Origin of the sequence: Celeribacter neptunius, from assembly GCF_900113955.1 — a bacterium.
GTDB classification, from domain to species: domain Bacteria; phylum Pseudomonadota; class Alphaproteobacteria; order Rhodobacterales; family Rhodobacteraceae; genus Celeribacter; species Celeribacter neptunius.
In genome coordinates this window covers 55625-281279 of record NZ_FORH01000008.1, presented here as the reverse complement: position 1 = coordinate 281279, position 225655 = coordinate 55625, and the positions used below count along the sequence as shown (strand labels likewise).

The 225655-nt window shown below is 62.6% G+C and carries 228 protein-coding genes, 2 tRNA genes, 1 other RNA gene, 1 pseudogene and 1 riboswitch (2 of these 233 cut by a window edge); of the genes and pseudogenes, 105 read left to right on the top strand and 127 right to left on the bottom strand.

Features of this window, described 5'->3' with window-relative positions; translation table 11 throughout:
* The 6 genes and pseudogenes from BM151_RS18705 to BM151_RS18680 all read right to left on the bottom strand — a co-directional run.
* Window positions 1-512: pseudogene (locus BM151_RS18705) on the bottom strand (IS5 family transposase); it reaches 210 nt to the left of the window's first position.
* A 262-nt stretch (window positions 513-774) separates the two neighbouring features.
* Window positions 775-850: transfer RNA gene (locus BM151_RS18700), tRNA-Val, on the bottom strand.
* 82 nt (window positions 851-932) lie between these two features.
* Complete coding sequence (locus tag BM151_RS18695; RefSeq protein WP_245781260.1) at window positions 933-1574, bottom strand: thermonuclease family protein; 642 nt, start codon at window positions 1572-1574, stop codon at window positions 933-935.
* 258 nt (window positions 1575-1832) lie between these two features.
* On the bottom strand, window positions 1833-2075 hold the full coding sequence (locus tag BM151_RS18690) for an HP1242/YdcH family protein (RefSeq protein WP_090062380.1): 243 nt from the start codon (window positions 2073-2075) through the stop codon (window positions 1833-1835).
* Window positions 2076-2202: 127 nt separating this feature from the next.
* Window positions 2203-3108, bottom strand: a complete 906-nt coding sequence (locus BM151_RS18685) for a DMT family transporter (protein WP_090062378.1) — start codon at window positions 3106-3108, stop codon at window positions 2203-2205.
* A 37-nt stretch (window positions 3109-3145) separates the two neighbouring features.
* Complete coding sequence (locus tag BM151_RS18680; protein WP_177213220.1) at window positions 3146-3763, bottom strand: LysE/ArgO family amino acid transporter; 618 nt, start codon at window positions 3761-3763, stop codon at window positions 3146-3148.
* Between the two features lie 84 nt (window positions 3764-3847).
* On the opposite strand from BM151_RS18680, the gene BM151_RS18675 reads away from it, so the two are divergent.
* Window positions 3848-4744, top strand: a complete 897-nt coding sequence (locus tag BM151_RS18675; RefSeq protein WP_090062374.1) for a LysR family transcriptional regulator ArgP — start codon at window positions 3848-3850, stop codon at window positions 4742-4744.
* 307 nt (window positions 4745-5051) lie between these two features.
* Here the strand turns inward: BM151_RS18675 and BM151_RS18670 are convergent, their stop codons facing one another.
* The 6 genes from BM151_RS18670 to mgtE all read right to left on the bottom strand — a co-directional run bounded on the left by BM151_RS18670 (window position 5052) and on the right by mgtE (window position 11509).
* On the bottom strand, window positions 5052-5792 hold the full coding sequence (locus tag BM151_RS18670; RefSeq protein ID WP_090062371.1) for a YebC/PmpR family DNA-binding transcriptional regulator: 741 nt from the start codon (window positions 5790-5792) through the stop codon (window positions 5052-5054).
* Between the two features lie 136 nt (window positions 5793-5928).
* Window positions 5929-7710: an SLC13 family permease gene (locus BM151_RS18665; RefSeq protein WP_090062368.1), complete on the bottom strand. Its 1782-nt coding sequence runs from the start codon at window positions 7708-7710 to the stop codon at window positions 5929-5931.
* A 157-nt stretch (window positions 7711-7867) separates the two neighbouring features.
* Window positions 7868-8680, bottom strand: coding sequence for a TIGR00282 family metallophosphoesterase (locus BM151_RS18660; protein WP_090062366.1), 813 nt, complete (start codon window positions 8678-8680; stop codon window positions 7868-7870).
* A 92-nt stretch (window positions 8681-8772) separates the two neighbouring features.
* Entirely contained in the window at window positions 8773-9543 is a 771-nt protein-coding gene (locus BM151_RS18655; RefSeq protein ID WP_090062364.1) for an HpcH/HpaI aldolase family protein, read from the bottom strand.
* Window positions 9544-9554: 11 nt separating this feature from the next.
* The gene (locus tag BM151_RS18650) at window positions 9555-10121 is read right to left on the bottom strand and encodes a 5-formyltetrahydrofolate cyclo-ligase (RefSeq protein ID WP_090062361.1); all 567 of its coding nucleotides are present in this window, start codon (window positions 10119-10121) and stop codon (window positions 9555-9557) included.
* Complete coding sequence (gene mgtE, locus BM151_RS18645) at window positions 10118-11509, bottom strand: magnesium transporter (protein WP_090062359.1); 1392 nt, start codon at window positions 11507-11509, stop codon at window positions 10118-10120. The genes BM151_RS18650 and mgtE overlap by 4 nt, the downstream gene beginning before the upstream one ends.
* A 149-nt stretch (window positions 11510-11658) precedes the next feature.
* Here mgtE and guaD point away from each other — a divergent pair, with 149 nt between their 5' ends.
* Window positions 11659-12951, top strand: a complete 1293-nt coding sequence (gene guaD / locus BM151_RS18640) for a guanine deaminase (protein WP_090062356.1) — start codon at window positions 11659-11661, stop codon at window positions 12949-12951.
* A 246-nt stretch (window positions 12952-13197) separates the two neighbouring features.
* On the opposite strand, the gene BM151_RS18635 is transcribed toward guaD, so the two are convergent.
* The 5 genes from BM151_RS18635 to BM151_RS18615 all read right to left on the bottom strand — a co-directional run bounded on the left by BM151_RS18635 (window position 13198) and on the right by BM151_RS18615 (window position 17294).
* Window positions 13198-13710 carry a CAP domain-containing protein gene (locus BM151_RS18635; RefSeq protein WP_090062354.1) on the bottom strand — a complete coding sequence of 171 codons (513 nt, stop codon included), beginning with the start codon at window positions 13708-13710 and terminating at the stop codon, window positions 13198-13200.
* Window positions 13711-13874: 164 nt separating this feature from the next.
* Entirely contained in the window at window positions 13875-14378 is a 504-nt protein-coding gene (locus BM151_RS18630; protein WP_090062351.1) for a CAP domain-containing protein, read from the bottom strand.
* A gap of 108 nt (window positions 14379-14486) precedes the next feature.
* A complete protein-coding gene (locus tag BM151_RS18625; RefSeq protein ID WP_090062349.1) occupies window positions 14487-15830 on the bottom strand; it encodes an 8-oxoguanine deaminase in 1344 nt (447 codons plus the stop codon).
* A gap of 43 nt (window positions 15831-15873) precedes the next feature.
* Window positions 15874-16707 (bottom strand): inositol monophosphatase family protein, encoded by an 834-nt coding sequence (locus tag BM151_RS18620; RefSeq protein WP_090062345.1) that lies wholly within the window; start codon window positions 16705-16707, stop codon window positions 15874-15876.
* Window positions 16708-16910: 203 nt separating this feature from the next.
* The gene (locus tag BM151_RS18615) at window positions 16911-17294 is read right to left on the bottom strand and encodes a helix-turn-helix domain-containing protein (protein WP_090062343.1); all 384 of its coding nucleotides are present in this window, start codon (window positions 17292-17294) and stop codon (window positions 16911-16913) included.
* Between the two features lie 421 nt (window positions 17295-17715).
* On the opposite strand from BM151_RS18615, the gene BM151_RS18610 reads away from it, so the two are divergent.
* Complete coding sequence (locus BM151_RS18610) at window positions 17716-18675, top strand: NADPH:quinone oxidoreductase family protein (protein WP_090062440.1); 960 nt, start codon at window positions 17716-17718, stop codon at window positions 18673-18675.
* A 328-nt stretch (window positions 18676-19003) separates the two neighbouring features.
* On the opposite strand, the gene BM151_RS18605 is transcribed toward BM151_RS18610, so the two are convergent.
* The gene (locus BM151_RS18605; protein WP_090062340.1) at window positions 19004-19882 is read right to left on the bottom strand and encodes a LysR family transcriptional regulator; all 879 of its coding nucleotides are present in this window, start codon (window positions 19880-19882) and stop codon (window positions 19004-19006) included.
* Window positions 19883-20005: 123 nt separating this feature from the next.
* Here BM151_RS18605 and BM151_RS18600 point away from each other — a divergent pair, with 123 nt between their 5' ends.
* Complete coding sequence (locus tag BM151_RS18600) at window positions 20006-20218, top strand: DUF1127 domain-containing protein (RefSeq protein WP_090062337.1); 213 nt, start codon at window positions 20006-20008, stop codon at window positions 20216-20218.
* Between the two features lie 377 nt (window positions 20219-20595).
* Complete coding sequence (locus tag BM151_RS18595) at window positions 20596-21366, top strand: Bax inhibitor-1/YccA family protein (RefSeq protein ID WP_090062334.1); 771 nt, start codon at window positions 20596-20598, stop codon at window positions 21364-21366.
* A 72-nt stretch (window positions 21367-21438) separates the two neighbouring features.
* On the opposite strand, the gene BM151_RS18590 is transcribed toward BM151_RS18595, so the two are convergent.
* Window positions 21439-22062, bottom strand: coding sequence for a GNAT family N-acetyltransferase (locus BM151_RS18590; protein ID WP_090062331.1), 624 nt, complete (start codon window positions 22060-22062; stop codon window positions 21439-21441).
* A 121-nt stretch (window positions 22063-22183) separates the two neighbouring features.
* Window positions 22184-22351 carry a 50S ribosomal protein L33 gene (gene rpmG / locus BM151_RS18585; RefSeq protein WP_009572866.1) on the bottom strand — a complete coding sequence of 56 codons (168 nt, stop codon included), beginning with the start codon at window positions 22349-22351 and terminating at the stop codon, window positions 22184-22186.
* Between the two features lie 227 nt (window positions 22352-22578).
* Window positions 22579-22738: riboswitch (FMN riboswitch) on the top strand.
* A 71-nt stretch (window positions 22739-22809) separates the two neighbouring features.
* Between rpmG and BM151_RS18580 the strand changes: the two genes are divergently transcribed.
* Window positions 22810-23700 carry a DMT family transporter gene (locus BM151_RS18580; protein WP_090062328.1) on the top strand — a complete coding sequence of 297 codons (891 nt, stop codon included), beginning with the start codon at window positions 22810-22812 and terminating at the stop codon, window positions 23698-23700.
* Between the two features lie 73 nt (window positions 23701-23773).
* On the opposite strand, the gene BM151_RS18575 is transcribed toward BM151_RS18580, so the two are convergent.
* The 8 genes from BM151_RS18575 to BM151_RS18540 all read right to left on the bottom strand — a co-directional run bounded on the left by BM151_RS18575 (window position 23774) and on the right by BM151_RS18540 (window position 29702).
* Window positions 23774-24484 (bottom strand): DUF533 domain-containing protein, encoded by a 711-nt coding sequence (locus BM151_RS18575; protein WP_090062325.1) that lies wholly within the window; start codon window positions 24482-24484, stop codon window positions 23774-23776.
* Window positions 24485-24601: 117 nt separating this feature from the next.
* Window positions 24602-25297 (bottom strand): hypothetical protein, encoded by a 696-nt coding sequence (locus tag BM151_RS18570; protein ID WP_090062322.1) that lies wholly within the window; start codon window positions 25295-25297, stop codon window positions 24602-24604.
* 69 nt (window positions 25298-25366) lie between these two features.
* Window positions 25367-25765, bottom strand: an RNA gene (rnpB, locus tag BM151_RS18565) — RNase P RNA component class A.
* A gap of 14 nt (window positions 25766-25779) precedes the next feature.
* Window positions 25780-26478, bottom strand: a complete 699-nt coding sequence (locus BM151_RS18560; protein WP_245781258.1) for an N-acetylmuramoyl-L-alanine amidase — start codon at window positions 26476-26478, stop codon at window positions 25780-25782.
* Between the two features lies 1 nt (window position 26479).
* Window positions 26480-27193: a hypothetical protein gene (locus BM151_RS18555; RefSeq protein WP_090062317.1), complete on the bottom strand. Its 714-nt coding sequence runs from the start codon at window positions 27191-27193 to the stop codon at window positions 26480-26482.
* Window positions 27194-27241: 48 nt separating this feature from the next.
* Window positions 27242-28729: an Asp-tRNA(Asn)/Glu-tRNA(Gln) amidotransferase subunit GatA gene (gatA, locus tag BM151_RS18550; protein WP_090062314.1), complete on the bottom strand. Its 1488-nt coding sequence runs from the start codon at window positions 28727-28729 to the stop codon at window positions 27242-27244.
* Window positions 28729-29016 (bottom strand): Asp-tRNA(Asn)/Glu-tRNA(Gln) amidotransferase subunit GatC, encoded by a 288-nt coding sequence (gatC, locus tag BM151_RS18545; protein ID WP_090062311.1) that lies wholly within the window; start codon window positions 29014-29016, stop codon window positions 28729-28731. Before gatC ends, gatA begins: the two co-directional genes overlap by 1 nt.
* 35 nt (window positions 29017-29051) lie before the next feature.
* Window positions 29052-29702, bottom strand: a complete 651-nt coding sequence (locus BM151_RS18540; protein WP_090062309.1) for a ceramidase domain-containing protein — start codon at window positions 29700-29702, stop codon at window positions 29052-29054.
* Window positions 29703-29814: 112 nt separating this feature from the next.
* On the opposite strand from BM151_RS18540, the gene BM151_RS18535 reads away from it, so the two are divergent.
* Window positions 29815-30519, top strand: coding sequence for a metal-dependent hydrolase (locus BM151_RS18535; RefSeq protein ID WP_090062307.1), 705 nt, complete (start codon window positions 29815-29817; stop codon window positions 30517-30519).
* A gap of 33 nt (window positions 30520-30552) precedes the next feature.
* Here BM151_RS18535 and BM151_RS18530 read toward each other — a convergent pair whose 3' ends face one another.
* From BM151_RS18530 to BM151_RS18510, 5 genes are all read right to left on the bottom strand, one after another.
* Window positions 30553-30960 carry a hypothetical protein gene (locus BM151_RS18530; RefSeq protein ID WP_090062305.1) on the bottom strand — a complete coding sequence of 136 codons (408 nt, stop codon included), beginning with the start codon at window positions 30958-30960 and terminating at the stop codon, window positions 30553-30555.
* A complete protein-coding gene (locus tag BM151_RS18525; protein ID WP_090062303.1) occupies window positions 30960-31337 on the bottom strand; it encodes a hypothetical protein in 378 nt (125 codons plus the stop codon). Before BM151_RS18525 ends, BM151_RS18530 begins: the two co-directional genes overlap by 1 nt.
* Window positions 31338-31340: 3 nt before the next feature.
* Window positions 31341-31934, bottom strand: coding sequence for an RNA polymerase sigma factor (locus BM151_RS18520; protein ID WP_143093130.1), 594 nt, complete (start codon window positions 31932-31934; stop codon window positions 31341-31343).
* Window positions 31935-32066: 132 nt separating this feature from the next.
* Window positions 32067-32393 (bottom strand): hypothetical protein, encoded by a 327-nt coding sequence (locus BM151_RS18515; RefSeq protein WP_090062297.1) that lies wholly within the window; start codon window positions 32391-32393, stop codon window positions 32067-32069.
* A 63-nt stretch (window positions 32394-32456) separates the two neighbouring features.
* Window positions 32457-32864, bottom strand: coding sequence for an EF-hand domain-containing protein (locus BM151_RS18510; protein ID WP_177213219.1), 408 nt, complete (start codon window positions 32862-32864; stop codon window positions 32457-32459).
* Window positions 32865-33118: 254 nt separating this feature from the next.
* On the opposite strand from BM151_RS18510, the gene BM151_RS18505 reads away from it, so the two are divergent.
* Window positions 33119-33367 (top strand): peptidase, encoded by a 249-nt coding sequence (locus tag BM151_RS18505; protein WP_177213218.1) that lies wholly within the window; start codon window positions 33119-33121, stop codon window positions 33365-33367.
* 9 nt (window positions 33368-33376) lie between these two features.
* Here the strand turns inward: BM151_RS18505 and BM151_RS18500 are convergent, their stop codons facing one another.
* Window positions 33377-33826 carry a nucleoside deaminase gene (locus BM151_RS18500; RefSeq protein WP_090062292.1) on the bottom strand — a complete coding sequence of 150 codons (450 nt, stop codon included), beginning with the start codon at window positions 33824-33826 and terminating at the stop codon, window positions 33377-33379.
* 210 nt (window positions 33827-34036) lie between these two features.
* On the opposite strand from BM151_RS18500, the gene BM151_RS18495 reads away from it, so the two are divergent.
* The 6 genes from BM151_RS18495 (at window position 34037) to BM151_RS18470 (ending at window position 40618) form a co-directional block, all read left to right on the top strand.
* The gene (locus BM151_RS18495) at window positions 34037-34663 is read left to right on the top strand and encodes an OmpW/AlkL family protein (RefSeq protein WP_090062289.1); all 627 of its coding nucleotides are present in this window, start codon (window positions 34037-34039) and stop codon (window positions 34661-34663) included.
* Between the two features lie 118 nt (window positions 34664-34781).
* A complete protein-coding gene (locus BM151_RS18490) occupies window positions 34782-36191 on the top strand; it encodes a pseudouridine synthase (RefSeq protein WP_090062287.1) in 1410 nt (469 codons plus the stop codon).
* 193 nt (window positions 36192-36384) lie between these two features.
* Window positions 36385-37296: a 5-bromo-4-chloroindolyl phosphate hydrolysis family protein gene (locus tag BM151_RS18485; protein WP_090062284.1), complete on the top strand. Its 912-nt coding sequence runs from the start codon at window positions 36385-36387 to the stop codon at window positions 37294-37296.
* A gap of 26 nt (window positions 37297-37322) precedes the next feature.
* Window positions 37323-38504 (top strand): toxic anion resistance protein, encoded by a 1182-nt coding sequence (locus tag BM151_RS18480; protein ID WP_090062282.1) that lies wholly within the window; start codon window positions 37323-37325, stop codon window positions 38502-38504.
* Window positions 38505-38584: 80 nt separating this feature from the next.
* Window positions 38585-39484: a DUF2927 domain-containing protein gene (locus BM151_RS18475; RefSeq protein ID WP_245781257.1), complete on the top strand. Its 900-nt coding sequence runs from the start codon at window positions 38585-38587 to the stop codon at window positions 39482-39484.
* Between the two features lie 15 nt (window positions 39485-39499).
* Window positions 39500-40618 carry an SPFH domain-containing protein gene (locus tag BM151_RS18470; RefSeq protein ID WP_090062276.1) on the top strand — a complete coding sequence of 373 codons (1119 nt, stop codon included), beginning with the start codon at window positions 39500-39502 and terminating at the stop codon, window positions 40616-40618.
* Window positions 40619-40636: 18 nt separating this feature from the next.
* Here BM151_RS18470 and BM151_RS18465 read toward each other — a convergent pair whose 3' ends face one another.
* The 3 genes from BM151_RS18465 to BM151_RS18455 form a co-directional block, all read right to left on the bottom strand.
* Complete coding sequence (locus BM151_RS18465; RefSeq protein ID WP_177213217.1) at window positions 40637-41038, bottom strand: CZB domain-containing protein; 402 nt, start codon at window positions 41036-41038, stop codon at window positions 40637-40639.
* Window positions 41039-41249: 211 nt separating this feature from the next.
* The gene (locus BM151_RS18460; protein WP_177213216.1) at window positions 41250-41585 is read right to left on the bottom strand and encodes a CZB domain-containing protein; all 336 of its coding nucleotides are present in this window, start codon (window positions 41583-41585) and stop codon (window positions 41250-41252) included.
* 312 nt (window positions 41586-41897) lie between these two features.
* Window positions 41898-42308, bottom strand: a complete 411-nt coding sequence (locus BM151_RS18455) for a CZB domain-containing protein (RefSeq protein WP_090062269.1) — start codon at window positions 42306-42308, stop codon at window positions 41898-41900.
* 43 nt (window positions 42309-42351) lie between these two features.
* Between BM151_RS18455 and BM151_RS18450 the strand changes: the two genes are divergently transcribed.
* Window positions 42352-42819 carry a hypothetical protein gene (locus BM151_RS18450; RefSeq protein WP_090062266.1) on the top strand — a complete coding sequence of 156 codons (468 nt, stop codon included), beginning with the start codon at window positions 42352-42354 and terminating at the stop codon, window positions 42817-42819.
* Window positions 42820-42845: 26 nt separating this feature from the next.
* On the opposite strand, the gene BM151_RS18445 is transcribed toward BM151_RS18450, so the two are convergent.
* On the bottom strand, window positions 42846-43256 hold the full coding sequence (locus BM151_RS18445) for a CZB domain-containing protein (protein ID WP_177213215.1): 411 nt from the start codon (window positions 43254-43256) through the stop codon (window positions 42846-42848).
* Window positions 43257-43328: 72 nt separating this feature from the next.
* Between BM151_RS18445 and BM151_RS18440 the strand changes: the two genes are divergently transcribed.
* The 7 genes from BM151_RS18440 (at window position 43329) to tsaD (ending at window position 48720) form a co-directional block, all read left to right on the top strand.
* Window positions 43329-44480, top strand: a complete 1152-nt coding sequence (locus BM151_RS18440; protein ID WP_090062263.1) for a TFIIB-type zinc ribbon-containing protein — start codon at window positions 43329-43331, stop codon at window positions 44478-44480.
* Window positions 44481-44549: 69 nt separating this feature from the next.
* Entirely contained in the window at window positions 44550-45473 is a 924-nt protein-coding gene (locus BM151_RS18435) for a carbohydrate kinase family protein (protein ID WP_090062261.1), read from the top strand.
* 14 nt (window positions 45474-45487) lie between these two features.
* The gene (gene dtd / locus BM151_RS18430; protein WP_090062257.1) at window positions 45488-45928 is read left to right on the top strand and encodes a D-aminoacyl-tRNA deacylase; all 441 of its coding nucleotides are present in this window, start codon (window positions 45488-45490) and stop codon (window positions 45926-45928) included.
* A 104-nt stretch (window positions 45929-46032) separates the two neighbouring features.
* On the top strand, window positions 46033-46503 hold the full coding sequence (gene tsaE, locus BM151_RS18425) for a tRNA (adenosine(37)-N6)-threonylcarbamoyltransferase complex ATPase subunit type 1 TsaE (RefSeq protein WP_177213214.1): 471 nt from the start codon (window positions 46033-46035) through the stop codon (window positions 46501-46503).
* A complete protein-coding gene (locus BM151_RS18420) occupies window positions 46500-47141 on the top strand; it encodes a hypothetical protein (RefSeq protein WP_090062251.1) in 642 nt (213 codons plus the stop codon). The genes tsaE and BM151_RS18420 overlap by 4 nt, the downstream gene beginning before the upstream one ends.
* Window positions 47138-47731 carry an L-threonylcarbamoyladenylate synthase gene (locus BM151_RS18415; protein ID WP_090062248.1) on the top strand — a complete coding sequence of 198 codons (594 nt, stop codon included), beginning with the start codon at window positions 47138-47140 and terminating at the stop codon, window positions 47729-47731. Before BM151_RS18420 ends, BM151_RS18415 begins: the two co-directional genes overlap by 4 nt.
* Entirely contained in the window at window positions 47728-48720 is a 993-nt protein-coding gene (gene tsaD / locus BM151_RS18410) for a tRNA (adenosine(37)-N6)-threonylcarbamoyltransferase complex transferase subunit TsaD (protein WP_090062246.1), read from the top strand. Before BM151_RS18415 ends, tsaD begins: the two co-directional genes overlap by 4 nt.
* Before the next feature lie 17 nt (window positions 48721-48737).
* Here the strand turns inward: tsaD and BM151_RS18405 are convergent, their stop codons facing one another.
* The 4 genes from BM151_RS18405 to BM151_RS18390 are packed head-to-tail and all read right to left on the bottom strand — an operon-like array spanning window position 48738 to window position 52661.
* Window positions 48738-49469: a proteasome-type protease gene (locus BM151_RS18405; RefSeq protein WP_090062244.1), complete on the bottom strand. Its 732-nt coding sequence runs from the start codon at window positions 49467-49469 to the stop codon at window positions 48738-48740.
* Between the two features lie 12 nt (window positions 49470-49481).
* The gene (locus tag BM151_RS18400; RefSeq protein WP_090062241.1) at window positions 49482-50285 is read right to left on the bottom strand and encodes a transglutaminase family protein; all 804 of its coding nucleotides are present in this window, start codon (window positions 50283-50285) and stop codon (window positions 49482-49484) included.
* Window positions 50286-50290: 5 nt separating this feature from the next.
* Window positions 50291-51232, bottom strand: coding sequence for an alpha-E domain-containing protein (locus BM151_RS18395; RefSeq protein WP_090062238.1), 942 nt, complete (start codon window positions 51230-51232; stop codon window positions 50291-50293).
* A gap of 4 nt (window positions 51233-51236) precedes the next feature.
* Complete coding sequence (locus tag BM151_RS18390) at window positions 51237-52661, bottom strand: circularly permuted type 2 ATP-grasp protein (protein ID WP_090062235.1); 1425 nt, start codon at window positions 52659-52661, stop codon at window positions 51237-51239.
* Between the two features lie 421 nt (window positions 52662-53082).
* Here BM151_RS18390 and BM151_RS18385 point away from each other — a divergent pair, with 421 nt between their 5' ends.
* Together BM151_RS18385 and BM151_RS18380 are read left to right on the top strand one after the other, a co-directional pair.
* Window positions 53083-55269, top strand: coding sequence for an NADP-dependent isocitrate dehydrogenase (locus BM151_RS18385; RefSeq protein ID WP_090062232.1), 2187 nt, complete (start codon window positions 53083-53085; stop codon window positions 55267-55269).
* 129 nt (window positions 55270-55398) lie between these two features.
* A complete protein-coding gene (locus tag BM151_RS18380; protein WP_090062230.1) occupies window positions 55399-57489 on the top strand; it encodes a methyl-accepting chemotaxis protein in 2091 nt (696 codons plus the stop codon).
* Between the two features lie 80 nt (window positions 57490-57569).
* Here the strand turns inward: BM151_RS18380 and BM151_RS18375 are convergent, their stop codons facing one another.
* The 4 genes from BM151_RS18375 to modB form a co-directional block, all read right to left on the bottom strand.
* Window positions 57570-60827 (bottom strand): efflux RND transporter permease subunit, encoded by a 3258-nt coding sequence (locus BM151_RS18375; RefSeq protein WP_090062228.1) that lies wholly within the window; start codon window positions 60825-60827, stop codon window positions 57570-57572.
* Window positions 60820-61806 (bottom strand): efflux RND transporter periplasmic adaptor subunit, encoded by a 987-nt coding sequence (locus BM151_RS18370; RefSeq protein ID WP_090062225.1) that lies wholly within the window; start codon window positions 61804-61806, stop codon window positions 60820-60822. The genes BM151_RS18375 and BM151_RS18370 overlap by 8 nt, the downstream gene beginning before the upstream one ends.
* 215 nt (window positions 61807-62021) lie before the next feature.
* Window positions 62022-63122, bottom strand: a complete 1101-nt coding sequence (gene modC / locus BM151_RS18365; RefSeq protein WP_090062222.1) for a molybdenum ABC transporter ATP-binding protein — start codon at window positions 63120-63122, stop codon at window positions 62022-62024.
* Window positions 63119-63823, bottom strand: a complete 705-nt coding sequence (gene modB / locus BM151_RS18360) for a molybdate ABC transporter permease subunit (RefSeq protein ID WP_090062219.1) — start codon at window positions 63821-63823, stop codon at window positions 63119-63121. Before modB ends, modC begins: the two co-directional genes overlap by 4 nt.
* Window positions 63824-64466: 643 nt before the next feature.
* On the opposite strand from modB, the gene BM151_RS18355 reads away from it, so the two are divergent.
* A complete protein-coding gene (locus BM151_RS18355; protein WP_090062216.1) occupies window positions 64467-65147 on the top strand; it encodes a sugar transferase in 681 nt (226 codons plus the stop codon).
* Between the two features lie 209 nt (window positions 65148-65356).
* Here BM151_RS18355 and BM151_RS18350 read toward each other — a convergent pair whose 3' ends face one another.
* From BM151_RS18350 to BM151_RS18335, 4 genes are all read right to left on the bottom strand, one after another.
* A complete protein-coding gene (locus BM151_RS18350) occupies window positions 65357-66811 on the bottom strand; it encodes an ArnT family glycosyltransferase (RefSeq protein ID WP_090062214.1) in 1455 nt (484 codons plus the stop codon).
* Window positions 66759-67091, bottom strand: coding sequence for a lipid-A-disaccharide synthase N-terminal domain-containing protein (locus tag BM151_RS18345; protein ID WP_090062212.1), 333 nt, complete (start codon window positions 67089-67091; stop codon window positions 66759-66761). The genes BM151_RS18350 and BM151_RS18345 overlap by 53 nt, the downstream gene beginning before the upstream one ends.
* Before the next feature lie 4 nt (window positions 67092-67095).
* On the bottom strand, window positions 67096-67848 hold the full coding sequence (locus tag BM151_RS18340; protein WP_090062209.1) for a glycosyltransferase family 2 protein: 753 nt from the start codon (window positions 67846-67848) through the stop codon (window positions 67096-67098).
* 94 nt (window positions 67849-67942) lie between these two features.
* The gene (locus BM151_RS18335; protein WP_090062207.1) at window positions 67943-68608 is read right to left on the bottom strand and encodes a DUF1028 domain-containing protein; all 666 of its coding nucleotides are present in this window, start codon (window positions 68606-68608) and stop codon (window positions 67943-67945) included.
* Between the two features lie 170 nt (window positions 68609-68778).
* Between BM151_RS18335 and BM151_RS18330 the strand changes: the two genes are divergently transcribed.
* The 6 genes from BM151_RS18330 (at window position 68779) to BM151_RS18305 (ending at window position 75844) form a co-directional block, all read left to right on the top strand.
* Window positions 68779-70374, top strand: coding sequence for an ABC transporter substrate-binding protein (locus tag BM151_RS18330; protein ID WP_090062203.1), 1596 nt, complete (start codon window positions 68779-68781; stop codon window positions 70372-70374).
* A 173-nt stretch (window positions 70375-70547) separates the two neighbouring features.
* Window positions 70548-71495, top strand: coding sequence for an ABC transporter permease (locus BM151_RS18325; protein WP_090062200.1), 948 nt, complete (start codon window positions 70548-70550; stop codon window positions 71493-71495).
* Window positions 71496-71515: 20 nt separating this feature from the next.
* Window positions 71516-73414, top strand: coding sequence for a dipeptide/oligopeptide/nickel ABC transporter permease/ATP-binding protein (locus BM151_RS18320; RefSeq protein ID WP_090062198.1), 1899 nt, complete (start codon window positions 71516-71518; stop codon window positions 73412-73414).
* On the top strand, window positions 73411-74370 hold the full coding sequence (locus BM151_RS18315) for an ABC transporter ATP-binding protein (protein ID WP_090062433.1): 960 nt from the start codon (window positions 73411-73413) through the stop codon (window positions 74368-74370). The genes BM151_RS18320 and BM151_RS18315 overlap by 4 nt, the downstream gene beginning before the upstream one ends.
* A complete protein-coding gene (locus BM151_RS18310; protein WP_090062197.1) occupies window positions 74339-75115 on the top strand; it encodes a FadR/GntR family transcriptional regulator in 777 nt (258 codons plus the stop codon). The genes BM151_RS18315 and BM151_RS18310 overlap by 32 nt, the downstream gene beginning before the upstream one ends.
* A gap of 219 nt (window positions 75116-75334) precedes the next feature.
* Complete coding sequence (locus tag BM151_RS18305) at window positions 75335-75844, top strand: GNAT family N-acetyltransferase (RefSeq protein WP_090062196.1); 510 nt, start codon at window positions 75335-75337, stop codon at window positions 75842-75844.
* Between the two features lie 101 nt (window positions 75845-75945).
* On the opposite strand, the gene BM151_RS18300 is transcribed toward BM151_RS18305, so the two are convergent.
* The 7 genes from BM151_RS18300 to cydD all read right to left on the bottom strand — a co-directional run bounded on the left by BM151_RS18300 (window position 75946) and on the right by cydD (window position 84366).
* Window positions 75946-76308: a DUF5368 domain-containing protein gene (locus BM151_RS18300; RefSeq protein ID WP_090062195.1), complete on the bottom strand. Its 363-nt coding sequence runs from the start codon at window positions 76306-76308 to the stop codon at window positions 75946-75948.
* A 12-nt stretch (window positions 76309-76320) separates the two neighbouring features.
* On the bottom strand, window positions 76321-77637 hold the full coding sequence (locus tag BM151_RS18295; protein ID WP_090062194.1) for an NAD(P)/FAD-dependent oxidoreductase: 1317 nt from the start codon (window positions 77635-77637) through the stop codon (window positions 76321-76323).
* 191 nt (window positions 77638-77828) lie between these two features.
* Window positions 77829-77963, bottom strand: a complete 135-nt coding sequence (gene cydX / locus BM151_RS18290; RefSeq protein WP_090062193.1) for a cytochrome bd-I oxidase subunit CydX — start codon at window positions 77961-77963, stop codon at window positions 77829-77831.
* 16 nt (window positions 77964-77979) lie between these two features.
* Window positions 77980-79143 carry a cytochrome d ubiquinol oxidase subunit II gene (gene cydB / locus BM151_RS18285; RefSeq protein ID WP_090062192.1) on the bottom strand — a complete coding sequence of 388 codons (1164 nt, stop codon included), beginning with the start codon at window positions 79141-79143 and terminating at the stop codon, window positions 77980-77982.
* 5 nt (window positions 79144-79148) lie between these two features.
* The gene (locus BM151_RS18280; RefSeq protein WP_090062191.1) at window positions 79149-80762 is read right to left on the bottom strand and encodes a cytochrome ubiquinol oxidase subunit I; all 1614 of its coding nucleotides are present in this window, start codon (window positions 80760-80762) and stop codon (window positions 79149-79151) included.
* A gap of 267 nt (window positions 80763-81029) precedes the next feature.
* Entirely contained in the window at window positions 81030-82670 is a 1641-nt protein-coding gene (cydC, locus tag BM151_RS18275; RefSeq protein ID WP_090062190.1) for a thiol reductant ABC exporter subunit CydC, read from the bottom strand.
* On the bottom strand, window positions 82663-84366 hold the full coding sequence (gene cydD, locus BM151_RS18270; RefSeq protein WP_245781255.1) for a thiol reductant ABC exporter subunit CydD: 1704 nt from the start codon (window positions 84364-84366) through the stop codon (window positions 82663-82665). Before cydD ends, cydC begins: the two co-directional genes overlap by 8 nt.
* A 258-nt stretch (window positions 84367-84624) precedes the next feature.
* Between cydD and BM151_RS18265 the strand changes: the two genes are divergently transcribed.
* The 6 genes from BM151_RS18265 (at window position 84625) to BM151_RS18240 (ending at window position 89841) form a co-directional block, all read left to right on the top strand.
* Complete coding sequence (locus BM151_RS18265; RefSeq protein ID WP_090062189.1) at window positions 84625-85446, top strand: arsenate reductase/protein-tyrosine-phosphatase family protein; 822 nt, start codon at window positions 84625-84627, stop codon at window positions 85444-85446.
* A gap of 24 nt (window positions 85447-85470) precedes the next feature.
* Window positions 85471-86481 (top strand): ArsJ-associated glyceraldehyde-3-phosphate dehydrogenase, encoded by a 1011-nt coding sequence (locus tag BM151_RS18260; RefSeq protein WP_090062188.1) that lies wholly within the window; start codon window positions 85471-85473, stop codon window positions 86479-86481.
* Entirely contained in the window at window positions 86481-87743 is a 1263-nt protein-coding gene (gene arsJ / locus BM151_RS18255; protein ID WP_177213213.1) for an organoarsenical effux MFS transporter ArsJ, read from the top strand. Before BM151_RS18260 ends, arsJ begins: the two co-directional genes overlap by 1 nt.
* A gap of 254 nt (window positions 87744-87997) precedes the next feature.
* A complete protein-coding gene (locus BM151_RS18250) occupies window positions 87998-88546 on the top strand; it encodes a biotin transporter BioY (RefSeq protein ID WP_090062186.1) in 549 nt (182 codons plus the stop codon).
* A 25-nt stretch (window positions 88547-88571) separates the two neighbouring features.
* Window positions 88572-89243, top strand: coding sequence for an energy-coupling factor ABC transporter ATP-binding protein (locus BM151_RS18245; protein ID WP_090062185.1), 672 nt, complete (start codon window positions 88572-88574; stop codon window positions 89241-89243).
* A gap of 4 nt (window positions 89244-89247) precedes the next feature.
* The gene (locus BM151_RS18240; RefSeq protein ID WP_090062184.1) at window positions 89248-89841 is read left to right on the top strand and encodes an energy-coupling factor transporter transmembrane component T family protein; all 594 of its coding nucleotides are present in this window, start codon (window positions 89248-89250) and stop codon (window positions 89839-89841) included.
* 12 nt (window positions 89842-89853) lie between these two features.
* Here BM151_RS18240 and BM151_RS18235 read toward each other — a convergent pair whose 3' ends face one another.
* On the bottom strand, window positions 89854-90612 hold the full coding sequence (locus BM151_RS18235; protein WP_090062427.1) for an IclR family transcriptional regulator domain-containing protein: 759 nt from the start codon (window positions 90610-90612) through the stop codon (window positions 89854-89856).
* Window positions 90613-90718: 106 nt separating this feature from the next.
* Between BM151_RS18235 and BM151_RS18230 the strand changes: the two genes are divergently transcribed.
* From BM151_RS18230 to pcaF, 3 genes are read left to right on the top strand one after another with little or no spacing between them, the layout of a single operon-like run.
* A complete protein-coding gene (locus BM151_RS18230; protein ID WP_090062183.1) occupies window positions 90719-91438 on the top strand; it encodes a 3-oxoacid CoA-transferase subunit A in 720 nt (239 codons plus the stop codon).
* Window positions 91438-92130 (top strand): 3-oxoacid CoA-transferase subunit B, encoded by a 693-nt coding sequence (locus BM151_RS18225; protein WP_177213212.1) that lies wholly within the window; start codon window positions 91438-91440, stop codon window positions 92128-92130. The genes BM151_RS18230 and BM151_RS18225 overlap by 1 nt, the downstream gene beginning before the upstream one ends.
* A 12-nt stretch (window positions 92131-92142) precedes the next feature.
* Window positions 92143-93342: a 3-oxoadipyl-CoA thiolase gene (gene pcaF / locus BM151_RS18220; protein WP_090062181.1), complete on the top strand. Its 1200-nt coding sequence runs from the start codon at window positions 92143-92145 to the stop codon at window positions 93340-93342.
* Between the two features lie 86 nt (window positions 93343-93428).
* On the opposite strand, the gene BM151_RS18215 is transcribed toward pcaF, so the two are convergent.
* The gene (locus BM151_RS18215) at window positions 93429-94346 is read right to left on the bottom strand and encodes a LysR substrate-binding domain-containing protein (RefSeq protein WP_090062180.1); all 918 of its coding nucleotides are present in this window, start codon (window positions 94344-94346) and stop codon (window positions 93429-93431) included.
* A gap of 94 nt (window positions 94347-94440) precedes the next feature.
* Between BM151_RS18215 and pcaD the strand changes: the two genes are divergently transcribed.
* The 5 genes from pcaD (at window position 94441) to BM151_RS18190 (ending at window position 98086) form a co-directional block, all read left to right on the top strand.
* Entirely contained in the window at window positions 94441-95223 is a 783-nt protein-coding gene (pcaD, locus tag BM151_RS18210) for a 3-oxoadipate enol-lactonase (RefSeq protein WP_090062179.1), read from the top strand.
* Window positions 95220-95621: a 4-carboxymuconolactone decarboxylase gene (gene pcaC, locus BM151_RS18205; RefSeq protein WP_090062178.1), complete on the top strand. Its 402-nt coding sequence runs from the start codon at window positions 95220-95222 to the stop codon at window positions 95619-95621. The genes pcaD and pcaC overlap by 4 nt, the downstream gene beginning before the upstream one ends.
* Window positions 95614-96354, top strand: coding sequence for a protocatechuate 3,4-dioxygenase subunit beta (pcaH, locus tag BM151_RS18200; protein WP_177213211.1), 741 nt, complete (start codon window positions 95614-95616; stop codon window positions 96352-96354). The genes pcaC and pcaH overlap by 8 nt, the downstream gene beginning before the upstream one ends.
* Window position 96355: 1 nt before the next feature.
* Complete coding sequence (pcaG, locus tag BM151_RS18195; protein WP_090062177.1) at window positions 96356-96961, top strand: protocatechuate 3,4-dioxygenase subunit alpha; 606 nt, start codon at window positions 96356-96358, stop codon at window positions 96959-96961.
* A 69-nt stretch (window positions 96962-97030) separates the two neighbouring features.
* Window positions 97031-98086 carry a 3-carboxy-cis,cis-muconate cycloisomerase gene (locus BM151_RS18190; protein WP_090062176.1) on the top strand — a complete coding sequence of 352 codons (1056 nt, stop codon included), beginning with the start codon at window positions 97031-97033 and terminating at the stop codon, window positions 98084-98086.
* Window positions 98087-98284: 198 nt separating this feature from the next.
* Here the strand turns inward: BM151_RS18190 and pobA are convergent, their stop codons facing one another.
* On the bottom strand, window positions 98285-99463 hold the full coding sequence (pobA, locus tag BM151_RS18185) for a 4-hydroxybenzoate 3-monooxygenase (RefSeq protein WP_090062421.1): 1179 nt from the start codon (window positions 99461-99463) through the stop codon (window positions 98285-98287).
* An 88-nt stretch (window positions 99464-99551) separates the two neighbouring features.
* Between pobA and BM151_RS18180 the strand changes: the two genes are divergently transcribed.
* Window positions 99552-100415 (top strand): helix-turn-helix domain-containing protein, encoded by an 864-nt coding sequence (locus BM151_RS18180; RefSeq protein ID WP_090062175.1) that lies wholly within the window; start codon window positions 99552-99554, stop codon window positions 100413-100415.
* 16 nt (window positions 100416-100431) lie between these two features.
* On the opposite strand, the gene BM151_RS18175 is transcribed toward BM151_RS18180, so the two are convergent.
* From BM151_RS18175 to BM151_RS18130, 10 genes are all read right to left on the bottom strand, one after another.
* Window positions 100432-101988, bottom strand: coding sequence for an acyl-CoA dehydrogenase family protein (locus BM151_RS18175; protein ID WP_090062174.1), 1557 nt, complete (start codon window positions 101986-101988; stop codon window positions 100432-100434).
* 222 nt (window positions 101989-102210) lie between these two features.
* Window positions 102211-103086, bottom strand: coding sequence for an amidohydrolase family protein (locus BM151_RS18170; protein WP_090062173.1), 876 nt, complete (start codon window positions 103084-103086; stop codon window positions 102211-102213).
* 11 nt (window positions 103087-103097) lie between these two features.
* The gene (locus tag BM151_RS18165; protein WP_090062172.1) at window positions 103098-104915 is read right to left on the bottom strand and encodes a feruloyl-CoA synthase; all 1818 of its coding nucleotides are present in this window, start codon (window positions 104913-104915) and stop codon (window positions 103098-103100) included.
* A 51-nt stretch (window positions 104916-104966) separates the two neighbouring features.
* Window positions 104967-105419, bottom strand: coding sequence for a MarR family winged helix-turn-helix transcriptional regulator (locus BM151_RS18160; protein WP_090062171.1), 453 nt, complete (start codon window positions 105417-105419; stop codon window positions 104967-104969).
* 15 nt (window positions 105420-105434) lie between these two features.
* The gene (locus BM151_RS18155) at window positions 105435-106757 is read right to left on the bottom strand and encodes a TRAP transporter large permease (protein ID WP_090062170.1); all 1323 of its coding nucleotides are present in this window, start codon (window positions 106755-106757) and stop codon (window positions 105435-105437) included.
* Complete coding sequence (locus BM151_RS18150) at window positions 106757-107296, bottom strand: TRAP transporter small permease (RefSeq protein ID WP_090062169.1); 540 nt, start codon at window positions 107294-107296, stop codon at window positions 106757-106759. The genes BM151_RS18155 and BM151_RS18150 overlap by 1 nt, the downstream gene beginning before the upstream one ends.
* Window positions 107297-107299: 3 nt before the next feature.
* Window positions 107300-108340 carry a TRAP transporter substrate-binding protein gene (locus BM151_RS18145; RefSeq protein ID WP_245781254.1) on the bottom strand — a complete coding sequence of 347 codons (1041 nt, stop codon included), beginning with the start codon at window positions 108338-108340 and terminating at the stop codon, window positions 107300-107302.
* Between the two features lie 98 nt (window positions 108341-108438).
* Window positions 108439-109206 carry a crotonase/enoyl-CoA hydratase family protein gene (locus BM151_RS18140; protein WP_090062168.1) on the bottom strand — a complete coding sequence of 256 codons (768 nt, stop codon included), beginning with the start codon at window positions 109204-109206 and terminating at the stop codon, window positions 108439-108441.
* Between the two features lie 23 nt (window positions 109207-109229).
* A complete protein-coding gene (locus BM151_RS18135; protein WP_090062167.1) occupies window positions 109230-109994 on the bottom strand; it encodes an SDR family NAD(P)-dependent oxidoreductase in 765 nt (254 codons plus the stop codon).
* 242 nt (window positions 109995-110236) lie between these two features.
* On the bottom strand, window positions 110237-110707 hold the full coding sequence (locus BM151_RS18130; protein WP_090062166.1) for a MarR family winged helix-turn-helix transcriptional regulator: 471 nt from the start codon (window positions 110705-110707) through the stop codon (window positions 110237-110239).
* A gap of 165 nt (window positions 110708-110872) precedes the next feature.
* On the opposite strand from BM151_RS18130, the gene BM151_RS18125 reads away from it, so the two are divergent.
* The 8 genes from BM151_RS18125 (at window position 110873) to BM151_RS18090 (ending at window position 118277) form a co-directional block, all read left to right on the top strand.
* Complete coding sequence (locus BM151_RS18125; protein ID WP_090062165.1) at window positions 110873-111919, top strand: TRAP transporter substrate-binding protein; 1047 nt, start codon at window positions 110873-110875, stop codon at window positions 111917-111919.
* A 114-nt stretch (window positions 111920-112033) separates the two neighbouring features.
* A complete protein-coding gene (locus tag BM151_RS18120; RefSeq protein ID WP_090062164.1) occupies window positions 112034-112531 on the top strand; it encodes a TRAP transporter small permease in 498 nt (165 codons plus the stop codon).
* Window positions 112524-113915, top strand: coding sequence for a TRAP transporter large permease (locus tag BM151_RS18115; RefSeq protein ID WP_090062163.1), 1392 nt, complete (start codon window positions 112524-112526; stop codon window positions 113913-113915). The genes BM151_RS18120 and BM151_RS18115 overlap by 8 nt, the downstream gene beginning before the upstream one ends.
* Before the next feature lie 19 nt (window positions 113916-113934).
* Window positions 113935-115155 (top strand): 3-hydroxybenzoate 6-monooxygenase, encoded by a 1221-nt coding sequence (locus BM151_RS18110; RefSeq protein ID WP_090062162.1) that lies wholly within the window; start codon window positions 113935-113937, stop codon window positions 115153-115155.
* Window positions 115156-115186: 31 nt separating this feature from the next.
* Complete coding sequence (locus BM151_RS18105; RefSeq protein WP_090062161.1) at window positions 115187-115885, top strand: fumarylacetoacetate hydrolase family protein; 699 nt, start codon at window positions 115187-115189, stop codon at window positions 115883-115885.
* 13 nt (window positions 115886-115898) lie between these two features.
* Complete coding sequence (gene maiA, locus BM151_RS18100) at window positions 115899-116546, top strand: maleylacetoacetate isomerase (RefSeq protein ID WP_090062160.1); 648 nt, start codon at window positions 115899-115901, stop codon at window positions 116544-116546.
* 58 nt (window positions 116547-116604) lie between these two features.
* Window positions 116605-117708: a cupin domain-containing protein gene (locus tag BM151_RS18095; protein ID WP_090062159.1), complete on the top strand. Its 1104-nt coding sequence runs from the start codon at window positions 116605-116607 to the stop codon at window positions 117706-117708.
* Window positions 117708-118277 (top strand): maleylpyruvate isomerase N-terminal domain-containing protein, encoded by a 570-nt coding sequence (locus BM151_RS18090; protein WP_090062158.1) that lies wholly within the window; start codon window positions 117708-117710, stop codon window positions 118275-118277. The genes BM151_RS18095 and BM151_RS18090 overlap by 1 nt, the downstream gene beginning before the upstream one ends.
* A 44-nt stretch (window positions 118278-118321) precedes the next feature.
* Here BM151_RS18090 and BM151_RS18085 read toward each other — a convergent pair whose 3' ends face one another.
* Window positions 118322-119479: a cytochrome-c peroxidase gene (locus BM151_RS18085; RefSeq protein ID WP_245781253.1), complete on the bottom strand. Its 1158-nt coding sequence runs from the start codon at window positions 119477-119479 to the stop codon at window positions 118322-118324.
* Window positions 119480-119658: 179 nt separating this feature from the next.
* Between BM151_RS18085 and BM151_RS18080 the strand changes: the two genes are divergently transcribed.
* Window positions 119659-119732, top strand: a tRNA-Gly gene (locus BM151_RS18080).
* A gap of 110 nt (window positions 119733-119842) precedes the next feature.
* Here BM151_RS18080 and BM151_RS18075 read toward each other — a convergent pair.
* The 7 genes from BM151_RS18075 to BM151_RS18045 all read right to left on the bottom strand — a co-directional run bounded on the left by BM151_RS18075 (window position 119843) and on the right by BM151_RS18045 (window position 124713).
* Window positions 119843-120049, bottom strand: a complete 207-nt coding sequence (locus tag BM151_RS18075; protein ID WP_090062156.1) for a YgaP family membrane protein — start codon at window positions 120047-120049, stop codon at window positions 119843-119845.
* A 108-nt stretch (window positions 120050-120157) separates the two neighbouring features.
* Window positions 120158-120562: a PaaI family thioesterase gene (locus BM151_RS18070; RefSeq protein WP_090062155.1), complete on the bottom strand. Its 405-nt coding sequence runs from the start codon at window positions 120560-120562 to the stop codon at window positions 120158-120160.
* A complete protein-coding gene (locus BM151_RS18065) occupies window positions 120559-121233 on the bottom strand; it encodes an SOS response-associated peptidase (protein ID WP_090062154.1) in 675 nt (224 codons plus the stop codon). The genes BM151_RS18070 and BM151_RS18065 overlap by 4 nt, the downstream gene beginning before the upstream one ends.
* A gap of 308 nt (window positions 121234-121541) precedes the next feature.
* Window positions 121542-121847, bottom strand: coding sequence for a DnaJ family domain-containing protein (locus BM151_RS18060; protein ID WP_090062153.1), 306 nt, complete (start codon window positions 121845-121847; stop codon window positions 121542-121544).
* 17 nt (window positions 121848-121864) lie between these two features.
* Window positions 121865-122338: a GFA family protein gene (locus tag BM151_RS18055; RefSeq protein WP_090062152.1), complete on the bottom strand. Its 474-nt coding sequence runs from the start codon at window positions 122336-122338 to the stop codon at window positions 121865-121867.
* Between the two features lie 82 nt (window positions 122339-122420).
* The gene (locus BM151_RS18050) at window positions 122421-123983 is read right to left on the bottom strand and encodes a bifunctional metallophosphatase/5'-nucleotidase (RefSeq protein ID WP_090062151.1); all 1563 of its coding nucleotides are present in this window, start codon (window positions 123981-123983) and stop codon (window positions 122421-122423) included.
* Between the two features lie 127 nt (window positions 123984-124110).
* A complete protein-coding gene (locus tag BM151_RS18045) occupies window positions 124111-124713 on the bottom strand; it encodes a TetR/AcrR family transcriptional regulator (protein WP_090062150.1) in 603 nt (200 codons plus the stop codon).
* Window positions 124714-124791: 78 nt separating this feature from the next.
* Between BM151_RS18045 and BM151_RS18040 the strand changes: the two genes are divergently transcribed.
* The 3 genes from BM151_RS18040 to BM151_RS18030 all read left to right on the top strand — a co-directional run bounded on the left by BM151_RS18040 (window position 124792) and on the right by BM151_RS18030 (window position 126512).
* Window positions 124792-125022: a putative antibiotic biosynthesis monooxygenase gene (locus BM151_RS18040; protein ID WP_090062149.1), complete on the top strand. Its 231-nt coding sequence runs from the start codon at window positions 124792-124794 to the stop codon at window positions 125020-125022.
* Between the two features lie 69 nt (window positions 125023-125091).
* The gene (locus tag BM151_RS18035; protein WP_090062148.1) at window positions 125092-125427 is read left to right on the top strand and encodes a DUF952 domain-containing protein; all 336 of its coding nucleotides are present in this window, start codon (window positions 125092-125094) and stop codon (window positions 125425-125427) included.
* On the top strand, window positions 125427-126512 hold the full coding sequence (locus BM151_RS18030; RefSeq protein WP_090062147.1) for a quinone-dependent dihydroorotate dehydrogenase: 1086 nt from the start codon (window positions 125427-125429) through the stop codon (window positions 126510-126512). The genes BM151_RS18035 and BM151_RS18030 overlap by 1 nt, the downstream gene beginning before the upstream one ends.
* Here the strand turns inward: BM151_RS18030 and BM151_RS18025 are convergent, their stop codons facing one another.
* Genes BM151_RS18025 through BM151_RS18015 form a run of 3 tightly spaced genes read right to left on the bottom strand, consistent with a single transcriptional unit; the run spans window position 126513 to window position 128781 of the window.
* Window positions 126513-127862: an MATE family efflux transporter gene (locus tag BM151_RS18025; protein WP_090062146.1), complete on the bottom strand. Its 1350-nt coding sequence runs from the start codon at window positions 127860-127862 to the stop codon at window positions 126513-126515.
* Window positions 127862-128359 carry a PaaI family thioesterase gene (locus tag BM151_RS18020; RefSeq protein WP_090062145.1) on the bottom strand — a complete coding sequence of 166 codons (498 nt, stop codon included), beginning with the start codon at window positions 128357-128359 and terminating at the stop codon, window positions 127862-127864. The genes BM151_RS18025 and BM151_RS18020 overlap by 1 nt, the downstream gene beginning before the upstream one ends.
* A complete protein-coding gene (locus tag BM151_RS18015; RefSeq protein ID WP_090062144.1) occupies window positions 128356-128781 on the bottom strand; it encodes a PaaI family thioesterase in 426 nt (141 codons plus the stop codon). The genes BM151_RS18020 and BM151_RS18015 overlap by 4 nt, the downstream gene beginning before the upstream one ends.
* Before the next feature lie 312 nt (window positions 128782-129093).
* On the opposite strand from BM151_RS18015, the gene BM151_RS18010 reads away from it, so the two are divergent.
* From BM151_RS18010 to BM151_RS17975, 8 genes are all read left to right on the top strand, one after another.
* Window positions 129094-129459, top strand: a complete 366-nt coding sequence (locus BM151_RS18010) for a MerR family transcriptional regulator (protein ID WP_090062143.1) — start codon at window positions 129094-129096, stop codon at window positions 129457-129459.
* Between the two features lie 456 nt (window positions 129460-129915).
* Window positions 129916-130302: a MerR family transcriptional regulator gene (locus BM151_RS18005; protein WP_245781252.1), complete on the top strand. Its 387-nt coding sequence runs from the start codon at window positions 129916-129918 to the stop codon at window positions 130300-130302.
* 41 nt (window positions 130303-130343) lie between these two features.
* The gene (locus tag BM151_RS18000) at window positions 130344-132116 is read left to right on the top strand and encodes an acyl-CoA dehydrogenase C-terminal domain-containing protein (protein ID WP_090062142.1); all 1773 of its coding nucleotides are present in this window, start codon (window positions 130344-130346) and stop codon (window positions 132114-132116) included.
* Between the two features lie 69 nt (window positions 132117-132185).
* Entirely contained in the window at window positions 132186-132644 is a 459-nt protein-coding gene (locus BM151_RS17995; protein WP_090062141.1) for a GFA family protein, read from the top strand.
* A gap of 2 nt (window positions 132645-132646) precedes the next feature.
* Complete coding sequence (locus tag BM151_RS17990) at window positions 132647-132859, top strand: hypothetical protein (protein WP_090062140.1); 213 nt, start codon at window positions 132647-132649, stop codon at window positions 132857-132859.
* Window positions 132860-132947: 88 nt separating this feature from the next.
* Window positions 132948-134159, top strand: a complete 1212-nt coding sequence (locus BM151_RS17985) for an acetyl-CoA C-acetyltransferase (RefSeq protein ID WP_090062139.1) — start codon at window positions 132948-132950, stop codon at window positions 134157-134159.
* Window positions 134160-134161: 2 nt separating this feature from the next.
* The gene (locus BM151_RS17980; RefSeq protein WP_090062138.1) at window positions 134162-134587 is read left to right on the top strand and encodes a hypothetical protein; all 426 of its coding nucleotides are present in this window, start codon (window positions 134162-134164) and stop codon (window positions 134585-134587) included.
* Entirely contained in the window at window positions 134584-136791 is a 2208-nt protein-coding gene (locus BM151_RS17975) for a 3-hydroxyacyl-CoA dehydrogenase NAD-binding domain-containing protein (protein WP_090062137.1), read from the top strand. Before BM151_RS17980 ends, BM151_RS17975 begins: the two co-directional genes overlap by 4 nt.
* A gap of 58 nt (window positions 136792-136849) precedes the next feature.
* Here BM151_RS17975 and BM151_RS17970 read toward each other — a convergent pair whose 3' ends face one another.
* From BM151_RS17970 to BM151_RS17960, 3 genes are all read right to left on the bottom strand, one after another.
* Window positions 136850-137047, bottom strand: coding sequence for a hypothetical protein (locus BM151_RS17970; RefSeq protein ID WP_090062136.1), 198 nt, complete (start codon window positions 137045-137047; stop codon window positions 136850-136852).
* A 267-nt stretch (window positions 137048-137314) separates the two neighbouring features.
* A complete protein-coding gene (locus tag BM151_RS17965; protein ID WP_177213210.1) occupies window positions 137315-138025 on the bottom strand; it encodes a Hint domain-containing protein in 711 nt (236 codons plus the stop codon).
* 355 nt (window positions 138026-138380) lie between these two features.
* Window positions 138381-139040, bottom strand: a complete 660-nt coding sequence (locus tag BM151_RS17960; RefSeq protein ID WP_090062134.1) for a sulfotransferase family 2 domain-containing protein — start codon at window positions 139038-139040, stop codon at window positions 138381-138383.
* A gap of 214 nt (window positions 139041-139254) precedes the next feature.
* On the opposite strand from BM151_RS17960, the gene BM151_RS17955 reads away from it, so the two are divergent.
* Window positions 139255-140280, top strand: a complete 1026-nt coding sequence (locus tag BM151_RS17955; RefSeq protein ID WP_090062415.1) for a hypothetical protein — start codon at window positions 139255-139257, stop codon at window positions 140278-140280.
* A gap of 229 nt (window positions 140281-140509) precedes the next feature.
* Here BM151_RS17955 and BM151_RS17950 read toward each other — a convergent pair whose 3' ends face one another.
* The 6 genes from BM151_RS17950 to BM151_RS17925 all read right to left on the bottom strand — a co-directional run bounded on the left by BM151_RS17950 (window position 140510) and on the right by BM151_RS17925 (window position 146716).
* Window positions 140510-142102, bottom strand: coding sequence for an SPOR domain-containing protein (locus BM151_RS17950; RefSeq protein ID WP_090062133.1), 1593 nt, complete (start codon window positions 142100-142102; stop codon window positions 140510-140512).
* Window positions 142103-142173: 71 nt separating this feature from the next.
* Window positions 142174-142806, bottom strand: a complete 633-nt coding sequence (upp, locus tag BM151_RS17945; protein ID WP_090062132.1) for a uracil phosphoribosyltransferase — start codon at window positions 142804-142806, stop codon at window positions 142174-142176.
* On the bottom strand, window positions 142799-143791 hold the full coding sequence (locus BM151_RS17940; protein WP_090062131.1) for an adenosine deaminase: 993 nt from the start codon (window positions 143789-143791) through the stop codon (window positions 142799-142801). The genes upp and BM151_RS17940 overlap by 8 nt, the downstream gene beginning before the upstream one ends.
* An 11-nt stretch (window positions 143792-143802) precedes the next feature.
* The gene (locus BM151_RS17935) at window positions 143803-145014 is read right to left on the bottom strand and encodes a phosphopentomutase (RefSeq protein WP_090062130.1); all 1212 of its coding nucleotides are present in this window, start codon (window positions 145012-145014) and stop codon (window positions 143803-143805) included.
* Entirely contained in the window at window positions 145011-146321 is a 1311-nt protein-coding gene (locus BM151_RS17930) for a thymidine phosphorylase (protein WP_090062129.1), read from the bottom strand. Before BM151_RS17930 ends, BM151_RS17935 begins: the two co-directional genes overlap by 4 nt.
* Window positions 146322-146329: 8 nt before the next feature.
* Window positions 146330-146716, bottom strand: coding sequence for a cytidine deaminase (locus BM151_RS17925; protein WP_090062128.1), 387 nt, complete (start codon window positions 146714-146716; stop codon window positions 146330-146332).
* Between the two features lie 375 nt (window positions 146717-147091).
* Between BM151_RS17925 and BM151_RS17920 the strand changes: the two genes are divergently transcribed.
* The 4 genes from BM151_RS17920 to BM151_RS17905 all read left to right on the top strand — a co-directional run bounded on the left by BM151_RS17920 (window position 147092) and on the right by BM151_RS17905 (window position 154706).
* On the top strand, window positions 147092-149374 hold the full coding sequence (locus tag BM151_RS17920) for an NADP-dependent malic enzyme (RefSeq protein ID WP_090062127.1): 2283 nt from the start codon (window positions 147092-147094) through the stop codon (window positions 149372-149374).
* Between the two features lie 292 nt (window positions 149375-149666).
* Window positions 149667-151559 carry a propionyl-CoA synthetase gene (locus tag BM151_RS17915; protein ID WP_090062126.1) on the top strand — a complete coding sequence of 631 codons (1893 nt, stop codon included), beginning with the start codon at window positions 149667-149669 and terminating at the stop codon, window positions 151557-151559.
* Between the two features lie 158 nt (window positions 151560-151717).
* Complete coding sequence (locus BM151_RS17910) at window positions 151718-153328, top strand: hybrid sensor histidine kinase/response regulator (RefSeq protein WP_143093128.1); 1611 nt, start codon at window positions 151718-151720, stop codon at window positions 153326-153328.
* Window positions 153300-154706, top strand: a complete 1407-nt coding sequence (locus BM151_RS17905; protein WP_090062124.1) for a sigma-54-dependent transcriptional regulator — start codon at window positions 153300-153302, stop codon at window positions 154704-154706. Before BM151_RS17910 ends, BM151_RS17905 begins: the two co-directional genes overlap by 29 nt.
* A gap of 76 nt (window positions 154707-154782) precedes the next feature.
* Here BM151_RS17905 and BM151_RS17900 read toward each other — a convergent pair whose 3' ends face one another.
* Window positions 154783-155544 carry an NAD kinase gene (locus BM151_RS17900; RefSeq protein WP_177213223.1) on the bottom strand — a complete coding sequence of 254 codons (762 nt, stop codon included), beginning with the start codon at window positions 155542-155544 and terminating at the stop codon, window positions 154783-154785.
* A gap of 305 nt (window positions 155545-155849) precedes the next feature.
* Here BM151_RS17900 and glyA point away from each other — a divergent pair, with 305 nt between their 5' ends.
* Together glyA and BM151_RS17890 are read left to right on the top strand one after the other, a co-directional pair.
* Window positions 155850-157145 (top strand): serine hydroxymethyltransferase, encoded by a 1296-nt coding sequence (gene glyA, locus BM151_RS17895; protein ID WP_090062123.1) that lies wholly within the window; start codon window positions 155850-155852, stop codon window positions 157143-157145.
* A 68-nt stretch (window positions 157146-157213) separates the two neighbouring features.
* Window positions 157214-158086, top strand: a complete 873-nt coding sequence (locus BM151_RS17890) for a DUF817 domain-containing protein (RefSeq protein WP_090062122.1) — start codon at window positions 157214-157216, stop codon at window positions 158084-158086.
* Here the strand turns inward: BM151_RS17890 and BM151_RS17885 are convergent.
* Window positions 158061-158432, bottom strand: coding sequence for a hypothetical protein (locus BM151_RS17885; protein WP_090062121.1), 372 nt, complete (start codon window positions 158430-158432; stop codon window positions 158061-158063). The genes BM151_RS17890 and BM151_RS17885 overlap by 26 nt on opposite strands.
* A 53-nt stretch (window positions 158433-158485) precedes the next feature.
* On the opposite strand from BM151_RS17885, the gene BM151_RS17880 reads away from it, so the two are divergent.
* A complete protein-coding gene (locus BM151_RS17880; protein WP_090062120.1) occupies window positions 158486-159268 on the top strand; it encodes an alpha/beta fold hydrolase in 783 nt (260 codons plus the stop codon).
* A gap of 24 nt (window positions 159269-159292) precedes the next feature.
* On the opposite strand, the gene BM151_RS17875 is transcribed toward BM151_RS17880, so the two are convergent.
* The gene (locus tag BM151_RS17875; RefSeq protein ID WP_090062119.1) at window positions 159293-159481 is read right to left on the bottom strand and encodes a CTP synthetase; all 189 of its coding nucleotides are present in this window, start codon (window positions 159479-159481) and stop codon (window positions 159293-159295) included.
* A 287-nt stretch (window positions 159482-159768) separates the two neighbouring features.
* Here BM151_RS17875 and BM151_RS17870 point away from each other — a divergent pair, with 287 nt between their 5' ends.
* Both BM151_RS17870 and BM151_RS21710 read left to right on the top strand, forming a co-directional pair.
* Complete coding sequence (locus BM151_RS17870; protein WP_090062118.1) at window positions 159769-159888, top strand: entericidin A/B family lipoprotein; 120 nt, start codon at window positions 159769-159771, stop codon at window positions 159886-159888.
* 638 nt (window positions 159889-160526) lie between these two features.
* On the top strand, window positions 160527-160700 hold the full coding sequence (locus BM151_RS21710) for a hypothetical protein (protein ID WP_177213209.1): 174 nt from the start codon (window positions 160527-160529) through the stop codon (window positions 160698-160700).
* A gap of 142 nt (window positions 160701-160842) precedes the next feature.
* Here the strand turns inward: BM151_RS21710 and lepA are convergent, their stop codons facing one another.
* Complete coding sequence (gene lepA / locus BM151_RS17860; RefSeq protein WP_090062117.1) at window positions 160843-162642, bottom strand: translation elongation factor 4; 1800 nt, start codon at window positions 162640-162642, stop codon at window positions 160843-160845.
* Between the two features lie 139 nt (window positions 162643-162781).
* Here lepA and BM151_RS21490 point away from each other — a divergent pair, with 139 nt between their 5' ends.
* Entirely contained in the window at window positions 162782-164197 is a 1416-nt protein-coding gene (locus BM151_RS21490; protein ID WP_143093127.1) for a hypothetical protein, read from the top strand.
* 4 nt (window positions 164198-164201) lie between these two features.
* Here BM151_RS21490 and dgt read toward each other — a convergent pair whose 3' ends face one another.
* On the bottom strand, window positions 164202-165554 hold the full coding sequence (dgt, locus tag BM151_RS17850; RefSeq protein ID WP_245781251.1) for a dGTP triphosphohydrolase: 1353 nt from the start codon (window positions 165552-165554) through the stop codon (window positions 164202-164204).
* A 311-nt stretch (window positions 165555-165865) separates the two neighbouring features.
* On the opposite strand from dgt, the gene BM151_RS17845 reads away from it, so the two are divergent.
* Together BM151_RS17845 and BM151_RS17840 are read left to right on the top strand one after the other, a co-directional pair.
* On the top strand, window positions 165866-166192 hold the full coding sequence (locus tag BM151_RS17845; protein ID WP_090062115.1) for a hypothetical protein: 327 nt from the start codon (window positions 165866-165868) through the stop codon (window positions 166190-166192).
* Window positions 166193-166215: 23 nt separating this feature from the next.
* A complete protein-coding gene (locus BM151_RS17840) occupies window positions 166216-166965 on the top strand; it encodes a DUF4336 domain-containing protein (protein ID WP_090062403.1) in 750 nt (249 codons plus the stop codon).
* 13 nt (window positions 166966-166978) lie between these two features.
* On the opposite strand, the gene BM151_RS17835 is transcribed toward BM151_RS17840, so the two are convergent.
* Complete coding sequence (locus BM151_RS17835) at window positions 166979-167425, bottom strand: low molecular weight protein-tyrosine-phosphatase (protein ID WP_090062114.1); 447 nt, start codon at window positions 167423-167425, stop codon at window positions 166979-166981.
* Window positions 167426-167676: 251 nt separating this feature from the next.
* Between BM151_RS17835 and BM151_RS17830 the strand changes: the two genes are divergently transcribed.
* The gene (locus tag BM151_RS17830; protein WP_090062113.1) at window positions 167677-168360 is read left to right on the top strand and encodes an NAD-dependent deacylase; all 684 of its coding nucleotides are present in this window, start codon (window positions 167677-167679) and stop codon (window positions 168358-168360) included.
* A 3-nt stretch (window positions 168361-168363) separates the two neighbouring features.
* Here the strand turns inward: BM151_RS17830 and BM151_RS17825 are convergent, their stop codons facing one another.
* The 5 genes from BM151_RS17825 to meaB all read right to left on the bottom strand — a co-directional run bounded on the left by BM151_RS17825 (window position 168364) and on the right by meaB (window position 171997).
* Window positions 168364-168915, bottom strand: coding sequence for a 2OG-Fe(II) oxygenase (locus tag BM151_RS17825; RefSeq protein WP_090062112.1), 552 nt, complete (start codon window positions 168913-168915; stop codon window positions 168364-168366).
* 144 nt (window positions 168916-169059) lie between these two features.
* Window positions 169060-169545 (bottom strand): copper chaperone PCu(A)C, encoded by a 486-nt coding sequence (locus tag BM151_RS17820; protein ID WP_090062111.1) that lies wholly within the window; start codon window positions 169543-169545, stop codon window positions 169060-169062.
* Window positions 169546-169589: 44 nt separating this feature from the next.
* Window positions 169590-169937, bottom strand: a complete 348-nt coding sequence (locus BM151_RS17815; protein ID WP_090062110.1) for a DUF2946 family protein — start codon at window positions 169935-169937, stop codon at window positions 169590-169592.
* A gap of 181 nt (window positions 169938-170118) precedes the next feature.
* Window positions 170119-170406, bottom strand: a complete 288-nt coding sequence (gene rpmB / locus BM151_RS17810) for a 50S ribosomal protein L28 (RefSeq protein ID WP_090062109.1) — start codon at window positions 170404-170406, stop codon at window positions 170119-170121.
* 595 nt (window positions 170407-171001) lie between these two features.
* The gene (gene meaB / locus BM151_RS17805) at window positions 171002-171997 is read right to left on the bottom strand and encodes a methylmalonyl Co-A mutase-associated GTPase MeaB (protein ID WP_090062108.1); all 996 of its coding nucleotides are present in this window, start codon (window positions 171995-171997) and stop codon (window positions 171002-171004) included.
* 129 nt (window positions 171998-172126) lie between these two features.
* Here meaB and hrpB point away from each other — a divergent pair, with 129 nt between their 5' ends.
* Entirely contained in the window at window positions 172127-174541 is a 2415-nt protein-coding gene (gene hrpB / locus BM151_RS17800) for an ATP-dependent helicase HrpB (protein WP_090062107.1), read from the top strand.
* A gap of 3 nt (window positions 174542-174544) precedes the next feature.
* On the opposite strand, the gene BM151_RS17795 is transcribed toward hrpB, so the two are convergent.
* Window positions 174545-175972, bottom strand: coding sequence for a TrkH family potassium uptake protein (locus BM151_RS17795; RefSeq protein ID WP_090062106.1), 1428 nt, complete (start codon window positions 175970-175972; stop codon window positions 174545-174547).
* A gap of 129 nt (window positions 175973-176101) precedes the next feature.
* Window positions 176102-177529, bottom strand: a complete 1428-nt coding sequence (gene gndA / locus BM151_RS17790) for an NADP-dependent phosphogluconate dehydrogenase (RefSeq protein WP_090062105.1) — start codon at window positions 177527-177529, stop codon at window positions 176102-176104.
* A 242-nt stretch (window positions 177530-177771) separates the two neighbouring features.
* Between gndA and BM151_RS17785 the strand changes: the two genes are divergently transcribed.
* Together BM151_RS17785 and BM151_RS17780 are read left to right on the top strand one after the other, a co-directional pair.
* Complete coding sequence (locus tag BM151_RS17785; RefSeq protein ID WP_090062104.1) at window positions 177772-178230, top strand: NUDIX hydrolase; 459 nt, start codon at window positions 177772-177774, stop codon at window positions 178228-178230.
* A 171-nt stretch (window positions 178231-178401) separates the two neighbouring features.
* Window positions 178402-179889 carry an inorganic phosphate transporter gene (locus BM151_RS17780; protein WP_090062103.1) on the top strand — a complete coding sequence of 496 codons (1488 nt, stop codon included), beginning with the start codon at window positions 178402-178404 and terminating at the stop codon, window positions 179887-179889.
* A 143-nt stretch (window positions 179890-180032) separates the two neighbouring features.
* Here the strand turns inward: BM151_RS17780 and argF are convergent, their stop codons facing one another.
* The 5 genes from argF to BM151_RS17755 form a co-directional block, all read right to left on the bottom strand.
* Window positions 180033-180962 (bottom strand): ornithine carbamoyltransferase, encoded by a 930-nt coding sequence (gene argF, locus BM151_RS17775; RefSeq protein ID WP_090062102.1) that lies wholly within the window; start codon window positions 180960-180962, stop codon window positions 180033-180035.
* Between the two features lie 43 nt (window positions 180963-181005).
* On the bottom strand, window positions 181006-182172 hold the full coding sequence (locus BM151_RS17770; RefSeq protein WP_090062401.1) for an aspartate aminotransferase family protein: 1167 nt from the start codon (window positions 182170-182172) through the stop codon (window positions 181006-181008).
* Window positions 182173-182411: 239 nt separating this feature from the next.
* Window positions 182412-183776, bottom strand: coding sequence for a mechanosensitive ion channel family protein (locus BM151_RS17765; RefSeq protein ID WP_090062101.1), 1365 nt, complete (start codon window positions 183774-183776; stop codon window positions 182412-182414).
* Between the two features lie 184 nt (window positions 183777-183960).
* Window positions 183961-184845: a trypsin-like serine peptidase gene (locus tag BM151_RS17760; RefSeq protein ID WP_090062100.1), complete on the bottom strand. Its 885-nt coding sequence runs from the start codon at window positions 184843-184845 to the stop codon at window positions 183961-183963.
* Between the two features lie 94 nt (window positions 184846-184939).
* Window positions 184940-185764 carry an ABC transporter permease gene (locus tag BM151_RS17755; protein WP_090062099.1) on the bottom strand — a complete coding sequence of 275 codons (825 nt, stop codon included), beginning with the start codon at window positions 185762-185764 and terminating at the stop codon, window positions 184940-184942.
* Between the two features lie 246 nt (window positions 185765-186010).
* On the opposite strand from BM151_RS17755, the gene BM151_RS17750 reads away from it, so the two are divergent.
* The 3 genes from BM151_RS17750 to BM151_RS17740 all read left to right on the top strand — a co-directional run bounded on the left by BM151_RS17750 (window position 186011) and on the right by BM151_RS17740 (window position 187904).
* Entirely contained in the window at window positions 186011-186595 is a 585-nt protein-coding gene (locus tag BM151_RS17750) for a GcrA family cell cycle regulator (protein ID WP_090062098.1), read from the top strand.
* Window positions 186596-186688: 93 nt separating this feature from the next.
* Complete coding sequence (locus BM151_RS17745; protein WP_090062097.1) at window positions 186689-187093, top strand: hypothetical protein; 405 nt, start codon at window positions 186689-186691, stop codon at window positions 187091-187093.
* Window positions 187094-187331: 238 nt separating this feature from the next.
* Complete coding sequence (locus BM151_RS17740; protein ID WP_090062398.1) at window positions 187332-187904, top strand: YceI family protein; 573 nt, start codon at window positions 187332-187334, stop codon at window positions 187902-187904.
* 160 nt (window positions 187905-188064) lie between these two features.
* Here BM151_RS17740 and BM151_RS17735 read toward each other — a convergent pair whose 3' ends face one another.
* Window positions 188065-188346: a DUF1467 family protein gene (locus BM151_RS17735; RefSeq protein ID WP_090062096.1), complete on the bottom strand. Its 282-nt coding sequence runs from the start codon at window positions 188344-188346 to the stop codon at window positions 188065-188067.
* Entirely contained in the window at window positions 188346-188750 is a 405-nt protein-coding gene (gene mce, locus BM151_RS17730) for a methylmalonyl-CoA epimerase (protein WP_090062095.1), read from the bottom strand. The genes BM151_RS17735 and mce overlap by 1 nt, the downstream gene beginning before the upstream one ends.
* A 164-nt stretch (window positions 188751-188914) precedes the next feature.
* Between mce and BM151_RS17725 the strand changes: the two genes are divergently transcribed.
* On the top strand, window positions 188915-189634 hold the full coding sequence (locus BM151_RS17725) for a response regulator (RefSeq protein ID WP_090062094.1): 720 nt from the start codon (window positions 188915-188917) through the stop codon (window positions 189632-189634).
* Window positions 189635-189760: 126 nt separating this feature from the next.
* On the opposite strand, the gene aspS is transcribed toward BM151_RS17725, so the two are convergent.
* Entirely contained in the window at window positions 189761-191554 is a 1794-nt protein-coding gene (gene aspS / locus BM151_RS17720) for an aspartate--tRNA ligase (protein WP_090062093.1), read from the bottom strand.
* A 151-nt stretch (window positions 191555-191705) separates the two neighbouring features.
* The gene (locus BM151_RS17715) at window positions 191706-192764 is read right to left on the bottom strand and encodes a phosphatase PAP2 family protein (protein WP_177213208.1); all 1059 of its coding nucleotides are present in this window, start codon (window positions 192762-192764) and stop codon (window positions 191706-191708) included.
* Here BM151_RS17715 and BM151_RS21705 point away from each other — a divergent pair.
* From BM151_RS21705 to BM151_RS17700, 4 genes are all read left to right on the top strand, one after another.
* Window positions 192745-193107 carry a hypothetical protein gene (locus BM151_RS21705; RefSeq protein ID WP_177213207.1) on the top strand — a complete coding sequence of 121 codons (363 nt, stop codon included), beginning with the start codon at window positions 192745-192747 and terminating at the stop codon, window positions 193105-193107. The genes BM151_RS17715 and BM151_RS21705 overlap by 20 nt on opposite strands.
* 510 nt (window positions 193108-193617) lie before the next feature.
* Window positions 193618-194853 carry a glycosyltransferase family 87 protein gene (locus tag BM151_RS17710; RefSeq protein ID WP_177213206.1) on the top strand — a complete coding sequence of 412 codons (1236 nt, stop codon included), beginning with the start codon at window positions 193618-193620 and terminating at the stop codon, window positions 194851-194853.
* A gap of 73 nt (window positions 194854-194926) precedes the next feature.
* On the top strand, window positions 194927-198286 hold the full coding sequence (gene carB, locus BM151_RS17705) for a carbamoyl-phosphate synthase large subunit (protein WP_090062090.1): 3360 nt from the start codon (window positions 194927-194929) through the stop codon (window positions 198284-198286).
* Window positions 198287-198649: 363 nt separating this feature from the next.
* Window positions 198650-199993, top strand: coding sequence for a DEAD/DEAH box helicase (locus BM151_RS17700; RefSeq protein WP_090062089.1), 1344 nt, complete (start codon window positions 198650-198652; stop codon window positions 199991-199993).
* A gap of 63 nt (window positions 199994-200056) precedes the next feature.
* Here the strand turns inward: BM151_RS17700 and BM151_RS17695 are convergent, their stop codons facing one another.
* The gene (locus BM151_RS17695; protein ID WP_090062088.1) at window positions 200057-200515 is read right to left on the bottom strand and encodes a hypothetical protein; all 459 of its coding nucleotides are present in this window, start codon (window positions 200513-200515) and stop codon (window positions 200057-200059) included.
* A 414-nt stretch (window positions 200516-200929) separates the two neighbouring features.
* Here BM151_RS17695 and BM151_RS17690 point away from each other — a divergent pair, with 414 nt between their 5' ends.
* Window positions 200930-201526 carry a thymidine kinase gene (locus tag BM151_RS17690; protein WP_090062087.1) on the top strand — a complete coding sequence of 199 codons (597 nt, stop codon included), beginning with the start codon at window positions 200930-200932 and terminating at the stop codon, window positions 201524-201526.
* Between the two features lie 16 nt (window positions 201527-201542).
* Here BM151_RS17690 and BM151_RS17685 read toward each other — a convergent pair whose 3' ends face one another.
* From BM151_RS17685 to BM151_RS17675, 3 genes are all read right to left on the bottom strand, one after another.
* Window positions 201543-201896 carry a tRNA-binding protein gene (locus BM151_RS17685; protein WP_090062086.1) on the bottom strand — a complete coding sequence of 118 codons (354 nt, stop codon included), beginning with the start codon at window positions 201894-201896 and terminating at the stop codon, window positions 201543-201545.
* A complete protein-coding gene (gene proC, locus BM151_RS17680; protein WP_090062085.1) occupies window positions 201893-202699 on the bottom strand; it encodes a pyrroline-5-carboxylate reductase in 807 nt (268 codons plus the stop codon). The genes BM151_RS17685 and proC overlap by 4 nt, the downstream gene beginning before the upstream one ends.
* A gap of 172 nt (window positions 202700-202871) precedes the next feature.
* A complete protein-coding gene (locus tag BM151_RS17675; protein ID WP_090062084.1) occupies window positions 202872-203528 on the bottom strand; it encodes an FMN-dependent NADH-azoreductase in 657 nt (218 codons plus the stop codon).
* A gap of 123 nt (window positions 203529-203651) precedes the next feature.
* Here BM151_RS17675 and BM151_RS17670 point away from each other — a divergent pair, with 123 nt between their 5' ends.
* Window positions 203652-204536: a LysR substrate-binding domain-containing protein gene (locus BM151_RS17670; protein WP_090062083.1), complete on the top strand. Its 885-nt coding sequence runs from the start codon at window positions 203652-203654 to the stop codon at window positions 204534-204536.
* A gap of 43 nt (window positions 204537-204579) precedes the next feature.
* Here the strand turns inward: BM151_RS17670 and BM151_RS17665 are convergent, their stop codons facing one another.
* A complete protein-coding gene (locus BM151_RS17665) occupies window positions 204580-205080 on the bottom strand; it encodes a type III secretion system chaperone family protein (protein WP_090062082.1) in 501 nt (166 codons plus the stop codon).
* Window positions 205081-205398: 318 nt separating this feature from the next.
* A complete protein-coding gene (locus tag BM151_RS17660) occupies window positions 205399-205647 on the bottom strand; it encodes an accessory factor UbiK family protein (RefSeq protein ID WP_090062081.1) in 249 nt (82 codons plus the stop codon).
* 117 nt (window positions 205648-205764) lie between these two features.
* Between BM151_RS17660 and lgt the strand changes: the two genes are divergently transcribed.
* The 5 genes from lgt (at window position 205765) to BM151_RS17635 (ending at window position 210209) form a co-directional block, all read left to right on the top strand.
* Window positions 205765-206634, top strand: a complete 870-nt coding sequence (gene lgt / locus BM151_RS17655) for a prolipoprotein diacylglyceryl transferase (RefSeq protein WP_177213221.1) — start codon at window positions 205765-205767, stop codon at window positions 206632-206634.
* Window positions 206631-207701, top strand: a complete 1071-nt coding sequence (locus BM151_RS17650; protein WP_090062080.1) for a class I SAM-dependent methyltransferase — start codon at window positions 206631-206633, stop codon at window positions 207699-207701. Before lgt ends, BM151_RS17650 begins: the two co-directional genes overlap by 4 nt.
* Complete coding sequence (gene pgeF / locus BM151_RS17645) at window positions 207698-208459, top strand: peptidoglycan editing factor PgeF (protein WP_090062079.1); 762 nt, start codon at window positions 207698-207700, stop codon at window positions 208457-208459. The genes BM151_RS17650 and pgeF overlap by 4 nt, the downstream gene beginning before the upstream one ends.
* A 325-nt stretch (window positions 208460-208784) precedes the next feature.
* A complete protein-coding gene (locus BM151_RS21700) occupies window positions 208785-208934 on the top strand; it encodes a hypothetical protein (RefSeq protein WP_177213205.1) in 150 nt (49 codons plus the stop codon).
* A 357-nt stretch (window positions 208935-209291) separates the two neighbouring features.
* Window positions 209292-210209, top strand: coding sequence for a Hint domain-containing protein (locus tag BM151_RS17635; protein WP_090062077.1), 918 nt, complete (start codon window positions 209292-209294; stop codon window positions 210207-210209).
* A 119-nt stretch (window positions 210210-210328) separates the two neighbouring features.
* Here the strand turns inward: BM151_RS17635 and BM151_RS17630 are convergent, their stop codons facing one another.
* The gene (locus tag BM151_RS17630) at window positions 210329-210829 is read right to left on the bottom strand and encodes an Lrp/AsnC family transcriptional regulator (RefSeq protein WP_090062392.1); all 501 of its coding nucleotides are present in this window, start codon (window positions 210827-210829) and stop codon (window positions 210329-210331) included.
* A gap of 288 nt (window positions 210830-211117) precedes the next feature.
* Here BM151_RS17630 and trxB point away from each other — a divergent pair, with 288 nt between their 5' ends.
* The 4 genes from trxB to BM151_RS17610 all read left to right on the top strand — a co-directional run bounded on the left by trxB (window position 211118) and on the right by BM151_RS17610 (window position 216828).
* Window positions 211118-212062, top strand: a complete 945-nt coding sequence (gene trxB, locus BM151_RS17625; RefSeq protein WP_090062076.1) for a thioredoxin-disulfide reductase — start codon at window positions 211118-211120, stop codon at window positions 212060-212062.
* A gap of 137 nt (window positions 212063-212199) precedes the next feature.
* Complete coding sequence (locus BM151_RS17620; RefSeq protein WP_143093126.1) at window positions 212200-213879, top strand: hypothetical protein; 1680 nt, start codon at window positions 212200-212202, stop codon at window positions 213877-213879.
* Window positions 213880-214195: 316 nt separating this feature from the next.
* Window positions 214196-215908, top strand: coding sequence for a bifunctional sulfate adenylyltransferase/adenylylsulfate kinase (locus BM151_RS17615; RefSeq protein WP_090062074.1), 1713 nt, complete (start codon window positions 214196-214198; stop codon window positions 215906-215908).
* 365 nt (window positions 215909-216273) lie between these two features.
* A complete protein-coding gene (locus tag BM151_RS17610) occupies window positions 216274-216828 on the top strand; it encodes a DVUA0089 family protein (RefSeq protein ID WP_143093125.1) in 555 nt (184 codons plus the stop codon).
* Between the two features lie 143 nt (window positions 216829-216971).
* Here the strand turns inward: BM151_RS17610 and BM151_RS17605 are convergent, their stop codons facing one another.
* From BM151_RS17605 to BM151_RS17585, 5 genes are all read right to left on the bottom strand, one after another.
* The gene (locus BM151_RS17605; RefSeq protein ID WP_090062072.1) at window positions 216972-217838 is read right to left on the bottom strand and encodes a hypothetical protein; all 867 of its coding nucleotides are present in this window, start codon (window positions 217836-217838) and stop codon (window positions 216972-216974) included.
* A gap of 203 nt (window positions 217839-218041) precedes the next feature.
* Window positions 218042-218524, bottom strand: coding sequence for a cytochrome b (locus tag BM151_RS17600; RefSeq protein WP_177213204.1), 483 nt, complete (start codon window positions 218522-218524; stop codon window positions 218042-218044).
* A 141-nt stretch (window positions 218525-218665) separates the two neighbouring features.
* Complete coding sequence (locus BM151_RS17595; RefSeq protein ID WP_090062070.1) at window positions 218666-219100, bottom strand: rhodanese-like domain-containing protein; 435 nt, start codon at window positions 219098-219100, stop codon at window positions 218666-218668.
* Between the two features lie 152 nt (window positions 219101-219252).
* Window positions 219253-219489 (bottom strand): DUF1150 family protein, encoded by a 237-nt coding sequence (locus BM151_RS17590; RefSeq protein ID WP_090062069.1) that lies wholly within the window; start codon window positions 219487-219489, stop codon window positions 219253-219255.
* A 3-nt stretch (window positions 219490-219492) separates the two neighbouring features.
* Entirely contained in the window at window positions 219493-219906 is a 414-nt protein-coding gene (locus BM151_RS17585; protein WP_090062068.1) for an Hsp20 family protein, read from the bottom strand.
* Window positions 219907-220164: 258 nt separating this feature from the next.
* On the opposite strand from BM151_RS17585, the gene BM151_RS17580 reads away from it, so the two are divergent.
* The 3 genes from BM151_RS17580 (at window position 220165) to BM151_RS17570 (ending at window position 222122) form a co-directional block, all read left to right on the top strand.
* Window positions 220165-220383 (top strand): YdcH family protein, encoded by a 219-nt coding sequence (locus BM151_RS17580; RefSeq protein WP_090062067.1) that lies wholly within the window; start codon window positions 220165-220167, stop codon window positions 220381-220383.
* Window positions 220384-220549: 166 nt separating this feature from the next.
* A complete protein-coding gene (gene purE / locus BM151_RS17575) occupies window positions 220550-221035 on the top strand; it encodes a 5-(carboxyamino)imidazole ribonucleotide mutase (RefSeq protein ID WP_090062066.1) in 486 nt (161 codons plus the stop codon).
* A gap of 7 nt (window positions 221036-221042) precedes the next feature.
* Complete coding sequence (locus BM151_RS17570; RefSeq protein ID WP_090062065.1) at window positions 221043-222122, top strand: 5-(carboxyamino)imidazole ribonucleotide synthase; 1080 nt, start codon at window positions 221043-221045, stop codon at window positions 222120-222122.
* A gap of 48 nt (window positions 222123-222170) precedes the next feature.
* Here the strand turns inward: BM151_RS17570 and BM151_RS17565 are convergent, their stop codons facing one another.
* The 3 genes from BM151_RS17565 to groL form a co-directional block, all read right to left on the bottom strand.
* Complete coding sequence (locus BM151_RS17565; RefSeq protein WP_090062064.1) at window positions 222171-222740, bottom strand: GNAT family N-acetyltransferase; 570 nt, start codon at window positions 222738-222740, stop codon at window positions 222171-222173.
* A 185-nt stretch (window positions 222741-222925) separates the two neighbouring features.
* Window positions 222926-224071, bottom strand: coding sequence for a DUF8173 domain-containing protein (locus BM151_RS17560; RefSeq protein ID WP_090062063.1), 1146 nt, complete (start codon window positions 224069-224071; stop codon window positions 222926-222928).
* 527 nt (window positions 224072-224598) lie between these two features.
* A protein-coding gene (groL, locus tag BM151_RS17555) for a chaperonin GroEL (protein ID WP_090062062.1) crosses the window boundary here: on the bottom strand, window positions 224599-225655 show its 3' portion. The gene runs 590 nt beyond the window's last position; the window shows 1057 of its 1647 coding nt (coding positions 591-1647); the start codon falls outside the window, past its right edge; the stop codon is at window positions 224599-224601.

Sequence of the window (225655 nt, the reverse complement as noted above, 5' to 3'; positions counted from 1 at the left end):
GCGTCACGGAACCAAACCGCGTCATATCCACGATCTCCCAGCAGCAACTCCGCCTTCGGCAAGCCGACCAGCAGCGCCGTCGCGACGGTGTAATCGCTGACCTCTGGCCGGCGGTCATAAAGAACCGCAATGGACGACCGTCAGTGGCGGTGATCGCGTGGGGCTTAGTGTTCATGCCGCCCTTGATTCGCCCGATCAGCCGACCACGCCCCCATTTTTTTACGCGCAGGCTGGAGGCCGAGCGGCGGGCTTTGAGAGAGGTCGCGTCGATCATGATCGTCTTTTGATCCGCCGCCTCGGAGGCCAGACTCTCGAAGATCGTGGCAAACACGCCCATCTCGCTCCAGCGCTACCAGCGATTGTAGAGCGTCTTCGGTGGGCCCTATTCCTTTGGCGCATCGCGCCTGCGCAACCCATTGCGATTGATGAAGGCTATCCCGCTCAGCATGAGTCGGCCATCGACGCGCGATTTACCATGGCTCATGGAAAAAATAAGGTCGCAGCCGCGCCATTTACCCGTCACTCAGCCAGTAAAGTGAGCTACCCCCCAATGTTTGGACAGGTTTCCGCCTAGGTTAAGCTACTCTTTGCTCCTGCTGATCGGGTTGGGTTTCTTCTTTTCTCCGCCAATAGACCACGGCTGGAGGTTTGCTGCCAAGGGCGGAATGGGGGCGCTTGCGGTTGCAGAACCACAAATAAGGTTCACGGAACCATGGACCTCTTCGCAGATCGCGAGGCCGACGAGAGGAAATTCAGCAAAAACAAGGAGGGGAATGGTGGGTCGTGAGAGGCTCGAACTCCCGACATCTTCGGTGTAAACGAAGCGCTCTACCAACTGAGCTAACGACCCGGTCCGGCTCATTTAGGGGAAAACCCCGCCCCGTGCAAGGCCCCTTCCCCGCGGCGTCGCGAAGATTTTCTGCCCGCCCCTCCTAGCCTTTCGCCGGGCGCCAGCCGGCGGCGCGGGCCTCCGCTTCGGAACAGAACCAGCGCTCGCCTTGGGGCGCATTGATGCTTGTGCCCTCATACCAGCGCCCGCCGGGCAGGTGGTAGATCTTGCCGGATTTCGAGATATTGCCTTTGATCGTACAGCTCTGTGACGGAGGCGGTGACGTCTCTGCCCCGGCCCGTTTCGCCGCACGGTAGATGGCCGGGTCCTCGGCCCCGCCACGCCAGAGCCCGATCCCGGCCCGCCGGGCTTCGGCTTCCTGCGCGACATAGGCCTTGGAGTATTGTTCATAGGCATAGGCAGCCCCGGCCTGGACCATTTGAGCATTGATGTCGCCATCGGCGCCTTGGCATTTGGCGACGATGCGCTCATAGCGGTCGATATCAATCGGCGCACAGTCTACGCCATTCGCGGCGAGCCGTTCCAGAACGGCTTTCGACCAGCGGCCACAGCTCCAGTCCCGGCCCTGCATGTCACTACAGCTCTGCGCAAGCTCAGGCGCATCGATGCCATGCAGGCGGAGCGTCACCGTACCGATGACCAGGGTGTCACCGTCGACAACGCGCAACACGCCGTCACGCCCCGAGACGATCCGGGATCCGGCGGCGGCGACCGGTTGCCCCACGTGCTCAGGCCCCGGTTCGGCCCCTGGCGCGGCTCCAGTCTCAGAAAGACGCACAGGATGCGGGGACGGCAACCCCACGGCATCGCCTGACCCAGTGGGAGTGAGGCCAAATACGAGCCCCAGAGCAGCCACAAGGACCGCAACATATGGTAGAACACCCCATCGCACACACCATTTGTGCATGGTTTGTTCTGGAATAGCAAGAGGGCGCGTCACCTCCTGATGAACGCGCCCTCCGAAGATTTATCGCGACCGGGATCAGGCCGGCTGGGTCAGCATCTTGTACAGCTCATCCTTGAGCAACATCCGCTTTTTCCTGAGCTCGGAGAGCGCCAGATCTTCCATCGGATGCATATCGGTCTCGGCCTGATGGACCTCTTCGTTCAGGGCATCATATTGCCCGGCAAGATGGGCGAAATGGCTGTCGCTGGATTTCAACTCCATGATCTTGTCAGCCAGTTCGGGGAAATCGGCGGCCAGTTGGTGTGGCGTGTTGGACATGCGCTTCTCCTCGTATCTTTGTCCTTGGTCGCTCACAGTCTGACCGTTTCGACGTGCATCACGCCTTGACGAGGATCAAAATAAAATACGGTTTCTGGCCGGTTTGAAGCGCATTTCCCCGATCGGCTCAGCCGGTCCGCGCGGCGCGCTGTCTCGCCCGTTTTTCACGCCATGTGATAAAGGAGATCGCCCCGATGATCATCGCGCCGCCGAGCATGACGAACGGGTCGAAAGCCTCGCCGAAAAGCACCATGCCCAGGATCGTCGCCCAGACCAGCTGCACGAATGTCACCGGTTGCACCACCGATTGCGGTGCATGGGCAAAGGCCCGCATCATCGAATAATGCGCCGTCGTGGCGAAGGCGGCGGTCAGGAACAGCATTCCGAGCTGCGTCCAGTTCGGCGCCTGCCAATGGGCGAGCGCCAGAGGCGCGATCACCACCGGCACCATGGTCGACATCAGAAAGACCACCACGGTCGACGGCACACGTTTGTTGAGCGCATTGGCAAGGAGATAGCTGCCGGCAAAGGCCATGGCCGAAAAGATCATCGCAACATGGCCCGGATCGAGTGCCCGGAACCCCGGCCGCAGGATCACCAGCCCGCCGATGACCGCCACAACAAGGGCGAGACTGCGCTGCAACGCGATACGTTCGCGAAAGATCAGCACCGCGCCGATGGTGATGTAGATCGGGTTCATGAAGTTCATCGCCGTCACCTCGCTCATCGGGATACGGGTCATGGCAAAGAACCACAGCGACATGGCCGTCGCATGAAACAGCGCCCGGGTGATGGCGAGTTTCCAGATCTCGGCGGTAAAGCGCACCTGACGCACCGTGCCGAGCATCGGGATCAGGAAGACCGCGCCGAGCGCGAAGCGCAGAAACGCCGTTTCCAGAACCGGAAGATCGGTGCCGATGTACTTCACCAGCACATTCACCATCACGAAATTGAACGTGACGAAGAGCATCCAGAGGACGCCTTTGACGGTGTTCGGGCCGGTATCGGGCGCGGAGCTGGAGGCTGTGGTCATGGGCGCAACTCTCGGGCAAATGCCGGACCTTGGCAATTCATCCTGCGAGCACAAGGCTCAATGCAATCTTCCACATCACCAGGGCGATCAGCGCATCGAGCAGCTGCCAGGCCCGAGGGCGGGCAAACAGCGGCTGCAGCAGCCGCGCCCCGTAGCCCAGCGCAAAGAAGAACAGGAAGGAGGCGGTGACAGCGCCAAGCGCGAACCCGGCCCGGGCCTCTGCGAAGCGCGCCGAAATCGCCCCCAAAAGCACCACCGTATCGAGATAGACATGCGGGTTGAGCCAGGTCAGCGCAAGGCAGGTCAGCAGTGCCGCACGCAGGCTCTGGCTGTCGCGCGCCGCATCGTTTCGCGCCGCGTCGAGATGTTCACCGCCCTTATAGGCCGCCCAGGCCGCCTTCGCCCCGTACACCGTCAGAAAGGCCGCCCCGCCCCACCGCATCAGCGGCAGGAGCGCCGGGATACGCTGGCTGATCTGCGCGGAGGCATAGACACCCACGGAGATCAACAGCGCGTCCGAGAACGCACAGGCCAGCACCACCGCCAGCACATGGCGTCGCCAAAGCCCCTGGCGCAGCACGAAAGCATTCTGCGCGCCGATGGCGACAATCAGGGAAAGCCCGGTGAGAAATCCGGTCAGGGCGGCGTTGATCATGGTGTGTCGGTCCTCATATCTCCGCCCCGCAATAGGCCCCTGCCGCGAGTTAGACAAATTAAGAAATCTATGTGAAGATTAGACATGCTTAATTCAAACGATTATCCGGCGCTCGCCGCGCTTGCCGCCGTGCTGCAGACCGGCAGTTTCGACGCCGCCGCACATCGGCTCGCCGTGACCCCTTCGGCGGTCTCGCAACGGATCAAGGCGCTGGAAGAGCGCATGGGCACGCCACTGGTGCTGCGCGGCACGCCCTGTCGCGGCACCGAGACCGGCACGCGGCTGGCCCGGCACATGCAGGAGATCGGGCTGCTGGAACGCCAGCTCGCCAAGGACCTTGGTCAGGATCTCGGCGATGAGGTCGGAGAGGCCGTGCCGGTGCCGTTGGCGGTCAATGCCGACACGCTGGCCACCTGGTTCACCCCCGCGATGGCGGATCTGCCGGGGCTGTTGTTTCAGCTCCAGATCGACGATCAGGATCATTCCGCCGACTGGCTCAAACGCGGCGAGGTGATGGCGGCGGTCTCGGCGCGCGACACGGCGGTGCCGGGCTGTGACATCCATCCGCTGGGCGCGCTGCGCTACCTCCCCGTGGCGTCACCGGGGTTCCTTGCCCGGCACTTTCCCGAAGGCGTCACGGCAGAGACCCTCAGCCGCGCGCCCTCGCTGGTCTATGACGAAAAGGATCGGCTGCAGGACAATTGGGTGCGGCAGCTGACCGGTCAGCGCATCGCACTCCCGTCCCATCGCATTCCCTCGACCCAGGGCTTTGTCGATGCGGCGCTCTCCGGGCTGGGCTGGGGGCTCAACCCGCTGTCGCTTTTGGCACCGCATCTCGCCGCAGGACGTCTCGTAGCGCTCGCGGAGGCGCCGGTGGATATCGCGCTCTACTGGCATGTCTCGCGACTGTCCGCACCGATGCTGGCGCCTTTGACCGAGGCGGTGAGACGGGTGGCAAAGGCGCAGCTGGTGCAGGGGTGAGACGGTTCTGAGCCCATTGGGGACATTGGGATGTAGGGGCGTGCGCCGGACCGTGGGCAGGCGCATCTGTTCTTTGTGGTCTGCGCTTTATGTCAGCCAAATCCGATAAAGATCAATCTGTCGCGCGAGGATGACAAATGCGCCTGACCGCCAGGACGGTCCGGCGCACGCCCGGCGCCTTCGGCTTGATTCCGAGCGGTTACGCTTTGCTCGAATGGCAGGAAAGTCCCGCATTGCCGCCCTTCAGCCCCAAAAAACAAAACCCCGCCAAAAGGCGGGGCTTCATCATTGCATGTGTCGCATCAGATCAGAGTTGTTCGGCAACATCATCCGGCACGTCGAAATTGGCGGTGACGCTTTGCACGTCATCGTCATCCTCGAGCGCCTCGACCAGACGCATCAGTTTCTGCGCCGTTTCGAGATTCACCTCGGTGCGGTTCTGCGGTTTCCAGATCAGCTTGGCTTCCTTGGATTCACCCAACTCGGCCTCGAGCGCATCGGAGACCGCGGCGAGATCGCCATCGACCGTGTAGATCCAGTGGCCTTCCTCATCGCTCTCGACATCCTCGGCGCCCGCCTCAATGGCGGCCATCATCACCGTGTCGGCATCACCGGCTTCCGGCCCGTAGGTGATCTCACCCACACGGTCGAACATGAAAGCCACGGAACCCGAGGTGCCGAGATTGCCGCCGGCCTTGGTGAAGAGCGAGCGCACATTCGAGGCGGTGCGGTTGACGTTGTCGGTCATGGTCTCGACGATGAAAGCGATGCCCTCGGGCCCATAGCCCTCATAGCGGATCTCGGTGTAATTCTCGGCGTCGCCACCCAGCGCCTTCTTGATCGCGCGGTCGATCACATCTTTCGGGCAGGAGGCGGTTTTCGCGGTTTTCACCGCCAGACGCAGACGCGGGTTTTTCTCCGGATCCGGGTCGCCCATTTTCGCCGCCACGGTGATTTCCTTGGCGAGTTTGGAAAAGAGCTTGGAGCGGGCGGCATCCTGACGCCCCTTCCGGTGCTGGATGTTTGCCCATTTAGAATGGCCTGCCATGTGGCGCCTCCGCAAAGTCGATTAAATCTGCTGTTGCGCCTCTATAGGCGATCCACATCGGGTGCTGCAAGTCGGGCACACCGCTTGATCTGGTGGAAAATGCCGGAAATCACCCGAAAACCCGGGTCAAAGCCGCTCAGAGCGGCCAAATCAGCGGGATCACCGCCGAGGCCAGAAGCCCGATCGAGAGGTTGAGCGGGATACCGACGCGCATGTAATCGGTGAATTTATAGCCGCCGGGACCGTAGACCATGGTGTTGGTCTGATAGCCGATCGGCGTGGCAAAGGAGGCCGAGGCCGCGATCATCACCGCCACCACCAAGCCGCGCGGGTCCAGCCCCATGGAATTGGCCAGACCGATGGCGATCGGTGTGACCACGACGGCCACCGCGTTGTTGGACACAAGCTCGGTGAGCACCGAGGTCAACAGAAAGATCGACCAGACCACAAAGAACACCGGCAAACCTTCGAGGAGCGGCGCCACCAGTCCGACGATCAGCTGCACAGCCCCCGAAGCATCGAGCGCCGCCCCCACCGCCAGCATGGCAAAGATCAGCGCCAGCAATCGCCCTTCGACAAAGGAAAACGCCTCGTCGGCATCGATACAGCGGGTCACGAGGACCACGGCGACGGCGATCACCGCCAGCATCAGGATCGGCGCCACGCCCAGAGCCGCCAGCACGACGATGGAGAACATCGCAATGATGGCAATCGGCGCATGCGAGCGGTGATAGGCGCGCTCGGTGGGTTTCGAGACATCGCCCATATCCATATCGGCAGCAAGGCGCTGGATATCCGCCGGCGCACCTTCGAGCAGAAGCGTATCACCGACGCGCACCACCAGATCCTGGATCTGCTGGCCGAGGTTCTGATTGCGACGATGCACTGCCAGGACATAGACGCCATAGCGGCGGCGCAGCCGCATCGAAGAGAGCGCCCGTCCGACCATCTTACAGCCCGGCGTGATCAGCACTTCCATGGTGGTGGTCTCGACCGCCGAGACCTGATCGACACGCTTGAGGGATTTGTCGCGCTGCAGGCTCAGAAGCTCGGTGATTTTCGAGCGCAGCACGATCCGGTCCCCGACCTCGATGGTGAAGCCTTCGAGCTCGTGACGATAGGATTTGTCGCCGCGAATGACGTCGATGAGGCGCACGCCGTCGCGTTTGAACAGCTGCACCCCGGTGATCTCGCGGCCAATGAGGTTGCTGTCCGGCGGGATCACCGCTTCGGTGAAGAATTTCATCTTCGCGCGGCCCGACGACAGCATGGCCGCTAGGCTGTCGCGCTCCGGCAGGAGATGCCGCCCGAACAGCATCAGGTAAAGCATGCCCCAGGCGGTGACCACGAGGCCGAGAATGGAGACTTCGAAAATGGTAAAGGGCTCGAGCCCCTGCGCACGCGCCACACCATCGACCAGAAGGTTGGTCGACGTGCCCAGAAGCGTGATCGTGCCCCCCATGATCGCCGAGTAGCTCAACGGGATCAGCAATTTCGAGGGCGCGACGCCGAGCTTGCCCGAAAGCTGCACGAACACCGGGATCATCACCACCACGACCGGCGTATTGGCAACGAAGGCCGAGAGCACCACAACGACGAGAAGCAGCATGCCGATGGCCACCGACGGATGGGTCTCGGCATAAGCCCCGGCCTGGCGGGTGAACCATTCGAGCCCGCCGGTGCGCACCAGCGCCCCCATGACGATGAACATCGCCCCGATGGTCCAGGGCGCCGGGTTGGACAGCACTTTGAGACCGGCCTCATAGGGGAGGATGCCGAAGATGATCATCAGCGCGGCGCCGGCGATGGCCACCACCTCGGTCGGGAAAATCTCGCGCACGAAGAGCACGAACATGAAGCCGACGACGACGAGGGCGACAACCGCCTCTGTCATTGGGCTGAAATGAAATAGCTCCATGGATACTCGCGTCTACTTGTCCCGTCCCGCGCAATATGACCCGTAAGCCGGGGTCTTCACAAGCGCCAAACGCCGCAGGCAGACGGACGCCCTTCTGCCAAACGGTCAAAAAATGGACGTTTTTCCCGAAACCGACGCTGCGCCCGCCCTCCGCGCGTTACGGCGTGCTTTGCTCGAGCCGGCCACCGACACGGATCTGTTTGACCCGCTTGGCCAGCCCGGTCTTGTCGTCGGTTTCGACATAGACGCCCGAGAGCGTCGCCTCGCCTTTGGCGGGCTCATAGCGCCCCTTGGCCATGCCGGTGACGAACCGCCTGAGCGGCTCCGCCTTGTCCATGCCGATGACCGAATTGTAATCGCCGCACATGCCGGCATCCGTCAGATAAGCGGTGCCGGCGGGCAGGATCTGCGCATCGCCGGTGCAGACATGGGTGTGGGTGCCGACCACGACCGAGGCCTTGCCGTCACAGAAATGCCCCATGGCCATTTTCTCCGACGTGGCCTCGCAATGCACATCGATGAGCGCCGCCTGAATGGCACCGCCGAGCTTGTGGGTCATGAAAACCTTGTCCAAGGCCGAGAACGGATCGTCAAAGGGGCGTTTCATGAAGACCTGCCCCAAGACCTGCGCCACCAGAATGCGCCGCCCGCGGGCATCCTCGAAAATCCGCACGCCACGCCCCGGGGCGACCTTGGCGAAATTGATCGGGCGAATGACCCGGGTCTCGCTTTCGCAGAACTGCATCATGTCCTTTTGGTCAAAGGCATGATCGCCGAGCGTCAGGCAATCGACCTCGGCGGCCAGAAGCGACTTGGCGTGATCGCCCGAGAGCCCCATGCCATTGGTCGAGTTCTCGCCATTGACCACAACGAAATCCAGCCCCCAGTCGCGACGCAGCTGGGGGACACGTTCGATCACCGCCTTGCGACCGGCGCTGCCGACGATATCTCCGAGAAACAGTATTTTCATGGGGGACAGCCATAGGCGCGCCCACGGGCGCACGCAAGCCGGGGCGCTTGTTTTCTCTCGGGTTTTGGCGAAAAATTGGCCTCAGGCACCGATCAGGCGCCTCGAAACTGCGCCAAACGCGCCTGTGCCGCCTGCATCAGCATCAGCGCATCGAGGCCCAGCGCGTTGAAACTGGCGCCGGCGGCGATGGCACGGCGCTGCATCTCCGGATCGAGGGTGAAGATCCCGGCGGGCATGCCAAGCGCTTTCAGGCGCGCGATCGCGTCTTCCACCGCATCCTGCACCTCGGGGGCGGCGAGATTGCCCGGATAGCCCATGTCGGCAGCGAGATCGGCCGGGCCGATAAACACCGCATCGACGCCCTCGACCGCGGCGATCTCCTCGAGATTTCCGAGCGCAGCTCGGCTCTCGAGCTGAACGATGAGGCAGAGCTCGTCTTTCGCGCGGGTGCCATAATCGGCGATGGCACCATAGCGCCCGGCCCGGGTCGCGCTGTTGAACCCGCGAGTCCCCTCAGGCGCAAAGCGCATGGCGGATACGGCGGCGCGGGCCTCCGCGGCAGTATTGATCATCGGCACCATCAGCGTCTGGGCGCCTTGATCGAGATTGCGCTTGATCAGCGCCGTGTCGAGTTCGCAGAGGCGCACCACCGGGGAACAGTCGGGATAGCCCGCCACCGCCTGCAGGCAAGGCCGGATCTCGCCCACATCGAAGGCGCCATGTTCGCCGTCGATCAGCACCCAGTCATAGCCGGAAGCGGCCAGAAGCTCCGCCATGTCCGGTCCGCCGAAAGTCTGCCAGATCCCCCATTGCATGCGCCCGTCTTTGAGCGCCTGTTTGAAACGGTTCACCGGCAATTGCATGGGATATCCTCTCAGAATGTCAGAACTTCGCGTTCCGTCACGATCGCGTCCAGGGGCGCATCGGTGGGTTCCACCGGCAGGTCCCGCGCCTCCTGCCCGGCATAGGCAAGACCGACGGCAAAGACCGGCGCCTCGGCCCGGAGCTTTTCGAGCGTGCGATCATAGAAGCCGCCGCCATAGCCGAGCCTGTGCCCATCGCGGCTGAACGCCAGCATCGGCACGATCACCACATCCGGCCGGACCGGCTGCGACTGCGCCGGGATCAGCGCACCGAAGGCGCCGGGAACCATATCCGTCTGAGGTGTCCAGAGATCAAAGCGCAGCGGCTGGGCCTTGGCCTCGACCACCGGCACCACCACGGAGCCACGGGCGCAAAGTGCCGCCATGGCCGGACGCGGGTCCAGCTCGCTGCCCAGAGGCATATAGCCCGCCACCGGCTTGCCGGCATGGGGGCTCAGGAATCCCAAAAGCAGTTGCAACGCTTGCTCCGCCGCACCATCGCCGGCGCCATGCGCGATCGCGCGCGCCTCTTTCGCAGCCCTGCGCAGCGCCGCTTTCGCTTCGATCAAATTCGTCACAGAAGCACCATCCCTGCCAGCCCCAGAAAGGCAAAGAACCCGACCACATCGGTGACCGTGGTGACGAAAGCGCCCGAGGCCAGCGCCGGGTCGACGCCGATCCGCTCCAGCAGCACCGGAATGCCGATCCCCGCGAGGCCTGCGATCACCAGATTAATCACCATGGCAGCGCCGATCACCCCGCCCAAGGCCGGAGAGCCGAACCAGATCAGCCCCACCACCCCCATGACCACGGCAAAGACCAGGCCATTGGTCAGGCCAACCAGAACCTCGCGCCGGATCACCCGCCAGACGTTGGCGCCTGTGAGATCGCGCGTGGCGATGGCGCGCACCGCCACGGTGAGCGCCTGGGTGCCGGCATTGCCACCCATCGAGGCGACGATCGGCATCAGCACCGCCAGCGCCACGAATTGCGAGATCGTATCCTCGAATTGCGCGATCACCAGCGAGGCGAGAATGGCGGTGACGAGGTTGACGCCCAGCCAGGGGATGCGTTGTTTCACAGTCTCCAGAACACGGTCGGCGAGCGAGCCTTCGCCGACACCGGCGAGGCGCATGATGTCCTCCTCGTGTTCCTCATCAAGAACATTCATCGCGTCATCGATGGTGATCACCCCGACCACCCGGTCATCGGCATCGACCACCGGGGCGGAAATCATGTGATACTGGTTGAACGCATAGGCGACATCCGCCTCGCTCTCGTCGACGCGAAAGGTCCGGAACCCCGGCTCCAGAAGCTCGGTCAGAGGCTGCGCCCGCGGCGCGCCGAGGATCTTGCCCAGGGTGACATGGCCCACCGCGTGCATTTTCGGATCGATCAGCACCATGTGGTAGAAATCATCCGGCAGTTCCTCGGAATTGCGCATGAAATCTATGGCTTGCCCGACGGTCCAGTGCTCCGGCCCCATCACGACCTCGCGCTGCATCAGGCGCCCGGCGGAAAACTCCGGATAGGACAGGGATTGTTCGACCGCGACCCGGTCGGCATCTTCGAGCGTGGCGAGGATGGCCTCCTGCGCATCGTCTTCGAGATCCTCGACCAGATCGACCACGTCGTCGGATTCGAGCTCGCGCACCGCCTCGGCCAGAACCTCGGGCCGCAGCACATGGATCACCTCTTCGCGGATGCCCTCATCAAGTTCCGAGAGGATCTCGCCGTCGAATTCCTCGCCATAGAGCAGAATCAGCCGCCGCCGGTCGAAAGCATTCACCTGTTCGAGAAGGTCGGCGATATCGGCGGCGTGCAGCGGCTCCATGAGCTCGATGAGCTTGCTCCGGTCTCCCGTATCCACGGCATAGAGAATGGCGCTGAGCGCCCTGCCGCTTAGCGTGTAGCCGTCCTCTACGTCCTCGGCCTCGTGCGAGATATCCTGTTGTTCTTCGACCATGCCCTGCCCGTTTTCTCGTCGCGTCGACCTTATGACAGCTTGGCCCCGAGAAACAGGGGCAAGATTGATTTACCTCGCGCCGAATGCCGCCTAATCTGGCCCCGAGGTTAAGAGCCGCCTCCCAATAGAGCAGAGCCAAAAGGACCAAGATGGACAAGCTGATTGCAGGACAGGTCGTCACCTATCATGGCGACCCTTTCGAGATCCCCGCCGAAGAGGCCGTACAGGTGCTCTCGGACGCCGCGATCCTGATCCGGGACGGGCATGTGGTCTCGATCGGCGGGCGCGATCATATGCGCCAGAAACATGGTGAGGCGGCGTTTCACGATCATGGCCCGGCGCTCATCGTCCCGGGCTTCATCGATGCCCATGCGCATTACCCGCAGACCGCGATGATCGCCAGCTGGGGCAAGCGGCTGATCGACTGGCTCAACACTTACACCTTCCCGGAAGAGGCCAAGTTTGCCGATCGCGCCTATGCCGACGATATTGCCGGGCGCTATCTCGATCTTCTCTTGGCCAATGGCACCACCACGGTAACCTCGTTCTGCACCATCCACCCCGGCTCGGTCGATGCGCTGTTCGAAGCCGCCGAGGCGCGGGGGATGCGGGTGATCGCCGGCAAGACCTGTATGGATCGTGACACCGCGCCCGAGTTCCTGCGCGACACGGCCAAATCCGCCTATGACGAGAGCAAGGCACTGATCAATCGCTGGCACGGCAAGGGCCGGCTGTCCTACGCGATCACGCCACGGTTTTCGCCGACCTCGACACCGGATCAGCTCGCCGCCCTGGGCAAGCTCTGGGACGAATACCCGTCCTGCCTGATGCAGACGCATCTGTCGGAACAGACCGATGAGATCGCCTGGGTCAAAAGCCTCTACCCGGAGGCGCGGGACTATCTCGACACATATGAGCAGTTCGGACTGGTGCGCGAGGGCGCGCTGTTCGGCCATGCGATCCACTTGGAACCGCGCGAGATCGCCCATCTTCAGGCCAATGATTGCTCGCTGATCCATTGCCCGACCTCGAACACCTTCATCGGCTCGGGGCTTTTCGACATGGGCACGCGCAAATCCGAATCCCTGCGGGTGGGCCTGGCGACCGACACCGGCGGCGGCTCCTCGTTTTCGATGCTGCGCACCATGGCGGCGGCCTATGAGATCGGCCAGCTCCGCCACACGGCGATCCACCCGGCGCAATTGTTGTGGCTGGCCACCCAGGGCTCAGCTCAGGCGTTGCGGATGGAGACCAAGATCGGCAGCATCGCCCCGGGCATGGAAGCGGATTTCGCCGTCATCGATCTGGCCTCGACACCGGCGATCGCGCAGCGTGCGATCCGGGCCGAGACCATCTGGGAAGAGATTTTCCCGACCATCATGATGGGGGATGATCGCGCGATCATCGCGAGCTACGTGATGGGAGAGCGCGCGGCCGTGTAAGGAGCGCTTTGCGGGACGGAGCCGCCGTTCACTTCCGGCGCGGGACAAAGCGAAGCCGCCGCGCCTGCGCCTGCGCGTCCCAGCGGGCTGGCGCATTTGGAGGCCGCGCACAAACCTCAAATCTAAAATGTATTTTGCACCATAAAGCGCACCGATCAATCGTCAGAGCGCCACCCCACGGGCAGGCTTGTCACGCCTGTTGTTCTACCAAGTTGAATGTCCCCTCAGGGCGCAAAGCCCCTCACCTCACCGGCAAGGCTTGGCAAACACCGCGACGAAGAGATTGTTCGGGCCGATGCCGATGCCGACATCCTTCATTTCACGATTGAGAAGATTGGCGCGGTGGCCGCTCGATTGCATCCAGCCCGCCATGGCAAGATCGATGGTCTTCCAGCTGTAGGACAGGTTTTCCGCCACCATGCAGCCCTTGTAGCCGGCCGCATTGGCGCGATGGATCGGGCGGCTGCCATTCGGCGCGATATGGGCGAAATAATTCCGCCGGATCATGTCATCGACATGGGCCTGCGCGGCTTTCGACAGGGCGGAATTCAGCCGCAGTTTGCGCAGCCCCTGCGCCCGGCGTTCGGCATTCATCGCCGAGAGAAGATCGCGCGCCGTCGCTTGCGGGTTGCTCACCGGAATGGAGACGGTCGCCTTCGGCAAGGGCCGCAGGTCCCGCGCCTCGCTTGCCCCGGCGCCGATGCCGGCTCCGATCCCGATCCCAAGTGCCAAAGCCATCAATACGCGCAAAGCGGTCATGCCCGATCTCTCCTCAAACTACCTTCGTTCTTTTGTCTTGGCAGGCGAAAATGGCAGCTTTCGGGCAGGAGTGTCCCGCCGATCGCACCGTCACCTGCAAAATATTGAATATTTTATTCAAACCCCGCTGGCCAGCCCATGCCCCGACATGAGCGGCGCGTCGCTCAGCAGGGCCTGCCGAACACGGCAACCCGGAGACCTCCGGCCGCAACGCCAATACCGATATCGACGGGTTTCGCATTCAGGATATTGGCACGGTGGCCTTGCGAGTCCATCCAGCCCTGCACCGCCTGCTGCACCGTGGGATAGCTCGTCGAGAGATTCTCCGAGACAAAGCAATAGCCATAGCCCGCCCCGCGCACCCGATCGCCGACCGAGGCGCCATTCTTGCTGTTGTGCGAGAAATAGCCTTTCGCAGCCATGTCATCGGCATGCGCCTGCGCGGCACGGGTCAGGCTGGCATTGTAGCTCAGCGCCCCGAGCCCGCGTTTGCCGCGTTCCTGATTGATCAGGGACAGGATCTGCGCCCCTTCTTCCATCGTCGAGACACGCGCCGTCGCCGATGTGGTCACCGGGGTGACCGAGCCAAAGCCTGCGCCGGTTTCCGGGCCACAGGCGGTGAGCGCCACAGCCGCCAGAGCGGCGAGCAATCCAGTCTTGTGCGTCATGAGCTGTTCTCCTGTAACGACCCTTTTGCAACGCCCCTTTGAGGGATGCTGTTCTTTTCTCGCCCGACAGGCCCAGACGGGCCCAGACAGCCCCCCGCCCCGGGGGCCTCAGCCTTCCATCAAGGCCTTTGTCAAATCGCGCTGCTTGCCGAGCACATTGGGCAGATCGATCGTCGTCAGCCAACTGTCCGCCACCAGATGCCGGCCCTCGACGAAAAGATCGCGCACCATCATCGGACCCGCAAGCAGAAGCGCCGCCGGGTCCCAGCTTCCTGCCGCTTCGACATCGGACATGTCCCAAAGCGCGATATCGGCGCGTTTGCCGGGCGCCAGCCGGCCGATGTCGTCGCGCCCCAGCACATCGGCGCCACCGCGCGTGGCGATCTCGAGCATCTCGCGCGGGCTCATCTTGTCGGCGCCGTACTGCACGCGCTGCAACAGCATGCCGGTGCGCGCTTCCATGATCAGATTGCCGCTGTCATTCGAGGCAGAGCCATCAACACCAAGCCCCACCGGGACACCGGCGTCGCGCATCGACCGCACCGGGGCAATGCCGGAGCCGAGCCGACAGTTCGAGCAAGGGCAATGCGCCACACCGGTGCCGGTGCGGGCAAAGAGCGAGATCTCCTGATCATCGAGCTTGACACAATGGGCATGCCAGACATCCGAACCGGTCCAGCCCAGCTCCTCGGCATATTGGCCGGGGCGCATGCCGAACTTCTCCAGAGAATAGGCGATATCCTCGTCGTTTTCGGCCAGATGTGTGTGCATCATCACGCCCTTGTCACGCGCCAGAACGGCACTGTCGCGCATCAGCTCGCGCGAGACGGAAAACGGGGAGCACGGCGCCACGCCAACCCGGATCATCGCCCCGGGGTTCGGATCGTGGAACGCGTCGATCACCCGGATGCAATCGTTCAGAATATCCTCTTCGCGCTCGACAAGGCTGTCGGGCGGCAGGCCTCCAAGGCTTTCTCCGATCGACATCGAGCCGCGCGTCGCATGAAGCCGGACGCCGATGGCATGCGCCGCCTCGATCGTGTCGTCGAGCCGCGCGCCATTGGGGTAGAGATAGAGATGGTCCGACGTGGTGGAACAGCCGGAAAGCGCCAGCTCCGCCAGCCCGACCAGCGCCGAGATCCGCATATGATCCGGGCCGAAGCGGGACCAGATCGGGTAGAGCGTCTTGAGCCAGCCGAACAACAGCGCATCCTGCGCGCCCGGCACGGCGCGCGTCAGCGTCTGGAACAGGTGATGATGGGTGTTGACCAATCCCGGCGTGACCAGACAGCCACGGCCATCGACGATTTGCGCATCGTCGTCATAGAGCCCCTGCCCGACCGCCTCGATCACCCCGTCGCGCACCAGAATATCGCCACAGGCGATCTCGCGCCGCTCGTCATCCATGGTCAGGATCAGCTCGGCATTGCGGATCAGGAAACAATGATGCATCGGGGCCTCCCTTTCGGCACTCTGCCGGACAGGCCCGGCAGGATCAGTAGTCTGACAGTACCGCCAAAGCCGCGTCATGCAACTCTTTGCTTGCGGCGGCCAGGACCCGCCCGCCCTCGAGCACCGGCCCGCCCTGCCAATCGGTGACGATCCCGCCCGCCGCCTCGATCACCGCGATCGGGGCCAGGATGTCATAGCTTTGCAACCCCGCCTCGACCACCAGATCGATCTGACCGGCCGCCAGAAGCGCATAGGCATAGCAATCCATACCATAGCGCGTCAGCTTGCAACGCCCGGCGAGATCGTGAAAGGCTTTGCCCTCGCTCTCACCGCCGACCTCAGGAAAGGTGGAAAAGATCACCGCCTGATCAAGCGGGACGCCCTGGCGCACCGCGAGCTTGCGCGTGCCATGCGGCCCGTCGAGCTCCGCCCGACCGAGCCCGCCGGAAAAACGTTCGCCGATATAGGGTTGATCGATCACACCATAGAGCGCGCTCTGCGCATCCCTGAGCGCGATCAGCACGCCCCAGGTCGGCGTGCCGGAAATGAACCCGCGCGTGCCATCGATCGGATCGAGCACCCAGGTGAGCCCGGAGGTGCCGGGTTTCGACGGGAATTCCTCGCCCAGAATGGCATCATGCGGGCGCCGCGCCGCGATCACCGCGCGCATCGCCTGCTCGGAACCACGGTCGGCCACGGTGACCGGGTCGAACCCCTCGGAGAGTTTCGAGGCGGTATCGAGCTCGGAGCCACGGAAATATTTCAGGGTGATCTCCCGGGCCGCGTCCGCCGCGGCTTCGGCCGTGGCGATGATCTCTGCCCGCTCGGCCTCGTCGAAACGGGAGTTGAACACGGGAGATGTCTCTGAAAATACCATGGGGGTCCGCCTGCCTCGTTTGCCTGTTCTTGCGGTAGCGCCTCTCTCCGGAGGGGTCAAGCCAAGCCAGATCGGCGCCGCGCCTCAGCCCGTCAAAGCCTGAAAAAAGGGCGTTCTCACACAACATGCCCCCGGAGACATTCTATCCCCCGGGAGAAATCTGTTCTCAGTCATGAAACCCGCCGTGTCGCCGGAGCTGCCGTTCAGGCGACGTCGGAGAGCACCCGCGCCAGTTCGAACAGGCGACGGCGCTGATTTTCCGGAATGGCGTAATAGGACCGCACCAGTTCCAGCGCTTCCTTGTCCGCGAGAATATCCGCAGGCACGGCGCCCTCGGACACTTTGGTCTCTGCGGGCATATCCATCGGGCTGCCCATGCCTTCGAAGAAGAAAGCAACCGGTACGGAGAGGGCTTCGGCGATATCCCAAAGCCGGGAGGCGGAAACCCGGTTCATCCCGGTTTCATATTTTTGGATTTGTTGGAACTTGATCCCGACTTTCTCGGCAAGCTGTTGCTGCGTCATGCCAACCATCCAGCGACGATGGCGAATACGCTTGCCAACGTGGATATCCACGGGATGTTTCATACTGACCGCTCCTTCGTATCATCCGCACGCGAAACCTATGCGTGTATAGAACATTTGTTGCCCTTGGCCCTTTCACTCAACCTGTCTTTTTGGCCAAGCCCCCAAAGGACACAGATAACTATCTGTAATTCATCGATTATTCAAGCATGGCGCTATGTGCAAATTGCAAAAAAGACGACAATTTTCGGCCACCCAACTAAACCATTGCGTGTTTTTTCCAAAATATTTTGCATTTTAGAAAAGACAGTCCGCCCAAACCTCCCCGATTGCCTCGATTTGCCAGACAATGCGTCAAAGCGGTTTTACCGCAAAGCGACTCGCTTTGCGGTAGATTCTGCGGCCCCGCCCGCTGAATTTCACGTGGACAGATCCGGTTCAAAACGCCAAAACCAGAGCCATGACCGAGCCAGATACAGATATGATCCGCGCCTGCCGCGTCACCGGATTCGACCGCGCACCGCAGTTGGAAGCCCTCGCGCTCACCGCCCCCGGGCCCCAGGAGGTTCGCGTACGCATCCACGCCAGCGCCCTCAATTTCGCCGACACGCTGATGTGCAAGGGCACGTATCAGGACACGCCGGAGCCGCCGTTCACCCTCGGGCTCGAGCTCGCGGGCGAGATCACCGCGCTCGGCGCAGGCGTCCGCGATCTCTCGATCGGCCAGCGCGTCGCGGTCTATGCCGGTCAGGGCGGGCTGGCCACGGCGGGCAATTTCCCGGCGGAGCGCTGCATCCCGATCCCCGATACACTCGGTTATGACACGGCCGCAGCGTTGCAGATCGCCTATGGCACCTCGCATATGGCACTCGACTACAAGGCGCGACTGCACCCCGGCGAACGGCTGGTGGTCACCGGCGCCGCCGGCGGTGTCGGTCTCACGGCGGTGGAGATCGGCAAGCGCATGGGCGCCGAGGTGATCGCCATTGCACGCGGCGCCGAGAAGCTCGCCATTGCCAAGGCGGCGGGGGCCGATTACCTGATCGACGCCGGGGCGGCGGACATCCGCGAACAGATCAAGACGCTTGGCGGCGCCGATGTGGTCTATGACGCGGTGGGCGAGCCGCTCTACGAGGCCTGTTTCCGCGCCACCAACCCGGATGGGAGGATCCTTCTGATCGGATTTGCCGGTGGCGATCTGCCGAAGATGAAACCCAACCATATGCTGGTGAAGAACATCACCGCCATCGGGTTCTACTGGGGCGGCTATCTCGCCTTTAACCCGGCCCCGCTCAAGGCCTCGCTTGCGCAGCTGTTCGACTGGGCTGCCGAAGGGACGATCAAACCGCATATCTCGCATCGCCTGCCGCTGGAACGCTTCGAGGAAGGGCTGGAGCTTCTCCGCAGCCGTCGCGCGACGGGCAAGGTGGTTCTGGAGCCATAGACGCCCCGCCTCTCGGGCTGGCTTGCGGACGGAGGGGACGTTTGAGTATTCGGTGCAAGCCGCACGTCGATGACGCGGGCGGTGGCGAGCCTGCCCCCGCGCGCCTCTCACTTTATCCCAGCCAAATCCGAAGAAGCTCAACACGTTTCGCTTCCCCGACAAAATCGCCGCCGCGCGGGACGCGGTCATGCCAGAGGCATGCTTTCAGCATGACGATGTGCGGCGGCCTGCGGCCTTGATTCCGCACGAGGCGCTAAGCTCTCAACGTCTGATATGGGCTCAAACCGCCATATGTGGCGCGGATCGCCTCGAAATCAGCCCTTTGCCCCTACTGTGCCGCGATCCGGGCACCGCGATGTGAGCGGAAGGCTTGCCGGATCAGATCCCGCAGCCGTTCCGTCGCTTCGCTCTTTTTCAGATCCGACATATAGAGGTTGATCTTTTTCTTCGACAGTTCCGGCAGCGCGCCGCCATGCTGGATCGGCTCCGAATAGGGCGGCGCGGTATCCTCGAGCATCACATGCACCGCAAGATCGGCGGAAACCGAGGCCTCGATGGTCCGCGACTGATCGCTCTCGATCGACACTTCCCAGGGAATACCGGCACGGTCGAGCGCCTCTTGCACGCCTTTGCGGAAAATGCAGCGATGTTCAAAGGCCAGACGCAGCGGTCGCTGGCGCCAGGCCGAACCGTTGGGCGCCCCGATCCACACCAACGGCAGCTCGACCACCGTCTCGCCTTCGGGGCCGACATCATCCTCTGTGGTGAGAACGATATCGCATTCGCCACGGGAGAATTTCTCCTTGAGCTGGGTGGTGAAAGACGACAGCAGGCTGACGCGCATGCGCGGGTAGTCGCGATGGAAATGCTGCAACACCAGCGGGATCGACGGGTAGACAATGTCATGCGGCACACCAAGCACGATCTCGCCCTCGAATTCCTGCGCCGTCAGGCGGCTGTACACCTCGTCGTTCAGCTCCAGCATCCGCCGGGCATAGGACAGGAGTTGTTCCCCCGCCGCCGTCAGGGCGATGGTGCGGGCGCTGCGGTCGAGAAGGCGCAGGTCGAGACTTTCCTCCAGCCGCTTGAGCTGCATGGAAACCGCGGATTGCGTCAGATTGAGCGCGCCCGCCGCCTTGGTCACCCCGCCACAATCGGCCACGGCAACGAAGGAGCGCAGGGCCGTCAGATCAAGATTTCGAGCCATATCAAACTCCGTGATGCATCATTCAAAAATCATTCATTTCACTTATGTGATGATTTCCCGCATATATATCAAAGGAAATGATTCATTTCCAGATTGAGTTCAAAATTTGTTAAGGACGAGACGATGCCTTCACTGACCCTGCCCCGCTCCACCGGCGCGCGTCGCGCGCCGTCCCTGATTTCCCGCATTCTGCGCCAGCGCGAAATTGCCCGCCAGCGCCGCGCCCTGGCCGAGCTCGACGATGCCTTGCTCGACGACATCGGCCTGACCCGTGAGGCCGCGCTCACCGAAGCGCAACGCCCGAGCTGGGATGTACCGCACCACTGGCTCAAGTAAGCCCCGAGGCCTGCCGCCTGAGCCGGCTCATGGAAACCCGATGAAGAATCCCCATGATCGCATGTCCCCGCGATCCCCGACCGCGATGCCGCAAGGTGTCGCGGTCTTTTGTCGCAATCCGCACGATCCCGGATCATTCGAACCTTGCCACTGTTCGCAAATGGCCCGCAAAGCGTTTCGCATGGCGTTTTCACGCCAGATCACCCCGGTTCACTCCCCGCTCACCCCCACTCACAATCGCTCAAACACCTGACAAAAATACTCCATTTCCGATGGATGACGGCTTGAAATCCCCCCCATGGCTGCCAATATCGGAAGCGATACCCCCGCACCATCGCGGGGACACAGGGATTTCGACGCACAGGAGATATACGTCAATGGCTGACTACAGAACGATCCACGCTGGTGTCGGCGCACGCTCGGCTGAGATCGACGCCGGCCTTCGCGCCCATATGAACAAGGTCTACGGCACCATGTCCGTGGGCCTCATCATCACCGGTCTCGCGGCCTGGGCCCTTGCCAATCTGGCCGTGACCGGCACGCCGACCCAATATGAGCTCGGCAATGGTGAGTATCTCACCGGTCTCGGCTATGCGCTTTACGCAAGCCCGCTGAAATGGGTGGTGATGTTCGCCCCGCTGGCCATGGTCTTCGGCTTTGGCGCCGTGGTGTCCCGCCTCTCGGCCGCCGCGACCCAGACCTATTTCTACGCCTACGCGGCGCTGATGGGCCTGTCGCTAAGCTCGATCTTCCTGGTGTTCACCGGCATGTCGATCGCCCAGACCTTCTTTGTCACCGCCGGCGCCTTTGCCGGTCTGTCGCTCTGGGGCTACACCACCAAGAAAGACATCTCGGCCTGGGGGTCGTTCCTGATCATGGGCGTGATCGGTCTGGTCATCGCCTCGATCGTCAACATCTTCCTCGCCTCCTCGGGTCTGGCCTTTGCGATTTCCGCTCTCGGCGTGCTGATCTTTGCCGGCCTCACCGCCTATGACACGCAGAAGATCAAAACCGATTACATCTCGCATGCCCATGCCATGGACAGCGAATGGCTTGGCAAGTCGGCGATCATGGGGGCCCTGAACCTCTACCTCGACTTCATCAACCTGTTCATGTTCCTGCTGCAGTTCCTCGGCAATCGCGATTGATCCACAGCAAACCGCGACATCAAAAGGCCGCTCCTCGGAGCGGCCTTTTTCATGTCCGACTATCGGACCCCATCAGAGATCCAGCGCCATCTGCACCGCCGGCAGGAAGACCCCCGGCTTGATCGCCAGATCGACCTCACCCGACGCCTCGAAGCCATGGAATTTGTAAAACTCCAGCGCCGCAAAGGTCGACAGGCTGCACATCCGCGTCACGCCCGTGCGCCGCGCATTCTCCAGCACATGGTTCAGGATCACAGAGCCGATGCCACGCCGGACATGGTCGGGATGCACCGCGACACGGCGCATATGGCCGATCTCGCGCGGCCCGACCCCGCCAAAGGGCGTCACCTGGGTCCAGCCGCCGGCGCCGACGATCTCGCCACCACCGGTCTCGGCGACAAAGAACGTCCCGGATTGCAACAGCCCCGGCGCCGTATGGAACAGCGCCGGCAGAACCGCGTCGAGCAATTTCGCCGGATAATATTGCTTGAGAAGCTGACCGTAGGAGGCACGAAAGAGCGTGTCGATCTCCGCGGTATCGGCCGGCATGGCCGCTCGTACGGTAAAGGGCACGCTCTTGCGAATCTCCTGCGCGCCCTGATGTGCCAGAGCTTCGCTCAGGCTTTCGGGGATCGAACAGGGGCGTTCGTCTAACCGCTCCCGTTCCCTGAAGTAATCGTCGTCATATTCCAGCATGTCTCTTCTCCTTGTGGACTGTGGTAAACAGTTAGGGCGGAGAGAGGCGCGGGTCTCAAAGAAAAACCGCGCTTCCCTCTCAGGTCGCGCGGCTCTTGCATTCTGTCGTGTCTCGAAGGGCTTACTTGATTTTGCCTTCTTTGTACTCGACGTGCTTTCGCGCAACCGGGTCGTATTTCTTTACGACCATCTTTTCGGTCATGGTGCGGGCATTCTTTTTGGTCACGTAAAAGTGGCCCGTGTCCGCGGTCGAGTTGAGACGGATTTTGATCGTCGTCGGCTTCGCCATTTTTCATTACTCCAATAATCGCGTGCAACGGGGGCAGTTTGTTTACGGTGCCAGCCCGTGGAATCCTTGAAGCCCGCCTTTTAAGCTCTTCACGCCCTGAGTCAATGGGGTTTTCCTAAAAAACCGAACTTGGCGCAACGGGCGCTTGTGCACAGCGACCCTGCATTCCTGACAATTGCCACGGCGCCCGACATTCCCCTATCATTTCGCGCGGTCGATTTGGCCGTAAAACCTCTCAGGGCGGGGTGAAATTCCCCACCGGCGGTAAGCGGGCACCATGCCCGCAAGCCCGCGAGCGCTTGCGTCTCTCTGTCGAGAGACGCCGGGACAGCAGATCCGGTGCAACTCCGGAGCCGACGGTCAAAGTCCGGATGGAAGAGAGATGACAGGACGCCCTCATGTCACCATGGGCGCCCTGCCCTCCTGCCTTGGGTTATGTGCGCAAGAAAGGACGACACATGACTCTGTTTCAAACCTTCGGCCCGGCCCGCACCGGCGCCTTCTGGATGGTTCTCGCCGGAACCCTCTTTGCCGTCATCAACCTCTTGACCCAATATGCCACGATGATGCTGGCCGTGCCCTCGGCGCGCATGGCCTTCTGGCAATATTTCATCGCGCTCTTGTTTTCCCTGCCATGGGTGGCGCGCGAGGGGCTCCGGGCCCTTAAGACCGGCAATCTGCTTCTGCATCTGATCCGCGTCGCCTCCGCCGTGATCGGGGTTCAGCTCTGGATCGCCGGGCTTGCCCATGTGCCGATCTGGCAGGCCATCGCGCTGATCATGCTGTCGCCCTTCTTCGTCACCCTCGGCGCGAACTTGTTTCTCGAAGAAGCCGCCACCCCCGAACGCTGGCTTGCGGTCACGGTCGGGTTTCTCGGCGGCATGATCATCCTCGCCCCCTGGTCGGAAAGCTTCACGCCTTATGTCCTCTACCCGGTCGGCGCAGCGGCCTTCTGGGCACTCACCTCGCTTCTGACCAAGCGCATGACCCGCTCCGAGAGCCCGGAGAGCCTGACCGTCTACCTGCTTCTGCTGTTGAGCCCGGTGAACCTCGCCCTGACCCTTGGCGAAGGCGTCGCCCCGGGCGGCGGTTTGACGACGCTGATCCTCGTCGCCGCCGGGCTTTTGACCGCGCTGGCGCAATACGCCATCGCCCGCGCCTATGCCTCGGCCGATGCCGCCTATCTGCAGCCTTTCGATCATCTGAAACTGCCGCTCAATGTCGGCTTCGGCATTCTCGCCTTTGGCTTCATGCCACCGGGCGCGATGTGGCTCGGCTCGGCCCTGATCCTCGCCGCCTCCTTCTACCTCTTGCGACAGGAAAGCCGGGGCGCCTTAGCGACCGCATAAATCCTGGCGACCGCATAAGTAAAGAGGGCGACCCAAACGGGCCGCCCTTTTCTGTTCCACTATGAGGACTGTTTCAAAGCACAGGCTTGCCCATCGACTGATGGATCTCGGCCTGTTTCGCCGGGTCGAGCATCAAGGACTGGGCCAGCCCGGTGAGGAAGGTCTTTTCGGCTTCGGTATCGACCGAGATCGCCATCAGGGCCGCGGCATAGACCTGAGACGCCGCCGAGGTGCCGGCATCCTTGGCGAGCGCCATCGGATCGACCGGCGCGTCGAGCTCCGCCTGCACGAAGGCGATTTCCTCGTCCGAAGCATCGCCCAGCTGATCGAGAATTTTCGTCCGCTCTTCGGCGTCGATCTCGCCATCGGCCTTGGCGGCCATGATCATCGCCCGGATCATCAGCTTGGCATTCTCTTCGGTCGCGGCGCCCACAGGCGTGCCCTCGGTCACCGAAGCGAACATGTCGGACATGGAGCTGGCCCCCGTGGCCGCCGCCCCAGACATGGCCGAAAACAACGACCCAAGACCGGCTTCGGTGGCTTCCGACATATCGGCGGCCTGATTGCCGAATTTGCCCATCATGTCGCGCACCGCATCGGCGCCACCGGGGAAACCGAATTTCTCGGCCATCTGTCCCATCTGATCGGCCATGCCGCCCGGGTTGCCGGATTGGCGCATGGCTTCGCGCACCCCGTCCATGCCCCCCATTTTTTTCATCTTCTCAACACCTTTGGCCGCAGCAAAACCGATCGCCAGGGTGGTCAATGTTTTCACGAAACTCATCGGGGATCTCCCTTTTCCACATCACTCACCAACATACTGCGCCGAAAATTCGCCCCTGCCAACAGGGCATGAGACCTCAAGCCTTGCCGCGGTCGACGACCGGACGCGGCCCTTGGTTCAGTATTCCGTGCAATCGACCCCATCGACCTTTTGCAGCAGGGCGCGGGTCATCGGATCGATCGCCTCGGCCAGGCCCATGTAGGTTTGGAAGTCGATGGTTTCGTCCCAAACCCGTTCATAGCTTCCATCGGTGTTCATGTAATAGCTGATCTCCACCGTTTGCGCCCCTTGGCGTCCGATGGCATCAAGCAGGGCAGAGATCTCTCCGAAATCCGTGGCGAAATCGACATAGTCTCCGGGCAAGCCGCTGCGATCAATCGACAGGCGCGCATCGCGGTGCCATTCGAAGGCGCCACCATCGCTTTGAATCACGACCCGCATATCGGCGCCGGCGTCCGAGGCCCCGAAGGCATTGCCCGCCGCAACGAGCATATTGGACCGGAAAGCCTCTGATCGCATCAGCCCGGAAGATTCGGCAAAGAGCCAGGCGCTGTTGCCCTCGCCTTCTTCGCTGCGCAACAAGACGACGAAAGCGCCAGTGTCGTCGCGAATCTCGATCTCATAGGTGGGCGTATCCCAACCGCTCTCGTCGACGAAAACGTAATGGTCAGCCGTAAGGGTCAGTGCGCCGAACGCGCGGGAAATCGAACAGGCTTCCGGGGAATAATCGGCCCAGGCCGACCCCGCGAGACATCCGATCAGCGCGCCGAACACCACCTCGCGTTTCCCGGGCAGGGGAAAAGAAGAAAGCATGAAAATACCTTGTGATATTGCATAGGTTCCGTTCAAGATCACACGGGAAGTCTTGAAAAATCAATAAAAAGACGCGGACGGCCTGTAAGCCGGATTCTGTTCCGGGGCTTACGCCCCTTCGATAACCATTCCTCTAGGCCGCCTGTTACCAGACGGCTCAAGCTGCCAACCCGGGTCTCAAAGGCTTGAGCGACCTTGCGGGCGGTTTGTCTTGCGACACCGGTCCCCGCGCGAAACCCCTATTTGGCATTGCTCCCGGTGGGGCTTGCCGTGCCGCTCCTGTTGCCAGTCGCGCGGTGGGCTCTTACCCCACCGTTTCACCGTGACCCCCGTATAGAGGGCCGTCTGTTCTCTGTGGCGCTGTCCCTGGGGTTGCCCCCGCCGGGCGTTACCCGGCACCGTTGCTCAAGGGAGTCCGGACTTTCCTCCCCTTCCCCGAAGAGAAGCGGCGATTATCCGGCCATCCGCGTCAGAGAGGGGACTTAGGCGGTCCCGCTCTCGCGGTCAACGGGAAAGCGTTTGGCGAGATCGCGCGCGAGCGCCATGTCGATACCGTCGAGCGGGCCGGTATGGCGCGGACGAAAGCGGCTTCGAAAGGCGGTGAGCAGCGCCTCGCACGGCGCCTCCGGGTAGCCCAGCCGCGACAGATCTTGCACGAATGCGATCTCGTCGGGTGCCACCACCGTCATTTCATCGGGAAAGATGGACAGGCCTTGCAAGGCCAGGCGTCGCCAGTCGAACCGTGGACCGGGATCGATCTTGCGTTCGGGCGCCATGTCCGAATGCGCGATGACCCGCGCGGCAGGGATCTCATGGCGGGCGAGAATATCCGCCAGAAGCGCCTCCAGCGCGTCGATCTGTGCCGCGGCAAACGGGGTATCGCCGGGATTGGCCAGCTCGATGCCGATCGAGCGGGAGTTGACATCGGTGACATCGCCCCATTGCCCGGCGCCTGCGTGCCAGGCCCGCATCTCTTCCGCGACAAGGCGATAGACCCGGCCCTCTTCACAGATCAGATAATGGGCCGAGACCTCGAATTCAGGATCGCACAGCCGTTCGAGCGCCGCCTCGGCGGTCGGCATCGCCGTGTAATGCAACAGCACCATATCCGGCCGCGCACCGTCGCGCCGCTCACCGAAATTCGGCGAGAGGTGGTCATGAATCACAAGCTCAGAAGGCATCTCAGCCGCGGGCGGCGAGACGGAACGGCGCCGGATCCCAGCTACAGGCGAAACCATCGCCATCCGGATCGAGCCCCTTGGCGTTCTTCTCCGGTCCGCCGCTTTGCAGGAAATCCTCCTGCGCCTTGTCAGGCGACGGGTATTTGGCGCAATTGCGGGCAGCGCGGGCGGCGGCGCCCGGGATCAGGCGCGAATAGATCGGCTGGCCCACGGCGTTTGTGGTCGAGAGCGCGAATTCGACGATGGTGCCCGCATCGGACACCGGGCGCGGCGGCAGGGCGGTCGGCTGGATCGTCACATAGGCTTCCTTATTGGCTGCCACGAAAGCCTTGTCCTGTTCGATCGAGCGCTCGGAAGCGACCGCGTCGAAACTGTTCTCGGACGAGATGCCCATGGCGTTGCTGACAGAATCCGGGGTCGCGGCCGTGCCCATAGCCTCTTCGGTTGCCGTCGCCCCCGCTGTCGCGCCGCTTTCGGCAACGTCGATGGCAGCGCTGGCCTCATCCGAGATGGACTGGGTGTCGAGCCCGGTCACCGCACGGCTCGCCGCAATCGTGCCGCCCGTGCCCTCGCCATTGGCCAGAAGCTCGGCTTCCCGCTGGGCCTGATAGTCGGCATAGGAGGCAAAGCCCACACCCGCGCCGCTGTCCGGCACGGGAGCTTCACAGGCCGCGAGGGCTGCGAGAGAGATCAGGGCAAAAGAGGCACGACGCATCGCGAGGCTCCCGGGCAAAGTGGCGTAAAAAAACAGTCAGACTGTCCCTTACCACCATTTTTCCGGCTTGGAAACAAAGCCGCTCGCGGCTTCGAGCGAATGCGCGATATTCAGCAGATCGCCCTCTTCCCAGGGTTTGCCAATGAGCTGAAGCCCCATCGGCAGTCCGGTGGACGACAGACCCGCCGGAACCGAGATGCCCGGCAGACCGGCGAGGTTCACGGTGACGGTAAAGACGTCGTTCAGGTACATCTGGATCGGATCGGCCTCCGAGACCTCGCCCAGCCCGAAGGCCGGCGACGGGGTGGCGGGCGTCAGGATCGCATCGACCCCGGCGGCAAACACATCCTCGAAGTCCTTCTTGATCAGGGTCCGGACCTTGCGCGCCTTGTTGTAATAGGCGTCGTAGAAGCCGGCGGAGAGCACATAGGTGCCGACCATGACGCGGCGTTGCACCTCGTGACCGAAGCCCTCGGCGCGGGTCTTTTCGTACATCTCGTTGATGCCCTCGCCCTCGGCCAAAGTGGCACGATGGCCATAGCGCACGCCGTCATAGCGCGCGAGGTTCGACGAGGCTTCGGCCGGCGCGATGACGTAATAGGTCGGCAGCGCGTATTTGGTATGCGGCAGAGAGATCTCGACGATCTCGGCGCCGGCGGCCTTGAGCTTCTCGGCGCCCTCGTCCCAGAGTTTCGCGATCTCTTCCGGCATATTGTCGAGACGGTATTCTTTCGGAATGCCGATCTTCTTGCCTTTGATGTCGCCGGTGAGCAGCGCCTCGAAATTCGGCACGGGCAGGTCGGCGGAGGTCGAATCCTTCATGTCGTGACCACACATGGTCTCGAGCATGATCGCCGCATCGCGCACGGATTTGGTCATCGGACCGGCCTGATCGAGCGAGGAGGCAAAGGCCACGACGCCCCAGCGCGAACAGCGCCCGTAGGTCGGCTTGATCCCGACGATACCGGTAAAGGCGGCGGGCTGACGGATCGAGCCACCCGTGTCGGTGCCGGTGGCCGCGAGACAGAGATCGGCGGAGACGGCGGCGGCGGAACCGCCCGAGGAGCCGCCGGGGGTCAGGGCCGTGTCCTCATTGCCGCGGCGCCAGGGGCTCACCGCATTGCCATAGGTCGAGGTCTCGTTCGAGGACCCCATGGCAAATTCGTCCATGTTGAGCTTGCCCAGCATGACGGAGCCGGCATCGAACAGCTTCGTGGTGATCGTGCTCTCGTATTCGGGTTTGAACCCTTCGAGAATGGCGGAGGCCGCCTGGGTCGGCACGCCTTTCGTCGCGAACAGATCCTTGATCCCGATCGGCAGACCGCACATGGCGGGCGCGTCACCGGCGGCAATGCGTGCATCGGCGGCTTTGGCCTGCTCAAAGGCAATCTCCGGCGTGTTGTGGACAAAGGCATTCAGAGCGCCGGCGCCTTCGATGGCGGTGAGGCAGGCCTCGGTCAGCTCGACCGAGGTGTAATCGCCTTTGCGCAGCCCGTCGCGGGCCTCGGAAAGGGTGAGTTTGTTCAGATCAGACATTATTCCACCACCTTCGGAACCGCGAAGAAGCCCTCGCGCGCGTCCGGCGCGTTCGACAGGATTTTCTCCTGCATGTTGCCATCGGTCACACCGTCCTGGCGGCGCTTGAGACGCATCGGCGTCACCGAGGTCATCGGCTCGACGCCCTCGACATCCACTTCGGACAGCTGCTCGATGAAGCCTAAGACGGCGTTGAACTCTTCGGCGAGGGCGGGAAGCGCGTCTTCCTCGACCCGGATGCGGGCGAGCTTGGCAACCCGGCGCGCGGTATCGATGTCGATGGACATGGGGCAATGCTCCGTAATCTTGGTCAAATGAGGCTTTAGCGCCCCAGCGCGCGGCCTTCAAGCATGTGGTTCACATAAACCGCGATCATATGGGCCAGCATCAGCGCGTTCAGCAGGTGCCAGAGGAAATGCGTGCCCAACGGGAAGCTCCCACAGAGGGGCATATCGAGCCAGCGCATGACAATGGAGAGGCAGAGGATCGCAGCGCCCAGCGCAAGACCGCGGGCGGTCTTCGGCGCGGCAGGGCGCAGGAGCAGTCCGTAGATGAAAATCAACAGCGGCACGGGGGCATAGCCGGCGGAACTGCCAAGCCCCAATTGCGCAAACAGCGGCACGGTGGCGGCGGCGTAGGGAAAGAACATGAGCGTGACCAGCACGGATTTCCATGTCTCGAGGCCAAAGAAATCGCGGGTGGCGGCAAAGATATAGATCAGGATGAAGGCCAGAATCGGCAGCGTATCCGCCAGTGCGCCCCAGCGCGTCGCCGTGGTGTGAAAGGCGAATGACCCCAGCCCGATGGCAAACAGCACGCCGGCCAAAAGCCGCGCCAGGGGCAGGCCCCGCGTTCGCGGATAGATCCAGATCGCGGCGATCACAAAGGCCAGATTGGTCAGCGCATTCACCGGTTCTGACCAGAATGTGAAATCCAGACGCTCGCAATAGCTGTCGATTTGTTCATTCCACACGTGACAGGTGCCTCTCGCGCCTTATTCTACCCGGTGAGTCTCATGTCCCGAGGACCGATCCTCAGAGACATTGTAACGACCTCATCGGTCACGACACCATAGGGAGCCTGTCATGAAAATCACCTGGTTGGGCCATTCCGGCTTTCGTATCGAGATCGCGGATCAGATCCTGTTGATCGACCCCTGGCTGGCGGGCAACCCGTCCTTCCCCGAAGGCCGCGAGACGGAGGCCACCAAGGGCACCACCGCGATTTTCCTGACCCATGGCCATGGCGATCATGCCTCGACCACCCTGCCCATCGCGAAATCCGCCAATGCGATGATCTATTGCATCCATGAATTGTCGCTGATCCTCGACGCAGACGGAGCGCAGGTCACCGGGTTCGGCAAGGGCGGCACGATCACGCTCGGCGAGGGCGACGCCGAGGTCAATGTGACCATGGTCAACGCCGTGCACAGTTCCTCGATCGACTACAAGGACGGCGCGCCGAAATATGCCGGCCAGCCGGCGGGGTTCATGATCGAGGGCGAGGGCCACACGATCTATGTCTCCGGCGACACCGACATCATGGCCGATATGGAATGGTTTGCAGATCTGCATCAGCCCGATATCGGCATCCTCTGCGCCGGCGGGCATTACACGATGGATATGCGACGCGCCGCCTATGTCTGTCAGAAATATTTCGACTTCAAGACCGTGATTCCCTGCCACTGGGGCACTTTCCCGCTTCTGGCGCAGAGCTGCGACGAGCTGGTCTATGCGCTCGAAGACGGCGTGGTGAAAGTGCCCGAGGTGCTGGTGCCGATCGAGATCTGAGGCGAGCAGGCGGATCGCGTCAGCCTGACCGGATCACTCGCCCGCGGCCTCTTCCTCGAGCACCCCGAGCACCAGCGCCTGCATCTCGTCAAGCGTGGTGATGAACCGGGTCCGGAACTCGGCCATCGCCGCTTCGGTCGCCCCCCGGTCAAGCGGGCGCTCGCTGCTGATGTCGACGATCTCGCGGCGGGCTTCGACTGTCTCGCGCAATTGCGTTTTCAGGGCTTCATCCGCGCTCAGGCGATGACGCAACGCGCTGCGGATCTCCGGCGGAAAGGCCGGCACGCGCATCTCATCACCGAGCACCGCGACACGGAGTTGCTGAAACCGCCAGACCACACCGGCGGTCATCGCATTGCCCAGAAGCGACAGGCCCAACAGGGCGACGAGCACGATCCGCCCCCAGGCGCGGCGCGGTGTCCGTGTGACTTGCGCAGACATCAGAACCCTCCCAACAGGCCGAGCAGATCGCCAAAGGCGAGGTAGGCAAAGATGCTGTCACCGGTGCCGCCGGACGAGGCCAGATAGCCCAGCGCCACGCCCAGCGCCATCAGCCCGGCAAAGCCCAGCGCCCAGGGCAGCGGCTCCGAGAGCACCTCGGCCAAATGGGCGTCGCGCCCCTGCCCGCTCTCCTCGCGGGCGATGCGCGACAGGACAGAGCGGGACAGTTCGGCGACATCCTCATCCGTCTCATCCGCGAACACATGCGCGAGATCGCGGTCGAAAGCGTCCCCCAAGGCGTCCTCCGAAACCTCCTCCAACGCGTCATCCTTTGGCACCGGTCCGCTCCCCCGGCCCTTGCGATACCCTTGCGACATGGTTCAATCCTCCTTTTCCATCAGCGCCCGAAGCCGCGCCCGCGCCCGCACCAGCAATTGTTCCACAGCCCCCTCGCTCGTCCCCAGAGCCGCGGCGATCTCCGTCCCCGACAGCTCGCCCGCCGCTTTCAGCAGGATCGCCTGACGCTGACGCTCCGGCAGGGTCTTGATCGCCCGCCGCACCTGCGTCAGCCTTTGCCGCGCCGCCAGCCCGGCCTCGGCGCCGGGGCTTTCGTCTTCCGGCTCCGGCAGGCTGTCGATACCGACAAAGCGTCGGAACCCGCCGCGCCGGTTGTGGTCGATACAAAGATTGACCGCAATCCGGTAGAGCCAGCTCGACACCGCGCCTTTGTCGGGGTCATAGCCCGCGGCCCTGGACCAGGCCCTGAGAAACACCTCTTGTGCCACGTCCTCGGCCTCGGTCGGCACCGTGAGCGCCTGCGCCGCGTAACGCCGGATGCCCGGGCCGAACAGGGCGATCAGCCGCGCCAAAGCCGCCCGCTCGCCATTGGCAAGCGCCGCCATCAGGGCCTTCGCCTCTGTCTGACGTTGGTTGTGACCGGGGGGCTCCCCCACGGTTCCGGCCCTGTCGCTCACCCAGCCCTCATCCGATCAAACTCATGACCCAAACCTCCCCCCGACAGGGTAGCACGTTCTGTGCCATGCTCCCTGAGATGATTTGATGGTCCGGACCACGGGGGGGGGATAGCGGCCCGGACCGAGCCCCGCTTAGCGGGAGACGATAAGACCGCGTTCTTTGGTCTTGGTTGTGCCATCCGGGCCAGTTCCCGTCACGCTGACATCGGTGCTGCCGCCATTGTTCGTCCGGGTGACGCCGCGCGACACGCTTTGGCCTTCGGCATTGGTGCCGGTGGTCGTCTGTTCACAGACCACGACCTGATTGCCCTGCAGGCAGGTATGTTGCTTTTCGATCGTGCCGCCATTGTCGGTGGTCACGGTGAGGCCGCGGGCAAAACCGGGCGTCGCGGCCATGAGCGGCGCGATCAGGGAAAGCGCGCAAAGGGATTTGGCAAGAGATTTGGGGACTGTTTTCATCGTTACGATCCTTTTCAGGGAATGGGGAAGAACGTTCAGAAAAGTTCAGGAGGACGAGCGCGTTCAGAAACTGGCTTTCGTCAGGAAATCGACGACACGGGCCAGCTCCTTGCCCGCGAGCACGCCATCATTGTTGCGGTCGGCGCGTTGAAACCCCGGAGCCTGCGACAGGAATTCGGCTTCGGTCACCGCACCATTGCCATCGAGATCCCGGGCCATCAGCCGTTTGCCGCTGACATTGCGTCCCTGCGCTGCCGGCAGGGCCTGTAATTCGGCCACGATCACAGTGCCGTTGCCATCGCTGTCGAGCGATTTGAAACTGTCTTTTTGCAGGGCCTGGAATTCGGCCAGGGTGATCACGCCATCGCCGTTGGCGTCATAGGTCATGATATCGGTCGCGGCGAGAGCCGGCGTGGCCAGCCCAGTGCTGCAGAAAAGAGCACAGGGCAGGACCAGATTTCGGATGCGCATATGTACCTCCATTGCGGCGTCGATACAGGTAATACGCGCGCCCTCAGGCCCTCCTACGCAGGTCAGTCGGTTTTTTTGATTTTTCTGCCGCGAGGTCAAGGCCGGGCGTCACGACGGCAGACCGTCTTGCGGCGAAAGCCGTTTTGCGATAGGTCGTTGCCCAGGCGTTCCGCCCCTCACACCCTCGAAAATCCGCAGCACCGCAACCGCCCGAAAGCGCGTTGCCCGTCCTGCGATTTGTCCAAGGTTCAAAAATGCTGGAAATTTTGCTGTCGCGCCACGAGCGGCTTTTGAAAAACATGGCCCTGATGCTTGGCATCGCCTCCACCGTGGCGATCGTGCAGAACTGGTATCCGCTGAACCTGTTCCTGTCCCTGCCCTTTTGCGTGATCTGGATGGCCATGGGCTGGCTGCACGGCGAGCGTCAGCTCAAGTGGATCAACATCCTGTTCGCCGGCTTCTATGTCTATGGCATCGGGCGCTACGTGCTCGTCTCGGCCTGAGCCCCGCGCCTATCGTTTGGCGGCGAAGAAGCTTTTGAGCATCTCTTCCGCCTCGCGGGCGGCAATGCCATCATACACCTCCGGCGCGTGATGGCATTGGCGATGGCTGAACACTTTCGCACCATGGGCAACGCCGCCGGATTTCGGGTCCTGCGCCCCGTAGTAAAGCCGCGCAATGCGGGCGTTCGACATGGCGGCGGCGCACATCGGACAGGGTTCCAGCGTCACATAGAGATCATGCCCCGGCAGACGCTCCTGACCCAGCGCGGCACAGGCGGCGCGCAGCGCGACGATCTCCGCATGCGCCGTCGGGTCATTGTCCTCGCGGGTACGATTGCCGCCGCGCCCGACGATCTCGCCCCCGGGCGACACCACGACGGCGCCCACCGGCACTTCGCCACGGGCTTGGGCCAGCCGGGCCTCTTTCAGGGCCTCATCCATATATGAGCGAAACGACATGCGCTTTCTTTGGCCTGCAAACGCGTCAAAGGCAAGCCATCGCACCACCCCTGTGTCGCAACACCCGCCCCCTCAGGCCATGACATGTTTGCGACCGCCTTACGACAGATTGACGCGCCTTTGCCGAATTGACTCACATCAAAGCCACATCCCGCACGCAGGGCGATGGATGGGCCACGCGCGAAAATAAATACCCAAGGGACACTGACCATGAAGAAAACTTCTGTTCTGGCCGCTGCCGCCGTTCTCGGCCTCACCTGCGCCATCTCCTCCGCCGCTTTCGCGCAAGAAGCCGGCACCATGACCCTCGGCCTCGGCCTTGGCAACGTGATGCCGAACTCGGACAACGGCACCATTTTGGGCACCACCGAATTGGATGTGGGCAACAATCTGCGCCCGACCGTCACCTTCGAATATTTCATCAAAGACAATCTCGGCATCGAGGTCCTGGGCGCCTGGCCGTTCAAACATGACATCAGCGCCGCCGGCTTGGGCGAGATCGGATCGACGCAGCATCTGCCGCCCGTCCTCTCGCTTCAGTATCACTTCAACAGCGGCTCTGCCTTCACGCCTTTCCTCGGCGTCGGCGTGAACTACACGGCCTTCTTCGATGAAACCGCCAAGGGGGCCATCGCGGGCAACGATCTCGATCTTTCCGACTCCTGGGGCGTCGCGCTCCACGCCGGTTTCGATTACCAGATCAGCGAACGCGGCGCCTTGCGGACCGACGTGCGCTGGATCGATATCGACAGCGACGTGAAACTGAATGGCTCCAAAATCGGCGTGGCCGAGATCGACCCCTGGGTCTTCGGCATTTCCTATGTGATGAGCTTCTGATCCCGAACAGGTCTTTTTTCGATCTTTTTCACGGCCCGCTCTTCGGCGGGCCGTTTGTCTTTGCTCTTCCCATACGCCCCGGTGCAGAGTATGAGCGCGCCAACGAAAGGCCTTTCCCATGACTGACAACGCCAAAACGCCAGAAAAGAAAACCCCGCCGGGCGATCGCATCGCCAAGGTGCTGTCGCGCGCCGGCATCTCGTCACGCCGCGAGGCCGAGGCGCTGATCGAAGAGGGTCGGGTCACGGTGAATGGCCGGGTCGTCGCCTCGCCGGCGCTCAATGTCATGCCGAAAGACAAGATTTTCGTCGATGGCAAGGAAGTCGGCGAACCGGAACCGCCGCGGCTCTGGCTCTATCACAAGCCTCTGGGTCTGGTGACCACGGCCAAGGATGAAAAGGGCCGCGACACCGTGTTCGACAGCCTGCCGAAAGAAATGCCGCGGGTGATGTCGGTCGGGCGTCTGGATTTGAACTCCGAAGGGCTTCTGCTGCTGACCAATGATGGCGAGTTGAAGCGCAAGCTCGAGCTGCCGGACACCGGCTGGCTGCGCAAATACCGGGTCCGGGTCAAGGGCACCGCCTCCGAAGCCATGCTGGAGCCCCTGCGCAAGGGCGTGGAGATCGAGGGCGAGAAATTCCAGGCCATGGAAGTCACCTTCGACCGCCAGCAAGGCGCCAATGCCTGGCTCACCGTGGGCCTGCGCGAGGGCAAGAACCGCGAGATCCGCCGCGCCATGGAACATGTCGGCCTGACCGTGAACCGGCTGATCCGCCTGTCCTACGGGCCGTTCCGTCTCGGCACCCTGCAACCCGGCCAGGTCGAGGAAGTCCGCGCCCGCGTGCTGCGCGACCAATTGGGCGCAGATCTCGAGATCGGTGAAGGCGGCAAGGCCAAACGCACGGTGTCGCGCCCCGGCAAACCCGGCGGACCGCGCACGGAAAGCCGTGGCCGCGATGACGCCCGTGACGGCAAACCACCGTTCAAAGGCAAGCGCGACTTCGAAAAGCGTGCCGACAATCGAGATGGAGATTTCAAACCTCGTGGTGATCGCCCCCGTGGCGACAAGCCTTTCGGCGACAAACCGCGCAGTCAGGGCTTCAAACGCCGCGACGATGAGGGTGGCAAGCCGCCGTTCAAAGGCAAACGCGATTTCGAAAAGCGTGCCGACAATCGGGATGGCGATTTCAAGCCGCGCGGCGAAGGTTTCAAGGGCAAACGCGGCTCTGATCGGGATGGCGGCCGGGATGGCGGCTTCAAACCGCGGGACGGAAAACCCGGCGGCAAACCTTTCGGCAAACGTGACGGCAAGCCCGGCGATCGCCGTGACGGCAAACCCGGTGACAAGCCGGGAGGGTTCAAATCCCATGGCTACAAGAGCCACGGCGGCGGCAAGGATGGCAAACCGCGCTCGGCCGGGTTCAAATCGCATGCCGGCAAACCGGGGGGCCGCCCTGGCGGAAATCCGGGTGGAAAACCGGGTGGCGGCGGCGCAAGAGGCGGCAAACCGCCGAAATCCGGGCGCTGAGCCGCATCTGAGGGGGAAAGCGGGGCCACCGCTCCCCTTAACCCTTTCGTCTGAGGCGATTCCTTCCTATATCTTGGGAAAGATCTGTCTGACGTAAGAGGGTGCCCGTGAGCGACAGCGTGTTTTCGAAACTCGCCTATTACCTTTTGGTGGCGTTGACCTTTTACGTCACGATCAAAGCGCAGGGCATGTAATGGCCAAGCGCTACGGCTCCACCTATTCCCCCAAAGGCGACGCCTATTCCCCGGATGACGAGGCGCCGGTGAACGCCCCTGCGGCGCGGCCTTTCGACGGCAAGAAACCGTCGCGCGTCGGCGCGCGTTCGAACCTGTTGTTCTTTGCCGCCCTGCCCCTGGCCTGGAAAGCCTTCGGCGCTGGGCCGGTCACCATGGCCGGCTATCTGGTGGCGCTCGGCTGCCTCGTTGGCGCCGCCTTCCTGACCCGCGAAGGGCTCAAGGCGGAAGAAGCCTATGAGGCGCGCAAGGTCTCGCGCCGCCCGGCAATCCCGCGCAAAATCTTCGGCTCGGTTCTGACCGGGCTTGGCCTCGGGCTCGTTGGCTGGTTCGGCTGGGGCCCGCTGGAGACGGTGATTTTCGCCGTGCTCGGCGTCGCTCTGCACAGCCTCGCCTTCGGCCTCGACCCTTTGAAGAACAAAGGTTTCGACGAGATCGACCTGTTCCAGCAGGACCGCGTCGCCAAGGCGGTGGACGAGGCCGAGGCGCATCTGTCGGCGATGCGTGAGGCGCTCAACCGCTCCGGCGACCGCCAGGCCGAGGACCGGCTGGAGAGGTTCATCACCACCGCCCGCGCCATGTTCCGCACCGTCGAAGAGGACCCGCGCGATCTCACCGCCGCGCGCAAATACCTGGGCGTTTATCTCCTGGGTGCCCGCGATGCGACGGTGAAATATGCCGATCTCTGGGCAAAGAGCCGCAACGCCCAGGCGCGACAGGACTGGTTCGCGCTTCTGGACGATCTCGAAGCGAATTTCGACGCCCGTCATAAAAAGTTGCTTTTGGACGATAAAACAGACCTCGACATCGAGATCGAAGTGCTGCGCGATCGTCTGGCGCGTGAAGGCGTCAAAGATAAAATCATGTCATGAACGAGTTTGGATCAGGGGAAGCCACTATGTCCGATACTATCCGCCAACAGGCCGAAGCCGCATTGAAAGACGTCGAGGAAGTGACCCTCGCGGTCCTGCCCGAACCGAAGGGCGAATTGCTCGACCCGGCGACGCTGGCCGAGACCCCGGTCGCAGGTGCGGTCGAAAAGGCCAAGGCCGAGATCGACATGGGCGACACCAATTCGATCGTGCGCTTCGGCTCTGCCGCGCAGGCCGAGCTGCAGGAAATCAGCCAGGCGATGTTGCAGGATGTGAAGAACAAGGATGTCGGGCCGGCGGGCGACAGCCTGCGTTCCATCGTCACCACCATTCGCGGTTTCTCGGTCTCCGAGCTCGACGTGCGCCGTGAGCGCAGCTGGTGGGAAAAGCTTTTGGGCCGCGCCGCGCCGATGGCGAAATTCGTCGCCCGTTTCGAGGATGTGCAGAGCCAGATCGACAAGATCACCGACAACCTGCTGACCCATGAGCACAAGCTGCTCAAGGACATCAAGTCGCTGGACATGCTCTATGAAAAGACCCTGACCTTCTACGACGAGCTGGCGATCTACATTGCCGCCGGCGAGCTGAAGCTCAAGGAATTGGACGAGACCGACATCCCGGCCTTGGCCGCCGCCGTCGATGCCGCGCCGGAAGCCGATCAGGTGATCAAGGCGCAGGAGCTGCGCGATCTGCGCGCCGCGCGTGACGATCTCGAACGTCGGGTGCATGATCTCAAACTGACCCGTCAGGTGACCATGCAATCGCTGCCCTCGATCCGTCTGGTGCAGGAAAACGACAAATCCTTGGTGACCAAGATCAACTCGACGCTCGTTAACACCGTGCCGCTCTGGGAAACCCAGCTGGCGCAGGCGGTGACCATTCAGCGCAGCTCCGAGGCCGCGAAATCCGTGCGCGAAGCGACCGATCTCACCAATGAGCTTCTGACCGCCAACGCCAAGAACCTGCGCGAAGCCAACAAGGTGGTGCGCGAGGAGATGGAACGCGGCGTCTTCGACATCGAAGCGGTGAAAACCGCCAATGCCGAGCTGATCGCCACGATCGAGGAAAGCCTGCAGATTGCCGATGAGGGCAAGCGCAAACGCGCCGAGGCCGAGGTCGAGCTCAAGACCATGGAAGCCAATCTGCGCGATACGCTGGCCTCGGCAAAAGCCTCTGCCAATGCGGCGGGGCCGGCCGTTCCCTCCTGATGAAGATCGCGGGACGGCATAGGTCGGCCAGCAGATGGGCTGCACTCTGCGCGGGGTCTTTCCTCGCGCTGAGCGCCTGTGTGCAGATCCCCGACACCGCGCCGACCCCGCGTCCGACCACAGTGCCCGCGCCGCAACCGATCGCCGCCGTGCCCCCGCAACGCAGCGAGGTGAGCCTCGCGCTCGAGAGCTATTATGCGCGGATGCAGGCCGATCTTCTGGCCAATGACCTGTTGCGCACCGATGGCGGCGGACCGGACACGCCCTATTCCGCCCGGCAACTGGCGGCGAATTTCGACGCGATCGCGCTGAATGACGAATATACCTCGGTCAACGGCCAATTCGTGGCCCAGGTGACCCCCGCGAACCTGCATCGCTGGCAGGTCCCCGTGCGGATCGGCCTCGAGTTCGGCGCCACCGTGTCGCCGGAGAAACAGGCCACGGATCGCGCCACGGTCAACCATCTGGTGTCCCGACTCGCCAATGCCACGGGCCACTCCATCTCACTGTCATCTGCGCAATCGTCGCGGGCGAATTTCCACGTGCTCGTGCTCAACGAGGATGAGCGCCGCGCCATCGGCCCGCGGCTCACCCAGCTCATTCCCGGCATCGGTCAGGATGCGGTGCGCTCGGTCGTCAACATGCCGCGCTCGTCCTATTGTCTGGTCGTGGCCTCGGACCCGGCCGATGACGGGGCTTACCGCTCCGCCGTGGCGATCATTCGCGCCGAACATCCTGACTTGTTGCGCAAATCCTGCTTCCACGAAGAAATCGCCCAGGGGCTGGGACTGGCCAATGACAGCCCCTATGCCCGGCCGACGATTTTCAACGATGACGAGGAATTCGCGCTTTTGACACGCCATGACGAGCTGCTCTTGCGCATTCTCTACGACCCGCGCCTTGCCCCCGGCATGCGCCCTGAAATTGCCCGCCCGATCGCGACCCGGATCGCTTACGAGCTGATGGGCGAGGATCTTTGAGTTAAGGAGGCCCCCATGGGTATTTTCGATTTTCTCTCTGGTGAATTCATCGACGTCATCCATTGGGTGGATGACAGCCGTGACACCATGGTCTGGCGGTTCGAACGCGAGGGCCACGAGATCAAATACGGCGCCAAGCTCACCGTGCGCGAAGGTCAGGCGGCGGTGTTCGTCCATGAGGGGCAATTGGCCGATGTCTTCACCCCCGGGCTCTATATGCTCGAGACCAACAACATGCCGATCCTGACGACGCTGCAACATTGGGATCACGGCTTCCGCTCGCCGTTCAAATCCGAGGTGTATTTCGTCAACACCACGCGGTTCGCCAACCTGAAATGGGGCACGAAAAACCCGATCATCTGCCGCGATCCGGAGTTTGGCCCGGTGCGGCTTCGGGCCTACGGCACCTACACCGTGAAGGTCGCCGATCCGGCGCTGTTCCTGACCGAGATCGTCGGCACCGACGGCGAATTCACCATGGACGAGATCTCGTTCCAGATCCGCAACATCATCGTCCAGGCGTTTTCGCGCATCGTCGCGGGCTCGGGCATTCCGGTTCTCGATATGGCGGCCAATACCGCCGATCTTGGCAAGCTGGTGGCGACAGAGATCTCGAAAGTGGTCGCCGAATACGGTCTGACCATCCCGGAATTCTACATCGAAAACATCAGCCTGCCCGAAGCGGTCGAGGCGGCGATGGACAAACGCACCTCGATGGGCATCGTCGGCAATCTCGACAATTACATGAAATTCAACGCCGCCGAAGCCATGAGCGCGGAAAATTCCGCCATGGCATCCTCGATGGGGGCGGGCATGGGCGCCGGCATGGGCATGGCCATGGCGACGCAGAGCCAAATGGGCCCCTGGGGCGCGCGTCCCGCAGCTGCCGCCCCTGCGGCACAGACACCGCCGCCGCCCCCGCCGGTCGAACATGTCTGGCATGTGGCGGAGAATGGCGAGACCAAAGGGCCGTATTCCAAAGCCGAAATGGGCCAGATGGCCGCCAAAGGCGCGCTCAAACGCGAGAGCTTCGTCTGGACCCCGGGTCAGGATGGCTGGCTCCGGGCCGAGGATGTCACCGAGCTGGCACAGCTCTTCACCGTTGCGCCGCCGCCCCCGCCGCCGGGGGTGTGACATCGGTTCCGCCCGGCTTCAGTGCTTGGCCTGCATCTTTTTGAAATCCTGACGCCAGTCGTTCAGATTGAGGATCAGGGAGTTGGTCAGGCGCCTGAAGGCGTGGGAGGTGTAATCCTCGCTCGCGGCGGCGCGATCCCCGGCCTCGACCTTGCGCGCGATCTCGGCCGCCGCCGCGTGAAACCGGCGATGCAGCCCGACGACGACACTGTGTTTCAGCATGATCGGATCATTGGACTCGAAGGGAAGGGTTTTCAGCCACTTGCCGAATTCGCACCGATCGTCACAGGAAATGTGATGGGAGTCCTTCTCAAGCTGCCCCTTGTCGATACAGGTCTTGAAGTGGCGCAGCCAGTCTACGTGGCCACAAATCGCATCGCGAATATGGGTGTCGTCATGTGTCTCTGCAGAGGTCGTCATACCATTCATCCTTCACTCATGATGGGAGGCCCGTGACCTCCTGTTCTTTCATGTTGAATGGGATCAGTTAAATTTGAATCAAATCGCCGGACCCCGGACATGCCAAAGGCGCGCTCGAGCACAAGGACGGGCGCGCCTGCCGGGTCGGCATATCAGGTTTGGGCAAATCAGGTTTGGGGCGAGCGCCGGCAAATCCGCCAGCCCTTCGGCCTCAGACCATGAGCGGTTTGAAATCCTGTCGCCAGTCATTCAGGTTCAGGACCAGAGAATTGGTCACCCGTTTGAAGGCCGGAGAGGTGAAACGCGCATGCGCATTCTCTTTCTCCCCGGCTTCGAGCCTTCCCGCGATCTCGCCGGCGTAGCGATGAAACCGGCTGTGCAGCGCCTTGATGACATCCAGTTTTTCCATCGCCGGATCATTGGGATCGGCACGCAGTGTCGTCAGCCATTGGCCAAAATCGCACCGGTCGTCGCAGGAAATGTCATGCGCCGATCTGTCAAGCTTCCCGGTCTCCAGCGAAACGGCGAATTTTCGCAGCCAGTCCACATGACCGCATATCGCGTCGCGTATCTGGCTGTCATCATGGTGGGTTACGTGGTTTTGATCATGGTGCGGCATGAAAACCCTCTCGTCATAATAAAGTATTTCACAAGCAAGTCAGAGACTTACGCGCGCACCCTAGGGTGCGGCACTTAACCCTACGTAAACATGCCAAGCGAGATCGCATATTGCGAAAGGAGAAGGCGGAAAGAGAAGGTGAAAAAGAGGACGCATAAAGCCGCGGCAAGACCATCGCAAAACCGCGTGCCCAGGCAATACAGGCCTCGGTCCCGAACCGAGCGGGGATCGGGGCAACGGTTACAGCGAATCGCCTGGGGTCATTGAGGCTTTGAAATCCTGACGCCAATCGTGGAGATTGAGGACCAGAGAATGGGTCATCCGCCGGAACGACTTGGAGCTGAAAGCCTCCTGCGCCTCCTGCTGCAACCCGGCTTCGATCTTGTGGGCGATGTCTCCGGCCTGGCTGTGAAAACGCCGGTGCAGCCCGTCGATAATGCCGAATTTCTGCAAGGTCGGATCCGAGGGATCGACGGCCAGCGTTTCCAGCCATTTCCCGAAATCACATTTGTTGTGACAGGAGATGTCATGGGCGCTGCGATCGAGCGCCCCCTTTTCGATACAGACCTGAAATTTGCGCAGCCAATCGACATGGCCGCAAATCGCATCCCGCAACCGGCTGTCGCCATCTTTCCCCAGGATCTCTCGCATCGCTCACATACCTCGCCAAAAGAGGGTTCAGACACCAAGTTTAATGGCAGAGGGTATTGGCAACCACTTAACCGGTGATAAACAGCGGGAGGAACCCGAGATCAGCCAGGGATCAGACGCGATCACACCCGCCCCGCAAACCCGCCTGCGCTACGCCGCCGATCTGCGGCCCGACGCGACGGAGCAGCCCATGATCGACATGGCGCTGGCCTTTCTTGGTATCGGAACCCTGGCCCCGTCCAGCCTGTCGGAAACGGCGAGCTGGGACCGCACCGGCCACGACAGCATGGTGGGCCGGGCCGAAATTCTGGCCGCGATGCCGGGGATCACCGCGCCGGTCAGCGTGACCGTGACCCAGATCGTCTCCGAGGGCAAAGCCGCCACCATCACCGGGCGTCTCACCCGGGATGGCATCGGCGTGGCCCTGTTTTGTCTGGTGTTGCGCTTCACCAGCCCGACCCGGGATCAGATCGCGCAGGTGGTCGGGTTCGAACAGGCGGAGCTCACATGACAGGCACCGGCCCCGCCCGCGCCGTCCTATGCGCCCGAGGCGCCCAAAGCACTGGGGAAATCCTTGCGCCAATCATGCAGATTGAGCACCAGCGAATTGGTCACCCGCCGGAAATGATTGTCATCGAAAATCTTGCGGGCCTCAGCGTGGTTTCCCAGCTCGACCTCATGGGCGATTTGTCCCGCTTCGGTGTGAAACCGGGCGTGAATACGCTTCACCATCTCGAGTTTTTGCATCGACGGGCTGCCCGCCTGCTGCTCCCCTTCCAGCTCAGTCAGCCATTGGCCAAACGCACATTGCGTATTGTCTGCAATCTCTGCGGCCGACTTGTCGAGAACCCCATGATCGATGCTCTTGTCAAGCGCGCGACGCCAGTCCCCATGGGCACAAATTGCATCGCGAATTTGTGTCTCGCTTCTGCTAGATGCTACAGCCATGTTACCCCTTCTCCTATGCACTGAACTGAATCGCCGCATGTCTTGCCACGTCCCTGTTAAATAGAGGTAAAAATGGCTCCGAACGAAAAGAACTCCGCCCTTTCGGACGACCATCGTTTCCCCTGTACCGCCTGTGGGGCGGACATGCGTTTCGATCCGGAGCGGGGCGATCTTGTCTGCACCCATTGCGGCGCCCATGAGACCATCGAGACCGGCGGCGCCATGCCGCCGCGCGAAATGGATTTCGACGCCGCCCGCGCCCCCGGCCATCTGCATCACGGTGACCTGTTTCAGCTCGCCCTCGAGGGCGCCCCGGAGACCGCGCCGGTCACCGAAGAGGTGCGCACCACCACCTGCCCCAATTGCGGCGCGCGGCTCACGCTCGACGACACGGTCCACGCCACGGAATGCCCCTATTGCGCGACCCCCGTGGTCACCGACACCGGCGCGCATCGTCAGATCAAGCCGCAGGGCGTGCTGCCCTTTGCCATGTCCGAAGAACGCGCCCATCAGGCGATGAACGACTGGCTCGGACAGCTCTGGTTCGCGCCCAACGCGCTCAAGCAATATGCCCGCAAGGGGCGCAAGCTGAACGGCATCTACATGCCATATTGGACCTTCGACGCCCAGACCGAAACGGAGTATTCCGGCGAGCGCGGCACGGACTATTACACCACCGTACAGGTCAACGGTAAAACCCAGCGCCGCCGCCGGACCAAATGGCGCCGCGTCCGTGGCCAGGTCGCGCGGTTTTTCGACGATGTGCTGGTCGTTGCCAGCTCCGCCTTGCCGGTCAAATATGTCAGCGGGCTTGCGCCCTGGGATCTGGCTGCGCTCGAGCCCTATATCCCCGATTATCTCGCCGGCTATCGCGCCGAATCCTATACCGTCTCGCTCGATGGCGGGTTTTCCCATGCCCGCGATCAGATGGAGCGGGTCATCACCCGCGATATCAAATTCGACATCGGGGGCGATCGCCAGCGCATCCATCAGATGACCCCGCGCTACGGCGACATCACCTATAAGCACATCCTCCTGCCGGTCTGGACCGCCGCCTACAAGTTTCGCGGCAAGAGCTACCGTTTCGTCGTCAACGGCCGCACCGGACAGGTCCAGGGCGAACGCCCCTATTCCGCGGTCAAGATTGCCTTTGCCGTGATCCTCGGCCTGATCGTTGCCGCTGTCGTCGGATATTTCGTGGCGATGAACCAGCAGGGCTACTGAGCGGATTCTTCTTGATATGATAGCGCTATCAGCCCTACAAACGGGGCAATCTGACGATAGGAGACACCGATGATCCTCTGCGCTGGCGAAGCCCTGATCGACATGCTGCCCCGCACCACCACGCTGGGCGAAGACGCCTATGCGCCTTACGCCGGCGGCGCGGTGTTCAACACCGCCGTGGCGCTCAGCCGACTGGGCGCCGAAACCGGGTTCTTCACCGGGTTTTCGACGGATTTCTTTGGCGAATTGCTCAAGGAAAAACTTGCCGAGAGCCATGTGAACACGGAACTCGCGGTGACCAAGGATCGCCCCTGTACCGTCGCCTTCGTCAAGCTGGTCGATGGCCACGCCACCTACGCCTTCTATGACGAGAACACCGCCGGGCGGATGCTCTCCGAGGCCGATCTGCCCGCCCTGCCCGACACGGTCGAGGCGCTGTTCTGTGGCGGCATCTCGCTGCCGGTCGAGCCCTGCGGCGCGGCCTATGAGAGCCTGTTCGTGCGCGCCTCCGCCACCCGCGTCACCATGATCGACCCGAACATTCGCCCCGGGTTCATCAAGGACGAAGCCCGGTATCGTGCACGGATCGAACATATGCTGGCGCATGCCGATATCGTCAAAGTCTCTGACGAGGACCTTCTCTGGCTGATGGGCGATGGCGACATCGACGCCCATATCGCGGCGCTTCTCGCGAAGGGCGTCAAGCTGGTCTGCCTCACCATGGGCTCCGAAGGCGTCAAGGGCGTCACCGCCCATGGCACCACCCATATCAAGGCCGAACGCGTCGAGGTGGTCGACACCGTCGGCGCCGGCGACACGTTCAACGCCGGGCTTCTGGCCGGGTTGCAACGGGCGGGAAAATTGACCAAACAGGCACTGGCAGAGCTCGACGCGGAAACCCTCGCATCGGCGCTCTCCCTTGGGGCGAAAGCCGCCGCCGTGACCGTCAGCCGCGCCGGCGCCAACCCGCCCTGGGATCACGAACTGACCTAAGACGGAGCCCCTACATGCGCGCCCTCATCCAACGAATTTCCGAAGCCGCGGTGAAGGTCGATGGCGAGGTGGTCGGGCAAAGCGGCCCGGGGCTTCTGGTGCTGGTCTGCGCCATGCGCGAGGACGGCGAGGCCCAGGCCGACAAGCTCGCGGCCAAGATTGCCAAGATGCGGATTTTCAAGGACGAGGCGGACAAGATGAACCTCTCGGTCCGCGACATTGGCGGCACCGCATTGGTGGTCAGCCAGTTCACGCTCGCCGCCGAGACCAAGGGCAATCGCCCCGGTTTCTCCACCGCCGCCGCGCCGGATCGCGGCAAGGAGCTCTACGAGTATTTCACAGAACGGCTGGTGGCCGAGGGCGTGCCCAGTGAGAACGGCATATTCGGCGCCGATATGAAAGTCTCGCTGGTGAATGACGGCCCGGTGACGATCTGGCTCGACACCGAAAGCTGAGGCCGGAGCTGAGACTGGAGTTGAGACCGGGCGCCCCTCGCCCGCAGGGCATGGACCTTTGCCGCCGATTGGCCTAAATCGCAGGGGAATTGAACGGGCCGACGGTGGCAGGGAACGTGGCGGAAAAGCACATCACAGTTGCGAGCGAAGACGACACGGCGCGGATCGCCTCCGCGCTGGCGGAGCATTTGCGCGCCGGCGATGTGGTGTTGCTCGACGGCGCATTGGCGGCCGGCAAGACCACATTCACCCGCGCGCTCGTGCGCGCAATGGGCTGTGACGAGGCGGTGACCAGCCCGACCTATACGATTGCCAATATCTACGAGACCCCCAAGGGCCCGCTGTTGCATGTCGATGCTTATCGATTGAAAGGCGCGCAGGAATTCTATCACCTCGGGCTGGAAGACTATCTCGAGACCGGGATTTCCGTCATCGAATGGGGCGAGCGGATCGAAGGCTATTTCGACGCCCCTCTGTCGATCCGCATCGGGTTCGGTGAGGAAGAGACTGCGCGGGTCCTGACGCTCACCTCTGATGCGCCACGCTGGACCCAGGTTCTGGAGGCGCTCGCATGACGACCGGCACATCTATCACCCTGTTGCTTCAAGCCTCGAACGGCGTGCCCGCGCTGGCGCTCGGGCGCGGCGATGCGATTATCTTCGACAGTTCGACGGTTGAGGCGCTGGCCGGCTCGCGCGACTATCGCATGCTCTTGGAGACAGGGTTGAGCGAAATCGGGGCCGAGTTGAATGATCTCAGCCTCATCGCCTGCGACATCGGTCCCGGCGGGCTGGGCGTCACCCGCACCGCCGCCGCTTTTGCCAATGCTCTGGGGTTCGCCCTGTCTCTTCCGATTCTGGCCCTGCCCGCGTTCAAGCTGTTGGGCGCCGAGGTCGCCGGACATTCGAATGGCAGTGCGAAACCCGTCGCGATCCTGCGCCGCGCGGCGCGCCCGCATGTGCATTTCGGGATCTATGAGCCTGACGCGACGGGCGGAAAGCTCGTACATTACGAACATTGTCTGGAAAAATCTGCTTTAGAGCAGATCCAAAACATGGATGATTACGATCTCGCCGGGAATATCGAAGTTGAGGGCCACGCATCGCCCGTGACCAATATGGCCGCGATGGAAACCATGCTCAAGCTGGCTTTGGCGGCCCCGACGCCCGCGCCGGAGGCCCGGGCCTGGCCGATTGTCGAGGTGCTGGAATGAGTGTGTCCGCAGAGCAGATTGCCAAGACCCTCGCCGAGGGCGGCGTGGTGCTGATGCCCACGGATACGGTGCTTGGCCTGGCCGCGTCGCCCGCGCACACCACAGCCGTGGATCGCATTTACGAACTGAAACAACGCCCGCGCGACAAGAACCTGCCGATCATGGTCGCCGGGGTGGAGCAGATTGCCGGGCTTGGCGCGGTGATCCCCGCGCCTGCGGTCAAACTTTTGAACAGCGCCTATGTGCCCGGCGCGCTGACGCTGGTGCTTGCGCTCGACCCGATGCGCGCGCCCGGCTGGCTCATGGACCGGTCCGAGATCGCCATCCGCATTCCCGACAATGCGCTGCTGCTTGAGGCCTTGCGGCTTGCCGGGCCTTTGATGGTCACATCCGCCAATCGCTCCGGCGCCGTCACGCCGGCAACCACCGATGAGGCGCGCGCGCAGCTCGAAGGCACGCCGGACCTGACCGTGCCGGGCAAGGGCGCCGCCCCGGCCCCCTCGACCATCGTCAATTGTACGCTGGAACCGGTGCGGATCGAACGCCACGGGGTGGTGACCGATGCGGAAATTCGGGAGGTTCTGGTATGAGCGGGTTGATCCTCGGCATCGAGACCTCTTGCGACGACACATCGGTGGCGCTGGTCGACCGTGCGGGCCATGTCGCGGCGATCCGGACGGTGTCGCAATTCGAGATCCACGAGGCCTTCGGCGGGGTCTACCCGGAACTGGCCTCACGCGCCCATCTCGAGGCGATTCTGCCGACGGTTCAGGGCGTCATGGAAGAGGCCTCGGTCACGCCCGCAGACCTCACCGCCATCGGCGTCACCCGGGGACCCGGCCTGATCGGCTCGCTTCTCGTTGGCCTCTCCACGGCGGAAGCGCTGTCCATGGCGTGGGATGTGCCGGCCTATGGCGTCAACCACCTGCGCGGTCACATCCGTTCCGTCGCGCTCGAAAGCGGTCGGACGGAATTCCCGGCGGTGATCATGCTGGTCTCCGGCGGGCATACGTTGATCGCGGAGCTCAAGGACGCCTGGTCCTACCGGCTTCTGGGGTCGACGCGGGACGACTCGGTGGGCGAAAGCTATGACAAGGTGGCGCGGATGCTCGGGCTCGGCATGCCCGGCGGACCTGCCATCGACAAGGCGGCCAAGGCCGGTCAGCCGGTCTTGCGCCTGCCCCGGCCGATGAAGAACGAGGCCTATGAGTTTTCATTCTCCGGTCTCAAATCCTCGGTCGCCCGGCATATCGAAAAACACCCCGAAGTCTCGGTCGAGGACATGTCCGCCTCTTTCGTCGCGGCCTGCATGGATGTTCTGGCGGCCAAGGCGGATCGGGCGCTGGACGCGTGCAAACCCCGCTCTCTGGTGATCGTCGGCGGTGTCGCCGCCTCACCGCAATTGCGCGACGCGATGGGCAAGGTGGCCGCAAAACATGGCGTAGAGCTCTGCCTGCCGCCGATGAAATGGGCCACCGACAATGCCGCAATGATCGCCATGGCGACCTGGGATTACGTGGAACGCGGGTTGCAGCCGGGGCTCATGCCGAAGCCGAACCTGAGTCTGGAAACGCCATAGCGCGACACCCTGAGGCGTCAGAATTTGAAACTCGGCAGGCTGTCCATCGCCGATTTCAAAGCCTCGCCCCAGCTCGTTGAAATCTCGAGATAATAGGGATCGTCCGCGGCAATCCGGCACTGTTGCGCCACCTTGTAGGTGTCGCGCTCGATGACCTGCAGATCGAACGGCAGACCGACGGAGAGGTTCGCCTTCACCGTGCTGTCGAAGGACACGAGCATCAGCTTCACCGCCTCCTCAAAGGACATCTCCGGATCATAGGCGCGCACCAGAATGGGCTTGCCGTATTTGGTCTCGCCGATCTGGAAGAACGGGGTCTCCGCCCCCGCCTCGATGAAATTGCCCTCGGGATAGATCAGGAAGAGACGCGGCGGCGAGCCCTTGATCTGACCGCCCAGAAGCACCGTGGCATTGAAAGCGCTGTCGGCACGCTGGCCTTCGTCGGCATGGGTGGCGATCACCGATTTCAGCGTCTTGGCCACCTGACGCGCGACCTGAAACATCGAAGGCGCCGAAAGGATCGAGGGCTCGCGGTCCTCGGGCGCCTTGGTGCGCTCGTCGAGCAAAGACACAAGTGCCTGCGTCGTCGCCAGATTGCCCGCCGTCATCACCGTCAGAATACGTTCGCCCGGGACCTCCCAGGTGAACATCTTCTTGAAGGTGGAAATATTGTCGACACCGGCATTGGTCCGGGTGTCCGACATCATGACGAGGCCCTTATCGAGCATCATGCCCACGCAATAGGTCATTTGCGCCAGCCCTTATTGTTGTTGCTGCACCACTTCGATCTCGACGGAGAGAGTCTCGCCCTCGCCGCCATATCGCGTCCCTGTTACAGGGGCAGCATCCGTATAGTCCAGCCCCGTTGCGACCCTGACATAGCGCTGATCCGGGCAAATTTCGTTGGAAACGTCGAAACCGACCCAACCGAGCCCGCGCACATGCGCCTCGGCCCAGGCATGCGTGGCGTCCTGCAGCTGCCGGTCATCCATCATCAGATAGCCGGAGACATAGCGCGCCGGGAATCCCATCTCGCGGGCACAGGCGATAAAGGCATGGGCGTGGTCCTGACAGACGCCCTTGCCTTCGCTGAGGGCCTCCTCTGCGCTCCATTCCGGGTGCGAGGCGCCGATCTCATATTTGATCGCGGCGCCCACCGCACGCGAGAGCGCATGCAAACGGTCAAGCTCGCTGTCGCCCTCGACCTGTTTGATCAGGGCCCGCACGCCCGCCCCCGGTTTGGTGAGCGGCGTCACCTTGTCGAAGAGCCACAAGGGCGACGGCCCGCGGTGCTGACCGACCACGCCATGGGTCTCGGCAATCTCGACCGTACCTTCGCAGGACACGGTGAGCTCGGTGGCGTCGCGTTCAAAGGAAATCAGCTCGACCAGATTGTTCATGTGGTCGTGATAGGAAAGCTCCTTTTGCCCGCCAATCACCGAAGTCTGCCAGGCAATCACCTCTTGCCCATGATCGCTCTTCGGCGTCTTGCGCAGCTGTTGCAGCCCGTAGGTCACGGGGTTTTCAAAGGAATATTTGGTCGTATGTCGAATATGGAGACGCATGTCGCTCACTCGTAGAACCGGTAGTCTTTTTCGATCTGACCGCCGAGCCGGCCAAGGGTGCTCAACACGGTCTGGATATATTCATGCAGACCATAGTCGAAAACCGAGTCGATATCATGTTTCAGGAAACGATCGACCAGCGTCTGCGACATCACCAGCGACTGCGGCTCGGTGCCGTAATCCGTCGCCAGATGGCGCAGGTTGGCATGGATCTTGGTGGCGCAGAAATTCAGCGAGCGCGGCATCCGCCGATCAAGGATCAGGAATTGCGCGATGTCATGGGCGTTGACCTGAGAGCCATAGGCCATGCGGAAGCCGCCGCGGGCCGAGACCGAACGCAGGATGGTTTCCCAATGCACATTGTCGATCGAGGAGCCGACCGCCATGGCCGAGGGCAGGAGCACGTAATATTTCACGTCCAGGATGCGCCCGGTGGCATCGGCGCGTTCGAGAAAGGTGCCGATGCGGACGAAATTATAGATGTCGTTGCGCAGCATCGTGCCATGGGTGGCGCCGCGCACCAGCGCCGTGCGTTGTCGGATGAGGCCCAGGACCGCCGGCAGATCGCGTTCCGAGACCTTGCGCGCCAGCGCCTCCCTGGCGGCCATGTAACAGCCGTTCATCGCCTCCCAGACCTCATGGGTCAGAGCCGTGCGCACCATGCGGGCGTTCTGCCGGGCTTCCGAAATCGTCGAGAGCACCGACGCCGGGTTGTCCTTTGAGCGCAGCATCCAGTCGATCGCCGCGTCTTTCGTCACCTCGTCATGAGAGGCATTATAGCCATTCAGCACAGAGGCCGATTGCATCACCGAGCCCCATTCATCGTCATCCTGACCCAGCCGGGTCAGGCCGATGCGCTGACCGGTTTCGACAAGGCGAGAGGTATTTTCGGCCCGTTCCAGATAGCGGAACATCCAGTAGAGGCCATTTGCGGTTTTGCCGAGCATCGCGTCAGTCCTCCAGTACCCATGTATCCTTGGTCCCGCCGCCCTGCGACGAGTTCACCACCAGCGAGCCTTTTTCCAAGGCCACGCGGGTGAGGCCGCCCGGGGTGATATCGATCCCCTCGGGCGAACACAGGACAAAGGGTCTGAGATCGACATGACGCGGCGCCAGCCCGGATTTGGTAAAGATCGGCACGGTGGACAAGGACAGGGTCGGCTGGGCGATATAATTGCCGGGCCGGGCCTTGAGCTTCCTGCGGAATTCCTCGATCTCCTTCTTCGTCGCGGTCGGGCCGATCAGCATGCCGTACCCGCCGGAGCCATGGACTTCCTTGACCACCAGATCGGCCAGGTTGTCGAGCACATAGGCGAGGCTGTCGGGCTCGGAACAGCGCCAGGTCGGCACGTTTTCGAGAATGGCTTTCTCACCGGTGTAGAATTCGACGATATCGGGCATGTAGCTGTAGATCGCCTTGTCATCGGCAATGCCGGTGCCCGGCGCATTGGCGATGGTGATGCCGCCGGAGCGGTAGACATCCATGATCCCCGGCACGCCCAGCGCGCTTTCCGGGTTGAAATTCAGCGGATCGAGGAAATCGTCATCGATCCGGCGATAGAGCACATCGACCGCCTTGTAGCCCTGGGTGGTGCGCATCGCGACCTTGCCGTCGATGACACGCAGATCGTGGCCCTCGACCAGCTCGACCCCCATCTGATCGGCGAGGAAGGCGTGTTCGAAATAGGCGGAATTATAAATCCCCGGGGTCAGCACGCCCACAGTGGGCTTGCCCTCGCAGCGATTGGGCGCGCAGGCGGCCAAGGAGCGCCGCAGATTGGCCGGGTAATTCTGCACCGGCTGCACCCGGTTGCGCGAGAACAGCTCCGGGAACATCTGCAACATGGTCTCGCGGTTCTCGAGCATGTAGGACACGCCCGAGGGCGTGCGCGCATTGTCTTCGAGCACGTAGAACTGATCCGGCCCGGTGCGCACCAGATCGACACCGACGATATGGGTGTAGATCCCGCCCGGCGGCGTCATGCCGATCATCTGCGGCAGGAAGGCCTCGTTCTTGGTGATCATCTCGAGCGGCAGACGCCCGGCCTTGATGATCTCCTGACGGTTGTAGATGTCATGCAAAAAGGCGTTGATCGCCCGCACCCGCTGTTCGATGCCCTTGCAGAGCTTCTGCCATTCCCGGCCTGAAATGATCCGCGGAATGATGTCAAAGGGGATGAGCCGCTCTTCGGCCTCGCTCCGCCCATAGACGTTGAAGGTGATCCCCGTGAGCCGGAACACTTCTTCCGCCTCGCGCTGCTTTGCCCGGAGCCGCTTCAGGTCTTCGCCCTGAAACCAGCTCTGAAATTCATTGTAAGGTGCGCGAAGAGCCTCGTCGCGACCCCACATTTCATCGAAAATGTTCGTCTCGCTCATGAGATGAATTTAGAGCCGCGGAAATCGCCGCGACAATCAGATTCGCGCTTTTGCGCTGCGGCAATCGTTCATCAAATACGCAGACGCCTAGTTTTTGATCATTTTCTTTTGCCGCTTGGTCGATAACCCCGCCTTTCACGATGTCCCGGCGGGCTGGCCACGGCGCGTATCGCACCAAGTCGCTTGTCCCCGGAGGGTTCAAAATCCCCTCGCCTTGCGCAGATCACGTTGGACGCCTCGGGGCCTTCGCCCTCTCCCCGTCTCTGGTAGCGGCAACAGTGACAAAGCGCCGCCAAAGAGCACGGTATACAGTGGCACACATTGACTTGCGCGCCCGCCTGGGCTACGCGCTTTGCCAAGCCTGACATGCAACCCAATCAGGGTCCGACCCTGAGCTGGATTCGTTAAACCGGAGGACCCCATGGCCGACAAAACACCCGACATTATCTACACCATCGTGGACGAAGCCCCCGAGCTCGCCCGTGGCTCGCTCCTGCCGATCATCGACAGCTTCTCCAAGGCTGCCGGCATCAATGTCGAGACTCGCGACATTTCGCTGGCCGGCCGTATCCTGGCCCTCTTCCCGGATCTCCTCTCCGAAGAACAGCGCGTCTCCGACGATCTCGCCGAGCTTGGCCAACTGGTGAAGACCCCGGACGCTAACGTGATCAAACTGCCGAACATCTCGGCGTCGGTGCCGCAGCTCGAAGCCGCGATCAAGGAACTGCAGTCCCAGGGCTACCCGATCCCGGCCTACCCCGCCGATCCGCAAACCGACGAAGAGAAAGCCGTGCGCGCCAAATACGACACCGTCAAAGGTTCCGCCGTGAACCCGGTGCTGCGCGAAGGCAACTCGGATCGTCGCTCCGCCAAGGCCGTGAAAGAATACGCGAAAGCCAATCCGCATCGCATGGGCGAGTGGAAATCCACCTCGAAGACCACCGTCGCCGCCATGCCGGGCAATGATTTCTTCGCCAATGAGAAAGCCGCCACCGTGACCGCCGCTCAGGCCGGCGCCGCCAAGATCGTCTTCACCGCCAAGGACGGCAGCGAGACGGTTCTGAAAGACGGGCTCTCCTATCTCGAAGGCGAGATCGTCGACGCGACCTTCCTCTCCGCCAAGGCGCTGCGGGCCTACATCAAGGCCGAGATCGCCAGCATGGAGCCGGGCGTGCTGTTCTCCGTGCATCTGAAAGCCACGATGATGAAGGTCTCCGACCCGATCATCTTCGGCCATTTCGTCTCCGTCTATCTCGAAGACTTCCTCGCCAAACATGGCGACAAGCTCGATTTCAACCCGAATTCGGGCATCGGCGCGCTCGAAAAGCTCATCGCCGGCAATGCCGAGATGGAAGCCGATCTCAAGGCCGCGCTGGCCGCGAAACCGGCCATGTACATGGTCGACTCGGACCGCGGCATCACCAACCTGCACGTGCCCTCGGATGTGATCATCGACGCCTCCATGCCCGCCGTGATCAAGGCCGGTGGCATCGGCTGGGGTCCGGATGGCAAGGCCGCCGACACCAAATGCTGCATCCCGGACAATTCCTACGCCTGCGTCTATGACGAGACCGTGGAATATTTCAAAGAGACCGGCACGCTCGACGTCACCACCTGTGGCGCCGTCTCCAACGTCGGGTTGATGGCGCAGAAAGCCGAGGAATACGGCTCCCACCCGACCACGTTCGAAGTGCCCGCCGACGGCACCGTCTCCATCGTGCTGGCCTCTGGCGAGGTTCTGCTGTCGAACGAGGTGGAAGCCGGCGACATCTGGCGGAGCTGCACCGCCAAGAAAGCCCCGATCCTCGACTGGATCAAAACCGGCATCGAACGGTTCGACGTCGAAGGCACCGGCGCCTTCTGGCTCGACAAGAACCGTGCCCATGACGCCGAGCTGATCAAATATGTCGCCCCGGCCCTCAAGGAAGCCCGCAAGGACATCCCGATCATGGACCCGCGCGCGGCGACCCGTTTCTCCTGGGAAGAGATGCGCAAGGGCAAGAACGTCGTGACCATCACCGGCAACGTCCTGCGTGACTACCTCACCGACCTGTTCCCGATCCTCGAGCTTGGCACCTCGGCCAAGATGCTCTCCATCGTCAAGCTGATGAACGGCGGCGGGTTGTTCGAGACCGGTGCCGGTGGCTCCGCGCCCAAGCACGTGCAGCAGGTTCAGGAAGAGAACCACCTGCGCTGGGACAGCCTTGGCGAATTCTGCGCTCTGGGCGAAAGCTACAACTTCCTCGCCACCAAATCGCGCCCGAAAGCCGCCGTGCTGGGCGCCGCCGTCGAGGTTGCCACCCAGAAGCTGCTTCTTGAGAACAAGTCGCCGGAGCGCAAGGTCGGCCAGAACGACAACCGTTCCTCGCATTACTGGTTCGCCCGCTACTGGGCCGAGGCACTGGCCGCCCAGGGTGATGACACCGATCTCGCCGCCCATTTCGCGCCGATCGCCAAAGAGCTGGTCGAAAAGGAAGCCGTGATCCTCGAAGAGCTGAAAGCGGCTGAAGGTGATCCCGCCGATATGGGCGGTTACTACCACGCCGACCCGGCCAAGATCGCCTCGATCATGCGCCCGTCGGCGACGCTGAACGCCATCATCGGCTGAGAACTTTACATCCGAGAATATGGACAGGGCGCCTCAGGGCGCCCTTTTCGTTTTCGCAGCCAATAAACCAATCGGTAAGGCGCGCCCCTTACACTCTTCCGGACTTTCGCTTTACAGGACCAGTCCCGGATGTTTTCTAAGCTCTTCAAATCTCGTGCATCTGCCGACAAACGCAGCCCTGCCTCGCCCCTCGAACAGGTGCTCGAGGACACGCATCTCATCCTCACCTGTGACCCCGAGGGCAAGATTGTCACGGTCAACGATCTGTTCTGTGAGGTGACCGGATATGGATCCGAGGAGGTTCTGGGGAAGGATTATACCTTTTTCATCCGCCCGAAAGACCATGCGGAAGCCCGCGCGCATTGGGGACGCATTCTCGCCGGCGAGACCCGCAAGGGGATCGTGCCGCGGCTGAACAAGGCCGGTGAAGAGTTTTGGTTCAGCGCCACCTACAGCCCGTTCAAGGATAAGGAAGGCAAGGTCACGGCGATCTATATCATCGGCCGGGAAATCTCGCGTATGCATCTGAAACGACGCGACAATCGCTCGAAAGAGGATGCCATCCGCCGTTCGATGGCCTTTATCGAATTCGACCTCGACGGTCAGATCCTGCATGCCAATGATCTGTTCCTGAAGGCCACCGGCTATACGCTCGAGGAGATCCGCGGCAAGCACCACCGGATATTCATGCCGAAGGACCTGGCCGAAACGCAGGAGTACCGAGATCTCTGGGCCCGGTTGAAAAAGGGCTCTTCCGAAAAGGGGCAGGTACGGCGCACCGCCAAGAACGGTGACACGATCTGGCTCGAGGCCACCTATGAAACCCTGATCGATCCCGAGGGCCGGCCCTTCAAGGTCGTCAAATATGCCTTCGACATCACCGATGCCAAGAATCTCGAGGCCGATGCCCGCGGCCAGCTCGATGCGATTCAGAAAGTCCAGGGCGTGATCGAATTCGCCCCCGATGGCACGGTGCTCAGGGCCAACCGCAATTTCTGCGACATTCTCGGCTATAGCGAAGCCGAGATTCTCGGCAAGCATCACCGCATATTCGTCGACCCCGCGCTCGCGCAATCCCGGGAATACGCGGATTTCTGGCAGCGCCTGCGGACCGGCGAAGCATTGAGCGACGAATATGAACGGATCGGCAAGGGCGGCAAACGTGTCAGCATCCGCGCCAGCTACAACCCGATCAAGAACGCCGCCGGCGAGGTGGTCAAGATCGTCAAATTCGCGGTCGACACCACGGTCTACCGCCAGACGGTCGACACGTTGATGACCGGGCTTGGGGCGCTCTCGGGGGGCGACCTCTCGATCCAGCTCAACAGGAATTTGGGCGAATTCGACGCCATTCGCCAGAGCTTCAATACCACCGTCCTGAAACTGCGCGACATTGTCGGCGGGATCACCGACGGGGCCCTGATCCTCAAGAGCGAATCCGAGGCCATCGAACAGGCCACCGATGATCTGGCGAGACGCACGGAACATCAGGCCGCCACGCTCGAGGAAAGCGCCGCGGCATTGGATGAGCTTCTGGCCTCGGTCAAGGGCGTCGCCGATACGGCCACCCATGTACAGGCCCAGTCCGGCGAAGCGCGGTCGCACACGATGCAGGCCGATGAGGTGGTGGTGCGCGCGATCAGCGCCATGGATGAAATCGAAAGCTCCTCGAAACAGGTCGCTTCGATCACTTCGGTGATCGACGATATCGCCTTCCAGACCAATCTTCTGGCGCTCAATGCCGGGGTCGAGGCGGCGCGGGCCGGCGAAGCGGGGCGCGGCTTTGCCGTCGTCGCGTCCGAGGTCCGGGCCCTGGCCCAGCGCTCCTCGGATGCGGCCCGCGAGATCGCGACGCTGATCGACACGTCAAGCCAGCAGGTCGCGGGCGGGGTCAGCCTCGTGCGCGAAGCCGGCTCGGCGCTGGCGCGCATTCGCGATGTGGCCGAACATATCCATGAGGGCATCGCCCAGGTCGCGACCTCGACCACGGAACAGGCCACCGGTCTGGCGCAATTGAGCTCGGCGATGAACCAGCTCGATCAGACCACCCAGCAAAACGCCGCCATGTCGGAAGAAACCAATGCCGCCACGGTGACCCTGCGCGGCTCCATCACCAACATGGAACACGATCTCGAGTTCTTCTCGCTCGAACAGGGCTCGGCCTCGGCCCGGGCGATCGAAAGCGCAACCGCGCCGACGGCCCTGGCCCGCAGCGCCTGAGGCCGCATCCGATCCGGATCTCATCATGAAAAAGGGGAGCGCCATGCGCTCCCCTTTCGCGTTTTCAGGTAGCGATCGGCTCACATCTTGAAAATGCGGTAGATCGCCGGGATCACCAGAACCGTCAGCGCGGTCGAGGACAGGAGCCCGAAGAACAAGGACAGCGCCAGACCCTGAAAGATCGGGTCGGCAAGGATCACCGCCGCGCCGATCATCGCCGCAATCGCGGTCAGCAGGATCGGTTTGAACCGGGTCGCGCCCGCCTCCAACAGGATCTCCACCGTCACCTTGCCCTCGTCATCGGCATTGCGGATGAAATCGACCAAGAGAATCGAGTTCCGCACGATGATCCCGGCCAGCGCGATGAACCCGATCATCGACGGCGCCGAGAATGGCGCATTGAACAGCCAATGCCCGATCATGATGCCCAGGAAGGTCAGCGGCACCGGCGTCAGGATCACCAGCGGCAGGCGGAAAGAGCCGAACTGGGCCACCACGAGGATATAGATCCCCAGAAGCGCCACACCGAAGGCCGCCCCCATGTCGCGGAAGGTGACCCAGGTGACTTCCCATTCACCATCCCACAACAGCGTCGGCGTTGCGGTGTCGGTCGGCTGACCATGCAGCGAGATTTCCGGCTTCATGCCCTCCGGCCAATCCATCTCGTCGAGCTTGTCCCCCACGGCGATCATACCGTAGAGCGGCGCCTCATAGGCCCCGGCCAGCTCGCCCTGAACCATCACCGCGTCATAGCCGTTGTGACGGAAGATCGGGAAAGAGGTCTTCTCCTCGGTGATCTGCACCACATCGCCCAGCTCGACCACGCCGCGGCCGCCCGGCAGGGCATTGGCCGGCACCGGCGTCGACAGCGCGGCAGCGTCCATCACCCGGTCGGACTTGTCACGACCGATGACGATCGGGATCGGACGACGGCCTTCGCCGCGATGCGAATAGCCCACCGTGCTGTAGCTGTTCAAAAGCTGCAGCGTCTGGGCGGCATCGGCCTCCTGAACATTGTAGAAGTTCAGATCCGAAGGCTTCATCTCCGCCCGCAGGCGACGCGCCTGCACACCGTAGTTGTCATCGGTATCGACGATGAAATCGACGCTCTCGAAGGCCTCGCGCACCTTCTCGGCAACCGCGCGGCGGGTCTCGCCATCCGGCCCGTAGATCTCGGCCAGAAGCGTCGAGATCACCGGCGGTCCGGGCGGCGGTTCGACCACTTTCATCGCAGTGCCCGGCGGCACAGAGATGCCTTCGAGCAGGCGCTCGCGCAGCTCAAGCGCGATCTCATGCGAGGTACGATCGCGCTCGCCCTTGGGCAGGAGCTTGAGTTGCACCTCCCCCATTTCCGGGTTTTCGCGCAGGTAGTAATGCCGCACCAATCCGTTGAAGTTGAAAGCCGCAGCGGTGCCCGCATGGGTCTGCGCCGACACCACCTCCGGCATGGTCATGGCCAGCCGTCCGGCCTCCTGGGCGATGGCGTCCGTGGCCTCGACCGACGAGCCCTCGGGCAGGTCGAGCATGATCGCCAGCTCGGATTTGTTGTCGAACGGCAGAAGCTTGACCGTCACGTCCTTGGTGTAGAGCGCGCCCAGCGAGCCGAAGGACAGCACGATCACCGCCAAGAGGAAGATCCAGGCCACACCTTTCGAGCGCAGGATCGGCGCCGCGATCTTCGTGTAGAGCTTGCCGAGCTTGCCGCCCGGGGTGCCTTCCTCATCATCGTGGTGCAGCTCGGCACGCCCGGCGATCTTCAGCATCAGCCAGGGCGTAATCATCACCGCCACGAAGAAGGAAAAGATCATCGCCGCCGAGGCATTCGCCGGGATCGGCGACATATAGGGCCCCATCAGACCGGAGACAAACAGCATCGGCAGCAGCGCCACCACGACGGTGAGCGTGGCCACGATGGTCGGGTTGCCGACCTCGGCCACGGCCGCGATGGCAGCCCCGAAACGGTTCTGTCCCGGGCGTTTGAGCCCCCAGTGCCGGGCGATGTTCTCGATCACCACGATGGCATCATCGACCAGAATCCCGATCGAGAAGATCAGCGCAAAGAGCGACACCCGGTTGAGCGTGTAGCCCATCATGTAAGAGGCGAACAGCGTCAGCAGGATGGTCACCGGGATGACGATGGCGACCACGATGGCCTCGCGCCAGCCAATGGCAAAGAGCACGAGCACGATGATCGACACGGTGGCAAGCGCCAGGTGGAACAACAGCTCGTTGGCTTTCTCATTCGCCGTCTCGCCATAGTCACGGGTGACTTCGACGGAAACGCTGTCGGGAATGATCTCGCCCTGCATGGTCTCGACCCGGTGCAGCACCTCTTCGGCCACGACCACCGCGTTGGCGCCGGCCCGTTTGGCAATCGCCAGCGTCACCGCCGGACGGCGGATCACCGGCGCGGTGAGGTCAACCTCCGCAGCGGCCCCATGGCCGGCGTCCGCCCCGGCGCGGGTCAGGTTCGCCACGTGATGCTCATCGAGATCGGAAACAAAGGCGACATCGGCGACGTCGCGCAGATAGACGGTGCGCCCGTCACGCGCGGTCAGTTCGAGATTGCCGATTTCTTCCGGCGTGGTCAGCGTCTTGCCGACGATCAGGCCGATCTGCTCGCCACCATCGCGCACCAACCCGGTGGGCGCCGCAGAATTCGCGCCTTGGACCTTGCCGGCCAACTGTTGCAGGGTGATGCCGTAAAGCGCCAGTTTTTCCGGGTCCGGTGCGATCCGAAGCGCCTCTTCCGAGCCGCCGATGACATAGGTCAGGCCGACGTTCTCGATCCGGGCCAGACGCACCTCGACCTCTTTCACCACCCGGGTGAGATCGGCCGAGGTCATTTCCGTGTTGCCCTCGGCGGGGGTGAAGGTCAGCGCCACGATCGCCACGTCATTGATGCCGCGCCCGACCACCAGCGGTTCGGGAATGCCCACGGGCAGCCGGTCGAGATTGGCGAGGATCTTGTCGCGCACCCGCACGATGGCGGTCTCGGAGGGCACGCCCACGTCAAACCGCGCGGTGACCATGACATGGTCGTCGCGACTGTCGGAATAGACATGTTCGACCTGATCGATGCCCTTGACGATGGTCTCCAGTGGTTCGGTCACCAGCTTGACCGCGTCCTGGGCCTTGAGACCGGCGGTGCTGACATGGATGTCGACCAACGGCACGGAGATTTGCGGCTCCTCTTCGCGCGGCAGGGCACCAAGGGCGATGAGCCCCACGGCCAGAGCCGCCAGCAGGAACAGCGGGGTGAGAGGGGAAAGGATGAAAGCGCGGGTCAGACGCCCGGCAATGCCGAGCGCACCCGTCGGTCCGTGCGGATTATTCATGGGAGGTCACCACCACATCGCCGGCTTCGAGCCCGCTCAGGATTTCAACATAGGGGATGCCGTCGACGAGGCGCGTATTGCCCGGCACCACCACATGTTCGGTGGTGTGGCCATCGGCCTCGACCATCAGAAAGTCCAGACCGCCCGACTGGGTCAGCGCGGATTGCGGCACCATCAGCGCCTCATAGGTCCCGACCGGCAGGCGCACCTGCACCCGGCGGCCGACGAAGCGCGAGCTCAGCCCCTCGACTTCGACATCGGCCTCGACCCGGCCGCTCTGGATCAACGGGTAGATCTTCGCGAGCCGGCCCTCGATGACACCGGCGCCTTCGGAGATCTCGATCGTGTCGCCCTCATTGAGATTGTCGGCATAGCGTTCGGAGACGCCCAGACGCAGATAGGTGCCACCGGCCCCGACCATCGCCACCTGTTCCCCGGCCATGATCACCGCGCCCTTGGAGACGGGCACATCGAGCACCATCCCGGCCTCGGCGGCGAGCACCTCGCCCTCCTCGATCTGCCGCGATACCACCTGGCGCTCGGACTGGAGCGAGGTGATCTGGCCTTCGAGCACGGTCACATTGGTTTGCAGCGCCTGCAGGCTGGCGCTCGAAATCACTCCGCGCTCGGCCAGAGATTCGCCACGCGTCAGATCGTCCTGCGCCTTCACCAACTGCGAGCCATAGGCGTCGAGCTGGGCATCGATCCCCTCGATCTGGAACAAGAGCTTGGTGTCCTCGATCAGCGCCACGCGCTGGCCGGCCTCGACCATATCGCCCTCGGTGACATCAAGCGCCGTAATGGTGCCGCCGATCCGGGCCCGCGAGGGAACCTGATCGCGGGTCTCCACCTCGGCATAGATCGGTTTCCATTCGGTCACCACCGTGGGCGTGATCGTCATCGTGTCAGAAAAGGCGGGCGCGCCGACCAGGAGCGACCCGGGCAGGAGCATCATCGAAAGCAAAAGCGTGCGGTGCATGTGGACCTCTGTCTGTGATTAGGCATCCGCCTAATATTCAATTTCTTGCATGTGTAACGTTTTTTCCGGCATACGCAAGTATAGCTTTTCTTGCGACTTCTGAAAATTCTCTATCCTAACGCCTCTTACGGCACTTTGACCGACCTCAAAGACTGGGCCTCAAAGGCTGCTCCTCGAAGACTGGGCCGCAAGGAGTGGGTCGCAAAGAGTGGGCCTCAAACTCCGCGAGGGTTTCCCCCGCCGTAATTCTCGCGGGCAATCGACAATGTCTTGATCACCGCATGACAGGGCATGCCCTCGCGCAGGGCCAGGGCCGTGGCGGAACGGCGGGTGATCTGGGACAGGATCCGCCCGGCCGGGGTGTCCAACACCACCAGCACGCCGGTGCCCGGTTCCTCGCGCAGCTCGGCGATCGTGCCGGAGAGGATATTGAGTGCCGAAAGGCCCTCGGGACGCCTGGGTGACAAAATCACCTCATGCGCCGCAATGCGCAGGCGCAGCTCGGCCCCGGGCACCGCCTCGACCTGCGGCAGGAACAGCGGCGCGCCACCGGCGCTGAGCTCGCTCACCCCGTCCGGGTGATGCATCTTGAGCGTCGCAAGGATCAGCGCCCCGGCGCCCGCGGCCCCCACCGGCAGCACATCCGGATCGCTGAGGATCTCGGTGGCGGGTCCCTGCGCGATCACCTTGCCACGCTCCAGCGCGATCACCGTGGTCGCGAGCCGTGCCACCTCGGCGGGGCTGTGACTGACATAGAGCATCGGCACGGACAATTCGTCGCGTAAGCGCTCGAAATAGGGCAGGATCTCCGCCTTGCGCGCCTCATCCAGCGCCGCCAGCGGCTCGTCGGCGAGAATCAACTCCGCCCCGGACAAGAGTGCCCGACCGATGGCGACACGTTGCTGTTCCCCGCCCGACAGACCATCGGGCCGGCGGTCGAGCAGCGCACCGATGCCGAGCATCTCGACCATCTGCGCCACCTCGCGCTCCGACACGCTCCGGCGGGCGAACCGGCGACCGAAATCGAGGTTCTTCTTCACGGTGAGATGCGGAAACAGCCGCGCGTCCTGAAAGATCGTGCCGATCCGCCGCCTGTGCGGCGGCAGGCAGATCCCGGCCGCGGTGTCGCAAAGCACCCTGCCTTCGAGCTCGATCCGCGCGCGTTCCGGATGGAGCAACCCGGCGACGGCGCGAATGACCGTGGACTTGCCAGAACCGGACCGGCCGAACAGGACGGTGATCCCGGCCGGCACGTCGAACGTCACATCCAGCGTGAAATCGGCAAAGCCATGCCGCAGGGCAATCTGCATGCTCATCGCGCCGCCCCCTTGCGCGCCACGCGACGCGCCAGAAGCTCCGACGCCAGAAGCGCCGCCATCGCGAGGGTGACCGAGACCGCGACCAGCCTGAGCGCCGCGCCCTCTTGGCCCGGCACCTGAAGAAACGCGTAGATCGCCGAGGGCAGCGTCCGGGTCTCGCCCGGAATATTGGAGACAAAGGTGATCGTCGCGCCAAATTCGCCCAGCGCCTTGGCAAAGGCCAGCACCGCACCCGCGAGAATGCCGGGCCAGGACAGCGGCAAGGTGACTTCGAAGAAGACCCGCAAAGGCGAGGCCCCGAGAGAGGACCCGGCCTCCTCCAACTTGCGGTCCACCGCCTCGATCGACAGCCGGATCGCACGGACCATCAGCGGAAAGCCCATGATGGCCGCGGCCAGCGCCGCACCGGTCCAGCGAAAGGAAAAGACGATGCCGAAATCCTTGAGGAACGCCCCCAGAGGCGCGCGGGCACCAAAGGTCAGAAGCAGCAGGTAACCGGTGACCACCGGCGGCAGGATCAGCGGCAGATGCACCAGCCCATTGAGGAGCTGTCGCCCGGGAAAGCGCCAGCGCGCCAGCGCATAGGCGATGAAAACCCCGAACGGCAGGCTCAGAAGCGAGGCCCAGAAGGCCACTTTCAGCGACAGGGCGATGGCCTGCCATTCCTCGGCGCCGAACCAGGCACTTGCATCCGCCATTGTTCTTCCATGTTCCTTTGTTCCGCCTCAGGCGCCCGGGGCCGCAACGCAGCGCCGTTCACGCCTGGGCACCCTGTTGATGTCAAACACACCGTTGAGATCAAGCGCACCGTGGGGGCGCCAGGTTTCAGCCAATCGAGGCACTTTGTGCCCCCGCCTGATCGCCCGCGTCAAGCACGGCGACGAGAGAGAGGATCGACGGCAGGCAGAAACTTCAGCTGCGCACCCTCCGCTTCTACCTCGTGTTCCACCCACATTCCCATTCTCTTTCCCATTCTCTTGGGCGGTGTCCCCGGCCAGATGGAATCAACAGACCCCGGCCCGCTGCTGCATCGCAGCGCCTCCCGTCCGCCCCAAGGCGAATCGTTTCCCGATTGGGCGTATTTTCGCTAACAGCGCAGGTCGCAATATTTCGCAAAATCGTCATATTAACCATAAATTTCAAATAGTCCGAACTTCAAAGCGATGCTTTTTGCATCAGCATCGGCGAATTCTGCGCCGCGGCAACAGAGTTGGTTCAATCTTTCCCGAAAAAATGGTTACCATAGGGTAAACAAATTCTCGCGACAGCAGTAGAGTGACTAAGTCACAGTCGCAAAGTTACGCGTTGGTAGTTGGTTCGTTCTTACGGTTGGGGAAAACCATGACATATGTTTCTAAGTCCTCCCAAGATTTCTCACTTATACACCCCACATCAAAGGCGAAGTTCTCGCTCTATAAAAGTGTCGGGAAACGTCTGTTTGATCTGCTCTTCTTCTTCATGGTCTCGCCGATTGTGGTGCCGGTCATTCTGATCCTGGCGCTTCTGGTCAAGCTCGACGGTGGTCCGGCCTTTTACGCCCAGCGGCGCGTCGGACGGAACGGCAAGACATTCCAGTTTTACAAGCTGCGTTCGATGCATGTCGACGCGGATGCGATCTTGCTGAAGCTCTGTCAGGAAAATCCTGAGATCGCGAAAGAATGGCAGACCTATCAGAAACTGCGCCATGATCCGCGGATCACCAAGATCGGCAATTTCATCCGCAAGACCTCGCTCGATGAATTGCCGCAGGTGCTCAACGTGCTCAAGGGCGACATGAGCTTTGTCGGTCCTCGCCCCTTCATGCCCAGCCAGCAGATGATGTATGAGGCGGCAAAGGGCGAAGCCTATTTCAAGATGCGCCCGGGCATCACCGGCCTTTGGCAGGTCTCGGGCCGTGGCGAGACCAGCTTTGTCGCCCGGATCAAATTCGACAATCTCTATTATCGCAAGCTCAGCCTGATGACCGATATCGCACTGATCCTGCGCACGGTCACCGTGGTCTTGAAACCCACGGGGCACTGAAGTTCCGACACCGCCAGATCCACGGCCCGCCCCACGGTCAAACTCCATGGCCAAACCCCATGGCCAACCCCCTGGGACCACTCCTAAAATCAAAGCGGCCGGCCTGCCCAAAAGGCGCAGGCCGGTCGTTTTCATGTGGCGGGTTCACATAGCGTCCGGCGATCCGATCGGCGCCATTTGCATGGACACAACTGAGGCTCAATTGAGGTTCAGTCGAACAGGCATTGCGCGGACACACGTCCGGCATGAAGCGCGCTTCGGCTGTAGACCCCGGTCAGAACCAACCCCTCCAAGGGGATCAGATCTTTGCAGGGGACAGGCTCGCCGGCCCAGATCACCAGCACGTCGCCCTCCTGCCCGGAAGGCAACGCCCGGTTCTGCGCGTAATAGCTCGACGCCCGCCCGGTCTCGGGCAGCGCATAAAGCGCGACGCCCCGGTCACGCCCGATATAGAACAGATCGGCGATGATATCGCGATTTCCCGTGACCACGGGCAGGCCTTCGCGCTCTGCGAGATCGAGAATGCTCTCGGACAGGGCGTGACGCCCGAGATAACGCTCCGCCAAGGGCCGCCCGTTCAGCTCGGGCCAGGGCGCCAGGACAATGATCAGCGGCAAGAGCGCCGAAAGCGCCAGGTTGATCACCAGCGCGATCTTGCGCCAGAGCGGCGGCAGCACGGTCACGGCAAGGATCACCCCGGCGAAATAGCTGGCAATCGCCCAATTGGCATAGGCCTTGTCCAGGAGCGCCTGCACCGTCACCACCAGGAGCGCCGGAATGGAAAACAGCACCAGAGCGGGGCGCATACCGCCCGCGCCTCTCAACGGCCGGAGATAGGCGAGGATCAGAGCCGCCATGGTCACCGGGCCGAAAACCCCGAACTGGCTCAGCACGAATTCCGCCATGGAGCCGAAATCGAAAGCCGCGCCGTGCCGCACCCAGCCGGCATTGTCCATCGTATGCGCGACCGTGGTCAGATCATGCGACAGGTTCCACATCACATTGGGCGAAATCACCGCCGCAAAGCCGGCGAGCATCAGCGTGAGATTGCGCCAGCCCGGCCGAAATTGCGGCTGGCTGAGCATCACCATCGCCGCGCCGGCGAGAAAATAGATCGCGGCATATTTCGCCATGAAGGCGAGACCGGCAAAGATCCCGGTGGCCAGCGCATCGCGCATCTGCCGCGTCTCGGCCGTGCGGAAGAAGAACAAAAGCGCGGCCGCGTAGGCGGGCGCCATCACCGTATCGGTCGAGATCATCACCGAGCCCAGCGCCACAAACGGCAGGCTCAGATAGAGCCCCACGGTCCAGAGCGCCGCCCTGCGCCCTGCCAATCGTGCCGCCACAGCGCCGAGCAAAAGCGCGGTGACCCCATGCAGCACCGCCCCGGGCATGCGCACCCAGAAGGCGGCATCCGAGCCCACCAGGTCGGTCACCGCCCGGATCAGCCAGCCAATCAGCGGCGGCTTGGAATAATAGCCGAAATCGAGGTTCTGCCCCCAGAACCAATATTGCACCTCATCGACGAAAAGATCGGTGCGATCAAAGGCAAGCGCCAAGAGCCGCAGCGCCACGGCCAACAGCGCAAAGCCAGCCGCCAGTGGCAGCCATTCACTCGGAGAGGCTGGTGTCGCTTGGGGTGTTTTGGGCGCGTCGGTTTGCATAGATCAGCCAGAGATTGCGGAAATAGATGATGACGCCCAGCGACTGGCCGAGCACGAACACGGGATCCTTGCGATAGACCGCATAGGCAAACAGCATCAGCCCGCCGGCCAGCGAGAAATACCAGAACGCCACCGGCATGACGGAATCCTTCGCCCGCTCAGAGGCGATCCATTGCACCAGAAACCGGGCGGTAAACATCAGCTGCGCCGACAGACCGAAGAGCACCCACCAGAGCTCGGGCAGCGTGTCGACATGCAGGATCGTCATCAGCCAGGTCATCGGCTCACTCCCCCGCCTGCGGGGTCATCACCTCTGCCACGATCTCTTCCGGCCGCGATTTCTTGCGGCGCCTGAGCAGCCAGGCCACCCCCATCAGATCGACAATGCCGACCAGGCCGCGTTGCAGGTTCGAGTAATGCGACCGGCCACCGCCGCGCGCCCGGTGCGACACGTCGACATGGGCGATCTGCCAGCCATCGCGGGCGAACAGCGCCGGCAGATAGCGGTGCATATGATCGAAATAGGGCAGCCCGAGAAAATCGTCGCGACGAAAGGCCTTGAGCCCGCAGCCGGTGTCGCGGGTGCCGTCCTTGAGGATTTTGGCGCGCAGCGCATTGGCAAACTTGGACGCGTAGCGTTTCGAGAACGTGTCCTGACGCCCGACCCGCTGCCCGGCGACGAGACCGATCTTCGCCCCCTCCGGCCCGGCAAAGGGCGCGATCATATTGGGAATTTCCGTGCCCGGGTTCTGACCGTCGCCATCGAGCGTGCAGCACACCGTGCCACGGGCGGCGCGCACGCCGCTATGCACCCCGGCCGATTGCCCGCCGGAGCGGTCGTGACGGATCACCCGCAGCTGCGGCATGAATTTCATCCGTTTTGCCAGGATCTCCGCCATGCCGTCGTCGGAAGCGTCATCGATGACAATGATCTCATAAGGACCGATCGGCACACAGGCCGTGGCGATCTCGTCGAGAAGCGCACCGATATTCTCCGCTTCATTGCGGCAGGGGATGATGATGGAAGTATCGCACATGAGCTCGTTTCGCCCCTCTCAAACTTGCCCCCGCGCTTACCGGAGCCACCCCGTGATGTAAAGCGAAACGCCCTCCCCTTGCGCGCGTCCCGGCTCAGTCGAGGCCGCGCATCGGATCGCTCAGCGACGGCACCTGACGCGCCCAGAAGGCATAGTCGCCACTGGTCGCCTTACCGCAAAGCGTCGCAAGCGCACCGATCGGATCGCTCTCGTGATAGTCCACCCGGAGTGTCAGGGGCGCGCGATCCTCATGCAGGATCAACAGCGCCGCCGAGAGAAGTCCGCGACTGTCGCCCCCCGCCGCCGCGCCGGCGCGCAGCGCCGTGATAAGCCGCGTGCCAAGCGGCCCGGAGGCCGCGAGATAACCATCCCGGATCGCCTCCAGGACCTTGAGATCGCTGAGCAAGTTGCCCGCCACCACACCATTCTCGAACCGCACCGCGCCCTTGGCATCGGTGTTGCCCTCGCCGGTGAAGGCCGCCCCCTGCCCGCTGAGATCCAGTGCCGAGAGTTGCCGGTCGGCGCGCTTGCGATCCGGGGTCGTGACGGCGGCGACCGCCTCTGCCGCGCCCTGCCCGCCCCGCATCGCCGCGAGCACGTCTTCGCCCCAGAATGTCGAGGGGGACGCGCCTTGCGAGGCCGACATGCCCGCGCGCAGATCGCCACGCAGCACCCATCCGCCGACACAGAGCGAACCGGTGGCCGCCGCGCCTGCGATGGCGCCGGTCTCGGGGTCCTTGACGAGAATGGAAAAGGTCATGCGAGCGGTCCTCTTGTGATCTGAAGATGGTCTGACTGAACGGTTCGGCGCGATTATGAGCAGGGCTTGGCCGGCACCTCTCCTATTTATCATGAAAAATTGACTATGCAAATTATCGTGATAAATTCGATTCCAATAACAGACCATCGACAAAGCAGGGAGTGCACGAGATGGAACTTTTCAATTGGACACGTCGCGGCCTGATGAGCGGCCTGATGGCCACGGCCGGCGCGGCGCTGATGAGCGGCCTGGTCACGCTGGGGGCCCCGGCCTTCGCACAAACCCCCGAAGGCGTGCTGATCGTCGGTCAGATCGCCGAACCCAAATCGCTCGACCCGGCGGCGGTGACGGCGGTGAATGACTTCCGCATTCTGGTAAATCTCTACGAAGGCCTGGTGAAATACGCCCCCGGCACGCTCGAAGTGGCCCCGGGTCTGGCGACCAGCTGGGAGATCTCCGAGGACGGCACGGAATACACATTCCATCTGCGCGAAGGCGTAATGTTCCACGATGGCACACCCTTCAACGCCGAGGCGGTGAAATTCAATTTCGACCGGATGCTCAATGAGGACCACCCCTATTACAACACCGGACCTTTCCCGCTGGCCTTCTTCTTCTCGGCGATCGAAGAAACGACAGCGGTGGATACGTACACCGTGAAATTCAAACTGAACGGCCCCTACGCGCCCTTCCTGTCCAATCTCGCCTATCCCACGGGGTTGATGGTCTCGCCCGCGGCGGTCGAGGCAAATGGCGTCGATTTCGGCCGTAACCCGGCGGGCACCGGCCCGTTCAAATTCGCCGAATGGCGCTCCAACGAGGCCGTGGTGATCGAGAAGAACCCCGATTACTGGGGCGATCCCGCCGGCACAGAGGCGGTGGTGTTCCGTCCCATCACGGATGCCAACACCCGCGTCGCCGAAATGCTCGCTGGCGGCATCGACATGATGGTCGAGGTGCCGCCGACCGCGCTGTCGCAATTCCAAAGCGACGCTTTCAATATCGTCGAACAGGCCGGACCGCATCTCTGGTTCCTGATCCTCAACGCCAAAGAAGGCCCCTTTGCCGACAAACGCGTCCGTCAGGCCGCCAATTACGCGATCAACAAAGAGGCGCTGGTGAATGACGTGCTCGAAGGCACCGCCGATGTCGCCGCCGGACCGACCCCGCCCGCTTTCGCCTGGGCCTATAACGAGGCGCTCGATCCCTATCCCTACGACCCGGAAAAGGCCAAGGAACTTCTGGCCGAGGCCGGGGCCGAGGGCGCCTCTCTGACCTTCTACGTCACCGAGGGCGGCTCCGGCATGCTCGACCCGATCCCCATGGGCACGGCGATCCAGGCCGATCTCGAGGCCGTCGGATTGGACGTGAAAATCGAGACCTATGAATGGAACACTTTCCTGGGCGAGGTGAACCCCGGCCTCGAGGGCAAGGCGGACATGGCCGAGATGGCCTGGATGACCAATGACCCGGACACCCTGCCGTTTTTGGCTCTGCGGACCGAGGCCTGGCCCGACAAGGGCGGCTTCAACTCCGGCTATTATTCCAACCCCGAGGTCGACGCGCTGTTGGAAAAAGCCCGTGTGTCCACCAATCAGGAGGAACGCGCCACGCTCTACAAGGAAATGCAGGCGATCGTTCAGGAAGACGCCCCTTGGGTCTTTGTCGCCAACTGGAAACAGAATGCGGTGACCACGGATCGGGTCGGGAATTTCTCGCTCGAGCCCTCCTTCCTGCTGCAATTGCAGTCGGTGACCAAGGAGTGATCTGCAAGTCTTGATCTCCGGACGCGGTTCCCTGATCCCTGCCATGGGATCAAGGGATCGCGCCCGGTCATCTGCGGCTTTCCGCGCCCGCCATCCGTGCCCGACAATAGTCCGACGGAAAGCCGACACGTTTCCGACATCCGTTTTTCGCCAGCCAACAGGGGAGCGCACCCATGGGCAGCTACATCCTGAAACGCCTGATTTCCGCCATTCCCGTGCTCCTCGGCATCACCGTGATCGTGTTTCTGATCATGGCGATGATCCCCGGAGATCCCGCCACCGCCATTCTCGGCAGCTACGCGACGCCGGAGAATGTCGAAAAGCTGAACCGCGATCTAGGCCTCGATAAACCCTTGGTGCAGCGCTATTTCATCTGGCTCGGCAATATGTTGACCGGCGATTTCGGGCGGTCCTTTTCGCTCAACCGGCCGGTTTTGGACGAAATCCTCGAACGGTTCAGCGCCACACTCGTTCTCGCCGGCACCTCTTTTGTGCTCTGCGCCGTACTGGGCATTCTCGCCGGCGTCATCTCCGCCGCGCGGCAATACGGTCTCGCCGACAAGCTCATCACCTTCGTCGTGCTGATCGGCATTTCCGTGCCGTCGTTTTTCCTCGGCATGATGATGATCCTGATCTTCGCGGTGGACCTGCGCCTGCTGCCGGTCTCGGGTATGTATGCGATCTATGGCGGCGGCGATCTGCCCGATCTGATCCGCCATCTGATCATGCCCGCCGGCGCGCTCGCGGCCGTAGCCACCGGTGTGGTCGCCCGGATGTCGCGCTCTGCCATGCTCGAGGTGCTGCGTCAGGATTACATCCGCACCGCACGGGCCAAGGGCGTCAAGGAACGCCGTGTCCTGATGGGCCATGCGCTCCGCGCCGCCATGGTGGCGATCATCCCGGTGCTGGGCATTCAGGCGGGCTTCGTGCTCTCCGGCGCGGTCTATATCGAGATGGTGTTCCAATGGCCCGGCGTGGGCCGGATGCTGGTCGATGCCATTCTCAAGCGTGACATCCTTTTGGTGCAAGGCGGCGTCGTCTTTGTCGCCGCCTGTTACGTGCTGTTCAACATCGCTGTCGATGTGGCCCAGAGCCTCCTCGATCCGCGCATCAAAACCTGATCAAGACGCAAGGGGCCGCCATGACGACTTTCCTTCGCCTGCTGTTTCGCAACAAGCTCGCCGGTCTCGGGGCTGTGGTGCTGGGGCTGATCCTCGTGCTGGTGCTCATCGCACCGCTGCTTCCCCTGCCCGACCCGAATGTCACCGCCACCGGCGACCGCTTCCTCAGACCGTTTTCCGAAGGCCATCTTCTCGGCACCGACCATTTGGGGCGGGACCTCATGGCCCGCCTGATGCATGGCACGCGGGTATCTTTGGCGATCGGGCTGATCTCGGCCTTTGCCGCCGCGTTTGTTGGTTCTGCGATTGGCATCATCGCCGGTTATTTCGGCGGGCGCATCGACAATCTGATCATGCGCGGCATCGATATGCTGATGGCCTTTCCCTATATCCTTCTGGCACTCGCCATTGTCGCGGCCCTCGGCCCCGGATTGATGAATGCGCTGATCGCCGTGGCGGCGGTCAATGTGCCGTTCTTTGCCCGCAACATCCGCGGCATCACCGTCTCGCTGGCAGGCCGCGAATTCATCGACGCGGCACGGCTCGCGGGCCTCGGGCACACACGGATCATCACCTCGGAGCTTTTGCCCAATGTGCTGCCGGTGATCGTCATCGGTATTTCCACCACGGTAGGCTGGATGATCCTCGAGACCGCCGGGCTGAGTTTTCTCGGCCTTGGCAGCCAGCCACCCGACGCCGATCTCGGTTCGATGCTGGGCGAGGCGCGCGCGGCACTGATCACCGCGCCACATACATCTGTGGTGCCGGGCCTGATGATTTTCCTCATCGTCATGTCGATCAATCTGCTGGGCGACGGGGTGCGCGATGCGCTCGATCCGCGGCTCAAATCCGGCGCGCTCTCGCGTCCGCGCGCCACGACCCTCGTGGACCGCAAGGGCGCGGTGCCCGAGGCCGATCAGAAAGGCCTCCTGAACCTGCAGGAACTCGAGACGCAATTCCATGTCGGGCCGCGCATCTATCGCGCCGTCAATCGGGTCTCGCTCCACGTGAACCCCGGCGAATGCCTTGGCATCATTGGCGAATCCGGCTCTGGAAAATCCGTCACCGCGCTCTCGGTGATGGGGCTCGTCGCCTCGCCGCCGGGCGTGGTGACCGGCGGGGCGGTGCGCTATGGCGGCGAGGATCTGCTATCAGCATCTTATGAGAGCCTGCGCGCCAAACGTGGCGAGAATGTCGCCTATATCTTTCAGGACCCGCTGGCGACGCTGCATCCGCTCTACAAGATCGGCGATCAGCTGATCGAGGCGATCCAGTCGCATCACGACACGTCCAGAACGGAAGCGCGCGCCAAGGCGCTGGAGCTGTTGAAATCCGTGCGCATCCCCAATGCCGAGCAGCGCTTGGACAATTTCCCGCATGAAATGTCCGGCGGCATGCGCCAGCGCGTGGGCATCGCCATGGCCTTGGCCAACGATCCGGACGTGATCATCGCCGATGAACCCACGACCGCATTGGACGTGACGGTACAGGCGCAGATCCTCGCGCTTCTGGATGAGCTGCGGCGCGAACGCGGGCTGGCGATCATTTTCATCACCCATGATTTCGGCGTGGTGGCGCAGCTCTGCGACCGGGTGGCGGTGATGTATGCCGGCCAGATCGTCGAGGAAGGTCCGACCATGGCGGTGCTCGACGCCCCTGCCCATCCCTATACCAAGCGCCTCATTGCCTGTGTGCCGGAACTCGGTGGCGGGCGACGCGAACTGGCGACGATCCCCGGCCTGCCACCAGTGGTGGACAACCTGCCCGAGGGCTGCGCCTTTGCCGCGCGTTGTGACAAGGCCAGCGAGACCTGCCGCACGGGCACCATCGCGCTCAAAGGCACGGCACGCGAAGGCATGGCGCTCGAAGGCATGGCAGCTCGCGCCGTGCGTTGCCTGTTTCCCGAGGAGGCCATCTGATGCAAGCGCTGAAAATCTCCGAACTCGCGAAAACCTTCCCGCTGGCCAAGCCGCTGTTTGGCAAAGCACCGCCCGGCGTGCGCGCGGTCCGGCCAATGTCCTTTGCCGTCGAGAAGGGCGAAACCCTTGGCATCGTCGGCGAATCCGGCTGTGGCAAATCCACATTGGCACGGATGCTGGTCGGGCTGTTGGAGCCCACGAAAGGCCAGATCGAGATCGCCGGCAAGGCGCTCGACACCGCCGATCCGGCGGCTTTCGGGCGGCTCATTCAATATGTATTTCAGGACCCGATCTCGTCCTTGAACCCGCGCAAGACCATTCGCCAGATCATGGAGGTGCCGCTGAAGCGCCTGCACGGTCTCGACAAGCCGGCGCGCGACAAGCGGACCCGCGAGATCTTCGCCTCGGTCAACCTGCGCGAGGAATTTCTCGACCGCTATCCGCATGAGTTCTCCGGCGGTCAGGCCCAGCGGATCGGCATCGCCCGGGCGCTGGCGGCCAGCCCGGAAATCATGGTTCTGGACGAGCCTGTCTCGGCCTTGGATGTGTCGGTTCAGGCCCAGGTGCTGAACCTGCTGGCCGAGTTGAAAGCGCAATTCAATCTCACCTACCTGTTCATTTCCCACGATCTGGCGGTGGTCGAGGCGGTCTCCGACCGGGTTGTCGTGCTCTATTTCGGTTCGGTGGTCGAGATCGGCAGGGCGGAGGATATTTTCAAATCCCCGAAACACCCCTATACCAAGCTTCTGGCCGAAAGCGCGCCGGTGGTCGGGCGGGCCCTCACAGCCCCCGAGCAGAAGGACAGCGAATTGCCCGATCCGCTCAACCCGCCGCCCGGATGCGCCTTTGCCGGACGCTGTGTGCACGCCACGGAACTGTGCCGCACCGAAGAACCCCGACTGCGCCCGATGGGAGAAGATCAACTTGCCGCCTGCCACCACCCGCTCGAAGGCTGAAAAGCCGACGGAACCCCGGCTGTCCCGCCCCGCCCGCGTCGCCGAGGCGATCAAGGATTGGGTGGTCGAACGCGGCATGCAGGCCGGCGACCGGCTGCCCTCCGAGCCAGAGATGATGGCGCATTTCGGCATGGCCAAGGGCACGATCCGCGAGGCGATGCGCATCCTCGAGGCGCAAGGCCTGATCAAGACCCGGACCGGACCGGGCGGTGGCTCTTTTGTCCACGAGGTCAGCCGCACCCGCGCCAAGGCGCTCTTGGGAAATTACTTCTATTTCAAGAACCTGACCATCGGTGACATCTATCAGATGCGGCGCGCGCTCGAACCCGAGAACGCCGCGGCACTGGCCGGCAAACTGTCCCCGGAAGTGCTCGATCAACTGGCCGAGATCATCGCGCTCTATCAGGTGCCGGCGCGCACCCAGGACGAGGAGCGCGAACAGCATATCGCCTCGCTGCGCTTTCACGCGGTGCTGGCGGAACAGGCCAGGAACCCGCTTCTGGGTTTCGTCATCGATTTCATGGTCAAGCTCCTGTCCGACATCACCACCTATCGCCAACTCTACACCCCGGTGAACCCGGAGCTGCGACTGCGCGGACTGGATTTCCAGACCCGGTTGCTGGCGGCTCTGCGCGAGGGCGACGCCGGGGCGGCACGGGCGATCATGAAGGCGCATATGGAGACCGCCTGGGCATTGATGGGCGACCAGGAGGCGATTGCGCTGAGCCGCTTCCTACCGGAATAGGCGCCGCGAAAGCCCTGTCGGCAAAGCGTCGGATTGGTGTCGGACTTTCGTCGGCCCCCGCAGGCTGTATCTGGACCACCCAATCGCCCTCGCCGCGGCGCGGCGCGGACCACCTCCTCGGCAAAATCAGACATGGCCAGGGGCGTGCAACTCTCGCGGTGCCACCCAGTCACACGGGATGTCCTTGACATCCTCGCCGGAATATCAAGCCTGTCGGACATGAGTTTACGCAGAGCGACCCGTTCCGATGCATCCAGCATCGCCGCCATCTCGATTGAGGTTTGGATCGGCACCTATCTTCGACGCGGTGTGAACCGCTTTTTCGCCGATTTCGCCTTGAACGAATTCACACCGGCAAAGATCGAAAAGCAGATCTCGGACCCGCGTCAATTCATCCTCGTCTCCGAGAACGAAGAAGGGATCGACGGCTTCATCCGCGTCTCTTCTGACAGCACAGCACCGGTGGCGGGCTGTTCCGATACGGAGATTGCGACATTCTATGTGCAGCCCCGTCATCATGGAAAGGGCATCGGCAAGCGGCTCTTGGAAGCGGTCTTTCAACAGTGTCGGGACAGGGCCGAAACATCCGTCTGGCTGACGACGAATGCGGAGAATGCGCCTGCGATTGCCTTCTATCTGTCCCGCGGGTTCGAACAGGTCGGAGAAACGCATTTTCGTATCGATGATCAGAAATATCTGAACAAGGTCTACGCCTATTCATTCACATAGGTGCCCCCCGACCGACGCGCCCGGCACGGTTCAAAAAAGAACGCCCCCGGTCCGCACACCGGGGGCGCCCACCCTTCAGGTCGAACGGAACGGGACGACCCTCAGGATTCCAATTTGGCTTTGCGCGGTTTCACCAGCGACTCGAGCGTGTAGACGAGGATCGCCATACCGATCGCGCCCATCACAGCAACGCCCAGGAAAACGATGAGATCCACCGCCCCGCCGATGTCCGCCGGGCTCGAGTGGGTCATGCCCATGACGAACCAGACCGCGGCCACGGCGCCCACCGGCATCGACAGCTGCGCCCAGAGGAATTTGCGCCAGCTCACCGCGCGATCACGGATCAGCACAAAGAGATAGGCCAGCGTCACCACGGCGGCGGCGGCGACCATGATCCAGAACAGCCCGCGGCCGAAGATTTCCTCGAACACGGCGATCAGGGTTTCAAAAGTGAGTTCTTTCATGTCGCTCTCTCCTCAGGCCTTGCCACGCAGCATGGCGTTATAGGTGGCTTTCAGCGCCACCTCTTTCATCAGCCAGGAAATCCACAGCTCTTCGAGCGGCGGGATGATGCCCGGGAAGGACGGGGTCAGGTTGTTGTTGTAGTCGAACTCCACCAGCATGGCGCGACCGATCTTGGTGATCATCGGGCACGAGGTATAGCCGCCATAGGTCTCGGTCGGCGTGGTGCCGGCGATGGCGGAAACGATCTGATCCTCGACCACCGGCACCTGCCATTTGACGGAGGCGGCGGTTTTGCCTTTCGGCACGCCGGCGACGTCGCCAAGCGCCCAGATCTCCGGGTAGCGCAGGTGCTGCAGCGTTGCCATGTCACATTCGACCCAGCCCTGATCGGTCCATTTGTCGGCCCAGGACAGGCCGGACTGGCGGATCACCTCGGGGGCGCGCTGCGGCGGGATCAGGTGGATATAATCGTAATCCATCTCCTCGGTGCCCTCGGCGGTGTTGAAGGTCACGCGCTTGGCGCCCGCATCGATGGCTTTCACCGTGTGCCGATAGACCGGAGCGATGTCGCGATCGCCGAACAGCATGCGCACCTTTTCCGAGACGATCGGCACACCGAAGAGCGCGCCATCATGAGCGCCATAGGTGATCTCGGCCTTGCCGCGATTGCCGGCACGACGCAGACGGTCGTCGATCAGGAAAGTGTGTTTCAGAGGCGCGCCGGCGCATTTCATCTCGGTGCCCGGACGGGTGAAAATGCCATGGCCGCCCTCTTCGATGAATTTCGACGCGGCTTTCCAGGTGGCGGCGGCATATTGCGGTCCGGCGTAGAGCGCACCGATGCCGTTTTCCCCGACCATGTCGAGCGAGAAGCCTTCGATGGCATCATGATCGAGAATGAGGCCCGGGGCCACGACGAGGAAATCGTAGGTCAGTGTCTGACCGCCGTCGGTCGATACGGTTTTCGCGACGGGGTCGATGGCAGCGGCTTTTTCCTGAATGAGCGTCACGCCTTTGGGCAGCCAGTCGGAGGTCTCGGAGGTGACGTAATCTGCCGGTTTGAGCCCGGCGGCGACGAGTGTCAGCCCGGGCTGATACAGATGCTCCTTGCGCGGATCGATCAGGGTGATCTGGGCACCTTCGAGCCGGTCCATCAGACGGTTCGACAGCGCGGTGCCGCCGGCACCTGCGCCGATGATGACGATTTTCGCGTTGGTCTTGACGGTGGCGGCCTGGGCGTTGCCCGCGGTCACCGTCAGCGCCGTTGCCCCGGCCGCCAGACCGAGGAATCCTCTGCGGTTCAACGCCGGGGATTTTGGTGAGTGCATGTTTCTCTCCATAATATATTTGCATGCATATGTATGCATATTTTTGGTGCGGAAAATTCCGCCCACAGGGCAGCGGGCGGCACAGTTTGAAAGGCGCTCCGGGGATGGTGGAACGACATCCCCGGAGCGGTCACCTGAAGGGACAAAGAGAGGTGCAGGGGCAGGTCGAATGCCGCCTGCAGGACTTTAGATCAGGTGTCTCGATTGCACGCTTCGCCACCTTCATCGGCGAGGCAGGCATCTTCGCGCATTTCCAGCCACATCGCGTTCAGAACCGCGAACAGAGCGGCGAGCGGGAGGCCGAGAAGCCAGGCAAAATACCACATGTGTTGGTCCTTTCTCTCAGTAGCTCTGAGCGTTGTTGTCGAGGTCTTCCTCGGTGACCTTGCCCCAGAGCACTTTGTAGACCCAGGCGGTATAGGCGAGGATGAGCGGCACGAAGATGATCGCGCAGAGCAGCATCACGAAGAGGGTCAGATGCGAGCTGGAGCTGTCCCAGACGGTAAGCGAGCTGTTCGGGTCGACGGTCGAGGGCAGGATGAAGGGGAACATGGTCAGACCGACCGAGGAAATGATCCCGGTGATCCCCAGTTTCGACCACAGAAGGGTCGAGACTTCCTTGCCTTTGCGCAGGCCCATCACGGCCATGCCGATGCCGACGAACCCCATGATCGGCGCGATGACGATCCAGGGACGTGCCGCATAGGCCGCCATCCAGGAGCCCCCCTTGCTCACCTCGGAGTAGAGCGGATTGGAGGGGCCGTCTTTCACCACCTCACCGAGGATCTGGTAACCGTCGATGCCCATGGCGAGCCAGAGCCCGGCCAGCGCATAGGCGACGGCGGCGACGATCCCGGCCACGGTGCCGATCTTCTGCGCCCGCTGCTGGATGAAGCCTTCGGTCTTGAGACCAAGCCAGGCCGCGCCATGCATCAGAAGCATGGAGAGCGAGACCACACCGGCCAGAAGCGCGAAGGGATTGAGCAGACCCAGCAGCTTCATGATCGCATTGCCTTCGTACATCGGCATCAGCATGTCGGGCGTCAGGTAGAAGGGCACGCCCTGGAGCACATTGCCCACGGCCACGCCGAACACCAGAGCCGGCACGGCACCGCCGACGAACAGGGCCCAGTCCCAGGTGGTCCGCCATTTGGCGCTGTCGCGCTTCGAGCGGTATTTGAAGCCGACGGGACGCAGGATCAGCGCCGCCAGCACCAGGAACATGGCGAGATAGAAGCCCGAGAAGGAAACCGCGTAGAGCGGCGGCCAGGCGGCAAAGATCGCCCCCCCGCCAAGGATGAACCACACCTGGTTGCCTTCCCAGACCGGGCCGATGGTGTTGATCACCACGCGACGTTCCTTGTCGGTCTTGCCGACGAAGGGCAGAAGCGCGCCCACCCCCATGTCGAACCCGTCGGTCAGCGCAAAGCCGATCAGCAGCACGCCCAGCAGCAACCACCAGATCACGCGCAACACTTCGAATGTCATAAATTCATGCAGGATCATGTCAGTTACTCCGCAGGTTCAGCAGCAAAGGGACCTTTGCCATCATGGGTGCGCAGGCGATGCGCATGGCGCTCCATCCAGCTGTCGGTCTCTTCGACATCCATGTAGGGGCCTTTCTTGATGTATTTGAGCATCAAACCCATCTCGACGATGAAGAGCACCGTGTAGAAGATGACAAAGCCCGCCAGCGTGATCAGCAGATCGGTGATCGACAGGTTCGAGGCCGAGAGCGCGGTCGGGAGCACCCCGTCCACGGTCCAGGGCTGACGCCCGAATTCGGCGACGAACCAGCCAAGCTCGGCGGCGATCCACGGCGCCGGGATGATCACCACCCCGAGGCGCAGCGCCCAACGCGGGAAACGCATGCCGCGGAAGGAGGCGCGGTAGAAGAAATACAGCATCACGGCGATGAAGCTGAAGCCGAGACCGACCATGATCCGGAAGGCCCAGAACAGCGGCCCGACGCCCGGAACGGTGTCATCGGCGGCCATGGCGATCTGTTCTTCGGTGGCCTGGCGCGGATCATCGACATAGCGCTTGAGCAAGAGCGCAAAGCCGAGGTTCTCGGAGTTTTCCTCGAAGGTGGCGCGCACCGAAGCCGGCGTTGCGTCACGTTGTTCGCGAATGGTCATCAGCGCATCATAGGCTGTGATCCCGGAGTGGATCCGCTCATTGGCCTCGGCCACGAGCTTGTCGATGCCCGGAATTTCCTGGGTCAGCGAGCGCGTCCCGATCAGCCCCATCACATAGGGGATGTGAATGGCGTAATGGGTTTCGCGGGCGTCCGAATCCGGAATGCCGACGAGGGTGAAGGAGGCCGGAGCGTCCTGCGTTTCCCACATGCCTTCGATGGCGGCGAGTTTCATTTTCTGGGTGTGCGAGGCGGAGTAACCGCTCTCATCGCCCAGAACCACGACGGAAAGCGCCGCCGCGAGACCAAAGGCCGAGGCAATCGCGATCGAACGCCGGGCCAGCTCCGTGTGACGGCCTTTCAGCAGATACCACGACGACACGCCCAGGACGAAGACGGCGGCGGTGACATAGCCGGCCGAAACCGTATGCACGAATTTCGCCTGTGCCACCTCGTTGAACACCACTTCGAAGAAATTGGTCATCTCCATGCGCATGGTGTCGGGGTTGAACTCTGCCCCCACCGGGTGCTGCATCCAGCCATTGGCAATCAGGATCCAGAGCGCGGAGAAGTTCGAGCCGATGGCCACCAGCCAGGCGACCACGAGGTGCGCCACTTTCGACAGCTTGTCCCATCCGAAGAAGAACAGGCCGACAAAGGTCGCTTCCATGAAGAAGGCCATGAGCCCCTCGATGGCCAGTGGCGCACCGAAGATATCGCCCACGTAATGGCTGTAATAGGACCAGTTCATGCCGAACTGGAATTCCATGGTGATGCCGGTGGCCACGCCGAGAACGAAGTTGATCCCGAAAAGCGTGCCCCAGAATTTCGTCATTTGCCGCCAGATCGGGCGGCCGGTCATGACATAGACCGTCTCCATGATCGCCACGATGATCGACAGACCAAGCGTCAGCGGCACGAAGAGGAAATGGTACATGGCTGTCATCGCGAATTGCAGGCGCGACAGCTCAACGAGTCCGAATTCCATTTTCCCTTGCTCCTGTTACGCGGGCAAAAGATATCCCGCAGATGCATGTTTCTAGCCTGGGAATAAAGTGCGCCGCCATCGGTCACTTTGACCCATGTCAATAAATCACATATTTTAAATATAGCATTTATTGACGACTGCGGCCTTCCTAGACCTGCGACATGTCGATTGTACCGCGACATGCCAGCGCGCCCCCGGGAATTTGGGCGTTCTGCCAATCACTTAAACGTGAGTACAGGCCGAAAAGACAGATTGCTGCGGCGGCTGTCAGCCGAGGGTCACGATCTTGTCGGCGGCGCCCTGCTCTTCGGCGCGATGCGCCGCCATCAGAATCACCGCCTGAGGCAGGGCCGCGCGAATCCCCGCGAGCACCCGTTCGGCCGTCGGATGATCGAGCCCTTCGGTCGGCTCATCCAGAAGCAGGACCGACGGCTGTTTGAGAAGCGCACGCGCCAGCACCAGCCGCCGCGTCTCGCCGCCCGAAAGACCGGCGCCGCGCGGCCCGAGCCCGGTCTCGAGCCCGCCCTTGGCGGCGATCACCTCGTCGAGCGCCACCGCCCTGAGCGCGGCATGGAGCGCCGCGTCATCGGCTTCGGGCGCGGCCAGTCGCAGGTTCTCGGCAATGCTGCCCTGAATGAGTGCGGCCCTCTGACCGACGAGGGTCACGGTGCCGGGGGCGAGTTCCGTCACCGGCTGGCCGTTCAGCGTCACCTGCCCTTGCGTCGGGGCGAGCGCGCCGGCAGCCATCAAGAGCACCGTGCTTTTGCCAACGCCCGAGGGGCCTTTCAACGCCACCCATTCGGAGGCGCCGAGGCTCAGATCGAAACCTTCGATCACCGGCTGCGCCCCGTTGCGAGCAAAACCGACCTGATCAAACCGCAGTTGTACAGGGGTCGCGCGGGACAGCTCGGGGTCTGCCCCCTGCCCCTCTTGCAAGGCCCCCTCCGTCAGCGCGATCACACGCCGCGCGGCACCGATCATCCGGCCCATTTCCGCGACCGCCCGACGCAGCGGCGCCACGGTTTCCATCAGCGCCAGCGCGGCGAAGAACCCGATCGCCGCCTGTGCCGGGGTGATCACGCCGGCCTGCGCCAGGTCTCCGCCGATCCACAGCGCCACAGCCGCCGCCAGGGCGGAAATTACCATCAGCGCAGCACCGGCCTGACGTTCGACAAAATCGGTGGCGGTGGCCGCCGCTTGCCGCCGCGCCTCGGCCGAGAGACAGGCCTCGGACTGATCGGGCAATTGACCATAGAGCGCGAGATCCTCGCGGCTGGTCAGCAGATCGATAAAGCGGGTGCGAAAGGCCTGCGCCGCCGCTTCCGCCCGGCGCGAGGGCACACGGGCGCGCCGGATGCCCCACAGCAGCACGGCGAGCGCGCCAAAGGTAAAGATCAGGAAGATCGGCAGGGCGACGCGCCAATCGACCAGCCAGGACAGAAACAGCAGTGCCAAAAGCTGCGTCGCGCCACCGGCGATCAGCGGCAGGAACAGCCGCAGCGGCACGCCGTCCAGCGCATCGACATCGGCGATGATCCGGTTCAGGGCCTGTGCACCCCGGAGCCGGATCAGCCGCTCGTGCGAGCGCTTTGCCAGGCCGCTCAACAGCGTCACCCGCAGTCGTGTCAGAGCGCGGAGCGTGGCGTCATGGGTCAGGATGCGTTCGCCATAGCGTGTGGCCGTGCGGCCAATGGCGAGAAACCGCACCATGGCCGAGGGGCGGAACACGTCGAACACCGCGCCGGTGCCGAGAAGCCCGGCGGCAGAGGCGGCGACGATGAACCAGCCCGACAGGCCGAGAAGCGCCGCGCCCATCATCAGCACCAGCGCCGAGAGCAACAGCCCGCGCCAGAGCGATTTCGCCTCGCCACGCATCATGAGCCGGAAGATATGCCAGAGCTTAGCCATGGGTTGCCTCCTGCGCGTCGCGCCCTGCCGGCGCCACGTCGATCACCCGGTCCATCTTGGCAATGAGCTTGGGATCATGGGTGGCCACGATCAGGGTGGCGCCACGCTCCGCCAGCGCCAGCAGTGCCTCGGTCACCCGTTCCGCCGTCTCGTGATCGAGATCCGCGGTGGGTTCATCGGCCAGCACCACATCGGGGCGCGCGGCCAGCGCGCGGGCCAGCATGACCCGGCGGGCTTCGCCCCCCGAGAGACCACCGCCGGTCTCGCCCAGGATCGTGAGATCGCCCTTGGGCAGGGATTTGAGAACGCCCTCAAGCGCGGTCTCAGACAACAGATCGGGGCTGAGCGGCGCCCCAAAGGCGATATTATGGCGCAGCGAGCGGGCCAGAAACATCGGCGCCTGCGGCATCCAGCCGAGACGCGCCCGCCAGCCGTCGGCAGTCTCGTCGCTGAGCGGCTGACCCGCCACCATGATCGTCCCCGCCGCGGGTCGGTCCAGCCCGGCGATCAGGCGCAAAAGCGTGGTCTTGCCCGCCCCCGAGGGGCCGGAAAGGGCGACGCGCTGGCCCGGCGCGATCTCGGCATCGGGGTAGATGATCTTGCGCCCACCGCGCCGAACCGCCACACCGCTGAGCCGGACCGTGGCCGGACCGGAAAGCGGCGCGCGCTTGGCGCCAGTGCCGAGCAGCGTTTCGGCCTCATGGTCCTGCCATTTGGCCAGCTCGCCGGCGACCGCCAGAGCGGCGGCCTTGTCATGCCAGGCGGCGGAAAGATCGCGCAGCGGCTGGAAATAATCGGGCGCCAGCAGCAAGAGGAAAATCCCGGCCCAAGGCGTGATGCCACCGCCCCAGGCGCCCCAACTCAGCTCGCCCAGAAGCGAAAACCCGACCCAGACCGCCACCATCGCGACGCCCAGCGCGGCAAAAAGCTCCAGCACCGTGGAAGAGAGAAAAGCGATGCGCAGCACCGCCATGGTGCGGCTGCGTAGATCGTCGGCGGAACGATCGAACCGCTCGATCAGCCGCGGTGCGGCGCCCAGAAGCCGGATATCGGCCAGCGCCGCCAGACGGTCGACCAGCAGATCGCCAAGCGAGCCGATTTCCTGCATCTGGCGTTCGGAGGCTTCCTTGGCGGCATAGCCGACCAGCGCCATAAACACAGGGATCAGCGGACCGGCGATGACGAAGACCAGCCCCACGGCCCAGCTCTGCCAGAAGGCCAGCGCGAGAATGGCGAAGGGCACGGTCATCACCCGTTTCTGCGCCGGAGTGTAGCGGGTGATATAGGGCAGGAGCGCGTCGAGCTTTTCGCCCGCCAGCGCCGCCAGCGCCCCCGGCCCGCCCAGCGCAGAGGTGCCCAAGTTTTGCCCCTCGCGGGCGAGGATCTCCTGCCGCATCTGGGTGACGATCGCCTGACCGGCGCGAAACAGCAGCCCTTCGGCGAGATAGTTCAGAATGAGACGCAGCGCGGCAAAGCCGAGAAAGCTCAGAACGCCTGTGCCCACGCGCACGCCGCCCTCGCCGAGAAGCAGGTGCGAGAACGTGGCGGCGACGAGAGCGGCCTGCGGCAACCACAGAAAGCCCGACAGGGCGGAGAGCCAGGAGGCCAGGCCGATCGCAGATTTCTCCCGCGCCAAAAGCGCAGAGAGCATCCGTCGCTCCGGAGCGATGGCTCTGTCTTTTTTCCGTTTTGTCATATGCGCGTGATCCGGGCGGAGCTTTATTGTCTTGCCCTTTGCTGACATGTCCGGGGCTGAAGTGCAATCGATCATGGCGCTCTGGGGGTGGGTCTGCGTCGGGGTGTCTCACCCTTTGACCGCTCAGATGCCGACTCAGATCGGGCTTCAATCCGGCTTTCGCCCCTCCCCTGTCATGAAAGTTTCATTTGCCAGACTCATTTATTTCCATTATTCGCGAATTGTCGAATTAATTGAATCCACATGATGGAGTCTCCCATGGCTTTTGACAGTGACACCGCGCCTCAGGCCTTTGCCGCCCTCGGACATGCCGGACGGCTGTCCGTGTTTCGCCTGCTGATGCGCTTCGCGCCGCGTCCGGTGCGCCCGACCGAGATCGCCGAGGCACTCCATCTGAAAGCCAACACGCTTTCGGGCTACCTGTCCGACCTGATGGACGCCGGGCTGGTGAGCAGCACCCGCGACGGGCGGTCGCTCTATTACAAGGTCGACATGAAAAGCTGTGAGGGGCTCGTGGGCTATCTGGTCAACGATTGCTGTCGCGGTCGCCCGGATGTCTGCCTGCCCTTCGAGAGCACGGAGCCCGAGCGCGCCCGGCCCTATCGGGTGCTGTTTCTTTGTTCCGGCAATTCGGCACGTTCGATCATGGCCGAGGCGCTTCTGCGCGATCTGGGCGACGGCCGGTTCACGGCCTATTCCGCCGGCACCACCCCCAGCGGCGCGATCAATCCGCAGACCCTCGATCTGCTGGCGCGCAATGGTCATGAGACCGTTGGCATGCACTCCAAGGATATCTCGGAATTTCAGGGCGAAGGCGCCCCGGATTTCGATTTCGTCTTCACCGTCTGCGACACGGCGGCGAGCGAAGACTGCGCGCCCTGGGTGGGTCAGCCTCTCTCGGCCCATTGGGGCCTGCCCGACCCGGTGAAAGCGGAGGGCACGGAGGCCGAACGGGCCCTGGCCTTTGCCAAGACCTATGAGGCGCTGCGCCGCCGGATCGAGGCCTTCACCGCACTGCCGATCGAACGTCTCGACCGGCTGTCGCTGCAATCCGAAATCGACACGCTCTCAACGCTGTAAATTCCATTCCCATAGGACATCCCCATGCCCAAAATCGCGCTCAATGGCCTCGGCCGCATCGGCAAGCTTGCCCTCAGAGACCTGTTCGACCGGGGGCTCGGCGAACATATCGTCCTGCTCAACGATCTGGCCGGCGATCCGGAACAGCATGCGCTCTTGCTGGAATTCGACTCGGTGCACGGGCATTGGGATGGCGAGATTTCCCATGACGCCGACAGTCTCACGGTGAATGGCACGCATATGATGCTGACCCGCAAGGCGAAGATCGAGGATCTGCCGCTCTCGGAACTGGGCGTCGATCTGGTGATCGACTGCACCGGCTATTTCAAGACCAAGGAGCGCATCGCGCCCTATTACGCGGCCGGGGTGAAAAAGGTCGTGGTCTCGGCCCCGGTGAAAGAAGAAGGCGCGCTCAATCTGGTCTACGGGGTGAACAGCGATCTTTACGATCCGGCCACGCACGATCTGGTGACGGCGGCCTCCTGTACCACCAACTGTCTCGCGCCGGTGGTCAAGGTGATCCACGAAGCTCTCGGCATCAAACACGGCTCGATCACCACGATCCATGACGTGACCAACACCCAGACCATCGTCGACCGTCCGGCCAAGGACATGCGCCGGGCCCGCGCCGCGTCGATGAACCTCATTCCGACCACGACGGGGTCTGCCACGGCGATCACGCTGATCTACCCGGAACTGAAGGGCCGTCTCAATGGCCATGCGGTGCGGGTGCCGCTGTTGAACGCCTCGATCACCGATTGCGTCTTTGAAGTGGAGCGCGAAACCACGGCGGACGAGGTCAACGCGCTCTTTCAAGCCGCTTCCGAAGGTGACCTCGACGGCATTCTCGGCTATGAGACCCGGCCCCTGGTGTCGACCGACTATGTCAACGACAGCCGCAGCTCCATCGTCGATGCGCAATCGACCATGGTGATCAACGGCACGCAGGTGAAGATCTACGCCTGGTATGACAATGAATGGGGCTATGCCTGCCGTCTGGCGGATATCGCCCGCATGGTCGCGGGGTCCATGTGATGCCATCGACAGCGCCGGCAGATCAGGCCCACAATCCGATGCGCGCCTATATGGCGGTGACGGCGGCCTATTGGGCCTTCATGCTCTGCGATGGCGGGCTGCGGATGCTGGTGCTGCTGCATTTCAACGGGCTGGGGTTTTCACCGATCCAGCTCGCCTACCTGTTCCTGTTCTATGAGATCGCCGGCGTGGTCACCAACCTCTCGGCAGGCTGGCTGGCAGCGCGCTTCGGCCTGACTTCGACGCTTTACGCCGGCTTGCTGATCCAGATCGGCGCGCTGGCCGCCTTGGCCGGGCTCGATCCGGCCTGGTCTGTACCGGCCTCCGTGCTCTATGTCATGGCGGTCCAGGGCGCTTCTGGTGTGGCCAAGGATCTGGCCAAGATGTCATCGAAATCGGCGGTCAAGATCCTCGCACCCAAGGGCGACGGCAGCCTGTTCAAATGGGTCGCCGTGCTCACCGGGTCGAAAAACGCGGTGAAGGGTTTCGGCTTTTTCCTCGGTGCGGCGCTTCTGGCGCTCGCAGGGTTCAAGGCGGCGGTCTGGGGCATGGCCATCGCCCTTGCCGCGATCCTCGTCGCGGTCGCGATTTTCATGCCGAAAGGCCTGCCGACCGGCAAGAAGGGCACGAAGATCTCCGCGATCTGGTCGAAGGACCGCCGGATCAACCAATTGTCGCTGGCCCGCATGTTCCTGTTCGGCGCCCGTGACGTGTGGTTCGTGGTCGGCATCCCGATCTATTTCAAGGCGATCTTCTCCGACGGCACGCCCGAGGGCGCGCGACAGGCGTTTTTCATCGTCGGTGCCTTCATGGCGCTCTGGATCATTGGCTACGGTTTCGTTCAGGGTATCGCGCCACGGTTTCTCAGGGGCGCAGCGGGCGATGAGTCCGCCGGTGCACAGATGGCGGTGCGCTGGGTGGGCCTGCTGACCCCGATCCCCTTTGTGCTTGCCGCGCTGGCGCTGATCGCCGGGGCACCGGTGCTCTGGCTGACACTGGCGCTGGTGGCCGGGCTGTTGCTCTTCGGCTTTGTCTTTGCCGTCAACTCCTCGGTGCATTCCTACCTGATCCTCGCCTTCTCGGGCGACGAGCGGGTGACGATGGATGTCGGCTTCTACTACATGGCCAATGCGGCAGGGCGGCTTCTGGGCACGCTTCTGTCGGGCCTGTCCTATCAGGCGGGGGGCTTGCCGCTCTGCCTCGCGACGGCGGGTGTGATGGCGGGGCTGAGCTTCCTCTCGGCCCGCAGATTGCAGAGCTGAGCCGCGCAAGCAGCGGTGGTATTCCTGACCAAAAGGTCTGATTTTACGGGAGAATTCGCGCAATTCTTTGCAACATCCGCAACATCCCCGGAACGTTGCATAGTCTCCTTGCGGGTTTGCAAAGAACATTCTCCCGGACTCGCCCCTGTCCCAAAAAAGGGGTTTACCGCAAGGCAGCGGCATGGCTATCACTCGGCGTCATAACCAATGAACGCCGGTCAATCCGGCATCCCCTGCACAGAGGACACTCTGATATGACCACGCGCGACATCGTTCTTATCGCCCTTTTCGCCGCCCTGACCGCCGTCATGGCGGTATTTCCGCCGGTGACCCTGCCGCTTCTGCCGGTGCCGATCACCGCACAATCTCTCGGCATCATGCTCGCCGGTGGCATCCTTGGCGCCAAGCGTGGCGCGCTGTCGATCATTCTGCTTCTGGTGCTCGTCGCCATCGGCCTGCCGCTCCTGTCGGGCGGGCGCGGCGGTCTCTCGGTCTTCTTCGGCCCGACCGCAGGTTTCCTCGCCGGCTGGGTCGCCGCCGCTTTCACCATCGGCTGGATGACCGAGAAGTTCTGGGACGGGCTGTCCTTTGTCTCTGCCACGCTGATTTGTGTCGCCGGCGGCATCGTCGTGATGTATGCATTGGGCATCCCGGGCATTTCGCTGATGGCGGACGTGCCGCTCTCGAAAGCTTTCATGGGCTCCGTCACCTTCATCCCCGGCGACATCGTCAAGGCGCTGATCGCGGCCGCCGTGATGGTCACGGTGAAGAAATCCTACCCGATCATCGGTCAGGCCGCCTGAGGCCTGCACGAAGGACACCAAGACTATGATTTTCGACAGGGTTTGCGTCACCAAAGGCAGTCGCCGGATCCTGTCGGAGATCAGCCTCAGCCTCACCGAGAAACGGATCGGCGTGATCGGTGAGAACGGCTCCGGCAAGAGCACTTTCCTGCGGCTGTTCAACGGCCTGCAAAAACCGACCTCCGGCACGATCCGGGCCGAAGGCTGGGGGGACGATCTGCGCCGCCATGTCGGTTTCGTGTTCCAGAACCCGGACAATCAGATCGTCTATCCGATGGTCGAGGAAGATCTGGCCTTTGGCCTCAAGTCCCGCAAGCTCTCGAAAGCCGAAATCCAGACCCGGATCGACGAGGTTCTGGAGACCCTGTCGATCGCCCATCTGCGCGCCCGCCTGACGCATCAGCTCTCGGGCGGCGAGAAGCAGATGGTGGCGCTGGCGGGCGTGCTGGTCACCCGGCCCGATCTCATCGTGTTCGACGAGCCGACCACGCTGTTGGACCTGCCCAACAAGCTGCGCTTCATGGATATGCTCGCCGCCCTGCCCCAGCCCGCCGTCATGGTCTCCCATGATCTTGAGCTGCTGATGGGGTTCGACCGCATCCTGCATATCGAGGGCGGGACGGTCTTTGCCGATGGTACGCCATCCGAGGTGATCCCGGCCTATCGGGACCGCTGTCTCGCCCGGGCAAAGGGCTGAGCCGATGCTGAGCGATCTCTATATTCCCGGCGCGAGTGCATTGCACCGGATGCGCCCGGCCTGGAAGCTCGCGCTGTTGTTTCTCTATTGCACGGCCCTGTTCGTGGTGTCGCATTCGCTGATGCTCGGGCTTGGGCTGTTGCTCATCGCGCTTGGCTACGGCATCGCCGGGTTGCGCCCGCGCCATGCTTTCGATGCCGTCCGCCCGGCGCTCTATGTGCTCGTGATCATCTTTGCGGCCCAGCTCTGGCTCGAAGATCTCGCCATGGCCGCATTCGTCACGCTGCGTCTCATCGCGCTTTTGATGGCCGCCGCTCTGGTGACCTATACGACCAAGGCAAGCGAGTTCACCGACGGCATTCTGGCGCTCCTGTCCCGTGCCCCCAAATGGCTGCCGAAGGACAAGATCGCGCTGGCGATCTCGCTGGTGTGGCGCTTCATCCCGATGATCCGCGATCAGTTCGAAGAGGTGCGCGAGGCCCAGCGCGCCCGCGGCATCGAACGCAGCCTTTTGGCCCTCGTCGCCCCGCTGGTGGTGCGCGTGCTCAAATCCGCCGACGAGATCGCCGAAGCGATCGAGGCCAGATCCCTGGACTGAGCGCTCGCCGCGTCACAACACCCGGCGCAGCCCCGATTGCACGTTCAACAGGCGCGGCAGGTAGATCGGCACCAATGCCTCCACCTTGTCCTGTGTCGCGGCCATGCCGGTGTTGAGCGCGGCCACCACCGCACCGCGCCCGTCCACCAGCGGCACGGCGATGGAGCGCAGACCGATTTCCACCTCCTGATCGATGATCGCATAGCCCTGGCTGCGCACCTCTTCGAGGCGTTTCATCACCTCGTCCGGCTCGGTGACGCTGAACCGGGTGCGCGGCGAGAGATCCGAGGCCTCGACAATGGCCCGCGCCTCGTCCTCGGGCAGCGCCGCCAAGAGGACCCGCCCCATCGAGGTGCAATGCGCCGGCAGGCGCGAGCCGGGCATCAGCCCGATCGACATGACGCGTTTCTGCGCCGCACGGGCGAGATAGACGATCTCGGTGCCGTCGAGAATGGACACGGAACAGCTCTGGCCGATCTGTTCGGTGAGCTGGTCGAGCCAGGGCTGAACGATCTGTGGCAGCGGCAGGGACGAGATCGCCCCCATGCCGAGCCGCAGCGTGCGCGGTGTCAGAGTGAAGAATTTGCCATCGTAATCGGCATAGCCCTCGGCATGCAGCGTCAACAGACAGCGCCGCGCGGTGGCGCGGTCGAGCCCGGTCATTTTCGAGACATCGGTGATCGAGAGCTTCGGGGTTTTCGCCCCGAAACATTCGAGCACCCGCAGCCCTTTCGCCAGAGAGGAGATCGTATCAGAAGATTTGTTCGTCATGCGCACGAGATTTGTCGAGATCCGAACAAATGTCAACATGCGCACAAAACACCTTCGCCTCTCCGGTCCTGAGGTCTACATCAGGAGCAATCATAAGGAGAGACTCATGGATAAAACCATCTCTACCGTGGCCGAGGCGGTCGCGGAGATCCCCGATGGCGCACAGGTCATGATCGGTGGCTTTGGCGGCTCCGGCGCGCCGATCGAACTCATTCACGCGCTCATTGACCGGTTCCGCGCCACCGGCAGCCCGAAGAACATCACCGTGATCAACAACAATGCCGGCAATGGCTATATCGGCATCGCCGCGATGATCAAGGCGGGCATGGTCAAGAAGATGATCTGTTCCTTCCCGCGGTCCTCGAATGCCGAAGCCTTCAACGAGAAATTCCTCGCCGGCGAGATCGAGCTCGAGCTGGTGCCGCAGGGCACGCTGGCCGAGCGCATCCGCGCCCGTGGCGCCGGCATCCCGGCGTTTTACACACCAACGTCCTTCGGCACCGAACTTGCGGAGGGCAAGCCGACCGAGGAATTCGATGGAAAGATGTATGTGCGTGAAAGCTGGCTCAAGGCCGATTACGCGCTGATCAAGGGCCAGATGGGCGACACGGTCGGCAACATGACCTATCGCATGGCGGGCCGGAACTTCAATCCGCTGATGGCCATGGCCGCCACCAAGACCATCGCGCAAGTGTCCGAGCTGGGCGCACCGGGCAGCATTGATCCGCAACAGGTGATCACCCCCGGCATTTTCGTCGACGCGATCGTCGAAGTCTCTGAACCGCAACAAGAAGAAGTGCTGGTGCGCACGGGAGTGGTCTACTGATGTCCGATTTCAACATTCTCGAAGATCAGCTCTCCAACGCCCAGATCGCCTGGCGCGCCGCGCAGGATATCGAAGACGGCTCTTATGTGAACCTCGGTATCGGCTTTCCCGAGATGATCGCCAAGTTCCAACCCGAGGGCCGCGATGTTACCTATCACACCGAAAATGGTGTGCTGGGCTTCGGCAAGGCGCCTGCCGAGGGCGAAGAGGACTGGGATCTGATCAACGCCGGGAAAAAGGCGATCACGCTCAACCCGGGCGCGTCGTTCTTTCACCATGCCGACAGTTTTTCCATGGTCCGCGGCGGGCATCTCGATCTCGCCGTGCTGGGCGCCTATCAGATCGCGCAAAACGGCGATCTGGCGAACTGGCGCGTGGGCTCCAAAGGTGTCCCAGCCGTGGGCGGCGCAATGGATCTGGTGCATGGCGCCAAACGCGTCGCCGTGGTCACCGATCACGTCACCAAGAAAGGCCAGCCGAAACTGGTCGAAACCTGCACCTTCCCTTTGACCGGCGTCGGCTGTGTGACCCGTGTCTACACATCGCTCGCGGTGATCGACATCGAAGGCGGCAAATTCATTCTGCGCGAAAAACTGCCGCAGATTTCCATGGAAGAACTGCAAGCGGTGACGGGCGCGACGCTCCACACCGACGGCGACGTTCTTGACCTGATTGTTCCGCAAGATTTGTAAGGAGGACCTGTGATGACCGACGTCTATATCTGCGACTATATCCGCACCCCCGTGGGCCGTTACGGCGGCGCACTGTCTTCCGTCCGGGCCGATGATCTCGGCGCGATCCCGTTGAAAGCTCTGGCGGAGCGCAACCCGTCGATGGATCTCGCGGCGATCGATGACGTGATCTTTGGCTGTGCCAACCAGGCCGGCGAAGACAACCGCAACGTCGCGCGCATGTCGCTGCTGCTGGCGGGCTATCCAGAGACCGTGTCGGGCACGACGATGAACCGGCTCTGCGGCTCAGGCATGGATGCCATCATCGCCGGCGCCCGCGCGATCAAGGCCGGTGAAGCCGATCTGATCGTCGCCGGTGGCGTCGAGAGCATGTCCCGCGCCCCCTTCGTGATGCCGAAGGCGGAAACCGCCTTCACCCGTACCAATGCCATCTATGACACCACGATTGGCTGGCGCTTCGTCAACAAGCTGATGAAAGCGCAATACGGCGTCGATTCCATGCCGGAGACCGCCGAGAACGTCGCGGAGGATTTCAACATCTCGCGCGAGGATCAGGACCTGTTTGCCCTGCGCTCGCAACAAAAGGCGGGCGCGGCGATGGAGAACGGTCGTCTGGCGAAAGAAATCACCCCGGTGACCATTCCGCAGCGCAAGGGCGATCCCATCGTGGTCTCCGAGGATGAGCACCCGCGCCCGTCCACGACCATCGAGGCCCTGGCCAAGCTCAAGACCTTCGTCAAGGCAGATGGCACGATCACCGCGGGTAATTCCTCGGGCGTCAACGATGGCGCCGCGGCGCTGATCCTTGCCTCCAAGGAAGCCGCCGAAAAGCACGGGCTCACCCCGATTGCCAAGGTGCTGGGCGGGGCCGCCGCCGGTGTCGCGCCACGGATCATGGGCTTTGGACCGGCGCCCGCCTCGAAGAAACTGATGGCACGTCTGGGTCTCAAACAGGAAGACTTCACGGTGATCGAACTGAATGAGGCCTTCGCCTCGCAAGGCCTCGCGACGCTGCGCGATCTCGGCATTGCCGATGACGACCCGCGTGTGAACCCGAACGGTGGCGCGATCTCGATCGGTCACCCGCTGGGCATGTCCGGCGCCCGGATCACCGGCACGGCGATGTTGGAGCTGAAACCCGGTGAAAAGTCGCTCTCGACCATGTGCATCGGCGTCGGTCAGGGCATCGCGATTGCCCTCGAAGCGGTGTAACGCGCACTCCCAGACCTGCCGCCCGGCGGCAACGCCGGGCGGCGCCCGCCTGCCCCTCGGCAGGCACAGCCCTCATTTGAAGGCACTCAGCGGGCGGAGAAATCCTTCGCCCGCCGATGCAACAGGCTGGCGAGAAAATCCGCCGGGCTGTCGCGGGTGAAATCGAATTTCCGGGTCAGCCCCACCGCGCCGGTGAGGTAATCGACACCGAGATCCAAGGTCGCGATCCGCCCCTCGGCAAGCTCGCGTTCAACGACGCCGCGCGAGATGAACCAGAGCATGTCTGAGCGCTCCACCAAAGGCAGGCCGACGGGCCGCGCCACGGTCTCGAACCGCACGTTCACACTTTCATCAAGCCCCGAGGCAATCAGATATTGCATCACCTGCTGGCGAATGATCGAGCCGGGATTGGGCAGGATCACCGGGTAGCGCCTGAGCGCCTCGACCGGCGAAAGACCCAGCCCCGGATGATCCCTGCGCGCCACCAGATAGACGGTCTCGTCATAGAGATACTCAAAGGACAGCCCGGCCATCTCGCGTGCCGGCGCCATCCGCCCGACCACGAGATCCAAGCCGCCCGAGCGCATCCGCTCGATCAGGTAGCGGTTCGGCCCGGTGATCACGGCGATGCGGGCATCCGGCCTGAGCTCCGAAAATTCCAGCGCCACGGAGGGAAACAGCCCGCTCGCCACGGTCGGCAGCACGCCGACCTTGACCACATCCAGGCGGCCGCCACCGGTGAGTGCGCGCACCCCGGCCTCGAGGCTTTGCAAGGAGGCGAGCGCATGGCGGCGAAACCCCTCTCCCGCCGGGGTCAGCACCACCCGACGCCCCAAACGATCGAACAAAGGCGTGCCCAGCTGGGTCTCCAGCTCGGCAATGGTCTTCGACAGCGCCGGTTGCGAGACATGCCGCGCTCTGGCGGCGGCCGAAATCGTGCCGGCCTCGGCAACGGCGAGAAAGGCCTCGAGATGACGAAGTTTCAGACCATTGGGCAGCGCCATTCACTCATATCCATTTGGTTATATCAATGACGTCATATTGTATTTTTAAGGGGAAAACAATTATGGCAATCTGAGCAAAAGGGAAGAGGATTCCATGCACGCACTGAAACGCGACTGGGGCACCATGCATCTGCACCACAAGGGCGGCACCGGCCCCGCTCTTGTGTTCATCAACTCCTTGGGAACCGATCTTCGGATGTGGGACGAGGTCTGTGGCCACCTGCCGCCAAGTTGGGTCACGCTGCGCATGGACAAGCGCGGTCACGGCTTGTCGGAAACCGCGCCTGAGGGCTATGGAATCCCGGAGCTGGCCGAAGACGTGATCGCGGCGATGGATGAGGCGGGGCCCGCAAATGCCATTCTCATTGGCTGTTCCATCGGCGGTCTGATCGCGCAGCATGTGGCGCTGATGGCGCCGGAGCGCGTCACCGGTCTGGTGCTGTCCAACACCGCGCCGAAACTCGGCCCGGCAGATGGCTGGCACGCCCGGATCGCCGCCATTCGCGAGACCGGCATGGCGGCGATGGCCGGGGGCGTGCTGCCGCGCTGGTTCGGGCCGAAGATGCTCGCAAACCCGAATGCCGCGCTCTGGCGCACGCTTTTGGCCCGCACCGATCAGGAAGGCTATATCGCCACCTGTGCCGCGATTGCCGGCACCGATATTTCTGATCGCCTGCCCGAGATCACCCAACCGGCGCTGGTCTTGGCCGGCAAACACGATCTGGCGACCCCGCCCGAGGTGGTCGAAGCCTTGGCCCGGGCGCTCCCGCGCGCCGATCTGGTGATGTTCGAAGACACCGGGCACCTGCCCGCCATAGAGGCGCCCGAGGCCTTTACCGAGGCCGTGATGAAATTCGTGGAAAGGATCGCGGCATGACCGGGAAAAACGTGAGCGAAAAATTCGATCAGGGCATGAAGACCCGGCGCGAGGTTCTGGGCGATGCCCATGTCGACCGCGCCGAGGCGGCCAAGAGTAAGTTCGACCTGCCCTTCCAGACTCTCATCACCGAGGGCGCCTGGGGCACGGTCTGGTCGTCGGACAAGATCACCCGGCGCGAGCGCTCGATGCTGACCATCGCGCTTCTGGCCGCGACCGGAAATTTCGAGGAAATTCCGATGCATATCCGTGCCACCCTGCGCACGGGTGCGTCAAAGGACGATATTGCTGAGGCGCTGCAGCATGTGGCGATCTACGCCGGTGTGCCCAAGGCCAATCACGCGCTGAAGCTCGCCAAACAGACCTACGCGGAAATGGAGGAGACCAACCATGACTGAGCTGATCCTTGATCAGGGGCCACTGATCCCGCGCAACCGCGCGATTCATCCCGTGCCCTACGACCCGGACTACAAGACGAGCGTGTCGCGCTCGCCGAACCTGCCGCTTCTGTCGATGGAAAGCTCGCCGTCGGAGGAGACCGGCCCGACTTTCGGTCACAACAAATTGGGGGCCTTGGACAACAACCTGATCCTGAACTGGACCAAGGGCGCGGCCCCCGCCGTCGGAGAGCGCATCCTGATGCATGGTCGGGTTCTGGACGAAATGGGTCGCCCGGTACCGAACACGCTGATCGAGATCTGGCAGGCCAATGCCGGCGGGCGGTATCGCCACAAGAAGGACACCTATTTCGCGCCTCTGGACCCCAACTTTGGCGGTTGCGGACGCACGATCACCGATGAAAACGGTTCTTACGAATTCCTGACCGTGCGTCCCGGCGCCTACCCCTGGCCGAACCGCGCCAATGACTGGCGTCCGATGCACATCCATATCTCGGTCTATGGTCACAGCTTCGGCCAGCGTCTGATCACCCAGATGTATTTCGAAGGCGATCCGCTGATCGATCATTGCCCGATCGCCGCGACGATCAAGGATCGCAGCCAGCTCGACCGTCTGGTCGCGCCGCTCGATTTCTCCAGATCGCGCCCGCTCGACTTCCTCGCCTATAAATTCGACATCGTGCTGCGCGGCCGCCGCCAGACCATGTTCGAGAACAAGCTGGAGGGCATGTGAGATGGTCCAGAAACTCGATACCTTGCAAGAAACCCCGTCCCAGACCGCCGGCCCCTATGTCCACATCGGCCTCATGCCGACCTACGCCGGCAATGGCGGCTATTACGAGGAAGAGATCGGCACCACGCCGTTCCTTGATGAGAGCAACGCCAAAGGCGAGATCATCGAGATCACCGGTTCGGTGTTCGATGGCACCGGCTGGGCGATGCGCGACGCGCTCATCGAGAGCTGGCAATGCGATGCGGCTGGCGTCTTTCCGGGCAGCGAGGGCGCAGATCCGGCCTTTACCGGTCATTGCCGCTTTGCCGCCGATGCCGAAAGCGGGGAATTCACGCTGCGCACCGTCAAACCGGGCTCTTACAAGGGCCGTGGTGGCGTGGAAAGCGCCCCGTATATCTCGCTCTGGGTCGTGGCGCGTGGCATCAACATCGGCCTCAACACCCGGATCTATTTCGAAGATGAGGACAACGATGACGATCCGCTCCTGAAGCGGATCGAGCAACGCCCGCGCGTCAATACGCTGATCGCAAAGAAGACCAGCGGAGGCAAATACCGTTTCGACATCCGCCTGCAGGGCCAAGATGAGACGGTGTTTCTCGATCTGTAAGACGTGACCAAAAGCGATTATAAGGGGCGGCAGCGACCGCCCCTTTTCGCGTTCAAGAGGACAAAACCGATGAGCCACTCCGTTTTCACCCATCCCTGGCTGTCCGGTCTCTTTGGCGATCCGGGAATGGCCGAGGTGCTGTCGCCCGAGCGGCAGATGTCGCATATGCTGGGTTTTGAGGCCGCTTGGTCACGCGCCTGTGGCAAGGCCGGATTGTTCGATGCGACAACGGCGGAAGAAGCCGCAAAAGCCATCGAAAGTGCCGAGATCGATCTGGCCGATATTGCTGCGGGCATGGCGCAGGACGGTGTGCCGATCCCGCGTTTGGTCAAGCAACTCAAAGCCATCGCCCCGGCGGACGCCGTGCACAAGGGCGCAACCTCGCAAGACGTGGTGGACACGGCGCTGGTGCTCACCCTGCGCGAGGCGTCTTTCCTGATTGCCGGGCGGTTGATGGAGCTGGAGACCTATCTCAAGGCGCTCGAAGAACAGTTCGGTGATGCCCCGCTGATGGGCCGCACCCGGATGCAGGCGGCAACGGAAATGACCGTGCGGGATCGGCTTCTGACCTGGCGCCTGCCTCTTGCGGATCATCTCAAAACGCTCGACCAGAAACGGGCCGATGTTGAAAAGGTGCAAATTGGCGGCGCGTCGGGCGACCGCAAGGCGCTGGGTGACAAGGCCGGTGCGGTGGTCGCCGAGGTGGCGAAGGCGCTCGATCTCGCGCCCACCGACAAGGCCTGGCATACGATGCGCCACGGCATCGCCGGCTATGCCTCATTCCTGTCGCTGATCACCGGATCTTTGGGCAAAATGGGTCAGGATATCGTGCTGATGGCGCAGCAAGGCATTGAAGAGGTCGCGATTTCCGGCGCCGGCGGGTCCTCGGCCATGCCGCATAAACAGAACCCGGTGTCTGCCGAGCTTCTGGTGACCCTGGCGCGCTACAACGCCACGCAAGTGAGCGCCATGCATCATGCCCTCGTGCATGAACAGGAACGCTCCGGCGCGGCCTGGTCGCTCGAATGGATGGTGCTGCCGCAAATGTTGATGGCCACGGGGCGCTCGCTCGCCATGGCCATCGAACTGGTTCAGAACATTGAGAGATTGGGACGCGCCCAATAGCCTAGAATGCCCCTTTAACCCAAGGCATCAGATACTGGCGAGGCACGCTTCCGGCGCGGAACAAGGCCAAAGGCCGCCGCGCCTGCGCCGACCCGTTCCGGCGGGCTGGCGCATTGGGGGCGGAGCGCGAAAGAGATGCATATCTCCTCCATCCCGCTCTCCGCCCCTTCGACTTTCAAATCAAAGGTCACGCGCCTCTCAGAACGGCAGGCCGATGTAATTCTCGGCCAGATCGCGGCGCGCGGTTTCCGAGGTGGCGAGATGGTTGAGCGTCGCCTTGCGCATCTGTTCGGCAAAGGCATCCTCGCCATCGAAGCGGTGCAACATGGTGGTCATCTGCCAGCTGAACCGCATGGCTTTCCAGATCCGTTCCAGCGCGCGGGCGGAATATTCCTCGATCCCGCTCTTGGTTCCACCGGTCACGGCGTCGATCAGCGCAGTGTAGAGATAGTACACGTCGGAGGCGGCGAGGTTCAGCCCCTTGGCGCCGGTCGGCGGCACGATATGCGCGCTGTCGCCGACGAGGAAGAGATTGCCCCAGCGCAGCGGCTCGGAGACAAAGCTCCTGAGCGGCGCGATGGATTTCTCAATCGATGGCCCGGTGATCAGGCGGCTGGCGGCATCCGACGGAATGCGGCGGGAGAATTCATCCCAGAAGCGTTGATCCGACCAATCCTCGACCTTGTCCGAAAGCGGCACCTGCACGTAATAGCGCACGAGATTCTCGTTGCGCATTGAGGCGAGCGCGAAACCGTGGCGCGAGTTCGAATAGATCAGCTCGTCATTGACCGGCGGGGTTTCCGACAGGATACCAAGCCAGCCAAACGGGTAGACCCGTTCGAATTCGCGGCGTTTCTCTTCCGGAATGGTCTTGCGAGAGACGCCATGGAACCCGTCGCAGCCGGCAACATAGAGACATTCAAGCTTTTTGCGCGCGCCCTCATGGGTGAAGGTGACAGAGGAGGTCGGCTGATCAAGATCGCAGATTTCCACATCCGAGACCTCGTGCAGCACTGTCGTGCCCATGCCATCCTGCGCGGTGTAGAGATCACGCGTGACCTCGGTCTGGCCATAGACCATGACCTGTTTGCCGGTGAGTTCCTTGAAATCCACATGCACCATCAGCTCGTCATCGGTGAGGTAACAGCCGTCATGCGGGATGCCCTCCGCGTCCATCCGGGCGCCGACACCGGCCTCGCGCAGCAGATCCACCGTGCCCCATTCGAGAATGCCGGCCCGGATGCGCGACAACACGTGGTCGCGGGTCGCGCGTTCGAGAATGACGGTCTCGATGCCCGCCTTGTTCAGCAGCTGCGACAGCAGAAGTCCCGAAGGGCCGCCGCCGATGATGGCGACTTGCGTCTTGAGAGTGGTCATATGCGTTTCCTCCATTTTGACAGGAGAATACGCGCAGCCCATACGGATCAGAATGGACCCGCCCGGCAAATAATGGTACTTTTCCGGCATGAATGAGACCAACCCCATTCCCGTTTTCAACCTCTTTGGCGAGACCAGCGCTTTTCCGGATGTGGTGCATTGCGAGCGGATCTTCGACCGGGCACGGCTCCATGGCTGGCGGATTTCGCCGCATCGGCATCACCAGATGGCACAGCTGTTTCATATCGAACAGGGTCATGCCGAGGTGACGCTGGACGGGCGGGACATGGCGCTGAAAAGCGGAGAATTTCTCTATGTTCCGCCGAAAATCGTGCACGGGTTCGGCTTTGAGCTGGGCACCGAGGGCAGCGTGCTGTCCCTGCCCTCGCCGGTGATCCAGAGGCTCGGGCCTCAGACCCCGGCGCTCACCGCCTGGCTCGCCCGCGCTCATCACGGCATGCTGTCTGCGACAGGCTCCGGCCTGCTTGCACCACTTGCACATTTCCATGACATGTCTGGCACATTTCGCACACAGCGGCTGGTGGCGCTGTCGCATGCGCTCCTGGTTACATTGGCCGAAGAGACGGAAGAGCCGACGACGGCGCAGGACCCGAACCGACAAATGCAGCGGCTCGATGCCCTGATCGCCGATCATCTGGCGGAGGGCTGGACTGCAACCCAATATGCGCAGGCGCTGCATATGACCGCGGGCCATCTCAATCGTATCGTGCGGGGCCAGACCGGGATGACGCTCTCGAGCTATCTGGAAGTGGCGGTGATGACCGAGGCCTGTCGCCATCTTGCGTTCACGCGCCTGTCGGTGGCCGAGGTCGGCTATCGGCTGGGCTTTGCCGACCCGCCGTATTTCTCGCGCCGGTTTCGAAAACGCACGGGCGAGACCCCGAGCGCCTATCGCGCAAGGGTCTCGGGAGAGGGCGCCGGCGAGACCTAGCCCAGCTCGCCCGGTTCTAAGCCAGCAGCGGCAGACGCACCGGCAAGGGGCGGCGCGCCACGGATTTGGCCAATCGTATCAACTCGGCCTCTCCCGTCACGGCCAAACGGCACCAGACCGCCTGAAACAGAAGCTCTGCGGTCAGCGCCATGAAATCATGGGATTTTTCCAGCGCCGCCTCAACCATGCCCGCACGCGCCTCCTGCCAGTGCGACAGAAGATCTAGACAGGACGCATCGCCCCCAGCCAGCTCGGTCACCAGTGTAGCGAAGGCCTCCGGACCGTCAGCACTGCGCAGTCCACGGGTGGCGATGGCCACGGCATGAATGCCATTAGCGCCTTCGTAGATCGAGGTGATGCGGGCATCGCGCCAGGTCTGGGACACGCGGTATTCCGTGAGATAGCCATAGCCGCCCAACACCTGAATGCCGAGATCGGCGGATCTGATCCCGGCCTCGGTGCAGAAGACCTTGCAGATCGGCGTCAGGAAATCGACCAGCGCGCGGTTCTCGCCAAGCGCCAGCTCGACAAAGGTCAGATAGGTCATGGCGCGGGCGCCCAATGCGAGACTGCGCTGCTCATCCAACATGCGCCGCACATCCGGGTGATCGGCCAGCATGGCCTCGGTGCCGTCGGGCTTGCGCCCCTGTTTGCGCTCGGCGGCATAGGCGGCGGCGATCTGATGCGCGCGAGAGGCATGCGCGACGCCTTGCAACGAGACGTCGAGGCGCGCGTGGTTCATCATGGTGAACATCGCCAGGAGACCGGCGCCCTCTTCGCCGATCAGTTCGGCTTGCGCCCGGTCGAAAGCAAGCTGACAGGTGGGCGAAGCGTGCAGGCCGAGTTTCTCCTCGATCCGGGTCACGGTGACCGCGTTGCGCGCCCCATTGATGTCGGACGCACAGAGGAACAGCGACAGACCTTTGATCCCGTCTTCCGGCGCGCCGGTGCGGGCCAGGACCAGATGCAGGATGTCCTCGGACATGTCCTGATCGCCGCCGGAGATGAAGATTTTCTCCCCCTCGATCCGCCATTGATCCCCCTCGCGGGTGGCCTTGGTGCGGATGCGAGAGAGATCGGATCCCGCGCCCGGTTCGGTCAGGCACATGGTGGAGAGCGTTTCACCCGCCGCAAGACGCGGAATCCAATACTGTTTTTGTGCCTCCGTGCCGAATTTCATCAGCGTCGAAATGGCGCCGGGCACGAGGTTGCAGACCATCTGCATGGCGTGGTTGGCGCCGGAAAAGATCTCCGAGACACCGGCGGCCAAAAGCGCGTTCTGGCCCATTCCACCGAAGTCCTCGGGCGCAGTGAGCCCCTGCCAGCCGCCTTCGGCGAGCTGATCGAAGGCGGGTTTGGACCCATCGGGCATAGTGACGCGACCGTCCTGGAGCGCACAGCCCTGGGCATCGCCAGGCTCATCCAAAGGCGCGATGACGCCTTCGGCGAAACCGGCGAAATGCTCGAGAATGCCCTCGGCCATCTCCGCGTCCCAATCCGGCAAGCGGTCGGCGCCCGCAACCTCGCGCAGGCAGAAGAGGATGTCATCAACGGGGGCTTTGAACGGGGTCATGTTACACCTCTTGAACTTCCGCGCGGGACAAGGCCAAAGGCCGCCGCGCGATCGCCTGCCCGTGTCATGCCGGAGGCGTGCTTCCAGCACGACCGGGCTGGCGATTTTCTGGTGATGCGCTTCAAACAAAAGTCGCGCGAATTTGGCTACCATAAAGCGCACTGAATACGCGTTGCGTCGCCACCCTACGGGCCGGCGAGCGCGCTCTCGTCGAAAACGGGGTCATTCGGAGACACCCAAGAGCCGCATGGCGTTTTCCTTGAGGATGAGCGGGCGTACCTCGTCGCGGAACTCGGCTTTGTCAAAGGCATCGAGCCACTTCTCCGGCGCGATCATCGGCCAGTCGGAGCCGAAGAGCATCTTTTTGCGGAGCATCGTATTGGCATAGCGCACCAGAATGGGCGGGAAATATTTCGGCGACCAGCCCGACAGGTCGATATAGACATTGGGCTTGTGCGTCGCCACGCTCAGCGCCTCTTCCTGCCACGGGAAGGACGGGTGGGCGAGGATGATCGGCATCTCGGGAAAGTCCACGGCCACATCGTCGATATACATCGGGTTGGAGTATTTCAGCCGCATACCATTGCCGCCGGGCATGCCTGAACCGACCCCGGTCTGCCCGGTGTGGAACAGCGCCGGTTTGCCGCTTTCGGCGATCGCCTCATAAAGCACGTAAGCGTCACGATCATTGGGGTAGAAACCCTGCATGGTCGGGTGGAATTTGAAGCCCTGGATGCCATGGTTTTCCACCAGGTCGCGGGCCTCGCGGGCGCCCAGCTTGCCCTTGGCCGGATCGATCGAGGCAAACGGAATGAGGATGTCCGAATGTTGGGCGCAGGCCTCCGCCACCTCGTAATTGTTGTAACGGCGATAGCCGGTCTCACGCTCAGCATCGACCGGAAAGATCACCGCGGCGATGTTCATCTCGCGGTAATGCGCGGCGGTCTGATCTATCGTGGGCGGGTGGTTCCACGGCGCGCCGAAATACTTGGCCATCGAGGCCTGCAGATCGTCGTAGCCGTCATCGTCGTGACAGCCACAGGCCTCCTCGGCATGGGTGTGAAAATCAATCGCGCGAACGCTGGAAAAATCTACCATATTTCAATTCCTTATACGCGGATGAGCGCCGGGTCTTCGTTGTCGTAGAGACGTTCCAAAAGATCGGCGCGGCGGGTGATGACTTTGCGGGTGTTCAAGGACCCCTTGTCGGTGATCTCACCGTCTTTCACCGAGGGCGGCTCAGAGAGAATGATCGCCCGCGCAATGCGCTTGGCGGAGCCGGAGGCGGCGCGGGCCATCTTGCGCAGGACGTGATGGATCTCGGCCTGAAGATGCTCGTCAATCACCGCCCCTTCGGAGGAGTTGTCGCCATGGACATGATCCGGGCGCGGGAAGACGAAGAGGCCGATCTCGCCGCGGTCATGGCCGCAGATGACGACATCGAGCACGAGCCCCCGCAGCGCTTCCAGAGCATCGAGCCGCAGCTTGCCGGCCTGCACCCAGGTGCCGGTCAGGAGTTTGAAATCCTCGGAGACACGGCCATCGAAGACGAGACCACGGTTCGGATCGTCGGCATCGAGGAATTTCACCGCATCGCCGGTGATGAAGAACCCGTCTTCATCGAAGGCCTCGGCGGTCTTTTCCGGGTCATTGAGATAGCCCGGCATGACATTGGGCCCGCGCACGCGGATCTCGCAGCGCATCTCGGCATCGGGGATCAATTTGACCTCGGAGCCGGGAAGCGGCACGCCGATCACGCCGGAGCGCCCGATCGGTTCGTGCACCATCACATTGGCCGGCGCGGTCTCGGTCAGGCCCCAGCTCGAGATCATCAGGGGCAGTTTGCCCCGCACCTCGATGGCCATTTCCTCGAGCCGCGTCCAGACGTCCTGTGGCAAGGACGCCCCGGCGTAGAACAGCATGTCGAGATCTTTGAAATAGGCCTCGCGCAGCGCCAGATTGTGCTCCATCTCATGCACCAGCATGGAAAAGCCAACCGGCACGTTGAAGGCGGCGGTGCCGGGCATGGCGGTGACATTCTCGACCGTCTGCCCGAACAGCGCCTTCGTCGGCTTGCCATTGTCGATATAGAAGGAGCCGCCGTGCATCAGCATCATGTTGACATTGTGCGAGCCGCCGAACACGTGGTTCCAGGGCAACCAGTCGACGATACGCTGCGGGCGCTCCTTCATGAAGGGCAGGACCGAGGACATCATCGACTGATTGGCACACATCATCCGCTGGGTGGTCATCACGCCCTTGGGGTCCGACGAGGAGCCGGAGGTGAAGAGGATCTTCGCCAGCGTGTCGGGACCGACCCCGGCATGCACCGCATCCAGGTCCACGCCCCGGTCACCTTTCAGGAGCTCGGCAAAAGGCGTCACGGGGCGTGGCGCGCCCTCCGGGAGAGAGGCCACGATTTCGATACCGTCGAGATCGGCGAGCGCCAGCGCCTTGGCATAGCGCGCCGCATTGTCGACAAAGGCCATCTTCGGCCGGGTCTTGTTAATCGCGTATTGCAGGCGGAAATGTGCCTCTTCGATGAGCGAATATTGCTCTGCCAGCGGCACGGTGGGCACGCCGGCCCATTGCGCACCAAAGGACAGGAGCGCGTGATCGACGGAATTGCCGGACATGATCAGAATGGGCGTCGAATGATCGAGACCGCGCGCGGCCAAAGCGCTGGCGATGGCTTTTACCCGCTCGAGCACTTCACCATAGCCCAGCTCACGCCAACCCTCGCCGGAGCGTTCGGCGAGATAGGTCACATCGGGGCGCAGGGCGGCCCATTTCTCCAGCCAGATTCCGGTGTGCTCGACCACCGGGTCGAGCGGCAGGGTCGAGGTGAGGATCATCTCCTCTGCGCCATTGCGCTCCAGCCTTACCGAATGCGGTGCCAGCGTCAGCCCCGTTGTCAGATCTTTCATGCGTTCCTCCCATGACAGCGCGTCTCCTTCGCGCCGATATGCTTGTACGGGCTATGTCGCCCGTCGGACCCGGCCCAACAGGGCTTTCAGGGTCCTGCGTTCCTCTGCCGTCAAAGCGGCAAAAATCCCGTCCTCATGCGCCTGCACCGCCTTTTCCGCGGCTTGCCAGCGCGCCTCACCCGCCGGGGTGGCCCTGAGCGCATATTGCCGGCGGTCGCCTTCGACCCGGCCGCGTTCGATCAGGTCGGCGCTTTCCAACTCATCCACCAGCACCACCACGCCGGAGCGCTCGATCTTGAGCGCTTCGGCGAGGCGGCTCTGGGAGATGTCGGGGTTCTCGATGATCACCGCCAGGGCCGAGAAGGAGGTCATCCTGAGCCCGAGCGCCTCGAGGTGCTGGGCGAGATCCTCGCGCACCGCCAGAAAGGCGCGCTTCATGTTGTAGCCCACGAACTGGCGCAGGTTCCTGTCGGTGATCTCTTTGGTTTCGAGCGGCTTTTTCATCGGCTTTCCCCTTCCTCAATTGGCGACCAGATCGACCAGCCAATAGCTCAACACCGGGAAACTCACCAGAATAGCAATCCGGAAGAACTCCGCGATGATGAAGGGCGTGGTGCCGCGGAAGATCTGGCTCGTCGGGATGTCCTTGGCCATCGAGGAGATGACAAAAAGGTTCATGCCGACGGGGGGCGTGATCAGCCCCATTTCCACCACCACGAGCGAGATGATCCCGAACCACATCGCCTGCTGTTCCGGCATCAACCCGAAATCCAGCGCCATGATGGTCGGAAAGAACACCGGCACGGTCAGAAGGATCATCGACAGGCTGTCCATGAGACACCCCATGATCAGGTAAAAGACGATGATCCCGCCCAGAACCACGATCGGTGCGACATTGGCCGTGGCGAAATAGGCGGCAACCTCGGAGGGCATGCGCGAGAGGGCAAGCGCGACGTTGAAAATATCGGCGCCAAAGACGATGGCAAAGATCATTGCCGTCGAGCCCGCCGTGTCGATCAGGCAATCGAGGATGGTGCGGGCATTGAGCCCTCTGGTCAAAAGCCCGGCGACGAGCATCAGGATCACACCGACGGAGGCCCCCTCCGCGGGTGTGAAGAAGCCGCCATAGATGCCGCCCAGCACCACGACGAAGATCACCACGATATGCCAGATGTCTTTCAAGGCTTTCAGGCGCTGGCTGAACGGCGCCGGATCATGAGTCGGGCCTTCGTTCGGGTAGAGCCGGACATAGACCGCGATGGCAATACAGAAACCGATCACGGCCAAGATGCCGGGGATGGTCGCCGCCAGGAACAGTTTGACGATATTCTGCTCGGTCAGGAGCGCGTAGATGATAAGCACCACCGAAGGCGGAATGAGAATGCCCAAAGTGCCACCTGCCGCCAGAGAACCCGAGGCCAGCGCGCCGGAGTAGCCGTGCTTGCGCATCTCCGGCAGGGCGACGCGCGCCATGGTCGAGGCAGTGGCGAGAGACGAGCCGGAGATCGATCCGAACATCGCGCAGCCCGCGACCGAGGCCATGGCGAGACCGCCGCGCAAATGCCCGATCCAGGCGTTCGAGGCGGCAAAGATCGCCGCCGAGATCCCCGACCGGGTCGCCAAATGCCCCATCAGGATGAAGAGCGGCACGATGGCCAGCTCGTAGGACATGAATTTGTCGACCCAGGCGGTGTTGAAATAGGCCATGAGCGCATAGGGCGAGGCGAGCTTGATATAGCCCAGCGCGCCGACGAGCCCCATGCCCAGCGCGATCGGCATGCGTGCGAAGATCAGCACGAGCAGGCCGATGACCATGATGATGGCGATTGTGAGCGGTTCCATCAGCTCACCTCCAGAGCACGGAAAGCGTGGCTCAGCATCGGCAGCGCCTGAATGACCGCGACCACGGCAGAGAGGCCCGCGCCGAAAATCGCCGGCAGGTAGACCCACCACACCGGTGCGCGCAGCAACATGGTGCGGTCGCCATACTCATGCATTTCGCCCATCCCCACGGCGAGCCGCCAGGTCAGAAAGGCCCAGCAGCCGGCAAAGATCAGGGTCCAGACCCCATCGAAACGCCGCTGGGTCACGGGCTTGAGCCAGAGGGTGAAAAGATCGACCATCACATGCCCCTTGTTGAATTGGCACAAAGGCAGGAACAGCGAGGCACAGGCCGCACAGGCCAGTTCCACCAGTTCGAAATCGCCGCGAATGCCGCCAAGCCCGATGTTGCGCATCACCACCGACAGGGTGACGGCGAGCGAGGCGCCAAAAATCACGACGCCGCCGAGACCGGCCGAGATCAGGCAGATCTTCTGCAGGGTGCGAAACAGGGGGGTATGATCCCCCTGCTCCAGCTCTATGTTGCGCCCCTCGGCCATGGTTCACCCGGCGTCCAGCAGTTCGTTGGCACGGGCCACGATGGCCGCGCCATCATGTCCGGCATCGTTCAGCTTGCCGATCCATTCGTCATAGATCGGGGTCGCCATCTCGCGCCACTTGGCGATCTCGGCCGCCGGGATGGTGTGGATCTCGTTGCCCTGCTTTTCGACGACGGAGCGACCGAAGGCTTCGAACTTGTCGAATTGCGCGCCCAGACGCTGCGAGAGCGCAGCCCCGGAGGCATCGTCGATCACCTTGCGCAGATCGTCGGAGAGGCCCTCGTATTTGCGCTCGTTCATCACCAGCGCGAAGGTGTTGCAATAGAGCCCGCGGGCGCCGGCTTCGGGTTCGTTGGTCACCGAGGTCAGCTCCTGCAGTTTGAAGGCCGGCACCACCTCATAGGGCAGGCAACAGCCGTCGATGACACCGTTCGACAGGCCCACGACCATTTCGGTCACCGGGAAGAACACGGTTTCCGCCCCCATCAGTTCGAGCATCTTGCCGGTCGCCTGATTGGGCGCCCGCAGCTTGAGCCCCTTAAGATCCTCGGCGGTGGAGATTTTCTGACCGCGGGTGTGGAACTTGCCCCCGTCATGGGTGTGGAACGCCAGGGGTTTCAGACCCTTGTATTCGTTCTGTCCGAACTCCTGCATCAGCTGGTGCATCGCAACCGAGGTCTTTTCGGCATTGGTCACCATGAAGGGCAGCGCCATGGTTTCCGCCACCGGGAAACGATCCGGCGTGTAGACCGGCAGGGTCCAGGTGATATCGGCAATGCCCTGACGCGCCTGATCGGCGAGCTGCGGCGGCTTGCCGCCCAGTTGCATCGACGGGAACATCTGCATCTCGATGGCGCCATTCGAGGCGTCAGAGATTTCCTTGGCCCAGACATCGAAGAATTGCGTCTGCATCGGCGCGACACCAGGCAGGAAATGCGCCACCCTGAGGGTGACTTCGGCGGCGTGGGCTTTTTTCAGAAAGGCCGGGGTGGCAAGCGCCGCCCCCATGCTGGCCAATGCCGTACGGCGAGTCATCGTGGTCATGTATAGTCCTCCCAGATCATGACGGTCCGCCCGTTTTGCACGGGTCTTTGGAATTCTTGGGACCGGACGACCTCCTACCGCCCGATCCGCGCGCCTGCTTACCTGAAGACCGGCGCGCGTTTTTCGAGAAAGGCCTTGAGCCCCTCCTCGGCATCCTTGCTGGTTTGCGACACGGCGGCGCACATGCTTTCCATGAACAACCCGTCGGATTTCGACATGTCGTCGATCCGGCTGATCGCCTGAATCATCATGTAATTCGACAATTGCGCATTCTTGGCGATCTTGGCGGCGAGATCGCGGGCCAGCGCCAGCGCCTCGCCCTCGCCCACCGCGTAATGGGTGAGCCCCAGTGCCAGAGCTTCCTCAGAATTATACTTGCGCCCGGTCAGCATCATCTCGCACATCCGGTCAGCCCCGATGATGCGCCCGACATGAACGGATGCGCCGCCACCGACGAAGATGCCGCGCATGCCCTCGGGCAGCTGGAACATGCTCGAAGGTTCGGCGATGCGCACATGGCTCGCCGCGGCGAGCTCCAACCCGCCGCCGATCACCGCGCCGAACATGGCCGAGATCACCGGCAGGCCGCCGTATTTGATCGTCTCCATCACCCGATGCCAATTGCGCGAATGGCGCATCGTGCCCTCGGCGTCGCGGGCGACATGTTCCGACAGGTCGAGCCCGGAGCAATAATGCCCGGCAGTGCCGGTGAGGATCACCACCCGCACGCCTTCGGGCGGGGCGGAAAAAAAGCCGTCGATCGCCTCCAGAAGCTCGTCGCACATGGCATTGCGTTTCGCCGGACGGCTCATAGTCAGCGTGGCCACCGGGCCGTCGATGTCGATTTTCAGGATCTCACTGGTCATCTCGTTCTTCTTTTTTCTTGCACTTACTTGATCGGCATACGCGCGGCGGCGTCGAGGCGAATGGTGGTGCCGTTGAGCATCGGGTTCTCGACAATGGCCTGCACCAGACGGGCATATTCATCCGGATCGCCCATGCGCGACGGGTACGGCACGGATTTCAGGATCTCGGCCCGAACATCATCCGGCAGGCCCGCGCTCATCGCGGTCTCGAAGAGGCCCGGGGCAATCGCCATGACCCGGATGCCGAACCGCGCCAGCTCGCGCGCCGCCGGCAAGGTCATCGAGGCGACGCCGCCCTTCGAGGCGGAATAGGCCGCCTGGCCGATCTGACCGTCCTCGAAGGCGACGGAGGCGGTGTTGACGATGACGCCGCGCGCCCCGTCCGCGTCCAAAGCCTCGGCCGAAGCCATGGCCCGGGCGGCGATGTTCATCACCGTATAGGTGCCCAAGAGATTGACGTTCAGGGTCCTGGCAAAGCTGTCGATGGTCAGGCTGCCGTCGCGCGGCAGGATGCGCGAGGCGGTGCCGATCCCGGCACAGGAGACGACGATGCGCGGCACGCCCATGTCCATCTCGATCTCGGCAAAGATCGCTTCGACCACCTTGGCATCGCTGACATCACAGGCATAGCCCTTGCCACCGAACCCGGCAGCCGCCTGTGCCGCCGCCTCGCCATTGAGATCCAGCACGGCGACTTTCGCCCCCTGATCCGCCAGACGTGTCGCGGTGGCAAGCCCGAGCCCGCTGCCCGCGCCGGTGACGACGGCGGTGCACCCTTCGATCTGCATGATATCTCCTCCCGTTTGAGGAAACCATGCAAAGGAATAATTGTTATGTCAATGAACAATTAAATGGATGACCTATCTCGCATATGCAGCATTGCGCCGGCAATCGAAGCAGCCCGCAAGAAACGCCACGAAAGCACGCGAAAACACAGGAAAGCAAAAGACCCGCGCGGGGTGCACGGGTCTTTTTCAAAGCGATGACGGCCTGAGGGGGCCAAGACCTCGCTGCACTGCCGAATGAGATCTCAGCTCTTCTTTTCGAGAATCAACGGTGCCCGGCTCAGGTGATTGCCACCATCGGCGGCTTTCGCAGCGAGGCGCAGAAACTCCGCGCGCTCTGCCTCGCTCAGCCCGGAGAGGATGTCCTCCTGAAAGCTGCGCACCACCGGGATCAGCTCGTCCAGAAGCGCCTCGCCCGCTTCGGTCAGCGAGACCAGCCGGGCACGGCGGTCCTGTTCGCAGACCCGGCGCGTCAGCAAGCCCTTGCTCTCCAGCCGGTCGACCACGCCGCCGATCGTCGCCCGGTCATAGGCGATCATCCCGGCGAGCCGCGCCTGATCCATGCCGGGATGGGCACGCACCGCATTCATCGCGGCGAATTGCACCGAGGTCATGGTCAGACCCTGCGCCTTCATCCGCTCCTGAAACACCGAGGCGGAAATCTGATTCAGCCTGCGAATCAGGTGCCCTGCCATGTTGTGAATTTCGAGCGCCATGACGCTGTTCTCCCATACCCTGCGACATCTCGCCCGCCCCAAATGCCCAAACACATGAGGCAGGTCAATAATAAGTATGCTTACCAGATTGACTCAGATCAATAGTAAGTATACCCACTATATGGCGCAACGGGAGTGCGCCCAGAGATAATCGGAGGAGCTCACATGTTCAAAAAGACCAAATTGCTCGGCGCACTGGCCGCGGCAACCATCCTGTCCACAACCCTGTCCGCGACGTCCGCATTCGCCAAGGACGTCACCCTGATCATGCATCATTTCCTGCCGCCGGTGGCCAATGCCCATAAGGTGATGTTGGAACCCTGGGCGGAAAAGGTGCGCGCCGAGAGCGACGGCCAGATCGACATCCAGATCTACCCGTCGATGTCCATGGGCGGCAAACCCAGTGAACTCTACAGCCAGGTGCGCGACGGCACCGCCGACATCGTCTGGACGCTTCTGGGCTACACCCCGGGGGTCTTCCCGCGCACCGAAGTTTTTGAGCTGCCGACCGTGCACCGTGGTTCCGCCACCGACACGACGATCGCCTTGAATGCCTCGCTCGATCTGCTGGCCGAGGATTTCGAGGACATCCATATCCTGTTCCTGCATTCCAATGACGGCAACCTGATCCATTCCGGCAACAAGGAAGTGACCAAGTTCGAGGATGTCGCGGGCATGAAGCTGCGCACGCCGTCCCGCACCGGAGCCTGGCTGATCGAAGCGCTTGGCGCCGAGCCGGTGAGCCTGCCGGTCCCCGCCGTGCCGGAAGCCATGGCCAAGGGCGTGATCGACGGCGCCATGACCACCTATGAGATCGTGCCGGCGCTGAAATTGCAGGAGCTCGACAAATACACCGCCGAACTGCCGAATGGCGACCGTTTCGGCACCGCCGTCTTCATGCTGGCGATGAACAAGGACGTCTACGAAGATCTGCCCGACGATCTGAAAGCGGTGATCGACAACAATTCCACCACCCATGTCTCGGCCGAGATCGGTGCCATGTGGGAAGAGTTCGAAGGCGCCGGGATTTCCGCGCTCGACGCAGCCGGCGTGAGCCGCACCACCTTCTCCGAGGAAGATGCGGCGAAATTCGAAGCCGCCGGCGAACAGGTCGTGGCCCGCTGGGTCGAGGAAGTGTCCAGCAAGGGCATCGACGGCGCTGCGCTGGTCGAAGCCGCCCGCGCCGCCGAAGCCGCAGCTCAGGGTGAATAAGTCTGGCGCATAAGCCAGGCGAATAGCTCAAGACAAACAACAGTCTGAGCGGCGGGCCACCCGCCGCTCTCCCGATACACCCACGAAACACGCACCCATACCGGGAGGCATGCTATGCACGCACATGTGACGCGCCTGGCAGACATCTTTGCTATGCTTGGAGGCGCGATCCTCTTTGTCATCGTGATGGTCACCACCACCAATACTGGCGCATTCATTCTCGATCGGTTTCTGGCCCCGTTGGGCCTCCCTGTCTCCGGCCTTCCCGGCTATGAGGACTTTGTCCAGCTCGCCATTTCCGGTGCGGCGCTGATGTTCTTTCCCTACACCCAGGCCTCGCGCGGCCATGTGGCGGTCGATCTCTTCGTCGCCAATGCGCCGATGCCGGTGAAACGTCTTCTCGATCACATGTGGCTCACGCTCACCGCCGCCATTGCGCTGTTCCTGGCCTATTGGATGGTGCTCGGCATGCTCGAGATTCACTCGGACGCGGCCGAGGCCGGTGTCTTGGGCTGGCCGATCTGGCCCTTCTACATTCCCGGCATTGCCTCGATGATCCTCTGGGCCGTGGTCTCTGTCAGCCAGATTTTCGGAGATGCACGCTATGCTTGATCCCATCACCATCGGGGTTGTCGGCCTCGTCATCCTCTTTATCCTGCTGATGCTGCGCATGCCGGTGGGCATTGCCATGATCGTCGTCGGCATCGGCGGCACCTATGCGCTCTCATTGGCCCTGCCCTATGTACGCTTCGTGCCCTATCTGAAGCAGTTCAAATCGCTCTTGTGGGAGAATGTCGCCAATTACGATCTCTCGGTCGTGCCGCTCTTTGTGCTCATGGGCTATATCGCCGCCGAGGCACGGCTCTCGTCGGACCTGTTCAAAGGTCTCGAAGCCCTGCTGTCGCGTCTCAGAGGCGGCGTGGCCATGGCAGCGATTGCGGCCTGTGGCGGGTTTGGCGCGGTCTGCGGCTCCTCGCTCGCCACCGCCGCCACCATGGGCAAGGTCGCCCTGCCGGAACTCAAGGAGCTGGGCTACAAGGATCGTCTCTCTGCCGGGGCTCTGGCTGCCGGTGGCACCCTGGGCATCCTGATCCCGCCCTCCGTGGCGCTGGTGATCTACGCGATCATCGTCGAGGGCTCGATCCTCAAGATGTTCCAGGCCGCCGTCATTCCCGGTCTTCTGGCCGTTCTGTCCTTCATCCTCGTCATTGCCGTGCTGGTGCGGGTCAAACCCGATCTGGCCCCCGAGCCGCGGCCGATGCCGCGCGACGAGCGCAATGCCGCGCTCAAGCGCCTGTTGCCGGTGATCGTGATCTTTGGCGCGATCATCCTCGGCCTTGGTTTTGGCCTGTTCACGCCGACACCCGCGGCTTCCGTCGGGGTCTTCCTGATCGGCGCCTACGGCTTTGCGTTGCGCGCCATGACCGGCGAAGGGCTCAATTGGCAGGGGCTGAAGAATGCGCTCCACGCCACCGCCATCACCTCCGGCATGATCTACCTGATCCTGTTCGGCGCCGAGGTGCTCAAGGGCTTCTTCACCCGTTCCGGCCTGCCCCAGGCGCTGTCTGAATGGGCGGCAAACTCCGGCATGGGCCCGATGCTGGTGCTCGTCATCATGCTCATCGCCTTCGTCGTGCTCGGCTGCTTCATGGAGAGCCTGGCGATGATCCTCGTGGTGGTGCCGTTCTTCTGGCCGACGCTGATCGCATTGAACGGCGGCGATTACGTCAGCGCCGATATGGCCGCCTTCGGCATGGACAATGAGGATCTCAAGATCTGGTTCGGCATTCTCGCCCTCATCGTTGTGGAGCTCGGGCTGATCACCCCGCCCGTCGGGCTCAATGTTTTCATCATTTCCTCGCTCGCCAAGGACACGCCCATGTCCACCGTCTTCCGCGGTGTCATGCCCTTCCTCGGTTCCGAGGTCATCCGTGTGGCGCTGATCCTGATGATCCCGGCGCTCACCCTCACCATTCCACGCCTCATCGGCGGCTGAGTATCGAAAGGAGACTATCATGTCTGATCTTCCCATTATCATCGCCGGGGGCGGCATCGGCGGCCTCGCCGCCGCCTGTGGCCTCGCCCGCAAGGGCCATCGCTCCATCGTCGTCGAACAGGCGCCCGCTCTGGGCGAGATCGGCGCCGGCATCCAGATCGGCCCGAACGCCTTCCATTGTTTCGACTACCTGGGTGTCGGCGACGAGGCCCGCGAAAAGGCGGTCTATATCGACAAGCTGCGTCTGATGGATGCCCAGACCGCCGAGGACATCACCTCGATTCCGCTGGACGAGCCGTTCCGCGAGCGCTTCAAGAACCCCTATGCCGTGGTGCACCGCGCCGACCTGCACGGCGTCTTGCTCAAGTATTGCGAAGACAGCCCGCTCGTCGACATCCGCACCAATCACGTGGTCGAAGGCTATGAGCAGGACGGCACCTCCGTGACGCTCAAGGTGAAAGACCGCGATGCGATCAAGGGCTCCTTCCTGATCGGTGCCGAAGGTCTGCGCTCCCCGATCCGCAATCAGATGATCGGCGATGGCGAGCCGCGCATCTCCGGCCACACCACCTATCGTTCCGTGATCCCGACCGAACAGATGCCCGAGGATCTGCGCTGGAACGCCGCGACGCTCTGGGCCGGTCCGAAATGTCACATCGTGCATTACCCGCTCAAGGGCTGGAAAGTGTTCAACCTCGTGGTGACCTATCACCGCGACGTGCAGGAAGCGATTGCCGGCCGCCCGGTGTCCAAGGAAGAAGTGGCGCAGGGGTTCGAGCATATCCACCCGAAAGCCCGTCAGGTGATTGAACATGGCTCCGACTGGAAGCTCTGGGTGCTCTGTGACCGCGATCCGATTTCGAACTGGGTCGAGGACCGTGTGGCGCTTTTGGGCGATGCCGCCCACCCGATGCTGCAATACTTCGCACAAGGCGCCTGCATGGCGATGGAAGACGCCGTCGCGCTGTCGCATTGTATCGAGCATTACGGCGACAATGTCGAACGTGCGCTGCAGATCTATCAGGAAATGCGCAAGGTCCGCACCGCCCGCGTGCAGATGAACTCGCGCCTGATCGGCGAATACATCTATCACCCGGACGATGCGAAAGCCGCCGTGCGCAACCATGTGATGTCGAACATGACGCAGGAGGAATGGTACGACCAGCTGTCCTGGCTCTACGGCTCCACCGGTCTCGACGACACCACCGTCAACGCGGCGCTGAAAACCGCGGCGGAATAACTTCCCCAAAAGAAACGCAAAGGACACCCCTATGGCTTATGTCTTCCCCCCTGCCGATCCGGCCACTGTCGCCGTTGACGGCTCTGACGACCGTCTGCCGGTCCGTCGCATCTTCTGCGTCGGCCGCAACTATGCGGCGCATGCCCGCGAGATGGGCAAGGACCCGGATCGCGATCCGCCCTTCTTCTTCACCAAGCCGGCCGATGCCGTGGTCGACACCGGTGAAGTGGTCGCCTACCCGCCGCAGACCGAGAATTTCCACTACGAGGCGGAACTCGTGGCGGTGATCGGCAAGGGTGGCAAGAACATCGCCGAGGAAGACAGCCTGTCCCACGTCTGGGGCTATGCCGTCGGCAATGACCTGACCCGTCGTGACCTGCAACTGAAAGCGCGCGAGCAAGGCCGCCCCTGGGACTGGGGCAAGGCCTTCGACCGCTCTGCCGTGATCGGCCCGGTGTTCCCGGTCTCGAAAGTCGGTCACCCGGACAAGGGCTCGATCAAGCTCACGATGAATGGCGAAGTGAAACAGGACGCGGACCTGAACGAACTGATCTGGTCGGTGCCGGAGATCATCTCGATCTTGTCGCATTCCATCGCGCTTCAGCCGGGCGATCTGATCATGACCGGCACGCCCGCGGGCGTCGGCGCGATGAATGAGGGCGACACCTGCGTGGTCGAAATCGAAGGCCTCGGCAAGATCGAGACCCCGATCGGCAAACGCGAAGCCTGAAAGGCCTGATCTGATGACTCTGAAGTTGCACAACTTCTTCCGGTCCTCGACTTCAACGCGGCTGCGTGCCGCGTTGAATTTGAAGGGGCTGGACTATGACTATGTTCCCTACGTGTTGCGCACCGGAGAGACGCGGACGCCCGAGTATCTGGCGAAGAACCCGCAAGGCCTGGTGCCGACGCTCGAGCGCGAGGACGGAAGTTTCCTGACGCAATCTCTGGCGATCATGGAATGGCTCGACGAAACCTATCCGGAGCCGGCGCTTTTGCCCAAGGACCCGGACGGTCGTGCCCGCGTGCGCGCCCTGTCCCAGATGATCGCGCTGGAGATCCACCCGCTGAACAACCTGCGCGTTTTGTTCCGCCTCCGCGATCAGTTCGGCGCCGACGAAGAGGCGCAGAAAGAGTGGTTCACCCATTGGGTCACCCTCACCTTTGACGCATTGGAAGCCGAGCTGTCGGGCTCTGATCAGACCGGGCTCTACTGCCACGGCGACACGCCAACGATGGCCGATTGCTGCCTCTATGCCCAGGTCTGGAACAACAAACGCTTTGGCGTGCCGCTGGACACCTGGCCGGTGATCTCGCGCATCTATGCCGAGCTCGACAAGCTGCCGGCCTTCCAGAACGCCGCCCCGCCCAATCAACCCGACGCCGCCTGAGGCGCCCTGCCCCACATGCACGCGGCCTGACGCGTGACCCAACCCGGAGGAATTCACCATGTTGACCGAAGATCGTAGCCACGACACCGTTGCGCACGGCATGCAGCCGGAAGACACGCCGGAACTGCGTGCGCTTTACAAAGGCTTCGAAGAGCAGAACCTCTTGCCGCTCTGGACCCAATTGGGCGACCTGATGCCGATGGTGCCAAAGTCCAAGGCCGTGCCGCATGTTTGGCGTTGGGCCGATCTTCTGCCGCTGGCGGAAAAATCCGGCGAACTCGTCCCGGTGGGCCGTGGCGGCGAACGCCGCGCCATTGGCCTCGCCAACCCGGGTCTCGGCGGCAATGCCTATGTGACGCCGACGCTCTGGGCCGCGATCCAGTATCTCTGCCCGGGCGAGAATGCGCCGGAGCACCGGCACTCCCAGAATGCTTTCCGGTTTGTGGTCGAGGGCGAAGGCGTCTGGACCGTGGTCAATGGCGATCCGGTGCGCATGTCGCGCGGCGATCTGTTGCTGACCCCGGGCTGGAACTTCCACGGCCACCACAACATCGCCAATGAGCCGATGGCCTGGATCGACGGTCTCGACATTCCGTTCAGCCAGCAGATGGACGTGGGCTTCTTCGAGTTCGGCTCCGATCGTGTGACCGACAATGCCACCCCGGATTACTCCCGTGGCGAGCGGCTTTGGTGCCATCCGGGTCTGCGGCCGCTGTCGCAGCTGCAGAACACCGTCTCCTCGCCGATCGGCGCCTATCGCTGGGAATTCACCGACCGGGCGCTGACCGAACAGCTTTTGCTCGAGGATGAAGGCCAGCCCGCCACCGTCGAGCAAGGCCACGCCGCAATCCGCTACGTCAACCCGACCACCGGCGGCGATGTGATGCCGACGATCCGCTGCGAATTCCACCGTCTGCGTGCCGGCACCGAAACCGCCACGCGCAACGAGGTCGGCTCCACCGTGTTCCAGGTCTTTGAGGGCAAGGGCGCCGTGGTGTTGAACGGCGTCACCCACAAGTTGGAGAAGGGCGACATGTTCGTCGTGCCCTCCTGGGTGCCGTGGTCCCTGCAGGCGGAGACGCAATTCGACCTGTTCCGCTTCTCGGATGCGCCGATCATGGAGCGTCTCGGCTTCATGCGTCAGATGATCGAGGGGCAGTAATGTCACAGACCTCTTCAGGTTTGACCGAGACCGATCTGGCCGCCCGCGAGGCGCTGAAAGCCCGCCTGGGCAAGGGGGCGCGGTTCGACGCCCCCAATGCGCCGGCGGAAGAGCTTCTGCTGGCGCGACGCGGCACCGCCTATTTTGCCCGCAAGCTGATGGAACTCTCCGACGAGGCGCTCTACGCGCCTTCGGCCCTCGAGGGGCTGAGCCGCGCCCATGTGCTGGTCCGCGTCAGCTACGAAGCGCGCTATCAGGCGCTGGCGCTGGAAGCGCTCGACAAGGGCAAACAGCTCGAGCTGCCTGAAAAGCTGCCCTCGCTCGATCTCGCCGCCACCCTGCCGGCCCGCGCACTCCGCCATCTGTTCCAGCATTCCGAAGTGCATCTCAACGTCTGCTGGCGCGATCTCAGCGAGGCGCAATGGGACATGGGCATCACCCTGATCGATGGCGCAAAAACCACCCCCCGCGCCCTGCCGCTCCTGCGCGCCAAGGGCATCTGGCAAGCCGCCCTCGATCTCGGAAACGGCGCACGCGTGGCGGATGTGCCCGTGAACCTGCGCGGCTAACGTCTCTCACTCAGCCTCACAGAAACTGTCTTCGGGGCCGGGTGTCACTCTTCCAGAAGATGCTCGTAACGCGCATCCGTCAGCGTCTTCATGAAGGCCACCAGCGCGTCTATTTCGCGATCCTCGAGCGCCGGCCCTTCGGTCAGTTCCCCCATCGAGACATTCTCCGCCACTTCCGGCGCGCCAAAGCGTTCTCCGGTTTCCGGGTTGATCATCCGCGCCTCGGATTTGGTGTTGTAGGTGTTGTAGAACAGCACGACCGTGCGCAGGTCCTGAAAGACCCCATTGTGCATATACGGCCCGGTGACGGCGACATTACGGAGCGTCGGCACTTTGAACCGTCCCACGGTCTGCGGCGCATCATTCACCGCCGGGTTCTGGGCCAGCCCGCGATCCACCGTGCCCGCCGCACCGTTCATTTCGCGCAGCGCCGTGTTCTCCGGCACGCCGATATTGTGATATTCGTAATTCGAGAAGGTCTCGCCCGCCATGCCCGGGCGCGGGTTCAGCTCGTGACAGATGTTGCAGTTGGTGAATTGCTGGGAAAAGAACAGCGTCTCGCCCAGCGCCTCTTGCCGGGTCAGCTCCACCTCACCGCGCAGGTAACGGTCGTATTTGCTGTCGAATGGCGAGAACAGGTCGGTTTGCTCGAAAGCCTCGATGGCTCGGGTCATCGCCAGATAGGCGGCATCGGTGTCCGAGAAAATCGCATCGCCAAAGAGGCTCGTGAAAGCCGCGATGTAATCCGGGTTCTCCTCGAGCCGCGCAACGACGGAGGCGGCATCCGGCATCCCCATCTCGATCGGGTTCAAGGGCGGCCCGCCGGCCTGATCGGCAAGGGTCGAGGCGCGACCGTCAAGGAACTGCCCGCCTCGAAAGACGCCCTCGGCGATCTCGGTGAACGCCGGGGTGAGATGGGCGTAGCTGGCGGTGGGGGCGTTGCGATCTCCGACCGAGACGCCATCATCGCCCGGCGAGGCCATGCCGCGCGGATCGGCGAATCCCGCCTCCGGGTTGTGACAGGAGGCACAGGACTCGGTTCGGTTCGCCGACAGGTTCACATCGAAAAACAGCGCTTCGCCCAGCGCTTCGAGCGTCGCAAGCGGCTCGGCCCGCGCGGCGGGCGCGGCAAGGATCGCGGTGGAAAGGAGAACGGGAGCGAGATGTCGGGCTGTCGTGGAAACGGGCATGGAAACGGGCATGGGAACGGATCGCTTTCGGCTGGGTCGCAGAGGGTGCCCCCTCTTATCCGAGCTTTTCACTCGGAAATTTGACCGAGGTCAAGCCCGGATCAGAAATCGTGATCTTCGAGATCGGGTGAAACTGCCCGCGACGGCTCTTGACGCTCTCCGGAGCATCGCCTAAACACTGGGTCCACTGCGCGGGCGTTGTGTAGTGGTAAGACCTTAGCCTTCCAAGCTAATGACGCGGGTTCGATTCCCGCCGCCCGCTCCAGACCTCCCAAAAATCATGACCGATCGGAACCACGTGCAGCTCGGCACGCTTGTTCGCAAATGAAAACGGGGCCCCGAAGGACCCCGCTGAAACCGATGCGGAGCGCGCGATTACTTGTCGAAGGCGCAGCCGGCGGGCAGGCCGAGCTTGGCCATGATCTTGGCCGCCGGGCACCAGCCGGTGAAGGAGCTTTGCAGCAGGTTGGCACCGATGAAAACGGTGAACCAGACGAAGCCGGGGTGGACGAACTGGGTCAGCGCGACGCTGATCAGAACCATGATGCCGGCAAAGCGGAACATAGCGCGGTCGATGGACATTGGGATTCTCCGTGAATGGGATGACTGATTTGTGACAGAGCTAACACTTCGCTGACACAAATTCAATATTACGCATATGGATGCGGCGACGCAGCGCAGCGTGCACAGTCAGGCCCGGACGCGAAATGTCCCCTGCCCGGTCGCGATCAGTTCGCCGGTCTCATCCGTGAGGCGCCCTTCGGTGAAAAAGGTCTTGGCCCCGCCGCCAACCCGATGACCTTCGGCGATCAGCAGTTTGCCCTTGGGGCGCGACAGGTAGTTGATGGTGAGCGAGAGGGTGAGCGTCATGCGCCGATCTTCCGCCTCGCCGGTATAGGCACCGGCATAGCCCATCGCCGTGTCGAGCATGGTGGCATAGACCCCGCCATGGGGAATCTCGGAACGATTGAGCAGGAAGGGCGCGATCTCCGCTTCGAACCGGGCATAATCACGGTCCCAACCCGTCATTCGGACACCGAGATGCGCCAGAATCGCGGAAGGCCCTTCCAGAAGCGGGTCCGTTGGGTCGGTCATGTCTCGATCTCCTCGATCTTTTCGATCAGCTCGGGGCCGGTGGCCCGGTTGGAATTCACCGCCTTGCCCACTTTGTGAAAACGCAGCGTGTCGTCCGGGGCCGGACGCATCAGGCGCGCCGCACCATGGCCCTCTTCGCCGAGCCATTTGGCCCAGTCCCCGGGCTGCAGGATCACCGGAATGCGGTGGTGGATCTCGGCCATTTTACCCGCGGCCTCGGTGGTGACCATGGCGCAGGAGGCAAAGCGCATGCCATCCTGATGCCAGTCCTGCCAGATGCCGGCGAAAACCATCGGGCCTTCGACGGCGGGCCGGATATACCAGGGCTGTTTTTCTCTCCCTTCCGGGCGATGCCATTCATAAAACCCGTCGGCGGGGATCAGACAGCGGCGCTGGCGGCAGGCCTCGCGAAAGGCGGGTTTCTCGGCGAGCCCCTCGGCGCGCGCATTGTGCAGGAGCGGCCCGTCCAACGGGCTCTTGTACCATGTCGGCACGAAGCCCCAGCGCATCGGCGCCAGACGCCGCTGATCGCCCTCGCGAAACACCACATGGATCTGAGTTGTCGGGCAAATGTTGTAATTGGGCAGTGGCGGCAGAGCATTGGCCAAAGCGGCCTGAAACAGCCGCGCCAAAGCGTCATCGGTGGAGGAAAGGGCAAAACGTCCGCACATGCGGCGAGTTTAGTCGTTGTGACAGCGAGGACCAGAGGGGATCGGCGCTCACAGGCTGTGACAGAATGCGGACTTAGTTGTCATTCGAACGAAGTGCCCCCGCCCGGAATAGCAACGCAGTTTCCCGGGCGTGCGCCGGACCGTCCCGGCGGTCAGGCGCATTTGGGGCCGCACGCAACGTTCTGAACTTTTCCGGATGTGGCAAATATAAAGCGCAACGTTCAGAGGTTGCTGCGCCAGCCTACGGTCCGGCGCACACCCTCGTGACCAACGTCTCTGGCCTCAAACCGGACTTGCAAGCCGCCTTTTCACCGATGCGCCTTGCGGGCGATCTCGATCCGGGCGTCCATCATCGACATTTCCTTCATGATCTCGCTGCGCCGCGTGCGATCACCGGTCTCGCGCAGCTCTGCGCGGAGTTTCTCCAATTCCCGCGACAGGGTGACGAATTCCGGCACCCCGCCGTTTTCCTTGATCAGACGATTGAGCAGGGCATTTTCCGGGTCATCGCACTCCGGCAAGGGCTTGCCAGCGCCGGGCAGATTGTCGAATTCACCGTTGCGCTCGGCCTCGGCGATTTTCTGATTGATCAGATCGAGCAGCGGGTGATCCATGACGTTCCCCTCAGGCCCTACCGACCGAGCGCGGCGTTGCGCCGGGCGATGGCTTCGGGCGTCCAGACCTCTTTCGTCGGGTAATATTCCGGATAGACCTTCGCCCCTGCGGGGAAGACGAACCAGGGCTGGGCGGAGGTGGTGAATATATGCACATCCGGCGCGATCTCGCGCGCCTGATCAAGCGTGCCGACCCGCACGAAGGAGAGCGCCGTGCCGGCCCCAGCGTAATGCGACCAGAGCGCCACCTGACAGGAGGGACAACGCACCACGACCTGGCCCTTGCCGGAATTCGACGGCGTTTCCACCGCATCGGGCGTGCCCCTGGTCACCCTCAGATTCTCGGTCTCGATGATACCGTTCAGGGCCAGAGCCGACCCGGTCTCGCGCTGACACCAGGTGCAGTGACAGGCATGGACACACATGAAGCTGTCCGAAAGCTCATATTCGATCTCGCCGCAGCTGCAACGCCCCGTCAACCGATCCGGCATTCTTTGTCCTCCACAACAAAAAGCCCCCGCATGATCGCGAGGGCTTTCCGATTTGTCCAGAGCGACGCGCTTGCGTCCGCCCTTACTTCACGGTGATACGACCGTCGGTGTAAGGCGCGTAAGGGGCGTTTTCGATCATGTACTCGGCCAGCACGTCGGCGAGATCGGGGCCGAAGTCATAGGCGTTCTGCGCCGAGATGAACATCTTGTAGCCGTCGCCACCGTTGCGCACGTAGTTGTTGGACACGACGCCGTAGGCCTTTTCGGGATCGATCGGTGCGCCACCGACCATCACGTCGGAGATGCGGGAGCCCGGTTCCGCCGCCGGATCGACGGTGAAGGACATGCCGGCGACCTGCGGGAAACGACCCGCGCCATCGGCCATCTCGGAAACACCGTTCTCAAGCGCTTCGACCATGGTGGCGCCGGTCACTTCGAAGGTGGAGAGCGTGTTCTGGAACGGCAGAACCGTCAGCACGTCGCCCATGGTCACCTGACCGCCCGCGATCGAGGCGCGCAGACCACCGCCGTTCTGGATGGCGATCTCGACGCCCTGATCCTTCACGCGATCGAGCATGGCATCGGCCACGAGATTGCCCATCGGGCATTCCACCGCACGGCAGGTCTCACGCGAGCCGTCGATATCCGCGGCGGCTTCGGCGACGATCTTGGCTTTCAGCTCTTCGATCGGACCGGCAAATTCCGCGACGCGGGACTTGATCTCTTCGTCTTCGGCCACGGAAGCGTCGAGCAGGATCGGCTCGCCCGAGGCGGAGATCAGCGTGCCTTCGTCATCGAAGGTCAGCACCAGGTGACCGAGATATTTCGAATAGGCATAGGCGGAGACCACCGGGACTTCGCCGACCATGGTCGGATAGGCCATGGCGCCCTCGATCTCGTTGGAGAACAGCGTGTGGGAGTGCCCGCCGACGATGGCGTCGACACCGGCCACTTCGCCCGCAAGCGCAAGATCCTTGGTCACACCGACATGGGTCAGTGCGATGATCTTGTTCACGCCTTCGGCTTCCAGCTCGGCGACATCCGCCGCGAGGCTGTCGGCCTCATCCTGGAAGATCACGTTCGGACCGGGGCTCGAGGTTTCCGGAGTATCGATGGCCAGAGCGGAAATGATCGCGATTTTCTCGCCGCCGACTTCCAGCACGGTATAGTTCTTCACCTTGCCCTTGAGCAGATTCGACTGGCTGACATCGAGGTTGCCGGAAATCACCGGAAAGGTGACATTGTCGATCAGCTTGATCGTGCCCTCGGGACCATCGTCAAATTCGTGGTTGCCCAGCGCCATCACGTCGTAACCGATCTTTTCCATCATCTCGGCTTCGACATCGCCCTTGTACGTGGTGTACATCAGCGAGCCCTGATACTGGTCGCCGGCGTCGAGCAGCAGAACGTTCTCACCGTCCAGCTCGGCACGCATCTCGGCAACCTTGGTGGCGAGACGGGCGTAACCGCCAAAACACTTGCCCTCTGCATTGTCCTCGGCGCCGCAGGTATTGTCATACTTCGTGATCGGTTCGATCCGGCTGTGCAAATCGTTGGTGTGAAGAATGTGCAGCGTGTAATCGGCATGCGCCGCACCGGCCATCAGCGCCATTGCAGCAGACGTAGAGAGAATATTTTTGAGCATTTCTGCCCCCCTGTTGAACTTGATAAGATCGAGCCTGACCAAAGTTGATCAAAGAGTCAAAGCCCTAGGCTAGGTTTTGGCTACATTCCGCAAGTAACAGCAATGTAACGATGCAATGACAGGCAGATCATTGTTTCTCGACAAGCCATCCGGACAGGACGTCGCGGGCCAGCGCCGCCGGATCCGTATCCAGCCGCCCGGTCAAAAGCCGCATCCAGGCCGCCGCCATGATCGTCTCGGCCAGTGCCCGCGACTCCGTGCCGGGGCGAATCTCTCCGCGCTCAACCGACCAGCTCACCACCTCGGTCAGGGCCTCCAGCCGCTCGCGCCGATAGCCTTCGAGCGCTTCCGCGACATCGGCATTGGACTGCGCCTCGGCAATGATCAGGGCAAAGACCTGTCCCTCCGGGGTCTGCCAATGCCCGAAGACGAAGCGATAGAAATCCGTGATCGTGTCGAGCAGATGCCCCTTGTCGGCGTGAGGATGCTCGCCTTTGAGCCGCTCATAGACCGCGACCAGGAGCGCGCCGCGCGTCGGCCACCATTTGTAAAGCGTCGCCTTGCCAGCCCGGGCGCGGCGCGCCACCGCCTCCATCGACAGGCCGCGCACCCCCTTTTCGCGCAGGATATCCGCCGCCGCGGTGAGAATCGCCGCTTCGGTTTCCGGGTTGCGCCGCGCCCCGATCGACTGCCGCTTCGGCCCTGCACATTCGCCTGTGCGCTTGGTCACAGCGCGCCTCCTTTACATATCGGAACGGATCGTTCATATAGAAACAACGAAACGCACCGTTCTCTTAGGAGCTAGCACATGTCCACCGCCACCGCCACCCCGCCCCGTCGCCCCAATCGTCTCCGCCTGAGCCTCTTCGTCTTTCTCGGCGTCTACCCGCTGGTCACCGCGCTGATCTATGCGCTGGCGCCGCTGACCCTTGACTGGCAGGTCTGGCAGCGCAATCTCGTCATGGTGCCGATGATCGTGCTCTCGATGGTCTTCGTCATCATCCCCGCGATCCACAAACATTGTCATCGCTGGCTCTGAGAGCGATATCATCCTCAGCAGCCCCAGAGACTCATTGACCCTGCATGCCCGCGCTGGCATCTCAGTCTCATGCTGATTTACAAAATTTTCCGCGCCCCCGAATGGGCGGCGATGCAAACCGCCGGCGAGACCCGTGGCGCCCCCGTGGATCTCGCCGATGGCTATGTTCATTTCTCGACCGCGACCCAGGTCGGGGAGACCGCCGCGAAATGGTTTGCGGGCGAAGACAACCTGCATCTTCTGGCCTTCGAGAGCGACGATCTGGCGCCGCATCTGAAATGGGAGCCGTCGCGTGGCGGTGACCTTTTCCCGCATCTCTACCGCCCCCTGCGGATGGAGGATCTCTTGTGGGTGAAGCCCCTGCCGCTCGGAGTTGACGGCCATATCTTCCCGGAGGATCTCTGATGTCGCTTTTCGAACAGGTCGGCATGATGGTGCTGCGCAGTTTCGACCCGGAGGTCTCGCACAAGCTCTCGCTCTCGGCGCTGCGTGCGGGGCTTGCCCCCCTGCCCGGCCCGGTGACTTCACCACGGCTGAAATCCACCTTTGCCGGACTGGAGATGCCCAACCCGGTCGGGCTCGCCGCCGGTTTCGACAAGAATGCCGAGGCGATCGCCCAGCTCTCGCGCGCCGGTTTCGGCTTTATCGAACTGGGGGCGGCGACGCCGCGACCGCAGCCCGGCAATCCGAAACCGCGGCTGTTTCGCCTGACCGAGGACAAGGCGGTGATCAACCGGTTCGGTTTCAACAATGACGGCATGGAGGTGATCGCCAACCGACTGGCACGCTGCCGCAGTTCCAATCACAGCGCACAGAACTGGCCCGCCGTGCCCGTCGGGCTCAACCTCGGCGCCAACAAGGACAGCGAAGACCGCGCCGCGGATTTCGCCAAGGTGCTGGCGCATTGCGGCAATTTCATCGATTTCGCCACCGTGAACGTGTCGAGCCCGAACACCGAGAAGCTGCGCGATCTGCAGGGCGCCGAAGCGCTCGAAGCGCTCTTGGCCGGTGTTCTGGACGCCCGCAAGGGTCTCAACCACAATGTCCCGGTGCTGTTGAAGATCGCCCCCGATCTCGACACATCCGAACTCAGGGAAATCGCCGAGGTGGCGCGCAAATCCGGCATCGACGGGGTGATCGCCACCAATACGACCCTGTCGCGCGACGGCTTGAAATCGCCGCAGAAGGCTGAGGCCGGCGGCATGTCCGGCCGCCCCCTGTTCGAGAAATCCACCCGGGTTCTGGCGCAATTGTCGCGCGAGCTGGGCACCGATGTGCCACTGGTCGGTGTGGGCGGCATCGCCTCGCCCCTCGACGCCTACACCAAGATCCGCGCCGGCGCTTCGGTGCTGCAGATCTATTCCGCCATGGTCTATCAGGGCCTGTCGCTGGCCAGCCGCATCGCCAAGGGGCTCGACGCGCTTCTGGCCGCCGATGGGTTCGACAATGTCACCGAGGCGGTGGGCACGAAACGCGGCGACTGGCTCTGATCAACGCGCGGCACTGGCCTCCAGCCCCGGATATTTCCACAGGAGTGTCAGCCCGCGGGCGACATAGCTGACCATCAGTGCCGCCCAGAGCCCGTGATTGCCCCAGAGCGGGATCAGCATGGCGACCGCCGCCAGATAGGCGATCACGGTGAGCACCATCATGTTGCGCATGTCGCGGGTGCGGGTGGCGCCGATGAAAATCCCGTCGAACATCCAGGACGCCAGGCCGAGGACCGGCGCGGCCACCATCCAGGGCAGAAACACCCGTGCGGTCTCGCGCACATCCGGCGCGGTCGTCATCAGATCGATGATCGCCCCACCGAAGAGACCAAAGCCCAGCGCCAGGATCAGCGCCGCGACCCCGCCCCAGAACGAGGCCAGAAGCGCCCCGCGGCGCAGCGCGGCGCGCGAACGCGCGCCCAGCGCATGGCCGACAATCGCCTCGGCGGCAAAGGCGAACCCGTCGAGCGCATAGGCGGTGATCTCGATGAATTGCATCAGGATCTGGTTCGACGCCAGGGTCAGATCGCCGAAACCGGCACCGAAAAAGGTGAAAGACACCATGATGCCCAGCAGCAGCAGCGAGCGGATCAGGATATCGGTGTTGAGCCGGGCCATATGCACCAGCCGTTCACGGTCGAACACCCGTGCCCAGTCGCGCCAGATCGCGCTTTTGAACACATCGCGACAGAGCCACAGCCCCAGCAAGGCGCCGGTGAGCTCGGCCAGAACCGTGGCCGTGGCAACGCCTTCGACGCCCCAGCCAAGCCCGAGCACGAACCACAGGTCGAGCCCAATATTGAGCCCGTTCATCCAGAGCTGCAGCACTAGAACGCTGCGGGTGCGTTCCTGAGCGATCAGCCAGCCGGTGATACCATAGAGCCCGATGGCGAAGGGCGCCGACCAGATGCGGATGGAAATATAGCTGCGCGCGAGGCTTTCCACCTCGGGCGAGGCGGGCGAGAGCTGAAACGCGGCCCAGAGCACCGGCACCTGTAGCGCGATGAGCGCCAGCCCGCCAGCAATGCCGATCATCAGCGCCCGGGTCAGAAGCACCGCGACCTCGCCGTGATGCCCGGCGCCGCGGGCCTGCGACACCAGCCCGGTCGTGCCCATGCGCAGAAAGCCGAAGATCCAATAGACCGAGGCGAGGATGATCGCACCGATGCCGACGGCGCCGATCGGTGCAGCCTGCCCCATCTGTCCGACAACGCCGGTATCGACCGCACCGAGGATCGGCACGGTGGCATTGGAAAGCACGATGGGGATGGCGATTTTCAGGACCCGCTTGTGCGTCAGCTCGACAGGGAGGCCGGGCGCGGCCTGCGCATCGTCCTGAACCGCGCTCATCAGCTGCGGGCCTCGAAATCGGGCATCAGGAAATGACCCATGGCCTGCACCGTCGGACGGGCGCGATTGTCCTGCCAGGCTTCGACCTGGACCGAAGCGTAGCGCCGCCCGGCGCGGGTGATCTCGGCCCGGGCATAAGCGTCGCGCGGCAGGCCCGAGCGCAGGTAATCAACGGTGAGATCGATGGTCTTGGGCAATTTCGGCAGGATATCGACGCTTTCGCCCGCCTCCATGCGCGGCCAGATCATCGACCAGCTCAGCGCCATCAGCGCCGTCGTCTCGAGAAAGGCCGCCAACGCCCCGCCATGCAGCGCCGGCAGCGCCGGGTTGCCGATCAGATCGGGGCGATAGGGCATGAGGCCGGTGAGCTCGTCACCGCGGCGTTCGAACTGAAACCCCATGAACGCGCTGTAAGGCACGCGGGCGACGAGTGCGGCCAGCGCGGCATCGCGGCGCTCCTTGACGATCTGGACGGGTTCCGGCTGCGGTCGGTTCATGATCCATGCTCCACGGCAAAGGCCCCGGTGGCGGCGGCGACCGGCACGTCCGAGCTGCCGTCATTGGCAGAGACGCGCACGAAGGCAACGGCCCGGGTCATATGATAACAGATCGCGTGCGCCGTGATCGTCGCCCCCGGCCTGGCCGCGCGCATATAATCAATGCGCAGATCGAGCGTGGCGGTGGCCACCCCGGCGTCCGGATGGCTCATCACCGCAGCCCCGGCACAGGTGTCCATCAGGGCGGAGACCGCCCCGCCATGGATCACCCCGGTCTCGGGATCGCCGATGAGTTTTTCCGCATAGGGCATGAGGATCTCGGCCTCGCCCTCGCCAATGGTCTCGAGCGACATGCCCAAAGCATTGCAATGCGGCAGGCCTTCGATGAAGCTGCGGGCGATCTCTGTGCGATTGTCGCTCATGGCTGGGTCGCTACTCGTTTTGGGGCCCGTTTTCAGGGCAGTCTGTCAAACAGGGTCCATAATGTGACTTGCCACGCGCGCTGCAAGGTGAATCTCTGCCCGCCCCCATGTCCCGAACGACTGACGTGGCGGAAGACATCGGTAGATTTCAACGAGATCCCCGCCCCATCGCCGACGGCAGACAGCAGTCCACAGCAGCCTGATCGCGGCTTGATCCCGCCCCTCAGCCTTGACTATGGTCGATCGCAGATGCCGGAAAGAAGTTGCGAAACTGAACCATTCGGTTTAGGTGCGACGTGAGGAGAATAAGCCATGTCTGACCAACGTCTCACATTCAAGGAAATGTGCGCGCAGTTCGATGTGACCCCACGCACATTGCGCTATTACGAATATATCGAGCTTCTGGCCCCGGAAAAGGAAGGCCGGTCGCGCTATTACACACCCCGCGAAGTGGCGCGGATGACGCTCATTCTGCGCGGGCGCAAGTACGGGTTCTCTCTCGAAGAGATCCGGCAATGGCTGTTGATCTACGAACAGGAAGGCACCCAGGCCCAGGCCCAGGCCTTTGTCGAACTGGCCGATCGTCAGCTGGTCGCGCTGGCGGAGCAGAAACGCGAGTTGGAACAGGCGATCCAGGAGCTCGAAGAGCTTCGTGCCGAGACCACGAAAGCCGGATGACCCGGCGATGCGCCCCGCGCGCCCCTGTCGTGAAGGCCTCTCCGCGGCACCGAACGACGTCACGTCTTTTCCCTGCGTTCTTCGCCAGACAGGAGATATCTTCTGGCCGAATGCTGAGCCGATCCGATTTTTCTCGCACAAGGAGCAAATTAACCAAAGCGCTTTAAATAAAAATTTCCTAAATAAATAGGCAATTTTTCGCCTTCCAAAACCAAAGCGATTGAAATCATTCAGTCAACCGAATAGTTACTTCAAGCCTGCCGGCATGACCGAAAGGCAAGGACGGCGAAATGACGCCACGTTTCGATTAAAGAGACGTCCCAGATAAGATTAGGTGAGGCGTGAAGCCGGGCTTCGCACCTCGATCGACTGCCGATCCCGAAAGGAGGATCTCCGCCACGGAGCCTCACGGGACAGGTCGAGAGCCGACGAGAGCGAAAGAAGGCCTGAGAGACGATGAATGAGGTTATGACCATCCGCGAGATGTGCGATGCGTTCAACGTGACGCCCCGCACCCTGCGGTTTTACGAGGCCAAGGAATTGCTGTTTCCGATCCGCGAGGGTCAGAAACGGCTCTTTACCAAACGGGACCGGGCGCGTCTGACGCTGATCCTGCGCGGCAAGAAATTCGACTTTTCCCTGGAGGAGATCCGGCAGTTGCTCGATCTCTACAAGGACGAGGATGGCGGTGAGGCGCAGATGCGCGAGACGCTGAAGGCCTACCACGTGAAACTGGCGGAGATGGAAGCGCAGAAACAGGCGCTTTTGCGGGTCATGGCCGATTTGGAAAATGAAATCGCATTTGTCGAAGGGCAAATCGAAGGATTGAAACGCGACGGGTGAGACCTCATGCTCCCGGCGCGACAAGCAAAGGGAGAGACGCCATGCCGAGCTACACGGCACCGACCAAAGATATCCAATATGTTCTGCACGACGTGCTGAACGTGTCGAAATCCGACATTCCGGGCTATGCCGATCTCGAGCCGGACTTCACCGAGGCCATTCTCGATGCCGCCGGCCAGCTCGCCTCCGAAGTGATTGCCCCCCTGAATGTCGTGGGCGACAAGGAGGGCTGTACGCTCGAGAACGGCGTGATCACCACGCCGACCGGGTTCAAGGACGCGTTTGAGCAGGTGAAAGAGGGCGGCTGGCCCGGCCTCGACCTGCCCGAAGAGTTCGGCGGCCAGGGCCTCCCCTATCTAATGAGCACCGCCGTGGGCGAGCTGTTCTCCGGCGCGAACCAGGCCTTTACCATGTATCAGGGCCTGACCCATGGCGCGGCTTCCGCGATCCTCGTGCATGGCACGGATCAGCAAAAGGCCACCTACCTGCCGAAAATGACCTCGTGCGAATGGACCGGCACGATGAACCTGACGGAACCGCATTGCGGCACCGATCTGGGCCTCATGCGCACCAAGGCCGAGCCGCAGGACGACGGGTCTTACAAGATCTCCGGTCAGAAGATCTTCATCTCGGCCGGCGATCACGACATGTCCGAAAACGTCATTCACCTCGTGCTCGCCAAGATCACCGGCGGCCCTGAGGGGATCAAGGGCGTCTCCCTGTTCATCGTGCCGAAATTCATCGTCGATGAGGACGGCGCCCCGGGGGCGCGCAACGGTGTCTCCGTCGGTTCGATCGAAGAGAAGATGGGCATCCACGGCAACTCCACCTGCGTGATGAACTATGACGAGGCCACCGGCTATCTTCTGGGTGACATGCACAAAGGCATGCGCGCCATGTTCACCATGATGAACGAAGCGCGTCTCGGCGTCGGCATGCAGGGCCTCGCCCAGGCCGAAGCCGCCTATCAGAACGCTGTGATCTACGCCAAGGACCGCCTGCAAGGCCGCGCCGTCACCGGCGTCGAGAACCCGGATGGCCCCGCCGATCCGCTGATCGTGCACCCGGACATTCGCCGCAACCTCTTGGATCAGAAAAGCTTTATCGAGGGCGCGCGGGCCTTCATGCTCTGGGGCGCGCAACTCATCGATCAGGCGCATCGCTCCGAGGACAAGGATGCCGACGGCCTCATCTCTCTGATGACCCCGGTGCTCAAGGGCTTCCTGACCGACAAGGGCTATGAGGCCACGGTGAACGCCCAGCAGGTCTACGGTGGCCACGGCTACATCGAAGAATGGGGCATGTCGCAATTCACCCGCGACGCCCGCATCGCGATGATCTACGAAGGCGCCAACGGCGTGCAGGCGCTCGATCTCGTCGGCCGCAAACTCGCCACCGACGGCGGCAAGCATGTCATGGCCTTCTTCGAGATGGTGAAGAGCTTCTGCAAGGAAAACGGCGAGGGCGATATGGCCGAATTCACCGACCCGCTCAAAGCCGCCTCGAAGGACCTGCAGGGCGCCGGCATGTTCTTCATGCAGAACGGCATGAAGAACCCGAACGCGGCCCTGTCCGGCTCTTACGACTTCATGCATCTGTTTGGCTATGTCTGCCTTGGCCTGATGTGGGCCCGGATGGCGAAGGTCTCGCTCGCGGCGCTTGAAAACGGCACGGATGACGCGGAGTTCCACCAGAACAAGCTCACCACGGCGCGTTACTACATGGCCCGATCGCTGCCGATGACCGGCACATTGCTGAAACGCATCGAGAGCGGCGCCGATCCGGTGATGACTCTGCCTGCCGAGGCGTTCTAAGTTAAGCGCAACCCGAATTGTGGCCCCTCGCCCAGACCTTGGGCGGGGGGCCTTTTTCATGGAGGCCTTATGAGCAACGACAATCTTTGGCGCGACACGCCGGCAGGCAGCGGCGGCTGCCAATGCGGAGCTGTGCGCTACACGTTCACGGCGGGCCCGAGCAAGGCCACGATCTGCCATTGCCGGATGTGCCAGCGTGCGGTCGGCGGGCCTTTCGCCGCGCTTCTGGAACTGCCCAGAGACCGGATCAGCTGGGCCGGCGCGCCGAAACGCTTTGCCTCTTCGTCCAAGGCCGACCGCGGCTTTTGCCCGGAGTGCGGCACGCCGTTGTTCTATGACTTTCACGACCGCGACGTGATCGAGGTGACGGCAGGTTCGCTGCCTCCCGATTTCCCCTATCGTCCGGTGAAACAATGGGGCATGGAATCGCGGTGCGGCTGGCTCGACGGGCTGCCTCGCCTGCCCGGCGCGGAAACCTTCGAGACCGGGATCTCAAGCAACCAATCCAGCGAAAATGACGGAGCGTAATCATGGTCAAACGGTTCAGAATGACGCGGCGTTTTCCTGTTTCGATGACCGAAGACGGCTATCGTCGGCTCAGACGGTTCGCGAAGGAGGCGGGATTGGACGAGGGAGAGGCGCTGTCTTTCCTGTTCGAGAATTTCAACTCCGTCACGGATGAAGAAAAGCTGACGCACCGGTTGCGCCTGTTCAATTCCGAGCTTGCCAGTCGCAAGCGATAATCGGAGGGCACGCGCGAAAATCGGCTGTGTCATCGTTACAGACACGATTTAGACTGGCCCGGACGGGTCGGACCTGAGGAGGATCAGAATGACGGAAGCCTATATTTATGACGCCGTGCGCAGCCCGCGCGGCAAGGGGCGCAAGGACGGCAGCCTGCACGAGGTCACCTCGGCAGCGCTCTCGGCCCAGATGCTCAATGCCGTGAAAGAGCGCAACGGGCTCGAGGGCCATGCGGTCGAGGATGTGATCTGGGGCAACGTGACCCAGGTCGGCGAACAGGGCGGCTGCCTGGCGCGCACCGCCGTGCTGGCCTCCGATCTCGACCAGTCGATCCCCGGGCTCGCGATCAACCGGTTCTGCGCCTCGGGCATGGAGGCGGTGAACATCGCCGCCAACCAGATCAAGGGCGGGGCCGGCATGGCCTATATCGCCGGTGGTGTCGAGATGATGGGCCGGGTCGCCATGGGCTCCGATGGCGCGGCGATTGCTGTGGACCCGTCGATTGCGATGAAGACCTATTTCGTGCCCCAGGGCATCTCGGCGGACATCATCGCCACGGAATACGGGATCACCCGCGAAGAAGCGGACGCTCTGTCCGTCTTGTCCCAGAACCGCGCCGAGGCCGCCTGGAAGGACAACCGTTTCGCCAAGTCCATCGTGCCGGTGAAGGATATCAACGGGCTGACCATTCTCGACCGCGACGAATACATGCGTCCGGGCACGACGGTCGAGACCCTCGGCGCGCTCAAAGCCTCGTTCAAGGACATGGGCGAGGTGATGCCGGGCTTCGACAAGATCGCACTGATGAAATACCCGCATCTCGAGAAGATCGAGCATATCCACCACGCGGGCAACTCGTCGGGCATCGTCGACGGGTCCGCCGCCGTTCTGATCGGCAACAAGGAATTCGGCGAGAAATACGGGCTCAAACCGCGGGCGCGCATTCGGGCCACCGCCAAGATCGGCACCGATCCGACGATCATGCTCACCGGCCCGGTGCCGGTGACCGAAAAGATCCTCGCCGACAGCGGCATGTCGATTTCGGACATCGATCTCTTCGAGGTGAACGAGGCCTTTGCCGCCGTGGTCATGCGTTTCATGCAGGCGTTCAACGTCGATGAGAGCAAGGTCAACGTCAACGGTGGCGCCATCGCCATGGGTCACCCGCTGGGCGCCACCGGTTCGATCATCATCGGCACGTTGTTGGACGAGCTGGAACGCACCGGCAAGGGCACCGGCCTCGCGACGCTCTGTATCGCGTCCGGCATGGGGGCGGCGACGATCATCGAAAGGATCTGACATTGAACGAGGCGGAACTGCGCGCCTTTCTGGACGATATCTCCACCTGTTTCATCACAGGCGATTTCGAACTTTGGTCCGCGCGCACGCTTCTGCCTTTTTCCATGGTTACCAAAGAGGGGCCCGTCTTGCTCACCACCGAAAGCGAACTCCGGCACAATTTCGAACTCTATCTCGAGGCCTGCAAGATCATGCGCCTCGATGAGGTCTACCGCCGCCCGATTGCGCTCGAGGATTGTCATGACGGGACTTTCATCGCCACCTATGAAACCGAACTGCTGTGCCACGGCCAGCGCGCGACGGAGCCCTACACCTCCTCGGCGCTGATCCACAGAACCCCGGAGGGGGACAAGATGTCCTCCGTGATGAATGCCCGCGGGCATCACCCCTGGACCGGCACCAGCCCCGCAAAAGAGGGAAAACAATGACTGATTTTCACTATGACGTAGACAGCGACGGCGTGGCCGTCATCACCTGGGACCTCGAGGGCAAGTCGATGAACGTGCTCTCGATGGAGGGTATTGCCGAGCTCGACGCCTGTATCGACAAAGCGCTTGGCGACGACGCCGTCAAAGGCATCGTCATCACCTCCGGCAAGGACACGTTTGCCGGCGGCATGGATCTCAACATCATCGCCAAGATGAAGGACGCGGCCGGCGACAACCCGGCGCAGGGTCTGTTTGACGGGCTGATGAACATGCACGCCATCCTGCGCAAGCTCGAGCGCGCCGGCATGGACCCGAAGACCAACAAGGGCGGCAAACCGGTCGCCGCCGCGCTGCCGGGCACGGCGCTCGGCATCGGGCTCGAACTGCCGCTGTCCTGCCACCGCATTTTCGTTGCGGACAACCCGAAGGCCAAGATCGGCCTGCCGGAAATCAAGGTCGGCATCTTCCCCGGCATGGGCGGCACCACCCGCGTCTCGCGCCTCGTCGGCGCCATGGCGGCGGCACCGATTCTCCTGGAAGGCAAGATGCTCGACCCGAAGAAAGCCAAGGGCGCGGGGATCGTGCATGAGGTGGTCGAGCCGTCCGAGCTGATGGCCAAGGCGAAAGAGTGGGTTTTGGGCGCGAAAGACGCGGACATCGTCAAACCCTGGGATGCCAAGGGCTGGAAAATGCCCGGCGGCGCGCCCTATCACCCGGCGGGCTTCATGACCTTCGTCGGCGCCTCCGCCATGGTGCATGGCAACACCCAGGGCGTCTACCCGGCGGCAAAAGCGCTCCTTTCCGCAGTCTACGAAGGCGCGCAGGTGCCGTTCGACACGGCGCTCAAGATCGAAGCGCGCTGGTTCACCCATGTGCTGATGAACCCATCGTCGTCGTCGATGATCCGCTCGCTGTTCATCAACAAGGAAGCGCTCGAGAAAGGCGCGAACCGCCCCGAGGTCGCGGACCAGACCGTCAAGAAGGTCGGCGTCTTGGGCGCGGGCATGATGGGCGCGGGCATTGCCTATGTCTCGGCCAACGCCGGCATCGAGGTCGTGCTGGTCGACATGAAACAGGAAGCCGCGGACAAGGGTAAAGCCTATTCCGAAGCGATTCTCGACAAGGGCATCAGCCGCAAGAAGGTGACGCCGGAGAAGAAAGACCAAGTGCTGTCGCGCATCACGGCGACCACCGATCTGGACGCTCTGAAAGGCTGCGATCTGATCGTTGAAGCGGTGTTCGAGGATATCGGTGTGAAAGCCGAGATGACCAAGAAGGTCGAGGCGATTGTTGGCGAAGATTGCATCTTTGCGTCGAACACCTCGACCCTGCCGATCACCGAACTGGCAAAAGCCTCTGCGCGCCCGGAGCAGTTCATCGGCATTCACTTCTTTAGCCCCGTCGACAAGATGCTCCTCGTCGAGATCATCAAGGGTAAAGAGACCGGTGACGTGGCCGTGGCGAAAGCGCTCGACTATGTGCGCCAGATCCGCAAAACGCCGATCGTGGTCAATGACGCCCGCTTCTTCTACGCCAACCGCTGCATCATTCCATACATCAACGAAGGCGTGCGCATGGCGGCCGAGGGTGTCGATCTGCCGCTGATCGAGAATGCCGCGAAACTTCTGGGCTTCCCGCTCGGGCCGCTTCAGCTCATCGACGAGACCTCCATTGATCTCGGCGTGAAAATCGCCAAGGCGACCAAGGCCGCGATGGGCGACGCCTATCCGGATGAGGCCGTCGATGAGGTGGTGTTCTGGATGTTCGATCAGGGGCGTTTGGGCAAGAAAGCCAATGCCGGCTTCTACGACTATGACGAAAAGGGCAAACGCGGGCTTCTCTGGGAAGGTTTCACCGCCGAATTCCCCACCGCCGACGCGCAACCCGATCTCGACGAGGTGCAGCATCGCCTGATGATGGCGCAGGTGCTGGAGGCCGTGCGCGCGCTCGAGGAGGGTGTGCTGGAAGACATCCGTGAGGGCGACGTCGGTGCAATCCTCGGCTGGGGCTTTGCGCCCTGGTCCGGTGGCCCGTTCAGCTGGCTCGACATCATCGGCGCGGGCAAAGCGGTCGAGATTTGCGACAATCTCACCGCCACCCACGGGCCGCGCTTCGAGACCCCGAAACTCTTGCGCGACATGGCCGCCTCTGGCGAGACCTTCTACGGTCGCTTCGGCAGCGGCGCGGACAGCAAAGCCGCCTGAGGTTTCGAGACAGGATGAACACGCGCCCTTCCCTTCGGGGGAGGGCGTTTTCATGCGTTCAGGCGTCTTCCTTGGCCAATTCGGCAAACATCCCACGCCCCTGGATCTGTGGCGCCATGGTGCACCAGCGGTCTTCGAGTTGCACCCAATGGGCATCCATTTCTTCGGCATGGACGATGATCCGGCCCGGCTCCGAGGTGACCGGGGCGAGGATGAGATTGAGAAACAGCGCAAGCGCTTCGGCAGAGATACACATGATCGGGCTCCGTTCTGGTCAACGTGGCCCTCGCACCCGCATGACGTCCTCCCGCACGAGGTCATGCGATCAGCCTAGCGCAATCCGTCACACAGGATGTGATCCTATGCTGCATCGCGGCATTTATCGTGTGGATTTGCCCGATTTCCGGGCAGAACACCCGGATCTGCACAGCTCTCAGCCGGTCGCATGACCAAAAGGCAAGGCCCGCCCCAACGGTGCGGACCTCACTCGGGGAACCTCATCCCAAAGCCTCACGCAGGCCGGTCAGTTGGCGTAGCGCAGGGGCTGACGGCTTTGGCGTTCCTGCTTGATCCAGGCGGCGTCGAGCGCATCCTCGTCCATCAACCTGTCAATGAACCGCCGCGCCTGGGCCAGGGACAGAACATCGTAGCCCGGCACCGGATGATCTTCCATCAGGCTGGCCATGGTCAGCTCTGCGGGGGCCGGGCAATGAAACAGCGCGCCGACATTGGCAAAGACCACCTGTTCGGTGTCGAATTCCAGGGTCACCACTTCCATCGGCTTGCGGGGGCGTTCCGGCGCGATGCCCTTGTAACCGTCGAGCGCCTGGGCCGGCACCAGGGTGAAGGGATCGCCGAACATGGTTTCGCCAGCGTCGCTTTCCACCATCACCGATTGTTCCGGCAGGAGATGCAGCTCGGTCTTGTTGCCCAATGCCCCGGCCGGCACGCAGAGCGGCCAGGTGTGGCGCGGCGCCGTGCCATAATCGACATAGGTCCAGCTGCGGGACAGCCGGCGAACCGGCTGAAGTCCGGCATCGAAGGTCAGGACTTTGTCTCCGACCTGAAGGGATTCGACATCGCGCCACCCGTTCTGAGTGGCCACCTGGGTCCCGGCCGTCAGGCCGCTGGTCAAAACCGGTTGGCCCGCATGCAAGGCGCCGTCCCAAACTCCGGACCGCCCCATCGCGTTGCGTGTCGGTTCTTTCTGAAACATCTGAGCCAGCTTTGCCATCATCGCATCCCCATCTTTGGAGCCTCTTTTCGGGTGTCCGCCCAAGGTCTCCGTTCAATGCAGGATCAGAAAAGGCGTCTGGTGGGGTCACAGTTCGGCCCGATTGGGACCCAATTGCGGCATAATCCCGCCGCGGGCGAGAATGCCTGCCATTTCATTCAATTGTTCATGGATTTGGCAATAATCTCTTAACTCATTTCCGGCGCACCAATGGTTTAACCCTGTTTTCACGCCGGTTACCCCCCGCCCGAGCCGAGATTCCCCTGAGTTTACCGCGCGATTCGAAACAGAGGGCTTCCTGGCACGCCGTCCGCCGAGGCCCCTTGTTAACCATAATGGCGCAATCGCGCCGCAATCAGGCATTCTCCGGATCGAAACGGTAGTCAAATCGGGCAATATCTTCTGCCGCGATCCGGGCCACGAGATCGGCATCCGCATCGGAATAATAGCGACGGTGATCCCGCCCCCGCTCCGAGCTGTTCACGCGCGCCACCGGCGAAAGGTTGAAACCCAGATGCGCCCAAAGCGGCGCCAGATCCGCGTCCAGATGCTCCAGCCTGAGATAATGCGCCGCCGGTGCGCCCCCCGCCCCGTCGCGCAGATAGGCGCTATAGGGCACGGAAAGCGCTTTCACCGTCTCTGCGGCATTGAGGAACTCAGAGAAGCCCGCGGATTTGGCCAGCCGCACCGCGGAGTGATCCCAGCCCTGCATCTGCAACCAATGATAATAAGAGACGATGCGATCCCAGGGGTTTCGCACCAGGGTAAAGACGAAATAGTCGGCAAAGGTCTCGCGCGCGACCAGCCCCTCGATATCGGCCAGGCTGGAGTGTTTCCACAGCCGCCCGGCGGCCTCGAGCTTTTTCACCCGCGCCCGGCGTTTCACCGCCTTGGGCGTATCGCCGATCAGGATGTCCTCCGCCATGGCACGCGTCTCCAAAGCCTGCGAAAGCGCCGTGCCCCCGGTCTTGGGGATATGGACAAAGATATAGCGACGGCCGGGCGAAATGATCATGGCCCGACATTAAAGCGTTTTTCGGCAAAGCTGAATCACAGATTTTCGCCAACACCGCAGAACGATGCCATGTCGCGCGCTTTTACCCGGCCCCGTGCTCCCGCCTCCCCCTCGAAAGCGATGCCCGGACCGGCTTCCCCGACGAGGGCAATTGTCGCCCCCGACGATCCGCGCTAGATTGCCCCAAACATCAATGGATAAGAGCAGCCCGCGCATGACCGCGCTTACCGAATTCGAACGGCTCGAGGCCCCCGGCCTCTGGCTCCCCGAAGGGGAGAGCCAGCGTCGTTCCGTGATCGTCTCGATCGGCGAGGCAACCCTGACGCTGAGCGAAGCGCGCAGCGACGGACGGCCGCTGACCCATTGGTCCCTGCCGGCGATCGAACGGATCACGCCCGATGGCGAGATCCCGGCGCGCTACCGCCCCGCCCCCGACACCGATGAGGAGTTGGAGATCGAGGACGAGCTGATGATCGAGGCGATCGCCCGTATCCGCCGCGCCATCGAGCGGGTCGGCCCGCATCCCGGGCGGCTGCGCGGGGCGCTGTTCGGGTTGGGGGCTCTGGCCCTGATCGGCATCTCGGTCTTCTGGCTGCCCGGCGCGCTCATCCGCCAGGCGGTCTCCATCGTCCCCACGGTTACCCGCGCCGAGATCGGTCAGGAGCTTCTGGGCCGGATCAAACGGCTTTCGGGCGCGCCCTGTGACACGGTGCACGGAGCCCGCGCCCTGGACCGTCTGAAGACCCGGCTGATCCCCGGTGGCGGCGGTCAGATCGTGGTGGTGAACAGCGGCGTCGCCATCTCCCAGCACCTGCCCGGCAACATCATCCTGCTGAACCGTGCGCTGGTCGAGGATTACGAAGACCCGGATGTGCTCGCGGGCTATGTGCTGGCCGAGATCGAACGCGCCAAGGAAGACGATCCGCTGGAACGCCTGCTGCGTGAGGCCGGGCTGATGACTTCGCTCCGGCTGATGACCACCGGGCATATCCCGCCCGACGTACTCGATGCCCATGCCGAAAGCCTGCTGACCGCACCGATGAGCCCGGTATCGCAACCGGCTCTCATCGCGCGGTTTGCCGCGGCCCAGGTGCACAGCGCGCCCTATGCCTACGCCCGCGACATCACCGGCGAGAGCGTGTTGCCACTGATCGAGGCGGACGGGGTCCAGATCGAAACCACGCGCCCGGTGCTCTCGGATGGCGATTGGGTGGCGTTGCAGGGCGTCTGCGGCGGGTAGGAGGCCTTAGGGAACATTCCTCCCTTCCGGCGCGGAACAAGGCGAAGCCGCCGCGCCTGCGGTCATTCCGAAAGCATGCCTATGGCATGACCTGTCCCCGCAGGCTTGTCGCGGCTACCGTTTCACGAGTTGAATATCCGCTCCGGCCCGCAAAGCCCGCGTCCCGGAACGGAAGACCCCCGCCTGATGCGGGGGTTTCTCTTATTGTTCTGCCTCGTCAACTCAACGCTTATTTGCGTGCAAATGCGTCCCCATAACCGGCACCGCGAACGGAGGCCAATGCGGACAGGGTTTGCTCGGGCCGGGCAAACGGGCCGGCCAGAACAGATTTCAGAACCTTGCCATTGCGATGCAGAACCTGCGTCGCAACAGGAAGACCCATGGCCGAAAGGCGCGCCATCGAGCGCTCGGCATTTTCAGGGACACCAAAGGTGCCGACCTGGACGTAGCGCAGAGACTGCGCTGTGCTCTGTTGCGGCTGAGCGGCAACGGATTGCGGGGTGGCCGGGCGCGCCGCAACCGCACGGGGCGCGGTGGGCGTGCGGCTCGGAGCCACGGATTTGGTCGAGACCTGCACCGGCACGCCGGCCGATGTTTGGGCCGGCGCTTTCGCCACTGTGCTGCGCGGCTTGAACGAGCTGCCGAACAACCATTGCCAGAATGTCATCCGACGCGGAGCGTAGAGATCATGCGCCGGGGTGGTCTGGCTCCAGACCTGCGCCATCTGCAGATCGCCGCGCGCGGTCAGCGGGCCGCGATTGGGGTTGAGACGGCCATCCGTCCAGGCCCGGGTGTAGCCCGCGGGCAAGGTCCCCGCCACCGGGGCCGGCAGATCGTAGGGCGACAGGCCGGCGTTGCGCGCCACCTGGTTGCGGACATTCTGGGTCGAAACCCGGGTCTGGGCCTGACGCTGGATATAGGCCGACGGGTGTTGCACCTGCGGGCCGCAACGCACCGTATAGCGGGACGAGGTCATATATTGCGCCGCATTGCCCGAGAGCCCGGCACATTGCGTCGCCAGAGCCGCGGCGGCGGTCCGCATCGGCGCCTGCACGGCAGCGGCGGGTGTCGTCACAGACGGCAGAATTGGCATCGGGGTCGGCAGTGGCGCGGTCGCGACCTGAACGCTCGGCGCCGATTTCACAGGCACGCGCACCATGGTCGGCTCGGTCGTCGTCATGCGGCTGCCATCGGCAAGACGCACCGAGACGCCTGCGGGCAGGCGTTTGAGAATATACTCCGTTGCGCCGGTGGAACAGCGCAGCTGACCGCCCTCGACCTCGGCCACGCAGCCGCGTTCGCCAAAGGTCCGGCCCGCCAGTGTTTCGAGCCCCGGCAAGGGCGGGGCTTTCGGCAGCGCCGGTTTTGCGGCAACGGCTGCGGGTTTCGGCGCTGCGATCTCTGGCTGCGGCGCAGGCACCGAGGTTGCGGTGCCGGCGGTCACCATCGGCGCGGCCGCCTGACCAGAGCTCTTCGCTGTCGGCGTCGCGGTCACGGCACTCGCCACAGTCGTCGCGGGGTCCGGATCGGGGATCACCGGCAGCTTGTGATCGAGATCGGCAAAGGTCGGTTTGAAACCACAGAGCACCTGACGCGACCGGGTCACCCGCGGCACCCAGTGTACCGCCGCCCCGTCACCGCTGCGCACATAGGCGCACCCCCGGCTGTCGACATATTGCGTGCCCTTGTAGGAGAGCGGCGGGAATTCCGCCGGCCCATCCGCATTGTAGAGCGATCTGGCCGCAGCCTCCTTCAGGGAGAGAGCGGATACACCCAAAGTCGCAATCAGCACCGCAACCGAAATTGTCTTCACAGCCTGCATTATGTGGCCTCACACAAGATATTGTGGCCAGCCTAACGCAGAAGCGATTCGCTGTTAAGAGGGGAAATCGCTTATTTTGTACCGAACATGCGGTCGCCCGCATCCCCTAGCCCGGGAACAATATATCCATGTTCGTTGAGCTTTTCGTCCACTGCGGCTGTGACGATCGGCACATCCGGATGCGCTTCCTCCATCCGCTTGACCCCCTCGGGCGCGGCCAAGAGGCACAGAAAACGAATGTTTTTCGCCCCGGCTTCCTTGAGCTTGTCGATCGCCGCAACCGAGGAATTGCCGGTGGCCAGCATCGGATCGACGGCAATGACCAGACGGTCGCCGAGATCCTCGGGCACTTTGAAATAATATTCGACCGGCTCGAGGGTCTCCTCGTCACGATACAGCCCGACGAAGCCGACGCGGGCCGAGGGAATCAATTCGAGAATACCGTCGAGCAAACCGTTGCCCGCCCGCAGGATCGAGATCAGGGCGAGTTTCTTGCCGTCGAGCGTCGGCGCCTGCATGGTCTGCATCGGCGTCTCGATGGTCTTTTCGGTCATGTCGAGCTCGCGGGTGACCTCATAGGCCAGCAAGAGAGAGATCTCGCGCAGCAACTGACGGAAACCTGCGGTCGAGGTCTCCTTGTCGCGCATGATGGTGAGTTTGTGTTGCACCAACGGGTGTTTCACAACGGTCAGATGATCAAGCATCGGCAGGCTCCAGTTTCTTCGCGACCGCCCCACGGGTCGCCTCATCACAAAAGGCGGCATCGAGTGCAGCCTTGTTCAATTCCAGGAAATCCGCCTCTTCCCAGCCGAAGGTCTCGGCAAGGCGGTCGAATTCATAGCGCATGGTCGAATGGAAGAACGGCGGATCATCGGTCGACACGGTGACTTTCACCCCGCGTTTGCGCAGCTCGGCAATCGGATGATCCGACCATTTGGGATAGACGCCCAGCGCCACGTTCGAGCCCGGGCAAACCTCGAGCACGATGCCCGCTTCGGCAATCTCATCGACCAGGGCAAGATCCTCAATCGCGCGCACCCCATGGCCGATCCGTTCGACCTTGAGATCGCGAATGGCGTCACGGACGCTCTCAGGCCCACCCCATTCGCCGGCATGCGAGGTGAGCCGCAACCCGGCCTCGCGCGCCATGTCGAAGGCATATTTGAAATCATTCTGCTTGCCCATGGCCTCATCGCCGCCCATGCCGAAACCTGTGACGAAATCCCCCACGGTTTCGGCCGCGCAAAGCGCGGTCTGTTTCGCCTGATCCGGGCCGAAATGGCGCACGCAGGTCGGGATCGCGCGCATGACGATGCCGGCCTCGCGCTCCATCTCATCGGCGGCCTGTTTGATCGCCGCGAGGTAGTCCTGCCATGCCGCGACATCGCCGCCACCACAGAAATCGGGGGCGAGAAAGCTCTCGGTATAGATCACATTCGAGGCCGCACTTTCCTCGAGCACGGCGCGGGTCAGGCGGTAGTAATCCTGCGGCGACTTGAGCACCGAGGTCGCCGCCTCGTAGACTTTCAGGAAATCCCAGAAATCCTTGTATTTATAGGCGCCATTCTCGTCGAAAATCCCGGCGAGATCGGTGTTTTTCTCTTTCGCCAGGCCACGAATGAAGGCGGGCGGCGCTGCGCCTTCGAGATGCATGTGCAACTCGATCTTCGGCAGATCTGATACGGTCAAAGGAGACTCCTTCACAGAAATGTTTTCCCCGGCCCCTGGGCGGCAATCCCGAGATGCGCGGCGATGGAGGCCGCGACATCGGTGAACGCCACCGGACCAATGGGATGTGCGCCAAGGCCATAGCCCAGAACCGGCACCTGCTCACGGGTGTGATCCGTGCCGGACCAGGTCGGGTCATTGCCATGATCGGCGGTGAAAATCAAAAGGTCGCCCTCTTTCGCGCGCTCATAAAGCCGCGGCATCTGGGCGTCAAACCATTCGAGATGACGGGCATAGCCCGAGACATCGCGGCGATGGCCATAAAGAGAGTCGAATTCGACAAAATTGGCAAAGGTGAAGGAGCCGTCGGGCGCCTCCTCCATCACATCGCAAAGATGATCGAACAGCACCTTGTCGGTGCCCTTGCGCACCTCATCGAGGCCCTGCATGGAGAAAATGTCACCGATCTTACCGATCGCATAGGTCGCGCGCCCGGCGGCTTTCGCCCAGTCGCAGATCGTAGGGGACGGCGGCGCGATGGCGTAGTCGTGGCGATTGCCGGTGCGGGTGAACCCCTCTTCGACCGACCCCACGAAAGGCCGCGCGATCACCCGTCCGATCTTCATCGCATGGAGCGTCGGGGCGAGGTCTTCGCAGAGCTTGAGCAGGCGATCCAGGCCGAAATGCTTTTCATGCGCGGCGATCTGGAACACACTATCGGCGGAGGTGTAGCAAATCGGCCAGCCGGATCTGATATGCTCTTCGCCGAACTGTTTGATCACTTCCGTGCCCGAGGCATGACAATTCGCCAGCGTGCCCCCTGCCCCGCAAAGCGCGGCGGCCTGATCCATCAACTCCTGCGGAAAGGACACCGGCTCATCCGGGAAATAATGCCAGTCCCAGGGCACCGGCACACCCGCCAGCTCCCAATGCCCGGAGGGCGTATCCTTGCCCGGCGAAATCTCGGCAGCGACACCGTAAAGCCCCATCGGCTCGGCCTGAAGCCCCGGCGCAGGATCAGAGGTGGCATGCGCCATCGCCGCACCGAGCCCCAGCGCATCGAGATGGGGCAGGAAAAGCGGCCCTGTGCGCCCCTCTTCCGCACGCCCCTCAGCACAGGCCTGGGCGATATGGGCAAGCGTATTGGCGCCAGTGTCCGGCAACTCGCCGTTGAAAAACTTTTCCGCGTCGGGCGCACCGCCCAGCCCCACGGAATCCATCACGATCAGAAACGCTCTGCTCATACCGATACCTTCTCATAGACCAGCGGCGGTTCGTCCGGCGCCGCCTCGGCCACGCGGATCGCCGCGCGGATCTCTGCCTCTGCCCGGTCGGCCTCTTCCACGCTCTTGGCGTGGATGGTGGCGATCAGACTGTCTTCATCGAGATATTCCCCGATCATGCAGCAATTGGAAAGACCGACCGCCGGATCGATCTTTTCCCCGCCCTTGAGCCGGCCGCCGCCCAGATGCACCACGGACATGCCCAGCGCATGGCCGTCCATTCCGGCGACATAGCCCGGCGATTGCGCCGTGACATCGCGCACCACCGGCGCAGACGGCAGACGATCGCGCCAGTTGTCGACAAAATCCGCCGGCCCGCCCAGCTCCGTGATCATCCGGCCAAATCTCTCGGCGGCAGAGCCATCGGTGAGCGTGTCGCGGACCGCCCATGTCGCCTGATCGACATCTTCGGAAAGTCCGGCGAGCACCATCAGCTCGCCGCCCAGCGCACAGGTGACATCGCAGAGGATATTGTCCACTTCGCCGGTGGTCAGCGCCTCCATCACCACCATGATCTCGAGCGCATTACCCAGGGCCGGGCAGAGCGGCTGGTTCATATCGGTGATCAGCGCCGAGGTCTTGCACCCCGCACCATTGGCGGTGGTCACGAGGCTTTGCGCCAGCGCGCGGGCATCCTCGAGCGTCGTCATGAAGGCGCCGGAACCGCATTTCACGTCAAGCACGAGGGCCTCGAGCCCGGCGGCGAGTTTTTTCGACAGGATCGAGGCGGTGATCAGATCGATGCTCTCGACCGTGCCGGTGACATCGCGAATGGCGTAGAGCCGTTTGTCCGCCGGCGCGATCTGGCCGGTGGCGGAAACCACGGCACAGCCGACCTGCTCGACGATCTGATGAAAGCGTTCATCGGTAACCTCGGTTTTGAGCCCCGGGATGGCTTCGAGCTTGTCCAAGGTCCCACCGGTATGGCCAAGGCCACGCCCCGAGACCATCGGCACATAGGCCCCGAGCGCCGCCAGAGCCGGCGCCAGCAACAGCGAGACACAATCGCCGACACCGCCGGTCGAATGTTTGTCGATCGCGGGCGCCGGCAAATCCCATGTCATCACGTCACCGCTGTCACGCATTGCGAGCGTCAGCGCCACGCGTTCCGGGTCCGACATGCCGTTCAACAGCGCCGCCATGGCAAAGGCCCCGGCCTGGGCATCCGTCACCGCACCAGAGGCGAGCCCCTGGGCGAATACGGTCAGCTCCGCCGGTTCCAATGTCTTGCGGTCTCGCAGTTTCTCGATGATCTGACGCGCGTCCATGGCGGGCCTCACTCCATATGATCCGGGGTGAAAGCCCCCGGCAGCAGCTCGCCCACGGTCATGGTCAGCAGTTTGCCCGTGCGCGACAGCATCGAGACCTTGACCTCCGGCCCGGCGAATTCGCGGATTTTCTGGCGGCAGCCGCCACAGGGCGGCACCGGATCGTCGCTGTCGCCGATCACCGCGACCTCAGCGATCCTGGTGTCACCGCCGAGCACCATGGCGGCAATCGCGCCCGCTTCGGCACAGGTGCCCTCGGGATAGGCGGCATTCTCGACATTCACCCCGGTGTAAATCGCCCCGCTGTCCGCACGGATCGCGGCGCCAACCTGAAAATTGGAATAGGGCGCATAGGCTTTGCTCTGAACCTTTTTCGCCTCATCTAAGAGAGACATGTGGGACCTCATGCATTGAAGGATCGTCTTTTGCCAAAATTTTTGACGGTTTGGTCAAGACTGCGCCGCCGACCCGGCAGATGCAAGCACGATAGCGACCGGGCACGGCTTATCCACAGGGTCCGACCGGGTGACACGCGGCCGCACGCCAATTTTTCATCACCCGGGACGGCAGAAAGGATATATTTGCGCTAACGGCGCAAAGGTGATGTAAATCTATGGTGAATTCCCCCCATTGCCCTCTTGCATGCGCCCCGGAACGCGGCGTAGAGGCAATACAACGGGGTTTGCGGTGCCCGCCTGAAAAATATAGTTTAACTCTAAACTAAATTCTCGCACACCACAGCCCCACCCGCGACAGACAGGGAGAGCCCCATGGCGACGGAGAGCCGCACACCCAATTTGAAACAGGCTGCGCTGGACTATCACGAATTCCCGAAGCCCGGGAAACTCGAGATCCGCGCCACCAAGCCAATGGCCAACGGCCGCGACCTGTCGCGCGCATACAGCCCCGGCGTGGCCGAGGCCTGCCTTGAAATCAAGGAAGATCCGGCCAACGCCATGCGCTACACCGCCCGCGGCAATCTGGTCGCCGTGGTGACCAATGGCACCGCCGTTCTGGGCCTCGGCAATATCGGCGCGGCCGCTTCGAAACCGGTCATGGAAGGCAAGGCGGTCCTGTTCAAGAAATTCGCCAACATCGATTGTTTCGACATCGAGGTGAACGAGAGCGACCCGGAAAAGCTCGCCGAGATCGTCTGCGCGCTGGAGCCGACCTTCGGCGCGATCAACCTCGAGGACATCAAGGCCCCCGATTGTTTTATCGTTGAACAATTGTGCCGCGAGAAGATGAACATCCCGGTGTTCCATGACGATCAGCACGGCACGGCAATCGTTGTCGGCGCCGCGGCCACCAATGCGCTGCGCGTCACCGGCAAGCGGTTCGAAGACATCAAGGTGGTCTCCACCGGCGGCGGCGCGGCCGGCATCGCCTGCCTCAACATGCTGCTGAAACTCGGCCTCAAACGCGAGAATGTCTGGCTCTGCGACATTCACGGGCTGGTCTATGAGGGCCGCGAGGAAGACATGAACCCGCAAAAGGCGGCATTCGCACAGGCCTCCGACCTGCGCACGCTGGACGAGGTGATCGAGGGGGCAGACATGTTCCTCGGCCTGTCCGGTCCGGGCGTGCTGAGGCCCGAAATGGTCAAGAAGATGACCAAACAGCCGATCATCTTCGCCCTGGCCAACCCGACACCGGAAATCATGCCCGATGAGGTGAAAAAGGTCGCCCCCGATGCGATCATCGCCACCGGGCGTTCGGATTACCCGAACCAGGTCAACAACGTACTCTGCTTCCCGTTCATCTTCCGTGGCGCGCTGGACGTAGGCGCAACCGAGATCAACGATGCCATGCAGCTTGGCTGTATCGAAGGCATCGCGGCGCTGGCACGCGCCACCACTTCCGCCGAAGCCGCCGCCGCTTATCAGGACGAGCGACTGGATTTCGGCCCGGAATATCTCATTCCGAAACCGTTTGATCCGCGGCTCATGGGGGTCGTCGCCTCCGCCGTGGCAAAAGCCGCGATGGACAGCGGCGTGGCGACAAAGCCGCTCACGGATATGCAGGCCTACAAGGACCAGCTCGATCATTCGGTGTTCAAATCCGCCCTGCTGATGCGCCCGGTCTTTGCCGCCGCAAGCCAGGCCGAACGCCGGATCGCCTTTGCCGAGGGCGAGGACGAGCGCGTGCTGCGCGCCGCCCAGGCGATGATCGAGGAAACCACCGACAAGCCGATCCTGATCGGGCGCCCGGAGGTGATCGCCATGCGGGCCGAACGCGCCGGCCTCAAGATCCGTCCCGGCGTCGATTTCGAAATCGTCAATCCGGAGAACGACAGCCGCTACAAGCAATATTGGCAGGCCTATCACGGGCTGATGCAGCGTCGCGGCGTCACCCCCGACCTGGCCAAGGCGATCATGCGCACCAATACCACAGCGATCGGCGCGATCATGGTGCAACAGGACCATGCCGACAGCGTGATCTGCGGCACCTTCGGGCAATATCTCTGGCACCTGAACTATGTCACCCAGATCCTCGGCACCAAGGAGCGTCAGCCGGTCGGCGCGCTGTCGCTGATGATCCAGGAAGACGGCCCGCTGTTCATCGCCGACACCCATGTGCATACGGAACCAACGCCGGAACAGATCGCGGAGACGGTGATCGCCACGGCCCGCCATGTGCGGCGCTTCGGCATCGAGCCGAATATCGCGCTCTGTTCGCACTCGGAATTCGGCAACCTGCAATGCATGACCGGCCGCCATATGCGCGCGGCGCTCGAGATCCTCGACTCCGAACCGCGGGACTTCAATTACGAGGGCGAGATGCATATCGACAGCGCCCTTACCCCGGAACTGCGCCAGCGGATTTTCCCGCATTCGCGCCTCGAAGGCCCGGCCAATGCGCTGGTCTTTGCCATTGCCGATGCCGCCTCGGGCGTCCGCAACATCCTCAAGACCAAGGGCGGCGGGCTGGAAGTCGGGCCGATCCTGATGGGCATGGCCAACAAGGCGCATATCGTCACCCCGTCGATCACCTCGCGCGGCTTGCTGAACATGTCGGCCATCGCCGGCACGCCGGTGGCGCATTACGGCTGAGCCGACAGCGATACGCCCCCACAAGCCCGACAAGATTTGCAACCGCCCCCGCTCCTTTGCAGGGGCGGTTTTGTTTGCAACAACGCAAAGCGGATCAAAACTTTGCAAACTACTTTTCTTAAGGTGTTTGCGAATTTTATATAAACATTTCCACCCGCCTCTGATAACAACATTGCCGGAGCGCGAATTGCCCGCGTGTTTGGTGCCAGTGACATTCCAACGCAGCATAGCAGCCTTGCAGGGAATCACTGACTGAGCCAATCACGCCATGTCAGCGAGGAGGAGGCAGCCAGTGGCATATAAAGACGTTTACGAGGCCTGGAAATCGGACCCGGATGGGTTCTGGATGAAGGCCGCGGAGGAAATTCATTGGTACGAGAAGCCCTCCAAGGCGCTGTTTGACGACAAGGCGCCGATTTACGAGTGGTTCTCGGACGGCATGACCAACACCTGCTACAACGCGGTGGACCGTCACGTGGAGGCCGGTCGCGGCGATGAGCTGGCAATCATGCACGAGAGCCCGATCACCCATTCCACGAAGGGCATCACCTACAAGGAATTGCAGGCCCGTGTGTCCTCGCTCGCAGGTGCGTTGAAAATGCGCGGCGTCGAGAAGGGCGACCGCGTCATCATCTATATGCCGATGATCCCTGAAGCGCTCGAGGCCATGCTGGCCTGCGCCCGGATCGGTGCGGTGCATTCGGTGGTGTTCGGCGGCTTTGCCGCCCATGAATTGGCCGTACGGATCGACGATTGTACACCCAAGGCCATCATCGCCGCCTCTTGCGGCCTCGAGCCCAACCGCGTGGTGCATTACAAACCGCTGCTGGACGCCGCCATCGAGATGGCGGAGCACAAGCCGGAATTCTGCGTCATCTTCCAGCGCGAACAAGAAGTCGCCAAGCTGATCGACGGCCGCGACTTCTCCTGGCACGGCTTCCAATACGGGGTGAAACCCGCGGAATGCGTGCCGGTCGAGGGCAACCACCCGGCCTATATCCTCTACACCTCGGGCACCACCGGCCAGCCCAAGGGTGTCGTGCGCTCCACCGGCGGGCATCTTGTCGCGCTCAACTGGACGATGAAGAACATCTACAACATCGAGGCCGGCGACCGGTTCTGGGCCGCTTCCGACGTCGGTTGGGTCGTGGGTCACAGCTATATCTGCTACGGCCCGCTGATCAAAGGCGCGCAGACCATCGTGTTCGAGGGCAAACCCGTTGGCACGCCGCATGCCGGCGTGTTCTGGCGGATCATTCAGAACCAGCGGGTGAAGAGCTTCTTTACCGCGCCGACGGCGCTGCGCGCAATCAAGCGTGAGGACCCGACCGGCGAATGGATCAAACGCTACAAGCTGCACGATCTGCAGGCGATCTTCCTCGCCGGCGAACGCGCCGACCCGGATACGATCAAATGGGCACAGGAGAAATTCGGCGTGCCGGTGATCGACCACTGGTGGCAGACCGAGACCGGCTGGGCCATCGCCGCCAATCCGCTTGGCATCGAGGATCTGCCGATCAAGATCGGCAGCCCTTCGGTGGCCATGCCGGGCTACGAGATCGAGATTCTCGACGAGGCCGGCCATCCGGTGGAAGCCGGCGAACTGGGCGCCATCGCGATCAAACTGCCGTTGCCCCCGGGCACGCTGCAAACGCTGTGGAATGCCGAGGAGCGCTACAAGAAAAGCTATCTCAACACTTTCCCCGGCTATTACGAGACGGGCGATGCCGGGATCAAGGATGAGGACGGCTATGTCTACATCATGGCCCGCACCGATGACGTGATCAACGTCGCCGGCCACCGCCTCTCCACCGGCGCGATGGAAGAGGTGCTCTCGGCCCACCCCGATGTCGCCGAATGCGCGGTGATCGGCGTGGCCGACCAACTCAAGGGCCAGTCCCCACTGGGTTTCCTGTGCCTCAATGCCGGCTGCAACCGCGACCATGGCGACATCGTCAAGGAGGTCGTGCGCGACGTCCGCAACGAGATCGGCCCGGTGGCCGCCTTCAAACTGGCCTGCGTCGTCGACCGGCTGCCAAAGACCCGCTCCGGCAAGATCCTGCGCGGCACCATGGTGAAAATCGCCGACAGCCAGCCGTTCAAAATGCCCGCGACCATCGATGATCCGGCCATTCTGGACGAAATCAAAGAGGCGCTGCAAACGCTCGGATATGCGAAAGAGTGAATTTTAATCAAAAAGCCCTGTCACTCGGCGGCATCTTGGTTAAGGTTTTGTTAAGCATCGAGTCTGACACTGGAAAACGCGGCCCATGCGGTCGCGTTTTTTTGGATCTCGATGTTGGTGCCGAGGCGTGGCCCGTATGCGAGGTAAAGGGGTAAAGCTTGAGACAAAGCGACCAGAAGAACCCAAGTCTTCTCATCGAAGACGCCGGTCGGTTATCTCTTTTGGCCCATGACATTCGCTCGACCTATACCGAGCTGCAAAGCGCGCTCAACACACTCGATCAGGCCTACGATCTGCCCGAGACGACACGCGAGGAAATCAGCCGCATCGCCCAGACCAGCGCCCATCTCGGGCGACTTCTGGACCGGACCTCCGGCGTGATCTTTCAGGAAACACAAACCCTTCCGCAACGCGCCGGCACGCCCCCCAACCCGCGCAAGACATTCGATGCGCTGTTTCGGCGCTGGCAGGGCATCACCGGGAGAATGGGCTCTTCGCTGACCCTGATCGGCGGCGAGAACATGCCCGAGAGCGCGGATATCGACATGCTTGCGCTCGAACGCATCCTGTCCAATCTCGTCTCGAACGCCCTGCTTCACGCCGCTCCGGGACCGATTTCAATCGAAATCACCCGTTTCGGCACCTCCCCGAACGAGCGGCTGAAATTCTGCATCCGCGATGCGGGCCCCGGTTTTCCGGAACAGGCATTGAACGAAGAGAGCCCGGCACCCGTGCCGATCGGATCGGGAGAACCCGGCTCCGGCTATGGGCTGCGCGTCGCCCGGGACGCGGCCCGCTGCCTGGGCGGCTTTCTCTGTCTCGAGAATGCGCCGGCAGGCGGTGGCGAGGCCTGCCTGACGATACCGATCCCCGAGCGGCAGGACATGCCGGAGGCGCCGGACGGTTCGATCGGGACTGCCCCCTCCTTGCCCGCAGGCTACACCGCGCTCCTGGTCGAAGACAGCGCCGCCCTGAGGCGCGAATTGCGCCATGAGCTCGAGGCGCTGGGGCTTTTCGTGATCGAAGCGCATGATGGCGCCGCAGCGCTGGAGCTTTTGTCCGCCCCCGATGAGACCCCGGTCGATCTCGTCCTACTCGACATCGAATTGCCATTGCTCTCCGGCTTGCAACTGCTCTCCGCCCTGCGCGCCCAAGGGGTAACGCTTCCACCGGTGATCGCCGTCACGGCCCATGTCTTTGCCCCCAACCTGCACAAGATCAGCCAAAACGGCGTTGTTGCCGTGCTCCGCAAGCCGGTCCAATCCCGCACGGCCCTCCGCAAACTGATCATCGACACCCTGCGGGACGCCCCCCCCAAGGGGCCGCAACAGAGCGCCGCGCGCTCACAAGCGGCAAAACGCGCGACGGGCGATCTGGGCATCGCCCCGCTGGCCTCGAGCCTTGAAGATCTGGCGGCGCGCTTTCCCGCCCCAGCCGCGCAGGAAATCCTGACGCAGCTCGCCTCGGATCTGAACAAATACCTCACCGTGGCAGAGCGCGCCGCACAGGGCGGCTTGACAGACGCCGACCGTGACATGATTTCTCGGGCGGCCCATTCCCTGTCGTCGCTCTTCGGGCTGGCCTGCGATGCCACGGCTCAGCAGGCGGCCCGTCAGCTTTCACGTGACGTGATGTTTTGCGATCGGGGAGAAGTGATTGCGGTTTTGCGGCATCTCCGGCAATATAACTCCAATATTCAACCCAAAATTCTTTCAATATTAAACAGTGAGCAGTCTGCCAATGTCTCGGACCCCCATTCTGATCGTTGACGATGTAGAGACCCACGTCACGCTTTTCACCTCCATTCTGGAGGAGGAAGGCTATGAGGTGCTCGCCGCCCGCAGCCGCGCGGAAGCGCTGGCACTGGCCGAAACCGCCCCGCCCTCTTTGGCTCTGGTCGATCTGGTCCTGCCGGATGGCGACGGGGTCAGCCTGATTGACGAGCTTCTGTCGCGAAACCCCGATCTGAAACCGATCGCCATCACCGCTTTCGCGTCCGTCGACAGGGCGGTCGCCGCCATGCGCAACGGCGCCGTGGATTTTCTCGTCAAACCGATCTCTCCCGAACAGCTGACCACCACGATCACCAACGCCGTCACCGGGCGCAGCATCGGTCAATTGCCCGAAGACTCGCGCAATGAGGTGAAAGGCTTCGAGGGCGAGATCGGCTCCTCCGCGGTGATGCGCGATGTCTTTGACACGCTCAGCGCCGTGGCCGGATCTGCCGCGTCGGTCTTCATCACCGGCGAAAACGGCACCGGCAAGGTCAAGGCCGCCGCGACGGTTCACGCGAAATCCGGGTTTCGTGACGGCGAACTGGTCCGACTCGACTGCTCTACAACCCCGCCCGACCAGATCGAAGCCGCTCTGGTCGGTGCCCTCAAAGGACCGGAGATCGCCGCCCAGACCGGGGCGGTGGAGCGCGCCGATGGCGGCACATTGTTTCTCGATGAAGTCTGCGCCCTGCCCCTGTGCATGCAGGCCCGACTGTTGAATATATTACAAAGCGGCAGCGTCACGCCCGTAGGTGGAGTCACCCCGATTCCCATCTCCTTTCGGTTGATTTGCACCGCGACTCCCGATCCGCAGACCGAAGTCTCCGAAGGCCGGTTCCGGGCCGATCTGTTTTACCGGATCAATGTCGTGCCGATTCACCTGCCGCCGCTCAGGACGCGGGGGATGGATGTGATCGAGATCGCGGAATCCGAACTGGATCGGCTTTGCGCCCGCGAGGCCCGTGCTTTCCGGACCCTGTCGACCGAGGTCAAGGCGGTATTTCTGGACCATGACTGGCCCGGCAATGTCCGCGAGTTGATGAATGTGCTGTGGAATGTCGTTATGCTGCATGACAAGCCGATGGTCGAACTGGCCGACCTGCCGCCCTACCTGCGGGCGGCCCAGCTCAGCACCCGACCGAAGGGCACGAATGGCGCCACCCCACCGCGGCAAAGCCGGGACGACGCGCCCAGCATTCCGCTCGAAGGCCGCACCCTGGCCGAGATCGAACGCGAGGTGATCGAGGCCGCGATCCTTGCCGCCGGCGGCTCGATCCCCGCCGCGGCACGCGTCCTCGACGTATCGCCCTCGACGCTCTATCGCAAACTTGAAAACTGGGGCAAACCGGTGCGCGGCTTTCGCAAACGCTGAGCCCGTCGAGGGCTCTGCTCGCGAGATCCGCTCGCCCTTCTCCGGGGTGCCCTCAAGCGCCCCGGGCGCTCTGTCTTCAGACGAATTGCTCGCGCAACAGCCGCTCTTCGAGCCCGTGGCCGGGATCGAAGAGGATGCGGTGCTGCACCTTGGGCTCAGAGGCGATCTCGACCCAGAGCACATTGCCGGCATGGCGGCTGTCGGCATCGGCCATCACCGGGCGCTTGCCCGGCTCGAGCACGTCGAACCGCACCTTGGCGGTACTGGGCAGAAGCGCCCCGCGCCAGCGCCGCGGCCGGAACGCCGCCATGGCAGTCAGCGCCAGCACATCCGAGCCGATCGGCAGGATCGGACCACGGGCGGAATAGTTGTAGGCGGTGGAGCCGGCAGGCGTCGACACCAGGACCCCGTCGCAGATCAGCTCTTCCATCCGCACCTTGCCGTCGATCGACACCCGGAGCTTCGCCGCCTGCGGACCCGCGCGCAAGAGCGAGACCTCGTTGATCGCCAGCGCCTTGCGGATCTTGCCGCTTTCCCCCTCGGCCTCCATCGACAAAGGATTGATGATCTCCTCCTCGGCCTCGGCCAGGCGGGGGATCAGATCATCCTCGCGAAACTCGTTCATCAGGAAACCGACCGTGCCGCAATTCATGCCATAGACCGGCGTGTCGAGATGCATGGTGCTGTGCAAGGTGTGCAGCATGAACCCGTCACCGCCCAAAGCCACGATCACCTCGGCCTGTTCGAGCGGCACCGAAGTATAGCGGGCATCCAGCCGTTCCAGCGCCCGCTGGGCAATCTGGGCGTCACTTGCGGTGAAAGCGATTTTGACCATGATATTCTTCTCGCTGAAACAGGCGCTTGCGGCCATGTCCCTCGATAACAAAGCGTTCCGGGGATTTCACGCATTTTCGCGCCCGCCTTCGCGCAGACCGGGTCCGCATCCATCCGGGCGAACCGCTCGGAAACAAAGCTTCGCAAAAGCTCCGTGCCGCGCGGATCGGAAACAGCCGCCCGCCAAGGCCACGCCCGCCGCTTTCAGTGTCGCAGATTCAACATCATTATGTCGCGGATGAGGGTTTTCCAACTGTCACAGAACCGATAAGAAACCCGCGACACTCCCATGCTGCCAAGGAGCACACCATGACGTCCAATGTCCGCGATTCCGGTTTCTTCACCGAAAAACTGGCCGACCGTGATCCCGAGCTGTTCGGCTCGATCACCCAAGAGCTTGGTCGCCAACGTCACGAGATCGAACTGATCGCCTCCGAAAACATCGTTTCCGCTGCGGTGATGGAGGCGCAGGGCTCGGTTCTGACCAATAAATATGCCGAAGGCTATCCGGGCCGCCGCTACTATGGCGGTTGCCAATATGTGGACATCACCGAAAACCTCGCCCGCGATCGCGCGAAAGAGCTGTTCGACTGCAAATACGTCAACGTCCAGCCGAACTCCGGCTCCCAGGCCAACCAAGGCGTGTTCAACGCACTGCTGCAGCCGGGCGACACGATCCTCGGCATGAACCTCGCCTCCGGCGGTCACCTGACCCATGGGGCTTCCGTCAACCAGTCCGGCAAATGGTTCAACGCCGTGCAATACGGTGTGCGCCAACAGGACCAGCGCCTCGATTACGATCAGGTGCGCGAGATGGCGCTCGAGCACAAGCCCAAGCTGATCGTGGCCGGTGGCTCCGCCATTCCGCGTCAGATCGATTTCGCCAAATTCCGTGAGATCGCGGATGAGGTCGGCGCCTATCTGATGGTCGACATGGCGCACTTTGCCGGTCTCGTGGCCGGCGGCGAGCACCCCTCGCCCTTCCCCTATGCCGATGTCGCGACCACCACGACGCACAAGACGCTGCGCGGTCCGCGCGGCGGCATGATCCTCACCAATGATGTCGAGATCGCCAAAAAGGTGAACTCCGCCATCTTCCCGGGCATTCAGGGCGGCCCGCTGATGCATGTCATCGCCGCCAAGGCCGTGGCTTTCGGCGAGGCGCTGCGTCCCGAGTTCAAAGCCTACGCCAAACAGGTGATCGTCAACGCCCAGGCGCTGGCCGACCAGCTGATGAAAGGTGGCCTCGACATCGTCACCGGCGGCACCGACACCCACGTGTTGCTCGTCGACCTTCGCCCCAAAAACGTGACCGGCAAGGACACGGAAAAGGCGCTCGAGCGTGCCCACATCACCTGTAACAAGAACGGCATCCCGTTCGACCCGCAGCCGCCCATGGTCACCTCCGGCGTGCGTCTCGGCACCCCTGCCGGCACCACCCGCGGCTTTGGCGAGGCGGAATTCCGTCAGATCGCCGACTGGATCGTCGAAGTGGTCGATGGTCTCGCCGCCAATGGCGAAGAGGGCAATGCCGAGATCGAAGCCAAGGTGAAAGCCGAGGTCGAGGCGCTCTGCGAGAAATTCCCGCTCTACCCGGACCTGTAATTTTCAGGCATCCGGACACGACAAAGGGGCCTTCGGGCCCCTTTTCTTTTCTGATTGCGATGTTGCCCATGACCAAGCCCGCGTCTTCCCAAAAGCCTCACCCCACCGCTCTCGAACGCCGTCTGGGAGACTGGCTCCGCGCCCGCCTCCCGCATGCGGTCACCGAGCTGGTGATGTTCACGGTCAAGATGGGTTGGGCCTCGCTCTTTGGCGGGCTGCTCTTGATCGCCATGATGCTCACCCATCGGCTCTGGCAAGAGGACTGGCCCTTCGCACGCTACGACGCGCTTTTGATCTATGCCCTCGGCTTGCAAGCCCTGTTTCTGATCTTTCGACTCGAAACCCTGGACGAGGCCAAGGTCATCTTGCTGTTTCACATGACAGGTACGGTCATGGAGGTGTTCAAACTCCATATGGGCAGTTGGGACTATCCCGGCACAGGCCTGATCAAGATCGGCGGCGTGCCGCTGTTTTCAGGCTTCATGTACGCTTCTGTCGGCAGCTTCATGGCGCGCGCCATTCGCCTCTTTGACATGCGCTTTGCCCCCTATCCGCCCTATTGGGCCAGCCTGCTCTTTGCCTGCGCGATCTATCTGAATTTCTTCACCCATCATTTCGGCCCGGACATCCGCATCGGTCTCTTCGTCTTCTCCCTGATCCTCTATGCCCGCACCCGCGTCTGGTATCGCATAGGCCAATGGCATTGGATGCCCATGCCCATTGCCGGTATATTGTCCGCCTTTTTCCTCTGGATCGCGGAGAACATCGGCACGGCCACGCGGATCTGGCTCTACAACGGACAGATCTCCGGCGAGATGGTCAGCTTTTCAAAAATGGGGTCGTGGTATCTCTTGCTTTACGTCAGCTTCGTGACCGTCACCCTGGTCCAGCGCGACGCGCTCCGCCCGCACCCGTTCACACCAGCCCACGCCAGACCATGACACCGAGCACCAGCCCGACGGTCACAAAGATCACGAAGGCGATGGTGGTCACCAGATCGAGGACCCGGTTCTTGCGGCGGGTCTTGAGATCCTGACGTTCGAGGAAATAGCGGAGCTCCTTGAAAGCGCGATCGACCTTCTTGTGCTCCACCTGCTGCGCCAGCCGGGGATGCGCCTCGAGCGCCATGGCCTCGACGATCACCGCGGATTTCCGGCGTGCCCAGCGCGGCAACCGGCGCCCGGCATGTTTGACCTTGGCCTCGAAACCTTCGCCCAGGCGGACGCCGAGACGGTCGCGCAGCAACTCGGCGAGCTCGTCAGATCTGTGCAAAACGGAATGGTCCATGGGGCCGATTTAATGGGTTTGCGCTGCGCCGCCAAGACGCTATCTCTCAAGCCATGCTCAATACTGTTTTCACCGGTTCCCCGACCGACGCCTCGCCCCTTTTGATCGTCCACGGCCTGTTCGGCTCTGCCCGCAACTGGGGGGTGATCTCGAAACGTCTTTCCGATCAAAGGCTTGTCGCCTCTGTCGATCAACGCAACCATGGCGAATCCCCGCGCTTCCCAAGCCAGAGCTACACGGATATGGCCAGCGATCTCGCCGAGGTTCTCGAGCCGATCGTGGCCGAGCACGGGCCCTGCCATGTCATGGGCCATTCGATGGGCGGCAAGGCGGTGATGGTGCTGGCGTCGCAACGCCCCGATCTGATCAAGTCCTTGATTGTCGCGGATATTTCTCCGGTGGCCTACAGCCATGACAATACGCCGCTGATCCATGCGATGCGCGGGCTCGACCTCTCGACGGTCGAGAAACGCTCCGACGCCGACCGGCAATTGGCGCAGGAGGTGCTCGACGCAGGCGTCCGGGCGTTCCTGCTGCAAAGCCTCGTGGTGAAAGAGAAACGCTGGCTGTTGAATTTGGACGTGCTGGAGGCGGAAATGCCGAAGATCGTCGGTTTTCCCGAAGTCTCCGGGAGTTATGACGGGCCGACGTTCTTCCTGTCGGGCGGCGAGAGCACATATGTCGAGCGCGACCACAGGGACCGTGCCAAAGCCCTGTTTCCGAATGCAAAATTCGCCTCTATCCCGGGCACGGGCCATTGGCTCCATGCCGAGAAACCGCGCGAATTCGAAGCGGCGATGCGGGCCTGGATGACGGCGGTGGACGCCAAGGGCTAGGCCCCGCGCCCGTGCCGCGAGACCTCAGGAAAACTCTTCGGTGATCTTCTTGGCGATGAACCAGGTCACCGGAAGCGCGACGACAAATCCGATGGCCGCGGCAATCAGGATCGGCTTGAGCGTGTCCTGACCGATGGTCAATGCGACAACGACGAAAGAGCCCGCAAGGGTCGTGGAAATCAGCGAATAAAGAATCCCGGCAAGACGGTTCATGGGTCACTCCTCAAAGCCATTCGCGCGAGGATGACGATAAGGTGATTCAAAAATGCCGCTTTGATCGGCGTCAAATCGACTGTCGGCAAAGCGTCTGACATCTGTCGGACTTCCGTCGGGCACCGCCCCCCTCCTCCCCTTGCCTCCCCTCAGCCGCGCCCCCCCGCGCCCCCCGTGCCAAAGCCCGCCGAAACAGCCTCTGACAGGCAGAGCCCCGCGACCGAAACAGTTGAGCAGGGCGGATTTGCGCGCTATCCCTTCGGGGAGATATTTCGACGGAGACGGATATGAAACGAGTGATGATGCTGGGCCTGACGCTTCTGGCGCTGGCCGCCTGCGAAACCATCGAAGGCGCGGGCAAGGATATCGAGAAAGCCGGTCAGGCAATCTCGGAAGCCGCACGCTAAGCGGCGGGGGATGTAAGTGAGTGAGGAAAGCGCCTGCCCGGTTGGGTGGGCGTTTTTGGTTTTGTGGGAGAGGTGTCAATCGCCGGGCATCCCGACAAAAATTACACAAAAAGTGTACCAGAGCAGTTGACCTAACCACACATTTAGTAGTAAGTATTGCGATAAGCGCGAAGGGGAGGACGAATTTCGTCACCTCGTGCATTTTCCCTGTTGACCTACAATATACAGTCGTGCACGTTGCTGATATGACGTTTGGAAAAATGCGCCGCTTCGGTGTCCAGACCTCAGCGGCGCTGAATTCCCAAATCCGCCACCTTTGTTGTGAAGGCTGCGGTGGAAGTTCGTGGTACCTTGATCAGAATCTGATTGAGGGAATTTGTCAAGCAGCCTTCGCGCCTCTAGATGCGAAAGGCAAAACTATGCCAAAATTCCACGTTAACAACACCGCTCAACCCAATGGTGACCACGAAGTGCATGAGGAAGGCTGTTATTGGCTATCCCTTGCGACGTCGACAACTGATCTGGGCTATCATAGTAGCTGTGCGAGTGCCGTCGCGGCAGCGAAACGTATCTATCCGCAGTCGAATGGGTGCAAAACCTGCGCCTCCGCCTGCCACACCCAATAAGGAGAATGTACAATGGCTACCAATACTCCATCGGGTGACGGACATCGCAACGGGATGGTCAAAGGTCGCTCTCAGACCAAGACACCTTCCGGCCACTACGTCAAACGCGACACAGCGTCGGGAAAATTTATGGATGTGAAGACATCCAGCAAGACGCCCTTCAAAGGCGTTCGCAAAGAAAAATAAGATTGGCCGCCTTCGGGCGGCCTTTTGCTCGCATCCAGCGCCCATGCTCCACGGAGTGTGCACGCGCGTTTTCTTTGAAAACACGCTGCCGCACACCCGCACTGAAACTGGATGTAAAAAACCGCCCCGAGGGGCGGCTTTTTTAGTCATCCATTTTCAGTGCGCTAATAAACGCTTCCTGCGGGATTTCCACTTTCCCGAACTGGCGCATTTTCTTCTTACCGGCTTTCTGCTTTTCCAGAAGTTTCTTCTTCCGGGTGGCGTCGCCGCCGTAGCATTTGGCGGTCACGTCCTTGCGTAGCGCAGAGAGGGTTTCGCGGGCGATGACCTTGCCGCCGATCGCGGCCTGGATCGGGATCTTGAACATGTGGCGCGGGATCAGGTCCTTGAGCTTTTCGCACATGGCGCGGCCCCGCATTTCGGCGCGGTCGCGGTGCACCATCATCGAGAGCGCATCGACCGGCTCGTCATTCACCAGGATCTGCATCTTCACGAGATTGTCCTCGCGATATTCGGTGAACTGGTAGTCGAAAGAGGCATAGCCCTTGGTGATCGATTTCAGACGGTCGTAGAAGTCGAACACCACCTCGTTCAAAGGCAGGTCATAGACCACCATGGCGCGGGAGCCGGCATAGGTGAGATCGATCTGGATGCCGCGGCGGTCCTGACAGAGTTTCAGCACATCGCCCAAGTATTCGTCCGGCACCATAATCGTGGCCTTGATCCGCGGCTCTTCGACATGATCGACATGAGTCAGATCGGGCATATCAGCGGGATTGTGCAGGTCCTCGACCGTGCCGTCCTTCATGTAAATCTTGTAGACCACGGAGGGCGCGGTGGTGATCAGGTCGAGATCGTATTCGCGTTCCAACCGGTCGCGGATCACCTCGAGGTGCAAGAGCCCGAGGAAGCCACAGCGGAAGCCGAAACCAAGCGCGGCGGAGGTTTCCATCTCCGAGCTGAAGGAGGCGTCGTTCAGTTGCAGCTTCTCGATGGCGGAGCGCAAATCCTCGAAATCATTGGCATCGACCGGGAAGAGGCCGCAGAACACCACCGGGATCGAGGGTTTGAAGCCCGGCAGCGGCTTTTCGCACTGACGTTTCTCATGGGTGATCGTGTCGCCGACCTTGGTGTCGCGCACCTGTTTGATCGAGGCGGTGAAAATGCCGATCTCGCCCGGCCCGAGCTCCGGGAAATCGACCATCTGCGGTTTCAGCACCGCGAGCTTGTCGATCTTGTAGGTGGCCTTGGTCTGCATCATGCGGATCTGGTCGCCCTTCTTGATCACGCCGTCGATGACGCGGATCATCACGACGACGCCGAGGTAAGGGTCATACCAGCTGTCGACCAGCATGGCTTTCAACGGTGCATCGCGATCGCCCTTCGGCGCCGGCAGGCGGGTGACGATGGCATCCAGCACATCGGGGATGCCGATGCCGGTCTTGGCGGAGATCTCGATGGCTTCCGAGGCGTCGATGCCGATGACATCCTCGATCTGTTCACAGACCCGCTCGGGTTCGGCGGCGGGCAGGTCGATCTTGTTCAGGACCGGGACGATCTCGTGATCGGCATCGATGGCCTGGTACACATTGGCCAATGTCTGTGCCTCCACCCCTTGCGTGGCGTCGACCACCAGAAGCGAGCCCTCGACCGCCTGCATGGAGCGCGAGACCTCATAGGCAAAGTCGACGTGACCGGGGGTGTCGATCAGATTGAGCACATAGGTCTCGCCATCCTTGGCCGGATATTCGATCCGCACAGAGTTGGCCTTGATGGTGATGCCGCGCTCGCGCTCGATATCCATGGCGTCGAGCATCTGCTGTTTCATGTCCCGTTCAGCCACCGTGCCGGTGAGCTGGATCAGCCGGTCGGCAAGCGTCGACTTGCCGTGGTCGATATGGGCCACGATGGAGAAATTGCGGATGTTTTTCAGCTCGGTCATGACAGGCCTTCAGCGGATGGGGTTTGACCGAGTTCTATGGGGGGAAAGGGGCGAAATGGCAAGGGGCATTGGGGGATCAATCCTTGCATAGCGAGGGCATCGCTCGCATATCTAACGATATTGAAAACTTGGGAAAGACATGAGCAGAGAGTTCAAAAATCGTCATGAGTTTCGTCGCTGGTCAAATACTTGGTGCGCTGCCCAGACCTACGACGTGCAGTGCGCTTGCGCCAGCATCAGCACAATCCGCGCCCTTCCCCATATTCAAGGCAGAAGATCGACGCCTCTTGCAGAATGCCCTTTGGATCTCGCTGTATTGCGAGCCGCGATAATTTTGGGCGCCGCTGCAGTATTTCTTGACCATGACACAACCAAAAGATTGCATGAAGGAGCGATTTCAGCACGCGATACATTCGTGCCAATCAATAATCCACAATCGCCATTGCATTTGGCACACGCACTTCCACGGCGCGCAAGTGCAGCTCAAAATGACATTTCGAACCTCATTGCCGCCCTTCAGGATGCACTCTCCGGGGCTCAACGCGCTCTAGACACTCCCACCTCAGAACCTGCGAATATTATCGCGGCCGACTTCGCTCTATTCCTTGGTTTATCTGCCGATTTTGCACTTGAAGCCGGTTTGTCCACGACATGGCCTTCATCTTTCGCTCTAACAGAAACTTTGGAGAAACTCGGAGCGAAAGACACATTCGCCACAGCTCTTTGGACAGGAGGCACTCCACCGGAAGTCTTTGTAGAAGACTGGCAAGCTCTGAACAAAGACTGGTCTCACAACCCAGCCATGTCATTTTGGCGAAACTGGTATGAGGATCGCATCCACGGCCGCACCCCCGACTGGGACCTGTGGCTGGAAATCGCATTGATTGAGAATGAGCTGTGGGACGCCGGGGCAGAGGCGGTTGCCGAAAAGATCGAACAAATCCAAAAAGACTTGCGCGAGAAGCGCGCCGAACGGTTCGAGGACCACGCGCGCGCGATGATTCCCCGCGCCCCGGTTCTGGCGAAGGAAGCGGATCGTCTGTCGCAACTGATCGAACAGGCCCTGTCGGAAATCCGCAAAGAGCTGGGAAGCCCCAACGCGCTACCCGACACGATCGAACCACTGCTCTCCGTCCCCCGCATCCTGCATGGCATCAGTATCGAGCTTGTGTCCGCAGAGACAGAGGAGCCGCGCATCAAAGAGCTGGCGATACTCTCGCAGGCCTTGATCGGCACGGTTCAAGAGCTGAACACACGCCTGCAACGCGCTCAATCCCTTGGGCAGGAACGGACGAAAAAACCGCCATTTTATCAGACCAATATCATGAGCGGCTTCATCCCTGCGGCTCTGGTCGGGCTGATCACAACCGCAGGAACCCAATTCGCCGGGCCTGCTGGCGACACTGTTATGATCGAGACCTTAAACTACACGACCGAGGGAATCTGCATCGAGACCGAAGGTCCCGTCGAAACCTCCCCATCTGCGCCCCCCAAGCCAGTCCCTGCCCCGTCAACCGCCGACGGCATCCCCGAAGAAGACAGGCGCAAAGTATAGTGCCTTACCCCATCCGCCCCGTCACCATCTCATGGACACGCACCGCATAGCGGTCGGTCATGCCGGAGGTGAAGTCGCCAAGCGCGTGCAGCGCGGTGTATGCGTCGACGACATCCCGCAGGTCGAACTCCACCGCAGAGACCAGCTGTCGGTGATAATCGGACAGGCGCGCGGCGTCCCAGTCGACCCGTTCCAGCTCCAGCAGCACCGGCAAAAGCCCGCCCAGCACATCGTGCAGGATATTGCGCCCGGTCACCTCGAGCCGCGTCTTGCGCGGGGCGGTGAAAATCTGGCTGCGGGCGGTGTCTTCGATCCTGGCAAAGGCCCCGGCCATGTTGGAGCGCGAGATCAGAGAGGCCGAGAAACGCCCCTCCATGATCTCGTCGTAATGGCTCTTGAAAGCCTCGACACAGGCCGCGATCGAGGCCCCGATGGCGCGGGCGCGATAATAGGCGATCTCTTCCTCGATCCGGGAGAATTGCCGATTGGACCCGCCGAACAGCGGTCGCATCAGATCCTTGATTTTCTCTGCCGTGAGATCGCCGGCGACATAGGCGTCTTCGAGATCGAGGATATTGTAGCAAATGTCATCCGCCGCCTCGACCAGGAAGACCAGCGGATGCCGCCGCCACCAGCGCTGACCGTCCTCTTCCTCGGCGATCAGCCCGGTGCGCGCCGCGACATCGGCGAAGAGGTCGTATTCCGAGCGGAACAACCCGAATTTCGCGAGCCCCTTGTACGCAGCCTTGCCTTCACGGGCCTGGGCCGCGACATGGGTCCGGGCCAGCGCCGGGTATTTGGTGAAAGCCCCCAGGACCGCATGGGTCAGACGCATGCCGCCCGCGTTGCGATACATCTCGAGCCGGGTGATCAGGCGAAAGCCCTGGGCATTGCCTTCGAACTTCTCGAATTCGGCACGGTCCGCTTCGGGGATCGCCTCGAAGAACGGATGCCCCCCGGCGAACTGCCCGGCGAACCAGGCGCCAATCGCCGCCTCGCCGGAATGGCCAAAGGGCGGGTTGCCGATGTCATGGGCGATACAGGCGGCCTGCACGACGCCGGACAGCAGGTGTTTTTGCCCGGCGTCGATATGGCCCGCATCCTCGAGCCATTGCCCGACCTCGATGCCCAGCGAGCGCCCGACGCTGCTGGTTTCGACACTGTGGATCAGCCGGTGATGGACATGATCATGGGCGTAGAGCGGATGCACCTGGGTCTTGTTCGCCAGACGCCGGAAGGGCAGCGAGAACACCAGCCGGTCATAATCCTGCGCATAATTCGGTCGATTGGGCTTTTCTTCACGATTTTCATCGCCCAGAAGCGTGGTGTCCAAAAGCTTTTGCCAATTCATCCGCATGCCATACGCCCCCTGTTAAGCCTGCCCAACCTACCGATACGAAACGGGAATATCCATATCTCTCGGCAGACCTCCGCTCACCTCACAGCCGCGCCGGTTTGCGCGATTGCCCCGTGAGGGCGACTCGGGCAAAATTAACCAGATTTTAACCAAGATGGCGGAAACCTGTCGGTAGCAAAGGCAATTCAGGTTAACGGTTGATCCAGACACGGTTAACCGGACTTGGGACAGGCAAGAAACCCGGCGCAGACCTGACATAAGATCAGGCAGACCCGGGACAGAGTCCGCCACGATTGGACGAGAGGCAGAAAATGAAAAAAGCCAAAAAGACCCTATTCATTGTGGCGGCACTCCTATCCGGCGCGAGCGCGACGCTTTCCCCGCTCCCGGCGCAGGCCGGTGCGATCGAGCGCGCTTGCATGTCCTCCGACCGGGCCGCGAACAACCGTGCGCTTTGCGGCTGCATTCAGGATGTCGCCGATCTGACCCTGTCGAACAGCGATCAGCGTCAGGCGGCGAAATTCTTCAAGGACCCGCAGAAGGCACAGGATATCCGCCAGAGCGACAACCGCAGCCATGAGAGCTTCTGGAAGCGCTACAAGGCCTTCGGCGCCACCGCTGCGCAATATTGCGGCTGACGCGCCCCGACGTGACCGATCACGTGACTGATCCGCTTTACCACCCGCTGAACACGCTCAAACCCGTTGGTCCCGACCCCGACGCCGGGATCTGGATTGCCGACGGGCCCTCTGTGCCGTTCTATGGCATCAATTTCCCGACCCGAATGACGGTGGTGCGGGTGAATGGCAAGCTCTGGGTGCATTCGCCGATTGCAATCGATGAGGGGCTTCTGGATCAACTGGCCGATCTTGGCCCGATCGGCTGGCTGATCGCGCCCAATCCGATCCATTACGTCTCCGTGCATCTCTGGCACAAACGCTTCCCGCAGGCACAGGTTCTGGCCGCCCCCGGGGTCAAGGAACGTGCCGCGAAATACGGCGTCCCCTTCCCGAAGCACGACGTGCTGACGGACGAGGCGCCCGGCGGTCCGGAAGGCTATGCCGCGGATATTCGCCAGCGCCTGGTCAGGGGCCATCGTTTCCTGCACGAGGTGGTGTTTTACCACATGCCGTCGAACACCCTGATCCTTACCGATCTGATTGAGAATTTCGAAGCCCATAAGGTCGGCCGGATGAAGGCCTTTCTGATGCGGATCGCCGGCATTCTCGACCCGGATGGCAAGGCGCCCGCCGATATGCGCGGCTCTTTCAAATCCAAGAAACAGGCCCGCGAGGTCATGCGCGAGGTGATCTCCTGGCAACCGGAACAGGTGATCCTGAGCCACGGGCGCTGGTATCAGCGCAACGGCACGGCAGAGCTCAAACGCGCCTTTCGCTGGCTCAGGGTCTGAGCCGCAGCGCGGGTCAGAAACGGCTGAGCAGCCCCTCGGAGGCCAGTTCGATCAGATCGAGCGCCTCGTCGAAATCGCGGGTGTAATAAGGATCGGGCACGGATTTGATCCCGGCTTCGGGTGCGAACGCCATCATCAGCTCCACCGGGGTCTCATTGCCCAGGGGCCGAAGCCGCTCGATATCGCGCAGATTGACCGCATCCATCGCCACGATCAGATCGAACCCGTCGAAATCCGCGGCGGTGAATTGTCGGGCGCGCAGGGCGGAGAGATCATAACCGCGGGATTTGGCGGCCCTCTGCATCGGCCCGTAAGGGGCTTCGCCCACATGCCAGTTGCCGGTGCCGGCACTGTCGACGATCACCGGTTGCCGGGCGGCGGCGGCCTTGGTCGCAAACACCGCCTCTGCGGAGGGGGAGCGGCAAATGTTACCGAGACAGACGAAAAGGATTTTTTGCATAAAGGCTCCTGTTTGGCGGCAGGCTAATCGGAATCACCGCAAATCTGAACTGGAGATTTGGGCGATGGCTCATCTTGCACAAATGCCAGTTTGAGCTTTTCGGGACCTTCGCTTTCTGGCGCGGAACACGGCAAAGCCGCCGCGCCCGCGGTGCGGCTGAAAGCATGCCTCCGGCACGCCCGCCCCCGGAACAAACGCCCCTACCCAGCGCGCGCCATCGCCGCTACTCTCTTCCCAAAGGAGAGGCGCATATGGCAGACGGTATTTTCATTCTCTCGGGCGCCGGGCTCTCGGCGGAAAGCGGGCTCAGGACATTCCGCGCCGAAGACGGGCTTTGGGAAGATCACCGGGTCGAGGATGTGGCAACCCCGGAGGCTTTCGCGCGCGATCCGCAACTGGTGCAGCGGTTTTACAATCTGCGCCGGGCGCAGGCGGCCGAGGCCACGCCGAATGCCGCGCATCTCGCGCTGGCCGAATTACAGGACCGTTACCCCGGCCCGGTGCATCTGGTGACCCAGAATGTCGACGATCTCCTGGAACGTGCCGGGGCGCGGAGCGTCACCCATATGCATGGGGCGTTGAAAGACGCGCTTTGCGCCGCCTGCGGTCATCGCTGGCCAGCGCCGATGGTGATGGACGTCAACGCCCCCTGCCCCGACTGCGGCGCCCCCGCGACCCGGCCCGATATCGTCTGGTTCGGCGAGATGCCCTATCACATGGAGGCCATCCAGGAGGCGCTGGAAGACAGCGCGCTGTTCGTCGCCATCGGCACCTCCGGCGTGGTCTACCCGGCGGCGGGGTTCAGCCAGATGGCGCGGGCCTATGGCATCCGCACGCTGGAGCTCAATCTCAAAGCCTCGGGCGGGCGGTTTGACGAGATCCGCGAAGGCCCGGCCACCGAGGTGGTGCCGGGCTGGGTGAAAGACCTCATCTGAGGCTCAGCGAAACGCCGGGCCGTGGACCCAGGTGGAGAGCGAATAGCGCTCGCCCTCATGCACCGGCGTCACCCGGTGCAGCACGAAGGACGGGAACAGCACGGCCGAACCCTTGGTCCGGTCGGATACGCGGATATTGGCATCCGGCTGCAACTCGAGCGCCCCGCCTCTGTACGCCCTCGGATCGGAGAGCTGCACCACCATGGTGAGTTTGCGGCGCGAGGCCAAAGCCCCCTCGCCAATGTCGGAATGCCAGGTGAAATGCCCCTGACGCTCGGCACCATAGCGGGCCACCTGCGGACTCTCGCCAAATTCGGTCAGGGCGAAATCGAAATGCGCCCGGTTGGCCTCGGCCACGAGATGCATGATCCGCTCCATGATCCAGTCGCCGCCCGCGCGCTCGTCGAGCCAGCCGAGATCGGCACGGCGCAGGTTATGATCGGAGCGGTTCTTCACCAGCCCGGCATCCTTGAGCTCGCCCTCACGGGCGAGCGCAATAATCGCATCACATTCGGAGGGCGAAAACGCCTCCGGGAACGCATGAACGTTCAACATGATCAGTCTCTTCAATTGTCACGAAAGCCGCGGGCCGGGCGGAAATTTCCCGATCTGCGGTGCGCGATCATGTAGCGTGTTTTGGCATCCGCGCAAGAAAAAAGGCACGCCGTGGCGTGCCTTTCCTCGGATATGGATACGGGCTCAGTTGCCCATCTTCATGCCGGTGCCGTCCATCGGCATGGCCATGGCGCTGTCCTGACGCTCGAGATCGACGGGGATCTCGACGGTGATGTCGCCGGCTTTCTCGAAGGTCAGGGTGACGGTGACCGTATCGCCCTGGTTCATCGGCTTGAGAAGCCCCATGAACATGACGTGATCGCCGCCGCGGGCCAGCGCATGGCTGCCATTGGCCGGGATAGTGAAGCCTTCGGGCACATGCAGCATTTTCATCACGCCATCGCCCATGTCCTTATGGGTGTGCAGCTCGGTGATCTTGGAAATGTCGGATTTTGCATCGATCAGCTGATCATCCTCGTCGCCGGTGTTCTCGATGATGAAAAACGCAGCCCCGGCACGGGCCATGGCGCCCGAAGAGCGGGCATAGGGATCGACGATGGTGATATCGGCAAAGGCGGGCAGAGCGAAGGCGCAGGCGGCAAGCCCGGCCAGAAGAGAGGTCTTGAACATGTGAGTGGTCCTTGTGGTCTTGGAGAGTTTTAAGTGCGGAAAACTCAGACCAGAGGCGGCGCCCGGGCACGCGGCCGGGGCGGGATCGTGTCATGCGCGGAATAGGACAGCACCGCAGGCGTGAAGCGCAGGAGGGTTTGTTCCGGCTGAGGCAGGTCGAATGCCTCCGCCAGACCGGCGATCACGGTGAGCGCACAATCGGGACAAATGTGCGACGGGCCAATCGGCTGCCCATCCGCATCCGTGAGCACGGTAATCGGTCCCGTGCCGGTACAGAGCACGACTGCCCCGCTGGCGTCGCGCATGGTGCCCCGCGCCACGGCCATGGACTGGGACGTGACGATGAGCAGGAACGCGACCAGAACGGCCTTTATCGTGCGGGTGATACGCATGGTGTCAGGCACTTTAGCGAGGCGCACGCAAAAGGAAAGAGGCCGAATGCCGCAGAATTCAGCGAAAGTGAAACCCGACCAGCCCCCTGGCGACGCTCCGCCGAGCAGCCAAGGGCCAGACATGAGAAAACCCCGCCAAGGCCGTGCCTTCGCGGGGTCTCAATCTCAAATCTTCAAAGACTTAGGCGGCAGCCTGGGCTTTCGCGATGTCTTTTTTGATTTTCAGAGCATTGTCCGACAGCTCGGCATCCTTGGCTTTGGCAAGGAAAGCGTCCAGACCACCACGGTGGTCGACGGAGCGCAGAGCGGCAGCGGAAATGCGCAGTTTGAAGGAGCGGCCGAGGGTTTCCGAAATCAGCGTCACATCGTTGAGGTTCGGAAGGAAACGGCGGCGGGTTCTGTTTTTGGCGTGGCTGACATTGTTGCCAGTCATCGGGCCTTTACCGGTCAGTTCGCAACGACGCGACATGGGTTCATCCTCGTTTCTACTTTCGAAAGCACGTCAGAGTTTCGTGTGCTCTCGCAGTTTAAAAGACTCATTCTGTCTTGATCGGCCCTCTTTTACGCGCCCGCGCCCCGGACGCAAGTCCGAAAACCGAGTAAAACCGCGGAAAAACACCGTTCTTCAACAGAAAAGGACACCGCTCAAGAGCCGCGCCCGAAATTCAGTTCGCGGGACATAGGCGAAGATGAGAGAATCGTCAAGGGGTGTCTCGAAATGTCAGATGTCGGCTCCCTCTGATCCAATGTCCGATTTGCGGACGAAGTGGACGTTCGTTATTTGGGCGGAAGCCGCACCTCGATGACGCGGGCGGTGGCGAGCCTGTCCGCTGAACCTCTCGATTTATCTCAGCCAAATCCGAATAAGCTCAACACGTTGCCTGAACCTGACAAAATCGCCGCCGCGCGGGACGCGTCAGCGATGTGCGGCGGCCTACGGCCTTGATTCCGCACGAGGGTGCTACGTGCGAATGTCTGGCAAGGCCTCATTCCGGTCTTTCGCCGCATCACTCTGCCCAATCGACAAACTCCGCAGGTGACGAGAAGACTGGCGCCATCAGGCATCAAGGCCCGGACGGTCCATACCCCTCCCGGAGCGCTTTCAACACATCCGCCGCCGCGTGGCTCGGGGTGATCTCGCCGCCGGCCACTTTCCCGGCCAGCCCGGCAATCATCGACTTCAAAGGCTCGCGCTCAAGCTGGCGCAACAACCCATGGCGGATCTCCTGACCGAACCAATATTCGGCCTGTTCCGCCCGGCGCGCATCGAAGAACCCGTTCTCGCGGCGCCAGTCGATCAGCGTGTTCATCTCGGCCCAGGCGGCTTCGAGCCCGTGCTCCTCGATCGCCGAGACGGTCATCGCCTTGGGAAACTCCATCGGGTCCTGCGGACGTTTGCGGATCAGCCGCAGCGCGCCTGCGTAATCGGCACAGGTCCGTTGCGCGGCCGCTTTCAAATCGCCATCGGCCTTGTTCACCAGAATCAGATCGGCCATTTCCATGATGCCGCGCTTGACTCCTTGCAGCTCGTCGCCGCCCGCCGGCGCCAAGAGCAAGAGGAACAGGTCCGACATTTCCGCCACCACGGTCTCGGATTGCCCGACGCCCACGGTCTCGATCAGGATCAGGTCGTACCCGGCGGCCTCGCAGAGCGCCACGGCTTCGCGCGTGCGCCGGGCGACACCGCCCAGTTCGGATTGCGACGGCGAGGGGCGGATAAAGGCCGCCCGTTCGCGCGACAGCATTTCCATCCGGGTCTTGTCGCCCAGAATCGACCCGCCGGAGCGTGAGGACGAGGGATCGACGGCCAGCACCGCGACGTTCAGTCCTTCGCGAATGAGCATCATGCCGAAGCTCTCGATAAAGGTGGATTTGCCGACGCCCGGCGTGCCCGAAAGACCGAGGCGGAGCGCCTGACGACCGCTCTTGCCCACCTCTTCCATCAGTGCGATCGCCTGTTCGCGGTGGTCGTCGCGCGCGCTTTCCACCAGTGTGATGGCGCGGGCCAACGCCCGGCGATTGCCCGCGATGACCTGTTCGGCGAGTTGTGTGACATCCATGCTCATTTCCCTCCTCCGAACCGCTGACGGGTCTTTCGTCATGTTTTCCCGCAGGCGCCCCGCAATGTCCAGCCCGCAGCCAACCGGCGCCCCCTTTTCGTCCCCTGCAGTTTCGCCCATAAGAGGTGCATGTTCACGCCCCGCCTGCCGATTGACGATGTGCTCCCCGAGCTGACCGACGCGATTGCCCGCGACGGCCGCGCCGTGTTGATGGCGCCGCCGGGGGCGGGCAAGACCACGCGGGTGCCTTTGGCGCTTCTGCCGCATGTCGAGGGCAGGATCGTCATGCTGGAGCCACGCCGTCTGGCCGCGCGCTCGGCGGCGGAACGCATGGCGGAGACACTGGGTGAGCGCGCGGGCGAGACCGTCGGCTATCGCATTCGTGGCGAGGCCAAGGTCTCGAAAGCCACGCGGATCGAAGTGGTGACCGAGGGCATTCTCACCCGCATGCTGCAAAGCGATCCGGAGCTCACGGGCGTCGGTGCGGTGATATTCGACGAATTCCATGAGCGCAGTCTCAATGCGGATCTGGGCCTCGCGCTGACCTGGGAGGTGCGGCAGGCGCTGCGCGAGGATCTGGTCCTCGTGGTCATGTCGGCGACGCTCGACGCGGACCCGGTGGCGAAGATGCTCGACGCGGCGCCGGTGATCCGCTCCGAAGGTCGGGCCTATCCGGTCGAGACCCGATGGCTCGACACGCCGGTCCCGAAAACCCAGCGTCTGGAACAGGCCGTCGCCGATCTGGTGCTGAAAGCCGTCACGGAAGAGAGCGGTTCGGCGCTGGTCTTCCTGCCCGGCGAGGGCGAAATCCGGCGGGTGCAGAGCTTGCTCGAGGGGCGCGTGCCGGCGGATTGCGCGATCCGGCCCCTGTTCGGGGCGATGAAGTTCTCCGACCAGCGCGCCGCCATTGCGCCCGCTACGGAAGGCCGCAAGATCGTGCTTGCCACCTCGATTGCCGAGACCTCGCTCACCATCGAGGATGTGCGCATCGTCGTGGACGCTGGCCGCGCCCGGCGGGCCCGCTTTGATCCCTCCTCCGGCATGTCGCGGCTGGTCACCGAGCGGGTCTCGAAAGCCGAAGCCGAACAGCGCCGGGGCCGCGCCGGTCGTGTTGCCGAGGGCACATGCTACCGGCTCTGGACCAGGGGCGAAGAAGGCGCGCTGCACGGGTTTGCCCCCGCCGAGATCGAGACGGCGGATCTGACCAGTCTGGCGCTGGAACTGGCGCTTTGGGGCGCGCGAGAGGAGGATCTCGCCTTTCTCACCCCACCGCCCGAGGGGCCTCTGGCGGAAGCCCGCGCCCTGCTCATCAGCCTTGACGCATTGGACGAGGCCGGGCGGATCACCGACCATGGCAAGGCGCTCGCCGCCAAACCGCTGCATCCACGTCTGGCGCATATGCTGCAAATGGCGGGGGCACAGGCGGCGGAGCTGGCGGCCCTGCTGAGCGAACGCGATCCTCTGCGCGGTGCGGGCGTCGATCTCACCCTGCGCATGCGGGCGCTGAAAAATCCCGGCACTGCCGATCGCGGGGTGATCGAACGGGTCAGGCAAGAGGCCAAACGGCTGCGCCAAGGCCTGCCGCAACGCAACGAGATGAGCCTCGGCGAAATGGCGGCGCTGGCCTATCCCGATCGCATCGGGCTCCGGCGCCCCGGCGATCAGCCGCGTTATCTTCTGTCCGGCGGCAAGGGCGCGGTGATGCCCGACAGCGACGATCTCGCGGGCGCGCGGCTCATCGTGGTGACCGACACGGACGGTGCGGCGCGGGATGCGAAAATCCGGCAAGCGGTGCAGATCAGCGAGGGCGAGCTGCGCGGGCTTTACGGCGATCAGATCCATTGGAGTGACGTTTGCGACTGGGACAAGCGCGAGAAGCGCGTGGTGGCCCGGCGGCGCGAAATGTTCGGGGCGCTCGTGCTCGACGACCGGCAGTGGAAGGACGCGCCCTCAGAGGCCGTCGCCCGTGGCGCCCTCGTGGGGCTGCGGCAGATCGGATTGCCCTGGAGCGACAAGGCGAAACGCTTTGCCGCCCGCGTCGCGCTGATGGGCGAGAGCTTCCCGGACATGTCCGAAGCGGCACTGATGGCGACACTCGAAGACTGGCTCCTGCCCTATCTCAAGGGTGCCAAGACCGAAGGCGCGCTCCGCAACCTCGACATCACCGAGGCGCTCAGGGCCATGCTCGACTGGGATCAGATGCAGCGGCTCGACCGTGAGGTGCCCGGAGCGTTCGAAAGCCCGGTGGGGCGCAAGCTGCCGATCGATTACTCCGGCGAGCACCCGGAGGTTACCGGACGGTTGCAGGAATTTTTCGGCACCACCGTGCACCCGACCGTCGGGCCGAACCGCGTGCCTTTGAAAGTGGTGCTGACCTCGCCGGCGCATCGCCCGGTTCAGGTCACCCTAGATTTGCCGAATTTCTGGAAGACGTCCTATGCCGATGTGCGCAAGGACATGCGCGGGCGCTATCCGAAACATCCCTGGCCGGAGGACCCGACCGAGGCCGATCCGACGCTCCGGGCCAAGCGGCGCGGAAGCTGAGCTTTAGCGCGCGGCGATCAGCTCGCGCCAGAACATCGGCGCAAACAGCGCATAGACCGTCGCCATTTCCAGCCGCCCGAGATACATGGCAAAGGTCAGCACCAGTTTCGAAGGCACATCGAGCGCGGCGAAATTGCCCGCCGGACCGATGATCTCGCCCACACCGGGGCCGACATTGGCGAGTGCTGTCAAGGCGCCCGAGGTGGCGGTCACCATATCGGCGCCGAAAAAGCTCAGAAGCGAGGCGGTCACCCCGAAGGTGGCGGCATAGAGCACGAAAAAGGCGATGACGCCGGAAAGCGCGTCGGGGGCCACCGGCCGGCCCTCATATTTCACGAAAGTGACCCGGTGCGGCGCGTAGCTCATGCGGATCTGGGCCAGAAGCGCGCGAATGGCGACGAGCCAGCGCATCGCCTTGGCCCCGCCCGCGGTCGAGCCGGTGGCGCCGCCCACCGCGGTGAGGACGAAAAACGCCGCCACGGCAAAGCCGCCCCAGAGCGTGTAATCGGTCGAGGCATAGCCGGTGGTCGTCACCACCGAGATGACGTTGAAGGCGACCAGCCGCAGCGCGTCGAACAGGGTCTCATCACGGCTGAGCATCAGCCAGAGTGACAGGGCGCCGATGGTCAGCGCCAAGGCCTTGAGCATCGCCGCGACCTGTTCGGATTTCCAGGAATTGTGGCGCACACCACGGATATACCAGGAAAACGGCAGAGCCCCGGCGAGCATGAACAGCGTGCAGGTCCATTGCAGGAAAGAACTGTCGAAATGACCGAAGGAGGCATCATAGCCCGAGTACCCACCGGTCGAGAGCGTGGTCAGCGCATGGGTGATGGCGTCAAAGACCGACATGCCGCCCAGGAGATACAAAAGCGCACAGAGGAGGATCAGGGCGAAATAGATCTGCAAGGTCGCCGAGGCGAACATCGTGGCGTTGCGCAGCTCCTTGCCGCCTTTTTCGGAGCTTTCGGAGCGAAACAGCTGCATCCCCCCGACCTTGAGGATCGGCAGGAGCGCAATCCCCGTGACGATAAACCCGACGCCGCCGACCCCTTGCAACAGCGCGCGCCAGAAGATGATCCCCCTGGGCGTCTCGTCGAGACCGGACATCACGGTGGAACCGGTGGTGGTGATGCCCGACATCGCCTCGAACAGCGCATCCGCGCCCGCGAGCCCGTGGAAATACAGTGGCACCGCGCCGCAGAGCGCCGCCACCATCCAGACCGAGGAGGTCAGAAGAAAGGTGTGCAGCGGCAAGAGTGCTTCGGTGCGCGGCGAAGACGCCAGGGCGAGCGCGCCCCCGAGAAATCCGGTGAGCAGCGCGGATTCCTCGAACATCCCCGCCGTTTCGGGAAAGATCAGCGCAATCGCCGCCATCAGCGCGGCAAAGAACACCATCACCAGACCGTTGATGAAAATGACGAAACTCATTCCCGCCTGCCTCACTGAGGTCGCGGCCGCAACGACGGCCATTCAGCTCGAGAAATCACGAAACCCCTGTCCGATGCAAGAGGCTCTGTCCGTCGCCCCATTGGCCCGGCCGGGCGCTCAGCCTGCCGTTCAACCTGCCGCCCCTCCCCATGGCCCGTGCTGACCGGCACCGCCATCGACCCGCTCGAAACCATGCGCGCCGAAGAAATCGCGCTGTGCCTGAATGAGATCGGTGGTGCCGCGGCCCTGTCGCATCGTGTCGAAATAGGCAAGCGCATTGGCAAAGGCCGGCACCGGCAGGCCGGCGGAGGCGGCATAGGCCACGACCTGTCTCAGCGCGCCCGCACCGTCGCGGAGCATCTCGACGAAACGCGGCGCGAAGATCAGCTGATCATGCGGCAGCCCCTCGCGAATGGCCGAGGCCATATCGTCCAGAAGCGCTGAGCGGATGATACAGCCCTCGCGCCAGACCTCTGCAGCCGAGGCGAGATCGATGCCCCAGTCATAGTGTTCCGAGGCCGCAGACAGGATTTTGAACCCTTGATCATAGGCGATGATCTTGGCCGCCAGCAGCGCGCGTTCCAGCACCTCTTCCGAGGGGCGCGGCAGCGGCTCCGCCTCGAGATCGCCGAACAATTCGGCGCCCGCGCGCCGCGTCTCTTTCGCGGCCGACCAGGCCCGTGCCGCCACGGCAGCCTCGATCGCCGAGGGCGACTGGCCCAGGGTGATCGCCTCGATCGCGGTCCAGCGCCCGGTGCCTTTCTGGCCGGCCTTGTCGACGATCATCTCGACCATCGGCCGGTCGGTCTCGGGATCGAAGGCTTGCAGCACCTTGCCCGAGATCTCGACGAGGTAGGAATTGAGCGGGCCTTTGTTCCATTGCTCGAACAGATGGCCGATCTGCGCCGGCGCGCAGCGTTCGCGCTCGGTCCCGCCATCGCGCAGGATGCCATAGACCTCTGCGATCATCTGCATATCGGCATATTCGATGCCATTATGGACGGTCTTGACGAAATGCCCGGCCCCGTCGGGACCGAAATGCGCGGCACAGGGCTGGCCCTGATGTTTGGCGGCAATCGCCTCGATGATCTCGCGGATCGCCTCGTAGGACGACGGATTGCCGCCGGCCATGATCGAGGGACCGTGACGCGCGCCTTCTTCGCCGCCCGACACGCCCATGCCGATGAAATTGAGCCCCTGGGCCTTGAGCGCGGCCTCGCGCCGCCGGGTGTCATGAAAATCGGCATTGCCCGCATCGATGATCATGTCGCCCTCTTGCATGAGAGGTGCGAGCCCCTCGATCACCGCATCGACGGGACCGCCGGCCTTGACCATGATGATCACCGCGCGTGGCCGCGGCAGGGCCGCCACCAGTTCTTCATAGGTTTTGCTCGCGACAAGGCGCTCCGAAAGTGCCCCGGCAGAAGCGATAAACGCATCCGTCACCGCGCCCGTGCGATTATAGACAGCAACGGGAAAGCCGTTTTCGGCAATATTCAGAGACAGGTTTGCCCCCATGACACCCAGCCCCACGAGACCGATACGCGCATTTGCCATGTTTCCGTGAACTCCTTGTTATCTCGAATGGTTTTTCCGCAAAAATCTTCGCGCAAACGACGGTTTCAGGCGCCGCGTCACGCTCCGCCCTTGCGGCGCGGACACAATACGACATCGTACACCCGTTGAGGGAGCTATTCCAAATCCCCTGCAGAACAAGGCTTTTTCCGAGAAAACTTGCAATTGCCGCATCGATCGCCTATGTATATACGAAAGATAGACAAACAGGCATAAATCAGCTCATGGTGACCCTATTGAAATCCGCTTGGGAGGGCGTGTTCGACCCTCTGTTGCGCCGGCCCAGCCGGGTGCAATCGGCAGCCCTGTGCTGGCGCAAGGGAAAAAAGGGCAAGGAAATTCTCCTGATCACCTCGCGCGACACCGGGCGCTGGATCATCCCCAAAGGCTGGCCGATCGCCGGGCTCGACGGGGCCGGCACCGCGGCACAGGAAGCCTGGGAAGAGGCCGGGGTCAAACCGGCACGGATCAAGCGCAAGCCGCTGGGCCTCTATCACTATATCAAGAAACTCGACAACGGCGTTCTGGCTCCGGTCGAGGCTTCGGTCTATCCGATCGAAGTGGAGCGGCTCGAAAAGACCTTCCCGGAGAAAGACGAGCGCACCCGCCGCTGGCTGAGCCCGGCACAGGCGGCGGCGCTGGTCGAAGAACCGGAATTGCGCGAGATGCTGCTCGATTTCTGAGCCCTCTCTCCCCCCTCTCGCCGGACAATTTCCCCAAGACAGACCGCGTCTCGTGCACGCCACGGGCCGAGTTTGTGCGGAAAAGCTTGAAATTCGTGACGTAGCGGGCTAGCCCGCCAGCCGACGTAACGGATTCATGACACGCCGGGGCACCGGGGGGAGACAATCGAGATGAGCGAGCGCGACGGCGAAAACCGCGGCGAGGCCTGGACCACGCTGGACAAGGACCTGAACCGCATCAGCCAGGTGGAACAAGCCACGTTTCACGTCGCCCGTCCGATGGTCGGGCTCGGGGTGGCACTGGCCTTCATCATCGTCGCCGGCCTGTTTGCCGCGCTGATCTTTGGCGGTCAGCCCGGCTCCGCCGTGGTGATCGCGGCGGCGGCCTTGGGCGCCTATATGGCGATCAACATCGGCGCCAATGACGTTGCCAACAACATGGGCCCGGCGGTGGGCGCCAATGCGCTCACCATGGGTGGCGCCATCGTCATCGCCGCCCTGTTCGAGAGCGCCGGCGCGCTTCTGGCCGGGGGCGATGTGGTTTCGACCATCTCGAAAGGCATCATCGACCCGACGGCCGTGGCCGACACCCAGGTGTTCATCTGGGCGATGATGGCCGCGCTCTTGTCGTCTGCGCTCTGGGTCAACCTCGCCACCTGGATCGGCGCGCCGGTCTCGACCACCCATTCGGTGGTCGGGGGCGTCATGGGGGCCGGGATCTCTGCCGCCGGGTTTGCCACGGTGAACTGGGGCTCGATGGGGCTGATTGCCGCCAGCTGGGTGATCTCGCCGCTGCTGGGCGGGCTGATCGCCGCCGGGTTCCTGTGGTTCATCAAGGCCCGGATCATGTATCAGCCCGACAAGATCGCCGCGGCACGGCGCTGGGTGCCGGTGCTGATCGGCATCATGATGGGGGTGTTCGCCACCTATCTGGCGATCAAGGGCGTCAAGAAGATCATCCATATCGAACTGCCGGCAGCCCTGATGATCGGCGCGGCCTTTGGCGCGCTCTCCTATGCCGCCTCGGCGCCCATTGTCCGTCACAAGGCGCAGGGGCTGGAGAATCGCAACAAATCCCTGAAGGTGCTGTTCGGCCTGCCACTGGTGATCTCGGCGGCACTTTTGTCCTTTGCCCATGGCGCCAATGACGTGGCAAATGCGGTCGGCCCGCTGGCGGCCATCGTCCATGCCAATGCCGTGGGCGAGTTTGCCGGCAAGGTGAACATCCCGCATTGGGTGATGGTGATCGGGGCGTTCGGGATCTCCTTTGGCCTCATCCTGTTTGGCCCGAAACTGATCCGCATGGTCGGCAGCCAGATCACCAAGCTCAACCCGATGCGCGCCTATTGCGTGGCGCTCTCGGCGGCGATCACCGTGATCGTGGCGAGCTGGCTCGGCCTGCCGGTCTCCTCGACCCATATCGCGGTGGGCGGTGTGTTCGGCGTCGGCTTCTTCCGCGAGTGGTATCATGAGAAACGGCTCGATCAGGCGGCGCGCTCGAAGAAGTCGCAACGGATCGCCGCCGAGGAGCGCCGCCGCCGCAAACTCGTGCGCCGCAGCCATTTCATGACCATCGTCGCCGCCTGGATCATCACCGTGCCCGCCGCAGCACTGCTCTCGGCGGCGGTGTTCTGGGGGCTGTCGCATCTGGCGGGGTGAGGCCCTTGAGGACATTCCGCTCCCGGCGCGGAACAAAGCAAAGCCGCCGGGAAGTGCGAGGGTCCGCTCGTCCACAATCCAGACATGAAAAAAGGCCGCCTCGCAGATGCTGGGCGGCCTTACCTTAAGTCACTCTCGAAGTCTCACTTGCCTTCGACGCACCAGCGCATGATCGCCTTTTGCGCGTGCAGACGGTTTTCCGCCTCGTCGAAGATCACCGATTGCGGCCCGTCCATCACGTTGTTCGTCACCTCGTCGCCCCGATGCGCCGGCAGGCAATGCATGAACAGGGCGTCGGGTTTCGCGAGGCTCATCAGCTTGCGGTCGACCCGGTAGGGGCGGAGCTGGTTGTGGCGGCGTTCGCGGGCCGATTGCGGGTCATGCATCGACACCCAGGTGTCCGTGACCACGAGATCGGCGCCTTCGACGGCAGCCTCGGCGTCGCGCATGATCTCGACCTTCACGCCTTTGGCCCGCGCGCCCTCGACGAATTCCATCTCCGGATCGAGCGGTTGCGGCCCGGCAAAGGTCAGGTCAAAGCCGAACTGTCCGGCGGCATGGGCGAAAGAGGCGAAGACATTGTTGCCGTCGCCGCACCAGACGACCTTCTTGCCTTTGATCGAACCGCGATGCTCCTCAAAGGTCAGGATATCGGCCATGATCTGGCAGGGGTGGGTGCGATTGGTCAGCCCGTTGATCACCGGCACGGTGGCATATTCCGCCATCTCGAGAAGCGTCTGCTCCTCGAAAGTGCGGATCATGATCATATCGACATAGCGCGACAGCACCCGGGCGGTGTCGGCAATGGTCTCGCCATGGCCCAGCTGCATATCGGCGCCCGAAAGCACCATGGTCTGACCGCCCATCTGGCGCACGCCGACGTCAAAGGAGACGCGGGTCCGGGTCGAGGGTTTCTCGAAGATCAGCGCCACCATCTTGTCCTTCAGGGGCAGCTCGGCATCGAGCGCCGCCTTCGGCTTGTCATGGCGCGCATTCTTGGTGAGCTTCGCGGTTTCGATGATCCGATGCAGCTCTTTTGCGTCGGTCTTATGGATGTCCAGAAAATGATTCATAGCGTCGTCTCGGTCGTCTTTTCTGCCTCGAAGAGGCTTTGCGTCAGAGGGCGGATGCGGCGGCATCGATGCGCGCCACGGCCTCGGTGATCTCGTCGTCGGAAATATTCAGCGCCGGCAGCAGGCGCACCACATTGTCGGCCGCCGGCACGGTCAGAACGCCCTGCTCATAGCCCTTGGCCACCAGATCGGCGGGCGCCACCTTGCATTTGAGGCCCAGCATGAGGCCTTCGCCACGCACGGCTTCGAACACGTCGGGGTGATCGGCCACCAGCCCCTCGAGCTTCTGGCGGAACAGCCCGGCCTTGCGGTTCACCTCGGCCAGAAACGCCGGATCGGAAACGATCTCCATCACCTTCAGCCCGATGGCACAGCCCAGAGGGTTGCCACCGTAGGTGGACCCGTGCGTGCCGGCGACCATGCCGCTGGCCGCCTCTTCGGTCGCGAGAACCGCACCGAGCGGGAAGCCGCCACCGATGCCCTTGGCCACCATCATGATATCCGGGATCACCCCGGCATATTCATGGGCGAAAAGCTTGCCGGTGCGGGCGACTCCGCATTGCACCTCGTCGAAGATCAACAGACAGCCCTTCTCGTCGGCAATCTGGCGCAGGAGTTTCAGCGCCTCATCGGGGACGACGCGGATACCGCCCTCGCCCTGCACAGGTTCGATCAGGATCGCGGCGGTCTTCTCAGACACATGTTCGGCCACGGCATCCCAGTCGCCGAAGGGCAGATGGACGAAACCGGGCATCAAGGGCCCGAAGCCCTTGACCATTTTCTCGGAACCCGAGGCGGCGATCGCCCCGGTGGAGCGGCCGTGGAAACAGCCCTCGAAGGTGATCACCTCGATCTTCTCCGGCTGGCCCTTTTCATACCAGTATTTGCGCGCCATCTTGATCGCCAGCTCGGCGGCTTCGGTCCCCGAATTGGTGAAGAAACAGGTGTCGGCGAATGTGGTCTCCACGAGCTTGTCGGCCAAGGCCTGTTGCGCCGGGATCTTGTAAAGATTCGAGACATGCCAGAGCGTGTCGGCCTGGGCTTTCAGCACCTCGGCCAGCTCCGGGTTGGCATGGCCCAACGTGTTCACCGCGATGCCTGCGCCGAGATCGAGGAAACGTCGCCCGTCCGCCTCGATCAGCCAGGAGCCTTCGCCTTTGACGAAAGCAAGCGGAGCCCGGTTATAGGTCGGCAGAACGGAAGAGATCATGGTCATATCCTTGGAAAAGGGAGCAGCCCTTGTCAGAAGCCACATGGGTGGCGAAGCCAGAGGGGCCTGTCAACGGTTTGGATGGGGTTTCTCTAGGAAATACGCCGCTTTGGCGCAAATTGTGCCGGTTTGGGCACGGATGAACGGACGTCGGGACGCTTCAGCGTCGACGTCGGATGATCAAAGCATATGCACGGGTCATGTTCATGAGGCGCAGATACTCAATTGCGCCTGCCCTGTCAAAGAGATTCAACACGAGACAGCGCGGCCAGCCCCTGCCCCACGCCTTTGATCTCCACCACGCGGTGCGGATAGGGGATTTCGATGTCATGTGCTTTCAACGCGTTCCAGATCGCAAAAAGCACCTGTGGGGTGAATTTGTTGCGACCGTCGTCGATGCCATTGACCCAGAACTCGACGCAGAAATCGACCCCGCTGTCACCGAACCCGCGCAGTTCGCAATCCGGCCCGTCCGGTTCCGTGAGCACGAAATCGAGCTCTGCAACCGCCGCTTCGATGATCCCCGGCACCAGATTGATATCCGTCTCATAAGAGACCGAGAATGGCGCTTCGTACCGATTGGCGGAGCCACTGTCGGAATAGTTCACCACCCGGGTGGTGATGAAATGTTCGTTCGGCACCACGATCCATTTGCCATCGTAGGTCTCGAGGATCGCGGCGCGCGCCGTCATCTTGACGATGGTCCCCGCCTCGCCACCGTCAAGCTCGACATAGTCGCCCACCGTGGCCTGCCCCTCGAGCAGGAGGATGACGCCGGAAATGAAATTCGACGCGATCTGTTGCAGGCCGAAGCCGATGCCGACACCGATCGCACCGCCGAGCACGGCAAGCGTCGAGAGGTTGATCCCCATGATGTTCATCAGCAACAGGAACCCCGCGCCGAAGATCAGGACCTCTGCAGCCTTGGTCGCCAGCTCGCGCGTGGCCGGGCGCAGCTCTTCCTGGCGACTGATGTAGCTGCGGCTCTGGCCGGTCGACCATCGCCCGAGCCAGAACAGAAGCGCCCCGGCGATCACGCCGCGGATCACCGACATCAGCGAAAAGCGGATATTACCCGCGCCCACCACCGTCTCGGACAGTTTCGCCGCAACCGGGTCCAGCAGACCGAAAATATACAGCAGCATCACCGGCATCAGGACATATTTGCCCATCACCCGCAGGAACGGATCTTTCAGGAAATCTCGGGTGAAGGCCCGGACCGCGAACAACAGGAAAATCCGTTTGCCAAAGGCGATCACCGCACCGGAGCCGAACAGGGAGCGGGTGACGCTCTCCCCTGCTGCGGTGAACAGATAGGCCAGCAGCGGCAAAGCCAGCGGCAGCAGGCTCACCAAAAACCGACGTGCCTCGGCGAACAGGCCGGTGGCCTCTGCGACGGGCGATACGACACGCGTAAACATCGGAGAGCTGCGACGCGCCACCAGACGGGCCGCGAGAAAGGCGATGACCAGGAGCGCGAATTGCGACCACGCGGCGGGGCTCAGCAGCCAGCTTTCGGCCAGGTCGATCCCTTGCTGGGCATAGGTTAAAACGCTTTGAGCCAAAGGGGGCAGGCTGTCCAGATTGTCAGGCAGAATGTTCATATGCACGGTGTCCGCGTTGGAATCATTCTGCCCTATCACGCCCCCGCCCTGGCGAAAAGCGGTCACCTTTGGGAAGGCCCGATCGGATTCGCAGTCGGGTCCTCCCCCAAAACCACCCCGACCCGCGGACGGTTCCCCGCCGCTCCGCCCAGTCTCCCTAGCCTCTCTGGCCGCCCTCGCCTCCCTAACCTCCGGGGCGGAGGAATTTCGACGCGCCGACCGCCCGCCTCGCCGTCCCTTCCCCGACGGTGATGCGTTTGACCACAGCGGGTTTCGCCGCCACCTCCGGGGCACCGGTTGCGATCTGGCGTTTCAGGGCGGCAATCCGGTCAAGGAGAGACATGCCGTAGCCGGTCTTGCGCCCGTCGCGCACCCCGATCGAGGAGACCACCGAGACGATCGCGGGACGCACCCCGTCATAGGCAAAGACCGGCGCGCCGGAAGAGCCATAGGTGATGTCGCAATCGAAAGAATAGATGTCGTCGGAATAGTCGAGCACATGGCATTCGCGCTGGATCGACGGGGCGGCATTCCGGCCACGTCCGTAAGAGGCGACCATCAACTCACCGCTCGGCTTCGAGCTGCGGTGCACCCGAAACGGGCGCGCCAGAGCCTCCGGGATCGGTGAGGCCAGTTTGATCAGCGCGACATCGTGGCGAATATTCTCGCCGCTCACCCCGTCGCGCTTGTCATAGCCCGGGGTCACGGCGACGGCATAGGCCCGAGACGCCGCGACATAGTCGCCATTTCTGAGCCCGGCCCGAAACAGGATGCGATCCGCGTCGAGCGGAATATTGCCGTCATCGACCACGCAATGCGCCGCGGTCAGCACCAGATCGTCGCGGATCAGCGCGCCGGTACAGGTGCCCTCGCCCGCCATGTCGAGCCGCCCGACCGCTTCCCAGCCCATGAGCTCGGCCCGGCGATCGGCACTGTCCAGTTCGGAAGGCAGGCTGTCTGCGGCCAGCCCCGGCAGCGGCAGCGCCAGCAGCATGAGCCCCTGAACGAGGCCGCGGGACAAGGCTTTGCGAAGCGGGGTCGGGAGGGAAGTCGGACGAAACGAAACCATGGCAACTCTGATAAATCAAATCGGGTTGCCATGGTTTATGCCCGCCAAATCGGGCGAGAATTGGGCCGCTTTCGTCTGCTCGCGGCCCAGGCACTCAGGATTTGAGATTGGTGCCGCGTTTGAAGAATTGCCAGTCGATGAACACCACCACCGCAGTGACGCCCCCCATGACGCAAAGCCCCAGGAGCGGCGCACTGTCGGAGCGGCCGATGATGCCATAGCGCACGCCATCGATCAGGTAGAACACCGGGTTCATATGGGTCAGCGTCTTGAACCATTGCGGCAGGGTCTCGACCGAATAGAAGGTCCCCGACAGGAACGACAGCGGCGTGATGATGAAATTGGTGATCGCCGCCATATGGTCGAATTTCTGGCTGACGATGCCCGCGAGAATGCCAAGCCCGCCGATGAACAGCGCCCCCAGCAGCACAAAGGCAATGGCGAACAGCGGATGCGCCAGCGGCAGCGAGACAAAGACCGCCATCACCGTCCAGATCGCGACGGCAACGATCATGCCGCGCACCGCCCCGCCCGACAGGTAGCCGATGACCAGTTCACCGGGCGACAGCGGCGGCATCAGCGTGTCGACGATATTGCCCTGCACCTTCGAGATCATGATCGACGACGAGGTATTGGCAAAAGCGTTCTGGATCACCGTCATGGTGAGGATGCCGGGGGCGAGGAAATGCACGAAGGGCACGCCCATGACATCGCCGCGCGACGGCCCGATGGCCAATGTGAAGATGGTCAGGAACAGCCCGGCGGTGACCAGAGGCGCCAGAAGCGTCTGGGTCCAGACCGCGAGAAAGCGGCGGATTTCGCGCTCGGTCAGCGTGTAGAGCCCGAGCCAGTTGACCCGGCCAAAACGCCGCACACCCATCTGCGTCTCGCCCTGCAGTTTATCATGTGCCATTTCCATTGCCTCTCTCCCTTGATATAGTGGCGCTCGCGCCCCGAAAAACGCAGGAAATTCGGACAGAATTCGCCTGTGTTCGGCTTTGGCCCGCTTGTAACCGCAAGCGTGGTGTTTAAAATAGGGGCAAAGAGAAATTCTCAAGTGCTCCTCGCACTCAGGACCGCAAAAGGCCTGTGCGGGGGTGCTCTTTTTGGTTCGAGGCCATCACCGCATGCGTCCCCGGAGCAACTGACAACCGAAGGAAACACGATGTCCTGGACCGATGAGCGCGTCGAACTGTTGAAGAAAATGTGGGGCGAGGGTCAATCCGCCTCGCAGATCGCCAAGGAGCTTGGCGGGGTGACGCGCAATGCGGTGATCGGCAAGGTGCATCGTCTCGGCCTGTCGAACCGTGCCGGCTCCGGCGCGAGCGCGAAACCCGCCGCCGCGCCGAAAGCCAAGCCCGCCGCCAAGCCCAAGGCCGAAGCGAAACCCAAGGCCCCGGCACAACCGGCCGCGAAAGCCGCCGAGGAACCCGCCGCAGAGGCAGCACCGAAACCGATGAGCCCGGCCCGTCGCGCGATCATTCCGGCTGGCCAGCCGCTGCCGCCGCAGCCCTCGACCAACGAGATCCCGGCCGAAGCTCTGGCCAAGGTCAACGAGGTCGAGAAGAAGGCCAAGAAAATCTCTGTCATGGAGCTGACCGAAAAGACCTGCAAATGGCCGATCGGCGATCCGGCGACCGATGATTTCTGGTTCTGCGGCCTGCCCTCTCAGCCCGGCAAACCCTATTGCGAGGCCCACGTGGGCGTGGCCTTCCAGCCGATGTCCTCGCGCCGCGACCGCCGTCGTTGATTGTCATCGTTGATCACCGGCGCTGAGTACCGCCGCTGATCCGCGTCCCCATCTGATCTGAAACTCCCCATCTGATCTGAAAGGAGAGCCCTCATGCTGCTGTTGAAGGCTCTCTTCTTCCTGCACATGCTGTCACTGATCGTCGGCGCCGGCGCCAATGTGATCATGGGGCTTTTGCTGGCCCGCATGCCCGCGACCACGCCGGAGGCCCGGCCCGCGCTGATGGGGCTCGCCAAGGCGATCGGGCAGTACGGGCTCTGGGGGCTCGGCGCGCTGATCGTCACCGGGCTCGCCATGGCCGGGGTCGGCGGCGCGACCGGGCTGATCTATCTGCATTCCGGATGGTTCGCGCTCAAGCTGGTGCTGATTGCCGCGCTGGTTGTGCTGAACATCCTGCGCTTCAACCGGCTGAAAGACATGGCGCCGAAGCGCTTTGTGATGATCGCCCGCGGGCTGATCCTCGCCATCATTCTCTGTTCCATCGCCAGTTTTCACTGATCCCAGTGCTGATCGCTGCGCAGCTCCCTGAGCTGATCCCTGTGCTGCGGCAATGGCAGCCCCGGCACAGGTCAGTCCCGCGATGAGCTGAACGGTATTTGCACAGCTATCTGCATTATTTCACCTATTTCGTTTTATTTTGCACAGGCCCTGTTTGGGCCTGCGGAATTTGAGGGCAGCGCGCTTGGCGCTAGCCTTGGAGGGTATTCAACACCATGCCAAAGAGAGCTTTGACATCATGAAAAACCTCCTTCTCTCCACCGCGCTGATCCTGGGCGCCACCGCCGCCTCCGCCGAGCCGGTGAAATACGTGCTCGACGCCTCGCACAGCCAGATCGTGTTCAACTACCAGCACCTCGGCTACTCCACCACCACCGGCATGTTCTCCGGCTTCGACGGCGAAATCATGTTCGACGCGGCCGATCCGGCAGGCTCTTCGGTGTCCGTGTCCTTCCCGACCGACAGCCTCTACACCGGCTGGGCCGAGCGCACCGCGCATTTCCTGACCGGCGACTTCTTCGGCGCCGAGGAAAACCCGACCATCTCCTTCACCTCCACCGGCATCGAGGTGACGGGCGAGGACACCGGCACCATCACCGGCGATCTGACCATCAACGGCATCACCAAATCCGTCGCGCTCGACGCCAAGATGACCCAGAACATGGAACATCCGATGGCCGCCAAGCCCTGGGTCGGCTTTGACGCCACCACCACCGTGCTGCGCTCCGACTTCGACATGGGCATGTTTGCCCCCTATGTCTCTGACGAAGTCGCCATCGCGATCTCGATCGAGGCCACCCCGGCCGAGTGAGGCCCTGGCACCGGGGCGCGGCAGCGAACGACCGCGCCTCTACCTCCCTCTGCCCACGCACGCGACAAAGCACACAGCAGACACGAAAAGACCGCCGGAGTTTCCGGCGGTCTTTTTCATTGGCACATTCATTGGCACAGGAGATTGCCCAAAGGCGTGCTCAGCTCTCGCCCACCGGCGGCAGGTTCGCGGTCCAGTCGAGATCGTGCCAGGTGATCCAGCCGGAGGAGACGATCGCCACCAGAATGGCCCAGATCACGGTGGCCACCAGAGTGACCCAGAGCGCCTTGCGTTTCGGATTGTAATTCGCCGGCGCCCCGTCATGGGTGCCCGCGACCTTCTCGCCCACGTCGCCCTGGGTCTTCAACCCGATCGGCAGGGCGATGAACATGGTCATGAACCAAGTGACGGCATAAAGGACGAAAGCGGATGTGATCGCCATCAGATCTGTTCCAGTTCGATCAGGCAGCCGTTGAAATCCTTCGGATGCAGGAACAGAACCGGTTTGCCATGGGCACCGATTTTCGGCTCGCCGGTGCCGAGCACGCGTGCGCCCTCGGATTTGAGCTTGTCACGGGCGGCGAGGATGTCCTCGACCTCGAAACACATGTGATGGATGCCGCCCGAGGGGTTCTTGTCGAGAAAGCCCTGGATCGGCGAGTCCTCGCCCAGCGGATAGAGCAGTTCGATCTTGGTGTTGGGCAATTCGATGAACACCACGGTCACACCGTGATCGGGCTCGTCCTGCGGCGGGTTCACCTTGGCGCCCAGCGTATTGGCATATTGCGCGGACGCGGCCTCGAGATCCGGCACGGCGATGGCGACATGGTTGAGACGACCGATCATTGCATTCTCCTCCTTGGGTATCTGCCCGCTTATCGCCCGCACCACGACGTCTCGCAAGAGGCGTGAGACATGATAGCGCCAACTTGGCCCGACGTCTCGCAGGGTTAACGGAGGATTCACCGGTTTTGGGCTTAACTCCGAGTCGTATTTGCTGGAGCTGTGAAATGACCGATGATCTTGACATGCTGATGGTGACCCAGTCGCCGACCCCCGATCGCCCGCTTCTGGGCCTCACCGTTCTCGTGGTCGAGGACAGCCGCTTTGCCTCGGAAGCGATGCGACTTTTGTGCCTGCGCTCCGGCGCCCGCATTCGCCGCGCCGACAGCCTCGCCTCGGCGCGCAAACATCTCCGGGTCTATCGCCCGAGCGTGGTGATCGTCGATCTCGGCCTGCCCGACGGCTCCGGCGCCGATCTGATCGCGGAGCTCACCGCGACGCGACCGCGGGTCGATGTCGTGCTCGGCATGTCCGGCGACAGTGGCGCCGATGCGCTCTCGAGCGCCGCCGGAGCCGACGGGTTCATCGAGAAACCGATCTCGTCGCTCGGCGCATTCCAGGAATTGATCCTGTCCTGCCTGCCGGAAACCACCCGGCCCGAGGGCGTGCACGGGGTCAGCAATGACGAGATCCATCCGGATGCGATCGCGCTGCAGGACGACTTCGTGCATATCGCCGATCTGCTGACCACCGAGAAGAGCGACGAGCGTCTGGATTACATCGCGCAATTCCTCTCCGGCGTGGCCCGCACCTCGGGCGACGTGGAAATGGAAATCGCGGCGCATTCGCTGGCGGTCAATCGCCAGTACAACCAACCCTACGGTTCGGACGTGGCGCGCATCGCCGGTCTTGTGCAGGCCCGGATCGAACCGCGCAAAGTGGTCTGAGACCCGGCACCGAATTGGCACATGTCGTGACCCGGCAGCTCCCCGGGCGGCATGTGCCAAGACGAAAACGGCGCGGAACATCTGTTCCGCGCCGTTTCTGTTTCAGAGCTTTGCCTGAGAGATGTCTCAGTTCTCCTGCGGAATAACCCGCAGATGCAGCTCGCGCAGCTGTTCGTTCAAGGGGTCCGACGGCGCGTTCATCATCAGATCTTCGGCGCGCTGGTTCATCGGGAAGAGCATGACTTCGCGGATGTTGTCCTGATCGGCGAGGATCATCACCGCGCGGTCGATGCCCAGGGCACAGCCACCGTGCGGCGGGGCGCCGTATTGGAACGCGTTGACCAGAGCGCCAAAGCGTTTTTCGACCTCTTCCTTGCCGTAACCCGCCAGTTCAAAGGCCCGGAACATGATTTCCGGCTTGTGGTTGCGGATCGCGCCCGACACCAGCTCATAGCCGTTGCACGCGAGGTCATACTGGAAGCCCAGCACCTTGAGCGGATCGCCGTCCAAGGCCTCCATCCCGCCCTGCGGCATGGAGAAGGGGTTGTGTTCGAAATCGATGTCGCCGGTTTCCTCGTCGGCCTCATAGATCGGGAAATCCACGATCCAGGCAAACTGGAAGCTGTCGCGCCAGTTCTCGTCCTCGGGCGCTTTCGGCGTTTCTTCCCAGATTACGGTGCGGGCCTTGCCGGCCACGCGCTCGAAGCTCTTCGGCTTGCCGCCCAAGAAGAAGGCGGCATCGCCCACTTCGAGACCCAACTGCTGGCGGATCGCCTCGGTGCGCTCCGGGCCGATATTCTTCGCCAGCGGACCGGCGGCTTCCATGCCCTCGCCCTGATCGCGCCAGAAGATGTAGCCCATCCCCGGCAGGCCTTCCTGCTGGGCGAATTTGTTCATCCTGTCGCAGAATTTGCGCGAACCGCCCTTGGGCGCCGGAATGGCGCGAACCTCGTTGCCCTCTTGTTCCAGAAGTTTGGCGAAGATCGCGAAGCCGGAACCGCGGAAATGTTCGGACACATCCTGCATCTTGATCGGGTTGCGCAAGTCCGGCTTGTCGGTGCCGTACCACAGCGCGGAATCGCGATAGGAGATCTGCGGCCAGTCGCGGTTCGACAGACGGCCCTTGCCGAATTTGTCGAACATGTCGGCGATCACCGGCTCCATCACGTCGAAGATGTCCTGTTGCGTGACAAAGGACATTTCCATGTCGAGCTGGTAGAAATCCGTCGGCGAGCGGTCGGCACGCGGGTCCTCGTCGCGGAAACACGGCGCGATCTGGAAATACTTGTCAAAGCCCGAGACCATCAGCAGCTGTTTGAACTGCTGCGGCGCCTGCGGCAGGGCGTAGAATTTGCCCGGGTGCAGACGCGACGGCACCAGGAAGTCACGCGCGCCTTCCGGCGAAGAGGCGGTGATGATCGGGGTCTGGAATTCGTTGAAGTTCTTGGCCCACATGCGCTGACGCAGATCGGCGACAACGTTGGAGCGCAGGATCATGTTCTGCTGCATTTGTTCGCGGCGCAGATCGAGATAGCGATATTTGAGACGGGTCTCTTCCGGATATTCCTGATCGCCGAACACCATCAGCGGCAGCTCGTTCGAGGCACCCAGCACCTCGAGATCGCGCACGAAGACCTCGATCTCGCCGGTCGGCAGTTTCGGGTTCACCAGCTCCGGGTCACGGGCCTTTACGGTGCCGTCGATGCGGATACACCATTCGGAACGGACCTTTTCCATCTCGGCGAACACCGGGCTGTCCGGATCGCAGAGCACCTGAGTCATCCCGTAATGGTCGCGCAGATCGACAAACAGGATGCCGCCATGGTCGCGGATGCGATGCACCCAGCCCGACAGGCGGACGGTGTCGCCCACATTGGAATTGTTCAGATCGGCGCAGGTATGGCTGCGATAGAGATGCATTGGCTTTCCCTTCGGAAGTCTCGGCGGACATGTCATAAGACGCTCGCGCCGATACACTCGTCTGAGACGGGAAAGTCAAGAGGCAGAAGCCGGGAACCCGCCGTTCCGCCTCTTCAATTTGACCGGGATTGCCGGCATATTTCCCCTGTATTTACTCGGCCGCGAGCGCAGCGGGCGCAAAGGCGGCCGGCGCCCTGCGCCGTTTTCTCTGCAACAACCAGGCGCTGCCCGAGATGATCAGCAACGAGGTGTAGCCATCCACCGCGTAATGCCAGCCGAGATAGACCGACAGGACCAGATAGGCGCCGATCACCGCAAAGGCGGCGACTGCGCTGCCGAGAAGGACCGCCCGGCGCCGCAGCGGCGTCACGATCACCGCCCCCGCATCCTGACCGAGGCGCAAGAGGTACAGCCCGATGACGCTCGCTATGCCGACATGGACGGAAGGGAAGGCGGAAATCCCCGATCCGATCTCGCTCACCGTACCGGAATAACTGCCCCAGAGATAATCGCGTATTCTGACAAGGGCCTGCGCGTCGGGACGGGCCAGAAGCTCTACCACACCGGCATGGGCGGTCGGGTCCACGCCCGGCATCAAACCGGCAAAGATCGGTCCGGCGGACATGAAGACCAGCGCCACCACATTGCCCAAAAGGACCCAAGCCAGGGCCCAGAGCCCGACGAAGTGACGGACCCGGGTCTCATTCTTGTCAAAGGCAATCAGCAGCACCGGCAGGAAGGTCGCCAGAAACACCCAGCCGTTCAGGTAAAAGGCCGCGAGCCGATTGGTGTTGAAGGCCGACAGGCCAGAGAGGAGATCCCATGGGTTCCGCCCGAAATGCAGCGTCCGGTCCAGCTCCGCAAGCAGCGCATCCGCCCAGAAGGGCACCACTTCGGGAAGTTGATTTTTGACCAGGCCGAACATCAGCGTGAACAGCGTGCAATAGATGATCGCCACAATGATGCTGCGCAGTTTTGCGACGCTGATCTTGCGCCCTTTTCCGAAGACGAGGATCACCGCCGCGACCGCCAGATAGACCCAGCCGGGGACATAGGCCGTGGCCTTAATCACGAACTGCGGCAGAGCGAAAACGAAACCGCGAAACAGGTAGATCGGGTTCACCCCAAGGGCGAAGAGAAAGACCGACCCAAGCAGACAATAGAGAAGCGTCAGCATGGCGAGCAGATCCGTGCCCGACAAATTTTTCATGAACTTTGCACCATTCACCATGTGTGATCCTAACAACTCCAAATGTCTCAACACCGTGCCGCGCTCGACGCATATCGCGATCCGATCAAGAGCATCAGCAACAGTCCTCAGAAAAACCCAATATGCTTTCCAATTTCGAAACCATAAATCGTCGGGGAATGAGGCGATTTTAGGGAGAGGATTGGGACAAAATGTCGACATGCGCCGGCGCAAGCGCCCGAGAGAGCCTGAATACCTTCCGGGCTTTGCCCTGCGGATCGCTCAGGAGTTTTTCCGGACCGGCCTGTGGGAGCGACAACGTCCGGAAAACCTGCCTTTGCAATATCCTGCGCGCCGGGTATGATCGAGGGGGTTAAGGACCAAGCCTTTAGACCATCGCCAATCGGAGCGGCGCGCCGAACCCGGCGCGATCTTTGACCGAAAGCCTTTCGCCTATGTGCACCTGTATTGTTTCCACTGTGTTTTCCAGTGCGCCCCGTTCACTCTCGGCCTCCGGCCTGTCGATTGCGACCGGGGAGGCGGTTTTGCATCGCCAGCGCAACCTTCGCCCGGATCCTCAGCCCAGCCTGCTGCAACCGAGCAAACGCCCCACGTCTCAGAGCCCCACGTCCCGGCCCCCCACCCCCCTGTGTGGCCAATGAGCGCGCGCCCTCCGACCGGTGTCGCAACAGACACCAAAGCGCCCATCGCCAACCTTACTGGCTCTTCTGAACACGCCGGACACTCCGGGCGTGCCGGCCGCTTCGCGTTGCCCCAGATACGGCTCAAGACCCCGCCGGATGGCAGGCGCAATCCCTGCCGGAGAAAACTTGCACTGATCGCCTGCCTGCTGTTCAGCGCCTTTCTCATCTCAATGCAATGGAATGCCTGGTCACCGGATTTCAGCGCCTATTATTTTGCCGGGCATTTTTACGGGCTGGAGCAGTTCGACCAGATCTATGCCGGCCCGCCCACGGTCATCGGCCCGGACATGCCCGCCGCATGGGCCGCCGCCGTCGATGCCACCGCCTCGGCAGGGGCACAGACCTATCCGTTCATCTATCCGCCCTGGGTTGCGGCAAGCGCCGCCCCGATCGCCGCGCACCTGTCGCCACAGGCGGCGATGAATGCGATGCTGCTTCTGAACACCGGCCTGATCCTGGCCAGCGCGGTTCTGGCCTGGCGGATCGCCGGGCGGCGCCGAATCTGCCTGTCGTTCTGGATGATCGCGAGCTGCGCCTTGCTCGCGCTCAATGCCATCCCGATCTTTGCCGTTTATCTGGGGCAGCTTCAGATCTTCATCTTCTTTCTCTGCCTGCTGGCCTTCGACCGCTACAAGAGCGGCAAAGATGTCAGCGCGGCTCTGCTTCTGGCGCTGGCCGCCTGTCTCAAGATCACCCCTGCCGCCTTTGCCATCCTCTTTCTGTGGAATCGCAACTGGCGGGCGCTGTTGGCCTTTATGCTTGCAAGCCTCGGCGGGCTGGCGCTCTCGATCCATCTTCTGGGCTGGCCGCTGCACGCCACGTTCTTCGAACGCCTGCGCACATTGAACGGGCTGTTGGTCATGTCAGATGCCGGGGTGCCGCTGGAGGCGTTTCTCTATCAGATTGCAGATCTGGTCCGGGGCACCGCACCGATCTATGACGATATCGATGAGCTCGTTTCGTGGCGCCCGCTCTGGATCGACCTGGTCACCAAGACGAGTTTCATCCTCGGGCTGGCGCTGATCTGGTGGCGGATGCGCCACCTGCCCCGCCATCGCCGAATCGGCGCGCAGATACTGCCGCTGTCGATTCTGGTGCCGCTGGCGACACCGCTGGCCTGGGTGCATTATTTCCTGCTGCCTTGCTATCTCATGGTCGCGACACTGATCCGCGGGCCGCGCCCGGCCCGCTATCTTGCCCTCCTGTTCTTCGCAGGCTTCACGGTGCCGATCTTCCGGCTGGTCGGTCCCGACACACCAATCGAAGAGGCCCGCGTCATGCCGCATGTGATCTTCTATGTGCCATTGCTCTCTTTGAGCCTGTTCGCGACGCTGCGATGGCCGCTCGGACAAGTTTCTCAGAAAGAGACCCGCGCCCCCTTGCGCTGGCCGCTTCGATCTCTATAACCCACGACAATTTGCGCGGTCCCTGCTCGGGGAGCCGCGCGAAGCTCTGCTCATAACATTGCCGGGGTCTGCCATGCCGAAGAGAACCGATATTTCCTCCATCATGATCATTGGTGCGGGGCCGATCATCATCGGGCAGGCCTGCGAATTCGACTATTCCGGTGCCCAGGCCTGTAAGGCGCTCAAGGAAGAGGGCTACCGGGTCATTCTGGTGAACTCCAACCCGGCGACGATCATGACCGACCCGGGCATGGCGGACGCGACCTATATCGAACCGATCACCCCCGAGGTGGTCGCCAAGATCATCGAGAAAGAGCGCCCGGATGCGCTCCTGCCCACCATGGGCGGTCAGACCGGTCTCAACACCTCGCTGGCGCTGGCCGACATGGGCGTCCTGGACAAGTTCAACGTCGAACTCATCGGCGCCAAGCGCGAAGCCATTGAAATGGCTGAGGACCGCAAACTGTTCCGCGAGGCCATGGATCGTCTCGGCATCGAGAACCCGAAGGCCGATATCGTCTCTGCGCCGAAGCTCGAAAGTGGCAAATACGACATCGCCGCCGGCATGAAGATCGCCATGGAAGCGCTCGAGCATATCGGTCTGCCGGCGATCATCCGCCCCGCCTTTACGCTCGGCGGCACCGGCGGTGGCGTGGCCTATAACCGTGACGACTATGAGAAGATCTGCCGCTCGGGCCTCGAGGCCTCGCCGATGGCGCAGATCCTCGTCGACGAGAGCCTGTTGGGCTGGAAAGAATACGAGATGGAGGTGGTGCGCGACACCGCCGACAACGCCATCATCGTCTGTTCCATCGAGAACGTCGACCCGATGGGCGTTCACACCGGCGATTCGGTCACCGTGGCGCCGGCGCTGACGCTCACCGACAAAGAATACCAGCTGATGCGGACCCATTCGATCAACGTGCTGCGTGAGATCGGGGTCGAAACCGGCGGTTCCAACGTGCAATGGGCGGTGAACCCGGTCGATGGCCGCATGGTGGTGATCGAGATGAACCCGCGGGTGTCGCGCTCCTCCGCGCTGGCCTCCAAGGCCACCGGTTTCCCGATCGCCAAGATCGCCGCGAAACTGGCCGTGGGGTACACGCTCGATGAGCTGGACAACGACATCACCAAGGTGACACCGGCCTCGTTCGAGCCGACCATCGACTATGTCGTGACCAAGATCCCGCGCTTTGCCTTCGAGAAATTCCCCGGCGCCAAGCCGGAGCTGACCACCGCGATGAAATCCGTCGGCGAGGTCATGGCGATCGGCCGCACCTTCCACGAATCGATGCAAAAGGCTCTGGCCTCGATGGAAACCGGTCTCACCGGGTTTGACGAAATCGAACTACCGGAAATGCCGAAAGCCTCGCAGCTCGTCGAGGCCGAGGGCAGCGAGACCACCCTGCCCCGCATCCTCCTGGGCGCGGACGAGGCAGCCCAGCAGATGATCGACAAGTCTGTCACCCGCGAGCTGGCGAAAGCCACGCCGGACCGGCTGCGCGTCATCGCCCAGGCCATGCGCTTCGGCTTCTCCGACGAGGAGATCCAGGAGATCAACGCTTTCGACCCGTGGTTCCTCGCCCGTATCCGCGAGATCATGGTGGCCGAGGCCGAGATCAAGAAGGACGGTCTGCCGGTGACCGAAGAAGGCCTGCGCCAGCTCAAGATGATGGGCTTCTCGGACGCACGTCTGGCCAAGCTCACCGGCCGCGACGAGGCCAATGTCCGCCGGGCGCGGCGCAACCTCGGCGTCACCGCCGTGTTCAAGCGTATCGACACCTGCGCCGCCGAATTCGAGGCCCAGACCCCCTACATGTATTCCACCTATGAAGCGCCGATGATGGGCGAAGTGGAATGCGAGGCGCGGCCCTCGGATCGCAAGAAAGTCGTCATTCTGGGCGGTGGCCCGAACCGGATCGGTCAGGGCATCGAGTTCGATTATTGCTGCTGTCACGCCTGTTTCTCGCTCACCGAGCAGGGCTACGAGACCATCATGGTCAACTGTAACCCGGAAACCGTATCGACCGATTACGACACCTCGGATCGCCTGTATTTCGAACCGCTGACCTTTGAGCATGTGATGGAAATCCTGCGCGTCGAGCAGGACAATGGCACGCTCCATGGTGTGATCGTGCAATTCGGCGGCCAGACGCCGCTGAAACTGGCGAACGCGCTCGAAGCCGAGGGCATTCCGATCCTCGGCACCACGCCGGATGCGATCGATCTCGCCGAAGACCGCGAGCGCTTCCAGGATCTCGTGAACCGTCTCGAGCTCAAGCAACCGACCAACGGCATCGCCTCCACCGACGCCGAGGCCATCGAGATCGCCGCCGAGATCGGCTTCCCGCTGGTGATCCGCCCGTCCTACGTGCTGGGCGGCCGGGCGATGGAAATCGTCCGCGACATGGAACAGCTCAACCGCTACATCCGCGACGCCGTGGTGGTCTCCGGCGACAGCCCGGTTCTCTTGGACAGCTATCTCTCGGGCGCGACCGAGGTCGATGTCGATGCGCTCTGCGATGGTGAAAAGGTCCATGTCGCCGGCATCATGCAGCATATCGAAGAGGCTGGCGTGCACTCCGGTGACTCGGCCTGTTCGCTGCCGCCCTACTCGCTCAAACCCGAGATCATCGAAGAGCTGAAACGCCAGACCGAAGCTCTGGCGCTGGCACTCAATGTCGTCGGCCTGATGAACGTGCAATATGCGGTGAAAGACGATGTGATCTATCTGATCGAGGTGAACCCGCGCGCCTCGCGCACCGTGCCTTTCGTGGCGAAAGCGGTGAACTCGCCGATCGCCTCCATCGCCGCGCGGCTGATGGCCGGCGAAAAGCTCGACACGTTCGATCTGGTCGATCCGGCGAGCACCGGGCGTTTTGCGGTGAAAGAGGCGGTCCTGCCCTTTGCCCGTTTCCCGGGTGTCGATACCATCCTCGGCCCGGAAATGCGCTCCACCGGTGAGGTCATGGGCGCCGACAAGAGCTTTGCCCGCGCGTTTCTGAAATCGCAAATGGGCGCCGGCGCCGATCTGCCGACCGGTGGCAAGGTCTTCGTCTCGGTGAAGAATTACGACAAGAAGCCGAAAATGGTCGAGGCGATGCAGACGCTCGCGGATCTCGGCTTCGAGCTTGTCGCCACCCGCGGCACCGCCAAGTTCCTCAAGGAGCATGGCGTCGAGAGCACCGTTGTGAACAAGGTCTACGAAGGCCGCCCGAACATTGTCGACCTGATGAAAAACGGCGAGATCACGCTGGTGCTGAACACCACCGAGGGCAACCAAGCGCTTGAAGACTCGCGTGAAATCCGCTCGGTCGCGCTTTACGACAAGATCCCCTATTTCACCACCGCCGCCGCCAGCCACGCCGCCGCCATGGCGATCAAGGCCCGGCTCGAAGGCGAGATCGAGGTGCTGAGCCTTCAGGACGTGTGAGACGTCATTGCCCGGATAAAATAACAAACGCCCCGCCCTCGCGCGGGGCGTTTTGTTTTCCGGTTGCTTTGCGAGTGCAGCAAATCCCTTGACTTTTCCCCGCTCCTCCCCCATTTGGCACCTATCCGCACCCCGTGCTGCCGCGTGAGCAGCCGCGTTTTTCTCAAACGCCCCGGGTGACGGATGCCGGGCGAGCGCGCGACGCGCCACACGCCCACAAGGTTCCCAAATCACGCAGGGGTCCGGCGGAAAGACGGGGCGGGCATGTGGCCTATTCCGGCGACCTTTTCCGCGACCAACCGCGCCGTCCCATCCGATATGGGAGGTGTATTCGCGTGTGGGTTCGCCCACCAAAGGACATTTATGACTGATTTTTCCATGCTGGGGCTCAAGCCCAAGCTGCTCGATGTCTTGAAAGACATCAACATCGAGACCCCCACCCCGATTCAGGCCCGCGCCATCCCCGAAGTGATGCAGGGCCGCGATGTGATGGGACTGGCACAAACCGGCACGGGCAAGACGCTCGCCTTCGGCCTGCCGCTCATGCATATGTGCTACAGCGACGGCTCCAAACCGTCGCCCAAAACCGTGCGTGCGCTCATCCTCGCCCCGACCCGCGAGCTGGTGAACCAGATCGCCGACGGGCTGTTCCCCTTCATCAAGGGCTCGCACCTGAAACTCAACCGGGTGGTTGGCGGTGTGTCGATCAACACCCAGATCAACCGTCTGGAACGCGGCACCGATATTCTCGTTGCCACCCCGGGTCGTCTGATGGATCTGATCGACCGCAAGGCGGTGCGTCTCGATGAGACCACTTTCCTGGTGCTCGATGAGGCCGACCAGATGCTCGACATGGGGTTCATCCATGCGCTCCGCAAACTGGTGCCGATGCTGGCGAAAGAGCGCCAGACCATGCTGTTCTCGGCCACCATGTCGAAACAGATGAACGAGATCGCCCAGAGCTATCTCAGCTCGCCGGTGCGCATCGAGGTCTCGCCTCCGGGCAAGGCCGCCGACAAGATCGCCCAGGAGGTGCATTTCATTCCGCAGCCGGAGAAATTCGAGCTGTTGAAGGAACTTCTCTGCGATCACTCAGATGAGTTGGCGCTGGTCTTTGCCCGCACCAAACACGGTGCCGAGCGTCTGTCGAAAAACCTGCAACGTGACGGGTTCGAAGCCGGCTCGATCCATGGCAACAAATCGCAGGGCCAGCGCGAACGCACCCTGAAAGAGGCCAAGAGCGGCAAGATCAAGGTGCTGGTGGCGACCGATGTGGCCGCCCGCGGCATCGACATCCCGGCGGTGCGCCATGTCTATAATTTCGAACTGCCGAATGTGCCGGAAAACTTCGTGCACCGGATTGGTCGGACGGCGCGGGCCGGGCGTGACGGCAAGGCCGTGGCCTTCTGTTCGCCCACCGAGCTCGACGAGTTTCGCGCCATCGAGAAGGTGATGAAACTCCGCATCCCGATCGCCACGGCCGCCTCCTGGGCCGCCGACGGGATGAAGGCCGAGCCGAAGCCGAAGAAACCGCAAGGCGGTCGTCGTGGCGGCGGCGGACGTCCCGGTGGCCCCGGTGGTCAGCCCGGGGCGGGCAAACCCGGCGGGCGGCGGCGGGGTGGCAAACCCGGCGGAAATGGCGGCGCTCCGAAAGGATCGGGGAAACATGCCAGCGGGCGCCCGCCGCGTCAAAAGCAGCGCGGCTAAAACAAAACAAAGAAAAGGCGGCCTTTGGGCCGCCTTTTTCAGATTTGGGCCCGGGCCACCTTGTCAGGTCGCCCCCTGCTCCAGATGCAATTTCATCGTGATCAGCACCTGTTGCAGCTCGAGCGTTTCGCGCAGCAACCGTTTCGCCTCGTTGATGGTGATGACGCCATCCTCGATCGCATCGGTATATTCCGCCATCAGCATGGCAAAGCGCTGCGACAGGGCCACGACATCGGTATTCACCCCGCCCTGTTTCGCGGGCTCGTTGCGCGCTGCATCATAGGAAAGCGCAACCCCCTTCAGCTCCGCCAGCGCCGAGGTCACATGCGGGTAGCTGGCCGCAGCTTCCAATTGCGCCACGGCATCGACCGGGATGAACCGGTCCGAATGCTCATCCGCAGTCGAGTAATAGCGCCCCAAAGTGGCCTTGGACTTGCCCGTCAGAGCGCAGGCCGCTTCCAGGCCAACATCCTTCACCAGAGCTTCCGTATGCTTTTTCAAATAGTTTCCAGCCGAATCCATAACCTGCGTCCTCGCCCCATCGAAAGCGTCCCCTCATGGGGAATTCACCTTATGCTTTCCCATTAACTTCCCGATTTTTCCCAGACATACAAGTACACACCTGCTGTTGCAGGCGATGAACGAGTATCCGATGCTGGAAAGCATCGGCACGGGTGGGAGCCTCCATGGGGGGGGAGTTTAGTTATTTTGTGATTTTCCGGCACCCTCATCCCCTTGCCCATACGGGCATCGCCGGTTTGTGTTTACGAGTCTACTTTTCCCTGGCTCTCACCCGCCACGTGTTCGGGCGCCACATAATCGGGCCGGACCTCTCCGCCCCGAATCTTCGGCGCCGTTTTCCGCGGTATTCCGGATTTCTCCACCGCCGCCAAATCCCGGCTTGATCCCGGCCCCCGGCTTTGGCACATGAGGCTCATGGCAAAGCTCTATTTCCAATATTCGACGATGAACGCGGGCAAATCGACCCTGCTGCTTCAGGCCTCCTACAACTATCGCGAACGCGGGATGGAGACCTATCTTATCACCGCGAAATTCGATGCGCGTGCGGGCGAGGGCCGGATCGGCAGCCGCATCGGCATCGGCGCCGAGGCCGACACGTTCGAGGATGGTGAGGATCTATACGCCAAGATCGAGGCCCGGCTCGGCCAAGGCGCGGTGGCCTGTATCTTCATCGACGAGGCACAGTTCCTGTCGAAGGAACAGGTCTGGGATCTCGCCCGCGTGGTCGATGATCTCCGTGTGCCTGTGATGTGCTACGGGCTGCGCGTCGATTTTCAGGGCAACCTTTTCCCGGGCTCCGCGGCGCTTCTGGCGCTGGCGGACGAGATGCGCGAAGTGCGCACGATCTGCCATTGCGGCAAGAAGGCCACGATGGTGGTGCGGATGTCGGAAAACGGTCTAGTGCTCACCGAGGGCGCACAGGTCGAGATCGGCGGCAATGAGCGCTATGTCTCGCTCTGCCGCCGTCATTGGCGCGAGGCCACCGGCGATCTTGAGGGCGATCACGCCTAGGCGCCCCCTGCCCGTTTCAGTGCAGCCGACCGCCGACAGGCACCGGTAGATCCGGACGTGCCAGAACCACAGCACCATTCTCATCCGGGAAGCCCAAGACCAGCACTTCCGACATGAAGCGGCCGATCTGACGCGGCGGAAAATTCACCACCGCCATGACCTGTTGCCCGATCAGGCTCTCCGGCGTGTAATGCACGGTGATCTGGGCGGAAGACTTCTTCTCCCCGATCTCGTCACCGAAATCGATCCAGAGCTTGATCGCCGGTTTGCGCGCCTCCGGATAGGGCTCGGCACGGGTGATCACGCCCACCCGCACGTCGACCTTCAGGAAATCGTCGAATGTGATCTCGTCGCTCTTGCCGCCGCTCATCCTGCCAGCTCCTTCGAGCGATCCGCCGCCGCTTTCACGGCTCTTTCCAGGAGCATCGGGAAGCCCGTTGCCTCGTCCATCAGAACCGCAAGCGCCGCCGCCGTGGTGCCGCCCGGCGAGGTCACGTTGACGCGCAGCTGCGCCGGGTCTTCCTCGGCCTCTTCGGCATATTGCCCAGCGCCACCGACCGTGGCCTTGGCCAATGCCATCGCCAGTTCCTCCGGCAGACCCTGGGCCACGCCGGCGGCAGCCAGTGTTTCGATCAGGTGGAAGACATAGGCGGGACCGGAGCCGGAGACGGCGGTAACCGCATCCATCTGATCCTCGCGCTCAAGCCGGACGACCTGACCGACCGCCTCCAGCAATGTCTGGGCCAGATCGAGATCGGCCTCGGAGGTCCTGGCATTGCCGATGATCGCGGTCATGCCGCGACCGATGGCGGCGGGCGTGTTGGGCATGGCACGAATGATCGGAGTCTTGTCGCCGAGGATCTCCTCGTATTTGGCGATGGTCACACCGGCGGCAACCGACAGGAAGGTCGTCGTGCCATCGCCCAGCGCCTGCAGGGACGGCAGCGCATCGCCCATCATCTGCGGCTTCACCGCGACAAGCACGATGGCCGGGTTCGGCGGCAGCTCCGTGTTGAGGCGCACCCCGGTGCCCTTGAGCCAGTCCGACGGGTAAGGATCGAGCACCGTGACCGCATCGGGCGACAGCCCGCCTTCGAGCCAGCCCTTGAGCATGGCCGATCCCATCTTGCCACAGCCCAGCAGCACCAGCCCGCGTGTTTTCAAATCATCCATCTCTCAGCCCTCTTTGGAAATGCCCGGCGGAGACACGGATGCCGCCGTTTTCCGAGGCACTCTATCAAGCTGAAAAGCACGCGCAATGCGGAGGGCGCTCCGCAGATTTGCGCGAGCAACAGCTCCGAGCCCACTTGGCAAGGCAAGTTTTCGCCGGGGAAGGCACCACGCGTCAGCAGAGCTGGCCAAACCGCTGAGCCAATGCGCGTGTGGCGTCTCTCGCCGCCATGACCGAGCGGTCGTGCCGCGCGTCCTTGAACTCCTGATATTCGATGGCCACGGTTTCGATATTCGCCCTGTCGACGCCGAAATAGTGGGCGCAGGCGGCAATTGCGGGGTCAAGGGCGTTCAGATGCGCCCGCACCCCGCCGGGTTCAAACCCGAACTCGCCACGCGACGAGAGCACGACCAGGTGTTTGCCCTTCAGGATCGGTGCGATCGGGAAATCGCCGCGCGCCAGATCAAACGAAAAGGTCCGGTCGATCCGCGCAATGTGATCGATCCAGCCTTTCAGCGCGGTGGGCATCCCGTAATTGTACATCGGAGCCCCCAGCACGATGATATCTGCCGCCTCGACCTCGTCGATCAGCGCATCGGAAAGGGCCAGCCGGTCGGTCATCCAGTCTTCGCGCGCCTCATGGGGGGTAAAGGCCGCATGGATGAAACGGTGATCAATTGCCGGCACGGGATCTTGCCCGATGTCGCGGGCAATCACCCCGGCGTCTGGCTTGGCCCGCATGAATTCGGTGGTGAACAGGCTTGTGAGCATGCGCGTCAGGGAACGGTCTTGCTGTTGCGCGCTGGCGTCAATGCGAAGCAGGGTCGTCATGATTTTCTCCTGTGTGGGGGCGGTGTGTCGCCGTCACCCGAGGAGCTAACAGCCGCCGAAATCTTTGGCCAAAGCGAATATTTCAGGCATAAGATGAATGAAATTCACCTTGCGGGACCATCCATGCGCAACCTGCCCCCTCTACACGCCCTGCGCGCCTTCGAGGCTGCCGCGCGGCATCTTCATTTTGCCCGCGCCGCAGACGAGCTTGGCCTGACGCCGACCGCGATCAGCCATCAGGTGCGGCAACTGGAAGCCATTCTGGGGGTGGACCTGTTCTACCGGTTTCCACGGCCCGTACGCTTGTCTCCGGCGGGGGAAAAGCTGTTTCCGGTCCTGCGCACATCGCTGGACCAAATTGCCGGCACAATCGACCAGCTGACGGTTTCCCCGTCCGGTGCACCGCTGCGCCTGTCGGTCACAATGGCCTTTGCCAGCCGTTGGCTGATGTCGCGCCTGCCACGTCTGCGCGAAGAAACGGGGCTGAACATCACGGTCGAAGCCGCCGACCTGCCCGCGGACCTGCATGCCTCCGATATCGACATGGCGATCCGTTATGCCGGGCACCCCGACGGTCAGGCGGAGTGGCATCGGCTGTTTGCAGACTCAATCATACCGGTCTGTGCACCAAATCTGGTCACGACGACACAGCCGTCAACGCCGGATGCCGTCCTGACGCTGCCCTTGCTACAATACCGCTGGAAATCCGCCTCGGGTCACGCGCCCAGTTGGGGGCGGTGGCACGCCCAGGCCGGCGCCACAGCGGCACTGCCCAGCGTCACCCAACAGTTCTCAGAAGAAATCCACGCGATCGACGCGGCCGTGTCCGGTCAGGGCGCCGTATTGGCGTCGCAATACCTGGTGGCGGATCTTCTGGCAGCGGGTCAGCTCGTGCAACTGTCCGACATCGCTTTGCCCGGCCTGACCTATTGGGCGGTCTTCCTGACCACCCATCCCCGCAAGGATCGCCTGGAGCATCTGTTGGACTGGTTCCGGCATCAAAACTGAGGGTTGATGCCGAAATCACAGAGATCATTGATGGCGTTAGCGCTCAGGCGCGCCCGTAGGCCTCGTGAATGGCGACATCCATCGCCTCGGCCGGGGTACGGTCGGACCAGGCGACCAGCTGGAACGCCGGGTAGAACCGTTCGGCGGCGCCCACGGCGGCACCGATCAGACGGTCGACCTGTTCCGGCCCCGCGACCTGACCGCCCGATAGCACGAGCCCGTAGCGATAGACCATCAGCCGCTGTTCGTGCCAATAGGTGAAGGCCCCGGTCCAGATCTGGTCATTGGCGCGGTTGAGCACCTCGTGGATCTGCGGCAGCTTGTCTTCCGGTGGTTCCATTTCAAAGGTGCAGATCAGGCGCAAAGTCTCGTCATAATCGGACCAGGCGAGCGTGATCGAATAGGTCCGCCATTGCCCCTCGACCGCCATGGCGATCTGATCGTCGGCGACCCGGTCGAATTCCCAATCATTGTGTTCGCACAGATGCTCGCACAGATCGATCGGATGAATCTCGGTGGAAAAGCTTTGCTCGATAAGCGACATTGGTGGCCTCTTTCGCTCTGCGCCTCGTGACCTTGTTCTCTCCGTCGCGACATCCCCATGCACGACCCCGGAAAGACAGCCACTAAGACTTGGTGCCTGCTCTAAGGGTCGGCGCGCTTTTGCCTCCCCTTACTAGATATGGTGTGACGAAAGCAGCGAATCTGTAAAGCGAAATATTTGTGTTATCCCCATCATTCGACGGTGATCCACAAGATGCCCGATTTTTCCACAGCCCCGAAACCTCACCTGTGGACATGAAAAAGCCCCCGGCAACGGGGGCTTGGACATACGCTATCCGAAAGGAGGCTCAGGAAGGGTTCAGGCCTTTTTCTTGCGCTCGAGCATGTCGAGACGCTTTTTCAGCTCTTCATTCTCTTCGCGGGCTTTCTGGGCCATGGCGCGCACCGCGTCGAATTCGTCGCGGGTGACGAAATCGCGATCGGCGAGCCAGCGATCGACCAGGCCCTTGAGCGCGGTATCGGCCTCGTCCTTGGCGCCCTGCGCCACGCCCATGGCGTTGGTCATGAGCTGGGAAATATCGTCGAGAATCTTGTTGCGGGTCTGCATATCTGTCTCCGTCAGCGGGGTGGTGACTGTCTTGTGATCTATATGGGCCGCGTTGGCGGAAATCACAAGGTTGACTTCCCGCGCGGGCTGGCGACATTTGCGGCCATGTTGACATATCTGCCCGCCGTCCTGAATTTCCCCGAGCTCTCGCCCGTGCTGTTCGAGATCAACCTCGGCCCCATTCATTTTGCCCTGCATTGGTATGCGCTGGCCTATATCGGCGGCTTCCTCATTGGCTGGGGGCTGATCCTGCGGGCGCTGAAGACGACGCGGCTCTGGCCCGATGACACGCCGCCGATGCAGCGCGCGGAATTCGAGGACCTGCTGACCTGGCTCATTCTCGGGGTGATCCTCGGCGGACGTTTGGGCTATGTGCTGTTCTACAAACCGGCCTATTACCTCGCCCATCCGGTGGAGATCCCGATGGTCTGGCAGGGCGGCATGGCGTTTCACGGCGGATTTCTCGGGGTGATCATCGCCGCTTTCCTCTGGGGCCGCAAACATCACAAACCGTTGTTGTCGCTGGGCGACCTTCTGGCCATGGCGACGCCGGTCGGGCTGCTCCTTGGCCGGATCGCCAATTTCGTCAACGCCGAGCTTTGGGGCAAGCCCTGGGACGGGCCCTGGGCGGTGATCTTTCCGGGCGGCGCCGCACAGGCCTGTTCCAATGTCGGACCGCTTTGCGCCCGCCACCCGTCGCAGCTTTATGAGGCGGGGATGGAGGGGCTGATCCTCGGAACCCTGATCCTCACCCTCGTCTGGCTCGGCGGCGCCTTCAAACGCCCGGGTCTGATCATGGGGCTGTTCTTTGCCGGCTATGGCATCTCGCGTTTCATCGTCGAGTTCTTCCGTCAGGCGGACGCGCAATTCGTCACCGCGGCCAACCCGAATGGCGCGGTCTTTGCAGGCCTTCAAATGGGGCAACTCCTGTCGCTGCCGATGATCCTCCTGGGGCTGTTCTTCATGATCCGGGCCAAACGCGCATGACCGCGCTCAAAGAGATCCTGATCCGTCGCATCGCCCAGACCGGGCCGATCTCGCTGGCGGATTATATGGCGGATTGCCTGCTCCACCCCGAACATGGCTATTACACCACCCGCGATCCGCTGGGGGCCGCGGGCGATTTCACCACCGCGCCGGAGGTGAGCCAGATGTTCGGCGAGCTTCTGGGGCTGGCGCTGGCCCAGAGCTGGCTCGACCAAGGCGCGCCCGCACCCTTCACATTGGCCGAGCTCGGCCCCGGGCGCGGCACGCTGATGGCGGATATCTTGCGCGCCACCCGGGCGGTGCCGGGATTTCACGCCGCCATGCAGCTCCATCTCGTCGAGGCCTCCCCCACCCTGCGCAAGGCCCAGCGCGAGAAGCTCTCGGACCATGATGTCACATGGTGCGACCAGATCGCGGACCTGCCCGAGGCGCCGCTGTGGCTGATTGCCAACGAATTCTTCGACGCGCTGCCGATCCGGCAATTCACCCGCAAGGGGGAGACCTGGGCGGAGACCCAGATCGGTCTGAAAGACGGCGCTCTGATCCTGGGTCTCTCGGCACCCGCGCCCCTGGCAGAGCTGTCACGTCGGCTCGACGACACCAAGGAAGGCGACGTGGTCGAGACCTGTCCCGCGTCCGCTCCCATCGTCGCGGAGATCGCCCAGCGCGTCACCCGGCATGGCGGCGCGGCGATCCTCATCGACTATGGCGACTGGCGCTCTCTTGGCGATACGTTTCAGGCGCTCGAAGCCCATGAGATGGTCGATCCGCTGGCCCGTCCCGGCCAGGCCGATCTCACAGCGCATGTCGATTTCGAAGCGCTGGCGATTGCGGCCCGGGCAGTCGGCGCAACCCCGTCGCAGATGATCGCGCAGGGTCCGCTTCTGGCGCGCCTCGGCATCTCCGCCCGGGCCGAAACACTTGCCAAAAACATGAGCGGTGCGGCCTTGCAAAGCCACATTGCCGCATTTGAGCGGTTGACCTCGGCGGAAGAAATGGGAACCCTTTTCAAGGCGCTGGCCATCACACCCGACGCCGCACACTTGCCTCCGGGATTTGACGCATGAGCAGTCTTGAAATCATCACCTCCGACGCGCTGGACGGCGTGCAACACGGTTTCTTCACCCGCAAGGGCGGCGCCTCCTCGGGCGTGTTCGAGGGGCTGAACTGCGGCCTCGGCTCCACCGATCAGGCGGATATCGTCACGATCAACCGCAGCCGTGCGGCGGGCGCCTTGGGGCTCGCCCCGGCGGAGATGTGTTCGGTCTATCAGGTGCATTCCGCCGATGTCGTGGCGGTGAGCGTCCCCCCGGAGAGCGAGCCCCCCAAAGCCGACGCTCTGGTCACCGATCAACCGGGGCTGGGTTTGGTGATCCTCACCGCCGATTGTCAGCCGGTGCTGTTTTCCGACCGCAAGGCCGGCGTCATCGGCGCAGCACATGCGGGCTGGAAAGGCGCCATCGGCGGCATTCTCGAACAGACCCTCACCGCGATGGAGGCCCTGGGCGCCCGTCGCGAGGACATCACCGCGGTCATCGGCCCGACGATCTCGCAACGCGCCTATGAGGTCGGTCCGGAATTTTTCGAGGACTTCCTCGCCGAAGACCAAAGCAACGCCCGGTTCTTTGCCAATGGCGAGGGGGATCGCTACCTCTTCGACCTGCCGGCCTTCGGGCTGCACCGGCTGCGCGAGGCCGGCGCCGGTCACGCGGAATGGACCCGGCATTGCACCTATTCCGATCCGGAGCGCTTCTATTCCTATCGCCGCTCGGTGCATCGCAAAGAGGCCGATTACGGCCGACTCATCTCGATGATCCGGCTCTGAGCGCCGCCCCCGAGACCGCGGATCACAGAGGCCCAAAGGCAGGCTTTGCGGCATGAATGCGGCGCCGGCCTGCCCCATTTCCGCCAGAAACAATCCCGCGAAATCCCGAGGACTATCCACGGGCGGTCTGAATTAACCTTAATATTCTTATGGTTAATCAAAGATCAATTGCGGCGCACAACCGGCTTTGGCGTCACCGCCCGGCACGGTCACATTTCCCGACCGGCGCCAAATTTTCGCCGAAGCCCTCCGGCACAATGGCTGCAACACCGACACGGCCAGATGCGGAGCAGATGTGTCGGGAAACCGCAAGGATGAGGCAGAGATGAAAACCCGTCGCTGGATGAAATCGATGATCGCCGAGGCGAAAAAGACCGAGCTGGACATGCCCTGGGCCCGTGGCGCGCGGCGCGCCGCCTTCATCGCCAAGAAAGCCGCCAAGACCGCACCGCTGCGGCAGGTCCGCGCCGCCTGAGACAGGGCCAAAGCGTGGCCAGAGGACGACCAAAGGTCGGCCAGAGGTCGGCCAGCGGAATTTGACCGCATTGGGAACCTTCAGAAAGAAGACCAATGCGGTTCCCGGATCGGAGGGACCAGAGCCCGACGATTCGCGCCGGTACAAACCTCAGCGCGCAGAAGGTGCGCTGAGCCGGCTGGATAACAGGGCGATGCGGAAGGCATTAACCCTTTTGAAAGAAACAAACCTGAGGCGGCACCGGCGACTGGTGCCGCCGTTAAGGGTAATTCCATAAAATTTTTGACAATCCCACGGGTAATCTGAGATCGTTGCTGCACTGTATTGGTGGGGGCCAGCACAGTGACGAGGCTTTCCATGCCGACACCCTATTCCGGTTCGCGCCCCCATACGGTTTCAAACACCGCCTCACATAGCGCCGCGTCTCCCGCGCCCCGGGCGGCGAACAACGCTCCGCTTGGCTATGGCAAGGCCACGGCCTTTGCCCGCGCCGAGCGCGGAATTCAGGCCGACCGGAACGGGACACATCCGGAACAGCCCGCCTGGACCGTGCGGCGTGTCCGTCCTGTCGAACGCCCGTCCTACGCGCTGCGCCGCTATGACATTCAATGGCTGGCCCGAAACGGTGACCTTCACGACAAGGACATCTCGGCCCCGGCGATCCCCATATTCGAAAGCGCATTCAATGCCTTTGCCCGTGGCGCCTTGCTGCCCACCCCGACCGGTCCGGTCGCGGTCGAGGATCTGCTGCCCGGCGATCTGATCGAAACCGTCGATCAGGGGGTACAACGCGTGCAATGGATCGGCTCGATGCCGCTCGACACCCATGGCGCCCGCAGCGAGGCGGCAAAGCCCGAACGTCTCTACCGGATCACGGCCGACACATTCGGCCTCGGCCGCCCGGCCCCGGATCTGATGCTCGGCGCGGGGGCACGCTACCTGCTCCGCGCCGATGCGCTCAAAGCCTATCTCGGCGTCTCCGAGGCAATGGCACCGGTGCCGAGCCTCGTGGACGGTGTTTCGGTGATCGAAGTCACACCGATCTCCACCGTGCGCAGCTATCATATCGCCCTCTCGCGACACAGCCTGATCCGGGTCAACGGGGTCGAGCTGGAAAGCTATCACCCCGGCACCACCCTGTCCGGACAGCTGCTGAGCGAGCTGCGGCCGCGTTTCATGGAGCTTTTTCCGTATCTTGAAAGCCTTCCGGGCTTTGGCCCGCTGTGCCAGCCACGTCTTTCCCCCACGGATCTTCTCGAACTGTCACCGAGATAGATCCAGCAGTGTTCAGTATACCGGCAAATTGGTTGTCCGCCGGCATTTCCACGAAAACGGCTCTGCCAGAAGGCGAGCCGTTTTTATTTTACCGGATCAGATGAACGGGGCGGCTGCCGTCAGGCGTTTTGCGCCAAGCGGGCTTCGAGAACTTCGAAGGGCACGCCGGGCTCATCCTTGGCACAGCGGATCACCAGCGAGGTTTTGACGCTGGCGACATTCTCGGTCGACAGCAGCTCGCCGGTCAGAAAGCTCTGAAAGGTGGAGAGATCCGGCGCCACGCATTTGAGGATGAAATCGACCTCGCCATTGAGCATATGGCATTCGCGCACCAGCGGCCAGTCACGGCATTTCGCTTCGAACCTCGACAGGTCGCTCTCGGCCTGACTCTGCAGCCCGACCATGGCAAAGACCTGCACCTCGAAATCCAGCGCCCGATCGTCGACCACGGCGTGATAGCCCTTGATGTAGCCGCTCTCTTCGAGCGTGCGCACCCGGCGCAGACAGGGCGGCGCGGAAATGCCCACCCGCTTGGCCAGTTCCACATTGGTCATCCGGCCATCCGCCTGCAGCTCGGCCAGGATTTTGCGGTCGATTTCATCGAGTTTATGAGAGGGCATCTGTTTTCCCGAAGCCTTGGCCGGAGCGGCGTGAATTTCATACTCATGCGCAAACGGGGTTCCGCGCGCAATATTCTTTCTCATTTCAGCAAGATCATTTCAAGAGGATTTCGCGCCCAATGCGCGCGGCAAAATGGCAAATGCACATTTTTTACCCTCGCGCCTTCGCCGCAACCCGTCTCTGTCGAAAGGATCGCAAGGCCTGTGCACCCTCTGGGGGGTGGCGAAGCCTGCCCGCGGTGTCTATATCGAAATCAAATGCAGAGACAACACGAAAGAGATCCTCAGATGGCGGACACGAAACACACGAAAGTCTTGATCATCGGCTCCGGCCCGGCGGGTTACACGGCGGGGGTCTATGCCGCGCGCGCCATGCTGTCGCCGATTCTGGTCCAGGGCATGGAACCCGGCGGTCAGCTCACCACCACCACCGAGGTCGAGAACTACCCGGGCTTCACCGAGGTGCAGGGCCCGGATCTCATGGTCAAGATGCAGGAGCATGCGACCGCGATGGGCACGGAGATCATCTCCGACATCATCACCGAGCTCGACACCGACAGCCGGCCCTTCGTGGCCAAGGGGGACAGCGGCACCACCTACACGGCGGATGCGGTGATCCTTGCCACCGGCGCGCGGGCGAAATGGCTCGGGCTCGAGACCGAGGAGCATTTCAAGGGCCATGGCGTGTCGGCCTGTGCCACCTGTGACGGGTTCTTCTATCGCGGCATGGAGATCGTGGTGATCGGCGGCGGCAACACCGCCGTGGAAGAGGCGCTGTTCCTGACGAATTTCGCCTCGAAAGTGACGCTGATCCACCGTCGCGACGAGCTTCGTGCCGAAAAGATCCTGATCGACCGGCTGATGAAGAACGAGAAAATCGTGCCGCTCTGGGACAATGAGCTCCTGGAGGTTTACGGCGACGAGAAACCGCTCAAGGGCGTCAATGGCGTCAAGGCCAAGAACGTCAAGACCGGCGAGATCACCGATATCCCGGCCAAGGGCGTGTTTGTCGCCATCGGCCATGCGCCGGCCAATGAGCTCGTCAAAGACAAGCTCGAGCTGCATAACGGCGGCTATGTGGCGGTAAAGCCCGGTTCGACCGAGACCTCGATCCCGGGGATTTTCGCGGCTGGTGACCTGACCGATCACAAATACCGTCAGGCGGTGACCTCGGCCGGCATGGGCTGCATGGCCGCGCTCGACGCCGAACATTGGCTGGCGGCACAAGAATGATATGGCGGTTTGGCAGGATGGGCCGGGTGCCGCGCAATGCCGCTCCTGTCCGCCTGCCAAACCTTCAGCTAACACCTCCGCCACACTCACATCCCGACCGCCCCGCAACGGTATCGCACCGCAGCGGGGCGTTTGCTTTGGTGGCTTCTGCCCTGTCACTCGCCATCGCCTTTGGCGCAGCACTTTCCCCGGTGCGGGCCCAGGGCCAGGAGATCGGCGTCTTGCCGCTCGATGCCGCCATCGATGGCGACGGCGTCACGCTTGACTGGAGCCGGGTCAAAAGGCCCCATGCCGGCGATGCGCAGGTTGCGCGCCGCCCGCTCGCCACCGGCGGGCCATGGCTGTTCCTTTCGACCGATCTCGGCGAGGCCAAGAGCTTTCGCGACAACAAGGCGAGCCCGGGCATTGCCTGGGAATACAAGGTGCGACGGGTTCGCGACGGAATCGTCGACCAAGGCTATTTCGCCGCCGCGATCGACCTGCCAGCCATTGATCGGCGCGGTCTGGTGCTTCTTGTCGAAGAGGCCGGCCTGTCCAACCACATCGGGCCGGAGCTCGACGGGTTTGCCGCCGATCTAGTCGGCGACGGCTGGCGCGTCGAACGTCTCACCGGCACCTCCGCACGGCGGCTCACGCCGGTTGGCGAACTTGCCGCAGCCCGAGAGCTGCGCGACCGGTTGAGCGCCCGCTATAAGGCCTGGACCGAGGATGCGGCCCGCGAGGGCGATGCCACCGTGGCGGTGATCCTCGTCGGGGATTTGCCACTGGTGAAAAGCGGCAGAGTGGCCCCGGACGGACACGAGCCACAGCCCACGGCCACCGATCTGTTCTATGCCGATGTCGACGGCGACTGGCCTTCGGTCGGCGGCACATCCGGCCTGCTCGCCCCAAGCCGCCTGCCCGGCAACGGCATCGAAATGATGCTGGGCCGGATCGATTTCTCGGTCAGCCGGCTCCAAGGCCCGTCGCGAGAGATCGCCTATCTGATCGATTATTTCACGCGCAACCATGCCTGGCGTTCGGGGCAATGGGGCGATTTGCGCAACGCCTACCTCGGATCCGCCAGCCATTTGGCCGTCGAAGGTCACGGGCTGGCCACCATTGTCGGCCCGGACAATGTGACGCCGGGCGAACATCACGACGTCGGAGAAGAGCGACGCTGGCTCTTCGGGGTCGATTTCGGCGACTACGACGGCAAGACTTACCTGACCCGATACGCGGCCAAACCGGTGTTCGCCATCAATTTCGGCAGCCACAAACAGAGAATCGACAAGATGTTGAACCCGATGGCCGGGATCATGGCGGCACCGAACCAGGCGCTCGCGGTCGCCTGGGGGGCCCGTCCGGCCTGGCAATTGCATGGCATGGCGCTGGGGGAAACCATCGGCGCGGCCCAGCTGCGCACAGCCAACAACCGCGGCATGTCCAACGGCACCCCGGATTATGCGCCGACGGGCCGCTATCGCATCGTCGATCCGATCTGGCTCAATCTGCTGGGCGATCCGACATTGCACGCCTTTCCGGTGCGCCCCCCCTCTGAACTGACCGTCACGCCACAAGACGGCGGATCGCAGCTCAACTGGCGCGCCTCTGATGACCCGGAGCTACGCGGCTACCGGGTCTATCGCGCCCGCACCCCCGAGGCGGCACGGAACGGCGCATTCGAGGTGATCAGCCCCGATCTGATCAGCTCAACGGCGTTCCTCGATCCGGCCCCTGTTGCGAACGGGCGCTACATGGTACGGGCCTTGGCGCTGAAACACGTCCATGCCGGAAGCATCGAGATCTTGTCGCAAGGCATCAGGGCACGTGAGTGAGCCCCCGCGGCCGGATCCGCCAACTCACCGAACCGCAAAGTGCCTCACACGCCGACTGCGCCCCCATCTGAAGCCGCAACAATTATCATCGGTAAGGGAAATAGGTTCTGAAACTTCGACAGTTCCACGACCGTTGTTCCAGAGAATGCACAAAAGTGAGGCCTGAGAGCCTCATTTGCTATTTCGCGCCCCTGCTCTTGTTGATCCTAAGGATAAAAAACGGTTAAGCCGCCGATTAAGAAGGCCGCTCGCGATCCGCGATGGATTCTGGCGATCTTTGATTGTTGAACCGTACCAGCCCAAAAAGGCGATTTGCATGGCCGAAAATCTCGCACCGATCCCCGAGCTCTATGTGTCCTACGACAGCGCTCAGAAGCTCAAAGTCGAAGCTGCCGATCTCGTCAGCTGGGACCTGTCCCCGCGCCAGATCTGCGATCTGGAACTCTTGATGAATGGTGGGTTCAACCCGCTCAAAGGTTTCCTCTCGGAAGAAGATTACAATGGCGTTGTCGAGAACATGCGCCTGGCCGATGGCTCGCTCTGGCCGATGCCGATCACGCTCGACGTCTCCGAAGATTTCGCCGCCTCGCTCGAAGCGGGCCAGGACATCGCGCTGCGCGACCAGGAAGGCGTGATCCTCGCCACCATGACCGTCACCGACAATTGGGTGCCGAACAAATCGAAAGAGGCCGAAAAGGTCTTTGGGGCCGATGACGACGCCCATCCGGCGGTGAACTACCTGCACAACACGGCCGGCAAGGTCTATCTCGGCGGTCCGGTCGTCGGCATCCAACAGCCGGTGCATTACGATTTCCGCGCCCGTCGCGACACGCCCAACGAGCTGCGCGCCTATTTCCGCAAGCTGGGCTGGCGCCGCGTCGTGGCCTTCCAGACCCGCAACCCGCTGCACCGTGCGCACCAGGAGCTGACCTTCCGCGCCGCGAAAGAGGCCCAGGCCAACCTGCTCATTCATCCGGTGGTCGGCATGACCAAACCGGGCGATGTCGATCACTTCACCCGCGTGCGCTGCTACGAGGCAGTGCTCGACAAATATCCGCAATCGACCACCAACATGAGCCTCTTGCCGCTGGCCATGCGCATGGCCGGCCCGCGCGAGGCCGTCTGGCACGGGTTGATCCGCAAGAACTACGGCGTGACCCATTTCATCGTCGGCCGCGACCACGCCGGCCCGGGCAAGAACAGTCAGGGCGAGGATTTCTACGGTCCTTACGATGCGCAGGACCTGTTCAAGGAACATGAAGAAGAAATGGGCATCGAAATGGTGCCGTTCAAACACATGGTCTATGTCCAAGAGCGCGCGCAATACGAGCCCAATGACGAGATCATGGACAAGGATGACGTCACCATCCTCAACATCTCTGGCACCGAGCTGCGGCGCCGTCTGGCCGAAGGGCTCGAGATCCCCGAGTGGTTCTCCTTCCCGGAAGTGGTGGCCGAGCTGCGCAAGACCAAGCCGCCGCGCTCGAAACAGGGGTTCACCGTGTTCTTCACCGGTTTCTCCGGCTCCGGAAAATCCACCATCGCCAACGCGCTGATGGTCAAGCTGATGGAAATGGGCGGGCGTCCGGTGACGCTTCTCGATGGCGACATCGTGCGGAAAAACCTGTCCAGCGAGCTGGGCTTCTCGAAAGAGCACCGCGACCTCAACATCCGCCGCATCGGTTACGTGGCCTCCGAGATCACCAAGAACGGTGGCATCGCCATCTGTGCGCCGATCGCGCCCTATGCCACCACCCGCCGTGCGGTGCGTGAGGATGTCGAAAACTTTGGCGCCTTTGTCGAAGTGCACGTCGCCACCTCCATCGAGGAATGCGAAAAGCGCGACCGCAAAGGGCTCTACAAGCTGGCACGCGAAGGCAAGATCAAGGAGTTCACCGGCATCTCCGACCCCTACGATGTCCCGGAAACCCCGGAACTGCGGGTCGAGACCGTCGGCCACGATGTGGACAACTGTGCCCATCAGGTCATTCTGAAACTCGAAAGCATGGGGCTGATCGCCGCCCACTAAGGCGCGCTCTTCCCGAAGAATCACAAAAGCCCCGGCCTGTCGGTCGGGGCTTTCCTATTGGGAAACCGTCCTCGCCACATTGCGACTCATCCGCTCTCGCGCGATTCTGTTATGCCCCTTTGCGCCCTCTTGGCCACCCACTGGCGCCCGATGCCCCACAGTTTCGCTTGCGATTTCACCAAGACGGAGCGCAATGGAACGAAAATTGCGCAAAAGTTAACAGCAAGGAAACAATGAGTCGCAAAAGCGGCGCCCCGCTATCTTTCAGGCCATTTTAACGATATATTAACCTTACCTTGGGTGGCGTGCCACTCGCTGCTTGAAGGCTTTACTATTCTAACGATTGTATCTTTTGGGGGTAAAAGATGTTCACTATGAAAGCTCTGGGGGCTTGCGCCCTGCTTGGCACCTTATGTCTGGGACAACCCAGCCAGGCTGCCACAATTCTCACGGAAACACATACGATCACGGCAAGGGGCGCTGGCTCCGTCGGCTATTCCACCTTCTCGGTCGGCAGCGCCGGAATGTACTCCATGTACACCATGGGGCCGACCCTTGATCCGGAACTGTTCCTGTTCGCGGATTTGAATTCCGACGGCATTCTGGATGCTTCGGATACGCTGGTCGGTCATGACGACGACAGCTGTCCCTACAGCCTCTGCGGGCCTGCCGGACGGTTCTCGAATTCGCTGATCGAAACCGTTCTCTCGGTCGGCAGCTACATTCTCGCTGTGTCCGACTTCAACTTCAGCGAAGCCGAGGCACGTGCCGGTTCAAACAACAACAACATGACCGGCGACGTGACGCTGGTCGTGAATTCCTTGCCGGCCGTACCGCTGCCGGCCGGGCTGCCGCTTCTGGCCACGGCATTGGGTGGCGCGGGCCTCCTGCGTCGGAGCAAACGCCGCAAGACGGCCTGAGGCCCACAACAAAGACTTGAAAAGCCCCGGTCATCAGCCCGGGGCTTTTTTACGTTTGACCCGATCCGGCTTGCACCGGACGTAGGCGCGTGTGGAAACGGATCCCGCCAAGAGCGCGCCGCACCACGGCTTTTCCGACGGCTTCACCCTCTCGGATAGATGCAAAGCCGTCCCGCATCCGCCGGCAGCCCTTCGCCCGGGGTGTCATCAACCACCACGAAATTCTGCACATATTCCTCGTCGACATCATAGGAGAGATTGCCAGACCAATACCACGCGTCGTCACGACAGCTGTGATAGGCGGCATTGGGGCCCAGAAGACGGGCCACGCCAAGATCCGTGCCGGCGTCATCGGTGCAGCGCAAGGCCGTCACATTGTCGGCGCTGGCTTTCGTCGCGCGGGACTGCTCGACGCGCCTTGCCCCGGAGGGGGCCGTCATCGCCCCTTCCTCGCAGCGGTATCTCCATGAAATCACTTTGACATTCGTCGTCGGACGGCGACACATGACGGTCACGTCCGTCCACACCACCCCCGTCACACGCCGCGGTTCCCCCGCCTCGGGCGTGCAGGTAAACTCAATATTGGCAGCAAGCTCGACCCGCTTCAGGCCGTTCCAGAGAGGTGGACAGGCATTGGCGATCGCATCGCTCGGCGTTTTCAGGAGCGGAAACTCCGCCATGTCAAAAACATACCCGTCCGCCCCGACCGGGACGGCAAGTTCCTCGGTCACGCCACCATGCGGATTGTCGACGTAAAGCGTGCTCAACCTGGCTCCGCCATCACAAGACAGGCTCGCAGTCCCACCCGACATTTGGTAGGCGACACCGCGACTGAACCGTGTTGTCGCCGCATTTTCGCTTCGATAGGACAGCCCGGCGTTGGTTTCGCTTACTTGCACATCCAACGCCATGCGCGCCTGTCCGTTCGGACCGCTTGACAGGACGAAACTGTCGGCGCCCGCGCCAAATGGCGCAGCCACAAGACAGATGACATAAAATCGGAGCTTCATACCCTTCTCCTTTGCACTCGTACATATTGAGCTTTCACTCTAACACATCTCACCGAAAATGATGAGCGCCAGCCTCTGGATACGCCGCCCGGCCGCCCAAAACGAAAAGAGCCACCGCTCGAGAGAGCGATGGCCCAACCATTGGTCGATGCCTGTTGCGGTCTGCGCGCCCCCTGAAATCGCGGGCGGCGCAGAGCAGAGGGTCAGTGCGGCGACATGCGCTTGAGCAGCCCATCCTTCAGGATGAACTGGTGATAGAGCGCCGCCGCGACATGGGCCACGATCAGGAGAATTGTCAGGTTGACCAGCACCTCATGTGCATCGCCCGCGATATGAATGCCGAGGAACCAGGCAGCGCCCCCGGCCATCGGGGTCAGGAGCATCGCGGCATAGAGGCCGAAATGCACCAGATGCGCGGCCTTTTCCATCATCGGATGCGGCGCGGGCGGCATCTCCGGCGCGCCCTGGATCAGCCGCACGATAATGCGGATCACCATCAGCACCAGCGTCGCAATGCCGACGATCACATGCAGCTTGGCGGTGGTGCTGTCGTTGACACCGGTCTCGTTGAAGGCGCGCAGGGCCTTCCCCATGCCGTCGGAAACGACATAGTTGAAGGCAAAGGTCAGGACCACGGCCCAGTGGAGGAGCTTTTGCAGCCCTGAATAGGATTCGGAAATTTTCATCATTTGGCTCTCGCATTGGCTGACGAAGGGGCACAGGGCGAAATATGCCTTGCGCCTCTTCGAGCTACGCCTCCTCGCGGGGCAAATCAATGCGGAAGCACAGAAGATGTCACCACGAATGCACCTCTGCGGTGGCGTCTATCACTCGGGTTTATATCCCGCCGTCTCCAGCCAGCCGTCGCGACCAGTCTGCAAGACCACGACATTCTCGCGCCCCGCGACCCGCAGCGCAAAGGCCGCCTGGGCCGACAGGGACCCGGTGTTGCAGAACAGCACGACCTTCTTGTCGGTCGGGATTTCATCCATTCGGTCAAGCACTTCGCGCCATTCGATATTCACCGCGCCCGGAATGGTGCCGGCCTCGAATTGCCCGGCGTCGCGGGTATCGATGAAATACACGGCATCCCAGACCTCTTCGGTGATCTGCTGCGGCAGGATGATACCGCTCTCATAGTCCTGGAACATGAGATAGTCCTGCATCGCCTCCACCGTCGCCTCATCGGCGCAAGCGGGCACGACGCTCAGCCCTGACGTCAGGCCGGCGGCCATCATCCCCACGATCAAAAATCGTCTCATCACCTCTCCTCCCCTGAGAGCTTGGTTTCCTGCGCCCAACACAAAAGCTGCCCGGTCGCTCAGACAGGACAGCTTACATTCATAATCTCGAATGTCGAGGGGCTTCCCGAGCGCGTGCGCAAGGCCCGCCTCAGAGAAGGTTCACCGAAGGCTCAGTGCACGCTCACCGGCGCATAGTCATTCTCGCGCGCCAGGATGAAAGCCAGCCGCCGGTCGGCGACCAGCGCCAGACGGGTGCCCTGTTCATCATGCACGGAATAGATGTGATCGCGGCCCTCGGCCTGGGCCTGTACCTCTTCGGGCAGATCATCGACGGCGACCGAGCGCACATAGACGATCTTTTCATGTGTCTCATCGACACCGGGAACATGTGGGTAGCGCGTTTCCATGATCTATCCTTTCCTGATCTGAATGGTTTGCACGATGGTGTCCGGCTTGGCCCGGGTCAGGTCGATATGCAACAGCCCGTTTTCCATCGAGGCGCCGGTCACATCGACCCCGTCGGCCAGCACGAAGGAACGCTGAAACTGTCGCCCGGCGATGCCGCGATGGAGAAAGACGCGCTCCGGATCGTCCTCGGACTGACGACCGCGCACCACGAGCTGACGGTCCTCGAGCGTGATCCCGAGATCACCTTCGGCAAACCCGGCCACGGCCAGAGTGATCCGATAGGTATTCTCGGAAGATTGTTCAATATTATAGGGCGGATAGCCCCCGGCGTCGGATTTTGCCGTGCGCTCCACCAGACGTTCCAGCTGATCAAATCCCAACAGGAACGGATGGGCGCCAAAACTCACTTTCGTCATCTACACGTCCTCTCTCGGAAGCGACTGTGTCCAAGTCCCGGGTCCCGTTTGCGGCAACCCGTCTGGTATAAATATGGGGAATGGCAACCATGGCTTCAAGGGCCTGCCGCCGCGCCTCTCAGAGGGCTTTGAGTTTCGAACAATTGCGGCTAGACTGAGGCCATCGCCCTGCCCCCCGTGACCCTGCCCGCGCGAGATCATGGACCGGGGCTCTCGCGTGGCACACCGCCACCGCCAAGGAAAGCCAGAGACAACGCGATGAACGTGTCCAACCGTATGGAACAGAATGAGGTGCTTCGGGTGAAGCTCGAAGTGCTCAAACGCGAACACCGCGACCTCGATGCGGCGATCGAAGCAATGCAGGAAACCGGCCATCTCGATGCCCTGCGATTGCAACGGATGAAAAAGCAGAAACTGGCGTTGAAAGACCGGATCGCCGTGCTCGAAGATCAGATCACCCCGGACATCATCGCCTAAGCCTCATCCCCTGCGCATCGGGCCTGCGCATCCGGGTCCAAGGTCGGCCCCAAGGCCTGCCCATGACCGGTGCAGATACGCGGGCAGATTGCGCGCAAGCTTCATTGCGTAAATCAACGCAATTGCTATAAGGCGGGCAAGCGAAACCTTCCCGGGAGATCAAGCCATGAGCGTCGACGTCGGCATCATCATGGGCAGCCAGTCCGACTGGCCCACCATGAAACGCGCAGCGGAAATTCTCGATGAATTGGGCATCACTTACGAGGCTAGGATCGTCTCCGCCCACCGCACGCCGGACCGGCTCTGGAGCTATGGCAAAGAGGCCGCCGGGCGCGGGCTCAAGGTGATCATCGCCGGTGCCGGCGGGGCCGCGCACCTGCCCGGCATGATGGCATCCAAGACCCGCGTGCCGGTCATTGGTGTACCGGTTCAGACCCGCGCGCTTTCGGGCGTCGACAGCCTCTATTCCATCGTCCAGATGCCGAAAGGCTTCCCGGTGGCCACCATGGCGATCGGCGAAGCGGGCGCGGCCAACGCAGGCCTGATGGCGGCGGGCATTCTGGCGATCAACGATGCGGCGCTGGCCGAGCGTCTGGACGCCTGGCGCGAAGCGCTTTCGGCCTCCATCCCTGACGCCCCTGTCGATGAGTGAGGCGCAGATGACCGAGCCGCAGATCCTCGTCCCCGGCGCCACCATCGGCATTCTCGGCGGCGGCCAGCTGGGCCGCATGCTCTCTGTCGCCGCCTCTCGCCTGGGCTTCAAAACCCATATCTATGAGCCGGGGGCAAATCCGCCCGCCGGCCATGTCGCGGATGTGGTGACCACGGCCCCCTACGAAGACGAGGCCGCGCTCAAGGCCTTTGCCGATGCCGTCGATGTCATCACCTACGAGTTCGAGAACGTGCCGACCTCGGCGCTCGATCTACTGGACTCCGTGAAACCGATCCGCCCCAACCGCAAGGCATTGGCGGTGTCGCAGGACCGTCTGGTCGAAAAGGCGTTCCTGTCCGAACTGGGCCTCAAGGTTGCGCCCTATGCCGCCGTCGACGACGATGTCGATCTGGCGGAGGCGCTGGTGGAGATCGGCGCGCCGGCGATCCTCAAGACCCGGCGTTTCGGCTATGACGGCAAGGGACAGGCCCGGATCATGGCGCCCGAAGAGGCGGATCAGGCGCTCAAGGACATGGCCGGGGCGCCGTCGATTCTCGAGGGCTTCGTGGAGTTTTCCCACGAGATCTCGGTGATTGCCGCGCGCGGTCAGAGTGGCGATATCTCTTGCTTTGACCCGGGCGAGAACGTCCATAAATCCGGCATTCTGCACAGCACCACGGTGCCCGCCCGGCTCTCGCCCGCACAGCGCACCGACGCGGTGCTTCTGGCGGCCAAGATCCTGAATGCGCTGAATTATGTCGGCGTGATGGGCGTTGAGCTCTTCGTCACATCAGGTGGTTTGGTGGTCAACGAGATCGCCCCCCGCGTGCACAATTCCGGTCACTGGACCCAGAACGGTTGTGTCATCGACCAGTTCGAACAGCACATCCGTGCGGTGGCGGGCTGGCCCCTGGGCGATGGCAAACGGCACTCGAATGTCGAGATGCTGAACCTCATTGGCGACGATGTGGACCGTATCCCGGAATTTGCCAAGGATGGCGCGGTCGCGATCCATCTCTATGGCAAGACGGATGTGAAACCGGGCCGCAAGATGGGCCATGTGAACAAGATCACCGGGCCTGCGTGAGCTCTGGCCCGGCCCGGGTTTTCGGCCTTCCGGCCTGGCTAGCCGTCTCTAGATCGACAGAAACCGACGCGCGAATCGGCGCTTCGGCGCCTCCGGCCTTGCCCCCTGTGCAAGCTCCTTACGGGGCTCGCCATCCATGAGCCGCTCATAGGCCTCCGGGTAGATCAGGCGATGAGTCGACATGCCCGTGCCCGGCGCAATCGGGTAGAGCGAGGTGTGCTCCGCCATCATCGGCAGCTCCAGCTTCGAGGCCGCCAGTTGCGAAAACCCCACCCGGGAGAAATATTTCGGGTCCGCCACGACCACCACGGCCCTGGCCCCCTCGCGTCTGGCATGATCCATGCCATGCGCCACCAGTTCCCGGCCCATGCCACGTTTGTGATACATCGGCGAGACCGCCAGGATCGACAGCGCCCACCAGTCTTCCGGCACCACCATGCGGGCGCAGCATATATAGCCGAGGAGCGTGTCGCCCTCATAGGCGATCCGCTCCATCGCCACGGCATTCTCCGCGCGCAGCTCGCGTGCAAACTGATACATCTCCGGTCCGCCGAATGTCGTGTCCATCAAAACGGACAGGGGAATCTCGTCATTGGCGGTCAGTGCGCGCAAATGCATGGCGAACCTCGTTAAATACACTCTCCGGGTTATGGTGCAGGCGCAGCATAAATCAGACAAGGCAGAAGTTCACCCGGCCCGGCAAAACCGGGTCATTTCAGGACAATTCGTCTTCTTATTGGGCGATTTTTACCACAGGGCGCGCAAAAGACCTGCTCTGCCGATGCCGGACGATGGTCGAAACCTCAGCCGGCAAAGAAGCTTGGCCCGGCCCAGCGGGTCACCAGAGCCCCGACCCCCGCGAGGGCAACGGCAAAGACCGCAAGCCAGCCGAGGAAGGGCACCAGCCCGATCAGCGCGAGCAGCACGGCACCGGCAAAGGCCGCCATGGCACGCTCGCCCGTGCTCTCCGGCAGGGTGCGGCCGGCGGCGGTGATCGCTTTCACGCCCAGCACATAGGTGCCGATGAGATAGCCGGTGAGGCCCAGAAGCAGCGCGGCGAAAAGCGCAATCGGCGCGATGATCGCCCCGATCCCGGTCAGGATCAACAGCGGCACGGCGCCAACCGCGGCGGCGAGCCCCAGAAAGCCGATCCACAAGACCCGCGCCGGATCATCGAGCGCCGTGCGGCGCAGCGCCGCGATCCAGCCCGGCGCCACGGCGGCAAGAATGGTGGCGAGGACACCGGTCACCACGACACCGCGCAGGAATCCACCCAGGGCGTGGCCGAAACCGCGCTCCGCCCCCATCGCAGCCCCGGGCATATCGGGATGGTCCCGCTCGAATTGCGACATGTCATGGCGGGTGACCCGTGCGGCGGGGGCAACGCTCTCGGGCACACTCAGCTTGCTGTCCTCATCGAGGTACAGCGCCACATTGCCCACAACCGAGGCCCCGTCTGTCCAGGTGACATGTTCAGCAGAAAGCGCCAGATCGCCGAGGATCTGACCGCTGATCACCACATCTTCACCGGCGAGGATCGCGCTCCCCGCCACCGGGGCGCTCAGGCTGACTTTCGAGCCGGTGGCGCGCAGATCGCCCGAAACCGGTTGGGTGATCTCAACATCATACCCGGCGAGTGTCGCGTCGCCGGCCACTGCGCCATTCACCGTGACATTCATCCCGGCGGCATAAAGGTTTTCGCCGACGTCAGATGTGATTGTGACATTGCGTCCGACCGTATGGGCGGAGCCCGCGACCGGGCTCAGAACCGAGACGGTTTGGCCGGCAGCAAAGAGATCGTCCACCGCCTCGCCCGAGAGCGTGACCGTGCGCCCGGCCAGGAAAGCGTCACCGCCAAAGCGGAAATCCCCACCGTCCTCCCCCGCCGCCAGTGGCGCGGCGAGACCGGTGACAAGGCTTGCGATGATAAGAAACGCGGGAAAACGCATGGAACGACCCTCCACTCATGTTACAGAAGTTAACATGCGCCTCGCGAGGGAGATTTTAAAGAGGGAAAGCACACGAAATTTGCGGGGCACACAAAAGCGACCGGTCGGCTGTGCGGGACCTTGCTGCCATTGGAGGTTTGGCGCAGAGCCGTGACAAGCCTGCCCGTGGGGTGGCGATCCGGCAAATGTACGGTGCGCTTTATACTATCAAATACATCTAAGATGTGAGGTCATCGCGCGGCTCCAATGCGCCGGCCCGCCGGGACGGGCAGGCGCAGGCGCGGCGGCCTTCGGCCTTGTCCCGCGCGCAGAACGCCAATGTCCCCAAAGAGCTCCAAGCCCACACACGACCGGACCACCTCCGGTCCCGCGAGACCTCGTCCCCCATATATATGGCATCAAAAGAAAAGGGCCGCCCGAGGGCGACCCTTTCATAACCTGGCTGAGCTATACGCTTTCCCTTTCGGCAAAATGGCCTCCCGGCCATTCGCCTGTCGGGTAACGCGCCCTTCCTTCGGAAGGACGACTTACATCATGCCGCCCATGCCGCCCATGCCGCCCATGTCGGGCATGCCGCCGGCAGCGCCGCCGTCTTTCGACGGTTTGTCGGCAACCATGGCTTCGGTGGTGATCAGCAGGCCAGCCACGGAAGCAGCGTCTTCCAGAGCGGTGCGGGTCACTTTCGCCGGGTCGATCACGCCGAATTTGAACATGTCGCCATATTCTTCGGTCTGAGCGTTGAAGCCAAAGGTGTTGTCAGCGGATTCGCGGACCTTACCGGCCACCACAGCGCCGTCGACACCAGCGTTTTCAGCGATCTGGCGCAGCGGCGCTTCGATGGCTTTCTTGACGATGGAGATACCGGCGTCCTGATCCGGGTTGGCGCCTTTGAGGCTGTCGAGGCCTTTGCCGCACTGAACCAGGGCCACACCGCCGCCGACGACGATGCCTTCCTGCACAGCTGCGCGGGTGGCGTTCAGAGCATCATCGACGCGGTCCTTGCGCTCTTTCACTTCGACCTCGGTCATGCCGCCAACGCGGATGACAGCAACACCGCCGGCGAGTTTGGCAACGCGCTCTTGCAGTTTCTCACGGTCGTAATCCGAGGTGGTTTCCTCGATCTGGGTGCGGATCTGGGCCACGCGGGCTTCGATCTCGGCTTTCTCGCCGGCACCGTCAACGATGGTGGTTTCGTCTTTGGTGATAGTGATTTTCTTGGCCGAGCCGAGCATGTCCATGGTGACATTTTCGAGCTTCATGCCGAGATCTTCGGAGATCACCTGACCGCCGGTGAGGATCGCGATGTCCTGCAGCATGGCTTTGCGACGATCGCCGAAGCCCGGGGCTTTGACGGCCGCGATTTTCAGGCCGCCGCGCAGTTTGTTGACCACGAGGGTCGCCAGCGCTTCGCCTTCCACGTCCTCAGCAATGATGAGAAGCGGTTTCTGGGACTGGATGACCTGCTCGAGGAGCGGCACCATCGGCTGCAGCGAGGAGAGTTTTTTCTCGTGCAGAAGCACGATGCAGTCTTCCAGCTCGGCAACCATCTTGTCCGGGTTGGTGACGAAATAGGGCGACAGGTAG

Bases quoted from the DNA above. Each gene is read 5' to 3' on its own strand.
- BM151_RS18690 (WP_090062380.1), bottom strand. From the start codon at position 2,075: ATGTCCAACACGCCACACCAACTGGCCGCCGATTTCCCCGAACTGGCT.
- BM151_RS18685 (WP_090062378.1), bottom strand. From the start codon at position 3,108: ATGACCACAGCCTCCAGCTCCGCGCCCGATACCGGCCCGAACACCGTC.
- BM151_RS18680 (WP_177213220.1), bottom strand. From the start codon at position 3,763: ATGATCAACGCCGCCCTGACCGGATTTCTCACCGGGCTTTCCCTGATT.
- BM151_RS18675 (WP_090062374.1), top strand. From the start codon at position 3,848: ATGCTTAATTCAAACGATTATCCGGCGCTCGCCGCGCTTGCCGCCGTG.
- BM151_RS18670 (WP_090062371.1), bottom strand. From the start codon at position 5,792: ATGGCAGGCCATTCTAAATGGGCAAACATCCAGCACCGGAAGGGGCGT.
- BM151_RS18665 (WP_090062368.1), bottom strand. From the start codon at position 7,710: ATGGAGCTATTTCATTTCAGCCCAATGACAGAGGCGGTTGTCGCCCTC.
- BM151_RS18660 (WP_090062366.1), bottom strand. From the start codon at position 8,680: ATGAAAATACTGTTTCTCGGAGATATCGTCGGCAGCGCCGGTCGCAAG.
- BM151_RS18655 (WP_090062364.1), bottom strand. From the start codon at position 9,543: ATGCAATTGCCGGTGAACCGTTTCAAACAGGCGCTCAAAGACGGGCGC.
- mgtE (WP_090062359.1), bottom strand. From the start codon at position 11,509: ATGGTCGAAGAACAACAGGATATCTCGCACGAGGCCGAGGACGTAGAG.
- guaD (WP_090062356.1), top strand. From the start codon at position 11,659: ATGGACAAGCTGATTGCAGGACAGGTCGTCACCTATCATGGCGACCCT.
- BM151_RS18635 (WP_090062354.1), bottom strand. From the start codon at position 13,710: ATGACCGCTTTGCGCGTATTGATGGCTTTGGCACTTGGGATCGGGATC.
- BM151_RS18630 (WP_090062351.1), bottom strand. From the start codon at position 14,378: ATGACGCACAAGACTGGATTGCTCGCCGCTCTGGCGGCTGTGGCGCTC.
- BM151_RS18625 (WP_090062349.1), bottom strand. From the start codon at position 15,830: ATGCATCATTGTTTCCTGATCCGCAATGCCGAGCTGATCCTGACCATG.
- BM151_RS18620 (WP_090062345.1), bottom strand. From the start codon at position 16,707: ATGGTATTTTCAGAGACATCTCCCGTGTTCAACTCCCGTTTCGACGAG.
- BM151_RS18615 (WP_090062343.1), bottom strand. From the start codon at position 17,294: ATGAAACATCCCGTGGATATCCACGTTGGCAAGCGTATTCGCCATCGT.
- BM151_RS18605 (WP_090062340.1), bottom strand. From the start codon at position 19,882: ATGGCTCGAAATCTTGATCTGACGGCCCTGCGCTCCTTCGTTGCCGTG.
- BM151_RS18600 (WP_090062337.1), top strand. From the start codon at position 20,006: ATGCCTTCACTGACCCTGCCCCGCTCCACCGGCGCGCGTCGCGCGCCG.
- BM151_RS18595 (WP_090062334.1), top strand. From the start codon at position 20,596: ATGGCTGACTACAGAACGATCCACGCTGGTGTCGGCGCACGCTCGGCT.
- BM151_RS18590 (WP_090062331.1), bottom strand. From the start codon at position 22,062: ATGCTGGAATATGACGACGATTACTTCAGGGAACGGGAGCGGTTAGAC.
- rpmG (WP_009572866.1), bottom strand. From the start codon at position 22,351: ATGGCGAAGCCGACGACGATCAAAATCCGTCTCAACTCGACCGCGGAC.
- BM151_RS18580 (WP_090062328.1), top strand. From the start codon at position 22,810: ATGACTCTGTTTCAAACCTTCGGCCCGGCCCGCACCGGCGCCTTCTGG.
- BM151_RS18575 (WP_090062325.1), bottom strand. From the start codon at position 24,484: ATGAGTTTCGTGAAAACATTGACCACCCTGGCGATCGGTTTTGCTGCG.
- BM151_RS18570 (WP_090062322.1), bottom strand. From the start codon at position 25,297: ATGCTTTCTTCTTTTCCCCTGCCCGGGAAACGCGAGGTGGTGTTCGGC.
- BM151_RS18560 (WP_245781258.1), bottom strand. From the start codon at position 26,478: ATGCCTTCTGAGCTTGTGATTCATGACCACCTCTCGCCGAATTTCGGT.
- BM151_RS18555 (WP_090062317.1), bottom strand. From the start codon at position 27,193: ATGCGTCGTGCCTCTTTTGCCCTGATCTCTCTCGCAGCCCTCGCGGCC.
- gatA (WP_090062314.1), bottom strand. From the start codon at position 28,729: ATGTCTGATCTGAACAAACTCACCCTTTCCGAGGCCCGCGACGGGCTG.
- gatC (WP_090062311.1), bottom strand. From the start codon at position 29,016: ATGTCCATCGACATCGATACCGCGCGCCGGGTTGCCAAGCTCGCCCGC.
- BM151_RS18535 (WP_090062307.1), top strand. From the start codon at position 29,815: ATGAAAATCACCTGGTTGGGCCATTCCGGCTTTCGTATCGAGATCGCG.
- BM151_RS18530 (WP_090062305.1), bottom strand. From the start codon at position 30,960: ATGTCTGCGCAAGTCACACGGACACCGCGCCGCGCCTGGGGGCGGATC.
- BM151_RS18525 (WP_090062303.1), bottom strand. From the start codon at position 31,337: ATGTCGCAAGGGTATCGCAAGGGCCGGGGGAGCGGACCGGTGCCAAAG.
- BM151_RS18515 (WP_090062297.1), bottom strand. From the start codon at position 32,393: ATGAAAACAGTCCCCAAATCTCTTGCCAAATCCCTTTGCGCGCTTTCC.
- BM151_RS18510 (WP_177213219.1), bottom strand. From the start codon at position 32,864: ATGCGCATCCGAAATCTGGTCCTGCCCTGTGCTCTTTTCTGCAGCACT.
- BM151_RS18505 (WP_177213218.1), top strand. From the start codon at position 33,119: ATGCTGGAAATTTTGCTGTCGCGCCACGAGCGGCTTTTGAAAAACATG.
- BM151_RS18500 (WP_090062292.1), bottom strand. From the start codon at position 33,826: ATGTCGTTTCGCTCATATATGGATGAGGCCCTGAAAGAGGCCCGGCTG.
- BM151_RS18495 (WP_090062289.1), top strand. From the start codon at position 34,037: ATGAAGAAAACTTCTGTTCTGGCCGCTGCCGCCGTTCTCGGCCTCACC.
- BM151_RS18490 (WP_090062287.1), top strand. From the start codon at position 34,782: ATGACTGACAACGCCAAAACGCCAGAAAAGAAAACCCCGCCGGGCGAT.
- BM151_RS18485 (WP_090062284.1), top strand. From the start codon at position 36,385: ATGGCCAAGCGCTACGGCTCCACCTATTCCCCCAAAGGCGACGCCTAT.
- BM151_RS18480 (WP_090062282.1), top strand. From the start codon at position 37,323: ATGTCCGATACTATCCGCCAACAGGCCGAAGCCGCATTGAAAGACGTC.
- BM151_RS18470 (WP_090062276.1), top strand. From the start codon at position 39,500: ATGGGTATTTTCGATTTTCTCTCTGGTGAATTCATCGACGTCATCCAT.
- BM151_RS18465 (WP_177213217.1), bottom strand. From the start codon at position 41,038: ATGACGACCTCTGCAGAGACACATGACGACACCCATATTCGCGATGCG.
- BM151_RS18455 (WP_090062269.1), bottom strand. From the start codon at position 42,308: ATGCGAGAGATCCTGGGGAAAGATGGCGACAGCCGGTTGCGGGATGCG.
- BM151_RS18450 (WP_090062266.1), top strand. From the start codon at position 42,352: ATGGCAGAGGGTATTGGCAACCACTTAACCGGTGATAAACAGCGGGAG.
- BM151_RS18445 (WP_177213215.1), bottom strand. From the start codon at position 43,256: ATGGCTGTAGCATCTAGCAGAAGCGAGACACAAATTCGCGATGCAATT.
- BM151_RS18440 (WP_090062263.1), top strand. From the start codon at position 43,329: ATGGCTCCGAACGAAAAGAACTCCGCCCTTTCGGACGACCATCGTTTC.
- BM151_RS18435 (WP_090062261.1), top strand. From the start codon at position 44,550: ATGATCCTCTGCGCTGGCGAAGCCCTGATCGACATGCTGCCCCGCACC.
- dtd (WP_090062257.1), top strand. From the start codon at position 45,488: ATGCGCGCCCTCATCCAACGAATTTCCGAAGCCGCGGTGAAGGTCGAT.
- BM151_RS18420 (WP_090062251.1), top strand. From the start codon at position 46,500: ATGACGACCGGCACATCTATCACCCTGTTGCTTCAAGCCTCGAACGGC.
- BM151_RS18415 (WP_090062248.1), top strand. From the start codon at position 47,138: ATGAGTGTGTCCGCAGAGCAGATTGCCAAGACCCTCGCCGAGGGCGGC.
- tsaD (WP_090062246.1), top strand. From the start codon at position 47,728: ATGAGCGGGTTGATCCTCGGCATCGAGACCTCTTGCGACGACACATCG.
- BM151_RS18405 (WP_090062244.1), bottom strand. From the start codon at position 49,469: ATGACCTATTGCGTGGGCATGATGCTCGATAAGGGCCTCGTCATGATG.
- BM151_RS18400 (WP_090062241.1), bottom strand. From the start codon at position 50,285: ATGCGTCTCCATATTCGACATACGACCAAATATTCCTTTGAAAACCCC.
- BM151_RS18395 (WP_090062238.1), bottom strand. From the start codon at position 51,232: ATGCTCGGCAAAACCGCAAATGGCCTCTACTGGATGTTCCGCTATCTG.
- BM151_RS18390 (WP_090062235.1), bottom strand. From the start codon at position 52,661: ATGAGCGAGACGAACATTTTCGATGAAATGTGGGGTCGCGACGAGGCT.
- BM151_RS18385 (WP_090062232.1), top strand. From the start codon at position 53,083: ATGGCCGACAAAACACCCGACATTATCTACACCATCGTGGACGAAGCC.
- BM151_RS18380 (WP_090062230.1), top strand. From the start codon at position 55,399: ATGTTTTCTAAGCTCTTCAAATCTCGTGCATCTGCCGACAAACGCAGC.
- BM151_RS18375 (WP_090062228.1), bottom strand. From the start codon at position 60,827: ATGAATAATCCGCACGGACCGACGGGTGCGCTCGGCATTGCCGGGCGT.
- BM151_RS18370 (WP_090062225.1), bottom strand. From the start codon at position 61,806: ATGCACCGCACGCTTTTGCTTTCGATGATGCTCCTGCCCGGGTCGCTC.
- modC (WP_090062222.1), bottom strand. From the start codon at position 63,122: ATGAGCATGCAGATTGCCCTGCGGCATGGCTTTGCCGATTTCACGCTG.
- modB (WP_090062219.1), bottom strand. From the start codon at position 63,823: ATGGCGGATGCAAGTGCCTGGTTCGGCGCCGAGGAATGGCAGGCCATC.
- BM151_RS18355 (WP_090062216.1), top strand. From the start codon at position 64,467: ATGACATATGTTTCTAAGTCCTCCCAAGATTTCTCACTTATACACCCC.
- BM151_RS18350 (WP_090062214.1), bottom strand. From the start codon at position 66,811: ATGCAAACCGACGCGCCCAAAACACCCCAAGCGACACCAGCCTCTCCG.
- BM151_RS18345 (WP_090062212.1), bottom strand. From the start codon at position 67,091: ATGACCTGGCTGATGACGATCCTGCATGTCGACACGCTGCCCGAGCTC.
- BM151_RS18340 (WP_090062209.1), bottom strand. From the start codon at position 67,848: ATGTGCGATACTTCCATCATCATCCCCTGCCGCAATGAAGCGGAGAAT.
- BM151_RS18335 (WP_090062207.1), bottom strand. From the start codon at position 68,608: ATGACCTTTTCCATTCTCGTCAAGGACCCCGAGACCGGCGCCATCGCA.
- BM151_RS18330 (WP_090062203.1), top strand. From the start codon at position 68,779: ATGGAACTTTTCAATTGGACACGTCGCGGCCTGATGAGCGGCCTGATG.
- BM151_RS18325 (WP_090062200.1), top strand. From the start codon at position 70,548: ATGGGCAGCTACATCCTGAAACGCCTGATTTCCGCCATTCCCGTGCTC.
- BM151_RS18320 (WP_090062198.1), top strand. From the start codon at position 71,516: ATGACGACTTTCCTTCGCCTGCTGTTTCGCAACAAGCTCGCCGGTCTC.
- BM151_RS18305 (WP_090062196.1), top strand. From the start codon at position 75,335: ATGAGTTTACGCAGAGCGACCCGTTCCGATGCATCCAGCATCGCCGCC.
- BM151_RS18300 (WP_090062195.1), bottom strand. From the start codon at position 76,308: ATGAAAGAACTCACTTTTGAAACCCTGATCGCCGTGTTCGAGGAAATC.
- BM151_RS18295 (WP_090062194.1), bottom strand. From the start codon at position 77,637: ATGCACTCACCAAAATCCCCGGCGTTGAACCGCAGAGGATTCCTCGGT.
- cydX (WP_090062193.1), bottom strand. From the start codon at position 77,963: ATGTGGTATTTTGCCTGGCTTCTCGGCCTCCCGCTCGCCGCTCTGTTC.
- cydB (WP_090062192.1), bottom strand. From the start codon at position 79,143: ATGATCCTGCATGAATTTATGACATTCGAAGTGTTGCGCGTGATCTGG.
- BM151_RS18280 (WP_090062191.1), bottom strand. From the start codon at position 80,762: ATGGAATTCGGACTCGTTGAGCTGTCGCGCCTGCAATTCGCGATGACA.
- cydC (WP_090062190.1), bottom strand. From the start codon at position 82,670: ATGGCTAAGCTCTGGCATATCTTCCGGCTCATGATGCGTGGCGAGGCG.
- cydD (WP_245781255.1), bottom strand. From the start codon at position 84,366: ATGACAAAACGGAAAAAAGACAGAGCCATCGCTCCGGAGCGACGGATG.
- BM151_RS18265 (WP_090062189.1), top strand. From the start codon at position 84,625: ATGGCTTTTGACAGTGACACCGCGCCTCAGGCCTTTGCCGCCCTCGGA.
- BM151_RS18260 (WP_090062188.1), top strand. From the start codon at position 85,471: ATGCCCAAAATCGCGCTCAATGGCCTCGGCCGCATCGGCAAGCTTGCC.
- arsJ (WP_177213213.1), top strand. From the start codon at position 86,481: ATGCCATCGACAGCGCCGGCAGATCAGGCCCACAATCCGATGCGCGCC.
- BM151_RS18250 (WP_090062186.1), top strand. From the start codon at position 87,998: ATGACCACGCGCGACATCGTTCTTATCGCCCTTTTCGCCGCCCTGACC.
- BM151_RS18245 (WP_090062185.1), top strand. From the start codon at position 88,572: ATGATTTTCGACAGGGTTTGCGTCACCAAAGGCAGTCGCCGGATCCTG.
- BM151_RS18240 (WP_090062184.1), top strand. From the start codon at position 89,248: ATGCTGAGCGATCTCTATATTCCCGGCGCGAGTGCATTGCACCGGATG.
- BM151_RS18235 (WP_090062427.1), bottom strand. From the start codon at position 90,612: ATGACGAACAAATCTTCTGATACGATCTCCTCTCTGGCGAAAGGGCTG.
- BM151_RS18230 (WP_090062183.1), top strand. From the start codon at position 90,719: ATGGATAAAACCATCTCTACCGTGGCCGAGGCGGTCGCGGAGATCCCC.
- BM151_RS18225 (WP_177213212.1), top strand. From the start codon at position 91,438: ATGTCCGATTTCAACATTCTCGAAGATCAGCTCTCCAACGCCCAGATC.
- pcaF (WP_090062181.1), top strand. From the start codon at position 92,143: ATGACCGACGTCTATATCTGCGACTATATCCGCACCCCCGTGGGCCGT.
- BM151_RS18215 (WP_090062180.1), bottom strand. From the start codon at position 94,346: ATGGCGCTGCCCAATGGTCTGAAACTTCGTCATCTCGAGGCCTTTCTC.
- pcaD (WP_090062179.1), top strand. From the start codon at position 94,441: ATGCACGCACTGAAACGCGACTGGGGCACCATGCATCTGCACCACAAG.
- pcaC (WP_090062178.1), top strand. From the start codon at position 95,220: ATGACCGGGAAAAACGTGAGCGAAAAATTCGATCAGGGCATGAAGACC.
- pcaH (WP_177213211.1), top strand. From the start codon at position 95,614: ATGACTGAGCTGATCCTTGATCAGGGGCCACTGATCCCGCGCAACCGC.
- pcaG (WP_090062177.1), top strand. From the start codon at position 96,356: ATGGTCCAGAAACTCGATACCTTGCAAGAAACCCCGTCCCAGACCGCC.
- BM151_RS18190 (WP_090062176.1), top strand. From the start codon at position 97,031: ATGAGCCACTCCGTTTTCACCCATCCCTGGCTGTCCGGTCTCTTTGGC.
- pobA (WP_090062421.1), bottom strand. From the start codon at position 99,463: ATGACCACTCTCAAGACGCAAGTCGCCATCATCGGCGGCGGCCCTTCG.
- BM151_RS18180 (WP_090062175.1), top strand. From the start codon at position 99,552: ATGAATGAGACCAACCCCATTCCCGTTTTCAACCTCTTTGGCGAGACC.
- BM151_RS18175 (WP_090062174.1), bottom strand. From the start codon at position 101,988: ATGACCCCGTTCAAAGCCCCCGTTGATGACATCCTCTTCTGCCTGCGC.
- BM151_RS18170 (WP_090062173.1), bottom strand. From the start codon at position 103,086: ATGGTAGATTTTTCCAGCGTTCGCGCGATTGATTTTCACACCCATGCC.
- BM151_RS18165 (WP_090062172.1), bottom strand. From the start codon at position 104,915: ATGAAAGATCTGACAACGGGGCTGACGCTGGCACCGCATTCGGTAAGG.
- BM151_RS18160 (WP_090062171.1), bottom strand. From the start codon at position 105,419: ATGAAAAAGCCGCTCGAAACCAAAGAGATCACCGACAGGAACCTGCGC.
- BM151_RS18155 (WP_090062170.1), bottom strand. From the start codon at position 106,757: ATGGAACCGCTCACAATCGCCATCATCATGGTCATCGGCCTGCTCGTG.
- BM151_RS18150 (WP_090062169.1), bottom strand. From the start codon at position 107,296: ATGGCCGAGGGGCGCAACATAGAGCTGGAGCAGGGGGATCATACCCCC.
- BM151_RS18145 (WP_245781254.1), bottom strand. From the start codon at position 108,340: ATGACCACGATGACTCGCCGTACGGCATTGGCCAGCATGGGGGCGGCG.
- BM151_RS18140 (WP_090062168.1), bottom strand. From the start codon at position 109,206: ATGACCAGTGAGATCCTGAAAATCGACATCGACGGCCCGGTGGCCACG.
- BM151_RS18135 (WP_090062167.1), bottom strand. From the start codon at position 109,994: ATGCAGATCGAAGGGTGCACCGCCGTCGTCACCGGCGCGGGCAGCGGG.
- BM151_RS18130 (WP_090062166.1), bottom strand. From the start codon at position 110,707: ATGGCGCTCGAAATTCACAACATGGCAGGGCACCTGATTCGCAGGCTG.
- BM151_RS18125 (WP_090062165.1), top strand. From the start codon at position 110,873: ATGTTCAAAAAGACCAAATTGCTCGGCGCACTGGCCGCGGCAACCATC.
- BM151_RS18120 (WP_090062164.1), top strand. From the start codon at position 112,034: ATGCACGCACATGTGACGCGCCTGGCAGACATCTTTGCTATGCTTGGA.
- BM151_RS18115 (WP_090062163.1), top strand. From the start codon at position 112,524: ATGCTTGATCCCATCACCATCGGGGTTGTCGGCCTCGTCATCCTCTTT.
- BM151_RS18110 (WP_090062162.1), top strand. From the start codon at position 113,935: ATGTCTGATCTTCCCATTATCATCGCCGGGGGCGGCATCGGCGGCCTC.
- BM151_RS18105 (WP_090062161.1), top strand. From the start codon at position 115,187: ATGGCTTATGTCTTCCCCCCTGCCGATCCGGCCACTGTCGCCGTTGAC.
- maiA (WP_090062160.1), top strand. From the start codon at position 115,899: ATGACTCTGAAGTTGCACAACTTCTTCCGGTCCTCGACTTCAACGCGG.
- BM151_RS18095 (WP_090062159.1), top strand. From the start codon at position 116,605: ATGTTGACCGAAGATCGTAGCCACGACACCGTTGCGCACGGCATGCAG.
- BM151_RS18090 (WP_090062158.1), top strand. From the start codon at position 117,708: ATGTCACAGACCTCTTCAGGTTTGACCGAGACCGATCTGGCCGCCCGC.
- BM151_RS18085 (WP_245781253.1), bottom strand. From the start codon at position 119,479: ATGCCCGTTTCCATGCCCGTTTCCACGACAGCCCGACATCTCGCTCCC.
- BM151_RS18075 (WP_090062156.1), bottom strand. From the start codon at position 120,049: ATGTCCATCGACCGCGCTATGTTCCGCTTTGCCGGCATCATGGTTCTG.
- BM151_RS18070 (WP_090062155.1), bottom strand. From the start codon at position 120,562: ATGACCGACCCAACGGACCCGCTTCTGGAAGGGCCTTCCGCGATTCTG.
- BM151_RS18065 (WP_090062154.1), bottom strand. From the start codon at position 121,233: ATGTGCGGACGTTTTGCCCTTTCCTCCACCGATGACGCTTTGGCGCGG.
- BM151_RS18060 (WP_090062153.1), bottom strand. From the start codon at position 121,847: ATGGATCACCCGCTGCTCGATCTGATCAATCAGAAAATCGCCGAGGCC.
- BM151_RS18055 (WP_090062152.1), bottom strand. From the start codon at position 122,338: ATGCCGGATCGGTTGACGGGGCGTTGCAGCTGCGGCGAGATCGAATAT.
- BM151_RS18050 (WP_090062151.1), bottom strand. From the start codon at position 123,983: ATGCTCAAAAATATTCTCTCTACGTCTGCTGCAATGGCGCTGATGGCC.
- BM151_RS18040 (WP_090062149.1), top strand. From the start codon at position 124,792: ATGTCCACCGCCACCGCCACCCCGCCCCGTCGCCCCAATCGTCTCCGC.
- BM151_RS18035 (WP_090062148.1), top strand. From the start codon at position 125,092: ATGCTGATTTACAAAATTTTCCGCGCCCCCGAATGGGCGGCGATGCAA.
- BM151_RS18030 (WP_090062147.1), top strand. From the start codon at position 125,427: ATGTCGCTTTTCGAACAGGTCGGCATGATGGTGCTGCGCAGTTTCGAC.
- BM151_RS18025 (WP_090062146.1), bottom strand. From the start codon at position 127,862: ATGAGCGCGGTTCAGGACGATGCGCAGGCCGCGCCCGGCCTCCCTGTC.
- BM151_RS18020 (WP_090062145.1), bottom strand. From the start codon at position 128,359: ATGAACCGACCGCAGCCGGAACCCGTCCAGATCGTCAAGGAGCGCCGC.
- BM151_RS18015 (WP_090062144.1), bottom strand. From the start codon at position 128,781: ATGAGCGACAATCGCACAGAGATCGCCCGCAGCTTCATCGAAGGCCTG.
- BM151_RS18010 (WP_090062143.1), top strand. From the start codon at position 129,094: ATGTCTGACCAACGTCTCACATTCAAGGAAATGTGCGCGCAGTTCGAT.
- BM151_RS18005 (WP_245781252.1), top strand. From the start codon at position 129,916: ATGAATGAGGTTATGACCATCCGCGAGATGTGCGATGCGTTCAACGTG.
- BM151_RS18000 (WP_090062142.1), top strand. From the start codon at position 130,344: ATGCCGAGCTACACGGCACCGACCAAAGATATCCAATATGTTCTGCAC.
- BM151_RS17995 (WP_090062141.1), top strand. From the start codon at position 132,186: ATGAGCAACGACAATCTTTGGCGCGACACGCCGGCAGGCAGCGGCGGC.
- BM151_RS17990 (WP_090062140.1), top strand. From the start codon at position 132,647: ATGGTCAAACGGTTCAGAATGACGCGGCGTTTTCCTGTTTCGATGACC.
- BM151_RS17985 (WP_090062139.1), top strand. From the start codon at position 132,948: ATGACGGAAGCCTATATTTATGACGCCGTGCGCAGCCCGCGCGGCAAG.
- BM151_RS17975 (WP_090062137.1), top strand. From the start codon at position 134,584: ATGACTGATTTTCACTATGACGTAGACAGCGACGGCGTGGCCGTCATC.
- BM151_RS17970 (WP_090062136.1), bottom strand. From the start codon at position 137,047: ATGTGTATCTCTGCCGAAGCGCTTGCGCTGTTTCTCAATCTCATCCTC.
- BM151_RS17965 (WP_177213210.1), bottom strand. From the start codon at position 138,025: ATGGCAAAGCTGGCTCAGATGTTTCAGAAAGAACCGACACGCAACGCG.
- BM151_RS17960 (WP_090062134.1), bottom strand. From the start codon at position 139,040: ATGATCATTTCGCCCGGCCGTCGCTATATCTTTGTCCATATCCCCAAG.
- BM151_RS17955 (WP_090062415.1), top strand. From the start codon at position 139,255: ATGACCGCGCTTACCGAATTCGAACGGCTCGAGGCCCCCGGCCTCTGG.
- BM151_RS17950 (WP_090062133.1), bottom strand. From the start codon at position 142,102: ATGCAGGCTGTGAAGACAATTTCGGTTGCGGTGCTGATTGCGACTTTG.
- upp (WP_090062132.1), bottom strand. From the start codon at position 142,806: ATGCTTGATCATCTGACCGTTGTGAAACACCCGTTGGTGCAACACAAA.
- BM151_RS17935 (WP_090062130.1), bottom strand. From the start codon at position 145,014: ATGAGCAGAGCGTTTCTGATCGTGATGGATTCCGTGGGGCTGGGCGGT.
- BM151_RS17930 (WP_090062129.1), bottom strand. From the start codon at position 146,321: ATGGACGCGCGTCAGATCATCGAGAAACTGCGAGACCGCAAGACATTG.
- BM151_RS17925 (WP_090062128.1), bottom strand. From the start codon at position 146,716: ATGTCTCTCTTAGATGAGGCGAAAAAGGTTCAGAGCAAAGCCTATGCG.
- BM151_RS17920 (WP_090062127.1), top strand. From the start codon at position 147,092: ATGGCGACGGAGAGCCGCACACCCAATTTGAAACAGGCTGCGCTGGAC.
- BM151_RS17905 (WP_090062124.1), top strand. From the start codon at position 153,300: ATGTCTCGGACCCCCATTCTGATCGTTGACGATGTAGAGACCCACGTC.
- glyA (WP_090062123.1), top strand. From the start codon at position 155,850: ATGACGTCCAATGTCCGCGATTCCGGTTTCTTCACCGAAAAACTGGCC.
- BM151_RS17890 (WP_090062122.1), top strand. From the start codon at position 157,214: ATGACCAAGCCCGCGTCTTCCCAAAAGCCTCACCCCACCGCTCTCGAA.
- BM151_RS17885 (WP_090062121.1), bottom strand. From the start codon at position 158,432: ATGGACCATTCCGTTTTGCACAGATCTGACGAGCTCGCCGAGTTGCTG.
- BM151_RS17880 (WP_090062120.1), top strand. From the start codon at position 158,486: ATGCTCAATACTGTTTTCACCGGTTCCCCGACCGACGCCTCGCCCCTT.
- BM151_RS17875 (WP_090062119.1), bottom strand. From the start codon at position 159,481: ATGAACCGTCTTGCCGGGATTCTTTATTCGCTGATTTCCACGACCCTT.
- BM151_RS17870 (WP_090062118.1), top strand. From the start codon at position 159,769: ATGAAACGAGTGATGATGCTGGGCCTGACGCTTCTGGCGCTGGCCGCC.
- BM151_RS21710 (WP_177213209.1), top strand. From the start codon at position 160,527: ATGGCTACCAATACTCCATCGGGTGACGGACATCGCAACGGGATGGTC.
- lepA (WP_090062117.1), bottom strand. From the start codon at position 162,642: ATGACCGAGCTGAAAAACATCCGCAATTTCTCCATCGTGGCCCATATC.
- BM151_RS21490 (WP_143093127.1), top strand. From the start codon at position 162,782: ATGAGCAGAGAGTTCAAAAATCGTCATGAGTTTCGTCGCTGGTCAAAT.
- dgt (WP_245781251.1), bottom strand. From the start codon at position 165,554: ATGCGGATGAATTGGCAAAAGCTTTTGGACACCACGCTTCTGGGCGAT.
- BM151_RS17845 (WP_090062115.1), top strand. From the start codon at position 165,866: ATGAAAAAAGCCAAAAAGACCCTATTCATTGTGGCGGCACTCCTATCC.
- BM151_RS17835 (WP_090062114.1), bottom strand. From the start codon at position 167,425: ATGCAAAAAATCCTTTTCGTCTGTCTCGGTAACATTTGCCGCTCCCCC.
- BM151_RS17830 (WP_090062113.1), top strand. From the start codon at position 167,677: ATGGCAGACGGTATTTTCATTCTCTCGGGCGCCGGGCTCTCGGCGGAA.
- BM151_RS17825 (WP_090062112.1), bottom strand. From the start codon at position 168,915: ATGTTGAACGTTCATGCGTTCCCGGAGGCGTTTTCGCCCTCCGAATGT.
- BM151_RS17820 (WP_090062111.1), bottom strand. From the start codon at position 169,545: ATGTTCAAGACCTCTCTTCTGGCCGGGCTTGCCGCCTGCGCCTTCGCT.
- BM151_RS17815 (WP_090062110.1), bottom strand. From the start codon at position 169,937: ATGCGTATCACCCGCACGATAAAGGCCGTTCTGGTCGCGTTCCTGCTC.
- rpmB (WP_090062109.1), bottom strand. From the start codon at position 170,406: ATGTCGCGTCGTTGCGAACTGACCGGTAAAGGCCCGATGACTGGCAAC.
- meaB (WP_090062108.1), bottom strand. From the start codon at position 171,997: ATGGATGTCACACAACTCGCCGAACAGGTCATCGCGGGCAATCGCCGG.
- hrpB (WP_090062107.1), top strand. From the start codon at position 172,127: ATGTTCACGCCCCGCCTGCCGATTGACGATGTGCTCCCCGAGCTGACC.
- BM151_RS17795 (WP_090062106.1), bottom strand. From the start codon at position 175,972: ATGAGTTTCGTCATTTTCATCAACGGTCTGGTGATGGTGTTCTTTGCC.
- gndA (WP_090062105.1), bottom strand. From the start codon at position 177,529: ATGGCAAATGCGCGTATCGGTCTCGTGGGGCTGGGTGTCATGGGGGCA.
- BM151_RS17785 (WP_090062104.1), top strand. From the start codon at position 177,772: ATGGTGACCCTATTGAAATCCGCTTGGGAGGGCGTGTTCGACCCTCTG.
- BM151_RS17780 (WP_090062103.1), top strand. From the start codon at position 178,402: ATGAGCGAGCGCGACGGCGAAAACCGCGGCGAGGCCTGGACCACGCTG.
- argF (WP_090062102.1), bottom strand. From the start codon at position 180,962: ATGAATCATTTTCTGGACATCCATAAGACCGACGCAAAAGAGCTGCAT.
- BM151_RS17770 (WP_090062401.1), bottom strand. From the start codon at position 182,172: ATGATCTCTTCCGTTCTGCCGACCTATAACCGGGCTCCGCTTGCTTTC.
- BM151_RS17765 (WP_090062101.1), bottom strand. From the start codon at position 183,776: ATGAACATTCTGCCTGACAATCTGGACAGCCTGCCCCCTTTGGCTCAA.
- BM151_RS17760 (WP_090062100.1), bottom strand. From the start codon at position 184,845: ATGGTTTCGTTTCGTCCGACTTCCCTCCCGACCCCGCTTCGCAAAGCC.
- BM151_RS17755 (WP_090062099.1), bottom strand. From the start codon at position 185,764: ATGGAAATGGCACATGATAAACTGCAGGGCGAGACGCAGATGGGTGTG.
- BM151_RS17750 (WP_090062098.1), top strand. From the start codon at position 186,011: ATGTCCTGGACCGATGAGCGCGTCGAACTGTTGAAGAAAATGTGGGGC.
- BM151_RS17745 (WP_090062097.1), top strand. From the start codon at position 186,689: ATGCTGCTGTTGAAGGCTCTCTTCTTCCTGCACATGCTGTCACTGATC.
- BM151_RS17740 (WP_090062398.1), top strand. From the start codon at position 187,332: ATGAAAAACCTCCTTCTCTCCACCGCGCTGATCCTGGGCGCCACCGCC.
- BM151_RS17735 (WP_090062096.1), bottom strand. From the start codon at position 188,346: ATGGCGATCACATCCGCTTTCGTCCTTTATGCCGTCACTTGGTTCATG.
- mce (WP_090062095.1), bottom strand. From the start codon at position 188,750: ATGATCGGTCGTCTCAACCATGTCGCCATCGCCGTGCCGGATCTCGAG.
- BM151_RS17725 (WP_090062094.1), top strand. From the start codon at position 188,915: ATGACCGATGATCTTGACATGCTGATGGTGACCCAGTCGCCGACCCCC.
- aspS (WP_090062093.1), bottom strand. From the start codon at position 191,554: ATGCATCTCTATCGCAGCCATACCTGCGCCGATCTGAACAATTCCAAT.
- BM151_RS17715 (WP_177213208.1), bottom strand. From the start codon at position 192,764: ATGAAAAATTTGTCGGGCACGGATCTGCTCGCCATGCTGACGCTTCTC.
- BM151_RS17710 (WP_177213206.1), top strand. From the start codon at position 193,618: ATGCAATGGAATGCCTGGTCACCGGATTTCAGCGCCTATTATTTTGCC.
- carB (WP_090062090.1), top strand. From the start codon at position 194,927: ATGCCGAAGAGAACCGATATTTCCTCCATCATGATCATTGGTGCGGGG.
- BM151_RS17700 (WP_090062089.1), top strand. From the start codon at position 198,650: ATGACTGATTTTTCCATGCTGGGGCTCAAGCCCAAGCTGCTCGATGTC.
- BM151_RS17695 (WP_090062088.1), bottom strand. From the start codon at position 200,515: ATGGATTCGGCTGGAAACTATTTGAAAAAGCATACGGAAGCTCTGGTG.
- BM151_RS17690 (WP_090062087.1), top strand. From the start codon at position 200,930: ATGGCAAAGCTCTATTTCCAATATTCGACGATGAACGCGGGCAAATCG.
- BM151_RS17685 (WP_090062086.1), bottom strand. From the start codon at position 201,896: ATGAGCGGCGGCAAGAGCGACGAGATCACATTCGACGATTTCCTGAAG.
- proC (WP_090062085.1), bottom strand. From the start codon at position 202,699: ATGGATGATTTGAAAACACGCGGGCTGGTGCTGCTGGGCTGTGGCAAG.
- BM151_RS17675 (WP_090062084.1), bottom strand. From the start codon at position 203,528: ATGACGACCCTGCTTCGCATTGACGCCAGCGCGCAACAGCAAGACCGT.
- BM151_RS17670 (WP_090062083.1), top strand. From the start codon at position 203,652: ATGCGCAACCTGCCCCCTCTACACGCCCTGCGCGCCTTCGAGGCTGCC.
- BM151_RS17665 (WP_090062082.1), bottom strand. From the start codon at position 205,080: ATGTCGCTTATCGAGCAAAGCTTTTCCACCGAGATTCATCCGATCGAT.
- BM151_RS17660 (WP_090062081.1), bottom strand. From the start codon at position 205,647: ATGCAGACCCGCAACAAGATTCTCGACGATATTTCCCAGCTCATGACC.
- BM151_RS17650 (WP_090062080.1), top strand. From the start codon at position 206,631: ATGACCGCGCTCAAAGAGATCCTGATCCGTCGCATCGCCCAGACCGGG.
- pgeF (WP_090062079.1), top strand. From the start codon at position 207,698: ATGAGCAGTCTTGAAATCATCACCTCCGACGCGCTGGACGGCGTGCAA.
- BM151_RS21700 (WP_177213205.1), top strand. From the start codon at position 208,785: ATGAAAACCCGTCGCTGGATGAAATCGATGATCGCCGAGGCGAAAAAG.
- BM151_RS17635 (WP_090062077.1), top strand. From the start codon at position 209,292: ATGCCGACACCCTATTCCGGTTCGCGCCCCCATACGGTTTCAAACACC.
- BM151_RS17630 (WP_090062392.1), bottom strand. From the start codon at position 210,829: ATGCCCTCTCATAAACTCGATGAAATCGACCGCAAAATCCTGGCCGAG.
- trxB (WP_090062076.1), top strand. From the start codon at position 211,118: ATGGCGGACACGAAACACACGAAAGTCTTGATCATCGGCTCCGGCCCG.
- BM151_RS17615 (WP_090062074.1), top strand. From the start codon at position 214,196: ATGGCCGAAAATCTCGCACCGATCCCCGAGCTCTATGTGTCCTACGAC.
- BM151_RS17610 (WP_143093125.1), top strand. From the start codon at position 216,274: ATGTTCACTATGAAAGCTCTGGGGGCTTGCGCCCTGCTTGGCACCTTA.
- BM151_RS17605 (WP_090062072.1), bottom strand. From the start codon at position 217,838: ATGAAGCTCCGATTTTATGTCATCTGTCTTGTGGCTGCGCCATTTGGC.
- BM151_RS17600 (WP_177213204.1), bottom strand. From the start codon at position 218,524: ATGAAAATTTCCGAATCCTATTCAGGGCTGCAAAAGCTCCTCCACTGG.
- BM151_RS17595 (WP_090062070.1), bottom strand. From the start codon at position 219,100: ATGAGACGATTTTTGATCGTGGGGATGATGGCCGCCGGCCTGACGTCA.
- BM151_RS17590 (WP_090062069.1), bottom strand. From the start codon at position 219,489: ATGGAAACGCGCTACCCACATGTTCCCGGTGTCGATGAGACACATGAA.
- BM151_RS17585 (WP_090062068.1), bottom strand. From the start codon at position 219,906: ATGACGAAAGTGAGTTTTGGCGCCCATCCGTTCCTGTTGGGATTTGAT.
- BM151_RS17580 (WP_090062067.1), top strand. From the start codon at position 220,165: ATGAACGTGTCCAACCGTATGGAACAGAATGAGGTGCTTCGGGTGAAG.
- purE (WP_090062066.1), top strand. From the start codon at position 220,550: ATGAGCGTCGACGTCGGCATCATCATGGGCAGCCAGTCCGACTGGCCC.
- BM151_RS17570 (WP_090062065.1), top strand. From the start codon at position 221,043: ATGACCGAGCCGCAGATCCTCGTCCCCGGCGCCACCATCGGCATTCTC.
- BM151_RS17565 (WP_090062064.1), bottom strand. From the start codon at position 222,740: ATGCATTTGCGCGCACTGACCGCCAATGACGAGATTCCCCTGTCCGTT.
- BM151_RS17560 (WP_090062063.1), bottom strand. From the start codon at position 224,071: ATGCGTTTTCCCGCGTTTCTTATCATCGCAAGCCTTGTCACCGGTCTC.